The 163,578-nt window shown below is 33.5% G+C and carries 127 protein-coding genes and 1 tRNA gene (1 of these 128 cut by a window edge); 82 read left to right on the top strand and 46 right to left on the bottom strand.

The window, feature by feature from the left end; translation table 11 throughout:
• Positions 1-59: 59 nt before the first annotated feature.
• Positions 60-1,619 (bottom strand): hypothetical protein, encoded by a 1,560-nt coding sequence (locus IWX84_RS07315; protein WP_196850077.1) that lies wholly within the window; start codon positions 1,617-1,619, stop codon positions 60-62.
• Between the two features lie 775 nt (positions 1,620-2,394).
• On the opposite strand from IWX84_RS07315, the gene IWX84_RS07310 reads away from it, so the two are divergent.
• Entirely contained in the window at positions 2,395-3,531 is a 1,137-nt protein-coding gene (locus IWX84_RS07310; RefSeq protein WP_196850076.1) for an HlyD family secretion protein, read from the top strand.
• Between the two features lie 41 nt (positions 3,532-3,572).
• Here IWX84_RS07310 and IWX84_RS07305 read toward each other — a convergent pair whose 3' ends face one another.
• Positions 3,573-3,935, bottom strand: coding sequence for a four helix bundle protein (locus tag IWX84_RS07305; protein WP_196850075.1), 363 nt, complete (start codon positions 3,933-3,935; stop codon positions 3,573-3,575).
• A 68-nt stretch (positions 3,936-4,003) separates the two neighbouring features.
• Here IWX84_RS07305 and IWX84_RS07300 point away from each other — a divergent pair, with 68 nt between their 5' ends.
• Complete coding sequence (locus tag IWX84_RS07300) at positions 4,004-6,172, top strand: peptidase domain-containing ABC transporter (protein ID WP_196850074.1); 2,169 nt, start codon at positions 4,004-4,006, stop codon at positions 6,170-6,172.
• A gap of 140 nt (positions 6,173-6,312) precedes the next feature.
• On the opposite strand, the gene IWX84_RS07295 is transcribed toward IWX84_RS07300, so the two are convergent.
• Complete coding sequence (locus tag IWX84_RS07295) at positions 6,313-7,566, bottom strand: aspartate kinase (protein ID WP_196850073.1); 1,254 nt, start codon at positions 7,564-7,566, stop codon at positions 6,313-6,315.
• 27 nt (positions 7,567-7,593) lie between these two features.
• Complete coding sequence (locus IWX84_RS07290; protein WP_196850072.1) at positions 7,594-8,073, bottom strand: GNAT family N-acetyltransferase; 480 nt, start codon at positions 8,071-8,073, stop codon at positions 7,594-7,596.
• Positions 8,074-8,243: 170 nt separating this feature from the next.
• Between IWX84_RS07290 and fbp the strand changes: the two genes are divergently transcribed.
• Positions 8,244-9,263: a class 1 fructose-bisphosphatase gene (gene fbp / locus IWX84_RS07285; protein ID WP_196850071.1), complete on the top strand. Its 1,020-nt coding sequence runs from the start codon at positions 8,244-8,246 to the stop codon at positions 9,261-9,263.
• Between the two features lie 48 nt (positions 9,264-9,311).
• Here the strand turns inward: fbp and IWX84_RS07280 are convergent, their stop codons facing one another.
• A complete protein-coding gene (locus tag IWX84_RS07280; RefSeq protein WP_196850070.1) occupies positions 9,312-9,740 on the bottom strand; it encodes a TerB family tellurite resistance protein in 429 nt (142 codons plus the stop codon).
• A 179-nt stretch (positions 9,741-9,919) separates the two neighbouring features.
• Between IWX84_RS07280 and IWX84_RS07275 the strand changes: the two genes are divergently transcribed.
• The 3 genes from IWX84_RS07275 to IWX84_RS07265 are packed head-to-tail and all read left to right on the top strand — an operon-like array spanning position 9,920 to position 12,517.
• Positions 9,920-10,513: a HupE/UreJ family protein gene (locus tag IWX84_RS07275; RefSeq protein WP_196850069.1), complete on the top strand. Its 594-nt coding sequence runs from the start codon at positions 9,920-9,922 to the stop codon at positions 10,511-10,513.
• A 3-nt stretch (positions 10,514-10,516) separates the two neighbouring features.
• On the top strand, positions 10,517-10,948 hold the full coding sequence (locus IWX84_RS07270; RefSeq protein ID WP_196850068.1) for a deoxycytidylate deaminase: 432 nt from the start codon (positions 10,517-10,519) through the stop codon (positions 10,946-10,948).
• Positions 10,949-12,517, top strand: coding sequence for a S41 family peptidase (locus tag IWX84_RS07265; protein WP_196850067.1), 1,569 nt, complete (start codon positions 10,949-10,951; stop codon positions 12,515-12,517). It begins immediately after the preceding gene.
• A gap of 35 nt (positions 12,518-12,552) precedes the next feature.
• On the opposite strand, the gene IWX84_RS07260 is transcribed toward IWX84_RS07265, so the two are convergent.
• The 3 genes from IWX84_RS07260 to IWX84_RS07250 form a co-directional block, all read right to left on the bottom strand.
• Positions 12,553-13,173, bottom strand: coding sequence for an FAD-dependent oxidoreductase (locus IWX84_RS07260; protein ID WP_231385437.1), 621 nt, complete (start codon positions 13,171-13,173; stop codon positions 12,553-12,555).
• Positions 13,160-13,363, bottom strand: a complete 204-nt coding sequence (locus IWX84_RS07255) for a hypothetical protein (protein ID WP_073204698.1) — start codon at positions 13,361-13,363, stop codon at positions 13,160-13,162. Before IWX84_RS07255 ends, IWX84_RS07260 begins: the two co-directional genes overlap by 14 nt.
• 119 nt (positions 13,364-13,482) lie before the next feature.
• Positions 13,483-14,061, bottom strand: a complete 579-nt coding sequence (locus IWX84_RS07250; RefSeq protein ID WP_196850066.1) for a MarC family protein — start codon at positions 14,059-14,061, stop codon at positions 13,483-13,485.
• 125 nt (positions 14,062-14,186) lie between these two features.
• On the opposite strand from IWX84_RS07250, the gene IWX84_RS07245 reads away from it, so the two are divergent.
• The 12 genes from IWX84_RS07245 to IWX84_RS07190 all read left to right on the top strand — a co-directional run bounded on the left by IWX84_RS07245 (position 14,187) and on the right by IWX84_RS07190 (position 30,656).
• On the top strand, positions 14,187-15,221 hold the full coding sequence (locus IWX84_RS07245; RefSeq protein WP_196850065.1) for an InlB B-repeat-containing protein: 1,035 nt from the start codon (positions 14,187-14,189) through the stop codon (positions 15,219-15,221).
• Between the two features lie 400 nt (positions 15,222-15,621).
• Complete coding sequence (locus tag IWX84_RS07240; RefSeq protein WP_196850064.1) at positions 15,622-16,188, top strand: DUF3109 family protein; 567 nt, start codon at positions 15,622-15,624, stop codon at positions 16,186-16,188.
• Between the two features lie 264 nt (positions 16,189-16,452).
• Positions 16,453-17,430, top strand: a complete 978-nt coding sequence (locus IWX84_RS07235) for a ribonucleotide-diphosphate reductase subunit beta (protein ID WP_196850063.1) — start codon at positions 16,453-16,455, stop codon at positions 17,428-17,430.
• Positions 17,431-17,756: 326 nt separating this feature from the next.
• Positions 17,757-20,186 carry a ribonucleoside-diphosphate reductase subunit alpha gene (locus IWX84_RS07230; protein WP_196850062.1) on the top strand — a complete coding sequence of 810 codons (2,430 nt, stop codon included), beginning with the start codon at positions 17,757-17,759 and terminating at the stop codon, positions 20,184-20,186.
• Between the two features lie 424 nt (positions 20,187-20,610).
• Complete coding sequence (locus IWX84_RS07225; RefSeq protein WP_196850061.1) at positions 20,611-21,129, top strand: hypothetical protein; 519 nt, start codon at positions 20,611-20,613, stop codon at positions 21,127-21,129.
• Positions 21,130-21,590: 461 nt separating this feature from the next.
• Positions 21,591-21,914: a Cthe_2314 family HEPN domain-containing protein gene (locus IWX84_RS07220; protein ID WP_196850060.1), complete on the top strand. Its 324-nt coding sequence runs from the start codon at positions 21,591-21,593 to the stop codon at positions 21,912-21,914.
• A gap of 258 nt (positions 21,915-22,172) precedes the next feature.
• Positions 22,173-22,949, top strand: coding sequence for a hypothetical protein (locus IWX84_RS07215; RefSeq protein ID WP_196850059.1), 777 nt, complete (start codon positions 22,173-22,175; stop codon positions 22,947-22,949).
• Positions 22,950-22,955: 6 nt separating this feature from the next.
• Positions 22,956-24,995 carry a DUF3883 domain-containing protein gene (locus IWX84_RS07210; RefSeq protein ID WP_196850058.1) on the top strand — a complete coding sequence of 680 codons (2,040 nt, stop codon included), beginning with the start codon at positions 22,956-22,958 and terminating at the stop codon, positions 24,993-24,995.
• Between the two features lie 95 nt (positions 24,996-25,090).
• Positions 25,091-25,615, top strand: coding sequence for a hypothetical protein (locus tag IWX84_RS07205; protein WP_196850057.1), 525 nt, complete (start codon positions 25,091-25,093; stop codon positions 25,613-25,615).
• Positions 25,616-25,971: 356 nt separating this feature from the next.
• Positions 25,972-26,439, top strand: a complete 468-nt coding sequence (locus tag IWX84_RS07200; RefSeq protein ID WP_196850056.1) for an RDD family protein — start codon at positions 25,972-25,974, stop codon at positions 26,437-26,439.
• A 122-nt stretch (positions 26,440-26,561) separates the two neighbouring features.
• Entirely contained in the window at positions 26,562-27,905 is a 1,344-nt protein-coding gene (dgt, locus tag IWX84_RS07195) for a dGTP triphosphohydrolase (protein WP_196850055.1), read from the top strand.
• Positions 27,906-27,995: 90 nt separating this feature from the next.
• A complete protein-coding gene (locus IWX84_RS07190) occupies positions 27,996-30,656 on the top strand; it encodes a T9SS-dependent M36 family metallopeptidase (protein ID WP_196850054.1) in 2,661 nt (886 codons plus the stop codon).
• Between the two features lie 113 nt (positions 30,657-30,769).
• Here the strand turns inward: IWX84_RS07190 and IWX84_RS07185 are convergent, their stop codons facing one another.
• Positions 30,770-31,795 (bottom strand): LacI family DNA-binding transcriptional regulator, encoded by a 1,026-nt coding sequence (locus IWX84_RS07185; RefSeq protein ID WP_196850053.1) that lies wholly within the window; start codon positions 31,793-31,795, stop codon positions 30,770-30,772.
• Between the two features lie 343 nt (positions 31,796-32,138).
• Between IWX84_RS07185 and rplM the strand changes: the two genes are divergently transcribed.
• The 5 genes from rplM (at position 32,139) to IWX84_RS07160 (ending at position 35,612) form a co-directional block, all read left to right on the top strand.
• Positions 32,139-32,594 carry a 50S ribosomal protein L13 gene (gene rplM, locus IWX84_RS07180; RefSeq protein WP_073204674.1) on the top strand — a complete coding sequence of 152 codons (456 nt, stop codon included), beginning with the start codon at positions 32,139-32,141 and terminating at the stop codon, positions 32,592-32,594.
• A complete protein-coding gene (gene rpsI, locus IWX84_RS07175) occupies positions 32,594-32,980 on the top strand; it encodes a 30S ribosomal protein S9 (protein WP_066080508.1) in 387 nt (128 codons plus the stop codon). Before rplM ends, rpsI begins: the two co-directional genes overlap by 1 nt.
• A gap of 200 nt (positions 32,981-33,180) precedes the next feature.
• Positions 33,181-33,987 carry a 30S ribosomal protein S2 gene (gene rpsB, locus IWX84_RS07170; protein WP_196850052.1) on the top strand — a complete coding sequence of 269 codons (807 nt, stop codon included), beginning with the start codon at positions 33,181-33,183 and terminating at the stop codon, positions 33,985-33,987.
• 116 nt (positions 33,988-34,103) lie between these two features.
• Positions 34,104-34,928 carry a translation elongation factor Ts gene (tsf, locus tag IWX84_RS07165; protein WP_196850051.1) on the top strand — a complete coding sequence of 275 codons (825 nt, stop codon included), beginning with the start codon at positions 34,104-34,106 and terminating at the stop codon, positions 34,926-34,928.
• 126 nt (positions 34,929-35,054) lie between these two features.
• Positions 35,055-35,612 carry a DNA-3-methyladenine glycosylase I gene (locus IWX84_RS07160; protein ID WP_196850050.1) on the top strand — a complete coding sequence of 186 codons (558 nt, stop codon included), beginning with the start codon at positions 35,055-35,057 and terminating at the stop codon, positions 35,610-35,612.
• A 146-nt stretch (positions 35,613-35,758) separates the two neighbouring features.
• Here IWX84_RS07160 and aat read toward each other — a convergent pair whose 3' ends face one another.
• The 3 genes from aat to IWX84_RS07145 form a co-directional block, all read right to left on the bottom strand.
• Complete coding sequence (gene aat, locus IWX84_RS07155) at positions 35,759-36,400, bottom strand: leucyl/phenylalanyl-tRNA--protein transferase (protein ID WP_196850049.1); 642 nt, start codon at positions 36,398-36,400, stop codon at positions 35,759-35,761.
• Positions 36,401-36,529: 129 nt separating this feature from the next.
• Positions 36,530-36,907 carry a DUF3127 domain-containing protein gene (locus IWX84_RS07150; RefSeq protein WP_196850048.1) on the bottom strand — a complete coding sequence of 126 codons (378 nt, stop codon included), beginning with the start codon at positions 36,905-36,907 and terminating at the stop codon, positions 36,530-36,532.
• A 28-nt stretch (positions 36,908-36,935) separates the two neighbouring features.
• Positions 36,936-37,811, bottom strand: coding sequence for a flavin reductase family protein (locus IWX84_RS07145; RefSeq protein ID WP_196850047.1), 876 nt, complete (start codon positions 37,809-37,811; stop codon positions 36,936-36,938).
• A gap of 186 nt (positions 37,812-37,997) precedes the next feature.
• On the opposite strand from IWX84_RS07145, the gene IWX84_RS07140 reads away from it, so the two are divergent.
• Complete coding sequence (locus IWX84_RS07140) at positions 37,998-39,152, top strand: sensor histidine kinase (RefSeq protein ID WP_196850046.1); 1,155 nt, start codon at positions 37,998-38,000, stop codon at positions 39,150-39,152.
• Between the two features lie 6 nt (positions 39,153-39,158).
• Here the strand turns inward: IWX84_RS07140 and IWX84_RS07135 are convergent, their stop codons facing one another.
• The 3 genes from IWX84_RS07135 to greA form a co-directional block, all read right to left on the bottom strand.
• A complete protein-coding gene (locus tag IWX84_RS07135; RefSeq protein WP_196850045.1) occupies positions 39,159-40,316 on the bottom strand; it encodes a transglutaminase domain-containing protein in 1,158 nt (385 codons plus the stop codon).
• 94 nt (positions 40,317-40,410) lie between these two features.
• Complete coding sequence (locus IWX84_RS07130) at positions 40,411-40,800, bottom strand: HIT family protein (RefSeq protein ID WP_196850044.1); 390 nt, start codon at positions 40,798-40,800, stop codon at positions 40,411-40,413.
• A 43-nt stretch (positions 40,801-40,843) separates the two neighbouring features.
• Positions 40,844-41,320 carry a transcription elongation factor GreA gene (gene greA / locus IWX84_RS07125; protein WP_196850043.1) on the bottom strand — a complete coding sequence of 159 codons (477 nt, stop codon included), beginning with the start codon at positions 41,318-41,320 and terminating at the stop codon, positions 40,844-40,846.
• A gap of 163 nt (positions 41,321-41,483) precedes the next feature.
• Between greA and IWX84_RS07120 the strand changes: the two genes are divergently transcribed.
• Positions 41,484-41,903 (top strand): Rieske (2Fe-2S) protein, encoded by a 420-nt coding sequence (locus IWX84_RS07120; RefSeq protein ID WP_196850042.1) that lies wholly within the window; start codon positions 41,484-41,486, stop codon positions 41,901-41,903.
• Here IWX84_RS07120 and IWX84_RS07115 read toward each other — a convergent pair whose 3' ends face one another.
• The 11 genes from IWX84_RS07115 to IWX84_RS07065 form a co-directional block, all read right to left on the bottom strand.
• Positions 41,904-44,570, bottom strand: coding sequence for a TonB-dependent receptor (locus IWX84_RS07115; protein WP_196850041.1), 2,667 nt, complete (start codon positions 44,568-44,570; stop codon positions 41,904-41,906). It abuts the gene before it with no gap.
• Between the two features lies 1 nt (position 44,571).
• Entirely contained in the window at positions 44,572-45,243 is a 672-nt protein-coding gene (locus tag IWX84_RS07110) for a GLPGLI family protein (RefSeq protein ID WP_196850040.1), read from the bottom strand.
• A gap of 116 nt (positions 45,244-45,359) precedes the next feature.
• Positions 45,360-45,590 (bottom strand): hypothetical protein, encoded by a 231-nt coding sequence (locus IWX84_RS07105; protein WP_196850039.1) that lies wholly within the window; start codon positions 45,588-45,590, stop codon positions 45,360-45,362.
• Between the two features lie 388 nt (positions 45,591-45,978).
• Positions 45,979-46,734, bottom strand: a complete 756-nt coding sequence (locus IWX84_RS07100) for a GLPGLI family protein (protein ID WP_196850038.1) — start codon at positions 46,732-46,734, stop codon at positions 45,979-45,981.
• A 42-nt stretch (positions 46,735-46,776) separates the two neighbouring features.
• Positions 46,777-47,211, bottom strand: a complete 435-nt coding sequence (locus tag IWX84_RS07095) for a hypothetical protein (protein ID WP_196850037.1) — start codon at positions 47,209-47,211, stop codon at positions 46,777-46,779.
• Between the two features lie 184 nt (positions 47,212-47,395).
• Positions 47,396-49,549 (bottom strand): TonB-dependent receptor, encoded by a 2,154-nt coding sequence (locus IWX84_RS07090; protein ID WP_196850036.1) that lies wholly within the window; start codon positions 49,547-49,549, stop codon positions 47,396-47,398.
• Positions 49,550-49,825: 276 nt separating this feature from the next.
• Entirely contained in the window at positions 49,826-50,227 is a 402-nt protein-coding gene (gene arfB, locus IWX84_RS07085; RefSeq protein ID WP_196850035.1) for an alternative ribosome rescue aminoacyl-tRNA hydrolase ArfB, read from the bottom strand.
• A gap of 38 nt (positions 50,228-50,265) precedes the next feature.
• On the bottom strand, positions 50,266-52,380 hold the full coding sequence (locus tag IWX84_RS07080; RefSeq protein ID WP_196850034.1) for a DUF4301 family protein: 2,115 nt from the start codon (positions 52,378-52,380) through the stop codon (positions 50,266-50,268).
• Positions 52,341-52,964 (bottom strand): nicotinamide riboside transporter PnuC, encoded by a 624-nt coding sequence (gene pnuC, locus IWX84_RS07075; protein ID WP_196850033.1) that lies wholly within the window; start codon positions 52,962-52,964, stop codon positions 52,341-52,343. Before pnuC ends, IWX84_RS07080 begins: the two co-directional genes overlap by 40 nt.
• A gap of 41 nt (positions 52,965-53,005) precedes the next feature.
• Positions 53,006-53,728, bottom strand: coding sequence for a geranylgeranylglyceryl/heptaprenylglyceryl phosphate synthase (locus IWX84_RS07070; protein WP_196850032.1), 723 nt, complete (start codon positions 53,726-53,728; stop codon positions 53,006-53,008).
• A 37-nt stretch (positions 53,729-53,765) separates the two neighbouring features.
• Positions 53,766-54,434 (bottom strand): 4'-phosphopantetheinyl transferase family protein, encoded by a 669-nt coding sequence (locus tag IWX84_RS07065; protein WP_196850031.1) that lies wholly within the window; start codon positions 54,432-54,434, stop codon positions 53,766-53,768.
• A 252-nt stretch (positions 54,435-54,686) separates the two neighbouring features.
• Here IWX84_RS07065 and ahcY point away from each other — a divergent pair, with 252 nt between their 5' ends.
• From ahcY to IWX84_RS07050, 3 genes are all read left to right on the top strand, one after another.
• The gene (gene ahcY, locus IWX84_RS07060; protein WP_196850030.1) at positions 54,687-56,003 is read left to right on the top strand and encodes an adenosylhomocysteinase; all 1,317 of its coding nucleotides are present in this window, start codon (positions 54,687-54,689) and stop codon (positions 56,001-56,003) included.
• 234 nt (positions 56,004-56,237) lie between these two features.
• A complete protein-coding gene (locus IWX84_RS07055) occupies positions 56,238-58,562 on the top strand; it encodes a patatin-like phospholipase family protein (RefSeq protein ID WP_196850029.1) in 2,325 nt (774 codons plus the stop codon).
• A gap of 510 nt (positions 58,563-59,072) precedes the next feature.
• The gene (locus IWX84_RS07050) at positions 59,073-59,588 is read left to right on the top strand and encodes a hypothetical protein (protein WP_196850028.1); all 516 of its coding nucleotides are present in this window, start codon (positions 59,073-59,075) and stop codon (positions 59,586-59,588) included.
• A gap of 331 nt (positions 59,589-59,919) precedes the next feature.
• Here the strand turns inward: IWX84_RS07050 and IWX84_RS07045 are convergent, their stop codons facing one another.
• The gene (locus IWX84_RS07045; protein WP_231385435.1) at positions 59,920-60,687 is read right to left on the bottom strand and encodes a hypothetical protein; all 768 of its coding nucleotides are present in this window, start codon (positions 60,685-60,687) and stop codon (positions 59,920-59,922) included.
• 438 nt (positions 60,688-61,125) lie between these two features.
• On the opposite strand from IWX84_RS07045, the gene IWX84_RS07040 reads away from it, so the two are divergent.
• The 3 genes from IWX84_RS07040 to IWX84_RS07030 all read left to right on the top strand — a co-directional run bounded on the left by IWX84_RS07040 (position 61,126) and on the right by IWX84_RS07030 (position 63,884).
• Positions 61,126-61,350: a hypothetical protein gene (locus IWX84_RS07040; RefSeq protein ID WP_196850026.1), complete on the top strand. Its 225-nt coding sequence runs from the start codon at positions 61,126-61,128 to the stop codon at positions 61,348-61,350.
• On the top strand, positions 61,332-61,613 hold the full coding sequence (locus IWX84_RS07035; protein ID WP_196850025.1) for a Txe/YoeB family addiction module toxin: 282 nt from the start codon (positions 61,332-61,334) through the stop codon (positions 61,611-61,613). Before IWX84_RS07040 ends, IWX84_RS07035 begins: the two co-directional genes overlap by 19 nt.
• A 549-nt stretch (positions 61,614-62,162) precedes the next feature.
• On the top strand, positions 62,163-63,884 hold the full coding sequence (locus IWX84_RS07030; protein WP_196850024.1) for a tetratricopeptide repeat protein: 1,722 nt from the start codon (positions 62,163-62,165) through the stop codon (positions 63,882-63,884).
• 52 nt (positions 63,885-63,936) lie between these two features.
• Here IWX84_RS07030 and rpmA read toward each other — a convergent pair whose 3' ends face one another.
• Positions 63,937-64,203, bottom strand: a complete 267-nt coding sequence (gene rpmA, locus IWX84_RS07025; RefSeq protein WP_086453627.1) for a 50S ribosomal protein L27 — start codon at positions 64,201-64,203, stop codon at positions 63,937-63,939.
• 30 nt (positions 64,204-64,233) lie between these two features.
• On the bottom strand, positions 64,234-64,869 hold the full coding sequence (rplU, locus tag IWX84_RS07020) for a 50S ribosomal protein L21 (RefSeq protein ID WP_196850023.1): 636 nt from the start codon (positions 64,867-64,869) through the stop codon (positions 64,234-64,236).
• A gap of 291 nt (positions 64,870-65,160) precedes the next feature.
• Between rplU and IWX84_RS07015 the strand changes: the two genes are divergently transcribed.
• The 4 genes from IWX84_RS07015 (at position 65,161) to IWX84_RS07000 (ending at position 71,475) form a co-directional block, all read left to right on the top strand.
• The gene (locus IWX84_RS07015) at positions 65,161-66,447 is read left to right on the top strand and encodes a M16 family metallopeptidase (RefSeq protein WP_231385434.1); all 1,287 of its coding nucleotides are present in this window, start codon (positions 65,161-65,163) and stop codon (positions 66,445-66,447) included.
• Between the two features lie 59 nt (positions 66,448-66,506).
• On the top strand, positions 66,507-67,871 hold the full coding sequence (locus IWX84_RS07010; RefSeq protein WP_196850022.1) for a M16 family metallopeptidase: 1,365 nt from the start codon (positions 66,507-66,509) through the stop codon (positions 67,869-67,871).
• A 217-nt stretch (positions 67,872-68,088) separates the two neighbouring features.
• Positions 68,089-69,414 carry a M16 family metallopeptidase gene (locus tag IWX84_RS07005; protein WP_196850021.1) on the top strand — a complete coding sequence of 442 codons (1,326 nt, stop codon included), beginning with the start codon at positions 68,089-68,091 and terminating at the stop codon, positions 69,412-69,414.
• 12 nt (positions 69,415-69,426) lie between these two features.
• Positions 69,427-71,475, top strand: a complete 2,049-nt coding sequence (locus IWX84_RS07000; protein ID WP_196850020.1) for a M16 family metallopeptidase — start codon at positions 69,427-69,429, stop codon at positions 71,473-71,475.
• A gap of 420 nt (positions 71,476-71,895) precedes the next feature.
• Here IWX84_RS07000 and IWX84_RS06995 read toward each other — a convergent pair whose 3' ends face one another.
• Both IWX84_RS06995 and IWX84_RS06990 read right to left on the bottom strand, forming a co-directional pair.
• Entirely contained in the window at positions 71,896-72,837 is a 942-nt protein-coding gene (locus IWX84_RS06995; RefSeq protein ID WP_196850019.1) for a T9SS type A sorting domain-containing protein, read from the bottom strand.
• A gap of 84 nt (positions 72,838-72,921) precedes the next feature.
• Positions 72,922-73,788 (bottom strand): DMT family transporter, encoded by an 867-nt coding sequence (locus IWX84_RS06990; RefSeq protein WP_196850018.1) that lies wholly within the window; start codon positions 73,786-73,788, stop codon positions 72,922-72,924.
• A gap of 106 nt (positions 73,789-73,894) precedes the next feature.
• Between IWX84_RS06990 and IWX84_RS06985 the strand changes: the two genes are divergently transcribed.
• A complete protein-coding gene (locus tag IWX84_RS06985; protein WP_196850017.1) occupies positions 73,895-74,278 on the top strand; it encodes a heavy-metal-associated domain-containing protein in 384 nt (127 codons plus the stop codon).
• Between the two features lie 170 nt (positions 74,279-74,448).
• On the opposite strand, the gene gldD is transcribed toward IWX84_RS06985, so the two are convergent.
• The 4 genes from gldD to mutY form a co-directional block, all read right to left on the bottom strand.
• On the bottom strand, positions 74,449-75,012 hold the full coding sequence (gene gldD / locus IWX84_RS06980; protein ID WP_196850016.1) for a gliding motility lipoprotein GldD: 564 nt from the start codon (positions 75,010-75,012) through the stop codon (positions 74,449-74,451).
• A 90-nt stretch (positions 75,013-75,102) separates the two neighbouring features.
• On the bottom strand, positions 75,103-76,398 hold the full coding sequence (locus tag IWX84_RS06975; RefSeq protein WP_196850015.1) for a gliding motility-associated protein GldE: 1,296 nt from the start codon (positions 76,396-76,398) through the stop codon (positions 75,103-75,105).
• Positions 76,399-76,421: 23 nt separating this feature from the next.
• Positions 76,422-76,862 (bottom strand): single-stranded DNA-binding protein, encoded by a 441-nt coding sequence (locus tag IWX84_RS06970; RefSeq protein WP_196850014.1) that lies wholly within the window; start codon positions 76,860-76,862, stop codon positions 76,422-76,424.
• A gap of 50 nt (positions 76,863-76,912) precedes the next feature.
• The gene (gene mutY, locus IWX84_RS06965; protein WP_196850013.1) at positions 76,913-77,947 is read right to left on the bottom strand and encodes an A/G-specific adenine glycosylase; all 1,035 of its coding nucleotides are present in this window, start codon (positions 77,945-77,947) and stop codon (positions 76,913-76,915) included.
• 103 nt (positions 77,948-78,050) lie between these two features.
• On the opposite strand from mutY, the gene IWX84_RS06960 reads away from it, so the two are divergent.
• From IWX84_RS06960 to IWX84_RS06930, 6 genes are all read left to right on the top strand, one after another.
• Positions 78,051-78,371 (top strand): HU family DNA-binding protein, encoded by a 321-nt coding sequence (locus IWX84_RS06960; protein ID WP_262487700.1) that lies wholly within the window; start codon positions 78,051-78,053, stop codon positions 78,369-78,371.
• Between the two features lie 416 nt (positions 78,372-78,787).
• Complete coding sequence (locus IWX84_RS06955) at positions 78,788-80,332, top strand: ribonuclease E/G (RefSeq protein ID WP_196850012.1); 1,545 nt, start codon at positions 78,788-78,790, stop codon at positions 80,330-80,332.
• A gap of 384 nt (positions 80,333-80,716) precedes the next feature.
• A complete protein-coding gene (locus tag IWX84_RS06950; RefSeq protein WP_196850011.1) occupies positions 80,717-82,177 on the top strand; it encodes an MBOAT family O-acyltransferase in 1,461 nt (486 codons plus the stop codon).
• A 2-nt stretch (positions 82,178-82,179) separates the two neighbouring features.
• Entirely contained in the window at positions 82,180-83,139 is a 960-nt protein-coding gene (locus IWX84_RS06945; protein ID WP_196850010.1) for a hypothetical protein, read from the top strand.
• Positions 83,140-83,450: 311 nt separating this feature from the next.
• Positions 83,451-83,693 carry a DUF6364 family protein gene (locus tag IWX84_RS06935; protein ID WP_196850009.1) on the top strand — a complete coding sequence of 81 codons (243 nt, stop codon included), beginning with the start codon at positions 83,451-83,453 and terminating at the stop codon, positions 83,691-83,693.
• Positions 83,693-84,100, top strand: coding sequence for a type II toxin-antitoxin system VapC family toxin (locus IWX84_RS06930; RefSeq protein ID WP_196850008.1), 408 nt, complete (start codon positions 83,693-83,695; stop codon positions 84,098-84,100). Before IWX84_RS06935 ends, IWX84_RS06930 begins: the two co-directional genes overlap by 1 nt.
• 19 nt (positions 84,101-84,119) lie before the next feature.
• Here IWX84_RS06930 and IWX84_RS06925 read toward each other — a convergent pair whose 3' ends face one another.
• Positions 84,120-84,563 carry a nucleoside deaminase gene (locus tag IWX84_RS06925; protein WP_196850007.1) on the bottom strand — a complete coding sequence of 148 codons (444 nt, stop codon included), beginning with the start codon at positions 84,561-84,563 and terminating at the stop codon, positions 84,120-84,122.
• Positions 84,564-84,626: 63 nt separating this feature from the next.
• On the opposite strand from IWX84_RS06925, the gene IWX84_RS06920 reads away from it, so the two are divergent.
• The 3 genes from IWX84_RS06920 to IWX84_RS06910 are packed head-to-tail and all read left to right on the top strand — an operon-like array spanning position 84,627 to position 88,506.
• Positions 84,627-85,604 (top strand): hypothetical protein, encoded by a 978-nt coding sequence (locus IWX84_RS06920; RefSeq protein ID WP_196850006.1) that lies wholly within the window; start codon positions 84,627-84,629, stop codon positions 85,602-85,604.
• Positions 85,605-85,637: 33 nt separating this feature from the next.
• Entirely contained in the window at positions 85,638-87,419 is a 1,782-nt protein-coding gene (locus tag IWX84_RS06915; protein WP_196850005.1) for a 1-deoxy-D-xylulose-5-phosphate synthase, read from the top strand.
• 37 nt (positions 87,420-87,456) lie between these two features.
• Complete coding sequence (locus IWX84_RS06910) at positions 87,457-88,506, top strand: DUF3078 domain-containing protein (protein ID WP_196850004.1); 1,050 nt, start codon at positions 87,457-87,459, stop codon at positions 88,504-88,506.
• A 77-nt stretch (positions 88,507-88,583) separates the two neighbouring features.
• Here the strand turns inward: IWX84_RS06910 and polA are convergent, their stop codons facing one another.
• Complete coding sequence (polA, locus tag IWX84_RS06905; protein ID WP_196850003.1) at positions 88,584-91,424, bottom strand: DNA polymerase I; 2,841 nt, start codon at positions 91,422-91,424, stop codon at positions 88,584-88,586.
• A 346-nt stretch (positions 91,425-91,770) separates the two neighbouring features.
• Here polA and IWX84_RS06900 point away from each other — a divergent pair, with 346 nt between their 5' ends.
• The 3 genes from IWX84_RS06900 to IWX84_RS06890 all read left to right on the top strand — a co-directional run bounded on the left by IWX84_RS06900 (position 91,771) and on the right by IWX84_RS06890 (position 95,077).
• Positions 91,771-93,276 (top strand): hypothetical protein, encoded by a 1,506-nt coding sequence (locus IWX84_RS06900; protein ID WP_196850002.1) that lies wholly within the window; start codon positions 91,771-91,773, stop codon positions 93,274-93,276.
• 194 nt (positions 93,277-93,470) lie between these two features.
• On the top strand, positions 93,471-94,706 hold the full coding sequence (locus IWX84_RS06895) for a metallophosphoesterase (RefSeq protein ID WP_196850001.1): 1,236 nt from the start codon (positions 93,471-93,473) through the stop codon (positions 94,704-94,706).
• 74 nt (positions 94,707-94,780) lie between these two features.
• Positions 94,781-95,077: a thioredoxin family protein gene (locus IWX84_RS06890; protein WP_196850000.1), complete on the top strand. Its 297-nt coding sequence runs from the start codon at positions 94,781-94,783 to the stop codon at positions 95,075-95,077.
• 14 nt (positions 95,078-95,091) lie between these two features.
• On the opposite strand, the gene IWX84_RS06885 is transcribed toward IWX84_RS06890, so the two are convergent.
• Together IWX84_RS06885 and IWX84_RS06880 are read right to left on the bottom strand one after the other, a co-directional pair.
• Positions 95,092-95,736 (bottom strand): polysaccharide deacetylase family protein, encoded by a 645-nt coding sequence (locus tag IWX84_RS06885; RefSeq protein WP_196849999.1) that lies wholly within the window; start codon positions 95,734-95,736, stop codon positions 95,092-95,094.
• Between the two features lie 80 nt (positions 95,737-95,816).
• Positions 95,817-99,092, bottom strand: a complete 3,276-nt coding sequence (locus tag IWX84_RS06880) for a DUF2723 domain-containing protein (RefSeq protein ID WP_196849998.1) — start codon at positions 99,090-99,092, stop codon at positions 95,817-95,819.
• A gap of 248 nt (positions 99,093-99,340) precedes the next feature.
• Between IWX84_RS06880 and IWX84_RS06875 the strand changes: the two genes are divergently transcribed.
• Positions 99,341-99,411, top strand: a tRNA-Gln gene (locus IWX84_RS06875).
• A 148-nt stretch (positions 99,412-99,559) separates the two neighbouring features.
• Here the strand turns inward: IWX84_RS06875 and IWX84_RS06870 are convergent.
• A complete protein-coding gene (locus IWX84_RS06870; protein ID WP_196849997.1) occupies positions 99,560-100,384 on the bottom strand; it encodes a universal stress protein in 825 nt (274 codons plus the stop codon).
• A gap of 176 nt (positions 100,385-100,560) precedes the next feature.
• Here IWX84_RS06870 and rimP point away from each other — a divergent pair, with 176 nt between their 5' ends.
• The 3 genes from rimP (at position 100,561) to infB (ending at position 105,293) form a co-directional block, all read left to right on the top strand.
• Positions 100,561-101,025 (top strand): ribosome assembly cofactor RimP, encoded by a 465-nt coding sequence (gene rimP, locus IWX84_RS06865; RefSeq protein ID WP_196849996.1) that lies wholly within the window; start codon positions 100,561-100,563, stop codon positions 101,023-101,025.
• Between the two features lie 13 nt (positions 101,026-101,038).
• On the top strand, positions 101,039-102,292 hold the full coding sequence (nusA, locus tag IWX84_RS06860; RefSeq protein ID WP_196849995.1) for a transcription termination factor NusA: 1,254 nt from the start codon (positions 101,039-101,041) through the stop codon (positions 102,290-102,292).
• A 100-nt stretch (positions 102,293-102,392) separates the two neighbouring features.
• A complete protein-coding gene (gene infB, locus IWX84_RS06855; RefSeq protein ID WP_196849994.1) occupies positions 102,393-105,293 on the top strand; it encodes a translation initiation factor IF-2 in 2,901 nt (966 codons plus the stop codon).
• A 354-nt stretch (positions 105,294-105,647) separates the two neighbouring features.
• Here the strand turns inward: infB and IWX84_RS06850 are convergent, their stop codons facing one another.
• Positions 105,648-106,280, bottom strand: coding sequence for a PKD domain-containing protein (locus IWX84_RS06850; protein WP_196849993.1), 633 nt, complete (start codon positions 106,278-106,280; stop codon positions 105,648-105,650).
• Positions 106,281-107,006: 726 nt separating this feature from the next.
• Complete coding sequence (locus IWX84_RS06845) at positions 107,007-107,396, bottom strand: SPOR domain-containing protein (protein ID WP_196849992.1); 390 nt, start codon at positions 107,394-107,396, stop codon at positions 107,007-107,009.
• 217 nt (positions 107,397-107,613) lie between these two features.
• On the opposite strand from IWX84_RS06845, the gene IWX84_RS06840 reads away from it, so the two are divergent.
• The 10 genes from IWX84_RS06840 (at position 107,614) to queG (ending at position 121,167) form a co-directional block, all read left to right on the top strand.
• The gene (locus IWX84_RS06840) at positions 107,614-108,945 is read left to right on the top strand and encodes a c-type cytochrome (protein ID WP_196849991.1); all 1,332 of its coding nucleotides are present in this window, start codon (positions 107,614-107,616) and stop codon (positions 108,943-108,945) included.
• A gap of 29 nt (positions 108,946-108,974) precedes the next feature.
• A complete protein-coding gene (locus IWX84_RS06835; protein ID WP_196849990.1) occupies positions 108,975-112,031 on the top strand; it encodes a TAT-variant-translocated molybdopterin oxidoreductase in 3,057 nt (1,018 codons plus the stop codon).
• Positions 112,032-112,068: 37 nt separating this feature from the next.
• Positions 112,069-113,472 (top strand): NrfD/PsrC family molybdoenzyme membrane anchor subunit, encoded by a 1,404-nt coding sequence (nrfD, locus tag IWX84_RS06830; RefSeq protein ID WP_196849989.1) that lies wholly within the window; start codon positions 112,069-112,071, stop codon positions 113,470-113,472.
• Entirely contained in the window at positions 113,465-113,989 is a 525-nt protein-coding gene (locus IWX84_RS06825) for a DUF3341 domain-containing protein (protein ID WP_196849988.1), read from the top strand. The genes nrfD and IWX84_RS06825 overlap by 8 nt, the downstream gene beginning before the upstream one ends.
• A gap of 8 nt (positions 113,990-113,997) precedes the next feature.
• Positions 113,998-114,546: a c-type cytochrome gene (locus IWX84_RS06820; RefSeq protein WP_196849987.1), complete on the top strand. Its 549-nt coding sequence runs from the start codon at positions 113,998-114,000 to the stop codon at positions 114,544-114,546.
• Between the two features lie 27 nt (positions 114,547-114,573).
• On the top strand, positions 114,574-115,926 hold the full coding sequence (locus IWX84_RS06815; RefSeq protein ID WP_196849986.1) for a quinol:cytochrome C oxidoreductase: 1,353 nt from the start codon (positions 114,574-114,576) through the stop codon (positions 115,924-115,926).
• 20 nt (positions 115,927-115,946) lie between these two features.
• Positions 115,947-117,107: a cytochrome c oxidase subunit II gene (locus IWX84_RS06810; protein ID WP_196849985.1), complete on the top strand. Its 1,161-nt coding sequence runs from the start codon at positions 115,947-115,949 to the stop codon at positions 117,105-117,107.
• Between the two features lie 28 nt (positions 117,108-117,135).
• Entirely contained in the window at positions 117,136-118,932 is a 1,797-nt protein-coding gene (locus IWX84_RS06805; protein ID WP_196849984.1) for a cbb3-type cytochrome c oxidase subunit I, read from the top strand.
• Between the two features lie 157 nt (positions 118,933-119,089).
• Positions 119,090-120,112: a Holliday junction branch migration DNA helicase RuvB gene (ruvB, locus tag IWX84_RS06800; protein ID WP_196849983.1), complete on the top strand. Its 1,023-nt coding sequence runs from the start codon at positions 119,090-119,092 to the stop codon at positions 120,110-120,112.
• Between the two features lie 119 nt (positions 120,113-120,231).
• Entirely contained in the window at positions 120,232-121,167 is a 936-nt protein-coding gene (gene queG, locus IWX84_RS06795; protein ID WP_196850086.1) for a tRNA epoxyqueuosine(34) reductase QueG, read from the top strand.
• A 45-nt stretch (positions 121,168-121,212) separates the two neighbouring features.
• Here the strand turns inward: queG and IWX84_RS06790 are convergent, their stop codons facing one another.
• The 4 genes from IWX84_RS06790 to IWX84_RS06775 form a co-directional block, all read right to left on the bottom strand.
• Positions 121,213-122,238 (bottom strand): LacI family DNA-binding transcriptional regulator, encoded by a 1,026-nt coding sequence (locus tag IWX84_RS06790; RefSeq protein WP_196849982.1) that lies wholly within the window; start codon positions 122,236-122,238, stop codon positions 121,213-121,215.
• 223 nt (positions 122,239-122,461) lie between these two features.
• The gene (locus IWX84_RS06785) at positions 122,462-123,481 is read right to left on the bottom strand and encodes a LacI family DNA-binding transcriptional regulator (RefSeq protein ID WP_196849981.1); all 1,020 of its coding nucleotides are present in this window, start codon (positions 123,479-123,481) and stop codon (positions 122,462-122,464) included.
• A 150-nt stretch (positions 123,482-123,631) separates the two neighbouring features.
• Positions 123,632-125,365 (bottom strand): alpha-glucosidase, encoded by a 1,734-nt coding sequence (locus IWX84_RS06780; protein WP_317192110.1) that lies wholly within the window; start codon positions 125,363-125,365, stop codon positions 123,632-123,634.
• 26 nt (positions 125,366-125,391) lie between these two features.
• Positions 125,392-127,161 (bottom strand): glycoside hydrolase family 13 protein, encoded by a 1,770-nt coding sequence (locus tag IWX84_RS06775; RefSeq protein WP_231385431.1) that lies wholly within the window; start codon positions 127,159-127,161, stop codon positions 125,392-125,394.
• Positions 127,162-127,398: 237 nt separating this feature from the next.
• Here IWX84_RS06775 and IWX84_RS06770 point away from each other — a divergent pair, with 237 nt between their 5' ends.
• The 20 genes from IWX84_RS06770 to IWX84_RS06675 form a co-directional block, all read left to right on the top strand.
• Positions 127,399-129,405 (top strand): glycoside hydrolase family 65 protein, encoded by a 2,007-nt coding sequence (locus IWX84_RS06770; protein ID WP_196849980.1) that lies wholly within the window; start codon positions 127,399-127,401, stop codon positions 129,403-129,405.
• Between the two features lie 542 nt (positions 129,406-129,947).
• Positions 129,948-132,947 (top strand): SusC/RagA family TonB-linked outer membrane protein, encoded by a 3,000-nt coding sequence (locus IWX84_RS06765; RefSeq protein ID WP_231385430.1) that lies wholly within the window; start codon positions 129,948-129,950, stop codon positions 132,945-132,947.
• An 11-nt stretch (positions 132,948-132,958) separates the two neighbouring features.
• Positions 132,959-134,482: a RagB/SusD family nutrient uptake outer membrane protein gene (locus tag IWX84_RS06760; protein ID WP_196849979.1), complete on the top strand. Its 1,524-nt coding sequence runs from the start codon at positions 132,959-132,961 to the stop codon at positions 134,480-134,482.
• 259 nt (positions 134,483-134,741) lie between these two features.
• Entirely contained in the window at positions 134,742-138,059 is a 3,318-nt protein-coding gene (locus tag IWX84_RS06755; protein WP_196849978.1) for a VCBS repeat-containing protein, read from the top strand.
• The gene (locus IWX84_RS06750) at positions 138,052-141,312 is read left to right on the top strand and encodes a VCBS repeat-containing protein (RefSeq protein ID WP_196849977.1); all 3,261 of its coding nucleotides are present in this window, start codon (positions 138,052-138,054) and stop codon (positions 141,310-141,312) included. The genes IWX84_RS06755 and IWX84_RS06750 overlap by 8 nt, the downstream gene beginning before the upstream one ends.
• Before the next feature lie 84 nt (positions 141,313-141,396).
• A complete protein-coding gene (locus IWX84_RS06745; RefSeq protein ID WP_196849976.1) occupies positions 141,397-142,722 on the top strand; it encodes a vanadium-dependent haloperoxidase in 1,326 nt (441 codons plus the stop codon).
• Complete coding sequence (locus IWX84_RS06740; RefSeq protein ID WP_196849975.1) at positions 142,723-143,640, top strand: GyrI-like domain-containing protein; 918 nt, start codon at positions 142,723-142,725, stop codon at positions 143,638-143,640. It begins immediately after the preceding gene.
• 145 nt (positions 143,641-143,785) lie between these two features.
• Positions 143,786-145,087, top strand: coding sequence for an MFS transporter (locus tag IWX84_RS06735; RefSeq protein ID WP_196849974.1), 1,302 nt, complete (start codon positions 143,786-143,788; stop codon positions 145,085-145,087).
• 1 nt (position 145,088) lies between these two features.
• A complete protein-coding gene (locus IWX84_RS06730; protein ID WP_196849973.1) occupies positions 145,089-146,267 on the top strand; it encodes a glycoside hydrolase 100 family protein in 1,179 nt (392 codons plus the stop codon).
• A 1-nt stretch (position 146,268) separates the two neighbouring features.
• Entirely contained in the window at positions 146,269-147,204 is a 936-nt protein-coding gene (locus IWX84_RS06725) for a carbohydrate kinase family protein (RefSeq protein ID WP_196849972.1), read from the top strand.
• 43 nt (positions 147,205-147,247) lie between these two features.
• On the top strand, positions 147,248-148,495 hold the full coding sequence (locus tag IWX84_RS06720) for an MFS transporter (RefSeq protein ID WP_196849971.1): 1,248 nt from the start codon (positions 147,248-147,250) through the stop codon (positions 148,493-148,495).
• Between the two features lie 25 nt (positions 148,496-148,520).
• On the top strand, positions 148,521-150,389 hold the full coding sequence (locus IWX84_RS06715; RefSeq protein WP_196849970.1) for a trehalase family glycosidase: 1,869 nt from the start codon (positions 148,521-148,523) through the stop codon (positions 150,387-150,389).
• A 75-nt stretch (positions 150,390-150,464) separates the two neighbouring features.
• Complete coding sequence (locus IWX84_RS06710) at positions 150,465-150,899, top strand: CBS domain-containing protein (RefSeq protein ID WP_196849969.1); 435 nt, start codon at positions 150,465-150,467, stop codon at positions 150,897-150,899.
• A gap of 156 nt (positions 150,900-151,055) precedes the next feature.
• On the top strand, positions 151,056-153,338 hold the full coding sequence (locus IWX84_RS06705; RefSeq protein ID WP_196849968.1) for an NADP-dependent malic enzyme: 2,283 nt from the start codon (positions 151,056-151,058) through the stop codon (positions 153,336-153,338).
• Positions 153,339-153,434: 96 nt separating this feature from the next.
• Positions 153,435-154,016 (top strand): Holliday junction branch migration protein RuvA, encoded by a 582-nt coding sequence (gene ruvA / locus IWX84_RS06700; protein WP_196849967.1) that lies wholly within the window; start codon positions 153,435-153,437, stop codon positions 154,014-154,016.
• 24 nt (positions 154,017-154,040) lie between these two features.
• Positions 154,041-161,189, top strand: a complete 7,149-nt coding sequence (gene sprA / locus IWX84_RS06695) for a cell surface protein SprA (protein WP_196849966.1) — start codon at positions 154,041-154,043, stop codon at positions 161,187-161,189.
• Between the two features lie 94 nt (positions 161,190-161,283).
• The gene (gene gcvH / locus IWX84_RS06690) at positions 161,284-161,664 is read left to right on the top strand and encodes a glycine cleavage system protein GcvH (protein WP_196849965.1); all 381 of its coding nucleotides are present in this window, start codon (positions 161,284-161,286) and stop codon (positions 161,662-161,664) included.
• Positions 161,657-162,040: a VanZ family protein gene (locus tag IWX84_RS06685; protein WP_196849964.1), complete on the top strand. Its 384-nt coding sequence runs from the start codon at positions 161,657-161,659 to the stop codon at positions 162,038-162,040. Before gcvH ends, IWX84_RS06685 begins: the two co-directional genes overlap by 8 nt.
• Before the next feature lie 177 nt (positions 162,041-162,217).
• Positions 162,218-162,961, top strand: coding sequence for a deoxyribose-phosphate aldolase (gene deoC, locus IWX84_RS06680; protein WP_196849963.1), 744 nt, complete (start codon positions 162,218-162,220; stop codon positions 162,959-162,961).
• A gap of 19 nt (positions 162,962-162,980) precedes the next feature.
• A protein-coding gene (locus IWX84_RS06675) for an energy transducer TonB (RefSeq protein ID WP_196849962.1) crosses the window boundary here: on the top strand, positions 162,981-163,578 show its 5' portion. The gene runs 1,526 nt beyond the window's last position; 598 of the gene's 2,124 nt are visible here — the first part of the coding sequence; the start codon lies at positions 162,981-162,983; its stop codon lies beyond the right edge, outside the window.

The following is a 163,578-nucleotide window of genomic DNA, read 5'->3' as shown; positions in this document are numbered from 1 at the left end:
TTTTTACCCATCGTTATTTGAATTTTGCAACTCTAAATTACGATTATTTTAAGAAGCCATTAATTTGGCTTCTTTTTTATCGGACAACAATGATATTGAATAAACGTTTTTTCCTTATACGCATTTACTATTTTCGATACATATTTACTGTTGGTATCAAAAGTTTCCGAAAGCATTTGTATGGTAAGATTAGGCTGTAGAAAAGCTTTTTGAGTTTCAAAGTGGGTTAGTTTCACCAGAATTTGATTTACTAAATCTTCTGCGATTCCTATATCTTCTATTTTGCTAGGATTAGGTTTAATTTTTTTTGTTTCGGTAACAGGTATGCGATCGTCATTTGTTACGATTGCTTGATTCATAATGAAATCAAATCTCGCACGATATTGTTTTTTAAGTTTATACTGGTGAAATCCAAACATACCTATAGGGATAAACAGTAATAATAAGGTTCCTATTCCCCAATAAGATTGTATTTTGTCTTCTTTGAGAGACTTTATAAGACTTTCTTTTTCTATAATAAGATTAGGTGTATCGTATTCTTTTTGAAGTTTTTTAGTTAATTCTTTATAATTGATTTGCAAAACACTGTCAATATACATGTACTTAGTTATGTATTTTAATTGACTTGCTGCATCTCCTTTGTTTTTAAAATACGAAATCAAATAAGGATAACCACTCGTAAACTCGGGAGTAATCCTTTTCGTAATGTTATGGATAGAATCAACTTTAATGAAGTTTTTCACTGCTTTATCTTTGTAACCTAATCCATCATAAGCTTTTGCTGTATAATAATAAGAAGCTAATATATTTCCTTGATCTTTATAGAAAATCATTTTAGGAAATGCTTTCTTTATACTGTCCAAAGCAGCATAAAAGTTCTTCTTGAGCACTAAATTAGCCCCTTCATTTAAGGTAAAAAGAGCATTGCTCCGGTAATCTTTTGTCATTTTAGACTCTTGATAACCCAATTTGTTATAATAGGTAGCAGAATCTGATTGCTGTAATGCTTTGTGAGCATCCGCAAGTGCAAAAATAACAAGTTGAAACGAATAGGAATATTGGGGTGTTCGAACTGCTTTATCCTTATAATAATTAAAACATTCTCTATACAAATCTAATGCTTCTTGTACCTCGCCTAATTCTTCTGAGCGCAAAACGGCTATAGAAAATTTGACATCGTAATAAAAATCAGGGTTGTTTTTTTTAGCAAGACTTTCAGCAATTAAAAAATTATCAATAGCTTCCTTGTACTTAAACTGCTTTTTATAAACGTATCCTTTTCCGGAGTAGGCATAAGCAGGGAATTTTACATCGTTTAAATTTTTTGTATAGACTATAGCGCTATCTAGGTAGTGCAAGGCTTTCTCGTTTTCGGCTAGTAAAGAAAGTAAAAAGCACCCTCTAGCTTTTTGAACAGGATTATTTTCGCTTTTAGCTTTTATTAAATAAGCATTGGCGTATTCTAATTGTTTTTTCGGATTTCTCTCATTATCCCAAAAAAACTTCTTTAAATCATCATAAGGAAGTTGCTTCAAATCTTTTTTGTGTACTTGAGCAAGCAAAACAATTGGCAAAAAGAATAACAATAGGTTTTTATAGCAAAATAAGCGGAGCGTCATTGGTAATTTTTTACAAAAATACCACAAAAACTAAGAAATTTGTGATAAATAATTATTTAGGAGGTCAATTTAAAGAGCTAAAATGTAGCTGTTTACACATGCTCATACTTCTAAATTCCTGAATTCCGTATCGAAATTCCCGAATCTCGATAACGATAGTTTGCTTTGAAAGGGTTCTTCATCTAGTTTTGCCCTCAGGAAAGTGAAACGATTTTTAGTAAGACGTTACTGGAAAAACGAACTCTTTTTTGAAATTTAATTGGGCCAATTATAAGGGATTGCTTCAGCTGCATTGTAACCCTTTAAAAAAACAGAGCATAAGGGATTTGATATAGCTAATTTGTACCCTTTAAAAAAAACAGAGCAAGACGGAATTTACAGATGCCGAAAAAAGAATGTAGAAAGTGAACATGTATTCTCGAGAAACACCTTTTGTAAAACAAAAAAAAATGTTTAATCTTGCCTGTGGGCTTGGAGTAATGATTGTTGGCGTAGCTGTTGGGTATGGACTTTATTGTCTTGCAGACTGGGCAACAAGTTAATTTTGTGTATTATGAAACAAATTTTTTCAATTTTGCAACCATATTGGTTTAAATTGTTTATTGTTGGTGTTTTAATAGGTGCTTTTGTCGCACATATTCAAAAACTAAAACAATAAAAAAAGAATGTAAATAGGAATTGTTTTAATTCTTGTTTACAAATAAGAACCACAATATAATTTTGTATTGTGGTTCTTAAATAATTTAGTTTTAATTTTTTTGTTAATTTTTTACGCATGACCTTCAGTCAAGACCCCATAAACACCATAGAAAATCTTATTGCCAAAAACAAAACCAAGAGTATTTCTATCTATTTGGTTCTAGTTTTGGCAATTATTGTTTTTCTATTATTACTTCCCATTATCAAAATTGATATTAGCAGTCAGAGTCGAGGGATGATTCGCAGTACTACCGATAATGTTCCGCTAAGTTGTTTGGTCAACGGCAAAGTTACATTTGTCAAACTCAAGAACAATCAAGTAGTACACCTAGGTGATACGCTCGTAAGACTCACACAAGAAAATTTAGACACCGAAAAAGCGACCAATCAGGAACTTGCAGTCGATTTGCAGGACCGCATTCGGGATTTATCACTTGTCGTTTTAGGCAAAAATAGTTCGCTAAAAACTCCTGGCGTACAACAAGAATGGTACAGTTATCTGAGTAAAAAAAGTGAACTGCAAAGTAAAATTGCCCAAGCCAAAACTGGTTACGACCGCAACAAGCAATTGTATGACAAAGGCATAATTGCCAAAGCGGAATTCGAAAAATATAGTTTTGAGTACACTTATTCCCAACAAGCACTTTCCGGATTGGAGAAAACCCAGCGAAGCTTGTGGCAAAACAACAAGAGAGATCTTGAAGAACAACTCAAAAACCTAAATGGAACGCTGCAAAAAATAAAAGTGGAATCCAAAAATTATGTCATAACTGCGCCTTTATCAGGCACGATAGAAAATTTCTCTGGGTTTCAGGTAGGCTCTTTCTTGAACGCCTCTCAGCCAATTGCCACTATTTCGGCTACGGATAAACTAATTGTGGAAAGCACCGTTTCACCAAACGATATTGGACTGATACAGAAAAACCAAAAAGTAAAATTCCAGATTGATGCTTTCAATTACAACCAATGGGGATTACTGGAAGGGAAAGTAATTGACATCGACCATAATATTACCATTCAAGGAGAGCAAGCATTTTTTAAAGTACGATCTGCTTTGAATGTAACCACAATGAAATTACAATCGGGTTACAAAACCAAAGTCACCAAAGGAATGACCCTAACAACACGATACATTATAACAAGAAGAAGTTTATTTGATTTATTGTTTGATAAAGTAGATGATTGGTTAAACCCGAAAATAATTAGTAATTAGAAAGTAGTAATTAGAAATTGCTACTTACTACTTTCTAATTACTACTTACTAAGGTTTTCTTTCAGTTTTTTTGTTATGGATATCAAAAGTTTTAATAATTCCACACAATCATTAGACAATGAATCAAATTCAATTTTTGTGATGTATTCCGTTTCAAATAATAGTTCAAGCCAATACTGGGTTTCGTTTGCTTCTTTTAAAGCAATATATAGTTTATTTAGAAAGTCTTTCTTGCTTTGGGCAAATTCACTTTCTTTTATTAAAGCTCCTATTGCTGTTCCGCTTCGTAGTATTTGTTTTGAAAGAACAAATTCCTTTTTTGTGGATTGTAAATATTTAAAAGTGTTGATTATTCTAATCGCAAATTTTTTTGATTTAAGATGCAATACATTATCATTTTTCATAATTGTAATTTTTTAAAGATCGAAGGATTTTAAAATTACTAATTTCTAACTACTAATTTCTAATTAAATTGGCCTCAATAAAAATAAAACAACATGATATTAAAGATTGTGGTGCTGCTTGTCTCGCATCTATTGGAAATCATTATAAGGTTAATCTCCCTATAGCGCGCATTCGCCAATACGCAAATACCGATAAACGAGGTACAAATGTATTGGGAATTATAGAAGCCGCCGAGAAAATGGGCTTTACCGCCAAAGGGGTTAAAGGTGGCATGGATGCTATTGATAAAATTCCGCTTCCGGCTATTGCTCACGTTGTGGTAAAAGAACAGTTGCATCATTATATCGTAATCTATAAAGTTGAAAAGTCGAAAGTCGAAAGTCAATCAAAGATTACAGTAATGGATCCTGCTTTTGGCAAAATAGAAACCTATACTTACGAAGAGTTTCAAAAAATCTGGTCTGGTGTTTTGATTCTTTTTGCACCAAATGATGATTTTAGGACCTATAATGAAAAAATTGCTCCTATAAAACGCTTCTGGCATTTGGTTCAACCACACAAAACTATTCTGATTCAGGCTTTAGTCGGTGCTATACTTTTTACAGTTTTGGGATTAGCGATGTCTATTTATATCCAAAAAATAACCGATTACGTTTTGGTGGAAGGCAATAGAAAACTACTCAATTTATTGAGCGTTTCCATGATTGCCATAATTTTACTTCAAGCCTACATTGGTTCAAAAAAGAGCGTTTTTGTTATGAAAACGGGACAGTTGATCGATGCAAAATTGATTTTGGGCTATTACAAACATCTATTGCATTTGCCACAACGTTTTTTCGACACTATGCAAATTGGAGAAATAACCTCCAGAATAAATGATGCTGTAAAAATAAGATCTTTTATCAACGAGGTGGCCATCGACATGATTGTAAATGTGTTTATTGTTATTTTTTCATTCACGCTAATGTTTACCTATTATTGGAAATTGGCTTTGGTTATTTTGCTGGTGATTCCGTTTTATGGGACCATTTATTTTGTTTTAAATAAATTCAACAAGAAAGTAGAACGAAATATAATGGAAAATGCCGCTGAATTGCAAACTCAATTGGTCGAAAGTGTTACTCATATTAGAACGGTAAAAGAATTTGGAATAGAAGAGTTCTCTAATTTAAAAACCGAAAACAAATTCGTGAAATTGTTGTTCACAACTTATAAATCAGGTTTGAATAGTATTTTTGCAGGAACATCAACACAGTTTTTAGCATCGATTTTCACTGTTATTCTAATGTGGATTGGTTCGGGTTATGTGATTGATCGCGCCATCACTCCGGGAGAATTATTTTCATTTTATGCTTTGATTGGATACTTTACTTCGCCGGTAGCATCATTAATTGGAATGAATAAAACGGCTCAAAATGCATTAATAGCTGCAGACAGACTTTTTGAGATAATGGATTTAGAACGGGAAGAAACTGAGAATAAAGTAGCACTGCAAAGGGAAAATATTGGAGACATCAAATTTGAAAATGTAAGTTTTCGATATGGTTCACGAACTGAAGTTTTTAAAAACTTCAACGCCATTTTCAAAAAAAATGAAACCACAGCTATTGTTGGTGAAAGCGGTAGCGGTAAAACAACATTGATTTCGCTTTTGCAAAATTTATATCCTATAAAAGAAGGAAAAATTTATATTGGAGAGTATGATGCACAATTTATTCATTATCAAAGCTTACGTAATTGCATTGGAGTAATCCCACAACAACTCAATTTGTTTTCAGGAAATATTATAGAGAATATCGCTTTAGGTGATTCGTTTCCCAATATTCAGAGAATTTTAGATCTATCCAAACAATTAGGAATTACAGAATTTGTTGAAAAATTACCCAATGGTTTTGAAACTCAAATTGGCGAAAACGGAGCCATGCTCTCTGGCGGACAAAAACAACGAATTGCCATTGCCAGAGCATTATATAAAAATCCTGAAGTTTTATTGATGGATGAAGCTACATCCTCTTTGGACACCAATTCAGAACGTATTGTAAAAGAAGTGATTGATAATTTTAAATCTCAGGGAAAAACAGTTATCGTCATTGCCCATAGACTAAGCACCATTGCCAATGCAGATACTATTCTGGTAATGGAAAACGGAACAATTGTTGAGTCAGGAAATCATAAGTATCTACTAGAGCAAAAAGGCAAATATCATGATCTGTGGAGTAAACAAGGATTGGGATAGTCAAAACACTATAATTGTTAAATGAATCGTTGTGATTCTTTTGATTTTCGAAAGTCAGAAAGTGAATTTTCGGACGGTATATAAATGAAAAATGGAAGCCTTAGTGGGGCTTCCATTTTTCGGGTAAGAAATATATAACCTTATTCTTTGGTGACTACTTGCATGGTTTCGCGACTCACTTGTTTTAACAAAACCACTTTGTCTTTTTCAACGGTTTGTGCTGCATTATCATTGAAATGTCTAATGGTATATAAAGTTACATTTTCTTCAAAATCAACTTTAAATTTTTTGGATAAAAGGGCATTTAAGTCTTTGAAATTGCCAAATTTATCTTCAACGCAAACAGAAAAGCTAATAGCAGAATTCTGAATTAAGTTAACTTTGAGTTTGAATTGATGAAACAAAGCAAAAATTTCGCTGATGTTTTCTTCCATTATAAAAGAGAAATCTATAGAGGAAAGCGAAATCAAAAGTTGGTTTCTTTTGACAATAAAACAAGGTAAATATGGTTCTAAATCGGCACCTTTGGCAACACGAGTTCCTGGCAATAATGGATTAATAAACGATTTTACATACAAAGGAATCTCCTTTTTTTGCAAAGGTTGCAATGTTTTTGGGTGAATAACGGTAGCGCCATAAAACGCCAGTTCAATGGCTTCACGATACGAAATTTGATTCAGCAAACTTGCGTTTTCAAAATATCTTGGGTCAGCATTCATAACTCCCGGAACATCTTTCCAGATTGTTACACTTTCGGCATTTAAACAATAAGCAAAAATGGCAGCGGTATAATCAGAACCTTCACGACCTAAAGTGGTGGTGAAATTATTTGCATCAGAACCCAGGAAACCTTGCGTAATATTCAGAATTTTTCTTTTTACAGTTTTGGAAATATTTTTTTGTGTCAATTCCCAATCTACTTCCGCATCTCTATAATTGGCGTCGGTTTTTATGAAATTGCGCACATCCAGCCATTGTGTTTTTATTCCCATAAAACTCATAAAATGGCTTAATATAGTGGTCGAAATTAATTCACCATAACTTACAATTTGATCGTAAACGAAATTGTAATTTGGAGATTTATTATGAGCCAAAAAATATTCTAAATCTGTAAATTGTGAATTAACAGCAGCGAAAACTACATTTTTTTCATCCTCAAATAAATCCATTAAGATTTGATTGTGGTATTTTTTTACTTCTTGAACCGAAGAATTTAATTCGGCTGATTTATCGAAATAATTTTTAATAACCAGCTCCAATGCATTTGTAGTCTTTCCCATGGCAGAAACCACCAACAATACATCTTCATAACCCACTTTTTGTAAAACGTCATAAACGTTTTTAATTCCTTCCGCGTCTTTCACAGAAGCACCACCAAATTTGAATACTCTCATATTTTTTAAACAAAAAAATTTGTAATTTTATTTCAATCTATTATCTACAAAATAGTTGATTCCTTCCTCATCCATTTGTGCCAAATACCAATTTTTCAGGACTTTTGCACCTGATTTTTCATAAAATTCGATCGCAGGTGTATTCCAGTCCAGAACATGCCAGTCAATTCTTCGAACATTGTCTCTCTTACCTTGTTTGATAATTTCTGAATACAAAGCGTAGCCTAATCCAGTGCCTCTCATCTTGTCTTTTACCACTAGATCTTCAAGGTGGATTATTTTTCCTTTCCAGGTGGAATAACGATAATAATACAACGCAATTCCCACAATTTCTTTTTCAACTTCGGCTACAAAAACATGAAATAAAGGAGTTGGGCCAAAACCATCACGAACTAAATCATCTACGGTTACAAGAACAGCATCTGGTTCTTTTTCAAATTCGGCTAATTCTTGTATTAGACCTAGAACAGCGCGCATGTCTTCTGGTTTTCCTTTTCTGATATTCATAAATTCTTATTTTTAATATTTTCAATTGATGAAAATAAAGCTTTTTAGCTTAAAATTCAGCAATTTTTAAAGCAAATATACAATAGTGACAAACTAAGTAAATATTATTCAAATCATTTTCACAAAAAAACCGATATTTGTGACTTCAAAATAACTACAACGATTTCGTAATGGAAGAACGCAACAGAACACTAGGTGAATTTATCATCGAAAACCAAAATGCTTTTCAATATTCGTCAGGCGAATTATCCCGAATTATCAACTCCATCCGACTGGCTGCAAAAGTGGTCAACTACAAAGTGAATAAGGCCGGATTAGTGGATATAATAGGCGCTGCCGGTGAACAAAATATTCAAGGAGAAGATCAACAAAAACTGGATGTATATGCCAATGAAGTTTTTATTCAAACTTTGATAAATAGAGAAATTGTTTGCGGCATCGCCTCCGAAGAAAACGATGATTTCATCACTGTTGAAGGAAGCGATAAAAGCCATAATAATAAATATGTAGTTTTAATGGATCCGCTTGACGGCTCATCAAATATTGATGTGAATGTATCTGTTGGAACCATATTTTCTGTTTATAGAAGAGTGACTCCGATAGGTACTCCAGTTACAATCGAAGATTTTTTACAACCGGGAATTAATCAAGTGGCTGCGGGCTATGTGATTTATGGAACTTCTACAATGCTAGTTTATACAACGGGGCATGGCGTAAACGGATTTACTTTAAACCCAGCAATTGGAACGTTTTATTTATCTCATCCCAACATGCAGTTTTCTAAAGATGGAAATATTTATTCCATAAATGAAGGAAACTATGTTCATTTTCCTCAAGGGGTGAAAGATTACATTAAATATTGTCAGCTGGAAGAAGAAGATAGACCGTATACTTCTCGTTATATAGGAAGTTTAGTTTCCGATATTCACAGAAATATGATAAAAGGAGGGATTTATATTTATCCTACCAGTTCTAAAGCTCCAAAAGGGAAATTGCGTTTATTATATGAATGCAATCCAATGGCATTTATTGTAGAACAGGCTGGAGGAAAAGCTTCGGACGGTTTTGGGAGTATCATGGAAATTATCCCTACGGAATTACATGAGCGTGTTCCATTTTTCTGCGGAAGCTCCAATATGGTAGAAAAAGCAGAAGATTTTATGCAAAAAGCAAAATTGAGCAAGTACTAAAAACAAAATCTATAAAAAAAGCTTCCGCCATGGCGGAAGCTTTTTTATTTATGAATGCTTCAACATTTCAGTGACGAAAGCATCTAAATCTACTTTTTCATCTACCAATATCATTGCTTTTTCAATGATGTAATCCACGTTTTCCGGAGTAAAACCTAATGCTAATCCGATTTTTCTTAACAACAAATCTTGTTTGTCTCCTAAATGGTGATCAACATGAACCATTCTGGCTAAATCGAACAAACGCTCTAGTCTTTGCTCGTGCAAATACGGAGGATTGATAGGATATTTTAATGGGTTTTCTAAAATTTCTGCATATTCTGCTGGAGAAATTTCTAGTTTTAAAGCTAGTTTGTTTAAAAACTCTTTTTCCTCTGGAGCAAATTTTCCATCTGCAAGTGCCACACGAACAATAGCTGAAAAATGACCTTTATTTCTTTGTTTGAATTCGCTATCAAATAAATCTGAAAATGACATAATTATAATTTTTTATCTTACAAAGATAAATCTATTTTTAAATTTATTGATTTTAATTTTCTTATAAATTTTGTTTTCTCAATTTGAGCTTTTTTAAGCAATGATTTATTTTTTGAAATCAATCATTTTCAAAATTAATCGTAAGTTTACAAACCCAATCTCAACCTATATTATTTACTATGTCAGAATTTTGGATTTATTTTCAAATAGGATTAAAACATGTTTTGGATATTCATGCTTATGATCATGTTTTGTTTTTAATAGCTTTAACAGTTCCGTTCTTATTTAAGGACTGGCAACGAATAGTATTGCTGGTGTCAATGTTCACAATTGGTCATACTTTGGCTCTATTATTGTCAATATTTGGAATAATTGCCATTAAAGTTAATGTGGTCGAATTATTAATTCCAATAACCATATTAATCGTAGCTTTGTTTAGCATTTTTACATCAGGGAAATCAAATAAAAAAGAAAGCATAAATCTGGTATTTTTTATCACTCTTTTCTTTGGAATAATTCATGGTTTGGGTTTTTCAAATTATTTTAAATCGATACTTGGCGGCAGCCCCAGCTCGAAATTATTACCGTTGTCTGAATTTGCATTGGGTATTGAAGCGGCTCAAATCGTAGTTGTTTTTGTTGTTTTGGTTCTATCCTATATTGTGCAAACGGTTTTTAGATTTTCTAAAAGAGACTGGACTTTGGTCATGTCAGCGTTTATAATAGGAGTAGTTTTACCAATGATTGTAGAAAGTAAAATCTGGATTAGATAAAAAATGGAATTAGGTAAATTAAATAAATACGATAAAGCGTATCTTAGGATTGCAACAGAATGGGGTCTTTTGTCGTATTGTAAAAGAAAACAAGTGGGCGCAATAATCGTTAGAGATCGAATGATAATCTCCGATGGTTATAACGGGACGCCTTCGGGATTTAAAAATTGTTGTGAAGATAATGAAGGATTAACACGCTGGGATGTGTTGCATGCTGAAGCAAATGCTATTTTAAAAGTGGCACGATCGACACAGTCTTGTGAAGGAGCGACATTGTATATTACGCTTTCTCCATGTAAAGAATGCAGTAAATTAATTCACCAATCCGGGATAAAAAGAGTTGTGTATCATAATGGATATCGAGATGATTCAGGAATTCAATTTTTGATAAAAGCAGGAATAGAAGTAGAGCATATTCCTATATTAGAAGAGTAAATGAAAATTAATAATAAATACCTGCCCATATATTTTTGCGTAACTCTTGCTTTAGGAGTTATTCTGGGGAGTGTATTGAGTTTTTCAAACCAAAATCAATTTTTTGCCAAAAACAATTCTAAAAATAAGCTGAATAGACTTATTGATTTTATTAATAACGAGTATGTAGATAGCGTAAATACCGATTCTATAGTAAATCTTACCGTTGATAATATTTTGGCAAAATTGGATCCACATTCCGTTTATATTCCGCCAACTGAGCAAGCAGAAGTTGTTGAAAGCATGAAAGGAGACTTTGTAGGTATTGGGGTGAATTTCTACATGTATAATGATTCTGTTGCCATAATAAAAACTGTTGAAAATGGCCCTTCGGCAAAAGCTGGAGTAAAAGCAGGCGACCGGATTTTGTATGCTGACAAAACCAAATTATTTGGACGTAAATTGCCTAATGATAGTTTGTTTTCCAAATTAAAAGGATCAATAGGTTCTGTTATTGAACTTACGGTTTACAGAAAATCAGAAGGTAAAAAGATTAAAGTAAAAATAAAAAGAGATGTAATTCCGCTTAAAAGTGTTGATGTTTCTATGCTTTTGAAAAATAATACGGGTTACATAAAAATCAATCGATTTGCTGAAACTACGTATAACGAGTTTGCAGCAGGGCTTTTGAGTTTGAAAAAACAAGGCGCCAGATCATTGATAATAGACGTGCGCGATAATGGCGGAGGCTATATGGAAGAAGCTATCGCGATAGCCGATGAGTTGTTGAAAGACAAACAATTAATTGTTTTCACCAAAAATAAAAAAGGTACTATTGAAAAAACATTTGCCACAAAACTAGGAAGTTTTGAAACCGGAAATGTATATGTGTTGATTAATGAAAATAGTGCGTCTGCCAGTGAAATTCTCGCTGGAGCAATCCAAGATAATGACAGAGGAACTATTGTAGGACGCAGATCTTTTGGTAAAGGATTAGTACAACGAGAAATGGATTTTGAGGATGGTTCGGCAGTGCGATTGACTATTGCCAGATATTACACTCCAACGGGACGTTCCATACAAAAACCGTATTCAAAAGGGAATGAAGATTATTTCAAAGAATCGGATGCGCGTTTTCAAAACGGAGAATTATACAGTAAAGACAGTATAAAAGTTTCGGACACATTGAAGTTCAAAACTAAAAAAGGTAAAATTGTTTACGGCGGTGGCGGAATTGTTCCTGATGTTTTTGTGCCTCTTGAAGTGGAACATGGCAGTGAAAGTACGGCTTATTTGTTGGAATCAGGTATTGTGGGGCATTTTGTTTTCGAACAATTAGATGCCAACAGGAATATTTTTAAAGGCTTGACTTTTCAACAGTTTAAAGCTAAAATGGATGCAACCGATGTGTATTTTAATTCTTTTCAAAAATACATTTTTCAAAACGGATTGGATTTGAAATTTGGAAAAAGCAAGTCTTTTGTAAAACGTTACATCACCGCAGAATTTGCGCGCCAACTATACGGTGAAAATTATTACTATGAAATTGTATTGAAAGAAGATGCGATGATAAAAGCAATTTTGAAATAGAAATAACTCAATTATGGTTTATTGAGAATTGCGACTTATCTTATACTGTCGTGATAATGAGTCTGCACTCCGCCATTCCACAAGGTAAGAATGTCAGTAGCAACTGCGGCACCACTTCCGGCAGCAATGGCTAATTGACTTCTATGTCCCGCTAAAGTTCCAATCACATAAATTCCATCAGCAACTTTTTGGTCATTGTTTTTTAGCTGAATTCGTTGTTTCTCAGGGAGTGATTTTAGATGTGGTTCCACGTACTGCATTAAACCTTCAATTGCAAAAGTATTGGCAGAGCCAATCCCTACAACAATTGTTTTTGTTTTGTAAGTATTCCTATTTGTAGTGACTAAGAATTCTGGAAATTCCCCTTCGATTTTAAACACTTTTTCGTTTGGAATTTGTGCAATATGAGGATAAGTTTCGGAAAGATGCTGGATACTTTTAACTAATAAATGGGAGCCTAAAGTACCTGGTGCAATTCCATACGCATTATTAAATATCGCATCCTGAAGAGAGGATGCTTTTTGATGGGTAAAAATCCCAATTTTTTTATCGGATGCAAATGCTTTATTTTTTGCAGAACCCAAAACGAGTGCGCATGACATTCCCGAGACACCGCCACCTAGAATTAAAACGTCAAGAATATTAGAATTTGTCATTCATTTTTTCTTCAATTTTTTTAGACATTCTAAAAATCAAAAGAATTAAAACGGCACACAAAGAAGCGGCAACACCTATAATAGCATATAGGCTATTACCTTGAAAGGGATGGCTAAAATCAAGTAAAGTAACATTAAATATGATTAAAGCTAAGGCTAAAAACACGAGTATGTTAGTGAAGATTTTCATGATATTTTTTTGTTTTTTAATGAAAAATTTAAGATTATTTATTTAAAAAATTTATTTTAATAAAAATCAAATATTTTTATGCATTGTTGCGTTATGGGGTAAATTTAGGTAAATTTATTTTACACAAACAAACCTTTAACATTAGCAGCGAATAATTTAACAGCGATGGCTAGAAGAACTACTCCAAAAGTCTTTCTAATTACCCCTAATCCGTTTTCGCCTAATAGTTTTTCGATTCTCGCAGAGGATTTCAATACGGCATACACCAGAATGATATTTAGAATTATGGCAACAACAATATTAATAGTTTGAAATTCCGCTTTCAAGGATAATAAAGTGGTCATAGTTCCGGCTCCGGCAACAAGCGGGAACGCTATTGGGACTATTGATGCAGAGCTAGCGGCTTCATCGCGATACAAGCGGATGCCTAAGATCATTTCTAATGCCAAGAAAAACAAAACAAAAGATCCTGCAACGGCAAAAGAATTAACATCGATTCCAATTAAATTTAAAAATTCTTCACCTACAAAAAGAAAGACAATCATAATGGCTCCTGAAGCTAAAGTTGCTTTTTCTGATTCGATATGTCCAAATTTCGCTCTTAAATCGATGATAATGGGGATAGTACCAATAATGTCAATTACAGCAAAAAGGACCATACTTACGGTTACAATTTCTCTGATGTCAAATCCTATCATAGCTTTTTATTTACAAAGTTACAGATTTATTTGGGCTTTTAGTTTTTAGTAATCAAATACAAACTTATAAAGTATATTTTTTAGTTCATTTGGAAATGGTTAATATTGTATTTCAATAATACTATATGAAAAATAAAATATCGGCATTAATAATTTCATTGTTTTTTCTAGTTAGTTGTTCAAAACCAGATGACACACAATATACGGTGAGTTTTAATTCAAATGGAGGAAATGATATTCCTGTTCAAATTGTGAGAGCGGGTTCTAATATTAAAGAAGTAGCCCCAGTAAATAAAGGGTTTGTTTTTGCGGGATGGTATTATGATTCTGAACTTCTGCTTAAATTTAAATATGAAAACCCAATAAATAGAGATCTCACTTTATATGGACAATGGACGCCAACTTCTCTAAATGTAAGCGCAACTTCGTATTCGTCAAATACTAATGGAATTACTTCTTTTGCTCAGGATATGATATTTGACAACGCTGGTAATTTATGTTTATCAACAGGTGATGGTATATATAAAATAAGTGCTTCTGGAGCTGTTTCTACTTTTGTTACTGGAGCTTATTCTTCAATGTCTTTTGATTCAAATGGAAATTTATTTGCTTTATTACCAGAAAATTTTCAAACAACAATTCATAAAATTGATATTAACGGGAATGTGACAATTTTTAAAAAAGTTGATTTTTTTGTTGCAGACTTGGTTTTTGATAAAAAGACTGGAGTTTTATTTGTAAGTGATGCTAATCATGGGAAGTTAAATAAAATTGATGCAAATGGAAACATTTCGGAATTTGCTAGTTATGCTGGAATTGGAGACTTTACTATCGATCCTTTTGGAAATTATTATATAGGAAATTACTTATACATAAGTAAAATAGATCTCGAAGGAAGAAATAGTTCATTTTCTTCTTCGGATCGTTTTGGCTCATATTCATTAATATGTGATAGTAAAGGCAATTTATATACGACAAGTACATTTGAAACTATTAGTAAAATCACACCAACTGGTGCAGTAGTATCTTTTAAATTAGACGGTAGTATGGGGAGTATAAGAGGTATGACTATCGACAAAGACAATAATATTTATGTGGATTTGTCAAATGGGAATGGAAACTTTAAATATATAAACACTATTTTAAAGATTACATACTAATCTGTAATCTTTAAGTTTAGTGTTGTTTGAAACTAATAGAAAGCCAATGTTTTTGAGATTGTCTCTCATGTGATTTTTAGATTGTAAAGCCGTCTTCTGGCTCCTACAAACGGAGGAAAAGCCAACGGAATAATTAAAATTGAGATTGCTTTTTCGTCGCGATAGATGCGAATTTCTAGAGTCATTTCTAATACGAAATAGAATTAAACAAATGAACCGGAGTGGATATGCAAATTAAATAGGCTTGTTTTTTGATTCATGCGCTGCTATTATTGGTTAGGTAAAACAAAAAAACTGGATACTGGATTTGTGTCGGCTTATATAAAAATCAACATTTAACAGATAGGCTTTGTCTTTGTTTAACTACCTTTGCACTTTATAATCACAGTACCCCAAAAGAATGTTTCAATTAGGAAAAACCATTGTCTCAGAAGACATACTCGGAAAAGATTTTGTTTGCAATTTATCAGCTTGTAAAGGCGCTTGCTGTGTTGATGGTGACGCCGGAGCTCCGTTGAGTCTTGAAGAAACTAAAATTTTGGAGGAAATTTATCCTAAGGTTAAACCCTTTTTACGCAAACAGGGGATTGCAGCAATTGAAGCGCAAGGAACTTGGGTAACCGGAACTGATGGTGAACTTGAAACGCCATTAATTGACAATAAAGATTGTGCTTATGTTATTTTTGATGGCAAAACTGCTCTTTGCGGTATCGAACAAGCCTATAATCAAGGAATAATTGACTGGAAAAAACCTGTTTCCTGTCATCTGTACCCAATCCGTGTGAAAGACTTTACCGAGTTTGCCGCTGTCAATTATGACAAGTGGGATATTTGCGACCCAGCCTGTTCATTAGGTCAGGAACTTGAAGTACCAGTGTATAAATTTGTCAAAGAAGCGTTGATAAGAAAGTTTGGAGAAGACTGGTATGCAGAGCTGGAAAAAGTAGCTTTGGACATGAAAAAATAAATTTAAAATACTGAATTTATTTCTTGTTTTTTATTTTTTAAATCCTATATTTTACGGGGCTTTGCCTACTTTTTTGTTTTTTAATTCACTGATGTTCAGATTTTTAAAAAAAGCAGCAAAAATATTCCGATTTACCCCATTTGTTAAAAACTATCGCCGATTGTGAATAAGTTTGACTTTTATTAGTCGCAATATTTTGCAATCTTTGTAACTCTCGAAAAGCTTAAAATTTCGTTAAAATTTCAAAAAAAACACACACTTATAATGGCGCAACTAGAACCAATTTTACAAGAAAATAAAAATCGTTTCGTAATTTTTCCTATCAAACACCATGATATTTGGGAATGGTACAAGAAAATGGAAGCTAGTTTCTGGACTGCTGAAGAAATAGATTTGTCTCAGGATTTAAATGACTGGAATAACAAGCTTTCTGATGAGGAACGTTATTTTGTAAAACACATTCTTGCTTTTTTTGCTGCTTCTGACGGAATTGTAAATGAAAATTTAGCGGAGAATTTTGTAAATGAAGTACAATATGCGGAAGCAAAATTTTTCTATGGTTTCCAAATCATGATGGAAAACATTCACAGTGAAACCTATTCGTTATTGATTGACACTTATGTAAAAGATGAAGCGGAAAAAGATGAATTGTTCAATGCTTTAGAAGTTTTTCCTGCTATTAAGAAAAAAGCAGACTGGGCTTTGAAATGGATTGAATCTGATTCGTTTGCCGAAAGATTGATTGCATTTGCTGCTGTGGAAGGAATTTTCTTTTCGGGAGCATTTTGTTCTATTTATTGGTTGAAAAAACGTGGATTAATGCCAGGATTGACATTTTCAAACGAATTGATTTCTCGTGACGAAGGAGTTCACTGTGATTTTGCAGTGCATTTACACAACCACCACTTGGTAAATAAAGTGCCAAAAGAAAGAATTAGAAGCATTATTGTAGATGCTTTAAATATCGAAAGAGAGTTTATTACAGAATCACTTCCGGTGAGTTTGATAGGAATGAATGCGGGATTAATGACGCAATATTTAGAATTTGTTGCCGATAGATTATTAGTTGAATTAGGTTGCGATAGAGAATACAATACTTCAAACCCATTTGACTTTATGGATATGATTTCGCTACAAGGAAAAACCAACTTTTTTGAAAAGAAAGTTGCTGAATATCAAAAAGCGGGGGTTATGAATACTGACGTTGAAGCTCAAAAAATAACTTTTGACGCTGATTTTTAGTAATTAGCCACAAAGGCGCAAAGGAAAGATTTGGTTTTATAAAAAATAAAAGAGTTAAATCTTATCTTTTCCTCATTTGCATCCTGATTTTAGACTGAATTTCTCCCTGATAACAAAGCCCTAGCCCCGATGGAAGGGAAAATCCTTTTTATTTTATAGTCCCAGCGCAGCAGGACTAAAAAATAAAAAGATTGGAATGACAGCGGGATTAGCTCCAAAAAGAGAAATTGGAATTAATAATAGAATAAAAGGATGCTGAAATAAATTCAGCATAAACAAATAACGAAAAACAGCGAAGGGATTTTCTGTTTTAAAACAAAAAAACTATGTACGTAATAAAAAGAGACGGCCACAAAGAGCCGGTAATGTTCGACAAAATCACAGATAGAATTAAAAAACTGTGTTATGGTTTGAATGATTTGGTTGATGCCGTGAAAGTGGCAATGCGCGTTATTGAAGGGCTTTATGATGGAGTTTCGACTTCTGAGTTGGATAACCTTGCTGCCGAAACCGCCGCCTCGATGACGATTGCGCATCCGGATTATGCACAATTAGCCGCTCGAATCGCTATCTCAAATTTACATTCGAATACTAAAAAATCATTCTCGGAAACGATGCATGACATGTTTAATTATGTAAACCCAAGAAACGGTCAATATGCACCATTGCTTTCTGAGGAAGTACATCAAGTAATTATGGATAATGCGGAGTTTTTAGACTCACATATTATATACAATAGAGATTTCAACTACGATTATTTTGGTTTCAAAACCTTGGAACGTTCGTATTTGTTAAAAATAAATGGTAAAATCGTTGAGCGTCCGCAGCATATGTTGATGCGTGTTTCGGTTGGAATTCACTTAGACGATTTGAAGTCGGTGATAGAAACGTACGACTTAATGTCGAAAAAATTCTTCACGCATGCTACGCCTACGTTGTTCAACGCTGGAACGCCAAAACCTCAAATGTCTTCTTGTTTCCTTTTGGCTATGCAAGATGATAGCATTGACGGAATTTACGATACGCTAAAACAAACGGCAAAAATCTCTCAATCAGCAGGTGGAATTGGACTCTCTATTCACAATGTAAGAGCTACAGGTTCTTATATTCGTGGAACGAACGGAACCTCCAATGGAATTGTTCCAATGTTGCGAGTTTTTAATGATACCGCACGTTATGTTGATCAAGGTGGTGGAAAACGAAAAGGAAGTTTTGCCATTTATATTGAAACTTGGCATGCTGATATTTTTGACTTTCTGGACTTGAAAAAGAATACTGGAAAAGAAGAAATGCGCGCCAGAGATTTATTTTTCGCGATGTGGACTTCGGATTTGTTTATGAAACGCGTACAAGAAGACAGTTACTGGACCTTGATGTGTCCTAATGAATGTCCAGGATTGTATGATGTTTATGGCGAAGAATTTGAAGCGATGTATATTGATTACGAGAAGCGTGGAAAAGGTAGAAAAACCATTAAAGCACATGAATTGTGGGAGAAAATTCTAGAATCGCAAATCGAAACTGGAACACCTTATATGTTGTACAAAGATGCAGCCAATAGAAAATCAAATCAGAAAAATCTGGGTACGATTCGTTCTTCGAATTTGTGTACGGAGATTATGGAATATACGTCCAAAGACGAAATTGCGGTTTGTAACTTGGCTTCGCTTTCGTTGCCAATGTTTGTAGAAAACGGAAAATTTAACCACGATTTGTTTTATACTGTTACCAAGCGCGTAACGAGAAACTTAAACAAAGTAATTGATAGAAATTATTATCCAGTAAAAGAAGGAGAGAATTCTAATAAACGACACCGTCCAATTGGATTAGGAGTACAAGGATTAGCAGATGCATTTATCATGTTGCGTTTGCCTTTTACGAGTGATGAAGCGAAGAAACTGAATCAAGAAATTTTTGAAACTTTATATTTTGCAGCTGTAACGGCATCGATGGAAATGGCCAAAGAAGAAGGTCCATATTCGTCATTTGAAGGATCGCCAATATCTCAAGGGGAATTTCAATACAATTTATGGGGAATGAAAGATGAGGAATTATCAGGTCGCTGGGATTGGGCCTCTTTGCGAAAAGAAGTGATGGAACACGGCGTAAGAAACTCGTTATTAGTGGCGCCGATGCCAACAGCTTCCACTTCTCAAATTTTGGGTAACAATGAAGCTTTCGAACCTTATACTTCTAATATTTACACCAGAAGAGTACTTTCAGGAGAATTTATTGTGGTAAACAAACATTTGTTGCACGATTTAGTGGAACGTGGTCTGTGGAACGAAACTTTGAAACAAGAATTAATGCGAAATAACGGTTCGGTTCAAGCGCTGGATATTCCGCAAGACTTGAAAGAATTATACAAAACCGTTTGGGAATTGTCCATGAAAGACATTATCGATATGTCACGCCAACGCGGATATTTTGTAGATCAATCACAATCGTTGAACTTGTTCATGCAAAACGCTAATTATTCTAAATTGACCTCGATGCATTTCTACGCTTGGCAATCCGGATTGAAAACAGGAATGTATTATTTAAGAACAAAAGCTGCGGTGGATGCGATTAAGTTTACATTAAACAACGATAAAAAAGCAGAGCCAATTGAGGTAAAAGAGCAACCACTCATGGAGCGGTTAGAGTCGATCGCTGTTTTGAATGAACCTGCTGAAATGAATGCTGACGAATACAAAGCGATGATTGAACTGGCAAAAAATGCTGGTCCAGATGATTGTGAAATGTGTGGGTCATAGTTTCACACTTACTAAGAACGACGATTTTATATAATTAGAAAACTGCCGTTCTCCTTTTTGTGAGGAGAATGGCTTTTTTTTAGTATTTTTTTCTTAGAGCTATTTCCTTTGGAGCTATTTCCTGCTATGCGTTTACATCTTCTGTGCCTCCCGAAGTTTCGGGACGCCGTAGAAGGATTTTCATTTCTATCAGGGCTAGGGCATTCCGTTTGCAGAAAAATATTTGACCAAGCATTCAGCTTAATCTTTTGTACGAATAAATTGCTATATTTGAGAGCAGTCGTAAAACATTTCACAATAAGGTAAATATAAAATTTTTGTGTATTGTTGAAAAATTAATATTTAAATGTTTTTTCAATTTTAAGGAGTTGTGCTTATTTACGAGTTAACTGTCAGTTTGGGAAAACTAAAAAACAACATAAATATGAATTATAATTTTAATGAACTTATTGATTTTAATATTAACCAATTAAATAAAACATCTGTGGTTTATAAATTGGAATTTAGAGGTCTTGATCAAAAAATATTATGTGAAGAAATATGTTTAGCTTTATTTAATAAACTAGTTTCTGAATCCTTAATTGACGAGGATTATAATGGTAAAATATATTTATTATCAAAAGCTTTGGAAATTATAAATTATGGAGGTTGGATTAAATATTTAACTGAAGCTGAAAAACACACAAGAGTAATTACCGAAAAAAATAACATAAAAGAAAGTCTTGAAATTAAAAATTTAAAATTGCAAAATGAAAATTTCGAATACTCTAAAACTTTACGGATAAAAGAAGATGAAATTAGAACTTTAACAGGTTTTAATTTAAAATTACAGAATAGACAATTAGCAAGATATATTTTTTATTCTATCTTTTCATTTATTTCAGGCGTATTGTTAACCAACTTAACACACGTTTTAGACCTATTTAGAAAATTGACCCAATGATAGCTGAAATAATGTATACTGATCTATTTTTAATATTTGATTCAAATAAATAATTAAAAAAAATCTTTTCATTTAACGCTAGAAAAACGAAACCGATAATTAAAAACAATCAGGAAACAAGAGTTTCGATATAGTAAGTACTTGGTGGTATTTCCGCTCCGCAATAAACTTTATCCAAATAGAAAATCTACATTAGCGAAGTTCCAAATCTCTTATGGTTTTTGGATGTTAGTCGTTTATTACAATAAAACAAAAAATGAATACAGACAACTTAAGATTATAATTTTTATAAACAAATACTTCAGGATTATTTGCCGTTTATGGATTATAGTAAAATGTTCGTTGAAGAAATTATTAATGAAAATGAAATGCCTGATCTGGAAAATTATATTCGCTACACTACTTTTTATGCCATTCATTTATTAGAACTTTGTAATCAATTTTAGAGATATGTTAAGTTATTGTCGAATTTCAGAAATGATAATAAAAGCGAAATTAGCAGAGGACATCATTTAGCGTATAATATTGAGAATTATTTTATTAGATTAGATTCTATGTGTGATCGAGTTCGTCAAACAGTTAATGCTGTTTTTAATTTAGCAATAAAAGAAAGAGGAGTAAGTGGAAAAATAGTAATTAATAAAATGAAAGAAGTTAAACGGTCTAGTGGATTGGTAAGTTTACTTAACGACTTACAAAATCTTTTATTCAATTATTCAGACGAAATAAGAAATATTATTGTTTTTATAATTCCCATGTCGATAAGGAGTTATATAGAATTATAATGTATTGTCAGCCTTTTTTTTCGAAGAAAAGGTTAGAAGACAAAGACAATGTTGAAAATTTTAGAGAAATTAGAAAAGAATTTTTATCTTATTATCTTCGTACGAAGAAAAGGGAGTTTACAAAAACTAACGAATTGTGTTTTGAGAAATTATTATTTATATTAGATGATTTAGATAAACAATATTCCTCAATGAAACTTAAACTAATTTAGTGTAAAATGACTCCAGTGTAAAAAATCAATAAAAAAAATAAATTATATGACAGAAGAAAATTATGGATTGGTAGTTGAAATACACAGTGTTGTTCAAAATGACAATAAGGATTTTATGTTTTATTTTATAATAGATAATACTACAAATCAAGCAAAAGAAATTAAGTTGAATGGTGTTAACTATTTAACTAATAAACGTGAGGAAATAAATCCAGATAGATATTATCAATTTTCAGGTGGTTTTTTTCGGATTGATGAACCGTTGAAAATTGCTCCAAATACATTAAAAAAAATAGGAATAAAATTTGAAAATCAATATCTAAAAAAAATTTTAAATAATGATAAAATTTATTTCCCATTAGAATTAACTACCGAAGGAGTTAATGTAACGTTTTGCTTCCACAAAACAGAAAATGGTTGGTTATTAATCGACATCGGAGTAGTAGCGAAGGAATACGATGTTGATATAAAATTAACCCCTATTCAACGAAAACAAATAGAAAAGCGACTGATTAATCGTATTGAGAGACTTGAAGCTTTTGAAGAGCGATTAGGAGTTTCAATACAAAATTTGTCGGTTAGTTATAATTATGATTATGGCAATTCATTTGTTTTTTTTGAATTGCACTCTAATGAGGGATCTACAATTAAAGATAGAATAACAGTCGAATGTATTTATTATGGTATTGATGGCTCTATCATTTATCAAAATGATAATACTGTATCTCCCGCAGATTTTTTCGGTTTTGAAGTGATTTCTTTTAGAGTACAAGATGAATTTTTAGATCAAATTAGTAAAATAAGACTCTATCCTAAAAAATAATCAATTATGTATTTTGAAACAATTCGTCATAATTTATTGAATGAAGCTAAATCTTCACCGCATTTGTTGTCAGATATAGCAGGCCTTGAAATGTATATTTCTGAAAGCTATAACAATCGTTCCTTTATCGAATTACTTCAAAATGCAGATGATGCAAAGGCAACTAAATTTAAAATCATAAAAATCAATGATATATTATTTGTAGCAAATAACGGAAGAACTTTTAATGTAAAAGATGTTGAGAGTATATGCAGAAGTGCATCTTCCAATAAAAAACGAGGTGAAAATATTGGATATAGAGGAATCGGTTTTAAATCTGTTGTGAGCTTTGCGAAAGAAATACATATTATTAGTGGCGATTTAGAAATTACTTTTTCTAAACAAAGAACAATGTTAGAAATACCAAATGCTTCAAAAGTTCCATTAATACGAATTCCACATCCAATAATTGAAAAAGACAAACAGTTAATTTCGGGCAATACAGAAATGCTTTTGAATGAAGGTTTTACGACAATTTTTGTTTTCACTGGAGTTACGGCAAATGAAATAGAAACAGAATACGAATCGTTTGATTATAAATCTTTAATTTTCCTTAAAAACATTCTTAAAAATGAAATACGTATTTCTTCTTCAAACTCTACAGAAATTAGTAAAGAGGTTGTTTCTGAAAATGAATTGAGATTAAAAATCAAAAACAATGATTTAGAGACAAATTGGCATGTTTCTAATTATAATAATACTGCAATTGCTTTTTACACAGAGGAAGGTTTTATAAAAAGACTAAATAAAGCAGACGCATTTGTTTACTCGTTTTTGCCAACAGAAGATATTACTGGTCTTGGGGTTTTATTTAATGGAGATTTTAGTACAGATCCTTCAAGAAAGCATTTAATCTACGATACTGCAACTAATAACACAATTGGAAATATAGCGAAACATATTTCTACTATTTTGGAGAAGAATTTGTTTGGGAATAAAGTTGAAAACAGTAGTATTTTAAAAGCGATCATTCCTTACGCCGATCCAAGAATGATCGAGTTTGCTAAAACGTCTTTTGAGAAACTTCTTTTGCAACAAATAAAAGAAATCAATATAAAAACCATAAATAATTTAACGCTAGCTCCAAACTGGCTAAATTCAAAAGATTATAATAAAATAGCAAAGTTGAAAGGTTGCAAGGTAATAGATAATTCAATTTTAAACATTGATGGATTATTGCCATTTTTGAAATATCTAGGTGCCAAAGAAGATATTTTTGAGTCTATTTTGAATCACATAAATAATTCAAATATCTCTATTTTGGGTTGTGTTCAAATTTCAAAAAAGATTTTCACCTCTATAATTTTATCTAAAAACGACAATTTTATAATTTCAGTTAAAGACTTAAAAATTCTATTCAATAATAACAATAGAGTTTCATTTGCGGAAATTGAAAATAATAATTTGACAATAGATGATTCATTTGTTTCGTTAATGGTTGAAAATGGTTTGACCGAATTTGATATTAAACAAGTTTTCAAAAAGGTAGCTCCAACCTATAATCTTGATTTGTATCCTAATGAAAAATCAACAGAAGTTTTTTTTGAAAATAATGATAAGAAAGTTAATCAAACTAATGATAATTGGTATGATAATTCAGAAAATGTATCAGCTGCTAAAATTAAACTTAGCTTGAAACGTTGGAGAAGTTCTGAAGAGATAACTTTAGAAATTCTAAACTTAAATGGTTTTAAACTTCAAGATGTTAGTAAGCAAAATATAGGTTATGATTTAGACGGTTTTGATCCAAACGGCAATGAAATTCATATTGAGGTAAAATCGATAACATTTCCAGGTCAGAAATTTAAATTAACAAATAATGAAATTGGAGTTGCGCAAGAAAAGCAAAAGAGGTTTTATGTTGCAGTAGTTCGTCAAACTGATGATTTTTTTGAAATCGCAATGATTTCTGATCCGATAAAAAATTTGGTTTTAAACAGGCAATGTGTTCAGTGGATTTGGGAATGCTCAGAATACGAGTATAACCCGAAAAGATTTGAGTTTTAGAATTGAAACAGAAAATAAATAGTAGTAAACAAGTTTTTTAAATATTTTAGAGATTTTTAAAGAGTTGTGAAAAACAGCATCAAAAAAAAACGAAAATGACACCAGAATTAAAGCCTTCACTCACTTTTGAATTTAATAACTCGAAAAAAATATTTGAAAATTTATTAGAGGAATATTCGGATTTTGATAAGCAACCTCTTAAATCAAGATTCGCAATGAATTGTGCAATTAATTCTTGGCATTTAACAGATTGGACATTTCAAGAGTTTTTTATAAACGATATAAGATTTCAAGACAAAATTAGTGTAGATAAAAAAGAAAAAGAAAATTTCATTCAAGGAATAGTTCTTTATCAACAATACTTAACAAAACTTTGCCCTGAATTAGAATATATGAGGCTAATTACAAATGGAACTAAACATTGTATTCTAAAAGATAAAAACCGCAAAGAAAAAACAGTTACAAAAGTTGGTGATTATTGTAGTTCAGATTATTCAAGGCACGATTATGATGTCACTAGATTTATGATAAAAATAGATAATGACGAGAATATAGATTTCGAAAAAACTCTTATAAAAACTGTTAAATTTTGGAAACAATTCGTAAATGAACCTAAGTAAATAGCCATCCTGGTTCGTCCTAAAATATTTTTACAAATCTATAAACTTACTTTTTCTCCCCCGCTTGTGCTAACAGCTTACTTATGCCTAGAAAAATAAAACTTCAAAATAAAGCTGTTCAAAACTTTTCAATACCATCGCGTTAGAATTCTTGCCCCCACTGTTGTCATGTCGATTAAGGAGAAATCCTTACTTAGTTGAGTTTTTTAAAATCAATAACCAAGTGAATTTCGCAACACTCTCTCAAAATAGTGTAAGTCCACAAGCCACAAATTGCAGTAAATTTGTATGAGGGAAAAAAACAAATAGAATAGTCATAGCATTATTCCTCGCTCTTCAATTAAAAAAACGTAAAAATGGAAACTAAAGAATTTACTGTTACAGATGATTTATTAGCTTCTAAAGGCAAACGATTCTTGAATCTTATTATTGACTTATTTATTGTTTATTTAATTACAATCGGTATTGGTGCAGTATTAAATATTATTGGAAAATTGACTGGAAGTTATAGTTTATCCAGCTGGATTGTCTCTTTGACGCTAATCGAAAACGTGTTTTTTGGAGTCGTTGTGCTATTTTTTTATTATCTAATTATGGAGATATATCTTTCCAGAACTTTTGGTAAATATTTTACCAAAACACTAGTGGTAAAGTACAATGGTACTGCACCAAAAGTAAAAAGTATTGTTATTAGAACATTGGTGCGCTTGATTCCTATTGAAGCTTTTTCCTTTTTGACTGGCAATTCTAGAGGATGGCATGATACTTTATCAGTTACTTATGTTGTAAACAAACATGAATTTATATCAAAAATGAAGTTGTAATTAGCTTCATTTTTGAATTTCAATTGGAACAGCTGTCATTTTTGACAGCTTTTTTTATTTCAAATGACTTCTTTTTCTTTATATTCGCTCATTAAAAATTAAGAAAAATACAACTAATAAAAATGAACTGGGAACAACTTTTATCATTAAAACGCCAAGGCGACAAAGGCAAAAGATTGCGTATTGAACAAGACGACACCCGTTTGGGTTTTGAAGTTGATTATGACCGTATTATTTTCTCAGCTGCTTTTAGAAGTTTACAGGATAAAACACAAGTTATTCCATTATCGAAGACTGATTTTGTTCACACCAGATTGACTCATAGTTTAGAGGTTTCGGTTGTAGGTCGTTCTTTAGGGCGATTAGTAGGAAAGAAAATCATCGAAAAATATCCACATCTGAAAGAAGTTCACGGTTTTCATATGAATGATTTTGGCGCAATAGTCGCTGCCGCTTCCTTGGCGCACGATATTGGGAATCCGCCTTTTGGGCACTCCGGAGAAAAAGCAATTGGAGAATATTTCTCTATTGGAAACGGGCAACAATATAAAGACCAGCTTTCCGAAAAAGAATGGCAGGATTTAATTGATTTCGAAGGGAATGCTAATGGCTTTTCCGTTCTTACTACGAGTCGTCCAGGAATTGAAGGCGGACTCAGAATTTCTTATGCAACTCTTGGTGCTTTTATGAAATACCCAAAAGAAAGTCTTCCAAAAAAACCAACGAAAAATATTGCCGATAAAAAGTATGGTTTCTTTCAAACCGATAAATCTTTTTTTCAGGAAGTAGCAGCCGATATGGGTTTGATTCCAAATAAATCAGGAAGCGATATTGGTTTCGAAAGACATCCTTTGGCTTATTTAGTGGAAGCAGCAGATGATATTTGTTATACGATCATTGATTTTGAAGATGGTATAAACTTAGGTTTGGTTTCCGAAGATTTTGCATTAGAATATTTAATTAAACTCGTAAAAGACAGTATAGATACTTCTAAATATAAGACGCTTACTACAAAAGAAGACAGGATAAGTTATTTACGTGCCTTGGCAATAGGAAGTTTAATCAATGATGCGGTCAACGTTTTTATCGAAAATGAAACGTTAATTCTAGAAGGTAAATTTCCTTTTGCAATCATGGATAAAAGCAAATACAAAGCGCAGATGGATGATATTATCAAGATAAGTGTCAACAATATTTACCAAAGCAGGGAAGTAATTGAGAAAGAAATTGTGGGTTATCAGATAATCCAAACCTTATTAGATAAGTTTATCATCGCCTTCAATAACAAATACAATGGGAATGCCTCTAATTACGATTCGTTAATATTAAAAATGCTGCCAGAAAAACATCATTTAGAAAAAGAAAATTTATACGGTCGATTACTTCATATTTGCCATTTTATCTCGTTGCTTACGGATGGAAATGCATTACTGTTTTATAAAACAATTACAGCAGGTAAAGGCTAAATTATGAGCAACTTAATGGTTAATTGTTAAATCAAATAAAAACAATTAAGTTTGCGAAATGATTAACCATATTAGACTTCAACCACATTTATGAAAAAAATTACCCTTTTAATATTATTTTTTATTCCCCTTATCAGTTTTTCTCAGTCCAATGTTGAAACTATTCAGAGATATTTAAACACTAAAAGTGCCAAATTGGCTGTCTCAAACGACGACGTTAAAGATTGGGTGATTGAAAGTGAAGGAAATTCAACAAATACAAATATCAATAGTTGTTATGTTTTACAACGATATAAAGGAATAGAAATTTTTAGAGCACTTTCTAATTTTTCTATAAAAGATGGTCAAGTAATTAATGTTGGAAATCGTTTTGTTTCTAATTTAGCGCAAAAAGCAAATGCGACAAAGCCTTCGCTTTCTGTTTTGGATGCTTTAGCTAAAACGTACACTAAACTAGATATTGTTCCTACATCCTCTTTTACTGTTTTAGAAAAAATAGGACAGTATAAATTTAAAATTAGCAACGGATTATCTATCGAAGAACCTGTTAATGCTAATTTAGTATATCATTTGACGAAAGAAAACACTTTAAAATTAGCTTGGGATTTTACCATCAATATGCCAACTCATAATCATATTTGGAGTGTGAGAGTTGATGCGCTAAACGGAGAAATTTTAGAGAAAAAAGACTTTGTAATTTCCTGTAATTTCGATAAAAAGAATTTCCATGCTTCCACAAATATATTTACTAGTAGTCCCGTTAAAGCAACTTACAAACAGCTGTTTTCTTTAGCTCCCGTTGCTGCTTCGGGTGGTTCTTACAATGTAATTCCTTTTAACTATGAAAGTCCGAATCACATTTCTAGACAAATAATATCAAATCCTGCAAATGCTATAGCTTCTCCTTACGGATGGCACGATACTAACGGTACTTTGGGGGCTGAGTACACAATTACCAGAGGGAATAATGTTTGGACAAAAGCTGATATTTTAGGAGATAATTTAAATTCAGGTTACAGCTCGGAGGGTGGGGCATCATTAGCTTTTGATTTTCCATATGGAGGTACCAATGTTGATGCGTCTACTTACATTGATGCCGCTAACACGAATTTGTTTTATATGAATAATGTGATGCATGACATTTGGTATCAATATGGTTTTGATGAAATAAATGGAAATTTTCAACAGAATAATTACGGTAAAGGCGGAACTGCAACTGATTATGTATATGCAGATTCTCAAGATGGTTCCAAAGCAGATCCTCAAAGTATAAATAATGCCAATTTTTCTGCTCCGCCGGACGGAACAAAACCGAGAATGCAGATGTTTTTGTGGAATTACGGGCCACAAATAAAACCAATTATTGTGAATACTCCGTCAAATATTGCGGGGAGTTATACGGCTAGGCAAAATTCATTTAACCCCGGTCGAGTTGATTTACCTGTTGCTCCCGCATTTATACAATCTGATTTGGTTCTTTATTTAGATAGCGCGACAACGACGAATGAGGCGTGTGTAGCGCCATCAAATGCAGCGGCAATGAATGGCAAAATTGTTGTTATTAAAAGAGGAAGTTGCACGTTTGTTATAAAAGTAAAAGCGGCTCAGGATGCTGGTGCGGTAGCGGTAATTATTGTGAATAATGTGGTCGGAGATATTTCTATGTCGGGTGCTGATGCAACAATCACTATTCCGGCAATAAGCGTAACAAAAGCTGTTGGCGATTTACTTATCAATCAAATGCAAACTGAGGCTGTTAACGTGAAATTGCAATTGCAGTCTTCACCATTTGTAAATTCAGATGGAGATTTTGATAATGGAATTATTGCACATGAATATGGGCATGGTATTTCTATTCGTTTAGCAGGAGGGAGTAAGAATTCAAGTTGTTTGGATAATACAGACCAAATGGGAGAAGGTTGGTCTGATTGGTTTGCTCTTATGTTGCAACTTAAACAAGGGGATGTGGGGACATCGAAAAAAGGGATTGGTACATTTGTTTCTTACCAGCCGACAGATGGGTTAGGGATAAGAGATTATGCCTATTCAACGGATCGAGCAGTAAATCCAATGACATATGCAAACACTAATAGGTATCAATATAAGGATAAAGATGGCGTTGAACAAACCGAAATTCATGGTACCGGTTCTGTTTGGACAACCGTATTGTGGGACTTGACTTGGGCTTATATTAATAAATATGGATACGACGATAATAAGTATACTGGAATTGCGGGTAATAATAAACTAATGCGAATTGTGTTGGATGCTATTAAGTTACAGCCATGCAGTCCAACTTTTGTTAGTGCAAGAGATGCAATTATTGCAGCGGATCAGGCAGTTACAGGCGGAAAGGATTATTGCATGATTTGGCAGGTATTTGCAGCTAGAGGTCTTGGTGTGAATGCATCAGCAGGGGATGGGAATGTAGGGAATGATCAGGTAGAGGATTTTACAATGCCATCAGCAGGACCAAACTGTGTTTTAGCAGTCAATCAGTTTGATGGTAGTGATAAAATGAGCGTATATCCAAACCCTTCATCAGGACAAGTAAATCTCCGTATTGATCAATATTTGGGTAAGGTTTCTATTCAAATAATAGATATCAACGGAAGAGTGGTTTCTAAATTTAAAAATGAGGAATTCAATAATCTAAAAACAATTGATTTAAGCCGCCTTCAAAAAGGAGTTTATATTATGAAAGTTAATGGTGATGATCTTGAATTTACGGAGAAAATTATTATGAATTAAATTTAAAATAAAAGAGTTTAGTAAGTGATTGGAAAGTCAAGTCCAAAAGAATCAATTGACGTTTAATAAAAAAATCCATCAGTCTCGAAAAGACTGATGGATTTTTTTATACTTTACAATTTCCTTGTTGACTCGCGTTCTTTTAATTTAGTTTTAATGACAACAGTTTGATAGGGGATTTCCTCTTCTTTAGATTCTAGTCTATTAATAAGAAGTCTAGCAGCCACTTCACCAATTTCTATTCCGTGTTGGCTTACCGTTGTTAAACTTGGCGACAGTCTTCTAGAAGCAAGAATTCCATCTGCGAAACCTATAATAGATAGATTTTCGGGGATTTTATATCCTTTTTTGAGTCCAATTTTCAATGCGGCCACAGAGTCGTTTTCTTCTAAAGCAAAAATTCCGTCGATGGTATTGGTGTCAAAAATATTTTCGATTTTTTCGTTCAAATCATCTTCAGAATCGGTTCTTAAAATTAAATTTGGATTCAAAGCAATGTTGTTTTTCTCCAATGCTTTTAAATAGCCTTCAGCTCTAAGTTTTCCAACACTCAAATTGTCAATAGATGAAAATAAGGCAATATTTTTACATCCTAAATCTATTAAATGCTGGGTAGAATTTATAGCCGAATCAAAATCATCAACAATTACTTTGTCGCAATCTACGTCATCAGCAATTCGGTCAAACATAACTATCGGTGTGCCGTCATTGATTATTGCGGCAAAATGATTGTATTCGTGGAGTTTCTGCGCTTCTTCAGATACAGATAAAATAAATCCATCGATAGTTCCATTGCTCAGCATTTCAAGTGTATGGGCTTCTTTTTCTAAAGATTCATTGGATATACACATGATGACGTTGTATCCTTTTTCATCAGCGACTTTCTCTATGCCGCTAAACACTTTGGCAAAAAATGAATTTAGAATATTAGGTATAATAACACCAATGGTTTTTGTTTTTCTGTTTTTAAGATTCAGACCAATAACGTTTGGTTTATAGTTTTTGAGTTTTGCGTATTCTTTGATTTTGATTTTTGTCAACTCACTAATCTCCGGGCTGTCATTAAGTGCTTTTGAAACAGTAGAAACAGATACATTAAGTTCTTTTGCAATTTGTTTTAATGTTGCTTTAGCTTTCATATGGAGAGGTTTATTGTGATTTGTGATGTCAAATTATTTACAAGATATAAATAATTAGAATATTAACGGTATTAATGCCAAAAATAGCCATTAAAATATAAATTTCACCTTTAGAAAATGATTAATGGACCATAAACTTATAAAAAAAAGCGATAGCTTTGATTCTTAAGCCATCAATCTAGTAATTCTAAATTCAATCCTAGAAAATTATTTTAAATATACATTTGATAATCAGCACAAAAAGATGGAGAAAATAATCTTTTAAGGTATTTGCATTTAAAATAAATAATTGTACTTTTGCAACCCCTTTATAGGGGATGGAATGTTTAATTAAAAATATATTATGGACGCATTAAGCTACAAGACACAATCAGCAAGCAAAGCCACCGTTACAAAAGAGTGGATTGTTGTAGATGCTGATGGTCACAACTTAGGTCGTCTTGCTTCAAAAGTCGCTATGATTTTGAGAGGTAAGTACAAGCCAAGTTACACACCACACGTGGACTGCGGAGATAACGTAATCGTTATCAACTCAGAAAAAATTAACCTTACAGGTAACAAAATGGACGAGAAGACTTACATTCGTCACACCGGTTACCCAGGAGGTCAAAGAACTTTAACTGCTAAAGTATTGCAAGCAAAAAATCCTGCATTATTAGTAGAGAAAGCTATTAAAGGGATGTTACCTAAAAATAAATTAGGAGCTGAACTTTTTAGAAATTTAAATGTTGTTGTAGGATCAGAGCACAAACAAGGCGCTCAAAAACCTAAAACAGTTAACCTTAACGATCTTAAGTAATGGGAGTTATTCACAAAATCGGTAGAAGAAAAACCGCTGTTGCACGTGTTTATGTTTCGGAAGGAACAGGAGTAATCACTGTAAACAAAAAAGCATTCGAAACTTACTTCCCAACTGCAACTTTACAGTACAAAGTATTACAACCTATGTCTATGACAGAAAATGTAAGCAACTTTGACGTAAAAGTGAATGTTTATGGAGGTGGTTCAACTGGTCAAGCAGAAGCTGTAAGAATGGCATTAGCACGTGTTATGTGTGAAGTAAATGCTGAAAATAGAGCTATCTTGAAACCAGAAGGTTTATTGACAAGAGATCCAAGAATGGTTGAACGTAAGAAATTCGGTCAGAAGAAAGCTCGTAAGAGATTCCAATTCTCTAAACGTTAATACTGGACTTGTTTCAGTATCTATTAATAGATATATTGAAATTATTGAAAAGATGCTGGAAAAATTTCGGCATAAATTTAAAAAACAAAGTTGTTGTTGCTCTCCTATTGAGGTAGGAAATAGTTTAGCATCTAAATGTATATAGCCGGGAAACCGCCATTTATGCATTGCTAATCAACAGAACGTAAACTAGAACAAAAATGGCAAACAAAGTAGAAGTTAAAGACTTACTAGAAGCAGGTGTTCACTTCGGACACATGACTAGAAAATGGGATCCAAACATGGCTCCTTACATCTATATGGAGCGTAATGGTATTCACATTATCAATCTATATAAAACTGCAGCAAAAATTGAAGAAGCTAATGAAGCTTTGAAAAAAATCGCTGCATCAGGTAGAAAAATATTATTCGTTGCTACCAAAAAACAAGCAAAAGACATCGTTGCTGAAAAAGCAAAAGCTGCAAACATGCCTTATATCACTGAAAGATGGCCTGGTGGAATGCTAACTAACTTCGTAACTATCCGTAAAGCTGTTAAAAAAATGGCTACTATTGATAAAATGAAGAAAGATGGTACATTCATGACCCTTTCTAAAAAAGAGCGTTTACAAGTGGATCGTCTTCGTGCTAAATTAGAGAAAAATTTAGGTTCAATCGCTGACATGTCTAGACTACCAGCTGCATTGTTCGTAGTTGATATCAAAGCGGAACACATCGCAATAAAAGAAGCTCAAAAATTAAACATTCCAGTTTTCGCAATGGTGGATACCAATTCTGACCCAAGAGAGGTTGAATTCGTAATCCCATCTAACGATGATGCTTCTAAATCAATTGATAAAATTTTATCTTTAGTAACAGCTGCAATTGTTGAAGGACTTTCTGATAGAGGTTCTGACAAAGAAGGTGATGCTCCAGTTGAAGCAACTACAGAAGTAGCGGCTCCTGCTGAAGTAGCTGAAGTAGCTCCTGCTGTTGAAGCAGCTGCTCCTACTGCAACTGAAGAATAAATAAATAATTTAAAGATTGAAAGATTTAAAAATTGAAAGATTAATAATGTAACCATTACTGATTTTTTTATAATTTTTTAAATCCTTCAATCTTTTAATCTTTAAATAAAAAAATTATGGCAACAATTACTGCTGCAGACGTAAATAAATTAAGAACAATCACTGGTGCAGGAATGATGGACTGCAAAAAAGCATTGGTTGAAGCAGACGGAGATTTCGATTTAGCGATTGAAAACTTACGTAAAAAAGGACAAAAAGTAGCTGCAAATCGTTCAGATAGAGAATCTACTGAAGGTGCTGCAATTGCGGTTGTAAATGCTGACAAAACTGCTGGAGTTGTTATCACATTAAACTGTGAGACTGACTTCGTAGGGATGAATGAAAGCTTTGTGAAAATGGCTACTGAAATGGCTAATTTGGCATTGAACTTCAACACTAAAGAAGAATTTTTGGCAGCTGACTTCAACGGAGTTACTGTTGCTGACAAATTAATCGAGCAAACTGGAGTTATCGGTGAAAAACTAGAAATTAGAACTTTCGAGAAATTAGAAGGTGCTTTTATCGGGTCTTACATTCACTCTGGTAACAAAATCGCTACTTTAGTTGCGCTATCTGCAAATGTGGAAGGTGCTGAAGAAGTTGCAAGAAACGTATCTATGCAAGCAGCAGCTATGGCTCCTATTGCATTAAACGAAGCTGGAGTTGATGCTGCAACTATCGAAAAAGAAATTGAAATAGCAAAAGACCTTTTACGTCAAGAAGGAAAACCAGAAGCAATGTTAGACAATATTGCTAAAGGTAAACTAGCTCGTTTCTTTAAAGACAATACTTTAGTTAACCAAGATTATATTAAAGACAACAAATTAAGCGTTGCTGCTTATGTTAAATCTTTAGATAAAGATCTTATCGTTACAGGTTTCAAAAGAGCTGCTTTAGGATAATTTATTCTGAACTGGTTTCAGAATCTCTAAATTAATTTTAGAGCTTTTCTAACTCAATATTAAATCCCATTTCGAAGTAATTTGAAATGGGATTTTTATTTTATATTTGAATGAAAAATTACTTTCATGGAAGAAAAAAAACGTTGTGCTTGGTGCGAAAAAGATGATTTGTATCGAAAATATCACGATGAAGAATGGGGCGTTCCGATATATGAAGATCAAAAATTATTTGAATTTCTAATTCTGGAAACCTTTCAGGCGGGATTGAGCTGGTACACAATTCTGAAAAAGAGAGAGAACTTTAAGTTGGCTTTCGATAATTTCGATTATAAAAAAGTAGCCTCTTATTCTGAAGATAAAATTCAAGAATTATTACTAGACGCAGGTATTATCCGAAATCAATTAAAAATTAGAGCAGCGGTTTCCAATGCTATTTCGTTTATGAAAATCCAGGGTGAATTTGGTAGTTTCTCCAGCTATATTTGGAAATTTACCGATGGAAAACCAATTCACAACAGCTGGCAGTCCCTAAAATATGTCCCTGCAACAACCCTGCTTTCTGATGAGATAAGCAAAGATTTAAAAAAACGAGGGTTTAAATTTGTTGGTTCAACAGTAGTTTATGCACACATGCAAGCAACCGGAATGGTTGATGATCATGTGGAGAGTTGCTGGAAAAAATAGTAATTTGCCCCGGATGGCAGTGAAAAGCCCGGACTGAAAAAACTATTTTTTCTAGGCAGAAGAGAGCGACCGGCAGGAAGCTCCTTTTGTGAATTGAGAAAAAAAGGTTTTGAAGGAGGACTTGAAACGTACAGCTGGATTAGGCCCTAATTATTTCCTTGAAGAATTTTCATAAAATCATCACGTTTTATTTCACGACAACCCAAACTTTGAAGATGCGGATTATAAACTTGGCAATCCAGAAGTTTGTAATTGTCTTTTTTCAATTGGTTTGCCAAAGCAATAAAGGCTACTTTGGAAGCATTAGAAACTTTAGAAAACATGCTTTCTCCACAAAAAACGTGTCCTAAATCGATTCCGTATAAACCTCCGACTAATTCCCCATTTTGCCAAACGGCAACCGATTTAGCGATTAATAATTCATGGAGTCTGCAATACGCTTCAATCATTTCATTAGTAATCCAAGTCCCGTTTTGACCGTCTCGTTTTATGTCTTGGCAATTCGAAATTACCTCTCTAAAATTCTGATTGAAAGTAACGGTAAACATATTTCTATTCAGTATGTTTCGCATACTTTTAGAAACTACCAGTTCATCTAGGAACAACACCATTCGGGGATTAGGCGACCACCAAAGTATAGGTTCGCCTTCTTCAAACCAAGGAAAGATGCCACTTTTATAGGCAAGCAGCAATCGTTCTGGAGACAAATCACCTCCAATGGCTAAAATCCCGTCGCGATTGGCTTGGGAAACAGCGGGGAAGAATAAATCTTGGGATAGGTGATACACTTTACTTTGTTTCAATGGCAATTTCAAAAATCAATGGTAATAGCAAAGACAAATTCAAAAAAAAACCAAATTCCAATTTTAAGACAGGCTCAATTTGGAATTTGGAATTTAAAAATTTAAAATTTTATTTTAGAATGGTAAATCGTCTGCTTCTTCTTCGTTTAAATTTGTAGCTGGAGCAAATGCTGCTGCTGCTGGCATTGGAGGCATTTGTGCATTAGGTGCATCAGCAGCTAATTTTTCTACTCTCCAACCTTGGATAGCATTAAAATATTTAGTTACACCTTGAGGATCTACCCATTCGCGTCCTCTTAAATTGATAGAAACTTTTACAGCTTCTCCCACTTTAAAGTTATTCAATAAATCACATTTGTCTTGTACAAATTCCACTAAAATATGTTGTGGATATTGTTCCTCAGTTGTTACAACTAGTTCTCTTTTTAAGAAACTTCCATTTCCTACATTTTTAGCTTCTCCAAGCATTTTAATTTTTCCTGTAACTTCCATCTTCGTTATTTTTTATTGTTATTTTGAATTATTTTTTTGCCAAAAGTACTTTCCAAGCAGACAAAACGTCTTTTTCATTCAAGTATTTTTTAGCTTCTGTATGAATTTTTTCCTGATCATCAGAGCTTAAAACTCCTTTTACTGCAAAATTCTGTTTTACAAATATACTAACTTCTTGTAAAGTAGGCAAGGCTTCTATATTACCCAACATCCCTAAATCATTTCCGTCAAAAATAGTACTTTCTTTTATAAAATCAGGAATGGCATCTACTCCAATTCCAAGTGTGGACAATGGTTTTGGCACTTCAAAAAGTCCTTGATTTGATCTTGAGTACCAGTTTCCTCCTAATCTTGAAACTAAATCTATTTTATATTGGTCAATCGCTCCATTTTCGTCTAAAATACGCTCGTCAATATGAATTCTCAAAACTTCGCAAAGAATCAAGTTTCCTGCTCCTCCTTCGGTTCCCAAAGGAATAATCTGAGTGACTTTGCATTCAAACTGTACAGGTGATTCTTTTACTCTGAAAGGTTTAACAACCTCTGAAGCAATAGGAGTCAGTCCAGATTTTACAAATTCATTTACACCATCCGCATATTCTGTACTAGCCAGTGAAGTTTGCTGTACCATATCATAATTAACCACATTAATTACTACTTCTCTAGTAATTTCGGCATTGATTAAAGTATGTTTTACCGAATTATCTCGTACCCGTCTGGCAGGTGAAAAAATAAGAATTGGCGGATTGGCACTGAATACATTGAAGAAACTAAAAGGAGATAAATTCGGGTTTCCCTTATCATCAATAGTACTGGCAAACGCAATAGGTCTTGGTCCCACAGAACCTTGTAAGTAGCCTTGTAACTTTGCTGTTTCAATACTTTTAGGATCAATAGTAATCATGCTTATGTTATTTGGGATAAATTAGTTTAGCTAAAATACAAAAGTAAGTAAATGGTTTAAGTTTAAAAAATACGTTGGTAGATTTAAGATCAATTAAATATTTTGTTTTGCCAAAATGAGTCATAATGGAGAAACTAAAATAATAGTTCAACTATTTCGTTATATTTATACCTCAAATTTTAGTTTATGCAATTTTCTGATAAAAAGAACACGACCCGGTGGATCATCATTTTTGCTTCGTTTTTTATTATTTCCTTAATTCTATGGAATACATACACCTTTTTTCAAATTTTCAAAAATGAAGAACGGCTAAAGATGAATCTTTGGGCAAATGCACAAAAGACACTCAAAAACGCCGATGAAAATACAGATGTGGAATTGCCATTGCAGATATTCAGCAACAATACCTCCATTCCTATTATCCTTACGGAGAACGAAAGTATCATAAATACGGTAAATATTGACGAAGTTATTGTAAAAGACAAAACAAAGGCGAACGAATTTTTATCCGATTTAAAAAATGAGAATGAACCCATTGTAATTGAATATGTTCCTGGAAAGTTTCAAAAATTGTACTATGGGAACTCCGCCTTACTAAACAAACTTAAATATTATCCCATTGCCTTATTGCTTATCATAGTACTGTTTGGCGGTCTAGTTTATAATTTTTACAAAAGTAATAAAATGGCGACTCAGAACAAGCTTTGGGCTGGAATGGCCAAAGAAACCGCCCATCAAATAGGTACGCCGCTTTCATCATTAATTGGTTGGGTCGAACTGTTAAAATCTGAAAATGTAGATGAAAGTACCACATTCGAAATAGAAAAAGACATTGAACGGTTGCAAACCATTACGGATCGTTTTTCAAAAATTGGCTCAGAGCCAAAGTTGGAAACCAAAGATATTATAGAAGAAACATTGCAATCCTATGATTATCTGCAGTCTAGATTTTCAAAACAAATTGAATTTTCATTTAAAGCACCATCTTCACCTATTTATGTATTGCTCAATCCTACGCTGCACAGTTGGACTATCGAAAATTTAGTAAAAAATGCCATTGATGCGATGAAAGGCAGAGGCAAACTATCCTTAGAAATAGAACAAGAAGGGACTCACGTAAAAATAAATGTAATAGATACAGGAGGCGGAATTCAAAAAAAACAATTCAAATCAATTTTCGAACCTGGTTTTACCACCAAAAAAAGAGGTTGGGGATTGGGACTTTCTTTAACCCGAAGAATTGTGGAAGAATATCACAAAGGAACCATAAAAGTCTTGAATTCTGAAATCGGGAAAGGAACAACCATGCAGGTGAGTTTTAAAAAAGTATCGGTAGCATAACTTAAATTAAAACCAGACTGTTTTGGTAAACATTGCTTTTCTGTTCCTATTGTCTTTGTTTAAATAGTTTTGCACAAAAGCTAAATGCTCTTCTGTTTGTGCCAAAGCATGATTAATAGATTTTTTTAGCGAAGCCAAACTAGATGAATTTTCATTTCCGATGTAGCCAATGTTATAGATGGCGTTTTGACATTTGATTAACCTTTCTTTTGGCGTTTCAATCATCCTTTTAATTTCATAATCGGGTAGAGCAGGGCTAAATCTTTTATTTCTGTAATAGATGAAATCATTGAGCAAGCTGATAGCCTCATTGCAATCGCTGGTAATTATATTTAATTTTTCAATATTTGTTTTTTGACGTAAATAGGCTATATTTTTGTTTTTACTTTTCAGACGTTCTAAAATCAGCGCATTTTCAACACCATTCTTCTCTATCCTTTCTGCCGAATCATATAGTTGATCGATTTCAGATGAAGATTCGTAGTTCCCAATTTCGCTTTCAAAATCGAAGTATTTCTTTGATTTATTAATTTGAGTTTTACCTTCATAAAACTCTTGGTTTGTAATTGGGTAATTTAGAAATTGCCATAAATAGTCAAACGGAATATGTGATGAGATGTATTGCAAAGGATTAACTTTAAAATAAGAATTGTCTATTTTTTTAAAAAACCGATCGTTATTTACGTAACCGGAACCCCAAGTTGGGTCAAACAAATACCATTTATTATTTATTTTTGAGGCACACCATGCATGAGAAATGGTATCAATTTCCTCGTTTTGTTTGGTATATCCACTTATAATCACTGTTTTTATACCTACTTTATTGGCTAAATCATTAAATATTTCTGTGTAATCACTGCAGACTCCTCTTTTGGTTTTAAGAATATTTTTTATTCTATTTTCAGAAGTTTCTGCGCTAGATGAAATATACATGTTGGCTACATCGTAACTGATATTAGTTGCTGTCCAATAAAAAACTGCGCGAATTTTGTCGTTATCTGTTTTGAAAGTGGAATTGATATAATTGGCAATGGCCTTCGTTGAATTACTGGAACTATTTGGAATTTTAGAAATTTTATTATCGATTAAAGTATAATCTATATGATTCTGCCCAAAACTTAAAACAGATATGAATACCGATACTATTAAATAAATGTTTTTCATTTTTTGGGACAGGCTCGTAAATTAAAAGGGAATAAGTTTTCACCTATTCCCTTTTAAACGAAAACCATACCAATTTATTTTATTTATTCAACTTTTACAAATTAGCTTGAATTCTTATTGCCAATGCTTCAAATTCTTCTTTAGACATTGACACTTTATTTTGAAAACGTATTTCATCCATTTCATTCAAAGGAATAAGATGAACATGAGCATGAGGTACTTCAAGTCCTATAACTGCCATGCCAATTCTTTTACATGGAACTGTTTTTTCCAATGCTATAGCGATTTTTTTAGAAAACTGCATTAGTCCAATATACAAGTCCTCTTCGATATCAAAAATCTTATCAATTTCCTGTTTTGGAACACAAAGAGTATGACCTTTTGCGTTTGGATTTACATCTAAAAAAGCCAAAAAATTATCATCTTCAGCAATTTTGTAAGAAGGAATTTCTCCTTTTATGATTTTTGTAAAAATACTTGACATTGTGAAATTGGTTAATCGGTTAAACCATTAAATCTGTAACTATTTAGTCTCTTGTTATTTCTAAAATCTCGAATTGCAAAACGCCATTAGGAACTGTTATTTCAGCGAAATCACCAACAGATTTTCCTAATAAGCCTTTTCCAATAGGAGAAGTTACTGATATTTTTCCTGTTTTTAAATCCGCTTCACTTTCGGCAACTAGTGTGTATTTCAATTCCAGACCGTTGGACTGATTCTTTATTTTTACATTAGATAAAACTAGCACTTTGGAAACATCCAAATGAGTTTCATCAATCAATCTTGCATTAGAATGTACATCTTCTAGTTTAGCAATTCTCATTTCAAGCATTCCTTGTGCTTCTTTTGCAGCATCGTATTCTGCATTTTCGGACAAGTCACCTTTATCTCTTGCCTCAGCAATATCTGCGGATGCTTTAGGGCGCATCACGCTTTTCAAATAATCTAATTCTTCCCTTAATTTCTTTAAACCTTCTGCGGTGTAATAAGATACTGTGCTCATAACTTCATCGTTTATATAAATAGAAAAAATCCCATCAGGACGGGATTTCTTTCCACAAAGATATTATTTATTTCTTTAGTCTATAAATATATGTTAATCATATATAATTCAAAGTTAAATAAATTAAATTTGTTTAGCTAATTCTTTTAATATATTTTAAATAATGAAAAGATATCTCATCTTATTAATTTTTTCGTCCTTTTTATTCAGTTGTAGTGAAAATGGTTTTAACAATAAAAACCCCTTTATCCCTAATTATACTTTTACGGTAGATCTTAACATGAGTTTGCCAGCGTACTCCAGCCTTCAGTATCCTAGCAATGTGATTTATTATTCGGGAAAAGGAGCAAAAGGCGTATTTATATTTAATACCGGTAGTGGCTATAATGCATTTGATGCAGCTTGCCCCAATCAGGCTTTAAGTTCTTGTTCAACAATGACAATTAAAGGGATTAATGTTGTTTGTCCTTGTGACAGCAAGGAGTATAGCTTATATACTGGTCAAGCCCAAGGAGGTGCGCAATATCCTTTAAAACAATATCGTGTGGAGGTTAATGGAAATGTGCTTCGGGTGTATAATTAATTACAACTTGTAACTTACGGATAGCAAGAACACTCGTGGTAAAACATAAGTGGTTCGCTCACTAATCAAATAATCCGAAAAGGAATAATCATTTTTCACCGTGTTATTGAACAAATTATTGACTGACAGCTCAAAACCAAAAGGACTGTTTTTCTTTTGATAGCGCAACGATGTGTTAGCGATGTCATAAAAATTGCTTTGATTGTTGTTGTTCGTATTTTTTAGATTTTCGTATTCCAGTTTATAGGTCCAGAATTTAAAGAAAGTTACTTCAATGTCTGAATTTATTGCATCCGTTTGAAAACGTGATTTTGTTATTCCCAAAAACTGACTGTAGCCTTTTGTATATCCAACGCTAAAATCCGGCCATTTTTTGTAAGCGGTTTTAAATACAATTCCTATTTTTTGATTATTCCTGTCGTTTGACGTAGTTACCGTATTTACCGTTTGAGAATAATTAAACCAGCTAAAATTAGTGTTCAATTTTAAATTAAAACGGTATATTTTTTTGCTAAAAGAGCCATTTACGCTGTAATTGGTTTCCGGATTATCACCCAGAATTGGCGTGTTAAATTGGTTTATTCCCTCTATTTGGATTTCATTTCTGATGGTTTTTACTTTTTTATTAAAATTTGCCATCGCATTCCAAGTGATCCCACGATACATATTCATTTTAGAATACCGCAAATTGGCCGAATGAAACTGTTCGTTTTCTAAAAGCGAATTGCCTTTATAAACCAAATTATAATACTGTAAACTATAGTTATTGGCGAATTGGCTTACTTCGGGGAAACTGTTTGTTAATTTATACGTGAAATTTAATGATTCTGATTTATTAAATTCATAATCGCTGTTCCACTGTGGCTGGAAAAGAGTTTTAGACAACCTATTTTCTCCAGATTTATGTTCTGTAATCAAATTATACCAATGCAGATATAATCCTGGCTTATTAGTCCATTTTCCTATTCTGAATTTGTATTCCAAACCCACATAAGCATCGTTTAATTGGTATTTTACAGAATTCCCAAAACCAGCAGAAGCAAAATCATTGACTGTTCCATTAGTCAGTACTTGTTTCTCTGAAGTTTCAAAACGGGAAGCGCCATAATTATTCCCCACATTCGTATACAAATGATTAAAATTATTGATAATCCAATAATGCTTGAATAAAGCATCCACGCTGTTGTTCTTTACTTTTTTGATTTGTTCAATAGTGTAAGATGCATCATTTTGCAACGGAATTAAACCCGCGAAAAAAGGCTGATCCGTAAACCATTGATTCTTTGGCGTGTTGTTTTCGTAAGCTTGGTTGACCACAAATGTAGTCGTATGATGCTCGTTTAGGCTCTTGTGCCATTCCACATATTGTTTTACCGAAGTATTGTCGGCTTTGCTAACGGTTTCAAAAACACTCGAATTAGCATTTGTAATTGAATTTATGGCATTGGATAAATCATTTGTGCTCGATTGGTATTGGACATTGTAATACCATTTTTCCTTATTGTTGGGAGAATAATCCAGTTTTAGATTCCCGATCGCCAAAACCGAACGATTGTCCCCGTTTTGTAATTTATTCTCGAAGGCAATAGAAGTGTTTTGCAGGTAATCATTCTTACTTTCTGTTTTTGAAGCGGTAAAAACTTTTGAAAAAATAGAAAAACCCGAAACAGACAATTTAGGCGAAGCATCATAACTAAAATTCAGGGCACTAAATTGCGATTTGTTCTGCACGACATCAGCATTATCATTAGCAAACGAGTATAGGTTTGTGAACGATTTCCTACCCGAAAGGAAGGTGCTTATTCCTCCGCTAAAACGCATTAAATCATCAAAGGTGAAAGTTCGTTTACCTATGTTATTCAGGTCGCCAATAAAACTCACATTCGATTTTGGACTGTAATAAAACAAAGCGGCATGAGCCAGATAAAAACCATTGTCAGCATTTCCTACTTCCGCACCAGCCTCAACATCACCAAAAACAAATTTCTTTTTATCGGCTTTTAGTTTTACGTTCATTGCCAATTCATCGCTATCAGATACTTGCTTCATAAAACCCACTTCGTTAAAGTGATCTATGACTTCAATTTTATCCAGCGCATCAGCCGGAATGTTCTCCACTGCTAGCTTTGAGCCACCACCAAAAAAAGATTTGCCTTCTACGAGCATTTTAGTAACTTTTTTACCTTGTACGGTAACCCCTCCGTTTTTATCAACCTCAACACCAGGGAGTTTTTCTAGGATTTCTTTCATTTTGCGTTCGTTGCCGTTCGCAAAACTTTTAACGTTAAACGTCATCGTGTCTTTCTTGATCACAATGGGCTTAAACTCGTGTTTGATTACAATTTCTTTGAGTTGCTCTCCGGTAGGTTTTAATTTAAAATCGTGCGAAGTCAAGACAGCATCTGCATCTAGAATGAATACTTCCTCTACAAAACCGATGTACGAAACAGTGATCTCATACTTGACTTCTTTATCCAGCTCTAAGCGGTAGCGTCCTTTATTATCTGCAATAGCAAATTTAAGACTTGCATTTTCTTGCAACGGTTTTGCAATAACGTTGGCGGATTCTAGTGGTTTATTAGTATCCTCAGAAACCACACCAGTAATCGTGCGGGATTGAGAGAAAGATACTATTGTAAAAAAAAGGAAGAATAGTACTCTAAACATTTTAATTCTTGGATAAAACTTTTTTATTGTACTCTTCTTCAGTGATTGTTTTGCCTTTTGGAAAATCTATTTTAATTTCTTTGTCTTTAGTGATGTTTACCTTAGATGCAAAATAAGTGGTTTCTTTTTCAGTTAACTCCAATATTAAACCAGGCAAACCATTATAATCTTTAGGGCCGTAAGAATAAGGTAAACTCGGGGCAAACCAAGCGATAATTGTTATATTTTTTTCTTTTCCATCTCTACCTATATATGACTTAATATAGTTTGCTTTATAGCACAAATATTCATCAATCATTTTACTTTCTGAGGTAATATTCCAAAGTTTTTTATTGTACTTCATTTTTATCAAAGCGCCATTCATCTTTTCTAAAATAACAACATTTTCCTTTTTATCTAGATAATAATTAAAATCAGAAGTAAATCTATTTGAAGCAAGTTTTACAATTGTTTTTTTATATTGTTCGTTATTATTTGGTGTACTTAAAGAACTATTTAATGAAAACTTAGATTGAGAATTATTAAACTCTACAATGAATATTTGTTTATTTGCCTCTTTCAATAAATCACCCAAAACATTCTTAATTTTAGTCTCGTTAGATTTAGAACTAAAATCAATGGATTGAATTTTATATTCAATCCTCCCATAAATTCTTTGTCCAAAACAATTCATAACAGACATTGTTATTAAACAAAATAATATTTTTTTAAATAAACACATCTTTTCAAGTTTAGATAAAGCAAACTAAATTAAAATTTAGTTTGCTTTGTTATCAATTAAACAAAATATTATTGAAAGCTATAACACATACCAAGAAGATCTTGATATGCATTATTTGCATCTATTGCACTCATTTCATTATTCGGATCCATTTCTTCTATAAAATCTATCGCAAATTCTTGACAAAGATCTCCTTTTACAACAATTCCTTTTTTAACTTCTTTTGCTTCTTGAGCCCCTGCCATTGCAGCGCCACTAAATACTACCACTGCTAGAGCGGTAAATAAAATTTTTTTCATAATTAAATTGGTTTGAATTTATAATTTTTTTCTGGTTAACCAAGGCAAATATGAAAAAAAAAAAAAATGAATTTAAAGAAATATCTGATAAAATTAACAAAAATTTAACGAGTTTATTTTTACGATGTATTTAGCGGTTAGCTCATCATTTGTAATGGCAAATTTAAGGTTTGCTTTCTCTTGCAATGATTTTTCAATTACATTGTTAATTTTTAACGGATTAATTGCATAATTAGAAATACGTATCCTGATAGTAGGTGTTTATAAGAAGGAAAGGGGTGTGAAAAAAAGAAAAAACAACAATCGATACATTTAATTATATTAAAAAATAAAATCTTAAAAGAAATTATACGATTTAAAAAAAAACAAAAAAAAATTTAATAAATAATCATTTTTCATTCATTTTTTTGACCTGTATTTCTTCCAGCTCATCAGGTGTAATATATTTTCCATTCTTTGGTTTCTCAAAATCTATTTGAGCATTTTTATAGTCGAATACTATTTTAGTAGCATAAAAATAGGTTTTCCCGTTTATACTCCCTTCCAATACCAATCCTGGCAGTCCGTCTAAGCCAGAAGGACCAAATGAAAATGGCATTTCTGGTGTAAACCATACTGTCGGATCCATGGATATTGTCCTATTTCTGAACTTCGAAAACTCTTCCTTGTGTGAGGTTGCTTTATAACAAATGTAACCATTTATTTTTTTTGTTTCGGTTGTAATTGTCCAGCGGTATTCATCAAAGGGTAAAATAACATTAAATTTTTCTCCTAAAGTTTCAATTTGTTTAATCCTCTGTTTAGAATCATTATTACAATATCTTGTCCCCCCTGCAGTAATTGCAATTAATTTATCGATAGGGTTGTTATCTTCAATATTGAGCTTATCAACTAATTTAAAAACAGCAACTCTTTTTTTGAAATAAAGTGCCAGTTCGACATTGTTCTTAGCTTTTTCATACTCATCTATTTTTAATTGAATGTTTGGAGAAATATTTGCATTTACTTTATTAGGAGCATCAGCATATCTACCCATCTTATAGTATACAGCTATAACAGGGTCGTTAGCATCAATAGAATTGAAACTCAAAAAAACTGCCAAACAAAAAAAACTAACGATAAAAAATATTGATTTTGATTTCATTTTAAATTATTTAAATCACAATTATTTATACCATTAACAAATTTATTGTTTGTCAAAAGTATATCGAACACCTATAAGACCTCTGAGGACAACATCATCCTCAATTCTTAATTCAGGTGTGAGTTCTAAAACTAGTGCTATTTTTTTAAAATCCTTAATAGGGAAAACTTCAAGAGAGGTAGGAATCACAATTGAATTTATTTCATCAAAACCCCTAAATGGACTTAGATTAATTCCCAATCCAATCGAAAAACGGTGGTACTCTTTGGTTTCAAAATTATAAAATACATTAGCTTCAATTGGAATTTCTTCAAAATAATTATTAGCAAATACTTTTAGCTCCAAGCTTATATCCTTAGTTCTATTGGTATTAATACCCATTGCATAATTTGAAAAACCACTTACAGCTATTTGGGAATGACTTGTAAAGCCAATAAATAACAAAATGATGATGAAGATTTGTTTGAAATTTTTCATTCTTACTAATAGTTTTGAATTTTTAAATTGTTATTTGGTTGAGCATCGTAAATATCCAATAAGAAAACAACAATTTTAAGAATTTACTTATGAAATTAACAAAAAATTAACGAGATTTAGTACCCTAAAAAAAAGCCTGACTAAAATATTTTATAGTCAGACTTCTAATAAAAATTAAAAATTTCTAAAACTTCAACGTCAATCCCGCCAAGAAGTTAATTCCTGCTTGAGGATAATAGTACGGATAAACGTCATACATATATCCATTTGACACATATTTCTTGTCTAAAATATTGTTTACCAAACCTGTAATTACAATTGATTTAAAAATAGATTTTGGTTTAATTTCATATGCGATATTCAAATCGTTGACAAAATAATTAGCCAGTTTTGCAGCCGGTAATTCAATGTTATTCATGTATTGTTCTCCTACAAATTTTTGTAACCAAGAAATCTGAAGATTCTCTAATGGCTTGTAAGTAATAATATTCCCTACTATAACCGATGGCGAATAAGCAATATCGGTAGTTCCATAATTTTCGCCTTCTACGGCTAAATCAACATTTTTGTTAGCGCTCAAAGTGAAATTTGGTCTCACTATAAATTTCTCTGAAACGGTAAAAGCGGCATCAACTTCTAAACCTAAACGATAACTTTTTTCACTATTGGAACGAATTGGACTTCCTACATCATCCAGTTTTCCAGTTAAAATTAACTGGTCTTTGTATGCCATATAATACACATTCGAACTAAATTTTACTTTGTCTGAAGCATATCTCCAACCCATTTCAAAGTCATTTAATTTTTCAGGTTTTGTATTTCCGCCTTCATAATCAGTTCTGTTAGGTTCCCGATTGGCTCTTGCATACGAAAGATACAAGATGTTATTGGCGTTGATATTAAAATTCAAACCTGCTTTTGGATTAAAAAAATTGAAATTGTCATTTACTGATCCAGTTTCGATACTGTTTGCTTTATAATGTACATTTCTAAGTTGTAAGTCTCCAAACAAACCAATTTTTTCCGTGATTTGATAATTTGCTTTCGCAAAAATATTTCCATCTGTTTTTGCAGCATAGTCATCATAATAATGATCTCCTAATTCATTTGTTGAAGCATATCTTGCCCAAATTACTTTTCCAAAATGGTCTCCTTCATATTTATTATAACCTCCTCCAATAATCACATCTAATTTTTCGGTCTTATAATTGGCAGAAAAGGTAGTTCCGTAAAAGTCATTATCCAACCATTTTTGACGTATTAAATCGGTTCTGTTAATTGTTGTTGCATTGATTACAATTGGAGTCAAGCCATAGCTGGAAAACTTAGCATCTTCTTTATAGTTTTCATAATATCCCTTTCCTTTGGTGTAATGAAAAGCTAAATTGGTGCTCCAATTTTGAGAAACTTTTTCATTCCAATGCAATTGATAATTGTCTTGTTGATAATTGTCAGTTTCATTATCATAATATCTAGTGTTTCCAAACTCATCCGTAAAAATTCCAGCTGAATTGAATGTTCTGTCGCTATTTAAAGTGGCTTCATCAATTCCGTTCCAAGATTGATAGGTTTTTTCTTTTCCGCCAAAAGCTAATGCTTTTATTAATGTTGTTTTACCCACGTAAGTTCCCTGAAGGAAATAGGATTTAAAATTCGAAGAAGCTCGGTCAACATAACCGTCAGATTTCAAAGCGGACAAACGACCGGCAATTTCAAAATGATCATTCATTAAACCCGTGCTGAATTTAACCGTGTGTTTTTGAGTATTGAAACTTCCAAATGAATTAGAAATTTCTCCTTTGCTTTCTTTCGAATAACTGTCAGTTAACATATTTAAACTGGCTCCAAAAGCACCGGCACCATTGGTTGAAGTTCCCACTCCTCTTTGCAATTGCAAACTCTCGATAGAAGAGGCAAAATCAGGCATGTCAACCCAATAGGTTCCTTGGCTTTCAGAATCATTATACGGGATTCCGTTAATAGTTACATTCACCCGAGTGGCATCGCTTCCGCGGACCCGAATTCCAGTGTAACCCACGCCGTTTCCTGCATCGGAAGTAGTGACCACCGAAGGAAGATAATTCATTAAAAGAGGAATGTCTTGTCCTAAGTTTCGGAACGAAATTTCCTTTTTGTCCAAATTACTGAAACTTACTGGTGTTTTTGTGGTAATCCGCACGGCAGAAACTAGAACTTCGTCGAGTTGATTCACTTTTGTAGTGTCTTTGACTTGAGAAAATGATAAAAAAGAAAATAGAAGAAAGAAAATAGACGTTAAAAAAGTTAAACTTCGCGCCTTTGTGCCTTTGTGGCACGAAAAATTGAAAATAGTATTCATCCGTAAATAGATTACGAATAAAAGGGGGAATTATTCTTTTGTTAAATTAAAATGATTGTTTCCTATGACAAATGGATAGTGTGCACGCTATTTTTTTTGTCATTTTTTCCCTTAACAGCATTACCTGTTCAGGTTCGTTGGGTATAATCTCAGCTATATTCTGAATTTGTTTCAGAATCTGAAATAAATTCAGATTTAAGCACCCCTTTGAGACGGGGCAAAGGTAATTCTTTTGTTTAAAGTTCCAAATATAACTTTTGAACTTTTTTTCTAATTTCAAAAATCGGGTTTTCTGCGGTTTTTCTTCACTTCAGAAATGCTTTTTTTATCCTTTATTCGTTTGCGAATTACAGATTTGGGGATTTTGGTTGCTTTTCTTTCTTTAGCAATAATCAAGGCTTTTTTGATAATTATTAAAAACCGTTTGGTTACAATTTCTTTATTTCGAAACTGACTTCGATCTTCGTCACAATTTAAGATTAAAACCAAATCGGTAGTTAATCTGGGAGCTAATTTTATTTTCAGCAACTCTTTTTCGTTTTCAGATAAGGCTTGCGAGTTTTGTAAGTCAAAAGACAAAACCACTTTGGAAGAAACTTTGTTTACATTCTGACCTCCAGCGCCACTGCTTCGTACCGCTTTATATTGTAATTCTGTTATGATTTTTTCTGTTTCCATTTATGCTGTTCCGAAACTTCGGGAATGTTTCACTAAAACTATTGATGTTGATGTGCTGGTTTTAATAAATCATTTACTGTTTTTACCGGATTAAAGGTAATTAAAGGTACTTGTACAAATACGGTGAGCCAATGTGCCATTGCTCCGTTCCACAAACCGGGTAATTCATATGCTTTGATTTGTTTTCCATTGGTGTTTTTTTCTACAATGAAACCGCTGTTGTGATCAACAAACTGGTTTAAATCAAATTTTTTATTTTTATAATTTTTAATTCCGCAAACTAAGTCAACGGGATTGAAATGAGTGGCATTAGCCAAAATGCTTACTTCACTTTCATTATTCAAATCCACTTGAGAGGATTCCACAATTTGCAAGGAAACCGCACCGTTTTCACTCTTTACCCAAAAAGGGCCTCCGCCAGGTTCTCCTTCATTTTTTACCATTCCGCATACACGAATTGGTCTGTTTAGGGAGTCCTTAATTATGCTGATTTTGTTTTCTAAAGTAAAAGTGTCGAATTCATCTGCGATTCCCACATTTAATTTTTCTTTCAGGAAAGGAATGATTTCTTCAATATGTTTTTCTTCAACTCTATTAAGTTCGATAAGATTCAAATAACTGAAAATTTGTTGTTGCAATTCAAGCAATGTGCCTGCTAAAGCTTTCTTATACAAAGCGATTTTTTCGTTGTTATTTTGAATTACATTATCAATATTTTTTATAAAAATAATATCTGCATTCAAATCATTCAGATTTTCAATTAGGGCGCCATGTCCTCCGGGTCTGAATAACAATTCTCCCATTTCATTTCGGAAAGGATTATTTGAAAGATCAACAGCAAGGGTATCGGTGCTTTTATTCTGATACGAATAACTCACTTCAATTGCAGTTCCCGATTCTTTTTCGACTTTGTTTTTAGTCAAATTGATAATGCTTTGAAATTGATCTTGATGATTTTCAGATACCGTAAAATGCAACAGAGAATTTCCGTTGGAACTGCAATAATATCCACATTCATACAAGTGTTCCTCAATAGGCGTTGCAATGGTGGTAATGTATTTATGAAAGGGTAAAATTCCTTTTGGCTTATTGGCAAAATCAAAATAATCAGAAGCCATGAGCAATTTTATAAAATAGTAGTTTTTATAATCTCGTTCAAGTGAATCAAACTCAATGAATTCTTCTTTTAATTTTTTATGTACCGCTTTAAAAAAAGGAAACTTTTTCATGCCTATTATAAAAATAGATAGTTCTGTGTCTTTTTTTCTATTAATGTAGGCGTTTATACTTTCATTTTCAAAATCAAACTCATTCAAAAAAGTATTTAAAAATTTAAACATTCTACTGGCAGCACCAGAAGATGGAACGAATTTCAATAATTTTAAATTAGATTTATGAGTATCAAAAAAGGCTGCTTTTTGCTTAAATTCCGTTTCTGATAATTTTAAAATCCCGTTATATAATGTTGCAGGAGCGACTAGATTAATTTTAGAGATTCCGTTTTGAAGAAATTTCAATTGTTTTTGAACAGTTGAAATGGGAATTCCAAGTGTATAATTTTGGACAAAATCAACAGAAGAAAGACCCATTGCTTTAGCAATCGTCAAATCGTCAATAATTGCAATGGCTTTTTTTAATCGTGAATTTTTGTCTCCAGAAAGCGTGATAAATGGTTTTTTATTATCGATTAATGACTGTTTAAAAACGGCAAAAACGGATTCTCTACCTTCTGCTTTATCTCTCAAATCATCTTTTTCCCAAGGGACATCTATATCGGTAAGAAAGAACAAATCGTATTCATGTTCTCGAGCAGCTTGGTCTAACAAAGGATCACAATAGTTGTAATAGACTTCCGAAAAAACTTTGGTAACCATTAAATTTGTATCGCAAAACAGATATTTATTGGCAATCGAAACCGCTTCATTTTCTAAATTGGTTTGACCGTACGCAATAGGCAGCATATCATTGCTTTCACAAATTTTTTGTTCTTTGTCCCATTTTTCTTGAAGATATTCACGAGCATACTCCGCTACCCAAACCGTATTATAGTGTTCGGCAAGTTGTTTTGCTAATGTCGTTTTCCCAGTGCTTTCTGGTCCGAATAGCGCAATTTTTACGATGGCAGCTTTTTGTTGTTTAAGATTTTTCTCCATTCTAAATAAGCTAAAATAGCTAAAATTGTAAATATTAAATATTGCAATGCCAAAATTCCAAGTCCACGATAGGCGTATAAAGGTGTAACAATTAGATCGCCAATAATCCAAAGAGTCCAATTCTCGATTTTTTTGTTGGCCATATACCACATTCCTGTGAAAAATATTCCCGAGGCTATAATATCAATATAATTGTCGTTATGAATGGTGTAATTAAATAATTTATATACCCCGAAAACTACAAAAATTGTCACAAAGAACAATACGACGCCTATTATTTTTTCATTGTTATTCGTTCTTGTGATAGGCAAGTTATCATTTCCTTTAACTTTCCTGGTCCATTTATACCATCCATAAATACTCATAATAGTAAAATATCCATTAATCATCATATCGCCAATGTAACCCGCAAGAAAAAGCAGGTAGACTGTGATGATTGTTGCGATTAACCCTGTTGGGTACACCAAAATATTTTCTTTTCGGGCATACCAGACACTCAAAATTCCAAATATAAAAGCAATGAACTCTAATACAATTTGTGTTGTTGAAGCATTTTTATAAGCATTTAGAAAAAATTCTATCATCTTTGAATTTTAAAAAATTAGTCGTTCGAATAAGGTAATGGTTACAAAGGAAGATTGAAAAAATTCAAATCTTTTTCAAATGCGGTTCCTATCACTACTACATCAGCTCCTGAATCGTAGGCATTTTGAATTCCCTGCAAATCTATAATTCCGCCTCCAACTATAACAGGAATTTTGATATTTTTTGAAATTAATTGAATCATATTCAGAGGAACAGATTGTTTTGCGCCGCTTCCTGCTTCGAGATAAAGGAGTTTATTTCCTAACATTTCACCTGCTTGTGCGGTTGCCAAAACTAATTCCAGATTATTTCTGTCCAAAGGTTTGGTTTTGCTGATTCTTTCTACCGCGGTTTCGCTCCCGCTTTCTATAAGCATATAGCCGGTTGAAATAATTTCGAGATTGGTTTGTGTCAAAAGTGGTGCTGCTTTTACCTGATGCTCTATCAAATAATCGGGATTTCTTCCTGATATTAAAGACAGAAACAAAATGGCATCGGCTTTATCAGAAATTTGTGAAGGATTTCCCGGGAAAAGTGCGATTGGTAAATGGCAGTTTTGTTTTATTTTTAAAATTAATGCGTCTAGAATATTGTTTTCGACATGGCTTCCGCCAATGAAAATATGGGTGGCCGGCGATTGATTGATTTTTGAAACTAAATGATCAACATTTTCTAAAATGATTTTATCAGGATCAAGAAGAATAGCCAATAATTTTTGGTTTTCTAGTTTGGCTTGTATTATTTGGCTGTACAGGTTCTTCATAAGTTTTACCGCTAATTCGCAAATTTGCGGTTTGTTTTTAATTTTCCAAAGCGTAAACTAAAGTAAAATTTTCGATTTCTTCAAAGTGAATATTGAAATCTTTAATCAGGCTGTCAAAATGGAGTTCGGTGTTGACTTTTTTATTTTCTAAATCGAAAGATTGAACTTTGATGTGATCTTTGAAACTGATTCCTTTTTCGTTTCGGATTTTGAAGATGGCTTCTTTGGCGCCCCAAATCACGGTTAGTTTGCGGATGTATTCTTGCTGATTTTCAGTCCCGAATCCCGAAGTCTCGGGACGGGATAGAAATTGAAATTCAGAATCGCAGAATTTATCTGCGATGCGGATGATTTTTTCGCGTCGCAATTCGATGTCGATTCCTACCGTTTCCTCGCTAATAATAATCGCTGAAAAATCATGAGAATGGGTGATTGATATGTGTTTTCCGTCATGTAAATGCGGTTTTCCAAATTCATCATAAAACAAATCAAAATCAGTGTAGTTCGCCTCCTGAAATAATTTGCGAACGCTCAAGAATGCGCGTTGGTGCAACTCTGATTTCATTCCGCTAAGGCGAAGCGCATTTTTCTCAGTTAATTGGACCTCGTTGTTTAATTGTTCGAAGGATTCGGTGATTTTCCAAACCAGGATTTGGGTTGTGGTCTCGGCGCTTCGGGAGAAGTTTATAGTTTTGAATAATGGCATGGTAGTATCCTGATTTTTAGCCCCGATTGCAATGGAAATCCTTTTTTGACTCGCCCTTGCGAGGAAAAAAAGATTGCAGTGGAAAGCGGGAAAGAGCTCCTAAAACTGAAATTAATTTGGCTTAAAAAATTTATTTTATTGATTTTTAAAAGATTACACTACTAAACAACTCATAAATGTGAGTGAATGTTTTTAAAATCATAAGTTATTCCGTAAATTTGCAAAAAATTTATAATTACAAATATACTATAAATGAGTACTACAACTATGCCTTTTGTGGCTTTCAAAGTAAAAGACATTTCTCTAGCGGCTTGGGGAAGAAAAGAAATTGAATTAGCAGAAGCTGAAATGCCAGGTTTAATGGCGCTTCGTGCTGAATACAAAAACGAACAACCACTTGCGGGTTCTCGTATTGCAGGATGTTTACACATGACAATCCAGACTGCGGTTTTGATTGAAACGTTAATCGCTCTTGGTGCTGAGGTGACTTGGAGTTCTTGTAATATTTTCTCTACTCAAGATCAGGCTGCTGCTGCGATTGCTGCTGCAGGAATTCAAGTTTATGCTTGGAAAGGTTTGAATGAAGAAGATTTTGACTGGTGTATTGAGCAAACATTATTCTTTGGTGAAGACAGAAAACCATTGAACATGATTCTTGATGATGGTGGAGATTTGACGAATATGGTTATTGACCGTTTTCCTGAATTAGTTGCTGGTATCAAAGGATTGTCTGAAGAAACTACAACTGGAGTTCACAGATTATACGAAAGAGTAAAAGCGGGAACATTGCCAATGCCTGCAATTAATGTAAATGACTCGGTTACTAAATCGAAATTTGACAATAAATACGGTTGTAAAGAATCGGCTGTTGATGCGGTTCGTCGAGCAACTGATATTATGCTTGCTGCAAAAAGAGTAATCGTTTGTGGATACGGTGACGTAGGTAAAGGAACTGCTGCTTCTTTTAGAGGTGCTGGTTCTATTGTTACGGTTACTGAAATTGACCCAATTTGTGCGCTTCAAGCTGCAATGGACGGTTTTGAAGTTAAAAAATTAGATACTGTTATTGCCACTGCTGATATTATCATTACTACTACTGGAAATAAAGATATCGTTTTGGGTTCTCATTTCGAAAAAATGAAAGACAAAACTATCGTTTGTAACATCGGACATTTTGATAACGAAATTGATATGGCTTGGTTGAACACGAACCACGGTGCATCTAAAGTGGAAATCAAACCACAAGTTGACAAATATACAATCGCTGGAAAAGATATCCTTATCCTTGCTGAAGGTCGTTTGGTAAACTTAGGTTGTGCTACAGGTCACCCAAGTTTTGTAATGAGTAACTCATTTACAAACCAAACTCTTGCTCAAATCGAATTGTGGAAAAACAGCGCGGCATACAACAATGAAGTGTATATGTTACCAAAACACTTAGATGAGAAAGTAGCGATGTTACACTTGGCTAAATTAGGTGTAGAATTAGAGACTTTACGTGTTGATCAAGCGGATTATATTGGAGTTCCTGTTGATGGTCCATTCAAACCAGAATATTACAGATATTAGTATTAAGATTTAAGTACTAAGTATTAAGACAAAACCCTTGCCATCCCGAAGTTTCGGGAGCGAGGGTTTTTTTGTTTTTAAATCTGAAAGACAATGATATATTGATAATTCTTAAGAAATGTGCCTTGATCAAACACATGAACTGTAAAAATATATATTATGTTTGCATATCAATTAACATTTTTGAAGAAGCAAAATACTGCTCCTGTTTCTAAATAATAAATTCTACTACTTTTGGAAAAAATAGCTTATCTATTCGTCTTATTAATTTCACTTTCGATTACTCAAATTGTTTCCGCCCAGGAAAGAAAACCTAAAGTGGTTTTGGTATTAAGTGGTGGTGGTGCCAAAGGAATAGCGCATATCCCGCTTTTACAAGCTTTAGACTCCTTGCACATTGTTCCTGACCTTATCGTAGGAAACAGTATGGGAAGTGTTATTGGAGGAATGTATGCAATGGGATATTCCGGTGACAGTATTCAAAAAATAGCCAAAAACATCGATTGGGACAAACTCCTTGGACGAAATATGTCTTTGAAAAGTGTCAGTGTGGAAGAAAAAAGTGAGTTTGAAAGATATTTGGTTGGAATAGGAATTAAGGACGGTAAGCCGACAAGCGTAAGTTCTTTATTAAATGATCAATATTTGCGAGAATTTCTTACAGAACTGACTTTTCCTGTTTATAATGTAAAAGACTTTGATAAGCTAGCCATTCCATTTAGAGCAATGGCTACAGATGTTGTATATGGTAAGGAAGTAATTCTTAGCAAAGGAAATTTAGCTTTTGCCATGCGATCGAGTATGTCATTACCCGCGGTTTTTAAAACCATGCCTTACGAAAAAACGCTGTTGGTTGATGGAGGCGTAATGAATAATTTTCCAACTGATATTGCAAAAAAAATGGGCGCCGACATTATAATTGGCAGTGACGTGGGTGGGGGAATGGAACCTATAGATAAATTAGATAACTTCGTGTCTGTACTAATGCAAACGAGTATGTTTCCCAGTAACATTAAAGATCCGGAAAATCGTAAACTATGTGACATCTTAGTAGATCACTTGCCTAACTTGAGATTTTCTACATCTGATTTTACAAAAAGTAACGAAATCTACAAAGATGGTAAAATTGCAACCAATCTTAATCTAGATGCATTAGGGGCATTGGCAGAAAAAGTAAAAGGATTCAAACAACGAACCCATGAATTGCCAAAGGTTTCCGGTGAATTTGTCATTGACACTATTGTTTATAAAAATATCAGCAAGGAAAATCTTCCTCTTGTTATTGCCCGAACAAATATCAAAACGCAAACAAAATATACCACTAAAGATTTAACAGCAGGCATTAATGGCGCCATGGGCACAAATCTGTTTAACCAAATTACCTACAGTTATTTCGTTCACGACGAAGACAAATTAGGATTGCTGATAAACGGTTTAGAATTTTCTAAAAACCAAGTTAATGCATCCCTTCATTACGACACTTATAGGGGAGTTGGACTAATTCTTAATTATAATGCCAGAAACGTTCTGGCCGAATCTTCCCGCCTTATTGCTACTGCAGACATCGCAGAACAACCAAAAATAAGAATAGATTTTCAGAAAAATTTTGGAAAAAAGAAAGACTGGTGGTGGGGAACGGAGCTCTATGGTGCATTCCTACAACAGGAAATCTTCGTTGATGGAAAAGCGGCAGATAATATGCTATACAAAGCTGTCGAATTCAATAATGAAGTAAACCGAAATTTGAATTCACTGAACAGTTATCTTGGATTTGGATTAAACTATAGTTACACTGTGGTGAAACCTAAAAATGATCCCGATATAAATGATAATGTACTGTCTCTTAAAAACTATAATTTTGGTAATTTAGAAGTAAATGCACATTATTTGCGCAATGGGATGGATAAAGTTTTTTTTGCAACAAATGGAACAATTTTAAAAGCAAATATAAATCGATCACTGCGCAACGATATTAACATAGCTTTTACAGAAACGGATTCCACTGATTTTTCGGGGTCAACAAATAGCTTCACTAAAGTAGGATTCGCATTTGAAAAAAGAGTACAATTAAAAAAGAAGATTACTGGCATAATAGGATTTGATGCTAATTTTATTTTTCAAGACAAGTCAAAAGGTAACGAAGGTTCTTTTTCTAATTATGGCTATGCTGCAAAATATTTCCTTGGAGGCTTTGTTCCAAGTTCGGGCAGTAATCGTTTTGTATTTCCAGGTCTGCATGAGGACGAGCTGAGTGTTACTCAATTTATGGCTATTAAGCTTGGCGTACAATTAAATCCCCTGGGTAAATTTTACCTGACTCCACATTTCAATATTGCATCTGTTGGCTTTGGCAACTTTAACGAATACATTGCGGATGTTTCTAATACAAAGGCAAATTGGGACGACAATAAAGTAACCAGTGTATTGATGTCAGGCGGAGCAGCAATCTCCTATCAGTCGATTTTAGGGCCTATTCATTTTGATACTTCATGGATAAACAATATCGACAAAGTGCGATTGTTTTTTAGCGTCGGATTTTCATTTAATCCATCTAATTAGAGCAAGTAAGTTATTAGCCGAATTTTATCAAGTTTGATTATATTAAAGTTCCAGTTAAAGGTTCATTCAAACTAGAATGTTACAGATACTAGTCCTGCTTTGTTATTCTGACGATAGGAAGAATCCTAACCTTTGCAGCAATGCGAGGGTTTTTTTGTTTTTGGGCGTGACCCAAAAGATTGCTTCGTCGTTCCTCCTTGCAACTTTGGGTCGGGCTATTCGTTACAATCTTTTATTCTGCTATCGCTCCATAAAAGGATTTCCACTGCTATCCCTCACGCGTTAATAATAATAAGCAGATGACGAAAACCTATAAAATTAATCAGATTTTTTATACGTTTCTTCAACTATTAGTGTACTTTTGAAATCAAGCTATAAGCACAATTTCTTTCAAACTCAAAACATTAAAATTAATTAACACTTATCAAATAAATTATGAGAACACGCTTGATTTTAATAATAGTAATGCTATTGCCATTTTTTACAAATGCACAAAACTTTAATATGCAAATGCAACAATCAGCAAATATGCAACGCCAAATGAGTAACCAGAATGCACAATGGGCAATGCAACGACAAATGGATATGCAGCAACAGCAAATGCGCAGTATGATGTCCCGTTCAATGAGTAAAATTGAAATCGCAGAAAAAAAATTGGCAAAAGAAGAACGAAAGTTAGAAAAGCTAGAAAAAAAGTCAATAAAAAAAGAGGCTGATTTAAAGATGAAGCAAGAGGAATTAGTAAATCTTGTAACAAAATCCAAAGAGAACGATGGTACTGAATTACAAAAAAGCATTAAAAACTCAAAAAACGATTTATCTAAGTACGAATTAAAATTAAGTAAAATAAATTCTCAATTAGAATCCAGTTCGAAAAAAGCACAAGATTTCAAAAAAGAAGTAGAGAATTCTAAACTGGAAAAAGAAGAACTCACTAAAAAGCACGAAGAAGAGAAAAGAGTAAAGAAAGAGGAAAAAGAAAAGGCAATTAAAGAAAAACAAGACAAAAAAGAAGCGAAAAATTAAATCACTTCCACTTCTGATTTACAAAATGACGAAAACCTAGCAAGAAACTGAAATCAGTTCAGTTTCTTACTAGGTTTTTTTAATAAGAATTACTTATATAATTTTGAACTATTCAACAAGCGCTAATGTCCTATTAGTCAGTTCGTTTTTGTATTTTATTAAATGCATTTATTTTATATAAAACCATAGCGTAAATCAACCTTAAATTACGCTTCTTGTTTAATCAGTACTTTATCTATTCTAAGAATTTGCTATCCAATCATATTAACATCTAAACAAAAAAACCCGTTTCTTTCGAAACAGGTTTTATATAGTAGAGAACATTTTATGCTTATCGAACCTTTTTAATCAAAGTTGCAATATATGCCCATTTAAGATCTCGTGAAGCCAGGCCCTCTTGAAATTCTTTTTCTTGTGTTGCTGTGTAAACTGTACCGGTATCATTAGGCATTCCAAAATATTGATTGAAATCTTTAAACATATCTACAGTAATATGTGAGGCATAAGCAGCACTGCCAGTGGGAGCCATGACTCTTAGTAATTCCCAACTGGCCCTATTGCCTTTATCTACCTGTTTTTGATGATCTAGTTTAAAGGTTTTTGATTCAGCATTTTCATATTTTGCATAATTATCCATCCCGACTTTCATTAAGTTTATTTGGGCAACTGTACCTAAAGGCATATCAAATTGTCCTTTGGTAAGATCAATTTGTTCCAAATAAAATCTTGCTGCTAAATCCCTGCTTTTAGCAGACTGGTTTAATTTATTGATAAGATCTTGCTCAGACATTGCTGGATATGCTTTTTTGGCTGCTGCCATTAAATCGCCTCCGCCTTGAAACATTTTGACAGGATCTTTAAAGACCTGAACTGTTAAGTACTGATAACCTTGATCTTCGCCTCCTGGTTGTAATGACCAAAGATCCCATCCTATAATATCTCCGTTTTTGACACGTTGGTCATGAATCTTTTGCCAAAAACTCTCCGTTTCCCCGTAAGCGGTTTCTTGTTCATTATCGACTTTCATAAATTCAAATAATAAATAAAGTTTGTCCTGAGCAATCATATTAGCACTAAACAAAATTACTGCGATAAACATGAATAATTTTTTCATAATTGTACAATTTAATGATTAGTAATACTGTATTTTACTATTAAAAGTACGAAATATTATTTGCTAAAAACACTTAATTAAGGCGCAATCTTTTGTTTTTTAGTTAATTAAAGAATATTCTGACTGCTTATATAAGGATACAATATTGCCTAGTGTGATAACAGACAAAAAACCGCTGAAGTGATAATAAAATAAAAGTAGGAAGTGACTGTTGTGACGTTATATTGTCGTTAAAAACAAAAAACCCGTTTCTTTCGAAACTGGTTTTTTAATAAATTGAGAAAAATCAATTCAACTATTCAATATCTTTTAGCAAAACCCTTATTTTCTCTTTCGAATCAGGAGGGTTTATTTTAGCAATCAAGCATTCAACAACAACCTAAATATTTTATATCTTTGTATCTTCATTGATTACTTATTCAAATGACGACACTTACTGTAAACATAAAAGACATTTCTCAAATAGCCATCATCAAAAAAATTTTGAAAGCTTTTGATGTGGAAGTAATTGAGGAAAACAATGAAATTACAAATCCTGAGATACTTGAAAGACTAGAAAAACATCACAAGAATTTTCAGAAGCCTGCTTATAGAGAAGAAAACTACACCAAAGTAGATACTAAAAATATATGGGCAGATATACAATAGAAATAAGCAAAGAAGCGATTGCTGATTTGTTAAAAATAAAAAAATCGGGCAAGAAAACGGATATTTTAAAAATTGAAAAAATATTTCTTGAATTAGAATCACATCCAACCACTGGAATTGGTAAGCCTGAAAAACTAAAATACAAAGACGATAATGTTTGGTCCAGACAAGTCAACAAAAAGGATCGATTAATCTATGAAATCATCGACCACGAAGTAGTAGTAATTATCATTTCTGCTATAGGACATTACAATGATAAATAATCCTCCTCTATAAAATCCACTGCGTAAAAAATATTTAAATCATTAGTGCTTCTGTGTCTTTTTAGTGTAAAAGCTTTTTTTTAACTTAATAACTTCCTCCAATTGACAAACAGTGTAAGTGATATGTTTTTATTTAAACAAAAAACCCGCTTCTAACGAGACGGGTTTTTTAATAAATTGAGAAAATCAATTAGGCGTTAACTTCAAATGGAAGTATAGAGCGATTTTATTTGTTTTAAGGGAGTGGTTTTATTGCTATCCTACGTTCTAAGAAAAAAACATATATGGTTTATTCTGAATGAATTACGATATTAACTATATTTGATAACCCGTTGGGGGTTATTAGTTTTTGATGATGTTTTTTCGTCGGTTCGAGTGATTTTCTCCCGAAGCCTCGAGAAGAAAATTGTATCGAGAACAACAAAAATTGTTTTTAAAAACGGTTCTCGATATATTTTTTGTTTCATTTTGTTACACAAAAAATCCTCGAACTGACGTCTTTACTAATTGCACCAAACCGGTTAATTGATATAACTAAAATACAAACTCATGGGTAATATATTAAGAGTGATCGCACTAATTTGTATTTTATTTTGCTCGTGTAAAAAAGCACCAGAACCAAAAGACAATGGGTTAGCTGGTAAAATTCGTTACAGTTGCGCACCAGAAACTATAGACAATAAATGGTATGCGTCTTATCATAAAGCACCTCTCTTTAAAGGAATGGATATTATTGATTATCCAATAAGCACCAAAAATAGTGAAGCTCAAAAGTATTTTAATCAAGGATTAGCCTTTGCCTTCGGTTTTAACCATGCAGAAGCGGCCCGATCTTTTTATTATGCGACAACATTAGACCCACAATCTGCAATGAGTTTTTGGGGCTACGCTTATGTATTGGGTCCAAACTACAATGCAGGAATGGAACCCGATAATTATGAAAGGTCATATAAAGCCATTCAAAAAGCACTAAAATTTACAGCCAATGCATCGGAAAAAGAAAAAGCACTAATAAATGCATTATCGAAAAGATATGTTGCAAAAGCGATGCAAGATAGAAGCTCATTAGATCGTGCCTACTCTGAAGCCATGATGAATGTAGTTAAAAAATTTCCCAACGACAATACAATTGCAACTTTATACGCCGAGTCCATTATGGATATGCATCCGTGGGATTTGCATGATAAAAAGGGGGAACCAAAGAAATGGACTTTGGAAATTATAGCTCTTTTAGAAAATATATTGAAAAAAGATCCGAAGCACATTGGTGCCAATCATTTCTATATTCATGCGGTTGAAGCATCTAATAATGCAGAAAGAGGCAATGCTTCGGCAAAACGTTTTGATGACGGATTGGCTCCAAGTTCTGGACACTTAATTCACATGGCTTCACACATCTATATCAGAACCGGAGAGTACCACAAAGGGACTTTAGCAAATATTAATGCGGTTAAAAAGGACAGTACTTATGTTACAATTTGTCACGCAAAGGGTTCGTATCCGTTGGCCTATTTTCCTCATAACTATCATTTTATGGCGGCTTGCGCCACATTAGAAGGGAATTACAAATGGGCGATGATAGGAGCCAATGAAACATCAAAGCTTGTACACCCAAAAACAATGACGGAGCCAGGTTGGTCAACCTTACAGCATTATTATGTTATTCCTTATTTTGTTGCGGTAAAGTTTGGAAAATGGGATGATATATTAAAAATGAAATTAGTTTCCGATACGCTGAAATATCCGGTATCAATATCTCACTATGGGAGGGGAATGGCATATTTAGGGAAAAAAGACATTGCGAAAGCAAAAGCCGAGTTAGACAAATTAGAAGTTTTGTCCAATGATAATTCGATGAAAAAAATAACAATTTGGAATATTAATACAATGTACGATGTGTTGCAAATCGCCAGTAAAGTATTGAAAGGCGAAATTTTAGCTTCAGAAGGAGGCTATAACCAAAGTATTTCTCTTATCAAAGAGGCCATAACTATTGAAGACAACTTGAACTATAATGAACCGCCAGATTGGTTTTTCTCCGTACGACACCATTTAGGCGCAGTTCAAATTGAAGCAGGGAAATATAACGATGCCATAAAAACCTATCAAGAAGACTTGAAAAAGTATCGCAATAATGGCTGGGCACAACAGGGATTAAAATTAGCGTATGAAAAAAGTAATAATCCAAGTAAGGCAAAAGAGATGGAGGGTCTGATTGCAAAAAGCTGGGCTAATGCTGATGTAAAAATTACTACTTCTAGAATTAAATAACAAAAAACCCGCTTCTCACGAAACGGGTTTTTTAATAAATTGAGAAAATCAATTATGCTTCAACTTCAAATGGAAGTATAGAAACGTATGATTTGTTATCTCTTTTCTTTTGGAAGAAAACAACTCCATCTACTCTTGCGTGTAGGGTGTGATCTTTACTGATGTAAACATTTGCACCTGGATTATGTTTTGAACCTCTTTGTCTTACGATGATGTTCCCAGCAATAGCAGCTTGACCACCAAATATCTTAACGCCTAAACGTTTTGATTCTGATTCTCTACCATTCTTAGAACTACCGACACCTTTCTTGTGAGCCATGACGTATTAGTTTATTTTGTTAGTAATTAATTAAACAGCTTTACCACCGTTTAATTCATCTTGTAATTTTTTTAATTCATCCATTTTACCATCAGCAGCCAATTGAGCTTGTTGAGCCCAAGTAGTTGGATCTAAATGTGTTAAAGTAGCACTTGCAGCTGTTAAAATTTCTTTAACAGAATCAGATGATGCTTTAGCCAATTTAGTGAAAGTATCAACTCCTGCAGCAACTAATGCTTCAGCAGCTTTAGGACCAATTCCTTCGATAATTTTCAAATCATCTACTTTTTTAGATGCTTTTGGAGCTTTAGCTTCAGCAACTTTTTCAGCTTTTGGAGCTGCTTTTTTAGTCCCTGTTGCGCTAATTCCTTCGATTACAATTTGAGTAAGATATTGTCTGTGACCGTTTCTCTTTTTGTATCCTTTTCTTCTTTTCTTTTTGAAAACGATAACTTTATCTCCTTTTAAGTGTTGTAACACTTTAGCTTCTACTGAAGCACCTTCTATAGCTGGGGCGCCTAAAGTGATTGTTCCATTGTCATCTAATAAAAGAACTTTGTCAAAAGAAACTTTTGAACCTTCTTCATTAGTCAAACGATGAACATAAACCTTTAAGTCTTTGCTTACTTTGAACTGTTGCCCTGCTATCTCTACGATTGCATACATACCGAATTGATTTATTGATTTTTAAGGTTGCAAATATACAATTAAATATTTATCATGCAATTCCTTAAGTAAAAAAATATTTTATAAGTTTTAGGCTCTATTTTTCAAGGCTTTATCTCCTTATTAGTAGCTTTTTATCGTTAGAAGTTTGTTAAAATTAAAATCATCAGACAATCATCATTAAAAAAAGGTATTTTTGATAGATTAATAATTTTTGCTTTGTAACTTTTGAAAAATGATAACTTATTAATCTTTATAAAAAACACAATAATCAATTTAAGTACTGCGCTTATGCTAGGAGGAGTAGCTTCGGCTCAAAAAATTGCTTTCGAGGAATATAATTTAGACAATGGCATGCATGTCATCTTACATAATGATTCTTCTGTTCCCGTTGTGGTAACTTCGGTGATGTATCATGTGGGATCGAAGGATGAAACACCTGACAGAACTGGTTTCGCTCATTTCTTCGAACATTTATTATTCGAAGGTACCGAAAATATAAAACGAGGGGAGTGGTTTAAAATTGTCACTTCAAATGGTGGAGTGAATAACGCCAACACCTCTGATGACCGTACGTATTATTATGAAGTTTTTCCTTCTAGTAATTTGGAATTAGCACTTTGGATGGAATCCGAAAGATTAATGCATCCGGTAATCAATAAAATTGGTGTTGATACTCAAAACGGAGTGATAAAAGAAGAAAAAAGATCTCGTTACGATAATCAGCCTTATGGGAATATTATTGGAGCCGTAAAAGAAAACATGTTCAAAAAGCATCCGTATCGTTGGACGACAATTGGTTCCATGGAGCATTTAGACGCTTCCACTTTAGAAGAATTTCAAGCTTTCAATAAAAAGTTTTACACGCCAAATAATGCTGTATTAGTTGTTGCAGGAGATTTTGAAAATGGCAAAGCCAAAGAATGGATTCAAAAATATTTTGGTTCAATTGCAAAAGGGGAAACATTAAAAAAGGAAACTTTTGTCGAAGAACCAATAACGCAAACCATTCACGCTAATTATGTGGATCATAACATTCAAATCCCAATGCTTATTGCTACGTACAGAACGCCTTCGATGAAAACCAGAGACGCCCGAGTTTTGGATTTGATTTCGTCTTATTTAAGCGATGGGAAAAGTTCGAAATTGTACAAGAAAATCGTGGATGAAAAGAAAATGGCCTTGCAAATAGATGCTGTTGGCTTTAGCCAAGAAGACTACGGAATGTACATTTTGTATGGTTTGCCAATGGGTACTCATACTTCTGCAGAATTGCTAAAAGAAATTGATGAAGAGATTGTGAAAATCCAAACAGAACTGATTTCGGAGAAAGATTTCCAAAAATTGCAAAACACGTTTGACAATCGCTTTGTAAACAAGAATGCCACTCTGGAAGGAATTGCCGAAAATTTAGCCACCTATTATTTGCTTTATGGAGATATCAATTTGATAAATACAGAGATTGAACTATTGCATTCTATAACACGAGAAGAAATTAGGGATGTGGCCAAGAAATATTTAAATCCAAATCAAAGACTTATTTTGGATTATGTTCCTTCCGCGACTGCGCCAAATTAAGACTTTCTCGATTATCGAAAACTACTATTCTATTATTAATTTTGTTCGCAACAGGAATTATGTACCCACAAGCCCGTCCACAACCCAAACCTGGAGTTTCTCCAGTGGTAAATATAAAAAAACCTCAAACCTTTGTTTTAGACAATGGCTTGAAAGTAATGATTGTTGAAAATCACAAATTACCTCGAGTGACTTTTAACCTTGCTCTGGATAACGAACCTTTTTTTGAAGGAACTATAAAAGGAGTCGATGAATTATGCAATAATATGATCGGAAATGGCAGTATTAAAATTGCCAAAGACGCCTTCAATGAAGAAATTGATTTCTTGGGTGCCAATATAAATTTTGGTTCTAAAGGGGCGTACGCCAATTCACTTTCTAAATATTCAGGAAGAATTTTGGAACTATTGGCACATGGAGCACTGCATCCGAATTTCACACAAGAAGAATTCGAAAAAGAAAAAGCCAAATTATTCGAAGGCCTTAAAGCCGAGGAGAAAAGCGTTCCTGCAATTGCTCACCGAGTGGTTGAAGCGCTTGCTTTTGGAAAAAACCATCCTTCCGGGGAATATATGTCTGAAGAAACATTGAAAAATGTAACTCTTGCGGATATTAAAAAGAATTACGAAACCTATTTTGTGCCGGAAAACGCTTATTTGGTGATTATTGGTGATGTGAAATATAACGAAGTAAAGCCAATTGTTGAAAACCTTTTTGGTCCTTGGAAAAAGAGAAGTACGCCAAAACTTACCTATCCCGCTCCCCAAAATGTTGCTTTCACCCAAATAAATTTTGTGGATGTACCGAACGCCGTTCAATCGGAAATTTCATTGGTAAACACCTTGAATTTAAAAATGAGCGACAAAGATTTCTTCCCCGCGGTCATGGCTACATATATTCTTGGGGGTGATTACACCAGTTACTTAAACATGAATTTAAGAGAAAAACACGGCTGGACCTATGGTGCCAGTGCAACTATTGGATCTGGAAAATATGTAACCAAATTAAAAGCGGCATCCGCAATACGAAGCGCAGTTACTGACAGTGCGGTTGTTGAGTTTATTAAAGAAATAAAAAAAATAAGAACCGAGAAAGTATCCGTGGAATTGCTTAACAATGTGAAAGCAGGGTATATTGGGCGATTTGTCATGCAGGTTCAAAAACCTCAAGCAATTGCACGTTATGCATTAAACATAGAAACCGAAAATCTTCCAACTGATTTCTATGAAAATTACATTAAAACCATAAATGCTGTAACACCTGATGATGTGATGCGAGCTGCCAATAAATATTTTCTTTTAGACAATACTAGAATCATAATCGCCGGTAAAGGATCGGAAGTGATTCCCGGACTGGAAAAACTGAAGATTCCCATGTTCTATTTTGATATTTATGGCAATCCAATAGAAAAACCTGTTCTATAATAAAAACCGCTATTTCATACTTTTAGGCTACAAAGGCTTTCCATCAAATTTAATGATGGAGAGCCTTTTTTTATTGTTTTAGCAAATAAAGAGACCCACTACTTATTTAATTTATCTACTGCCGGAAAAAGACGTAAAATCTTATGAAAAAAGTTCGTTTTAGTGTAACAATACAGTTTAAAACACGACCTATAGGCAAATCAACCGATTAACATTTATGAAAAAATCAATAATGGCGTTAAGCGCCACACTTTTGCTTGGCGGAGCCGTTTCTGCACAAAAAGTAGCTTTCGAAGAATACAATCTAGACAATGGTTTACATGTTATTTTACAAAACGACCCTTCGGCTCCAGTTGTGATAACATCAGTAATGTATCATGTAGGCGCTAAAGATGAAAATCCTAAAAGGAATGGTTTTGCTCACTTTTTCGAACATTTATTATTTGAAGGTACTGAGAACATCAAGCGTGGAGAATGGTTTAAAATTGTCACCGGAAATGGAGGGACAAATAACGCCAATACCACCGAAGACCGCACGTACTACTACGAAATATTCCCTTCTAACAATCTTGAATTAGGATTATGGATGGAATCTGAAAGAATGTTACATCCTGTAATTAACAAAATTGGTGTTGATACTCAAAATGAGGTTGTCAAAGAGGAAAAAAGATTGCGCTATGACAACAGTCCTTATGGACAAATGATTCCTGAGGTAAAGAAAAAAATGTTCACAAAACATCCTTACCGCTGGACTACTATTGGTTCAATGGATCATTTAGATGCTGCAAAACTGGAGGAATTTCAAGACTTCAATAAGAAATTTTACATCCCGAACAACGCAGTGCTTGTAATAGCTGGAGACTTTAACGCCGATCAGACTAAAGAATGGGTACAAAAATACTTTGGCGCCATAAAAAAGGGAACTGCTATTGAAAGAGAGACTTTTGTAGAAGAACCAATAACCCAAACCATCAAAGCAAAATTTGAGGATGGAAACATTCAAATCCCAATGGTAGTGGCTGCTTACAGAACTCCATCGATGAAAACTCGTGATGCCAGAGTTTTGGATTTTATATCAACAATCTTAAGTGACGGTAAAAGTTCAAGATTATACAAAAAAATAGTTGACGACAAAAAAATGGCCTTGCAAATTGGTGCATTTAGCTATAGTCAGGAAGATTACGGAACGTATATTCTGTATGGTTTACCTCAAGCACCAAGGACATCTGAGAACATCCTAACCGAAATTGATTCTGAAATCGTAAAACTACAGACCGAATTAATTTCTGACAAGGAGTTACAAAAGCTTCAGAACAAGTATGAGAATCAATACGTAAACAGCAATGCCTCTATTGACGGAGTAGCAGATAATCTGGCCACTTTCTATATGCTTTACAAAGACGTAAACTTAATCAATACCGAAATTGAGATGTACCGAAGCATTACTCCGGAAGAGATTAGAACTGTTGCAAAAAAATATCTAAATCCTAATCAACGATTAGTATTAGATTATGTTCCATCATCAGACAAAGCCAAAAAATAATACAGAACCATCATGAAAAAAACAATATATATACTATCAAGTCTATTTTTGACTTTAGTTTTGCAAGCACAAGTAATCCCGCAACCAAAACCTACAGCTCCTCCAACAATTAAAATCGGTAAATCCAATAATTTTGAGCTTAAAAACGGACTGAAAGTAATGGTAGTGGAAAATCATAAACTGCCTCGAGTTTCCTATAGCCTTAGCTTAGACAACATGCCTTATGCGGAAGGAGACAAAAAAGGAGTAGCAGATATTACAAGCCAACTTATCGGAAGTGGAACGACGAAAACATCAAAAGATGCCTTTAATGAAGAAGTTGATTTTTTAGGGGCAAATATTAATTTTAATGCAAAAGGTGCTTCTGCCAGCGGATTGTCTAAATATTCTGGAAGAATATTAGAATTAATGGCTGATGGCGCATTGAACACCATATTTACGCAAGAAGAATTTGATAAAATAAAAGCAAAGCTTTTAGAAGGAATAAAAACACAGGAAAAAAGCGTCGCTGCCGTTGCTGGACGAGTGGAAGATGTTTTGGCATTTGGAGTAAATCATCCTTCAGGTGAGTTTTTAAGTGCGGAAAGTATTAACAAAGTTACTTTAAAGGATGTTGTTGCAAACTACAAAACTAATTTCGTTCCTGGAAATGCTTACTTGGTTGTAGTAGGCGATGTCAATACGAAAGAAGTAAAAAAAATGGTTGAAAAACTTTTTAGCTCTTGGACCAAAGCAAGTGCGCCTAAGATTATATATCCTGATCCTAAAAACGTGCAACAAACTCAGATTGATTTTGTAGATATGCCAAACGCAGTTCAGTCTGAAATCTCAGTGGTAAATACAATCAATTTAAAAATTACCGACAAACAATATTTTGCTGCAATTTTAGCCAACCAGATTCTTGGCGGTGGCGGAGAAGGAAGGTTATTTTTAAACTTACGCGAAAAACACGGTTGGACATATGGAGCTTATTCGGATGTAGGATTCGGTAAATACGTAGAAAAATTTCGTTCTTCAACATCAGTACGAAATGCTGTAACGGATAGTTCAGTAGTTGAAATTTTAAGCGAATTAAAAAAAATCAGAACAGAATTAGTAACTGCTAACGATTTGAAAAATGCAAAAGCAAAATACATTGGTACCTTTGTAATGCAAGTTCAAAAACCATCTACAGTAGCGCGCTACGCGTTAAATACTGAAACACAAAATTTGCCTGCTGATTTTTACGAAAACTATATTAAAAATATAAATGCAGTAACGGTAGAAGACATTAAAAGCGTAGCTAACCGCTTTTTCTTAGCGGATAATATCAGAATAGTGGTTGTAGGTAAAGGATCTGAGGTAGCTCCTTCACTGGAGAAACTAAAAATTCCAATGTTCTATTTTGATAAATACGGAAAGGCAATTGAAAAACCAATTTTCAAAAAAGATATGCCAGCAGGCGTAACCATTAAGAGTGTCTTAGACAAGTACATTGTTGCCATAGGTGGAGAAAAAGCCGTAAAAGCGGTAAAAACAATCGCTATGGTGGGTTCAACAGTAATACCTCAAGCACCATCACCTTTAACTTTTACTTCAAAAGCAGATGCGAAAGGTAAATTAAATGTAGAGTTAGCCATGGGAACGATGAGTCTTATGAAACAAGTAGTTAATGAAACTAGTGCTTATGTGCTACAACAAGGACAACGAAAAGACTTTACAGGAGCTGAGTTGGTTGAAATGAAAAATAGCGCAGTCCTATTCGAAGAATTACTATTGGATAAAAAAGAAGGTGCAACACTTGCGGGTATCGAAACCATTAACGGTAAAGATACTTATGCCATTAAGGACGGTAAAACTACGCTGTATTATGATATGACTACAGGTTTAAAACTGGCAAACTCAAAAACAATGGATCAAGGAGGTAAGTCTATTACTCAAGTAACTAATTTTAGTGATTACAGAGACGTTAAAGGAGTGAAAGTTCCTTTTAATATCATCCAGAATGTTGGCTTTGAATTGGATATCAAAATCAATGAAGTAAAAATCAACGAAGGAGTTACAGACGCAGATTTTAAATAATCAAATCCTGAAATAAACAAGAAAGGCTGTCTTAAACGACAGCCTTTTTTTTTCTTGGAAGACAAATTAAGATCGTATAATTTAATATGGTTTAAGTAAAAGTCTTTTCCATTCTAAACCGGAAAAAACTTTTGCAACCTTCTCCGCTTTGATTTACTCTAAAGAGTTTTATTTTGAGATAGATGATTCAGTATTTGCATTTGTATTGCTTTTTGAAATGAAATATAGGATTATTTCTAATCATAGTTTAAGCTCTTTGCCACAACATTAAAAAGCGTCATTTACATTACTTATGTCTTATTTATCCAATCCTATAATCGTATAATAAAAATTAAAGTAACCATTCGGGAGTATATGACTATTTTAACAATTAGTATATTTTACGGACAAACATTCTGCTTTTTCAGAAAACATGAAAAATTAATTCTTTATAAACTTGCTTTGAAATATATTTATTCCTGATCTAACTTGAATAATGAATTCACCTGTGGCAAGGGTTTCTACATTTATATTGTTAGTGCTTTGGGTTTGTTCTTTTACTATTTTGCCGGTAAGGTCAGTAATGATTATTTTATCAATAATTATATTGTCAGGTAATTGAATATTGAGATTATGACTTGTTGGGTTAGGATAAACATTTATTTTGCTATCTAATCTAATTTTATTTATTCCTAAAGTTGTTATTTTCGCAATATATAAACAAGTCGTGCAACTAGGAGTGCTATAATCTGCGGACATAATAAATTGTAATGGATTAGTTGCATACCAGTCATAGGACACAGAACCGTCATAATCGGTAATTTTTTTTCGAATAACATTACTATAGGTACTAAAAGGGGTTTTTAATGTACCATAGGCATCATAAATACTGTTATTAGTATAGATAGTTGGATCACCAGTGAAAGTGTAAGTATCAGATATTACAGTATTGTAAGCGTAAGGGAATGTAAATAAAGTATAGGGATTTGGAGTATAATCAACATAAATAGTAGTATTGTCAACATCTGCAATTTCTTCTAAAGACGTTGGTGAAATTTTGTATAAACCATACAAGGTAACTGGAGGAGTAGCGTTATTAGTAAATTTAAAACAGTAATTCGCGGTAGGAAAGTTTACAGCAAAAGGCGCTGTATTAATAGGTATAGTAGAATAAGACGTAGTTGTACCATCAGTTGTTAGTGATACTGAAGAAAAATCCCAAACTTGGTTAGGACCTGCACCTCCTGGAGATAATCTAGAAGCATCACCATAATAATCAACGGCAGAATAATTTAGAATTACATCAGAAGCATTGAGTACTGGCTGCGCTATTATAACCTTACTTAAGAGAAGAGCTATAATAAATAGTGTAGTTTTTTTCATAATTTGTAATTATTATATTTATATAACGTTAAGGTACAACAAATTACGTTAAATATGTACAAATTAAACTAAATGAATTAATGTTTACTTCTTCGCCGATAAGTAAACGCCAATCAAAATAATAAATGCTCCAAAAAACTGAACAGGAGTTAGCATTTCATTGTCTAGCAATCCCCAAAAGAAAGCAACTATAGGAATTAAATACGTTACCGAAGTGGCAAAAACAGGCGAAGACATTTGAATCAGTTTAAAGAAAAGAATATTAGCAATTCCAGTTCCTACAACTCCTAAAATCATAATGAACAAAATCGAATGTTGCACTTTGGCGATATGTATTACTTCAAAAAAGCCAGAAAAAGATAAAATAAGCAATGTAGGTAGAAGCAAAAACGCAAAATTTCCAGTAGTAATACTCAGCGGACTTAAATCCGATAAATATTTTTTTAGCAAATTGACATTTACAGCATAACAAACGGAAGCAATAATGACTAAAACAGCATAATAATAGTTTTGTTCCGGATGGTTTATTGCTCCATTAAAAACCAAAAGCATACTTCCTACCAGTCCTATAAAAACTCCCCAAACCTGACTTCTTTTGAAATTTATTCCAAAAACGATAGCTCCCAAAATCAACGTGTTTAATGGAGTCAAAGAATTTAGAATCGCCGTTATGGAGCTGTCTATTTCTGTTTCGGCAATGGCAAAAAGATAGGCAGGAATAAAGGTGCCAAACATAGATGTCAGCGCAATGTATTTCCATTTTTGCTTCGGGATTTTCATCAGACTTCTAAAACCTATCAATAATAGAAAAATGGCAGCAAACAGAATTCGCAAGGAACCCAATTGTAACGCGCTTAATCCAATTAACCCTTTTTTTATCAATATAAATGAACTTCCCCATATCAGGGCAAGAATCATCAAGTAAACCCATTTCAATTGTCTTGCATTCATACTCTAATTTTTGCCCCAAAATTGTAATAATTTTATGAATTACTGTTCCTTTTTTTTCATTAATTTTGCAACTAATTATTAGGTAATTAATTTAAATCCAATCATAATGAATTTCTCAAAATCATTAGCAGTGGTAGTACTTACAAGTCTTTTGTTTGTAAGTTGCCAAAAAAATAATTCAGAAGCTTCTAAAACGGGAATGGTTACAGCAGAAACTACTGCTCCAAAAGTTAAAAAAGAAATTGCATCCGCTAATTTGCAAACTGCAAGTTTTAAAGTGGAAGGAATGACTTGCGCGATTGGTTGCGCCAAAACCATACAAGTTGAATTGACAGAACTTGACGGGGTGCAAAAAGCAACAGTAGATTTTGACAAAAAATTGGCCACAGTGACTTTTGATAAAACGGTTCAAAATCCGGAGAGCCTAACTAAAGTAGTTCAAGCTACAGGCGACGGGAAAACATATAAAGTGTCGAATATGAAGTCATAATTAGACTATTCCATTTTCAAAAAAAAGCTTCTCAATTGAGAAGCTTTTTTTATTGAACCATTTAAGAAATTGAAGGTAATTTAAGAAAGTTTTGAATGACAACTGTCGATAAGCCTATTTGTTCTTAAATGTCTTATATGGTTGAATTTTTTTATTGACCTTTCTAAAAATTATTTCCACTTCAAGGTTTCCATCAGTCTTTGCATGTCGTTTCTAACATAACTTGCCGCCGGCATAATAGAATCGAAGTTGGGTTTAGCATAGAAATAAACCGAGCCTGTCACAAAATGTTTGGTGCTATCGGTTACGTAAAATTGTGAATTGGTGGCCGCGTTTCCATCAACCTGATAGAACATACCATATACTTTTTTGGTAGGATTCAAATAAGGTTGTTCCAGAATATTATCTGCTTTTATGACGTGCTCGTAGGTTAGTTTTTGAGCGTCACGCAACAATTTGGCGATATCATTGTTCACGGGTTTGTAAGTCAAATAAATAGTGGCTTTCATTTTTGGATACGAAATAGTAAACCCACAATCTTTCTCTCCTTTGATCACCGCTTCTGAATTCATTTCGAAAGCAAAAGGACATTCATTTTGAAAACTTACATATTTTGCCTCTGGATAATCCAATCTCAAATAACTAGCTGGCTTCGGCAAAACATCATCTTTGCAGCTAAAACTTAAGAACGATACCAATATGATTGTTGAAAAAGGGATTATTTTTTTAAACATTTCTATTCTAATTTATTTAATCTTTTATTTTTCAAAAGAAACATATTCCGCAATGATTCCCGTTCTTTCGGAGTGGGTTAGAGGGAGAAATTATTCAATTGTTACTTTGATTTGTTTGATGCGTTTTTTATCTACCGTTTCAATGGTAAACTGGCAGTTTTCAAAAGCTATTTTTTGATCCTTTTTAGGGAAATTGCCTAGTATTTCGAGAATAAACCCAGCCAGGGTTTCGGCTTCTCCTTTTTTAATTTCAAATGATTCTTCGTCAACATCAATAATTCTGTAGAAATCTTTTAGATTTATTTTTCCTTCAAAAAGATAATTTTTGTCATCAATTTGGGAACAAAAACTATTTTCATCATCGAATTCATCACTAATATCGCCCACAATTTCTTCGATTACATCTTCCAGTGAAACTAATCCGGAAGTTCCGCCGTACTCATCAACAACAATTGCTAAATGACCTTTCTTACTTTGGAAATCTTTAAGCAAATTGTCCAATTTTTTATTTTCGGGAACAAAAAATGGTTCTCTTAATAAAGTCTTCCAGTCGAAATCACTGGTGTTGATATGTGGTAACAAGTCTTTCACAAATAAAACGCCTTCAATCTGGTCAATATTGTCTCTATAAACTGGAATTCTTGAATATCCTTTTTCTATGATTTTGGGACAAATAGCAGCGAAAGGTTCTTCAATTTCTAAAGCAAAAATATCTATTCTGGGGCTCATCACTTGTTTAGTGTCTGTATTTCCAAAACTCACAATTCCTTCTAATATTTTTTGCTCTTCGGTTGAGGTTTCGTCTGAATCAGTAAGTTCTAATGCTTGTGACAATTGATTGACAGAGAAATTGGTCTTTTGTTTTCCTAATTTATTATGCAAATATATCGTGGCGGATCGCATGGGTAAACTCAAAGGTGAAAGCAATTTGTCAAGGGCTGCAATAGGATAAGCAATCAACTTGGCAAACTTGATGTTGTTTCTGCTGGCATACACTTTTGGTAAAACCTCACCAAACAACAACAGTAAAAAAGTTACGACAATTACTTCCAGAATAAATTTTAAAACTGGCGAAGTGACTGCGGCAAATAAATTTTTTCCCACAAATGAAAATAAAATTACCACTCCTATGTTGATGAAATTATTAGCTACAAGAAGTGTGGCTAACAGTTTTTTTGGTTTTTCAAGAAGATCTGATATGATTTTTCCTTTGGAAACATTTTCTTGTAAGGTTACATCGATGTCTTTTTGTGACAACGAAAACAAGGCTACTTCTGCTCCTGAAACTAAAGCAGAACAAAACAGTAAGGCAAATATCCCAATAAAACCAAATACTAAATCAGTATCAATGGCATAGGAAAAGAATAAACTGGGCTCTGGGTCCAAATTAAATAAGATTAGTTAAACAATCAAAACGGTAAATCATTGATAGGTAAATCGCTTTTTTGTGTGTCAAAGTTAGTGTTTTTTGTGGATTCCGAACTTTGAATTTGTTTGTTGTTGTCGTTGTCCTTCTTTGTGGATAAAAAAGTAAACTCCATTACTTGAATTTCGGTCGTGTATTTAGTTGATCCATCCTCCGCTTGCCACTGACGGGATTTTAAACGTCCCTCCACATATATTTTGTCCCCCTTGGAAAGGTATTTTTCACAAATTTCGGCGGCCTTATTTCGTACCACTAAATTATGCCACTCGGTAGAAGTGATTTTTTCGTTGGTCGTTTTATTGATGTAAACGTCGTTTGTTGCCAATTGAAATCTTCCGATACAGTTGCCTCCTTCAAAATAATGCATTTTGACTTCGTCACCTAAATGCCCTATTAGCATCACCTTATTTAAAGTTCCATTCATGATATTCAAATCCTATTTCAATCAAAGATACATTTTTTTGCAATCTTATATTATTCCTTTTCTATAAAATTGTGAATCACAATGGGGAAAGGAAATGTTTTTAAAGTGTCATTATTTATTCCGTTTTCAATGCTTCCGTTTAGATTGACTTTCCAAAACTTGATATGCAAATGTTGATGTGATAATTTATGGATTATACTTTTATCATTATCTTCTAATATGCTTATAATGGTATTGTCCTTAAAATATTCAGTTTCTATTTGCTCCGAGATAAAATCGAAATTCTCTTCCTTTTCTGTTTCTATCAAAGGGAATTCATATAAGTTATGCCAAATGCCTTTAGCTGTTCGTTTTTGAATTATCGTATTATCCTTTTCATCGGCAACCACAAGATAATTAAAGTATCGGTTGCGAACTTTTAACTTTTTAGACTTCACCGGCAATTGATCGACTTTCTTTTTTTGTAAAGCAGCGCAACTTTCGTTAAAAACGCAGATGCCACAATTAGGGCTTTTGGGAACACATTGCAAAGCACCAAACTCCATTATTGCCTGATTGAAAATAGCGGGATTAGCTTTTGGCATTAATTCGAAAGCCAAAGCAGTGAATTCTTTTTTGGCGGAAGCCTGAGCAATATCAGTTTCAATGTCAAAATAACGGGACAAAACCCGAAATACGTTTCCATCAACAACCGGAACTGCTTCATTGTAAGAAAAAGAGGCAATTGCCGCTGCAGTATATTCTCCAACTCCTTTCAGTTTCAGTAAATCAATATATTTATCTGGGAAAATTCCGTCTAAATCAGAAGCGATGTATTGAGCCGTTTTATGTAGATTTCGGGCACGGGAATAATAACCCAATCCTTGCCAAAGTTTCAAAACTTGTTCTTCATTTGCTGCGGCGAGATCAAAAACAGTTGGAAAAGCGGTAGTGAACGATAAAAAATAAGGCATTCCCTGAGCTACTCGCGTCTGTTGTAACATAATTTCGGAGAGCCAAATTGGGTATGGATTGGTGGTATTTCTCCATGGCAAATCCCGTTTATTTTGTAAATACCATTTTATCAATACGTTAGAAAAATTCATCTTTAAATATTAGACTGCAAAAGTAAAAGTTTATGTGATTAAAATTTAATGAATTAGCTTGAATAATTGTTTTTTAAATTCCTATATTTGCAAACTCAAAAAAATAGTACAACATAATATAATAGGAAAGAAAATGACGAAAGCAGATATCGTAGCAAAAATTTCAGAAAAACTAGGTCTTGAAAAAGGAGATGTTCAGGCAACTGTAGAGACTTTTATGAATGAAGTAAAAAATTCATTAGAAACTGGAGACAATGTTTATTTAAGAGGTTTTGGAAGTTTTATTGTAAAAACTAGAGCAGAAAAAACAGGTAGAAATATCTCGAAAAATACAACAATAAAAATTCCTGCACACAATATTCCTGCATTTAAACCTGCAAAAGTTTTTGTTGAAGGAGTAAAAATAAATAACGAAGCAAAATAACATAATTAATTAATCATAAAATCTTCAAGATATGCCAAGCGGTAAAAAAAGAAAGAGACATAAGGTAGCGACTCACAAACGTAAAAAAAGAGCGAGAGCTAACCGTCACAAAAAGAAAAAGTAGTTTTAAACTACTTTTTTCTTTTTAAAAGTTCATTGAAATTGAAACGGAATGATTTAAGAATTAAGATTAACGATTGTAGATTGCAGTTTTTTTTAAAACATCTGAAATCGAGAATCAAAAATCGAGAATCAAAAATCTTTAAGTTTCCCCGGGTACAATACCTGTTAAAATATTGTTTAATCCATCCTGACAATTCAGTTATGAGTTATGAGTTATGAGTTATGAGTTTTTTTTAAACTTTAAACCTGAAACTTTAAACGTAAAACTAAAAGTTCGGATAAAAATTTACAGCGTGAATAAAGAATTAATCATCCGATCCAGTTCTGAAGCAGTAGATTTTGCCTTATTAAAAGATGGAAAACTAATTGAATTACACAAACAGGAAGAAAAAAGCAACTTTCAAGTAGGCGATATTTTTATTGCCAAAATTCGAAAACCAGTTGCCGGACTTAATGCCGCTTTTGTAAATGTAGGCTTCGAAAAAGATGCCTTTTTACATTATCATGATTTAGGACCCAATTTAGCTTCCCAATTGAAATTCATAAAACTTGTAAGCGCAGGTAAATTAAAAGATTTCTCCCTAAAAACCTTCCAGTTTGAAAAAGAAATAGACAAAGATGGTACTATTACTGATGTATTAAGTTCCAATCAATCTGTTTTAGTACAAGTCGTCAAAGAACCAATATCTACTAAAGGACCTAGAATTAGCGCTGAGCTTTCTCTAGCCGGACGTTTTATTGTTTTGGTTCCCTTTTCTGACCGTGTTTCTATTTCACAAAAAATAGAAGACAAAAAAGAAAAAGACCGTTTGAAACGACTCGTACAATCCATCAAACCAAAAGGATTTGGTGTTATTGTTCGCACAGTAGCCGAAGGCAAAAATACAGCCGAATTAGAAAAAGATTTGCAGAACCTGCTCAGCAGATGGACTGCAATGTGTAAAAAATTACCGACTGCTCATCATCCGTCCAAAGTATTAGGAGAACTCAACAGAGCCTCTTCGATATTGAGAGACGTTTTTAATGATACCTTCAGTGGTATTCAAATTGATGATGAAGAGTTGTACAACCAAACGAAGGATTATTTGCAAGAAATTGCACCTTCAAAACAATCAATTGTTAAGTTTTATCAATCAAATGATACGCCTATTTTTGAGAAATACAACATAGAGAGACAAATCAAAACCTCCTTTGGGAAAACAGTTTCCATGAGTAAAGGGGCTTATCTTATTATCGAACACACTGAGGCTTTGCACGTTATAGACGTAAACAGCGGAAACCGTTCTAATAAGGCCACTAATCAGGAAGACACCGCAATGGAAGTGAATATGATTGCTGCTGCCGAAATCGCAAGACAATTACGTCTTCGTGATATGGGTGGTATCATCGTAGTGGATTTTATCGACATGTCAAATCCAGAAAATCGTAAAGTGTTGTTCGAATTCCTTAGGGAAGAAATGAGCGATGATAAAGCGAAACACAAAATCTTACCTCCTAGTAAATTTGGATTAGTCCAGATAACAAGACAAAGAGTAAGACCAGAAGTAAATATTAAAACCAGAGAAGAAGATCCAAACAATGAAAATGGCGAAATAGAAGCGCCAATTCAAATCATTGATAAAATAGGTTCTGATCTGGAAACAATTTTAAAAACCCACAATAAAGTCGTACTTAATGTACACCCGTTTGTGGCTGCATACCTCAGTAAAGGTTTTCCATCATTACGTTCAAAATGGTTTTTTGAACATAAAAAGTGGGTGAAAATCATACCTCGTGACGCTTACACGTATTTAGAATATCATTTCTACGATAAAAAAGGAAATGTTATTACATATTAAATCAAAACCGCCTTTCGCAAGATTGGCGGTTTTTTTGTGCCTTATTGTCATTGCGAGGAACGAAGCAATCTCATCTATTATTTTCAGTTTATTTTTTGGAGCTATTTCCGGCTATACGTTACAATCTTTTATCCCTAAAAATCGGGATAAAAGGATTTTCACTGCTATCCGGGCTAGGGCATTTGTGGTTTTAAAGATTATTTGATATTAAAAACGTATTGTAAGTTTTGTAATAAAATATTTATATATTAGCGAAGGAAATTAAGGTAGTTTGCTCCATTATACCATTCTGTTTTTAGTGGAAGATATAAGCTTTTTGACTGGAATATTACAAGTCATCAGTAAAAAAAATGGGAGAATAATTAAAAAAAAATACATAAACAAATGCTTTTTAATTCAATAAACTTTGCGATATTTTTACCAATAATATTTATCTTATATTGGTTTGTTGCTAACAAATCCCTTAAACTTCAAAATATACTACTACTTGGCGCAAGTTACTTTTTTTACGCTTGTTGGGATTGGCGCTTTTTATTCCTCTTGTTTTTTTCAACATTATTAGACTATTTCACTGGAATTAAGATGTCAGAAGCGCAAAATCTCAACTCTAAGAAGTTTTGGTTTTGGTTAAGTGTTTCCATTAATCTTGGTTTTCTGGGTGTTTTTAAATATTATAATTTTTTTGCTCAATCATTTACGGATGCAATTTCAAACTTTGGTTTGAACGTAAATCCGTGGACATTAAAAGTTATTTTACCCGTGGGAATTTCATTTTATACTTTTCATGGTCTTTCATATGTAATAGATATTTATAAAGATCGAATTAAAGCCGAAAAGAATTTTATTGATTACTCTGTTTTCGTCAGCTTTTTTCCTTTGTTGGTGGCTGGGCCAATAGAAAGAGCAACACATCTTTTACCTCAAATTCAGAGTAAGAGAATTTTTGATTATAATAAAGCCGTTGATGGATTAAGGCAGATTTTATGGGGGCTATTTAAAAAAATTGTAATTGCTGACACATGTGCAATTTTTGCAGATGACATTTTTCAAAACTATTCAAATTATTCTGGAGGAACATTGATTGTTGGAACAATATTGTTTTCCTTTCAAATCTACTGTGATTTCTCCGGATATTCAGATATCGCTATAGGTGTTGCTAAATTGTTTGGGATTGATTTGATTACGAATTTCAAAACTCCTTATTTTTCAAGAAATATTGCAGAATTTTGGAGAAGATGGCATATCTCTTTATCCACATGGTTTAGGGATTATGTATATATTCCTTTAGGAGGTTCAAGAAAGTCAAACTTTATATCAATTCGAAACGTTTTTATAATATTTTTAGTTAGCGGTTTTTGGCACGGTGCGAATTGGACTTATTTAATTTGGGGAGGACTACATGCGTTATATTTTATTCCGTCATTTGTAAGGAAAAAAAATAGACAACATCTTGAATTTAAAGTAATAAATAATTTTGTTTCAAGAGTTAAATATTTTTTTGATATCATATTAACTTTTTGTCTTACTTCATTTGCTTGGATTTTTTTTAGATCCAAAACTGTGAAAGATGCCGTTATATTCATAAAAGGAATCTTTAATCAACATAATTTCTTTAAAATACAAACAGCTAAAACCTATGAATTAAATATAAGACCTTTACTTTTTTATATTTTTATTTTCTTGATTATTGATTGGTATTATAAAAATGAAAATGTTGTTTTTACGTATCAGAATAAAACAAACAAATCACTGATTTTAAAATATCTCTTTTATTCTATTACTGTAGTAAGTATTTTACTTTCAATTAAAAATCAAGCGACAAGCTTTATTTATTTTCAATTTTAAATATGAAAAAATTCATCTTAAAACTTATTATAACTGGTTTTATAGCATATTCGTTATTAATGAGTCTGCAACTTATAATTGATTTTTACTTATCAAAAGACAATATTTGCAACAATAACACGTGGTACAAAATCTTTGAAGGTAAATTGCAAACTGATATTGTTATTCTAGGCACATCGAGAGCAGAATCACATTATGACACTGAAATTTTAAATAAAATTACTGGGCTTAAAACTTATAATCTTGGATTAAGTGGTACACATTATAACTTATTAAAAATAAGATGGGAGGCATATATTAACAGAAATATTAAACCTAAAATAGTAATTCTAGATATAGACGATATCGCTTTGCAAGATTCAGAAGAGATATATGATAAATTCCAATATTTACCTTATTACGAGTCAGAAGAATATCAAAAGGTTTCAAAAGATATAGACAAAGATTTTTATTTTGAAAAATTCTTTCCAATATATAAATACAGAGGTTATGAAATGAGTATTTTTAATCAAATGAAATCTCTAAAAAACAATTCGTTCTGCTCAAAAAGCATAAATGGTTATGTAGAGCATGATATAAATTGGATAGAGAAAGACTATCTAAACTTTAAAAAAATATTGCTGCAAGACAAAATGGTACAAAAAAAGAACCAGAAAATAAATTCTATAGGATTATCTGTCATTGAAGAAATAATTCAGTATTGCAAAGTGAATAAGATTAAAATATATTTTATTTGGTCACCATCTTATTATGAATTGCAGACTTATCAGTTAGCAAATAAAAAAAATGTAAATCAATTGATTAAGAATATTTCACAAAAACATCGTATAGACTATTTTAATTTTTCAAATGATTCATTGTGTCTTCAAAAAAAATATTTTTATAATTCAGCACATATGAATAAAAATGGAGTAGCAATTTTTTCTAGAAAAATAGGTGAGCTAATCAACGAGAAATTGTAGAGCTATCCAGATACTTCCTTGTTTTTGACAGCTAAGTAGTTACGTAATGTCAACTCAAATTTACTTCCTTTTCTCCGCAAAAAAACGCAACATCAACTCCGAAGCTTCATTTGCTAAAACACCACGAACTACTTTCGTTTGAGGATGCAATTGTGTTCCCATTTTCATTACTCCCCACCCTTAAATTCTCAACTGCTAAAAAAAATATTACATTAAACGCTAATATTGAGTGTAATAGAATAGAAAATTTAATAAAAAAAATTGCATATCACGTGATTAATTTATAATTTTACACGTAAATAAATTTCATCATGAATACTAAGCTCACTTTGAATATTGACCAAAACACAATTGAGGAAGCTAAAACCTATGCTAAAAAAAATAGCGTAAGTCTTTCTAAACTTATTGAGAATTATTTGCAATCATTGACCAAAAAGAATGCAGAGAAATCTAAAGTAAGTCCGCTTGTAGAAAGCCTTACAGGAGTCATTTCGCTTGAAAGTGATGACTATAAAAAAGAATATTCTGAGTATTTATCCAAAAAATATTCTTAATGGAAAAATTATTGGTAGATACAAATATCGTAATCGATTTACTGTCAAAACGTGAAGAATTTTATAGAGAAGCACAGGAACTTTTTACCTTGGCAGATCACAATAAAGTAAAACTCTATATCTCTTCTTTGTCAATAGCAAATACCCATTATTTATTAGCAAGAAATCATAAATTAGATGAGGCAAGAAAAATCCTGATTAAGTTTAAAGTATTGGTAGAAGTTTTACCTATGGATGACAAAATTTTAGAATTGGCATTGGTTTCTGATTTCAAAGATTTTGAAGATGCCATTCAATACCATACCGCTTTAGAAAATGATTTGGATATTATTATCACCCGAAACAAGAAAGATTTTAAAAAATCAATTCTTCCCGTTTTGACAGCAAAAGAATATCTGAAAAAATAACGTTAAGAGAATTTTTTACCTACTTCCTTTTCTCAGCAAAAAAACGCAACATCAACTCTGAAGCTTCACTCGCTAAAACACCACGAACCACTTTAGTTTTAGGATGCAATTGCGTTCCCATTTTTACAAACCCGCGGCTTTCATCGCTTGCTCCATACACAATTTTAGAAATCTGACTCCAATATAAAGCACCGGCGCACATTTGGCAAGGTTCCAGTGTAACATAAAGCGTACAGCCTATTAAATATTTTCCACCAAGATAATTCGCCGCTGCAGTGATGGATTGCATTTCGGCATGAGCTGTTACATCGTTCAACAATTCGGTTAAATTATGGCTTCTTGCAATAACTGTATTGTCAATTACAATAATGGCACCAACAGGAATTTCGTCTTTGTCAAAAGCCATTTCGGCTTCCTGCAAAGCTTTTTTCATAAAATATTCGTCGGTGAAAAGATTTATCATACCTGCAAAAATACTATTTTGATATTATTTTTCATTACTTTTAATTCCTGCTACTAGAAAAATATGGAAAACAAATACAAAATCACTATTCCGGAACCGTGCCAAGAAGATTGGAATAAAATGTCTCCAAACGAAAACGGAAGATTTTGCAGTAGCTGTGCTAAAAATGTAGTCGATTTTACAACAATGCTGCCAGATGAAATTCAACGTTATTTTGCTACAAACAAAGATAACAGAATCTGTGGAAAATTCAGGAAATCCCAGTTAGACACTGTGACAATTCAAATTCCGAGTCGTGTTTTATATTCTCAGACACAATATCATAAAATATTTTTATTAGCCTTATTTATTTCCATGGGAACAACATTGTTTAGCTGTGCCGATAAAGAAGGAAATAAGCAAAAAATTGATAAAGTAGAGATTATTAAGGATACAACTGAAATCAAAACCATGACAGTTGGAATGTTATTACCTCCAAAATCAAATGACTCTTTACACCAAGTTGTACTACCGCCACCACCAAAAATTAATCAGTTGAAATTTAAACAACCAAAAACTATTAAATGTGGAGCGGTAAAATCTAAAAAAGAAGAAAAAACTATAAATGAAAATAATGTCATCTACGAAGATAATGCTTTCTATGGAGGCATAGGAATTAGTGTGTATCCAGATTATATAGGTGGTATGTCTAAGTTTTATTCTTTTGTTAAAGATAATTTTAAAGTTCCTAAATATGATAAAAACTTAAAAGGTGAAATTGTAACTTCTTTTATTATTGAAAAAGATGGAAGATTAAACGATGTGAAAATTATTAAAGGAATAGGAGTTACAAGTAGTGAGGAATTATCCGGAGTTTTAAATTCTTCTTCAAAATGGTACCCTGGAGAAGAGAACGGTAAAAAAAGAAATTGTGAATTTCAGTTATTGCTTACAATTATACCAGACACCATTAAAAAGTCTTTTTTGAGAACCAAAATTATACCGAAGGTTGATATTATTCAAATTAAGAGAATTACAAAGTATGAAAACGACAAGTTATAACATTAAATATGTAATTTTGTTTTTTTACAAATAATGAAAAATAGTCTTCTCTCTACGATAAATAACCCAGCCGATTTACGCCAGCTTGATGAAGCCCAACTTCCGCAAGTCGCTCAGGAATTACGCAATTTCATCATCGATATTGTATCTGTAAAAGAGGGACACCTGGGTGCCAGTTTGGGAGTTGTAGAACTCACTATTGCGTTGCATTATGTTTTTGACACGCCAAATGATTTATTGGTTTGGGATGTTGGGCATCAGGCTTATGGGCATAAAATATTGACAGGCAGAAGAGAAAACTTTCATACCAACAGACAACTGGGCGGTATTTCTGGTTTCCCTAAAAGAAGCGAAAGCATTTACGATGCATTTGGTGTAGGACATTCCTCGACTTCCATTTCGGCAGCTTTAGGAATGGCAATTGCTTCCAACTTAAAAGGAGATTACGATAAACAACATATTGCCGTCATTGGCGACGCTTCCATCGCTTCGGGAATGGCTTTTGAAGGATTAAATCACGCCGGAGTTACCAATGCTAATTTATTGGTGATTCTCAACGACAACGCCATCGGAATTGACCCAAGCGTTGGTGCATTAAAAAAATATCTTACCGCGGTAAAAGAAGGTAAAAATCCAAGGCAAAATAACATGATTAAATCCTTGAATTTCGATTACTCGGGACCTATTGACGGTCATGATATATTTGCCGTAATCAAAGAATTGAAACGCTTGCAAAAAGTAAAAGGACCTAAATTCCTTCATGTCATTACCACCAAAGGAAAAGGATTGCAACAGGCCGAAGAAAACCAAGTTAAATATCATGCTCCGGGAAAATTCGACGCCGCAACTGGTGAACTTCACATTAAATCCGAAGCCAATTTACCTCCAAAATACCAGGATGTTTTTGGCTTGACCCTAATGGATTTGGCTAGAAAAAATGAAAAAATTATAGGAATCACACCTGCAATGCCTTCGGGAAGTTCGTTGAAATTCATGATGGATGAACTGCCAGAACGTGCTTTTGATGTAGGAATTGCAGAGCAACATGCCGTTACTTTGGCAGCAGGAATGGCAACTCAAGGGATGATTGTTTTTTGCAATATTTATTCCACTTTTTTGCAAAGAGCGTATGACCAAGTGATTCACGATGTCGCTTTACAGAATTTACCGGTAATTTTCTGTTTGGACAGAGCAGGATTAGTGGGTGAAGATGGCGCGACACATCACGGTGTTTTTGATTTGGCTTATTTGCGTTGCATTCCCAATATGATTATTTATGCTCCGATGAATGAAATTGGATTACAAAATATTTTATACACGGCGCAATTGGGATTAAATCATCCTATTTCTATTAGATATCCTCGTGGTCGCGGCGTGATTGGTGAGTGGCAAGTTAAAAATTTTGGAAACTATAATAAAATTAAAATTGGTACAGCCGTTTGTCTTCAAAAAGGATCAAAAGTAGCTGTTTTATCCAATGGAACTATTGGTAACAATGTTACTTTGGCTATAGCCAAACAACAACATCCGGAAACAATTGCGCATTATGATTTTTCTTTTGTTAAACCATTAGATGAAAAGTTGTTGCATATGATTTTCACTTCATTCGAAAATGTAATTACTATTGAAGACGGTGTGATTAAAGGTGGTTTTGGAAGTGCTATTTTGGAGTTTGCTTCATCAAATAATTATACTTCAAAAATAAAAACACTTGGTATTCCTGACGAGTTTATTGAACATGGGACAGTTGGTGAATTGCAACAATATTGCAAAATCGACGTTAAAAGTTTAGAAATGCTTTTTTCAAATTTCTAAAATATTTATTTTGCAGTCCCAAATATAATTGCCTACAATGAAATTATCACATTACACATTACTATTCTTTTCGTTCTTAACATCCATAAATAGTTTTTCTCAAGAGTCAACAATATCTACAACAGCCCCTGTAATCGTAGAGTTTTCAATGGATACAACACTTGTAAAAGTAACAATACCTGCGATATTAGCGGTAGCCCCAAAAATACTGGCGCCAATGCCGTTTATTCCATTATCAAATTGGACAAAAAAAAACAGCCTAGGTTTTTACATCTCTGAAATTGCTTTTGTCAATTGGAGTGCCGGCGGGACAAGTTCAGTTTCTGGATTGTTGAAGGGAGATTTTACCAGAGTTTATAATAGAGAAAATATGAAATGGGTGAATGAACTCGTCGTTCGATACGGATTGAACAAACAAGATGGAGTTGAAGTTAGAAAAACCGATGATGCGTTGCAGTTTAATTCTACATTTGGATATCGACAAGACACACTTTCTAATTGGTACCATTCGGCAAAATTTAATTTTAATACCCAATTCACTAATGGATATGCTTATCCAAATACCGAAATTGCTATCTCCAAACGATTTGCGCCAGCTTACATTTTCTTAGGCATAGGAGCAGAAAATATTAATAAAGAAAAAAACAGAAGTTTTTATATCTCGCCATTTACATTGAAAAAAACTTTGGTTTTGGATCAACGATTGGCGAATCAAGGAGCGTTTGGTGTTGTTAAAGCGGTGTATAACAGCGACGGAATTTTAATTACGGAAGGACATCGAACAAAAACAGAACTGGGTTTTTTGATGACGAGTTTTTATAAAAAAGAAATTTTTAAAAACGTTAATCTGGAAAATCGTCTGAGTTTGTATTCGGACTACATCAATAATTTTGGAAATATAGACGTCGATTGTGATATTTTATTAGATTTGGTAGTAAATCAATATGTTAAGGCAAACATTGGGACTCGTATTGTTTATGATGATGACATAAAATCTAAAAAAGAAATTGATGGCAACCAAGTTACAGTAGGTCCTAAAACACAATTAAAGCAGCTTTTGGGAGTAGGAATTGTGTATATTTTTTAAAATTAAACAAGTCTATAAAATAAAAAATGCCCATTAGAAATAATAGATTCTAATGGGCTTTTTAAGTTTTTTATTTTTTAATGTGCTTCCAGCCAATCTTTACCCGCACCTAAATCTACATCCAATGGAACCTCAAGTTTAAAGGCATTTTCCATTTCATATTTAATCATGAGTTGGATTTTCTCCAGTTCGCTATTATGAACGTCAAACACCAATTCATCGTGTACTTGTAAAAGCATTTTAGTTTTGTAATTTCCAGATATTAGTTTTTGATGAATATTTATCATAGCAATTTTTATAATATCAGCGGCGCTTCCTTGAATTGGTGCATTCACTGCATTTCTTTCTGCACCTCCGCGAACAATGGCATTTTGAGAATTAATATCTTTTAAGTAACGGCGACGTCCAAGAATTGTTTGTACATAACCGTATTCTCTCGCAAATTCTACTTGTTCCTGAATGTATGATTTTAGCCGTGGATACGTTTGGTAATAAGCTTCAATCAAAGCTGCACTTTCACTTCTGGATAGAGAAGTTTGATTACTCAATCCAAAAGCGGAAACTCCATATATAATTCCAAAATTCACCGTCTTGGCATGGCTACGTTGTTCCCGTGTCACTTCTTCCAAAGGAACATTGAATACTTTTGAAGCCGTTGATTTGTGAATATCTTCTTTGTTTTGAAAAGCTTTTATCATGTTTTCCTCGCCACTTAATGCGGCTATAATCCTAAGCTCAATTTGAGAATAATCGGCAGAAACCAAGGTGTAATTTTCATCACGGGCAACAAATGCTTTTCTGATCTGTTTTCCTCTTTCGGTACGAATTGGGATGTTTTGTAAATTTGGATTATTAGAACTCAATCGCCCAGTTGCCGCTACGGTTTGCATGTAATCCGTGTGGATGCGATTTGTAATCTTGTCTACTTGAAGCGGCAAAGCTTCAACATAAGTGTTCTGTAATTTTATCAATTGGCGCCAGTCAAGAATGTCTTTTACAACTGGATTTTCAATTGCCAAGTAACTCAAAACTTCTTCACCGGTGGCATATTGACCGGTTTTAGTTTTCTTTTGTTTTAGTCCTCCAATTTTTAATTTGTCAAATAAAATATCACCGAGTTGTTTTGGCGAAGCCAAATTAAATTTCTCGCCCGCTATTTCAAAAATCGTGGATTCCAATGATTTTATATCAGAATCTAATTCTTTCGATAAAGATTTCAAGAAATCGACATCTACCCGAATTCCTTCTTTTTCCATATCCGCTAGTACAGTGACTAATGGAATTTCTATTTCTTCAAAAAGTTTTTTGGTTCCTGTTTTGTCTAATTCTAAAGTAAAAATCTCTTTTAATTGTAAAGTTACATCGGCATCTTCAGCTGCGTATTCCTTAATTTCTTCCAAAGGGACATCGCGCATTGATTTTTGATTTTTGCCTTTTTTCCCAATTAAGACTTCAATAGATTGTGGGGAATATTTTAAATACGTTTCTGATAAAATATCCATGTTATGGCGCATATCCGGATTGATTAAATAATGCGCAATCATTGTGTCGAATAATTTTCCTTTTACGGTAACATCGTAATTGGAAAGAATTTTCAAATCGTATTTTAAATTCTGTCCAATTTTTTCGATGTCTTCATTTTCGAAAAACGGAATAAATTTCTCGATTAAAGTTTGAGATTCAGCCTGGTTTTCCGGAAACGGAATATAAAAACCTTTTCCTTTTTCATAGGAAAATGAAATTCCAACCAATTCTGCATGCAAGGCATCAAGTCCAGTGGTTTCCGTATCAAAACAAACAGAAGATTGGCTTTGTAAATTCTGAAGCAGTAATTTAATTCCCAAGTCTCCTTGGATTATCTGATAGGAATGTTCTGTGTTTTCTAAGGTGTTATAATATCTGTGACGGGTTTCTTCCGTCGCGTCTTCTGGAATACTACTCCCAAAAAGATCGAATTGTTCTTCGCTTTTTGCAGCTTGTTTTTTATATAATTTAGCTTCATCGGTTGGATCGCTTGTTGTTGCCGTTCCTCCTTTTTTAAATATGGCGTCAAACTGTTCTGCCATTCTGCGGAATTCCAGTTCATTGAAAAGTGCATCTGTCTTTTCAACATCAGGAGTTGATAGTTCATAATCGGTTTCATCAAAAACAACAGGGCAATCAATGATAATTGTCGCTAAAGTTTTCGATAACAACCCCTTTTCTTTATTGGCCTCAATATTCTCTTTCATTTTGCCTTTTAGCTTGTCTGTATTTGCCAAAAGGTTTTCCATGGTACCAAATTCCTTCAGTAATTTCTTCGCGGTAACTTCTCCCACACCAGGTAATCCGGGAATATTATCGGCTGCATCGCCCATCATTCCCAAGAAGTCAATTACTTGATCCGGTCTTTCAATTTCGAATTTTGCCAACACCTCGGGAACACCCCAAATTTCGATGCCGTTACCCATGCGAGCGGGTTTATACATAAAGATATTTTCAGAAACTAATTGAGCAAAATCTTTATCGGGTGTTACCATGAAGACTTTGTAATTCTGTTTTTCAGCTTGTTTAGCAATTGTTCCTATTAAATCATCCGCTTCAAAACCTTTCACTTCAATAATGGGTATGTGCATCGCTTTTAATAACTCTTGTATATATGGAACGGCAATTTTTATTGCTTCTGGAGTGGCATCACGATGCGCTTTATATTCAGGAAATAGGTCATTTCTTAGTTGGCTTCCTCCATTGTCAAAAGCTACCGCGAGATGATCTGGTTTTTCTCTTTTTATAACATCCATTAAGGAATTCATGAATCCCATAATTGCTGAGGTGTCCATTCCTTTTGAATTGATTCGAGGATTTTTTATAAAAGCATAGTAGCCACGAAAAATTAAAGCATAGGCATCGAGAAGGAACAGACGTTTTTGTTGTGACATGAGTGTTATTTTGTATCGTTTTCAAAAGTACAAAACTTGTCAGATAAAGGAGTGGCAGATTGTAAAATTTCTTACTTGTATTGGGCAAATTTTATATTCTTGAATAAGATCTTAAAAATGTAAATTTCTGTCAGTTTGGAACTTGTATGAAATTTGAAAGAAAATAGCGAATAAATAAAATGTAATTTTAAATCGATGTGTTAAATTTGTAAGATTAAATTTATGCAAAATACAAATAAATGTCGTTTATCGATTAAATAAGTATTTAAGCGATATAAAGAGTAATTTTAACGAATAATTATAAGCCAAGTTGGGCAATATTATCTAATCTTTTATTTCGTTTATTATGGAAAAAAATTACACTGCTAAAAAGGTATTACAAGCCTACCTATTATTTTTCATGATAATAACGACAAATATGTTTGCCCAGGTGGGTATTGGGACAACTAGTCCGGCTGCAAGTTCAATTTTGGATTTAACATCTACTACTCAAGGTCTGTTGACACCCAGAATGACAACGGCGCAAAGGATCGCGATTGCAAGTCCAGCTGATGGATTAATGGTGTATGACACAGATTTAAAATCATTTTACCATTTTGATTCCGGTATTACAAGTTGGGATAAAATTAATACTGATGCTAATTACGGTAGAATTAAATTTAAGCGTATAAAATCTACCGATGTATTGGCAACTGTTTTAGCTGCAGAGAAAACGGCTGGTGGAGGAAGTAAATATCTTTTAGATACATACACTTTATATGAAATTAACGGTACCGTTACTGTTGATTTTCCTATAGAATTAAATAACGCCTATGTTATTGGCCAAGATTCTGGAGAGGATAAGTTGGTTAAAGCTTCTGGAGATCTTTTTACAGGAACAACTGGAGGGTCGATTAGAGTCTTGACATTAACTGCCACTTCAGGCAACGTTTTTAATATTGCTGGGGGAGGTACGCAAAATTTAGTTTTTAGAGACGCCATTGTTGTAAGTTCTTCGAATGTCGGCGTTATCGACAATTTTTCTTTAGTTTTTGTTAGTATTGTTCAATTTATAGGGAACACAACAGGAATCACTTATAAAGATGTGAGTAAATTATTAATTAGCAATGTTGGATGGTTTGGAAATAATTTGGGGACTTTTGAAACATTTCAAGGGACTTTTGGATTAATTCAAAAGCAAGGAGGTTTTAGTGAAGTAAATACTACAAGTATTGGTTTTGATGTGTCTTCTAATCCAACAATAACTGGAAGTGCTGTTCTGAGAGATGTCATTTTTACAGGAACTCTTTCTACAGGTAAATATGTTAACGGATATACTACAGGAAGTTACGCAGGATATAATTTTAATAATAAATGGATGGTGAATGCTCCTGGAATTCCTAGAGAAGATGATGCTTCTGCAGTGGGTGAGTTTTCAGTAGACTATCCAGTTGGTTCTGGTGCTTCAACAGCTTTTTCTGGACCACCTTCAACTCCAACCAGTATTTTAAAAGTTGCAGGTACGTCAACCTCATCAAATCTATTTCGATTTTCCACAGGAAGTCCAGCGGTTAGCAATAAATTAATATATGAAGGTAATAAGAAAAGGTACTTCCAAGTTACGGGCTCAATTTCTTTTCAAGTGCCAGCAGTTGGTACTTACATAATTTATGTCGCTAAGAATGGTACTCCTGTCACACAATATAAAATATATGGGCGTGGCACAGCAGCATCTGATATTGTAGTATTGCCAATAAATGCTTTAGTGGAGTTGTCAAATTCTGATTATGTAGAGATTTTTGCTCAAAGGTACACTACTTCTAATAATGGTGATAGTATAATAACTCCCAATATGACCTTAGTAGTTAAATAAATATTGTTTTTGAGTTTAGTTAATTGAAGAGAGAGCTGATTCTCCTTAAAAAAAAGCTGATATAGAAATGTATCAGCTTTTTTGATAAAAAAGAGATTGCTCACAATAGATTTGGGGTATTTTTAGTTAAATTTAGATTAATAAAAACTCATAGTGTTTTCTTAATTTGTTATTTTGTCTAAAATTTAATAGAAATGATTCTTCGAATATTATTATTGTCTGTTGTCCTCTTAATTGTTGAGTTTTATGCCTTTCAAGCAATACGTACCTTAATAAAGCTAAAATGGGTTTTGATATCTTATCAAATCATCAGTTTGCTACTGTTTTTGTTTATTCTTTATTCTTTCACCCAGTTTGATCGCTCGGTAGGACAAACGAAACAAACCATGCTTACAATGGGTTTAGTTCTTTTGGTTTATATTCCAAAATTGGTTTTAAGTCTTGTTTTGCTGGGTGAAGATATTTTTAGAATTGGAGCAGGATCAGTAAATTATTTTATTGAAAACAATGATAATGCAACCTTTTTTGCGTCCAGAAGAAAATTCGTGAGTCAGGTAGGATTAGGGTTGGCGGCCATTCCTTTTTTGTCTCTAATATATGGCGTGACCTTAGGGAAATATAATTATAAGGTTATCAGACAGCAGATATTTTTCCCTGATTTGCCAGATGCTTTTGATGGTTTTACCATCACACAAATATCAGATGTGCACAGTGGAAGCTTTGATAATCCGGAGAAAATCAATTATGCAATAGATTTAGTAAATGAGCAAAACTCGGATCTGATTTTGTTTACCGGAGATATTGTCAATACTGACGCTAAAGAAATGCATCCTTGGATAGAAACGTTCAACCGAATCAAAAAACATGAATTTGGTAAATATTCTGTTTTAGGGAATCATGATTATGGCGAATATGTTACTTGGCCATCTGAAAATGCAAAAGAGAAAAACTTTCAAGACATAAAAAACCTCTACGGTCAAATAGGATTTAAACTATTATTGAATGAGCATACTTTTATTGAAAAAGGCGGAGAGAAAATTGCATTAGTTGGGGTGGAGAATTGGGGTCAAAATTTTAAAAAAGCTGGCGACATCAATAAAGCTTCACAATATTTGGAAAAAGAAGATTTTAAAATTTTAATGAGTCACGATCCAAGCCATTGGGATTACGAAATTAAAAATCACGATAAAAATTTCCATTTAACATTATCCGGACATACACACGGTATGCAATTTGGAATTGAAATCCCAGGCTACTTCAAATGGAGTTTAGCGCAATATGTTTACACGCAATGGGCTGGTTTGTATGAAAATTTAGGAAGATATGTTTATGTAAATAGAGGTTTTGGCTTTCATGCTTATCCTGGAAGAGTAGGAATTATGCCTGAAATTACCGTGATTGAACTAAAAAAGGGTAAGGCTTTGGCTTAATTCGTTAAAAATGTTACATTTGTATAATAATTATCTCTTTTTAGTAAATTTAGAAAATTAAATTCGTTGATTTTATGTCAAAATTTGGAGAACTTATAAATACACAAATCCCTGTGTTGATTGACTTTTATACGGATTGGAATGAATCATCGGTTTCAATGCATCCTGTAATCAGAGATGTCGCGGCTGCGCTTGGTGATAAGGCAAAAGTCATAAAAATTGACGTTGATAAGAATCAAGAATTAGCCGAAGCTTTGCGAATAAAAGGACTTCCTACTTTAATGATTTATAAAGAAGGTTTAATGATTTGGAGACAATCTGGAGAATTAGATGCTAATACTATCATTAATTTGGTTCAAGAGCAGATATAGTCACTTCTTGCGTGCTATTCTATAACTTCACAGGTAAAGTTTTTTTCTTTTAAATAAGCCAAGGTTTTAGGGAGTACATATTCAAGGTTTTTGAAGGCCTTTATACTGTCGTGAAAAACAATTATACTTCCTGATTCTACATTAGAAAGAACATTTTCTAAACACTTTTCCTTCGAGAGACTGGAGTCAAAATCTAAACTAAGAACATCCCACATTATTATTTTATAGCCTAATTTACGTATAGATTTCGCTTGTGATCTTTTTATTTTGCCATATGGCGGACGAAAGATTTTAACATTCAGATTATTGATTGCTGATTGTTGAATGATTTTCTCACATCGTTCTAAATTTTCTAAATACGTTTCCGTCGTAGTTTTCCAACCATTCAAATGATTGAAGGTGTGATTTCCAATGGCGTGTCCTTCGCTAATGACTTTGTTGAATATTTCCGGATGTTTACCAATATTATCACCAATACAGAAAAACGTTGCTTTCACCTGATGTTTTTTTAATTCCTCCAAAACCCACTCTGTTATTTCCGGTATGGGACCGTCGTCAAAAGTGAGGTGTATTTTATTTTCAGTATTGGGAATATTCCAAACATAATTTGAAAATATTTTCTTTATGATCCAATTTGTTTTTACCCAGATATCGTTCATTTTTTTATTTTTAAAAGTAAAAAAAATAGCGACATTTTTCAATATCGCTATAATCTATACTTGTGAAATTTTAATCCAATTTACTCTTTTTCACGACCAAATCGTTCAAATATCCTAATATAAGTATTAAAAGTGGATCTGTTTTTATTGTAAAATGGAATATCTCCGCTTTCTTTCATTACTTTCAGTAAACCTCTGTAACGTTCGATATCAGTAATAATATCCACAGCGATATCCGTTTGGTCTGATGAGCTTAGTTTGGCATAATAATCAAGGTTTTCTTTATATTTAGTCATTAATTTTTCTAAAAGTTGCTGCGCTTTTGCTTTTTCACCAATGTCATAATACCCTTTTGGAAATGGCTCTACAAGAGAATAATATCCAAATTTATCCAATGGCATTTTAGTCATGGCTAAATCGATGATGTTTTTTGCTTTGTCTTTTTTTCCTTCGGCAATTAACTGATTCATCAATCGTGCAAGATTCATTCTATAAGTAATGCTATTTCTTCTGGTTTCTGGATCATGATAAATTTTTGGACTGTCGCTATTTCCCCAATCCCATTTCATTACGTTACCGTACATTTTATCAGCGTCGATTTGACCCATATCCATTTGTCCATCCTCCTTGTTCAATTTAGTGCGAATTGGAACTAATTTATAAACCATTCCGTCTAATTGAAGGTATTCTTTCATCCACAGATAATCTTCATTATCAAATGCTCCACCGCTGAAATAAATGGGTCTTTTCCAGTTGTTATTAGCTACAATATCAAGCATCATTAAGCGGTTTTTATACAACGCATTTCCTTTGATATCTAAGTCAATATAAGGGACAATAGAGTCATTGTATTTTGATGAAACAACTTTGTTCTGGATAATGGCATTTTTATCAATAGGAATTCTGATTTTATTTGTTGGATAAAAATGGATTGTTTGTCCGTTTTGCATTTCAACGGTTGATTTTGGATTTTTAATAAAATTTAAAAAATCTTTTATTTCCCATCTGGTATCTACTTTTGGGATATGAGCTACATAATCCAGTTTGTCTCCCACATATTGATCATGCGTGAACGAAATAGGTAAGGGATTGGATTCGTATGTTTTGGTTTTCATTTGATCGATATACCAATCGGTCATGAATAGACTCGTGTTTACGATTTTAACATCGGTTCTTACCTTTTCTATTTCTTGGGCGTACCATAAAGGGAATGTGTCATTGTCACCAATAGTGAATAATATGGCATCCTTATCGCAAGAGTTTAAATACGCTTTCGCCATTGCTACAGCGGTATATTTACCAGAACGGTCGTGATCATCCCAGTTTTGAGAAGCCATAAGAACCGGAGCGGCTAATAAACATGCTGCAATAAGTATGGGTCCTGCTATTTTTGGAGCCAAATATTTTTTCGCACTTTCGTAGAGTGCATAGACACCAAATCCTATCCAAATGGCGAATACATAGAAAGATCCCACTAAAGCGTAATCTCTTTCTCTCGGTTCAAAAGGTCGTTCGTTTAGGTAAATTTTCAGTGCTAAACCTGTAAATAAGAACAGCGCCAATAAGACGTAGAAACTCTTTAAATCTTTATTGGCGTGATACATCAAACCGATAAGCCCAAGTATAAACGGTAAAAAGAAATATACGTTTCGGCCTTTATTATTTAGTACATCAGATGGTAAATTATCTTGTGAACCTAAGTGTAAATTGTCGATAAACTTAATTCCGCTGATCCAGTTTCCATCTAAGTTATCATATCTTCCTTGCACATCACTTTGACGTCCAACGAAGTTCCACATCAAATACCTCCAGTACATGTATCCAAATTGATATTCGACCATAAAGCTTAAATTGTCAACAGTTGTTGGTTTTTCTATGATCAAATAATCCCCGTAACTTTTTAAGAAAGAAACATAGCCATCATTGTCTATTTGTTTTTGAGCATAAGCTTGTCTAAATTCAGTTATCGTTTTTTGAACTTCATTCTTCAACTGCGCGATGGCTTTGTCGTGTTCTTCTTCGGTTAAATTACTCGGGTCTATTCCGTATTTTGCTAAATCATCTTCATAAGGATAATCCGGATTGATTTTAAATGCAGGCGGGTTAGAGAAATTCATGTAATTCGCCACATGCTCTGTACTCCACATTCTAGGCAAAATAGTTTTTTGATGATCGTCACTATTTTGTTCGGCATTTTTGAAATTATTCGTAATAATATATTTGCCGGTTTTATAATCTCTTTCGTAGTTTGGCGCTTTGTCTAAATAAGGATTTTCCTTGTCTAAGCCTGCAAAAGTTTCAGTGTATTGTGACCCATAAAACAATGGATTTACGCCGTATTGTTCTCTGTTGTAGTAAGCTAGCACTTCTGCTGCATCCGAAGGTTTATTTTCGTTAATTACCGTATTGGCGTTTGCTCTGATGGGTAGCATCATCCAGGTAGAAAATCCAATTAAAATAAATAAAATGCAAAGAATGACAGTATTGTAAAATATAAAGCCTTTTTGCTTGGTGTATTTTAATCCAAAATAAAAGAATGCGATAAAAAGTAGTGCAACAAAAATAGAACCCGAATTAAATGGCATTCCTAATTCATTTACCATGAAAACTTCAGTCTTGGCAAAGAAAGCCATTGTGTAAGGCAATAATAGTTTGAATATAACTAATAAGATTGCGATAACGACAACATTTGCAATGATGAAATTTTTGACGGTAACGAATTTGTAATGTTTGAAAAAATAAAGAAAACCTATCGCTGGTATTGTTAATAGAGCCATGAAGTGAACTCCAAATGAAAGTCCAACAACCAAACAAATGATCAATAGCCATTTATTTCCTCTTGGTGTTTCCATGTCTTGTTCCCAACGCAATCCCAACCAAAACAGGAGAGAAATAAGTAGAGAAGCCATAGCATAAACTTCGGCTTCTACGGCATTGAACCAAAAACTATCAGAGAACGTATAGGCTAATGCTCCTACGAATGAACTTCCAAGGATAACTATGGCGTTGTCTTTGTTTACTTCAGAAAAGCGAGAAATTAGCTTTTTTAATAACATGGTGGAAGACCAATACATAAATAAGATAGTAAAGGCACTTGAAAAAACGGACATCATATTGACCATTAATGCAATATGTTTATCATCTGAGGCAAACATCGCGAAAAAGGCACCAATCATCTGGAATAAAGGAGCTCCGGGTGGATGTCCTACCTCTAGTTTGGCCGCAGTTGCAATATATTCTCCACAGTCCCAAAAACTCATTGTGGGCTCAACAGTAAGTGTATATGTTACTAATGCTATTGCAAATGTAAACCAACCTATAATCGTATTCCATTTATTGAAATTGAATGTTACCATATTTCAGACTAAAATTTTAGTTAAATTTTTTGAGTTACAAAGAAAATCTTTTTTTGTCTAATGATGCGAGCATTAACAAAATTTTCAAAAAAAAAATAGATTTTGATAATTGATTGGTTTTTAGTTGGTTCAAAAATAATATTTGATGGGAGTGGAAGAGAATGAAATTTTTTTGATAAAAAGGCGTAAAAAAATTTGTGTAACTTAAAATTTGTATTAAATTTGCACTCGCTTAACAGCAATGGAATTGGTCTATGGTGTAATGGTAACACAACTGTTTTTGGTGCAGTCGTTCAAGGTTCGAGTCCTTGTAGACCAACAAAAGTCTCTCATTTATTTGAGAGACTTTTTTTTTGGAATAAATTTTACAATAATTTTTTTGATTTTTTTCTTCTATAAAAGTTTAAGAACGGTATTTGTAACAGAGAATTCGGTGCGTGTGGAATTAAGATTTTTGTTTGAGAAAACTAAATTTTAAAAGTGATTACCGGTTTGACGGTGTGATTTACTAAATCTTCACTAACGCTCCCATTAAAAAAATGCGATAATCCTGTTCTTCCATGGGTACAAAGCCCAATTAAATCGGCATTAATGGAACTGGTAAAATTGAGTATTCCATTTTCGATGTTTGAATCGTTGAAAATGTGCATCGAATAGTTTTTTAGGTCAAAATCACTGGCAAAATCACTCATTATTTTCTCAGTGGCAATAGTTGATTTGAAACTGTTGGGAGTGCATATCGTTACTAAAAATAGATTTGCATCGAAAATTTCGGCGAATGCAACCATTTTTTTAAATGATTTTTTTATTTCTTGTGAAAAGTCAGAGGCGAAAACAAAGTTTTTAGCTTGAAATTTGTCGGGATCATTTTTTATGACTAGCACCGGGATGTCTGAAAGACGAACCACTTTTTCTGTATTGGATCCAATAAGTATTTCTTCAATTCCGGAAGATCCGTGGGACCCCATGATGATTAAATCTATTTTATTTTTTTTGCTGAACGATAATATACCATGTGAAGCTCTTTCGAATTGTACATTTGCCGTAACCGAAATCCCATCCAGAAGCGAACTTTCCATGATTTTTTGTAACGTTTCGTTTGCTTTTTTTATAAATAGCATGACCTCTGGAATGCCGCTTCCGCCAGAAATTGCATCGCTCATTTGACCAAGCAATTCCAGCATATGTAGCAAGAAGATTTCGCTCTTATTTTTTTTTGCAATTTGAACTGCTAGCTTTAATGCGTCTTCAGCATGTTTTGAAAAATCAGTGGGTACTAAAATTCGTTTCATAATTAAAGGGTTTAAATTATGGAAATAACGATAAATTTTATGCTAGAATAAAGATAAGAAATATTTTAACAGTAATTGATTATTTATTTTTATAAAAAAAAACACTATATTTGCACCATTATTTATTAAAATCTAGATAATGAGGGGACTAAATGTCCCCTCTTTTTATAAAAAATATGGCATTTAAAGAAAAAGTAAATACAGTTTTGGCGGAAGCCCTTTTAGATAAGCCCTCGGTTTTTCTAATTGATCTGATTATTACAGATGCTTTTAAGGTTATTGTTACCTTAGATGGTGATAATGGTGTGGCATTACAGGATTGCATCGATGTTAGTCGCGCAATAGACAACAGTATCGATCGAGAAGAACAAGATTTTTCTTTAGAAGTAGCTTCGGTAGGAGTTGGTTCACCTCTTAAATTAGTGCGTCAATACAAGAAAAACGTAGGTAGAACATTGATTGTAAAGACTGGCACAGAAATAATTGAGGCGGAATTAGTGGAAGCTAATGATGATTTTGTAATTTTGTCGTGGAAAGCAAGAGAACCTAAAAAATTAGGAAAGGGTAAGGAAACAGTTCAAAAAGAACTTAAATTACCTTACGAAGATATAAAAGAAGCAATTGTTACAGTAACATTTTAATTAAAGAATTCGCATGGAAAATTTAGCATTAATCGATTCATTCTCAGAGTTTAAAGATGATAAACTTATTGATCGTGTAACGCTTATGGCAATTTTGGAAGATGTATTTAGAAATGCATTGAAGAAAAAATACGGTTCAGATGATAATTTCGATATTATTATAAATCCTGATAAAGGAGATATGGAAATATGGCAAAGAAGGGTTATTGTTGCTGATGATGATTTGGATTTAGATCACCTTGAGATTACTTTAACTGAAGCTAGAAAAATTGAGCCTGATTTCGAAATTGGAGAAGAGGTTTCCGAGGAAGTGAAGTTAATAGACTTAGGAAGAAGAGCTATTTTGGCTTTACGCCAAAATTTAATTTCTAAGATTCATGAACACGATAATACTAATTTATACAAGCAATTTAAAGATTTAATTGGCGATATTTATACTGCTGAAGTTCATCATGTACGTCCAAGAGTAGTAATTTTGGTGGATGATGAAGGAAATGAAATTATTTTGCCAAAAGAGAAACAAATACCTTCTGATTTTTTCCGTAAAGGAGATAATGTTCGTGGTATAATTGAAAGTGTTGAATTGAAAGGGAATAAACCTCAAATTATTATGTCTAGAACTTCAGAGAAGTTTTTGGAAAAATTGTTTGAACAAGAAATTCCTGAGGTTTTTGACGGTTTGATTATGGTTAAAAAAGTGGTGAGAATTCCAGGCGAAAAAGCAAAAGTAGCTGTAGATTCTTATGACGACAGAATAGATCCTGTAGGAGCTTGTGTAGGTATGAAAGGTTCCCGTATTCACGGTATTGTTCGTGAATTAGGAAATGAAAATATTGATGTTATAAATTACACTAGCAATATTCAATTGTTTATAACTAGAGCGTTAAGTCCAGCTAAGGTTTCTTCTATCAAAATTAACGAAGAGACTAAAAGAGCAGAAGTGTTCTTGAAACTGGAAGAGGTTTCTAAAGCAATTGGTAGAGGTGGTCATAATATAAAATTAGCCGGTTTATTGACAGGTTATGAATTAGATGTTATCAGAGAAGGTGATGTTGCTGGTGCAGCTACTGATGATGATGATGTTGAATTAACAGAGTTTTCAGATGAAATTGAAAACTGGGTTATCGAAGAATTTGCTAAAATTGGTTTGGATACTGCAAAAAGTATTTTGAAACAAGATGTTGACGATTTAGTAAGAAGAACAGATCTTGAAGAGGAAACAATTCAAGAAGTAATGAGAATATTGAAAGAAGAATTTGAGAGTTAATCCCAGATTCTTTTAAAAAATTAATCTTGATTTTATTTTCCCTATAAGTAGTTAGGGTTCAGTCGAGAAACACAACAAAAGGTAATAATAAAAAGGTTTTATGTCTGAAGAGAGAATTATTAGAATAAACAAAGTTTTAAGGGAATTGAATATTTCTTTGGAAAGAGCTGTGGATTATCTAAAAGATAAGGGAATTGCTATTGAATCAAATCCAAACACAAAAATTTCTGATGATGTATACAATGTCTTGTGCGGTCAGTTTGCTGGTGACAAAGGGAATAAAGAAGCTTCGAAAGAAGTAGGAGAAGAGAAGAGAAAGGAAAAGGAAGCTTTACGTGTGGAGCGTGAAAAAGAAATTGAAGAAAAGCGAAAGCTTGATGAAGAACGACAAAAACAACAAGAAGTTATAAAAGCGAGAGCTGTTATAGCGGGACCTGTTCAAGTTGGGAAAATCGATCTTAATCCAAAAAGGGCAGCTGTTGTTCCAACTCCAAAAGCCATAGAAAAGATTGAAGTTCCAGCTGTAAAAGTTACGGAAAAAGTTACAGAAGAAAAACCTGTTGTAGTTGACGCTGTTGAAAAAGCAGCGCCAGTTCAAAAGGAACCTGTGCAAGAAAAACCTGTTGCAGACAAAAAAGAAGTTAAGCCTGTTGTTGGAATAAAAGAAGTTAAGAAGGAACCTGTACAAGAGGTTACTCCTGAAGTGAAAGCGGTTGCTAAAGTTGATGAAGCACCTGTTGACGAAACTATAACGACTCAATACCAAAAGTTATCAGGAACTACTTTGACTGGTCAAATAATTGATTTATCTCAATTTAATAAACCAAAGAAGAAAAAAGAAGAGCCTAAAATTACTCCAAATAAACCGGGTGCTCCTGGTTCAGCTGCTGCTAATAATGCTAACAAAAATAAACGTAAAAGAATTGCTCCAAAACCGGGTGCTCCTAGACCACCTGCTGTTCCTGGAGTTCCAGGTGCACCAAATCCTAATAAGATTACGCCAAATGTTGGTGGTGGAGGTTTTAACGCTAACAGAAGTGCAAGACCTGGTTTCGTAAAGGGAAACAGACCTGCAATTGTTGCAAAAGTGGAACCTACTGAAGAGGAAGTAAAAAACCAAATTAGAGAAACTTTAGAAAAACTACAAGGTAAAGGTGGTAAATCTAAAGCGGCTAAATATAGAAGAGATAAAAGAGATACACACCGTCAGAAATCTGATGATGAGCAAAGAGCTATTGACGAAGGAAGTAAAACTATTAAAGTTACTGAGTTTGTTACTGTAGGTGAAATTGCTATCATGATGGATGTGCCAATTACTAAAGTTATTGGTACTTGTATGTCACTTGGAATCATGGTTACCATGAATCAACGTCTTGATGCAGAAACATTGACTATTGTAGCTGATGAATTTGGTTATGAAGTTGAGTTTATAACTGTTGATATCGAAGAAGCAATTCAAGTAGTAGCTGATAAAGAAGAAGATTTAGTCTTTAGAGCTCCTATCGTTACTGTAATGGGTCACGTCGATCACGGTAAAACATCTTTATTGGATTATATTCGTAAAGAAAATGTTATCGCAGGTGAATCTGGAGGAATAACACAGCATATTGGTGCCTATGGAGTAACATTGGATAACGGACAAAAAATTGCATTCTTAGATACACCAGGTCACGAAGCCTTTACAGCGATGCGTGCCCGTGGAGCTCAAGTTACGGATATCGCTATTATTGTAATTGCAGCTGATGATGACATTATGCCGCAAACAAAAGAAGCGATAAGCCATGCTCAAGCAGCTGGAGTTCCGATCATTTTCGCTATCAATAAAGTGGATAAGCCAAATGCTAATCCTGAGAAAATTAAAGAAAAATTAGCAGGTATGAATTTACTTGTTGAAGATTGGGGTGGAAAAATTCAATCTCATGATATTTCTGCAAAAGTAGGAACTGGTGTTAAAGAATTATTGGAAAAAGTATTGCTTGAAGCAGAACTTTTAGATTTAAAATCTAATCCAAATAAAGCGGCTTCAGGAACTGTTGTGGAAGCTTTCTTGGATAAAGGAAAAGGATATGTTTCTACTATATTAGTTCAAAACGGAACATTGAAAATTGGAGATTATATGTTGGCTGGTAAACATCATGGTAAAATTAAAGCCATGCATGATGAACGAGGAAATATTGTTACTGTAGCAGGTCCTTCGACTCCGGTATCTGTTCTTGGTTTAGATGGTGCAGCAACAGCGGGTGATAAATTCAATATTTTTGAAGACGAAAAAGAAGCGAAACAAATTGCATCTAAACGTTCTCAATTAATGCGTGAACAATCAGTTCGTACGCAACGACATATTACGTTAGATGAAATTGGACGTAGAATTGCATTAGGTCAATTTAAAGAATTGAACATTATCCTTAAAGGAGATGTGGATGGTTCTGTTGAAGCCTTGTCAGATTCGTTCTCTAAATTATCTACCGAAGAAATACAAATCAATATTATTCATAAAGGTGTTGGAGCAATTACAGAAACTGATGTTATGTTGGCTTCTGCTTCTGATGCGATCATCATCGGATTTAATGTTCGTCCTGCTGGAAATGCAAGACAATTAGCCGACAAAGAAGAAATTGACATCCGTTACTATTCTATCATTTACGCTGCAATCGACGACTTGAAAGATGCAATGGAAGGAATGTTGGCTCCAGAGATGAAAGAAGAAATTCTGGGTACAGCAGAAATTAGAGAGATATTCAAAATTTCTAAAGTTGGTTCTATTGCTGGAAGTATGGTTATGGATGGTAAAATTGTTAAAAATGCCAAAATGAGAATCATTAGAGAAGGTGTGGTCGTGTTTACAGGTGAGCTGTTAGCATTGAAACGTTTCAAAGATGATGTGAAAGATGTAGCTAAAGGATACGATTGTGGTATTCAAGTAAAAGGGTATAACGACATTGAAGAAAGAGATGTTATTGAATCCTACCATGAAGTAGCAGTCAAAAAGAAATTGAAATAGAATTTCAAATAAATAAGTTTAAAAATCCCGACGAGTCGGGATTTTTTTTGTTTTTATATTTTTTGTAATCTGAAATGATACGTTAATAAAATAGTTCTGCTTTTATATATTATTGTAAATTTCAGTTATTTAATCTAGTTTTTTAAGATACTTACATTTATGTTGCAGGTATTTATTAGTACCAAAATAGTACCGTAATTCACTTTAAAATCTATTTCAGTAGACTATTTTTACAGATGGCATATCGTTTGTGTCAGATCCATAATAAGAAATATACAAACTGCCATACGTATACATGCCAGCGCCATCTGGTCGTGTTTCTATAAAATATTCATAATTAGAGGTTAAGTTTTCTCAATAATGTTTTACTTCAATCCATTGCGGATTATTTTCCCTTTGAATATATACTTTAAAATTATTTTGAGAAATTAGGAGATTGAAATCATTTATCTCGATATTGGAATACCATATAGGCAACCAAACTTTATTTTGAAAAATAATTTCGTTCGAGTTATTTGATATGGACTCAATTGTAAATCGCACAATGTCTTTAGCAATTAATCCATTGTCATAAGATACTGTTAACTCAAATTCATATACTCCTTTCTCCAGATTGCTAACTTTTGTTTTTATGGAGTTTGGATTCTCTATGGTATAACTGGTTGGACCTGTTTTTTTTGACCATTGAATTTTTGCATTATCCATATTGATTATTTCACTATGTGTTCCTCTTACGAAAAAATACCCACTTAATATTAATTGTCTGTAGCTTGATGATAAGATTGCTTGTACATCTTCTCCTGCTGTAACAGTTAGAGTTGCATTTTGAGTAGTAGGTGTAGGTGGAGATGAGGGGGATGGAGAAGGAACAGGAATTGGAGTTGATGTAATTCGAGAATTTTCTAATGGAGCGTCATTTGAACAGCTGTTACTAATAAACAGTACGACTACGCATACCAAAAGCCGGTAATAAATTGACCTTTTCATAATAAAAAAGATTTAGATGTGTGCAATAAGTTCTAATTTCTATTAAATGTAGGTTATCAATTTTGGGGTTTTCAGGATCGGATTTAGTTCATTTCGCTGGGATGTTAATCATTAATTTTTTTAAAAGTCAATAAGATTTTATCTTTTTTAAAAACCTAGATTTCAAATATTCCTAATCAAAAAGTTTCATATTAAAATTACGAAATATTTTTTTTGAGATTCTTAAATCTCTATTAAATTGTGTCGATGGACCAATATAAAAATAATCCTGCAAGTGTGCTTTGATTGGTGAAAAGTCCTCCAGATGGTGCAAGCGCAATTGATTGCAAACATTAGTGCTAGCATTCTGCTCGTACTCTCAACCACAATTAAAAAAACAAAAAACCCAACTGGCGCTCGTTTGTCTTAATCTCTGGTGCTTGCCTGCGGCGAGTACCTATTTACCTTGTTAAGACAAATCGTAGCGTTTGCAACGCGGATATTTAAGATGAAGGAACTTGTAAAACTCTATAAAAAAAGATACTCAGGGAAGTTATACTCCAATCGTAACCCAGATGAGTGGGATATGTAAGCGGTACGATAGCCCCGACCGCTAGGATATGTCAACGTTTCTATCGCGGAATTGCAATCCGTGCCCGTAAACACTGACAATACAAAACAGATTAAAACAAGAAACCACTTCATGGGAAGTGGTTTCTTATTTTTAACATCGAAAAATAGCCAATTTTATTTATTTGGTTTTATCAACAGTACATTTTTGTATTTTTTTCTAATGTCAATTAGATTGTGTTCGGCTTCCATACGAGTTTTGAAATTACCAACCCAAACTTTATAATTTGGCGTATTGAAAACTATAGTTCCGTCAGTGTCAGTGAATTCTTGTTTAAATCCTTTCAGAGTTTTCTTTGCGTTTTCGCTGTCTCCACTATAAATTTGGATTTTGTAAAGGTCATTTGCGGAGATTGAAACGTTTAGTTTTCGCTTTTCGTTGAGTAATTGCTCAAATTTCGGGTCTTGATTTATGGTTACATTTCGATCTTGAGCTTGTATACAACTAGAAGTGATTACTAAACCTACGGTATAAAAAAAGACTTGTTTAATAGCTAAAATTCTCATAATGTGATTGTTTTTATGCAAAAATAGTGTTTATAGAATAAAACGAAATATTAATTATTATTTAGAATTGATATAAATTGAATTTAAGACTATTTTAAGGTTTTGTGAATAGTTCTTAAGTCGTATTTTTGTGCAAGTTTTAAAGAATGTATTAGTTTTTTCTCAATGTATTATTAGAAAAAACCGTACCAATTTTAGTAGATAATCATTATACTATATGAAAAAGGTGGGTAACCATAATTCGATCTCAAGAAAATTATATTTAAGCTTAGGGCTTACTTTAGTTTTCTCTTTAGCATCAATTGCACAAACTGCGGCTCCGGCTGCAGCAACACCAGCACCTGCGGCAACTGCTGCTGTGTCAGGTGGTGATCCTGTAAAGGGAAAAGAACTTTTTAATGCGAATTGCGCAGCATGTCATAAGTTAGATGCTAAGGCAACAGGGCCTATGTTAAGAGGCATAGCTGCAAAATACGAAAAGGCTTGGTTTTATAAATGGATTCATAATAGTTCCGATTTAATTAAATCAGGTGATGCGCAAGCTGTAAAGGTTTACGAAGAAAATAATAAGTCAGTAATGACTGCTTTTCCTCAATTGTCTGAAGCGGATATTGATAATATCATTGCTTATACATCTGAGCCTAAAGTAGAAGCTGCTGCTCCTATTGGAACTGCATCAGTACCTGGTACAGCTGCTCCAGAAAGCGCTATTTCGAATAATGTTATTCTTGGTGCTTTAGGTTTAGTGATGGCTATGCTGATTGTTATGTTGTTCTTGGTGAATAAAGTTTTGACCAAAGTAGCTAAGGCTAATGGAATTGAAGTGGCTCCAAAAGAACCAACAATGCCAATTTGGAAAGCATTTGCAAGAAATCAATTTTTAGTTTTGGTAACTTCCATATTTTTACTTTTAACGGGAGCATATCTTGTTTATGGGTTTCTAATGCAAATAGGAGTAGATCAAAATTACGAACCTATTCAGCCAATTCATTATTCGCACAGAATACATGCAGGTAGTAATGGTATTAATTGTAAATATTGTCACTCTTCTGCTAGAGTTAGTAAGCATTCAGGAATTCCTTCTTTGAATGTTTGTATGAATTGCCACAAGAATATTGCGGAAGTTTCTGATACGACTGCTACTCCGGAATATTCAAAAGCTTTTTATGATGGTGAAATTCAAAAACTTTACAAAGCAGTGGGTTGGGATCAATCAACACAAAAATATACGGGTAAAACCGAGCCTGTAAAATGGATTCGTATTCACAATTTGCCTGATTTTGTTTATTTTAATCATGCACAGCACGTAGCTGTTGGAGGTATCGAATGTCAAACTTGTCATGGTCCTGTTCAGACTTATGAAATAATGAAACAATTTTCTCCACTTACAATGGGTTGGTGTATTAATTGCCACAGAAAGACGGAAGTCAAAATGGAAGGCAATGAGTATTATACTAAAATTCATGAAGAGCTTTCTAAAAAATACGGTGTAGACAAATTGACTGCAGCGCAAATGGGTGGTCTGGAATGCGGTAAATGCCACTATTAATCAAATTATTAAGATTTTAATATTTATATATGTCATCAAACAAAAAATACTGGAAAAGTGTTGAAGAACTAGACGAAAATAGTTCTATTGTTGAGGCGCTTAGAAATAACGAATTTGTTGAAGAAATTCCTACTGATGAATTTTTAGGAAATAAAGATGCGTTGTCATCTTCTTCTACAACACGTCGTGATTTTCTAAAGTACGTTGGGTTTAGTACTGCGGCAGCTACGCTTGCAGCTTGTGAAGGGCCAGTACATAAGTCTATACCTTATGTTCTGCAACCAGAACAAATCATTCCTGGAGTAGCAGATTATTATGCGACTTCTGTTTTTGATGGTTTTGATTTTGCTAATCTTTTAGTAAAAACACGTGAAGGGCGTCCTATTAAAATAGATAACAACACTATTGCAGGAGCTAAATTTGCTGCCAATGCTAGGATTCATGCGTCAATATTGTCATTGTATGACAGTATGCGTTTGAAAGAACCTAAAATTGAAGGTAAAAATGCAACTTGGTCTGCTGTTGATTCAAAAATAAAATCTAGTGTAGCTGATGCTAAAGCAAAAGGTGGTCAAGTAGTATTGTTAACTAATACTCTGGCAAGTCCTTCAACTGAAAAGTTGGTTGCTGATTTTATTTCTAAAAATCCAAATGCTAAACACGTCGTTTACGATGCGGTTTCTTCTTCGGAAGCATTAGATGCTTTTGAAACAGTTTATGGAGAAAGAGCTTTAGTTGATTATGATTTTTCAAAAGCTTCACTTATCGTTTCTGTAGGTGCTGATTTTCTTGGAGACTGGCAAGGTGGAGGATATGATTCAGGTTATGCTCAAGGTAGAATTCCGAAAAACGGAAAAATGTCTCGTCATTTCCAATTAGAATCAAATATGACTTTATCGGGTGCTGCTGCTGATAAGCGTTTTGCAATGTCAACTGCAAATCAAAAACAAGCACTTGTACTTATATACAATATCATTACTGGTTCTTCTGCAGCGGTAAGTTTAGATAGTAAATTTAATGCTGAAGTTACTAAGGCGGCTCAACAGTTAAAAGCTGCTGGTTCAAAAGGAGTTTTAGTTTCTGGAATTCAAGATAAAAACGCCCAATTATTAGTTTTAGCAATCAATCAAGTATTGGCTAGTGAAGCTTTTAGTACTTTGGGAACAAGACAGATTAGAAAAGGTTCAAACGAGAAAGTGACTCAATTGATTAATGATATGAAAGCGGGAAGCGTTCATACTTTAATTATGAGTGGCGTTAATCCTGTTTATACCCTAGCGGATAGTAAAGTCTTTGCTGATGCACTTAAAAAAGTTAAAACATCAGTTAATTTCTCTTTAAAAGAAGATGAAACTGCTTTATTAACTACAATTGCTGCTCCGGCTCCACATTATTTAGAGTCTTGGGGAGATTTAAGTTTGACAAAAGGTTCTTATAGTATAACACAGCCTACAATTCGTCCGTTATTCAACACAAAACAATTTCAAGAAATTTTATTGTCTTTGAATGGTGTTGCTGGTTCTTTTTACGATTATGTAAAAGGAAATGCTTTGACAATCGTTGCTGGTTCAACTTGGAATAAGGTATTACACGACGGTGTTTTTGTTGGTGCTATACCATCAGCTTCCGCCGGTTCTGCTGATTATTCTGCTGCTGCAAATGCTTTGGCAGGGTCAAAAGCTGCTCAATCTTTTGAATTAGTGTTGTACACTAAAACTGGATTGGGTGATGGACAACAAGCTAATAACCCTTGGTTACAAGAATTACCAGATCCAATAACAAGAGTTTCTTGGGATAATTATGTTACTGTTTCGAATGCTGATGCTAAGAAATTAGGATTGTCAAATGAAATTGTTGCTAATGGTGGTTTGAATGGAAGTTATGCTACTATCACAACTGCTGACGGTTTGAAACTAGAAAATGTACCGGTTATTGTTCAACCAGGACAAGCTGTAGGTACAGTAGGTTTAGCTTTAGGTTATGGTCGTAAAGCGGCTTTAAAAGAAGAAATGCAAGTAGGTTTAAATGCTTACTCATTATATAAAGGCTTTAATGATGTACAATCTGTATCAATAGCTAAAGCAGATGGTGAACATGAATTTGCTTGTGTTCAAGGCCAAAAAACATTAATGGGAAGAGGGGATATCATTAAAGAAACTACTTTAGAGATATTCAATACAAAAGATGCTGAATTTTGGAACGAGCAACCAATGGTATCTTTAGACCACAAAGAAGTTGCCGCTACATCTGTAGATTTATGGGGTTCATTTGATCGTTCTACTGGACATCATTTTAATTTATCTATTGACTTAAACGCTTGTACTGGATGTGGTGCTTGTGTAATTGCTTGTCATGCCGAAAATAACGTTCCAGTTGTTGGAAAAGCAGAGGTAAGAAGAAGTCGCGATATGCACTGGTTGCGTATTGACAGATACTATTCTTCTGAAAGTACATTTGCAGGAGATAACGAAAGAAAAGAGAATATTGCAGGTTTGTCTAGTTCATTGTCTACATTCAATGAAATGGAAAAAGCAGGGGATAATCCACAAGTTTCTTTTCAACCTGTAATGTGTCAGCATTGTAATCATGCACCTTGTGAAACAGTTTGTCCTGTGGCAGCTACCTCACACGGTCGTCAAGGTCAAAACCAAATGGCTTATAACAGATGTGTTGGTACGCGTTACTGTGCTAATAACTGTCCTTATAAAGTACGTCGTTTTAACTGGTTCTTATATAATAAAAACAGTGAATTCGATTATCACATGAATGACGATTTAGGACGTATGGTGTTAAATCCAGATGTTAACGTTCGTTCTCGTGGTGTGATGGAAAAATGTTCTATGTGTATTCAAATGACACAAGCAACAATTTTAAATGCAAAAAGAGAAGGAAGACCTATCGTTGATGGTGAATTCCAAACTGCATGTTCAAATGCTTGTTCTACTGGAGCAATGAAATTTGGAGATGTGAATGATACAGAAAGTGAAGTAACTAAGTTAGCTGCGGATGAAAGAATGTATCACTTATTAGAACATGTTGGAACAAAACCTAATGTGATTTATCATGTTAAAGTTAGAAATACCTAGTACAAAAATTATTAATTAAGAAACAATATAAAGGATTATGTCGTCTCACTACGAAGCAACCATTAGAAAACCTTTAGTTATAGGTGATAAATCTTATCACGACGTAACAGTAGATGTAGCTGCACCTGTAGAAGGTAAAGCAAACAAACATTGGTGGATTGTATTTACAATCGCATTAACCGCGTTCCTTTGGGGACTAGGTTGTATCATTTACACCGTATCTACAGGTATAGGAACATGGGGATTAAATAAAACTGTTGGTTGGGCTTGGGATATCACGAACTTCGTTTGGTGGGTTGGTATTGGTCACGCAGGAACCTTAATTTCTGCTGTATTATTACTTTTCCGTCAACGATGGAGAATGGCCATTAACCGTTCTGCGGAAGCAATGACTATTTTCTCTGTAATCCAAGCAGGTTTATTTCCAATTATTCACATGGGTCGTCCATGGTTAGCGTATTGGGTTTTACCTATCCCGAATCAATTTGGTTCACTTTGGGTAAACTTTAACTCGCCATTACTTTGGGATGTATTTGCAATTTCTACGTACCTTTCAGTATCATTAGTTTTCTGGTGGACTGGTTTATTACCTGATTTTGCTATGCTACGTGATAGAGCAATTACTCCTTTCAATAAGCGCATCTATTCAATATTAAGTTTTGGATGGAGCGGAAGAGCAAAAGACTGGCAACGTTTCGAAGAAGTTTCTTTGGTACTTGCAGGCTTAGCAACTCCACTTGTACTTTCTGTGCATACTATTGTATCGATGGATTTTGCTACTTCAGTAATACCGGGATGGCATACTACAATTTTCCCTCCATATTTTGTTGCTGGCGCCGTTTTCTCTGGATTTGCAATGGTAAATACCTTGCTTATTATTATGAGGAAAGTTTCTAATCTTGAAGCATACATTACCATTCAACATATCGAATTGATGAACATCGTAATTATGATTACAGGTTCTATTGTTGGTGTTGCTTATATTACGGAGCTTTTTATCGCTTGGTATTCTGGGGTTGAATACGAACAATATGCTTTCTTGAACAGAGCTACCGGACCTTACTGGTGGGCGTACTGGTCAATGATGACTTGTAATGTTTTCTCTCCACAATTCATGTGGTTCAAAAAATTAAGAACAAGTATTATGTTCTCTTTTATAATTTCAATTGTTGTAAATATTGGAATGTGGTTTGAAAGATTTGTAATTATCGTAACTTCGTTACATAGAGATTATTTACCATCTTCTTGGACAATGTTCTCACCTACATTTGTAGATATTGGAATTTTCATTGGTACAATAGGTTTCTTCTTTGTTTTGTTTTTGTTATATTCTAGAACATTCCCAGTGATAGCTCAAGCGGAAGTAAAAACAATTTTAAAAGGAACAGGAGATAATCACAAAAGACAAAGAGAAGCAAATAAAGATTTACATCATGAGTAATAAAGTAATATACGCCATTTATAATGACGATGATATTTTGATGGATGCCGTTAAGAAAACTAGGGCAGCTCATTATCATATTGAAGAAGTTTTTTCTCCATTCCCTGTTCACGGATTGGACAAAGCTATGGGACTTGCTCCTACAAGATTAGCCATTTGTGCTTTCATTTATGGATTGATTGGTTTGTCATTTGGAACCTGGATGATGAACTATATCATGATACAAGATTGGCCTCAAGATATTGGTGGAAAACCAAGCTTTAGTTATATTGATAACATGCCTGCTTTTGTGCCAATTATGTTTGAAGAAACTGTATTTTTCGCAGCTCACTTAATGGTTATTACTTTTTATATGAGAAGTAAATTGTGGCCTTTTAAAGCAGCTGAAAATCCAGATGTTAGAACTACAGATGACCATTTTTTAATGGAAGTTGCTGTGCATGATAATGAAAGTGAACTAGTTTCCTTTTTTGAAAGCACAGGAGCAGTAGAAGTAAAAGTAATTGTAAAGAATTAATTGTCGATATGAAAAGTCTATATAAAATAACATTTTTAGTTTGTATTACTATTTTAGTTTCGTCTTGTCATGATAATTCGAGGCCTAATTACCAATACATGCCAAATATGTACGAAGCCGTAAGTTATGAAACTTACCAAGAATCGAATGCATTTAAGAACGGTAAAGAAGGTCAACTTCCTCCGGTTGGAACAATAAATAGAGGTTTTGAACCTTATGATTATGAAAATTCAACTGCTGGGTACGATTTAGCTAAAGCTAACTTACAGTCACCTTTGGATTCAATTTCTGAAAAGGATTCTGATAAATCTAAAGAGTTGTACGAGATATATTGTGCAATTTGTCACGGTAACGAGGGTAATGGTAAAGGGAAGTTGGTAACACAAGGTAAATATTTAGGTGTTCCTAGCTACAAAGACAGGGTAATAACTGAAGGAAGTGTTTTTCATGTTCAAACTTATGGTTTGAATTCAATGGGTTCTTATGCTAATCAATTGAATTCGCATGAACGTTGGTTAGTAGCTTCTTACGTTATTAATCTGAAATCAAAATTATAATTGTTGAACAAACTGATCGTAATAGATATGTATACATTTTCAAGTAAATTAAAAACATTCTCTTTTGTCTTAATGGCCGTTGGTCTATTAGGAATAGGATATGGTTTTTTAACTGCACCAAAAGATATTCAAGAAGTAGAAAAAATTCTTGCTGCTGAAACTCATGGAGGTCATGGTGAAGCAAAACATGAAGTCTCAATTCCCGCAGGAGAGGCTCATGCTGAAATGGGAAAAACCAATGAAGTTAAAGAGGCAGCTGAACATAAAGAACACGCTGAACATGTTTTGCATCAATTGCAAAATAAACCTTGGGCTTCGATATATGTTGCTTGTATTTTCTTTATGTTGCTTTCAATGGGAGTTTTAGCTTTCTATGCAATACAACAAGTGGCGCAGGCAGGTTGGTCCCCAGTTTTGTTTAGAGTAATGCAGGGTATAACTGCTTATTTACCGGTGGGTTCTGTTATTTTTTTTATAATACTTATTATTTGTGGCTTAAATATTTTCCACTCAAACAGTCTGTTTATATGGTTAGACCCTGAAGTTGTTGCACATGATAAAATCATAGCTAATAAATCAGGATATTTAAACTTTCCTTTTTGGATTATTAGAGCAGCGATCTTTTTAGGTGGTTGGAATGTATATCGCTATTTTTCAAGAAAAAATTGTTTGGCACAAGATGAAGCATCTGATGATCTTTGGTACAAAAAGAATTTTAAAATGTCAGCGGCATTTCTTGTTTTCTTTATAGTTACTGAGTCTATCATGTCTTGGGATTGGATTATGTCAATAGACCCGCATTGGTCAAGTACCTTGTTTGGATGGTATGTTTTTGCTAGTTTCTTTGTTAGTGGAATTACAATGATTACAATGGTTTCTCTATACTTAAAATCAAGAGGTTATTTAGAGTATGTAAATACCAGTCATATTCATGATTTAGCGAAATTTATGTTTGGTATCAGCGTTTTTTGGACCTACTTATGGTTTTCACAATTCATGTTGATTTGGTATGCTAATATTCCAGAAGAGATCACCTATTTTGTAACTAGAATACAATTATATAATCTTCCGTTTTTTGGTGCTGTTGTTATGAATTTCTTGTTTCCTATTTTGATTTTGATAAATACTGATTTCAAAAGGATTACATGGATTTTAGTAATGGCTGGTACAGTGATTTTATTAGGACATTATATAGATTTCTTCAATATGATTATGCCTGGAACAGTTGGTGACAGATGGTTTATTGGTGTATCAGAAATTGCATCCGTGTTTTTCTTCCTTGGATTATTTATTTATGTTGTATTCACAGCATTAACTAAGGCGCCTTTGTTACCAAAAAGAAATCCATTTATAGAAGAGAGTAAACATTTTCATTATTAATATTTAAAATAAGTAAACAGATGACAAGTTTGTTGGTAATTATAGTTTTAGTTTTATTAGCCGTTGCTTTATGGCAATTGACGAAGATATTTGATCTTACTCAAGTAGGAACATATTCGGACAATTCTCAAATAGCGAACGATGATGATAATAATGTTCAGGGTTATTTGATGTTTGGTTTTTTAGCTTTCCTTTATATTTTTACAATTTACGGATTGTTTAAATGGGGACCATTAGTTCTTCATACTCCTGCTTCAGCTCATGGTGGACAAGTGGATAATTTAATGAATATTACATGGGTTCTTATATTTACTGTTCAGGCAATAACTCAAGCATTATTATATTATTTTTCCTTTAAATATAGAGGTACAAAAGATTTAAAAGCATTGTATTTCGCTGATAATAACAGATTGGAAGCATTATGGAGTGTTATTCCTGCTGTAGTTCTTGCTGGTTTAATCCTATATGGTCTTTATGCTTGGACAAATATCATGTTTATTGATGATGAAGAAGATACTGTTGTTATTGAATTGTATGCACAACAATTTAATTGGACTGCACGATATGCCGGTAATGATAATGTTTTAGGTAAAGCTAACGTTAGACTGATAGAAGGGGTTAATACTCTTGGTGTTGATTTAGCAGATCCTTATTCGCAAGATGATGTTGTTGTTAAGGAACTGCATATTCCTAAAGGTAAAAAAATTCATTTCAAAATGCGTTCTCAAGATGTACTGCATTCAGCTTATATGCCTTATTTTAGAGCGCAAATGAACTGTGTGCCAGGGATGGTAACTGAATTTGCTTACACACCTATCTACACAACTGAAGAATACAGAGAATTACCCTATATGGTAGAGAAAGTTGCAAATATTAATGCTATAAGAGCTAAGAAAAGTATTGATCTTGTTGCAAAAGGTGAAACGGCGCTTGACCCTTATTCTTTTGATTTTTTATTGCTTTGTAATAAAATATGTGGAGCTTCTCATTACAACATGCAAATGAAAGTAATTGTAGATACCCCAGAAGATTATAGAAAGTGGTTAAAAGAAAAAGCTACGTTAGTACAAGAAGTTAAAACAGCTAAAACTCCTGTTGCTCCTGTTGATGGCGCTAAAGGAGTAGATTCTACTAAAGGTAAGGATACTGCAGCAGCTGTTGTTAAAATAGCAATGAAATAATTATTAAGAAAATTTAAAGTAAACGTATATGTCAGCAGAAGCTCACGGTCACGGACACGATCTAGAACACGAACACCATCATAAAGAGACTTTCATTACTAAATATATTTTTAGTATTGATCATAAAATGATTTCCAAGCAATACCTGATTACTGGTATTATTATGGGTGTTATAGGTATTATGATGTCTATGCTTTTTAGAATGCAATTAGCTTGGCCAGAACAATCATTTAAAATATTTAACGTATTATTGGGTGATAAATTTGCTCCTAATGGAGTTATGGCAAATGATATTTACTTAGCATTAGTAACGATACATGGTACCATTATGGTTTTCTTTGTATTGACTGCTGGTTTAAGTGGAACTTTCAGTAATTTATTAATTCCACTTCAAATTGGGGCGAGAGATATGGCTTCTGGATTCATGAATATGATATCGTATTGGATGTTCTTTTTGTCAGCGGTAATTATGTTGTGTTCGTTATTCGTTGAAGCTGGTCCTGCATCATCTGGATGGACAATTTATCCTCCTTTAAGTGCATTACCACAGGCTATTCCTGGTTCTGGTATGGGAATGACACTTTGGTTAGTGTCTATGGCAATATTCATTGCATCTTCTTTAATGGGATCTTTGAATTATATCGTTACGGTTATTAATCTTAGAACTAAAGGGATGTCTATGACTAGACTTCCATTAACAATTTGGACTTTTTTCGTAACTGCTATAATAGGTGTTGTTTCGTTTCCTGTTTTGTTATCAGCAGCTCTATTGTTAATTTTTGATAGAAGTTTTGGAACATCTTTCTTCTTGTCTGATATCTACATTGCTGGAGAAGTATTGCATTATCAAGGTGGTTCACCTGTATTATTTGAACACTTATTTTGGTTCTTAGGTCACCCAGAGGTTTATATCGTAATTTTACCTGCAATGGGAATTGTATCTGAAGTTATGGCAACTAATTCTCGTAAACCAATTTTTGGTTACAGAGCGATGATTATGTCCGTTTTGGCGATTGCATTTTTATCTACAATAGTTTGGGGACACCATATGTTTATATCAGGAATGAATCCATTTCTAGGTTCAGTATTTACTTTTACAACCTTATTGATTGCTATTCCTTCAGCGGTAAAAGCTTTTAACTGGATTACGACTTTATGGAAAGGTAATTTGCAATTAAATCCTGCGATGTTATTTTCTATTGGAATGGTTTCTACCTTTATCACTGGTGGTTTAACAGGAATTATTCTTGGAGATAGTACTTTAGATATCAATGTACATGATACTTATTTTGTTGTAGCTCACTTCCACTTAGTAATGGGTATTTCTGCACTTTACGGAATGTTTGCTGGTGTTTATCACTGGTTTCCTAGAATGTACGGAAGAATGATGAATAAAAACTTAGGATATGTTCACTTTTGGGTATCTGCAATCACTGCTTATGGTGTATTTTTCCCAATGCACTTCATAGGGTTAGCAGGTTTACCAAGACGTTATTATACGAATACTAACTTTCCATTATTTGATGATTTACAAAACGTAAACGTTCTAATAACAACATTTGCCTTAATTGGAGGTGTTTTTCAATTGGTTTTCTTGTACAACTTTTTCAGTAGTATTTTCTACGGTAAAAAATCAGTTCAGAATCCTTGGAAATCTACTACGCTGGAGTGGACTGCCCCAGTAGAACATATCCATGGTAACTGGCCAGGAGAAATTCCGGAAGTGCACCGTTGGCCTTACGACTACAGTAATCCTGCACACGATGTGGATTTCGTTCCTCAAAATGTACCGATGAAAGAAGGTGAAGAAGTTTTGCACCACTAAAAAATATTTAAAAGCCTCTGCGAAAGTAGAGGCTTTTTTTGTGATCTTTTTCTATTAGCTCTTCTTTTTATAACTTGATTTCTTTCATTTTTTTAACTTTTTCATGCATTTATAATATATAATTTATAATTCAAAATTGCTTTGCTATCTTTGTTAAATGAATGAAAATTTAGATCCAACTACTGACGGTTATAATTCTGAAGAACTTGATCTTGAAAAAAGATTAAGGCCACTTTCTTTCGATGATTTTGCAGGTCAAGACCAAATATTAGAAAATTTAAAGGTTTTTGTGCAAGCGGCAAATCAAAGAAATGAAGCACTAGATCATACGCTTTTTCATGGACCTCCAGGTTTAGGAAAAACTACCTTGGCTAATATACTTGCCAATGAATTAAATGTGGGTATCAAAATCACTTCAGGACCCGTTTTGGACAAGCCAGGAGATCTTGCTGGTTTATTGACTAATCTTGAGGAAAGAGATGTTTTGTTTATAGATGAAATTCATCGATTAAGCCCTATCGTTGAAGAATATTTATATTCGGCAATGGAGGATTTCAAAATAGATATTATGATTGAATCTGGACCTAACGCAAGAACGGTTCAAATCAATCTAAATCCTTTTACCTTAATTGGCGCAACAACACGATCCGGCTTGTTAACAGCTCCTATGAGAGCTCGTTTCGGAATCGCTTCGCGTCTGCAATATTATACAACTGAATTACTGACTACGATTGTCGAAAGAAGCGCCAGTATCTTTAAAATGCCTATTTCGATGGAAGCCGCTATCGAAATTGCAGGACGAAGTAGAGGAACTCCACGTATCGCTAACGCTTTGCTGCGCCGCGTTCGTGATTTTGCGCAAATCAAAGGCAATGGAACTATCGACATTGAAATTGCTCGGTATGCACTAAAAGCGCTTAATGTGGATGCTCATGGCTTAGATGAAATGGACAATAAAATACTGACGACCATAATAGATAAATTTAAAGGCGGACCGGTTGGCTTATCAACTTTGGCAACAGCCGTATCCGAAAGTAGTGAGACCATCGAGGAAGTATATGAACCTTTCTTGATTCAAGAAGGTTTTATCATGAGAACACCCAGAGGACGAGAAGTTACTGATAAAGCGTATAAACATTTAGGGAAAATAAAAACCAATATTCAAGGTGGTTTATTTTAGTTTTTAGGAGCTTTTTCCTGCTATTCGCTTCAATCTTTTTCTCCTCGCAAGGGCGAGTCAAAAAAGGATTTCCACTTCTATCAGGGCTATTTTTCAGGGATTATTAACTTTATATTTTTATCATCGATAATAAATCAAAATACACACAATTTATAAAATCCGAAGCTCAACGTCTCGGATTTTTGTCTTGTGGTATTTCTAAGGCTGAGTTTTTAGAACAAGAAGCTCCAAGGTTAGAAAATTGGTTAAAAAATAATAGGAATGGAGAAATGTCCTATATGGAAAATCATTTTGACAAGCGGCTAAATCCAACCCTGCTTGTTGATGATGGCAAGAGTGTAATATCACTGCTATTAAATTATTATCCCGACCAACTTCAATCCGGAAATGTCGGAAGCGATTCCTATAAAATTTCAAAATATGCTTATGGACAGGATTACCATTTTGTAATCAAGGAAAAATTAAAAGAATTGCTGTTTTCTATTCAGGAAACCATAGGGGATGTTTCTGGACGTGCATTTGTGGATTCGGCACCAGTGCTTGATAAGGCCTGGGCGGCTAAAGGTGGCCTAGGATGGATAGGAAAAAATAGTAATTTATTAACTCAAAAAGTAGGGTCCTTTTACTTCATTGCGGAGCTGATTATTGACTTAGATTTAGAATATGATAATGCCACAACAGATCATTGCGGAACTTGTACGGCTTGTATCGACGCGTGCCCTACAGAAGCCATCGTTGCGCCATACATTGTTGATGGTAGTAAATGCATCTCCTATTTCACCATCGAACTAAAAGAGAATATTCCACAAGAGATGAAAGGAAAGTTCAATGATTGGGCTTTTGGCTGCGATATATGCCAAGATGTTTGTCCATGGAATAAATTTTCAAAAGCACATAATGAACCTTTATTTAATCCAAATCCAGAACTGCTTTCCATGACTAAAAAAGATTGGAAAGAAATCACCGAAGAAACTTTTAGAGTAGTTTTTAAAGATTCCCCTTTAAAAAGAGCAAAATTTTCAGGTTTGAAAAGAAACATTGATTTTCTGCAATGATAGCAAATGATATCAATGGAATACTTAGGAGAAATTTGATGTTCATTATTTTCTAACGGAGGACTCTCTAATAACTGTACTAGTATCTAATTCAATAGTTTTTGGGCTAAAAGGAATTCCTTCCTTATGACATATCATTTCTTCCATTAATAGGTTAAAAGATGCTACACCCATTTCGTGGCTAGGTTGCTCCACGCTGCTTAGTTTTGGGGTAAGTACTTGCGACATAAACCAATTGCTAAAGCCTATTACGGCGACTTGATCAGGAACTTTTATGCCGTTATTATTAAAATAGGTTAATACACCAACAGCAACTAAATCAGTAATGGCAAAAATTCCGTCGACATCTGGGTTGTCTTTCATTATTTGTTTGGCAAACTCAAGTCCTTCTTCAAAATTTACTTTTTCACAAGTATAAACTAATTTTGAATCGAAAGGAATGTTATTTTTTTCTAAAGCTTTCTTATATCCAATATAGCGGTCTATGGAATTTTGCGGGTTTAAAGGACCTCGAATGTTAGCGATTTTTTTACAGCCAGCATCTATTAAATGTTGAACGGCGTTGAACGCTGCCTTCTGATCATCAATTATTACTTTAGAGCAGGAAATTAATTTGTTGATTTTATCAAACATAACAAAAGGAATGTTTCTATTAATTATTTCCTTTATATGGTCATCATTATTGGATTCGTTAGAAAGTGACATGATAATACCATCAACTCTTTTGTTAATAAGTAGTTCAACTTGTTTTTTTTCTAAGGCTAATGATTCATTGGATTGTAAAATGATAACTAAGTAACCGTTTTTTTCTGCTTCATCAATAATTGCATTAACTACATTCGAAAAAAAATGGTGCACTACTTCGGGAATAATTAAACCAATAGTTTTGGATTCTTTTGTTCTTAAATTTACGGCAAAGCTATTTGGAGTATAATGTAGCGTTTGAGCAAGATCAATAACGGCTTTTTTAGTTTTTGCACTAACATCTGGATAGTTTTTCAAAGCTTTTGAAACAGTTGTAATTGAAATGCCTAATTCCGTCGCAATTTCTTTTAGAGTAATGTCTTTCATCAATTGAATTTCTACTTATTTAATATTAGAAAAATATTTTGCAATAAACTGGCTGTTTTTATCTCACTAAAAGTATAATTTATATTTATGACAAAATGCGTTTACCTTAAAATATTCTTTACCAAGGTATTAATTTTAATCTTATTTTTAAAGAATTTAATAAAATAAACAAATTAATCGAGAGTAGTTAAATGAGAGAGAAAGTGCTTCATTTCAATATTTTTTACGTAGACTCTCTTTCAATTATACTTGTTTCCAGTTCAATTACTTGGAACGTTATAGGTTCTTTGCTCTTTTTTAGACTTATTTCATCAAATAAAATGGAGGCAGATTTCTTTCCAATTTCAAATGCTGGCTGATCAATTGTGCTGAGTTTTGGAGTGATAATAGAGGACATAAACCAATTGCTAAATCCAAAAACAGCTACTTGTTTTGGAATTTCGATACCAACTTCATTAAAATATTTAATGATTCCAATGGCAACTAAGTCTGTAACGGCAAATATGGCGTCAATTTCCGGATGTTCAGCTATTGCTTTTTTAGCATTTTCGTACCCATCTTCTAGATCCGTATTGTTATCACATAAGAACACGAGTGAGGAATCGTAGATAATGTTGTTGTCCTCAAGTGCTTTTTTGTAACCTAAAAAACGATCAATAGAATTTTGAGGCATGTAAGACCCTCGGAAGTGTGCAATTTTTTTATATCCTTTTTTTATAAGATAGCATACCGCATCGTAAGCAGCTTTTTTATCATTTATGCTGACTTTAGAGCATTTGACTATTTTAGCAATTTTATCAAAAAGCACCAGTGGAGTATCATGGGCATGAACAGATTTTAAGTGATCAAATTCCCCAGTTTCATTGGATAATGACATTAATATTCCGTCAACTCTTTTACTTAATAACAGTTCAATTTGTTTTTTCTCTAGTTCATATTTTTCATTTGATTGTAAAATAATAACCAGATAATTCCTTTTCTCCGCTTCTTCAAGAATTCCTTCAATTACATGTGAAAAAAAATCGTGCATGACAGTCGGTATAATTAAACCTATAGTTTTAGACTCTTTAGTTCTTAGATTTACTGCAAAGCTATTGGGCGTATAATGTAAGGTTGTTGCTAAATCTACAACCGCCTTTTTTGTTTTTGGGCTAACATCAGGATAATTTTTAAGTGCCTTTGAAACGGTTGTAATAGAGATTCCAAGTTCAGTGGCAATCTGCTTAAGAGTGGTGTCTTTCATGAATGCCAAAATTTTAAAGTAAAAAACTGTTTCTTCCAAACAAACTTACAATTTTAATTTGTAAATCGATTCGTAAAAAACAGTTTAGCTTTAAATATTTAGTACTGCATTATTATCCTCTATTTAAGCTATTTAAATTGGTAATAGCATTTATTTTAGTTCTATTATTTGCGCTTCATATGGTTGTAAAATATTTATTTTTTTAATTTTATAATTGCCTAAAATTATTTTAGATTTAGCGATCGGAATTTTGATATTATAAGGTGCGTTCTTTTCTGAAAAGTTTAATAAAACTAATATTTTTTTACCATTTAACTCTCTTGTGTACGCAAAAACATTGGGATTTTCTTTGTCTAAAAGAGTGTATTTTCCATAAACGAGAGCCGGTTCCTGCTTGCGTAATTTTACCAATTTTCTGAAATAATTTAATACTGAATTGGGATCTTTTTCCTGCGCTTCGGCATTTATCGTTTTATAATTTGGATTTACTTTTAACCACGGTTTCGCGGTTGTAAATCCAGCATTTTTTTCTGTGTTCCATTGAAATGGGGTACGGCTATTTTCCCTTGAGGATTGTTTTTGTATAGCTAAAAAAGCATTTAAATCACCACCTTTATTTTTTATTCCAATGTATTTATTTCGGGTATCCACATCCTGATAATCTTCAATAGAATCGAATCGAATATTGTCCATTCCTAATTCATCACCGTTGTAATAGAATGGTGTCCCCCGCATTGTTAGTACAAATGTTGAAAGCATTTTAGAAGATAACTCTCTAAATTGGGGTGTGTCATTTCCAAATTTACTGACCATCCTGGGTTGATCATGATTGGCTAGAAAGATTGACAGCCAACCTTTATCTTCAAATTTATCATCATATTTAGAAAAAATAGATTTGTATTTTACTAAACCAAAATCCTTTAAATGTTTGCCAACATCTACGCTTTCGAAATGGTACGCTATATTTAATTCTTTACGGTCTGGATCTACAAATTTCATTGCGGCTTCAGGAGAATCACCAGCGCCTTCAGCAACAGTCATGGCGTTTGGGTATTTACTTAAAACCTCTTTATTCATTTCCTGAATATAATCATGCAAATGAGGTCCATTTAGGTAATATTTTATTATTGCTGCAGGAGTATTTACGATTTCTTTTGGTAAATCTGGAAAAGTATTGTCTTTTGAAATAAATTGAAAAGCGTCCATTCTAAAACCATCAATACCTTTATCCAACCAAAATTTCATAATAGCATACACTTCCTGCCGTAATTTTGGGTTTTCCCAATTCAAGTCGGGTTGTTTTTCAGAAAAATAATGAAGATAATAAGAATTCGTTTGTGCATCGAATTTCCAAGCGTTACTATTTACGTCAAAAAAGCTCCATCGATAAGGTGGTTTGCCTTTTTCAGCCGGCCACCAATGGTAATAATCCCTGTATTTATTGTCTCTTGATTTTCTGCTTTCTTGAAACCATTTATTCTCATCGGAACTATGGTTCACTACTAAATCCATGATTAATTTAATCCCTCGTTTATGCATTTCTTTTAGCATAACATCAAAGTCTTCCATGGTGCCAAAATCTTTCATGATTTCTCGATAATTACTAATATCATAGCCATTATCATCATTTGGAGAGGCGTAAATAGGATTTAACCAAACGGCATCTACACCGAGACTTTTAACGTAATCTAATTTGGATATAATTCCTTTTAAATCTCCCACTCCATCGCCATTACTGTCCTTGAAACTGCGAGGGTATATTTGATATACAACAGCTTCTTTCCACCACTTTTTCTGCAAGGCATCTGGTAATTCAGCTTTTTGTGAATTAACTAAATTGGTTGCTAATAGAATGAATGCCATTGTTAAAATGTTGTTTTTCATTTTTATAAATTTTTAAAAGGTAATTTTTATTTTATTGCCAAAACAACTGCTTCATAGGGCTTTAGTTCTAATCCGTTACTGGATTTTGTATAATTTCCTATCAGTAATTTTGCATTTTTAAGATTTATGTTTGTGTTTAATTTTGCTTTTTTGCTTCTAAAATTTAGCATTACCAACACTTTTTTTCCATCTAATTCTCTCGTGTAAGCATAAATATTAGGATTTTTGGCGTCAATTAAAGTGTATTTTCCATAAATTAACACAGGATTATTTTTTCGTAATTTTACCATTTTCCTGAAATAATTTAGCACAGAATTCGGATCTTTTTCTTGAGCTGCAGCATTCAAAGTAACATGATTATCATTCACCTTTAACCAAGGTTCAATAGTGGAAAAACCGCCGTTTTTCGAATCATTCCATTGAAAAGGAGTTCTTCCATTGTCTCTGGCACCACCTGTTTTTTGGTCTTCAATAAATTGTTTCAAATCACCTCCTGTATTTTTTAATCTTTCATATTCGGCCAAAGTTTCAATATCTCTGTAGTCTTCAATTTTATTAAATTTTGCGTTGGTCATTCCTATTTCATCACCGTTGTAATAATAAGGAGTTCCTTTCATCGAAAGTAAAAAAGTAGTCAACATTTTTGAAGAATAGTCTCTAAATTCAGGCGAATCATTTCCCCAGCGAGAAGTCATTCTGGGTTGGTCGTGATTTCCTAAATAGATGGTTCCCCAACCTTTTTTATCGTAAACGGCATCCCAATCAGAATAGATTTTCTTGAATTCGACTAAACTCCAATTTGGATTCATTTTTTTGAAATAACCCGGAACATAACCTAGGTTTGTCCCGTCAAAATGATACCCCATGTTCAATTCGTGTCGCTCTGGATCTACAAAATTCAAAGCAGTAGATTTTAGCATTCCTGCGCCTTCGGCAACAGACATTATATCGTATTTACTCAAAAGTTCTTTGTTCATTTCTTGTAAATAATTATGCAAATTAGGATTGCTGGCAAAATAAACATCCCATCTTCCTTCGTATTTTGAGTCAAGTTCTTCCTTCGTAATTACGGGAAAAGTAGTGTCTTTTGCTATGAACGGAATCACATCCATTCTAAAACCGTCGATTCCTTTTTTGAACCACCAGTTCATCATAGTGTAAATTTCCTGACGAACTTTTGGATTCTCCCAATTTAAGTCAGGTTGTTTGTAATTGAAATAATGCAAGTAGTACGAATCGGTTGTTTTGTCGTATCTCCAGCCGCTTCCGTCGGCCTCAAACGCACCCGGACGAAATGCGGGTTTCCCTTTTTCAGCTGGCCACCAATGGTAGTAATCTCTATACGGATTGTCTCTCGATTTACGGCTTTCCTGAAACCATTTGTGTTCATCACTACTGTGGTTGACGACCAGATCCATGACCAATTTCAGTCCTCTTTGGTGCATGCCTTTTAACAAAGCATCAAAATCTTCCATGGTTCCGAATTCCTTCATAATGGCTTGATAATCCGAAATATCGTAGCCGTTGTCTGCGTTCGGAGATCCATATATTGGATTGAGCCAAACGACATCAATTCCCAAACTTTTAATGTAATCTAATTTTGATATTATTCCTTTTATATCACCAACTCCATCTCCATTCGAATCTTTAAAACTGCGTGGGTATATTTGATAAACAACTGCTTCTTTCCACCATTTTTTTTCAATTGTAGCTTTTTTTACTTGAGCTAATGCGGGTTTAAATAGTAAACAACTAAACAGTAGTGGTAAGACAAATAAGATGTTTTTTGGTTTCATATAATTATGATTTAGTTGTGATTTTAAAGTTATTTTCTTTTGTGACTAGTCTTGATGACTCAAATACAAGATAGCAATTTGCATATTTTTTTTAATATTTTGGCATTGTTGTAAATCGATAACGTTATCGAAATATCGAAAACGTTATCGGTGATAAAATTGAGAATCTTAAATGAATATTTAAATTTTTAAGAAATAAATGATTTAAGTTTGAAATTATTATTAAAAACAAAAATTATGATTTCAAATTTTAAAGTTTTGTTCTTGCTAGTTTTAGCAGGCCCAGTTGTTTTTGGACAAGCAAAATCTGATGAATGGCATCTGTATGCAAATTCCAGATCGAATTATTATGGAGTTGCTATGGCAAATGGTCAAATAGGAATTGTTACAGATGATACACCTTTAAAAACAAAAGAAATTATCTTAAATGGTGTGTACGACGGGAGCCCTGAAAATGGGATCAGTAGAATTGTTCGCGGGATAGAGTTTTTGAATCTTCATTTGACGATAAATAATCAAATGATAAAATCAGACAATATAGATAATTGGAGTCAAGTGGTTTCAATGAAAGAGGGGACGAGTACCACTTCATTCTCATTCAAAGATTTCGCAAATATAAACTATACGATTTTAGCGAATAGGGCAGTTCCTTATTCGGCTATGGCGATTGTAGAAATTACACCTAGTAAAGACATCGAAATTATCGCCAATAATTACATGACTGTTCCCGAAGAATTGAAAGGAGCAAAGAGTCAATTTCGAGTATTAAAAGACAATCAGTATTTGATGCCAGTTTTTGGAACAACAGCTAAAACCTTAACCGGGAAATATACGGTTTCAGCATCTACAACATTTCTATTTGATGGACAAAGCGAAACTTTAAAACAAACCGGAAATGAAGTTGGCTTTACTAAAAAACTCTTAAAAGGGCAAAAATATAGATTTGCCATTGCGGGTGGAATTTGTACCTCTAAAGACATTACGGATCCGTTAAACGAGTCCGAAAGACAGCCTATCTATGCGCTGCAACAAGGAATCGATAATTTGCTGAATCGCCATAGACAAGCATGGGGCGAATTATGGAATACAGGCGATATTCAAATCGAAGGGGATTTAGATGCACAACAACGCGTTCGTTTTGCTTTGTACAATTTATATTCCTTCATCCGTCCTGAAACCAGACAAAGCATTGCTCCAATGGGATTATCTTCTCAAGGCTATAATGGACATATTTTTTGGGATTCAGAACTTTGGATGTATCCTACGCTTTTAGCTTTACAACCAGATATGGCTAAGTCTTGCTTAGATTATCGTTCAGATCGTTTGCAAAAAGCCAAACAAAAAGCAACAATTTATGGCTATAAAGGCGCAATGTATCCTTGGGAATCTGATGATACTGGCGAGGAAGCTACACCTACATGGGCTTTGACAGGAATTTTTGAACAACACATTACAGCCGACGTATCTATTGCATTTTGGAACTATTACGCTTTAACTCAAGATAAATCTTGGTTGAAAAAAGAATGGGCCGTTTTGAAAGAAACTGCAGATTTTTGGGTAAGTCGAGTAGTTAAAAACCAAGATGGAAGTTTTTCTATATTGAATGTAGTTGGGGCTGATGAATATGCGCAACATGTTGATGATAATGCTTTTACAAATGCTTCTGCTATTGAATCTTTAAAAAATACTATTAAAGCTGCGAAAATCTTAAATGAACCAATTAATCCCAAGTGGGCGGAAGTGTCAGAAAAATTAGCAATTCATAAAGAAAATGGAATAACCCAGAATTATAAAGGATACAAAGGACAGATGATAAAGCAAGCCGATGTGAATTTATTAGCATACCCTTTACATGTTATTACAGATAAAGCGCAAATTGAAAAAGATCTAGAATATTATGCGGGGAAAATTGATCCAAAAGATGGTCCGGCTATGGCTTCTGGAGTTTTATCTGTTTTATACGCGCGATTGGGTGATAAAGAAAAAGCATATAACTATTTTGTAAAATCCTATTTACCTAACAGTCGCCCTCCTTTTGGTGTGTTTTCTGAATCGGCAAATAGTAATAATCCTTATTTTGCAACAGGCGCCGGTGCTATGCTTCAAGCTGTAATTTATGGTTTTGGAGGTGTGGAACAAACAGATCAAGGATTGAAATACAACAAGGGACTTTTACCAAAAAAATGGAAGTCTTTAAAAATTATAGGAATTGGAGTTGATAATAAAACAATAACAATAGAATAATAGTAAAACAATTTTTTGAGCCATCCATTCCGGGTTTTTAATCATAGGTATTTGATTTAAAATCCGAAATGGGTGGCTTTTTTTTATGGTAAATAATAAAAATATTTTTAATTTAACTTTTTTGAGATGCGAAAAGTTAAATTAAGACTTTACAATCAGATGTTTAGCTTAATTCTGCTTGATTATGATCTTTTCTTAATATATTTAATTTTGTGAAATATTCATAAATAACGCATTTCCATTGAAGAATAGTCAGCATTTTTTTTAAAGTAGTATTTTTTTTAATAAATGTGTAAATCTTTATTCCTGCAAAACAAGTTGAAATTTAAGAATAGATATTTTTTTGTTTGTTTTATTATATTATTTATAACTTTACTATTAATATTTTGAAGTATATGTTTTTAAAAACGAAAACGTTTTCGGCTTAACGAAAACGTTATAGTTGTATAAAATCCTAATATTATCACAAAATTATAACTATGTTTGATATCAAAATTAAAACAAACCAATCAAAAAATTATTAACCAACTTATTTATTACGTATGAAAAATAGTCTACTTAAAGGCTTGATGGTGTTTCTAACGATGCTGTGTGCCAGTTTGACTTATTCGCAAGATGTGTCAGGTACGGTATCTGACTCTAGTGGTCCTCTTCCAGGGGCTTCTATATTAGTAAAAGGAACAACTAGCGGAGCACAAACAGATCTTGATGGAAAATTTACAATCAGAAACGTTGGACCAAATGCGGTTTTAGTTTTTAGTTACATAGGTCTTAAAACTCAAGAAGTAAATGTAGCTGGGAAAACTTCAGTAACGGTTCTGTTAAAAGAGGATTCAGCTGAATTAAAAGAAGTAGTGGTTATAGGTTATGGAACTGTTAAAAAGAAAGACGCTACGGGTGCAGTTGACCAAATTAGCTCAAAAAGTTTTGACAATATTTCTGCAGCTTCACCTGCAGATTTGTTAAAAGGTAAAACCGTAGGGGTTCAAGTAACTTCCTCAAGTGGTGAGCCGGGAGCTGGAGTATCTATTAGAATTAGAGGAAATTCCTCAATTCGTTCAGGGAATGGACCTCTTATTGTTATTGATGGTGTACCACAAGAAGGCGGAAATGTTTCCTCTGGCGGTAGTGATATTGGTTTAGGAAGTTCTAGTGCTAGAAACCCGCTTAACTTTATTAATCAAAACGATATTGAAAGTATGAGTATTCTTAAAGACGCTTCTTCAACAGCTGTTTATGGTTCTCGTGGAGCAAATGGGGTAATCGTTATTACAACTAAAAAATCAAAATCTAAAGAACCTGAACTTACTTATAGTACTTCTTTTCAATCAAGCAAATATAGCAGCGATTTAGATGTAATGAGTGCTGGAGAGTATGTTGCTTTAGGCGGTACAGATAGACTTTCAAGAGGGTACAACTGGAAAGATGCAATCCTTCAAAAAGGTTCTGCTATAAATCACGATTTGTCTTTTTCTAAATCTACAGATAATTCAAGCACGAGGGTTTCCTTTGGTGCAAGTAACTCAGATGGGATTGTTAAAAATACAGGTTTAGACAAATATACTGCTTCCTTATATAATTCAAATGATTTTTTTGGAGGCGCTTTAAAAGTAGAATCAAGAATCTTATATGCAGGACTAAAGGATCGAGCTACATTAACTTCTAACAATGTAGGTTACGTTGGAAATGTTATAGGAACCGCTTTATACTGGGATCCTACTTTGCCTATTTATAATGCAGACGGAACTTATTATTCACGCGGAAATAACGGTCCTCAAGGACCAGTAGATGATGATTACCTTAATCCTGTACAATTGCTAAATTCATATAATGATTATACAAATACAAATAAAATTATAGGTAGTATTAACTCAATTGTAAAAATCAACAGTCATTTAAAATATCAGTTCTTATTTGGTATTGAAAATTCTAATTCTACAAGAAAAAGCCAATTATCACCCTCAATTCATATAAAAGATGTGGCACAAGCGACACAAGGTGGGGTTAAAAAATATGGAGCGGCACAAATTTCTGAGCAAAGTAGATTTAATAAAACTTTTGAGCACACGTTAAATTATAACAATTCTTTTGGAGATAATTTTACTTTAGACGCTTTGTTAGGGTACTCGTACTATGATTATAATGCAAGTGGCCTTAATGCAAGTGGTAAAGGATACGATGCTGCTCAAACCAATTTAATTGATAATATTGAAGGAGGATTTCAACAGGAGTATAGAGCAGATTCTTTTAGAAATAGAAGTGAATTGCAATCTTATTTTGCTAGATTCAATGCTACTTTGTATAAAAAATTGATTGTAACTGCAACTATTCGTAGAGACGGTTCTACAAAACCAGGTGTTAATGCCAAATATGATAATTTCCCATCTGTGGGTGTTGCCTACAAAATTGTTGAAAACAAAGAAGGCTTGCTTAACGATTTCAAAATTAGAGGAAGTTATGGTATTACTGGTAATCAAGAATTCCCTACAAACTCAGCTGTTGCAAGATCGTCGTATGGTTTAAATGGTTCATTGAATCTTGACAGTAATGGTAACTCTGATTTAAAATGGGAGACTACGACATCAAGCGGTGTTGGAGCAGATTTTACCTTGCTAAATAACAGATTGAATGGTACGTTTGATTATTATATGAGAGATACTAAAGATCTTATTTTCCCGATTCCATCAGCGGCTACACAACCTGGACCACCATCGCCTCGTTACAAAAACTTACCTGGTAATTTAATCAACAAAGGATTTGAGGTTTCTTTAGGATATAAAGTAATAGACAAAGAAAATTTCACTTGGGATGTTTCAGGTAATGCTTCTTTCCAAACTAATAAAATGACTAATTTCGCTGGTTTCTTGCAGACAGGAGCTATAAATGGTCAAGGATTGTCTAATGCCTATGCAGAAGTAATTACTAATGAAAAACCTATTTATTCTTATTATATTTATGAATTTAGAGGGTATGCCGCAGATGGTTCATCAATTTATGCTGATGCCGCTGGAAATGACTCAGGTCTTGGGACCGCATCTAAATCTATATTAGACAAACAACCATTACCAAAAATGAACCTTGGTTTTTCCACCAGCTTGACCTTTAATAACTTTGATGCTGCGGTTTCATTTTATGGTGCTTTTGGTCATTATATATATAACAATACAGCAAACGCCTATTTCTTTAAGGGCGCTTTCTTAGGAGGTAAAAATGTGACTTCAGAGGTAGCTTCATCTGCACAAGCACAAGGGGATCCTAACTCCCCATCTACTAAATATTTAGAAAAAGGAGATTTTTTACGTATGGGTAACTTATCTTTTGGTTATAGTTTCAGAGGAGCGGCAGTATTAGAAAAGGCGAAAATTAAATCTGCTCGTTTATTTGTAAACGGATCTAACTTGTTATTATTTACTAAATACAAAGGATTTGATCCTGAAGTAGATACTGACAAACAATTGGGAGGTGTACCTTCTGCAGGTATGGATTATTTAGCTTATCCTAAAGCGAAAAGTGTGTCGGTCGGACTTAATGTAACGTTTTAATTTTAAAAAAAATGAAAAAAATAAGATTTATAAAAGGCTTATTATTTGTTAGTACTTTAACTCTAGCAGTGGGTTGTACTAATTTAAATGAGGAAGTATTAGATGGTGTACAGATAAAATCATCTACAGGAGCTTCAGGCTCTGTAAACACGGGTGCTTTGTTAGCAAAGACCTATGAGGGTTTGAGAGATTTTAATGGACAAGGAGGGGTGTTTACCTTAGACGAAATGTCTACAGATGCTCTAGCAGGCCCTACTCGTGGTGGGGACTGGGACGATAATGGAGCGTTGAGACAAATGCACACACACACCTGGGCGCCTGATCATATTGAGGTAAAAAGTGCATGGAACTCATTATTATCTAACGTGTATAACTGTAATGTTATAATTGAACAAGGGGGTACTGCCTCTCAAATTGTAGAAGCTCGTTTTTTACGTGCATTTTATTATTATAATGTGGTCGATTTGTTTGGTCAAGCACCCTACAGACCAGCTGGTTCTCCACTTGAGGATGATCCTAAAGTGTGGACAAGAACTGAAGCAACAAAATTTTGCATTGATGAGCTAGAAGCAGTTATTGGCGGTTTGCCAGCACGTGTAGCAGGAGATGCAAGTATTGCGAGTAAAGATGCGGGTCATTTCTTGTTAGCAAAATTGTATTTGAACAAAGCTGTTTTTGAATCAGCAGATGCTTCCGGTGCTATTACTTTTGCTGCAGCTGACATGACCAAAGTAGTACAGCACATTGATGCAATGACTAACACATTAGCTTCGAATTATTGGAAAAATTTTGCTCCTGATAACAACACTTCTAATGAAATTGTTTTTAGTTCTAAAAACATTCAAGGAGGCGCCGGCGGAAATACCCAGTCCAGATGGAGAATGTCTCAACATTACAATCAAACTCCAGGAGGTTGGAATGGTTTTGCTACCGTAGCAGAATACTACGATAGATTTGGAACTGCAGATGCTCGTAGACAATATTCTACACCGCAAATTATTGCCGATTTTGGGAATCCTGCTGGTTTTCAAATTGGTCAGCAATATGCTCCAGGAGGAGTTACTCCTCTACTTGATAATCCTGGTATTCCTTTAGTATTCACTAAGGCTTTAACTTTGATTACAAGTGGTCCTACTCTTAGAACTGCGGGTATTCGTGGTGAAAAATACATACCAGATAATGCCAATTTGAATTCTCCTGATAATGATTTAGTTATTATGCGTTATTCTGATGCTTTATTAATGAAAGCTGAAGCTATTGCTAGAGGTGGTTCAGGAACTGTAGGTGCCATTATGACAAATATTGCAACTCGTGCTGGTGTGACTGCAGCACCTGCAACTCTTGATGGAATTTATGCTGAAAGAGGACGTGAATTATGGTGGGAAGGTTGGAGAAGAAATGATATGATACGTTTTGGTAAATTCTTAGCAGTTAGAGAATTGAAACCATATGTTTCAGACAAAAAATATATTTTATACCCTATTCCAGCGGATGCATTATTTAATTCTAATTTAAAACAAAACCCTGGTTATTAAGATTTGTTTACTATTAATTATTTTGTGAGTTAGTTAGTTATAAAGAGGGTAATTTATTACCCTCTTTATTTTTTTACCCCTATACCATTTCTTTTAACATTGTTTCCTTAAATATTTAAATTCGTATGCCTGTTAATTACATCATTTTGCAACAATTTTTTATTGAAAGGGCTTCTAATTAGTTCGTTTTTAATTTTTTTATATAATCATTATTATATAAATTGCTCACTTCTAATTACCAAATCAAATAGTTATAAATATGTTTAATCGTATTTTTTTATTTCTTCCTCTTCTTTTTATTTTTTCAAATTGTTCCAAAGAAAATTCAGAAAAGAAAGACGCTTTATTCTCTAAACTTGAGGCTTCAACTACCGGAATAAATTTCGTCAACGAAGTCAAAAATGGTGAGGAAATGAACATATTCAAATACCGTAATTTTTACAATGGTGGTGGCGTCGCTATTGGAGATATTAACAATGACGGTCTTTCTGATGTTTATTTTACCTCAAACCTTGGAACAAATAAACTCTATTTGAACAAGGGAAACTTTAAATTTCAAGACATTTCTAAAAAAGCTGGCGTTGAGGGAAAAAAATCATGGTCCACTGGAGTAGTGATGGTCGATATTAATGCCGACGGATTTCTTGATATTTATGTATGTAATGCGGGTAATACAAAAGGCGATAAGCAAAAAAATGAACTTTTCATCAATAATGGCAATGGCACTTTTACCGAAAAAGCAGATCAATATAATCTTGCTGACTCTGGTATAACAACTCATGCCGCGTTTTTTGATTATGATAAAGATGGAGATTTAGATTGTTATATCTTAAATAATAGTTTTATCCCCGTAAGCAGTTTAAATTATTCAAATAAGAGAGATTTGCGTGACAAAGATTGGGATGTTAATGATATTCTAAAAGGAGGCGGTGATAAATTATTGCGAAACGATAATGGAAAGTTTATCGATGTAAGTGAAGCATCTGGAATCTATGGAAGCTTAATTGGTTTTGGTCTTGGCGTTACAGTTGGTGATGTGAATGGCGATTTATATCCAGATATTTACATTTCGAATGATTTTTACGAACACGATTATTTATACATAAACAATAAAAACGGAACGTTTACAGAACAAATTCAAGGTTGGGCTTCTCATATAAGTCAATCCTCCATGGGTGCTGATATGGCTGATGTTAATAATGATGGGACAGCAGATATTTTTGTAACGGATATGTTACCTGAACATGATGAACGTTTAAAAACGACCACCAATTTTGATAATTATGATCTGTTTTCGAGGAAATTAAGTATGGACTTTTATAATCAATATATGCAAAACACTTTGCAGATTAACAATGGTAGTAATCAATTTTTAGAAATTGCAAATTATGCAGGAGTTGCAAAAACAGATTGGAGTTGGGGCGCTTTGCTTTTTGATATGGACAATGATGGTTATAAAGACATCTATGTTTGCAATGGTATTTATCATGATTTAACGAATCAGGATTTTGTTGATTTTTTTGCTAATGATGTCCTTCAAAAAATGGTGATTACCGGCAAAAAAGATGATATGGAAAGCATAATCAATAAGATGCCGAGCACACCAATCCCAAACTATGCTTTTAAAAATAATAAAAATTTAACTTTCACCAATGAAGCGCAAAACTGGGGATTAGATATACCAAGTTTTTCAAATGGTGCGGCATACGGGGATTTAGACAATGACGGGGATTTAGATTTGATTGTCAATAATGTCAACATGGAAGCGTTTGTTTATAAAAATAATTCGGAGAAAAATAAAAAAAATCATTTTGTAAAAGTTAAGCTAAAAGGAGATAATCAAAATAAATTTGGAGTAGGAAGTGTTGTGGAATTATTTTCGGGCAAAGAAATTTTAAGACAAGAATTGATTCCTTCAAGAGGTTTTCAATCTTCTATCGATTATGTAATGACTTTTGGAATTGGAACAAAAAAAATTGATTCTTTACAAGTAATTTGGCCAAACAGTAAATTTCAAACGATTAAAAAGATCTCAAGTAATTCTACCATCAAATTGAATATTGAGAATGCTAAATTAAATTATACTCCTAAAAGTATTGCGTCGAAGAAGTTGTTCTCTGAGAAACCAACTACCTTTTTAGCACACAAAGAGAATGATTATATCGATTTTGATTATGAAGGTTTAATTTCAAAAGAGCTTTCTCAAGATGGGCCTTCATTGGCTCTAGGAGATATTAATGGAGATGGGAATGATGATGTATTTATTGGTGGAGCCAAAGGAAATCCGGGGAAAATTTATCAAAATAAAGGAAATGATAATTTCAGTATTACTACTCAAAAGGATTTAGATAGCGATGCAAATTATGAAGGTACAGCCGCTAGTTTCTTTGATGCCGATAACGATGGCGATCAAGATTTAATGGTGGGTTCCGGTGGAAATGAAAAAGCAGATCAAGCCAATTATAAAAATCGCTTGTATCTAAATAATGGAAAAGGTGTTTTCGTAAAAAGCAAAACTATCATTCCAACAAATAATAATAACGTGTCAGTAATTGCCGCAAATGATTTTGATAATGATGGTGATATCGATGTGTTTATTGGTAGCCGAAGTGTGCCAGGCGTTTACGGAATCGATCCAAAACAGTTGTTATTAGAAAATGATGGAAAAGGAAATTTCACCAATGCAACAGATAAAAAAGCGTTCAAACTTAATGAAGTTGGAATGATAACCGACGCTGTTTGGGAAGATATCGATAATGACGGTAAAAAAGATTTAATTATTGTTGGGGACTGGATGTCTCCAAAAATTTTCAAAAATACGGGAAGAAGATTGGTGGAATTCAAATCAAATCTCAGCAGCTATCACGGTTTTTGGAATGCTGTAAGTTGTGTGGATTTGAATAACGATGGTAAAAAAGATTTGGTTTTGGGTAATAAAGGAACGAATACTTCCTATTCAGCGTCAAAAACGAATCCGATGAAAATGTTTGTAAATGATTTCGATAATAACGGAACTATTGAGCAAATTACGACCCGAACAATTGATGGGAAGGATATTCCAATTCACTTAAAGCAGGAATTAGCCAAACAAATTCCGTTGATAAAAAAGAAGAATTTAAGTTATGCGGATTATTCTAAAAAATCTTTTCAGGAGTTGTTCGTGAAGGAGGTGATTGATAACTCAATTCAAAAAACAGTTAATATTCAAGAAAGTGTCATTGCCATTAATAAAGGAAACGGCAAATTTGAAGTGAAAGCATTGCCTAAAGAAGTTCAGTTTTCTTGTGTAAACACGATATGCACCTTGGATGTGAATAAAGATGGAGTTTTGGATTTGATTTTAGGTGGTAATCAATATGGATTCAAACCTCAATTTTCCAGACTAGATGCTAATTATGGAAGTGTACTTTTAGGAAATAAAAAGGGAACTTTTTCATGGTTGCCTTATGCCAATTCAGGTTTCTTTATAAAGGGAGAAGTAAAGCATGTTAAAGGAATAAAAAACAAGAATAATATTAATTCGATTATTGCTGTTGTTAATAATAGCACTCCTAAAATATTTAAATGCAATGAATAATTTTCTTAAAATAGTATTAGTTTCATTGCTGATTGTTGGTTGCTCCAAAAAACAAGATCATTTGTTTGAAAAACTGTCACCGGAGAAAAGTAGTATCACATTCAATAATCAGTTAGACCCATCAAAAAACATTTCTATTTTAGATTATCTCTATTATTATAATGGAGGAGGAGTTGCATTGGGCGATATCAACAATGATGGTCTTGCGGATATTTATTTCACTTCAAATCAAGGTAAAAATAAATTGTATCTGAACAAAGGCGGGAATAAATTCGAAGACATTACTGCCAAAGCTGGAGTTGAAGGACAGAGTGATTGGAACTCCGGCACCGTAATGGCCGATGTAAATGGTGATGGGTTTTTAGATATCTATGTTTGCGCGGTTGTGGGTATCAATGGTTTTGAAGGTCATAATGAATTATTTATAAATAACAAGGATAATACTTTTACTGAGAGTGCAGCACAATATGGATTAGATCTTGATAATTATAGTTCTTCTGCGGCGTTTTTTGATTTTGACGGAGATGGAGATTTAGATATGTATCTGTTAAACCATGCTGTACATTCTGAATCGTCTTTTGGGAATGCCGAAATTAGAAACAAAAGAAACTATGAATGTGGGGATAAATTGTTTAGAAATGACAACGGAAAATTTGTTGATGTAAGCGAGAAAGCTGGCATTTTTGGCGGCGCAAATGGATATGGTTTAGGATTGGCTATTTCCGATTTTAATTTGGATGGATATCCCGACATTTACGTTTGTAATGATTTTCACGAAGACGATTATTATTACTTGAATAATGGTGATGGGACTTTTACTGAAAGTTTGAAAAAACATTTTGGGCATACCAGTAGATTTTCCATGGGTGTAGATGTAGCCGATATTAACCATGATGGTTTTCCGGATATTATGACTTTGGACATGCTTCCTGAAGATGAGAAAGTTTTGAAATCTTCATTAGGAGATGATAATGTGCAAATGCTCAAATTGAGAACTGAAAAATTAGGATATCATTATCAGTATACCAGAAATATGTTGCAATTGAATCAAGCTGGAAATAATTTTAAAGAGACTGCATTATTAAGTGGGGTTGCAGCTACTGATTGGAGTTGGAGCGCATTATTTGCTGATTATGATCAGGATGGAGAACAAGATTTATTTGTATCTAATGGAATTCCAAAGCGACCGAACGACTTAGATTATGTAAAATATTATTCTAACGATCAAATAAAAAACAAAATCGCCACCACCAAATTGTTAGATAAAGAAGCATTGAAAAAGATGCCCAAAGGCAATGTAACGAATTACGTTTTTCAAGGCTCAAAAGATTTAGTGTTTAATAATAGATCTAGCGATTGGATTGAAAATGATTCGATTATTTCAAATGGGAGCGGTTATGCTGACATTGACAACGATGGAGATTTAGATGTTATCACCAATAATTTAAATAGCGTCGCATCAGTATACATTAATAAAACAGATAAAAATGCCAATTATTTGAAATTGAAACTTCGTTTTGGAGGGAAAAATACTTTTGGGATTGGGACAAAAGTGATCTCTTATACGAAAGGAAAAAGACAATTTAAAGAGTTGCAAACAACCCGAGGTTTTCAATCTTCATCAGAGCCAATAATTCATTTTGGATATGGCAAAATCACAAAAGTAGATTCGTTAGTAGTCATTTGGCCGGATAAAACGTATCAAACTGTGAAGGATGTAAAAACCAATCAGACATTGACAATAAAAGCTAATGCTAACAGAAAAACTTTTGATTATAATAGATTACATCCTACCATTTTACCCATTTTTAAAAAGATAGAAACTAATTTGGGAATTAATTTTACCCATCAAGAAAATGATTTTATAGATATTCTTGTTCAAAAATTAATTCCTTATCAACGTTCTGACAGAGGTCCAGCAACCGCAATTGGAGATTTGAATGGAGATGGAAAAGAGGATATATTTTTTGGTAGTTCAAAAGATAAAAAAGCAGTTCTTTATCTTCAAAACGCGAAAGGGTTTTCTAAGAAATTATTTAATGAAATTGACAATGATTCAATCTTTGAAGATGCGTCAGCAGTAATTGGGGATTTCAATAATGATAAAATAAATGACTTATTTGTAGCTTCCGGCGGAGGGGAAAATGCATCTAATTTGCAAGACCGACTGTACTTAGCTAAAAATGGTCAATTTGTTAAATCAACAGTACCAAAGTTAACTCAAAACGCTTCAGTTGTTAAAACTTTCGATTACGATAAAGATGGAGATTTAGATATTTTTGTGGGTAATAATTCCTTGAATAATAGATTTGGAAGCACATCAGTTTGTTATTTATTGAACAATAATAAAGGGGTTTTTACGGTCGTTCAAAGTAAAGTTTTTTCAGGTATAGGAATGGTCACAGATGCCGTTGTGACCGATTTCAATAAGGACAAAAAACTGGATTTAATTGTTGTTGGAGAATGGATGAAACCAACTTTTTTCGCTAATACCAATGGGCAATTCAAGGATGTTACGGCAACCGTTTTCCCCGAAAAAAGCAATGGATTATGGCAGTCGATTATTCCTTTTGATATTAACCATGATGGTGATCTAGATTATTTGGTAGGGAATTGGGGAATGAATTCAAAATTTGTGGCTTCGCAAAATTTTCCAATGAAAATGTATTATGATGATTTCGATGAAAATGGCACATTTGAAACTATTGTTGCGATCGCAAAGAACAATCAATATTATACAACCGCAGGGTTAGATGAATTGGCTGAACAATTTAGTGGGTTAGTTAAAAAGAAATTTCACAGTTATAAATCATTTGCAGGCAAAACACTTGAAGAAGTTTTTGATCCTAAAATGCTTGAAAAAGCTAAACTCTATGAAGTACATAATTTGAAATCTGGTTATTTGAGAAATGACAAAGGAAAATTTGTTTTTGTTCCTTTTTCGAATAAAATGCAAGTAGCTCCAATTACTAGTTTTGTAAAATCTAATTTTGATTCAGATAATAAAGAAGAAGTTTTTGCTGCAGGAAATTATTTTGGAGTTTCGCCTTATCACAGTCGATTTGATGGATTTTCTGGAGCATTAATAAAAAGTGAAAAAACAATTTATATGGGAAATCAGGTAGGAATCGATTTAACTCAAAAGGCCGTTCGTCATTTAGACATTATCAATTTCAATGGTAAAAAGTATTTATTAATTACCATAAACAATAAACCAGCTGAAGTTTACGAACTGCCAACATCTTCAAATTAAGATGTGCTGCAATAAAATAGACTGGCCAATATTCCAAGTTCTTTATTCAAAATTTAGAAAAATTAAAACATTAAATTGAAAAACATGAAATTTAAATATATAACCTTAACAGCAATAATTTTTCTTTTTGTTTCCTGTAAAAAGGAATCCACTATTATTGTGAGCCCTGATGATTACGGCGCTTCTATTGATAATGTTACTCAAATTCTGATTCACGATATTTTTTCTCCACCGGTGGCCAGCAGGATTTATGCTTACCCAAATATTGCGGCTTTCGAGGTAATTGCACAAAACAGTAAAAAGTATGCAAGTCTGCAAGGTCAATTAAATGGATTAGATTCGATACCGGTTTTAGACCCGAAAAGTGGTGTAAATAAAAACGTGGCTGCACTTGTGGCACATATGGAAGTAAGTAAGGCATTAGTTTTTTCCGAAGAATTAGTGGAGAAGTTTAGAGATAGTTTGTACCAAAAATGGGGAAATGAAAACGAAAAAGAATTTGAAGTTTCTAAAGAATATGGACTAAAAGTAGCTGAACGCATCAAAAAATGGATGGGAAACGACAATTACAAACAAACCCGAACAATGCCAAAATTTTCAGTTTATACTAATCAACCAGGAAGATGGCAGCCTACTCCTCCAGCTTATATGGATGCGATAGAGCCGCATTGGGGAGAAATCAGAACGATGGCTTTGGACTCAGCTTCACAGTATAAACCGATACCGGCACTTCCTTTTTCGGTAAATAAGAATTCTCCTTTTTTCAAACAAGTACAAGAAGTGTACGACATCAGTCAGCAAATGCTAAAAAAAGGGGACTCTTCTGAGGAAATGAAAATGGCGCAATTCTGGGATTGCAATCCTTATGTTACAGTTAATCAAGGACACATGATGTTTGCCAAAAAGAAAATTACTCCAGGAGGACATTGGATGGGGATTGTAAAAATAGCCTGTAAGAAATCGAATGCTGATTTTGAAAAAACAGTTTATGCTTACACTAAAACTTCTGTGGGACTTTTTGATGCTTTTGTAAGTTGTTGGGAAGAGAAATTTCGCAGTAATGTTGTAAGGCCTGAAACTGTTATAAATCAAAATATTGATGAAAATTGGAAACCATTATTACAAACACCTCCATTTCCAGAATATTGTAGTGGTCACTCTGTTGCTTCGGCTTGTTCTGCAGCAATATTAACTTCTATTTTTGGTGATAATTTTGCTTATTTAGATGATACGGAATTGCCTTATGGATTACCAAACAGGAACTTTAAATCCTTTAATGACGCCGCAAAAGAAGCGGCAATGAGCAGGTTTTATGGTGGAATTCACTATAAGGCGGCGATAATAAACGGAATAACTCAAGGGAATAATTTAGGTAGTTTTATTGTTACCAAAATAAAAATGACCAAATAAATGACGGATAGAAAAAAAATTGCAGTACTACTTAGTGTTTTGTTTTCAATATTTTTATTTTGGTATTTATTAATAAAAAAAAGTGATTATTGTATATCATTTAAGGTTAATACTGCGACAGGAACGGTTTTTCAAGGTGTACAGGATTGGTCTGCATTAAGATTAGCAAATCAAAAAGAAAATTATACCACTTTGGAAAAGAGAAATTTTGATTTCATAAAGCAAGAAATGGAAAAAGAGAATATGCGTATGGAATATACTTGGGATATGAAATCCATAAATGATTCGGTAACTTCCGTAAGTGTTGGAATAAAGGATTTCAACAACAGTATTTACAATAGAATTACAGCTCCTTTTTTCAGCACGGAGTTTAAATTAGATCAAATCCAAAAAATAACAGAATTTAAAAATGGGGTAAATGACCATATTAAATTCTTTAAAGTAAAAATTGATGGAGAAGGAAGTTCTGAAGAAACATTTGTTGCCTATATAAAACTTAAAAGTGTTTTGCAGGAAAAAGCACAAACAATGATTATGAATGACAACATAATTACAGAATTTATAGAAACTAATAAAATTAAAATAGTAGGAACACCGTACTTAGAAATCGAAAGTTGGAATCTTGATAAAGAAACCGTCAATTTTAATTATTGTTTTCCGATTGCCAAAAACACAAAATTTATTCCAAATGAAAAAGTAAAATTCAAAACAATCCCTGCTATAAAAGGATTAAAGGCTTCTTATTTTGGAAACTTCAGAACTTCTGACAGAGCGTGGTTTGCTTTGTTAGATTATGCCAAAAAACACGATTATAAATTAGAAAATAAACCTTTAGAGCATTTTCTTGCAAATCCTTTCAATGGAGGAAATGAATTGGAATGGGAAACGCAAATCATCATTCCTTTCGCTTCAAAATAAAGATTGATTTTTAAAGGATTTTAACATTTCGAAAACGTTTTCGGTTATACCGAAAACGTTTTTTATTTATTTAGTAATTGAATTGATGTTTTTAAAATTAAATTTAATAAAAATATCTAACCAACCAACCAAGTAAAGAACCCGAATGAATTTGAAATTAAAATTGAGTTTTTGGCAGATAATCAATATGAATGTTGGTTTTTTTGGCATACAATACAGCTTTGGCTTGCAACAAAGTGCTGTCAATCCTATCTATGATTTTTTACATGCAAGTCCAGATCAAATTCCGATACTAAATCTTGCAGGCCCTTTAACTGGTTTATTGATTCAACCTATAATTGGAGCAATGAGTGATAAAACTTGGCATCCAAGATGGGGAAGGCGGAAACCGTATTTTTTTATTGGAGCTATAGTTTGTAGTATCGCTTTATTTCTATTCCCATTTAGCAGTTCATTGTGGATGGCGGCTGGTTTGCTTTGGATTCTGGATGTTGGTAACAATACAGCAATGGAGCCTTATCGTGCTTTTATTGCCGATACACTAAACGAAGACCAGCAGCCTGTAGGCTTTCAGGCGCAAAGTTTTTTTACCGGTTTCGGGCAGTTTTTGGCCTATATTTCTCTTTTTCTATTTCCAATTGTTTTCGTTGGTTACACTGGATCATTGCCTACTTGGATCTATGCGTCCTTTTTTCTGGGAGCGGTACTTTCAGTGTCTTCCATTTTGTGGAGTATGAGCAAGACAAAAGAGATTCCGCCAACAGAAGCAGAATTGGCAATTTTAAAAGCAGAGAAATTAAATATTTTTTCCCCTTTTATTGATATTTATAAAGCGGTTCTAGAGATGCCAACCGTTATGTGGCAACTGTTTTTGGTTTATTTATTTCAGTGGTATGCTATGATGTGTTATTGGCAAAATAATTCAAAAAGTATTGCTTTGTCCGTTTGGAATGTAACTCCGATGAATGCGGTAGGCTACGAAAAAGCGGTTGAATGGAATGGATTGATTGGTGCTTTTGGGTTTATAGTTACTTTTTCAATTGCCTTTTATTTGGCAAAATTAGCCAAAAAACATGGTGCTAAAATGATTCATTTTGTCTGTCTACTATTTGGAGCTGTTTCATTTTTGGTTTTTCCAATTGTACATAATCAATACGTATTTTTTGCAGTGGTTATTGGCTACGGAATTGCTTGGGCAAGTATGATGGGAATTCCATATTTAATGGTAGTTTCTGCGATTCCTAAAGAAAGGTATGGCGTTTATATGGGCATTATTAATATGATGATTGTTATCCCAATGATTATCCAAAACCTATCATTTGGTTATATTTTAAAGAATTTCTTAGATAACGATCCCCGTCAAGCAATCAGTTTTGCGGGCGTTTTAGTACTCATCGGCGCTTTTTGCACCCTTTTGATTAAAAGTAAAAAAGTTTTACCACAATAATATGAATAGTGATTTGAATTATACAAAAGCCATTGAGCTGCTCCAGAAAGTATCTTCAAGCGAAGGTTTTCTTGCGAGTGCCCAAAATATTTCCAATTATAAAAGAGTCTGGGCTCGCGATGGTGTGATTTGTGGATTGGCAGCTTTGGCTTCCGGCGATGAAAAATTAATTGAAACATTCCGTAAAACATTAGAAACATTAGCTAATAACCAACATCATAACGGAACGATTCCTTCTAATGTAATGACAAATGGCGACCAAGTGGAAGTTAGTTATGGCGGATTGGCAGGAAGAGTTGATGCGGTGACTTGGTTCGTAATTGGGATTTGTCAATATGCCTATTACACAAAAGATATCGCTTTCGTGGCAAAATACGATACTGAAATTGAAAAATGTTTTGCGCTCTTAGAAGCTTGGGAATTCAATAATAGAGGACTTTTGTATGTGCCTCTTTCAGGAAATTGGGCGGATGAATATATTACGGATGGTTATGTTTTATACGATCAATTGCTTCGGATTTGGGCTTTAAAAAGTTACAATCATTTTGCGCATGACGATTTAATTACAGACAAAATCAAAGCAATAATAGAACAACTTGAAATCAATTTTACTCCGAATTCAGTTGGTGAAAAATACCATGAACGAGCATACCATGAAGTAAATATTCAAAAATACATGCCCTGTTCATTTTCGCCGGCAGGATACAAAACGCAGTTTGATGCTTTTGCAAATTCTTTGGCTTTGTATTTAAACATTGGTTCTGAAGATTTTCAAAATGTTGTTTTAGAATATTCATTGGCACTCAAAGATGGAATGCCTTTACAACTGTTACCCGCTTTTTGGCCCCCAATAAAAGAGAGTGATTTAGACTGGAACTTACTTAAAAATAATTGTAAATACGAATTCAGGAATTACCCTAATGAGTTTCATAATGGAGGAAGCTGGCCGATGGTCAATGGTTTTTTTGGATTGGCATTACTTGCTAAAGAAAAAAATGATGAAGCTTCACGATTATTAAATGCCATAAATAAGGCCAATGCTGTGGAGGATTTTAGTTTCTATGAAAATTTTAACAGCGAAACCAAAGCACCGAACGGCGTTCCTTTTTGTGCATGGAGCGCAGCTGCAACAGTGATGTTGCATCAGAGTATCAATGCTAACTTTAAATTTTTAGTGTAAAGTGGAAAAAACAATAGATATACTATGTGTTGGCGAAGTACTGATTGATTTTATAGGTCATGAAGTAAATACATCAATTAATAGAACAAAGGATTACCATCGTTTTCTGGGTGGTTCACCTACTAATGTCGCTGTGAATGCTTCAAGATTAGGCTTGAAATCAGCTTTAATTGCTACTTGCGGGCAGGATGGTTTGGGCGAGTATATTGTTCGAAAATTAAAAGAGAATAATGTGATTACTACTCAAGTTAATAAACTAGAGGGTGTTCCAACTTCTATTATTCTTGTTTCCAAATCTTCTGGAACTCCAGATTTTATTCCATATCGAGAAGCGGATTATCAGATTGCACAAAGCCAAATTACAGATGAATTACTGGGAAGTGCTAAAATATTTCACACAACTTGTTTTGCATTAAGCAAAAATCCAGCCCGAACAACTATTCTAGAAAGTGCTAAAAAAGCAAAAGAGTTAGGATTACAAACGAGCATCGATATCAATTTTTCGGAAAGAATATGGTCAGATAGAGAAGAAGCAAAAAATGTTTTGAAGGATTATCTAGCTACAAATCCTTTGGTGAAATTAAGCGAGGACGATTGTTACCGACTTTTTGCGGAATCAAAAACAGAAGATTTTATTTTTGAATATTTTCATGGATTAGGTGCGGCAACTGTTTGTTTGACAAAAGGAAAGGACGGAGTTGTCTTGTCGAATACTGATTTTGGTATGTTTTATCAAAAAGCTTTGCCAGTCGAGGATATAAAAGATACCACTGGTGCTGGAGACGCTTTTTGGACGGGATTTTTATATGCGCAATTAGAACAAAAAAATCTCGAAGAATCCATTACGATAGCCCAGAAATTAGCAGTTCTCAAACTTCAAAATGTGGGGAGATTGCCGGAAAATATTAATTTTAGAGACTATTTGAATATCGAGTAGTAATTCTATTCAAGCCAAAAAACCAAAACCAAATATATACTAAATGAGAAAAAGTACGGTAAAAATAGCAATGTATCTAAACTACTTTGTGTTTGCAATCCTGTTGAACAGTGTTGGAATTGTAATATTAAAATCCCAAAGAAATTATGGTGTTGATGAATTGCAAGCGAGTATTTTAGAAGCTTTTAAGGATTTGCCTATCGCTATAGTTTCGTTTTTGATCGCTTCTTTTTTACCAAGAATTGGATATAAAAAGGCGATGCTTATTGGATTAGCATTGGTTTCTGTTGCCTGTGTGAGTATGTATTTTGGAAATTCATTTAACACCGCGAAATTGCTTTTTGCAACTGTGGGTGTTTCATTTGCTTTGATAAAAGTATCGGTATATTCACTTATTGGAACCGTGACAGATAATCAACAGGAACATAACAGCTTGATGAGTAGTATCGAAGGGGTATTTATGATTGGGATTGCGGTAGCTTATTTTTTGTTTCCAGCTTTCAATTCGGAAGGGAATCCAGACGCCTGGCTAAATGTATATTGGTTGTTAGCGGGAATTTCATTAGTGTCTTTTGGTTTTTTATTTTTTGCCAAATTTGAAAATCAAACTGAAATACCAGGAGTTGATTTAGCAGACGACTTCAAACAAATGTTCAAATTATTTGCAAAATTATTAACGATCGTATTTGTAATAAGTGCTTTCTTATTTGTCATGATAGAGCAGGGAATAATGTCTTGGCTACCCACTTTTAATAGTAAAGTGTTGCATCTCCCAGAGAATATAAGTATTATGATGGCAAGTATTTTGGCAATTTCATTGGCGATTGGCAGGCTTTTGGCTGGTGTGATAACTAAAAAAGTAAATTGGATTTGGGTGCTTAGCTTCTGTATTGTAATAGCAATGTTGATTGTGATTTTTGTGCTTCCAAAAACAGTTGGATTGGATGTAAAAGAAATCAATTCGCTTAGCGATATTCCATTAATTGGATTTGCTTTTCCGCTGGTTGGACTTTTTATAGCACCAATATATCCACTTTTGAATTCGGTTGTTTTAAGTGCATTGCCCAAAAAACTGCACAGTTCCATGACTGGATTGATTGTTGTTTTCTCCGCACTTGGAGGAACTCTGGGTTCTAGAGTTATTGGGTACTTATTCAAAAATGAAGGTCCTGAAAATGCATTTTATTATACTTTGATTCCTATGTCCTTATTGCTTGTTTCTTTCTTTATATTGAAGAAACTTACTTCGGACAGTACTCAAGTTTTGCATGTTAAAAACGTTAGTCATTAATCGTATTAAAATCATATAATTTTAAATGAAATTCTTACTCAACATAGACAAGGTGTTCCATGAACTCCTGCTTCAAGAAGATACCGATCAAGATAAAAAAATTACAAAAGACGATGAAGGCCCTAAAAAATTTGTTTTAGTTGATGAAAAAACAAAACAGGAGCAGGCTATTGAAGGAACCTACCATTTGTCGAATTTACTTCAAGAATTAGCACTGCTCAAAGAAAGTAAAATTGAAATGGGTGAAGTTGATTTGAACCGAATTCAGGAAAATCCGGTGGAACGAATTTCAAGAAAAATAAGAGATGATTATTGGAATGAACTCACGCGTACGATTGATAAAAAAGGTTTAGCTCAGATTCTTCAAGATGAAAAAACAGCGAATGAAGTTCCAACGCTTTATGTTGCTGCGAAAGACAAACAAGGAGTTGCTTATTTTCAGGGATTGGAGAAAGAACTTCAGAATTTTAAAGTAGCGGTTTTGCCCGAAAATTATTCGATGGAATATGTGGATACTTTAAATACAAAACCAGGGATTTTAGCTTTGGCTTTAGAACAAAAATTATACAGTTTGCAAGGAGTTCCTTTCGTAGTTCCAGGCGGAAGATTTAATGAAATGTATGGCTGGGATAGCTATTTTATAGGTGTTGGTCTGTTAATAGATAACCAACTTGAAAAAGCAATGGCTATTGCCGAGAACTTCAAGTATCAAATCATACATTACGGAAAAATCCTGAATGCAAACCGAAGTTATTACCTGACAAGAACACAACCACCATTGTATTCTTCGTTATTAATTGAAATTGTAAAACAAAAAGTACCAAATCATGAATGGTTAAAAAGCCATCTGGAAGCGGTTATTTTAGAGTACAATACCGTTTGGATGGCGCCAGGAAACCGATTAACGGAAACGGGTTTGAATCGATATAAAGCGGAAGGTGTAGGAATGCCTTTTGAAGTAGAACCAGGACATTTTGACGATGTTTTAGCGCCTTACGCAAAAAAATATAATTTGCCAATCAGAGAATTTGAAAAACAATATCTGGAAAGAAAATTAGTTGACGCAGATTTGGATATGTATTTTGTTCACGACAGAAGTCTACGAGAAAGCGGCCATGATACGACAGATAGACTTATAAATACGTGTGCAAATTTAAATTCGGTGGATGTAAATAGTTTTCTTTACAAATATGAAAAAGACATTGCTTATTTGATTAGGGAATATTTCAATAATGCTTTTCAAACGGGAAATATCAATTACACTTCCGGGGATTGGGAGCAAAAAGCCCAATTTAGAAAAGATAAAATCAATGAATTGTGCTGGAATGAAAAAGCAAGCATGTATTTTGATTATGATTTTGTAAACAAGAAACAATTTCCATTTGAAGCCGCCACCACATTTTTTCCTTTATGGGCAAAATTGTGCAGTGACGAACAGGCAAAAAAGCTGGTAGAAATAGCATTGCCTAAATTTTTTAAGACTGGCGGCATTACAGGAAGTACAAAATCAAGTAATGACGCTTTTGGAGATAAAGAGGCGCCACAAAGACAATGGGATTATCCTTTTGGGTGGGCGCCACACCAAATGTTGTTATGGGAAGGTTTAATTAATTATAAATTCTTTGACAAAGCGCAAGAAATGGTCTATAGATGGCTGTGGCTTATCACTAAAAATGCGGTAGAATACAACGGGACAATTCCTGAAAAGTTTGATTTAGAAATTAGTTCTCATAAAGTTTTTGCCGAGTATGGCAATGTAGGTACTGAATTCGATTATATCGCAAAAGAGGGATTTGGTTGGGTAAATGCTTCCTATCAATATGGTTTGCAAATTTTAAATGATACTTTCAAACAACAACTGAACAGGTTAACTTCTCCAGACGATTTATTTTAACAGTAAAAAAAATATATAAATTTGTCTTTTGTGTGTTATTTTTTTTAACTTTATGAATCAATAAATTTATTCAAGATGACTGTAAATCAAATATTAAGCACGAAAGGAAAGGAAGTTTTTTCAATAGTTTCCACTATTACTGTATATGAAGCTTTAAAGGTGATGGGTGAAAAAAATATTGGAGCAGTATTGATAATTGAAGAGGATGTGTTAAAAGGAGTTTTGTCTGAAAGAGATTATGCCAGAAAAATTGTTCTTAAAGACAAATCTTCAAAGAAAACGCATGTGAATGAAATAATGGAAACAGAAGTTTTTACAGTAAAGCCATCTGACAATTTGGATTATTGTATGGATTTGATGACTGCAAGACGAATTAGACATCTGCCAGTTTTAGAAAATAATGCGGTAATAGGGATAATCTCAATAGGGGATGTTGTAAAAGCAATCATTGAAGTTCAAAAGGAAACCATTCAACATTTGGATTCTTATATAAGCGGAAGTAAGTCGTAATTCAAAGGAAATTAAAAATTAAAATAGCTGCAAATTCTTGCAGCTATTTTAATTTTTACATTACAAACGAGAGCTGTTTTTTATAAAAGAATAGGATAATTGCTTACTTTTTAAGCTAAGTCACCTATCTTTGTAACCCAGAATAAAATTTAAAAAATGGACAAAAATAGCAAAAGAAGAGAGGCATTATTATACCACGCGAAGCCGACTCCAGGAAAAATACAAGTAGTTCCCACTAAGAAATATGCAACCCAAAGAGATTTGTCTTTGGCCTATTCTCCTGGTGTGGCAGAGCCATGTTTGGAAATAGCAAAAGATGTAAATAATGTATATAAATACACGGCAAAGGGAAATCTAGTTGCTGTAATTACAAACGGTACTGCAGTTTTAGGGCTTGGGGATATAGGTCCTGAAGCATCTAAACCGGTGATGGAAGGGAAGGGTTTGTTGTTTAAAATTTTTGCTGATATAGATGTATTCGACATTGAAATTGGAACTAAAGATATTGAAGAATTTATTCAAACCGTCAAAAATATTGCGCCAACTTTTGGTGGAATAAATCTGGAAGATATAAAAGCACCAGAATCTTTTGAAATAGAAAGACGATTGGTTGAAGAATTGAATATTCCCGTGATGCATGATGATCAACATGGTACTGCAATTATATCATCTGCGGCTTTATTGAATGCATTGGAATTAGCAAATAAAAAATCAGAAGATGTGAAATTGGTAGTTTCAGGAGCGGGTTCAGCAGCTCTTGCTTGTGCTGATTTGTATGTTTTATTGGGTGTAAAAATCGAAAGTATATTGATGTTTAACAGTAAAGGTCTCTTGACAAAAGACAACCCTTCATTGTCTGTTTTGCAGCAAAAATACGCTAAGGATATCAAATCCATGAGTCTTGAAGAGGCATTAGTAGGTGCAGATGTTTTCTTAGGATTGTCAACGGGAGATATTATGACTCCTCAGATGTTAATGGGGATGGCGGAAAACCCAATCGTTTTTGCGATGGCAAATCCAGACCCGGAAATAGACTATAACTTGGCGATAGCAACCCGTAAAGATGTTATTATGGCAACTGGACGTTCTGATCATCCTAATCAGGTAAATAATGTTCTTGGATTTCCATATATCTTTAGAGGTGCGTTAGACGTTCGAGCTACCAAAATAAATGAAGCAATGAAAATGGCAGCGGTGAGAGCGCTTGCTTTATTAGCTAAAGAATCAGTTCCAGAACAAGTAAATGTTGCTTATGGCGCAACTAAGTTGATTTTTGGAAAAGAATATATTATTCCAAAACCATTTGATCCAAGATTGATAACAATTGTTGCTCCGGCTGTTGCTAAAGCAGCGATGGACTCCGGAGTTGCTTTAAATCCTATCACAGATTGGAAAAAGTATGAAGAAGAGCTTTTAGATCGATTGGGGAATGATAACAAAATGGTTCGATTGATTACCAATAGAGCTAAAACGGATCCCAAAAGAATCGTTTTTGCAGAAGCTGATCATTTAGACGTGCTTAAAGCTGCTCAAATTGTATTAGAAGAAGGAATTGGTTTTCCAATTTTACTTGGAAACAAAGAAATTATTTCGGAATTAAAGGAAGAACTGGGTTTTGATGCTGATGTTCAAATCATTGATCCAAAAGAGAAAGAAGAAGAGTCTCGAAGAAATAAATTTGCTACAAAATATTGGTCTTCCAGACAAAGAAGAGGGATTTCATTATTGGATGCTCAGAAATTAATGCGCGAAAGAAACTATTTTGCGGCCATGATGGTCAATGAAGGGGAAGCGGATGCATTAGTGACAGGATATTCCAGAAGCTATCCATCAGTGGTAAAACCAATGTTGCAACTTATTGAAAAAGCTCATGGAGCATCTCTTGTTGCTACTACAAATATGATGATGACCAGCCGTGGACCAATGTTTTTATCAGACACGGCGATAAACATTAATCCAACTGCTGATGATTTAGCAAAAATTGCGATAATGACTGCAAAAACAGCTAAGATGTTTGGAGTTGAACCTGTAATAGCGATGATTTCCTATTCTAATTTTGGATCTTCAACCAATGAAAGCGCAGGAAAAGTGAGAGAAGCAGTGGCTTATTTGCATAAAAACCATCCAGAAATGGTTATTGATGGAGAACTTCAAGCTGATTTTGCTTTGAATCCAGAGATGTTGAAAGCGAAGTTTCCATTTTCTAAACTAGCAGGAAAAAAAGTAAATACTTTAATTTTTCCAAATCTTGAGTCGGCTAATATTACTTATAAGCTGTTGAAAGAATTAAATAAAGTAGATTCCATTGGACCTATTATGTTAGGGATGGGAAAACCAGTTCACATATTTCAATTAGGTGCAAGTGTCGAAGAAATGGTAAACATGGCGGCTATTGCTGTGATTGATGCACAAGAAAAAGAAAAGAAAAAACAAATATAATTTCGTTGCTTTTTGTCAATAATTGCATTTAAATAAAGGAGTTTAGTGAAATAATGTGCTAATTTTATTATATTTGGTAACAATATATTATAAAAAATGATAGCACATTTACAAGGAAAATTGGTAGAAAAGACACCAACACAAGTAATTATAGATTGTGGAGGTGTCGGATACCATGTGAATATTTCTTTACATACTTACTCGTTACTTCCAAATACGGACTTTATAAAATTATTTACACATCTTCAAATAAAAGAAGATTCACATACCTTATTTGGTTTTATAGAAAAATCGGAGAGGGAGATTTTTAGATTGCTATTATCAGTTTCAGGTATTGGGGCTAGTATTGCTAGGACTATGCTGTCTTCTTTAGATCCAAAACAAATTACGAATGCAATCGCATCGGGAGATGTGGTCACTATTCAATCTATAAAAGGAATTGGCAGTAAAACAGCGCAACGAGTAATACTTGATCTGAAAGAAAAAGTGTTAAAATTGTACGATTTAGATGAAGTTTCAATGTCACAGAGCAATACAAATCGAGATGAAGCGTTATCTGCTTTGGAGGTACTAGGTTTTGTGCGAAAAACTTCAGAAAGAATTGTTGAAAAAATCGTGAAAGAGGACCCCGAAGCCTCTGTAGAATCGATTATCAAAAAAGCTTTAAAAAACTTATAAAAGGTTCTAAAAAACACGAATTGTATGTATAAAATTTGTACTTTTTTGGTTGTTTTATTTTGTGGTTTTGTATCGCAAGCTCAGGTAAAACAGGAAGTCCAAGACACAACTAAAACTGGCTTTTCTGTAGGGAAAGTACAGCTTAAAGATCCTCAAAGTATACTTTCTTCCTATACCTATGACCCTGTTACGGATCGATATATTTACACTAATTCTGTGGATGGGTTTTCCATTAATTATCCGATTATTTTAACTCCAAAAGAGTATGAAAACTTAGTCTTGAAAGAATCAATGCGTGATTATTTCAAGAAAAAAGTGGATGCGATGGACGGAAAAAAGGAGGGTAGCGAAGCAGCAAAAAAAGATTTACTACCTAGGTATTATGTGAAATCAGGGCTTTTTGAATCCATTTTTGGAAGTAACACTATTGATGTGAAACCAACCGGATCTGTTGAAATGGATTTGGGACTTCGTTACACAAAACAAGATAATCCTTCCTTTAGTCCTAGAAACAGATCAAATCTTTCTTTTGATTTTAATCAAAGGATAAGTATGAGTTTAATGGGAAAAGTAGGAACGCGACTCAATGTAAATGCTAATTACGATACGCAATCCACTTTTGCTTTTCAAAATTTAATAAAGTTAGAATATGCACCTTCTGAAGATGATATTATTCAAAAAATTGAGGTTGGAAATGTAAGTATGCCTTTAAATAGCTCACTTATTCGAGGTGCTCAAAGTTTATTTGGAGTAAAAACACAGTTGCAATTTGGTAAAACTACTGTAACAGGAGTATTTTCTGAACAGAAATCACAAACCAAAAGTATAGTTGCTCAAGGCGGTGGTACAATTCAAGATTTTGATATTTTTGCTTTGGATTATGACAATGACAGACACTTTTTCCTATCACAATATTTCAGAAATAAATATGATGCTTCCCTAAAAAATTATCCATTTATTGACAGTAGAGTTCAAATTTCTAGGTTAGAGGTTTGGGTAACCAATAAACAAAATAGAGTCACGACTACCAATAATAATTTACGAAATATCATTGCACTTCAGGATTTAGGGGAAGGACAACTGACAGGCTTAGCTAATAATGACGTAGTAGTTTTAGATCCTGCAACGGGGATTTTTAATAATCCAGTCGATTCTCCTTCTGACAACTCGAATAATGATTATGATCCTGCACAAATAGCGGCCGGAAGCGGTTTGCTGAACAATAATATACGAGAAATAGTTACCTCTAACTCCGGTTTTAATGTAACGGTAAGTGAAGGTCAGGATTATTCTAAATTGGAAAATGCCCGAAAACTGAACTCTAATGAATACACTTATAATGCTCAATTAGGATATATTTCGTTGCAACAGCGACTTGCAAATGATGAAGTTTTAGCGGTGGCTTATCAATATACGATTGGGGATAAGGTATATCAAGTGGGGGAGTTTGGTAACGATGGTGTTGATGCGACTGTTGTAACAGGTACAACTCAATCGGATCAGGCAATTATTACCCAAAGTTTGATATTGAAAATGTTGAAAAGTAATTTGACCAATGTGAAAAATCCGGTTTGGAATTTGATGATGAAAAATATTTATCAAATCCCAGGTGCCTATCAAATAAAGCAAGAGGATTTTAGATTCAATATACTTTATACAGATCCTTCGGCTTTAAATTATATTACAGAAGTTCCAGGAAGCCCTTTTCCACCTAATCCATCACCAGAAAATAAAGTTGCCGAAACCCCTTTGCTAAAAGTGTTTAATTTAGACAAACTCAATTACAACAATGATCCTCAAACTGGAGGTGATGGTTTTTTTGATTTTATGCAAGGCTTAACTATCGATTCTCAAAACGGGAGAATTATATTTACAACCAAAGAACCTTTTGGAGAATTGTTGTTTTCTAAATTATCAAATACCGGTTCGGCAGAAAATTATAATGATGTTGGTACCTATAATCCAAATCAAAAGAAATACGTTTTTAGAAACATGTATCGTAACACGCAATCTGGCGCTTTACAGGATAGCGAGAAAAATAAGTTCTTATTAAGAGGGAAATACAAATCTACTGGCGGTGACGGAATCCCAATTGGAGCTTTCAATGTCCCTAGAGGCTCGGTGGTAGTAACTGCAGGGGGGAGAATTTTAGTGGAAGGAATTGATTATAGTGTCAATTATCAATTGGGTAGAGTTCAAATTCTGGATCCTTCGCTTCAAGCATCGAATACTCCAATTAATGTTTCATTGGAAAATAATTCCATTTTTGGACAGCAAACCAGAAGGTTTATGGGTGTCAACGTAGAACATAAAATTTCAGATAATTTTTTAGTTGGCGCAACTTTTTTAAAAATGTCAGAAAGGCCATTTACTCAAAAATCCACTTTTGGTCAAGAGTCTGTCAATAATACTATTTTTGGATTCAATACTAATTTTTCTACCGAGGTACCTTTATTAACCCGCTTGGTAAATAAATTACCTAATATAGATACGGATGTTCCTTCGAATCTTTCGATAAGAGGTGAAGTTGCATTTTTGAAACCGGATTCGCCAAAAGCAGATCGTTTTCAGGGCGAGTCTACTATTTATGTAGATGATTTTGAAGGTTCACAATCAACAATTGATATGCGCTCGCCTTATGCATGGAGTTTATCATCGACACCTGAAAGGAATGCCCGAAGTAATTATGATTTTAATGCTGGTGCAAACGATTTGAGCTATGGTTTTAAAAGAGCAAAAATGGCTTGGTACTCGATTGATCCAGTTTTTTATACTCAAAAACCATCAGGAATTACAAATGAAGAGTTGTCATTTAATTCGACAAGAAGAATATTTAGCGAAGAATTATATCCTCTAACCGATATTGCGCAGGGACAATCTCAAGTAGTCAATACTTTAGATTTGAGTTATTACCCTTCGGATAGAGGGCCGTATAATAATAGTTCTAATTACAATACAAATCCAACAACTAATTTTGGGGGGATCATGAGGTCATTGAATTCTACTAATTTCGAACAAGGAAATGTAGAGTACATTCAATTCTGGGTTTTAGATCCTTATGTAGGAAGTGGGAATATTCCGCAAACTAATACAGGGAAAATTTATTTCAACTTAGGTGAAATTTCTGAAGATGTTCTTAAAGATGGAAGAAAACAATATGAAAATGGGTTAGGTCCAGATCAAATATTGGCAAACCCACCATCAGTATGGGGAGATGTACCTGCTTCACAATCTTTAATTTATGCTTTTGACACTAATGCGGATAATCGTAAAAATCAAGATGTAGGTTTGGACGGTTTGAGTGACGCCAAAGAAGGAGCGACTTACAATAATTACGCTTCCGAAACCGATCCAGCGGCAGATGATTACACGTATTATTTGAATGCTTCAGGAAATGTTTTAGAACGATATAAAAAATATAATGGCGTAGATGGAAATTCTGCAGTTGATATAAATGATCCTAATAGAGGTTCGACAACCGTTCCGGATGTAGAGGATATCAATAGAGATAATACCATGAATACCATCAATGCCTATTATGAATATAGTGTTGATGTTAAGCCAAATATGAGCATTGGTCAAAATTATATAACCGACATTCGAAATACTCAAGTCACTTTGCCAAATGGATCAGTAACGGACGCCCGATGGATTCAGTTTAAAATTCCCGTTTCACAACCAGAAAACACTATTGGAAACATTTCCGATTTTAGATCGATACGTTTCATGAGAATGTTTATGACTGGTTTTAATAATCAAGTAACGGTACGTTTTGGAGCTTTAGATTTGGTTAGAGGAGAATGGAGAAGGTATACCAATACACTTGATTTTAATGATCCTAATGTAGCCGATGACAAAACTAATTTGGATGTTCTAGCGGTCAATGTCCAAGAAAATAATGATAGATGTCCAGTGAATTACATCACTCCTCCGGGAGTTGTGAGGGAACAATTGTACAACAATAATACGGTTATCAATCAAAATGAGCAATCGTTGTCTTTAAGGGTTTCTGGAAGCGGATTGGAGCCAGACGATTCAAGAGCCGTTTTTAAAAATGTGAGTGTTGACATGCGTCAGTTCAAAAAACTGAAAATGTTTTTACATGCAGAATCTTTGCCGAATGAAATCGGACTAAGGGATAATCAAATGGTAGGTTTCATTCGTTTTGGAAATGATTTCACACAAAATTTCTACCAAATAGAAATTCCTTTAAAAGTTACGATTCCTTCCACTACAGCCAGTTCTAATTGTTCCGCATTAAGCGCAGAGGCTGTTTGGCCAGAGGACAATGAAATAGATTTGTCATTAGCTTTATTGACTAAATTGAAGATTTTAGCAATGAGTATTGATAAAAGTACACTTCCTTTGGATGGAATTTATTATCAAAATGAAGATGAATTGGATTCTAGATTAGCCAATAAGCCTAATAAATTAAGGTTGGGGATAAAAGGAAATCCTAATTTTGGCTTAGCACGAACCTTAATGATTGGTGTAAAAAGTAATGAAACCCATCAAGATATAAAAGGTGAAGTTTGGTTCAATGAAATGCGTTTAGCTGATATGGATAATCAGGGCGGGATGGCATCAGTCTTGAATGTAGATACCAATTTTGCTGATTTTGCAACGGTTTCTGCCACAGGGAAACAAAGTACTATTGGTTTTGGCGCATTGGAACAAGGACCAAATGAAAGAAGCCGTGAAAACACACAACAATACAATATAGTTACCAATTTAAATCTTGGAAAATTAATGCCGCCAAAATGGGGAGTTAATTTGCCTTTTAATTATGCGGTTGGGGAAGAAATGATAACGCCGGATTATGATCCTTTTAACCAAGATATAAAACTAAAACAGTTGTTGGAAAATACCACGGACCAAGCTGAAAGATCAAATCTTAAAAGTAGAGCAACTGATTATACAAAGCGAACAAGTATCAACTTTATAGGGGTGCGAAAAGAAAGAAGACCAGAACAAAAACAACATGTTTATGATCCGGAAAATTTTACTTTTTCACAATCTATTAATGAAGTGGAACGACATGATTTTGAAATTGAAAATTATATCGACCAACATGTAAGCTCATCCGTTGATTATGGATTTACCTTTCAGCCAAAATCAGTAGAGCCGTTTAAGAAAACAGCGTTCATGAAAAAAAGTAGTTATTGGAAATTGTTAAGTGATTTTAATTTTAATTATTTGCCTTCCAATATTTCTTTTAATAGTAATATCAACAGACAATACAACCGACAACAATTTAGACAAGTTGATGTGGAGGGTATTGGACTTGATCCATTGTATAGAAGAAATTTTGCGTTCAATTATCAATATGGGTTTAATTTTAATTTGACAAAATCGTTGAAATTAAATTACACGGCTTCATCGAGTAATATTATAAAAAGCTATCTGAACGAAAATAACGAGCCTATCGACAGTTTTTCAGTATGGGATAATTACTGGGACATTGGAGACCCTAACCAGCATATGCAGCAATTGGTAGTGAATTATGACTTGCCTATTAATAAAATCCCGCTTTTTAGTTTTATAAAAGCGAATTATTCTTACACGGGTGACTACAGCTGGCAACGCTCTTCTAATGCATTATCACAGATTAAAATTGATGGAACAGATTATAATTTAGGGAATACGGTTCAAAATGCTAATTCTAGCAACTTGAATGCAACGTTTAATATGGATGCTTTTTACAAGTATATAGGGGTGTCAAAAAACACTAATAAAACGGTGAATAAACCAAAAGCAACTATTCCAAAACCTGGGGAAAAGGTTGTAAATACAAATGCTCAACAACCCGCTAAAGGCAATGAATTTGTTGATGGATTGATAGGAGTTTTAACCAGTGTTAAAAATATCCAAATGAATTACACCTATAATAGTGGGACTATTTTACCCGGATATACGCCTGGTGTTGGGTTTTTAGGAAGTTCACGACCTTCGTTAGGATTCATCTTTGGAAGTCAAGATGATGTACGATATGAGGCTGCCAAAAATGGATGGCTTACCTCTTATCCTGATTTTAATCAAAGCTATTCTCACGTAACCAATAAATTATTTAAAGCTACAGCAAATGTAGATTTGTTTCCTGATTTAAAAGTTGATTTATCATTGGACAGAGCTTTCTCTGAAAATTTTTCAGAGCAATATGATGTCACTAATGGACAATACAATCCGCGATCTCCATATAGTTACGGTCTTTTTTCTATATCGGCAGTTTTAATAAAAACATCATTTTCAGTTAGTGATGAAAATACATCCGTTGCATTTGACGATTTTAGAATGAACAGACTGACGGTTGCGAATCGATTAGCATCACAGCGAGGAATAGATGTAAATAATCCGGCTAATATTGATGCCGATGGTTATCCATTAGGTTATGGGAAGAATAATCAGGCAGTTTTGTTACCTGCTTTTTTAGCCGCTTATTCTGGGGCTAATGCTGCCGATGTTTCTCTTGGGATATTTAGAAATTTTCCAATACCCAATTGGGCCGTTAAATACAATGGTTTGATGCGTTATGATTTTTTCAAAAAGAATTTCAAACGATTTTCCATGCAACACGGTTATAGAGCGTCATACACAATTAATGCATTTCGATCCAATTTTGAATATGACAAAAATCCCGAAGGAGTGGATGCAAGTGGTAATTTTTTCAACAGAACGATTATGTCCAATATCAATTTAGTGGAACAGTTTAGTCCACTTATCAGAATGGATTTTGAATTGAAAACTTCAATGAAAGTACTTGCCGAAATAAAGAAAGACAGAGCTTTATCAATGAGTTTTGATAATAATTTATTGACAGAAGTAAAAGGAATAGAATATGTCGTTGGGCTAGGATATCGATTTAAGGATGTAATTTTTTCTTCGAGACTGGCTGATAATCCTACTGGAATAATAAAAAGTGATATTAATTTGAAAGGAGATTTGTCTTATCGTAATAATCAAACTATTGTACGTTACTTAGATTACGACAACAATCAATTAGCCGGAGGACAAAATATTTGGTCTTTAAAAATAACAGCGGATTATGCTTTTAGTAAAAACTTGACTGCGATATTTTATTATGATCATTCTTTTTCGAAAGCAGTTATATCTACTTCATTTCCTCTAACAAACATTCGATCTGGATTTACACTTCGTTATAATTTTGGCAATTAATTTTCAGGAAATCTAAACAAAATCTGAATTGAGATTGTTACATTTGTCCCATAAAGTTTCAATTAGTAAACAGTAATTATCAATAAATATTTTTATGAATATACCAGCAAATTTAAAGTACACAAAAGATCACGAATGGGTTAGTTTAGAAGGGGATATTGCAACAGTAGGAATTACTCATTTTGCACAAAAAGAATTAGGGGATATCGTATACGTTGAGGTGGAAACTTTAGACCAAACTTTAGAAAAAGATGAGGTTTTTGGAACAGTTGAAGCGGTTAAAACGGTTTCTGATTTGTTTCTACCAATTTCAGGAGAAATTATAGCGTTTAATGATTCGTTAGAAGGTACGCCGGAAGTTGTAAACTCTGATCCTTATGGAGCAGGGTGGATGATAAAAATTAAAGTTTCAAACCAAGCCGAAATTGATTCATTGCTTTCAAGTGATTCTTACAAAGAACTTATAGGTGCCTAAACAAGTCTATTTTTGGATAGCTTTAGTTTGGACTGGAATTATATTTTTATTTTGTTTGTTACCTTCAGGTGATATCCCAAAGATTAGTATTCCAAATTTAGATAAAGTTGTACACGCATTGTTTCATTTTGTGTTTACGTTAACTTGGTTTTTGTTTTTTAAAAAACAGTTGAATAGTGCAAGTGTAATAAAGCCTTTAGCGATATCATTTGTTCTTTCTGTTTTTTTTGGAATCGGAATTGAGATATTGCAAAAAGTTTTTACAACAACGAGAAATGGAGATGCAATTGACGTTTTAGCAAATATGTCAGGAGCAACTTTAGCGGTTTGCTTCATTCTAATAGTAAGTAAATACAACAGTTTAGATAAAATTTAAAAGAGATTACAATCCCGCTTCGGTGGGATTTTTTTATACTTATACATTTCTTTAACCGCAAGGGATTTGTTAAAAGAGCGCTCGAGTTTAAAAAGTAAATCTTTATATTAAAAATATGTGGATTTAAAATGTATTTTTGCTAATTAGACCTTATCCCATTATCAAATCAAAAGAAAAATGAATATTAAACAATATTTAGATTCAACCTATTTAAAAACGGCAGAACAAGCTGGGCTTAGTGAACAGGAGAATATTATTGTAGTTAAAAAATTTATTCAAGAAGCTATTGAAGAATGTTTTAAGCTGATAATGATTCGCCCCAATATGGTTTCGTTGGCCAAAAAAATGATTACAGCTGCTAATTCAACTTTAGAAATAGGGACTGTCATTGATTTCCCTGAAGGTCAGTCTGGAGTAGAAGAAAAACTAACCGAAGCAATTCAAGCAATAGAGGATGGCGCCGATGATTTAGATTTTGTATGCAATTACGAAGCATTCAAAGAAGGAGATTTGGATTTGGTCAAGGATGAAATTCTTAAATGTACGCAATTGGGTCTGCAAAACGGGAAAGTGGTCAAATGGATTATAGAAGTTGCTGCGCTGGAAGAAAAACAAATTATACAACTTTCAGCTTTAATAAAAAATATTGTTATTTCAAATTTTAAAGAAGAATACTACCCTTCGGTTTTTGTAAAATCCTCAACGGGTTTTTATAAAACGGAAAATAATCTGCCTAATGGTGCCACCATCCCTTCTATTATTATGATGTTGGAAAATGCGTCGCCACTTCCTATAAAAGCTGCGGGCGGAGTAAGGACTTATGAAGAGGCTGTTGAAATGATAGGCTTGGGCGTAAAAAGAATAGGTACATCCGGTGCAAAAGCGATTGCTGACGGGCAAAATTCAAACTCTGAATATTAAATTCACAAAGAAAATCAACATGAAAAAAAGTTTGTTAACTATACTTTTATTATTTTATTCTTTTTTTATTTATTCGCAAGATGTAAATAATAGTTCGGTAAAATCAGGTCTTTCCGCTGAACGATTTCCTGTTTTTCCAAATTGTGAAAACTTGCAGTCTTCAGCCTTAGAAAGTTGTTTTTATAGTGAAGTACAGGATTTTGTGTTTCAGAATTTTGAAGTTCCGGAAAATTTAAAACAAAATAATTACCAAGGAAGTGTAAAAGTGCTTTTTGAAGTAGATGGAAATGGTATTTTTAAGGTTATTTATACGGATGCTGTAGATGAAAGTTTAATAAAAGAAACAAAAAGAGTTTTTGAGAAATTTCCAAAAATTAAGCCGTCAACTTACAACGGAAGGCCAACCTACTCTAAATATACTATTACAATTGCAATTCCTCTAAAAAGCCCGGAACAGTTAGCATCTGAAGCACTTGTTCGATCGCAGATTGTAAAAAATGATACAAAGCAAATAACAGAACTTGATAGTATTGTTTATAAAAAATTCACAAACCCTGAGTTTGAAAGTCATTTGAATATTCCCTTTTCTCACAGTTATTATTCTCAGTTTGATGCTT

Source organism: Flavobacterium sp. CG_9.10 (assembly GCF_015752245.1).
Lineage (GTDB): Bacteria > Bacteroidota > Bacteroidia > Flavobacteriales > Flavobacteriaceae > Flavobacterium.
Note: the sequence above shows the minus strand (reverse complement) of the source record. Positions and strands in the feature narration are given on the sequence as shown.

What these genes read in the sequence shown, in the direction of transcription:
- IWX84_RS07115 (WP_196850041.1), bottom strand. Translation starts at nt 44,570, where the DNA reads ATGTTTAGAGTACTATTCTTCCTTTTTTTTACAATAGTATCTTTCTCT.
- IWX84_RS07000 (WP_196850020.1), top strand. Translation starts at nt 69,427, where the DNA reads ATGAAAAAAACAATATATATACTATCAAGTCTATTTTTGACTTTAGTT.
- IWX84_RS07090 (WP_196850036.1), bottom strand. Translation starts at nt 49,549, where the DNA reads ATGAATACTATTTTCAATTTTTCGTGCCACAAAGGCACAAAGGCGCGA.
- IWX84_RS07290 (WP_196850072.1), bottom strand. Translation starts at nt 8,073, where the DNA reads ATGAATATCAGAAAAGGAAAACCAGAAGACATGCGCGCTGTTCTAGGT.
- IWX84_RS06785 (WP_196849981.1), bottom strand. Translation starts at nt 123,481, where the DNA reads ATGAAAGACACCACTCTTAAGCAGATTGCCACTGAACTTGGAATCTCT.
- IWX84_RS06815 (WP_196849986.1), top strand. Translation starts at nt 114,574, where the DNA reads ATGTATACATTTTCAAGTAAATTAAAAACATTCTCTTTTGTCTTAATG.
- IWX84_RS07095 (WP_196850037.1), bottom strand. Translation starts at nt 47,211, where the DNA reads ATGAAAAATTTCAAACAAATCTTCATCATCATTTTGTTATTTATTGGC.
- IWX84_RS07135 (WP_196850045.1), bottom strand. Translation starts at nt 40,316, where the DNA reads ATGAAAAACATTTATTTAATAGTATCGGTATTCATATCTGTTTTAAGT.
- ahcY (WP_196850030.1), top strand. Translation starts at nt 54,687, where the DNA reads ATGAGTACTACAACTATGCCTTTTGTGGCTTTCAAAGTAAAAGACATT.
- rpsB (WP_196850052.1), top strand. Translation starts at nt 33,181, where the DNA reads ATGGCAAACAAAGTAGAAGTTAAAGACTTACTAGAAGCAGGTGTTCAC.
- IWX84_RS07120 (WP_196850042.1), top strand. Translation starts at nt 41,484, where the DNA reads ATGAAAAGATATCTCATCTTATTAATTTTTTCGTCCTTTTTATTCAGT.
- IWX84_RS06810 (WP_196849985.1), top strand. Translation starts at nt 115,947, where the DNA reads ATGACAAGTTTGTTGGTAATTATAGTTTTAGTTTTATTAGCCGTTGCT.
- IWX84_RS06805 (WP_196849984.1), top strand. Translation starts at nt 117,136, where the DNA reads ATGTCAGCAGAAGCTCACGGTCACGGACACGATCTAGAACACGAACAC.
- IWX84_RS06745 (WP_196849976.1), top strand. Translation starts at nt 141,397, where the DNA reads ATGAAATTTAAATATATAACCTTAACAGCAATAATTTTTCTTTTTGTT.
- pnuC (WP_196850033.1), bottom strand. Translation starts at nt 52,964, where the DNA reads ATGATAGAATTTTTTCTAAATGCTTATAAAAATGCTTCAACAACACAA.
- IWX84_RS06775 (WP_231385431.1), bottom strand. Translation starts at nt 127,161, where the DNA reads ATGAAACCAAAAAACATCTTATTTGTCTTACCACTACTGTTTAGTTGT.
- IWX84_RS07230 (WP_196850062.1), top strand. Translation starts at nt 17,757, where the DNA reads ATGTACGTAATAAAAAGAGACGGCCACAAAGAGCCGGTAATGTTCGAC.
- nrfD (WP_196849989.1), top strand. Translation starts at nt 112,069, where the DNA reads ATGTCGTCTCACTACGAAGCAACCATTAGAAAACCTTTAGTTATAGGT.
- IWX84_RS06970 (WP_196850014.1), bottom strand. Translation starts at nt 76,862, where the DNA reads ATGAATGGAACTTTAAATAAGGTGATGCTAATAGGGCATTTAGGTGAC.
- tsf (WP_196850051.1), top strand. Translation starts at nt 34,104, where the DNA reads ATGGCAACAATTACTGCTGCAGACGTAAATAAATTAAGAACAATCACT.
- arfB (WP_196850035.1), bottom strand. Translation starts at nt 50,227, where the DNA reads ATGGAAACAGAAAAAATCATAACAGAATTACAATATAAAGCGGTACGA.
- ruvA (WP_196849967.1), top strand. Translation starts at nt 153,435, where the DNA reads ATGATAGCACATTTACAAGGAAAATTGGTAGAAAAGACACCAACACAA.
- IWX84_RS06735 (WP_196849974.1), top strand. Translation starts at nt 143,786, where the DNA reads ATGAATTTGAAATTAAAATTGAGTTTTTGGCAGATAATCAATATGAAT.
- IWX84_RS06765 (WP_231385430.1), top strand. Translation starts at nt 129,948, where the DNA reads ATGAAAAATAGTCTACTTAAAGGCTTGATGGTGTTTCTAACGATGCTG.
- IWX84_RS07050 (WP_196850028.1), top strand. Translation starts at nt 59,073, where the DNA reads ATGCAACAATCAGCAAATATGCAACGCCAAATGAGTAACCAGAATGCA.
- IWX84_RS07240 (WP_196850064.1), top strand. Translation starts at nt 15,622, where the DNA reads ATGTTTCAATTAGGAAAAACCATTGTCTCAGAAGACATACTCGGAAAA.
- IWX84_RS07080 (WP_196850034.1), bottom strand. Translation starts at nt 52,380, where the DNA reads ATGGAGAAAAATCTTAAACAACAAAAAGCTGCCATCGTAAAAATTGCG.
- IWX84_RS06715 (WP_196849970.1), top strand. Translation starts at nt 148,521, where the DNA reads ATGAAATTCTTACTCAACATAGACAAGGTGTTCCATGAACTCCTGCTT.
- IWX84_RS06930 (WP_196850008.1), top strand. Translation starts at nt 83,693, where the DNA reads ATGGAAAAATTATTGGTAGATACAAATATCGTAATCGATTTACTGTCA.
- IWX84_RS06950 (WP_196850011.1), top strand. Translation starts at nt 80,717, where the DNA reads ATGCTTTTTAATTCAATAAACTTTGCGATATTTTTACCAATAATATTT.
- mutY (WP_196850013.1), bottom strand. Translation starts at nt 77,947, where the DNA reads ATGAATTTTTCTAACGTATTGATAAAATGGTATTTACAAAATAAACGG.
- gcvH (WP_196849965.1), top strand. Translation starts at nt 161,284, where the DNA reads ATGAATATACCAGCAAATTTAAAGTACACAAAAGATCACGAATGGGTT.
- IWX84_RS06750 (WP_196849977.1), top strand. Translation starts at nt 138,052, where the DNA reads ATGAATAATTTTCTTAAAATAGTATTAGTTTCATTGCTGATTGTTGGT.
- IWX84_RS07250 (WP_196850066.1), bottom strand. Translation starts at nt 14,061, where the DNA reads ATGATAGGATTTGACATCAGAGAAATTGTAACCGTAAGTATGGTCCTT.
- IWX84_RS06895 (WP_196850001.1), top strand. Translation starts at nt 93,471, where the DNA reads ATGATTCTTCGAATATTATTATTGTCTGTTGTCCTCTTAATTGTTGAG.
- IWX84_RS06850 (WP_196849993.1), bottom strand. Translation starts at nt 106,280, where the DNA reads ATGAAAAGGTCAATTTATTACCGGCTTTTGGTATGCGTAGTCGTACTG.
- IWX84_RS06900 (WP_196850002.1), top strand. Translation starts at nt 91,771, where the DNA reads ATGGAAAAAAATTACACTGCTAAAAAGGTATTACAAGCCTACCTATTA.
- IWX84_RS07295 (WP_196850073.1), bottom strand. Translation starts at nt 7,566, where the DNA reads ATGAGAGTATTCAAATTTGGTGGTGCTTCTGTGAAAGACGCGGAAGGA.
- IWX84_RS06770 (WP_196849980.1), top strand. Translation starts at nt 127,399, where the DNA reads ATGATTTCAAATTTTAAAGTTTTGTTCTTGCTAGTTTTAGCAGGCCCA.
- IWX84_RS07280 (WP_196850070.1), bottom strand. Translation starts at nt 9,740, where the DNA reads ATGTCATTTTCAGATTTATTTGATAGCGAATTCAAACAAAGAAATAAA.
- IWX84_RS07130 (WP_196850044.1), bottom strand. Translation starts at nt 40,800, where the DNA reads ATGTCAAGTATTTTTACAAAAATCATAAAAGGAGAAATTCCTTCTTAC.
- IWX84_RS07015 (WP_231385434.1), top strand. Translation starts at nt 65,161, where the DNA reads ATGCTAGGAGGAGTAGCTTCGGCTCAAAAAATTGCTTTCGAGGAATAT.
- gldD (WP_196850016.1), bottom strand. Translation starts at nt 75,012, where the DNA reads ATGTTTAAAAAAATAATCCCTTTTTCAACAATCATATTGGTATCGTTC.
- IWX84_RS06915 (WP_196850005.1), top strand. Translation starts at nt 85,638, where the DNA reads ATGAAAAATAGTCTTCTCTCTACGATAAATAACCCAGCCGATTTACGC.
- IWX84_RS07005 (WP_196850021.1), top strand. Translation starts at nt 68,089, where the DNA reads ATGAAAAAATCAATAATGGCGTTAAGCGCCACACTTTTGCTTGGCGGA.
- IWX84_RS07270 (WP_196850068.1), top strand. Translation starts at nt 10,517, where the DNA reads ATGGAATTAGGTAAATTAAATAAATACGATAAAGCGTATCTTAGGATT.
- fbp (WP_196850071.1), top strand. Translation starts at nt 8,244, where the DNA reads ATGGAAGAACGCAACAGAACACTAGGTGAATTTATCATCGAAAACCAA.
- IWX84_RS07140 (WP_196850046.1), top strand. Translation starts at nt 37,998, where the DNA reads ATGCAATTTTCTGATAAAAAGAACACGACCCGGTGGATCATCATTTTT.
- IWX84_RS07035 (WP_196850025.1), top strand. Translation starts at nt 61,332, where the DNA reads ATGGGCAGATATACAATAGAAATAAGCAAAGAAGCGATTGCTGATTTG.
- IWX84_RS07210 (WP_196850058.1), top strand. Translation starts at nt 22,956, where the DNA reads ATGTATTTTGAAACAATTCGTCATAATTTATTGAATGAAGCTAAATCT.
- dgt (WP_196850055.1), top strand. Translation starts at nt 26,562, where the DNA reads ATGAACTGGGAACAACTTTTATCATTAAAACGCCAAGGCGACAAAGGC.
- IWX84_RS06720 (WP_196849971.1), top strand. Translation starts at nt 147,248, where the DNA reads ATGAGAAAAAGTACGGTAAAAATAGCAATGTATCTAAACTACTTTGTG.
- IWX84_RS06945 (WP_196850010.1), top strand. Translation starts at nt 82,180, where the DNA reads ATGAAAAAATTCATCTTAAAACTTATTATAACTGGTTTTATAGCATAT.
- IWX84_RS06870 (WP_196849997.1), bottom strand. Translation starts at nt 100,384, where the DNA reads ATGAAACGAATTTTAGTACCCACTGATTTTTCAAAACATGCTGAAGAC.
- IWX84_RS06705 (WP_196849968.1), top strand. Translation starts at nt 151,056, where the DNA reads ATGGACAAAAATAGCAAAAGAAGAGAGGCATTATTATACCACGCGAAG.
- rpmA (WP_086453627.1), bottom strand. Translation starts at nt 64,203, where the DNA reads ATGGCTCACAAGAAAGGTGTCGGTAGTTCTAAGAATGGTAGAGAATCA.
- IWX84_RS06840 (WP_196849991.1), top strand. Translation starts at nt 107,614, where the DNA reads ATGAAAAAGGTGGGTAACCATAATTCGATCTCAAGAAAATTATATTTA.
- IWX84_RS06835 (WP_196849990.1), top strand. Translation starts at nt 108,975, where the DNA reads ATGTCATCAAACAAAAAATACTGGAAAAGTGTTGAAGAACTAGACGAA.
- IWX84_RS07110 (WP_196850040.1), bottom strand. Translation starts at nt 45,243, where the DNA reads ATGAATTGTTTTGGACAAAGAATTTATGGGAGGATTGAATATAAAATT.
- rpsI (WP_066080508.1), top strand. Translation starts at nt 32,594, where the DNA reads ATGGGAGTTATTCACAAAATCGGTAGAAGAAAAACCGCTGTTGCACGT.
- IWX84_RS07305 (WP_196850075.1), bottom strand. Translation starts at nt 3,935, where the DNA reads ATGAAAAATGATAATGTATTGCATCTTAAATCAAAAAAATTTGCGATT.
- IWX84_RS07245 (WP_196850065.1), top strand. Translation starts at nt 14,187, where the DNA reads ATGAAAAATAAAATATCGGCATTAATAATTTCATTGTTTTTTCTAGTT.
- IWX84_RS06710 (WP_196849969.1), top strand. Translation starts at nt 150,465, where the DNA reads ATGACTGTAAATCAAATATTAAGCACGAAAGGAAAGGAAGTTTTTTCA.
- IWX84_RS06845 (WP_196849992.1), bottom strand. Translation starts at nt 107,396, where the DNA reads ATGAGAATTTTAGCTATTAAACAAGTCTTTTTTTATACCGTAGGTTTA.
- IWX84_RS06880 (WP_196849998.1), bottom strand. Translation starts at nt 99,092, where the DNA reads ATGGTAACATTCAATTTCAATAAATGGAATACGATTATAGGTTGGTTT.
- IWX84_RS07010 (WP_196850022.1), top strand. Translation starts at nt 66,507, where the DNA reads ATGTACCCACAAGCCCGTCCACAACCCAAACCTGGAGTTTCTCCAGTG.
- rplM (WP_073204674.1), top strand. Translation starts at nt 32,139, where the DNA reads ATGGACGCATTAAGCTACAAGACACAATCAGCAAGCAAAGCCACCGTT.
- rimP (WP_196849996.1), top strand. Translation starts at nt 100,561, where the DNA reads ATGGCATTTAAAGAAAAAGTAAATACAGTTTTGGCGGAAGCCCTTTTA.
- ruvB (WP_196849983.1), top strand. Translation starts at nt 119,090, where the DNA reads ATGAATGAAAATTTAGATCCAACTACTGACGGTTATAATTCTGAAGAA.
- IWX84_RS06730 (WP_196849973.1), top strand. Translation starts at nt 145,089, where the DNA reads ATGAATAGTGATTTGAATTATACAAAAGCCATTGAGCTGCTCCAGAAA.
- IWX84_RS07045 (WP_231385435.1), bottom strand. Translation starts at nt 60,687, where the DNA reads ATGTTTATCGCAGTAATTTTGTTTAGTGCTAATATGATTGCTCAGGAC.
- IWX84_RS07190 (WP_196850054.1), top strand. Translation starts at nt 27,996, where the DNA reads ATGAAAAAAATTACCCTTTTAATATTATTTTTTATTCCCCTTATCAGT.
- IWX84_RS07145 (WP_196850047.1), bottom strand. Translation starts at nt 37,811, where the DNA reads ATGATTACTATTGATCCTAAAAGTATTGAAACAGCAAAGTTACAAGGC.
- deoC (WP_196849963.1), top strand. Translation starts at nt 162,218, where the DNA reads ATGAATATTAAACAATATTTAGATTCAACCTATTTAAAAACGGCAGAA.
- IWX84_RS07255 (WP_073204698.1), bottom strand. Translation starts at nt 13,363, where the DNA reads ATGAAAATCTTCACTAACATACTCGTGTTTTTAGCCTTAGCTTTAATC.
- IWX84_RS06890 (WP_196850000.1), top strand. Translation starts at nt 94,781, where the DNA reads ATGTCAAAATTTGGAGAACTTATAAATACACAAATCCCTGTGTTGATT.
- IWX84_RS06755 (WP_196849978.1), top strand. Translation starts at nt 134,742, where the DNA reads ATGTTTAATCGTATTTTTTTATTTCTTCCTCTTCTTTTTATTTTTTCA.
- IWX84_RS06995 (WP_196850019.1), bottom strand. Translation starts at nt 72,837, where the DNA reads ATGAAAAAAACTACACTATTTATTATAGCTCTTCTCTTAAGTAAGGTT.
- IWX84_RS07215 (WP_196850059.1), top strand. Translation starts at nt 22,173, where the DNA reads ATGACAGAAGAAAATTATGGATTGGTAGTTGAAATACACAGTGTTGTT.
- IWX84_RS06825 (WP_196849988.1), top strand. Translation starts at nt 113,465, where the DNA reads ATGAGTAATAAAGTAATATACGCCATTTATAATGACGATGATATTTTG.
- IWX84_RS06910 (WP_196850004.1), top strand. Translation starts at nt 87,457, where the DNA reads ATGAAATTATCACATTACACATTACTATTCTTTTCGTTCTTAACATCC.
- IWX84_RS07235 (WP_196850063.1), top strand. Translation starts at nt 16,453, where the DNA reads ATGGCGCAACTAGAACCAATTTTACAAGAAAATAAAAATCGTTTCGTA.
- rplU (WP_196850023.1), bottom strand. Translation starts at nt 64,869, where the DNA reads ATGTATGCAATCGTAGAGATAGCAGGGCAACAGTTCAAAGTAAGCAAA.
- IWX84_RS06780 (WP_317192110.1), bottom strand. Translation starts at nt 125,365, where the DNA reads ATGAAAAACAACATTTTAACAATGGCATTCATTCTATTAGCAACCAAT.
- IWX84_RS06990 (WP_196850018.1), bottom strand. Translation starts at nt 73,788, where the DNA reads ATGAATGCAAGACAATTGAAATGGGTTTACTTGATGATTCTTGCCCTG.
- IWX84_RS07030 (WP_196850024.1), top strand. Translation starts at nt 62,163, where the DNA reads ATGGGTAATATATTAAGAGTGATCGCACTAATTTGTATTTTATTTTGC.
- IWX84_RS07100 (WP_196850038.1), bottom strand. Translation starts at nt 46,734, where the DNA reads ATGAAATCAAAATCAATATTTTTTATCGTTAGTTTTTTTTGTTTGGCA.
- IWX84_RS06935 (WP_196850009.1), top strand. Translation starts at nt 83,451, where the DNA reads ATGAATACTAAGCTCACTTTGAATATTGACCAAAACACAATTGAGGAA.
- IWX84_RS06920 (WP_196850006.1), top strand. Translation starts at nt 84,627, where the DNA reads ATGGAAAACAAATACAAAATCACTATTCCGGAACCGTGCCAAGAAGAT.
- polA (WP_196850003.1), bottom strand. Translation starts at nt 91,424, where the DNA reads ATGTCACAACAAAAACGTCTGTTCCTTCTCGATGCCTATGCTTTAATT.
- infB (WP_196849994.1), top strand. Translation starts at nt 102,393, where the DNA reads ATGTCTGAAGAGAGAATTATTAGAATAAACAAAGTTTTAAGGGAATTG.
- IWX84_RS07310 (WP_196850076.1), top strand. Translation starts at nt 2,395, where the DNA reads ATGACCTTCAGTCAAGACCCCATAAACACCATAGAAAATCTTATTGCC.
- IWX84_RS06985 (WP_196850017.1), top strand. Translation starts at nt 73,895, where the DNA reads ATGAATTTCTCAAAATCATTAGCAGTGGTAGTACTTACAAGTCTTTTG.
- IWX84_RS07260 (WP_231385437.1), bottom strand. Translation starts at nt 13,173, where the DNA reads ATGACAAATTCTAATATTCTTGACGTTTTAATTCTAGGTGGCGGTGTC.
- IWX84_RS07070 (WP_196850032.1), bottom strand. Translation starts at nt 53,728, where the DNA reads ATGAAGAACCTGTACAGCCAAATAATACAAGCCAAACTAGAAAACCAA.
- IWX84_RS07185 (WP_196850053.1), bottom strand. Translation starts at nt 31,795, where the DNA reads ATGAAAGCTAAAGCAACATTAAAACAAATTGCAAAAGAACTTAATGTA.
- IWX84_RS07040 (WP_196850026.1), top strand. Translation starts at nt 61,126, where the DNA reads ATGACGACACTTACTGTAAACATAAAAGACATTTCTCAAATAGCCATC.
- IWX84_RS07150 (WP_196850048.1), bottom strand. Translation starts at nt 36,907, where the DNA reads ATGGAAGTTACAGGAAAAATTAAAATGCTTGGAGAAGCTAAAAATGTA.
- nusA (WP_196849995.1), top strand. Translation starts at nt 101,039, where the DNA reads ATGGAAAATTTAGCATTAATCGATTCATTCTCAGAGTTTAAAGATGAT.
- IWX84_RS06885 (WP_196849999.1), bottom strand. Translation starts at nt 95,736, where the DNA reads ATGAACGATATCTGGGTAAAAACAAATTGGATCATAAAGAAAATATTT.
- sprA (WP_196849966.1), top strand. Translation starts at nt 154,041, where the DNA reads ATGTATAAAATTTGTACTTTTTTGGTTGTTTTATTTTGTGGTTTTGTA.
- IWX84_RS07205 (WP_196850057.1), top strand. Translation starts at nt 25,091, where the DNA reads ATGACACCAGAATTAAAGCCTTCACTCACTTTTGAATTTAATAACTCG.
- IWX84_RS06820 (WP_196849987.1), top strand. Translation starts at nt 113,998, where the DNA reads ATGAAAAGTCTATATAAAATAACATTTTTAGTTTGTATTACTATTTTA.
- IWX84_RS06760 (WP_196849979.1), top strand. Translation starts at nt 132,959, where the DNA reads ATGAAAAAAATAAGATTTATAAAAGGCTTATTATTTGTTAGTACTTTA.
- IWX84_RS07315 (WP_196850077.1), bottom strand. Translation starts at nt 1,619, where the DNA reads ATGACGCTCCGCTTATTTTGCTATAAAAACCTATTGTTATTCTTTTTG.
- greA (WP_196850043.1), bottom strand. Translation starts at nt 41,320, where the DNA reads ATGAGCACAGTATCTTATTACACCGCAGAAGGTTTAAAGAAATTAAGG.
- IWX84_RS07105 (WP_196850039.1), bottom strand. Translation starts at nt 45,590, where the DNA reads ATGAAAAAAATTTTATTTACCGCTCTAGCAGTGGTAGTATTTAGTGGC.
- IWX84_RS06790 (WP_196849982.1), bottom strand. Translation starts at nt 122,238, where the DNA reads ATGAAAGACATTACTCTAAAAGAAATTGCGACGGAATTAGGCATTTCA.
- IWX84_RS06925 (WP_196850007.1), bottom strand. Translation starts at nt 84,563, where the DNA reads ATGATAAATCTTTTCACCGACGAATATTTTATGAAAAAAGCTTTGCAG.
- IWX84_RS06740 (WP_196849975.1), top strand. Translation starts at nt 142,723, where the DNA reads ATGACGGATAGAAAAAAAATTGCAGTACTACTTAGTGTTTTGTTTTCA.
- IWX84_RS07225 (WP_196850061.1), top strand. Translation starts at nt 20,611, where the DNA reads ATGAATTATAATTTTAATGAACTTATTGATTTTAATATTAACCAATTA.
- IWX84_RS07160 (WP_196850050.1), top strand. Translation starts at nt 35,055, where the DNA reads ATGGAAGAAAAAAAACGTTGTGCTTGGTGCGAAAAAGATGATTTGTAT.
- IWX84_RS07200 (WP_196850056.1), top strand. Translation starts at nt 25,972, where the DNA reads ATGGAAACTAAAGAATTTACTGTTACAGATGATTTATTAGCTTCTAAA.
- IWX84_RS07065 (WP_196850031.1), bottom strand. Translation starts at nt 54,434, where the DNA reads ATGCCATTATTCAAAACTATAAACTTCTCCCGAAGCGCCGAGACCACA.
- IWX84_RS07265 (WP_196850067.1), top strand. Translation starts at nt 10,949, where the DNA reads ATGAAAATTAATAATAAATACCTGCCCATATATTTTTGCGTAACTCTT.
- IWX84_RS07275 (WP_196850069.1), top strand. Translation starts at nt 9,920, where the DNA reads ATGTCAGAATTTTGGATTTATTTTCAAATAGGATTAAAACATGTTTTG.